Source organism: Mesorhizobium sp. B2-8-9 (assembly GCF_006439475.1).
In the GTDB taxonomy this organism is placed as follows: Bacteria; Pseudomonadota; Alphaproteobacteria; order Rhizobiales; family Rhizobiaceae; genus Mesorhizobium.
Genome location: NZ_VFTQ01000004.1, coordinates 110,224 through 320,565 on the forward strand (window position 1 = coordinate 110,224; position 210,342 = coordinate 320,565).

Here is a 210,342-nt window from a genome sequence, read left to right on the forward strand (position 1 = left end):
CCGACATCGACGCCCGCGGCGGCCGCGTCATGGTTTTCGTCCACGGCTACAACACCGGCTTCGACGACGCCGTCTACCGGCTGACCCAGATCGTCCACGATTCCGGCTATCCGGGCACGCCGGTGCTGTTTTCCTGGGCCTCCGGCGCCAAGACCACCGACTATGTCTATGACAAGGAAAGCGCCGCCGCCGCCCGCGACCAGCTAGAGGTGACGTTGCGGATGCTGGCGCAGACCGGCGCCCGGCGCATCGACATTGTCGCCCATTCGATGGGAACCTGGGTGACGATGGAGACGCTGCGCCAGCTTGCCATCACCGGCGACCGCGATCTCGGCGGCAAGCTCGGCGACGTTGTGCTCGCCTCGCCCGACATCGATGTCGATGTGTTCAAGAGCCAGATGCGCCGCTACGGCAAGCCGGACAAGCCCTTCATCCTGCTCCTGTCGGACGACGACCGGGCGCTGCGGCTCTCCGGCCTGATCGCCGGCGCGCGGCCGCGCGTCGGCGACTATCGGGATGCCGCAGATCTCGCCTCCTATGGCGTCACGGTGGTCGACCTCTCCAAGATCAAGGGCGTCGACAGTTTCAACCACACCAAATTCGCCGACAATCCGATGATGGTGCAGATGATCGGACAGCGGCTGCGCGAGGACGATGGCTTTGCCAGCGATCGTGATGTGACGGACCGCATCCGTCAGCTGGCTGCGCAGTAACCGTATCGGTGCGGGTTCCGCGCCGCAGGGACTTTGAACTGGACCCGGCCGCTCTCTGGCTTTATCGCAGTAGCAAGAGATGTTGCCGCCCTTGGGGGACCCCGGGTGATTGCGCATGTGAAGATCGTTGTCGGCCTTGCCTTCACGCTCGCCCTCGCCGGCTGCGCCGGTCCCACGCATGATCTTCTCAACCGCAAAACAGTTACAGCGCCTGCCTCCGACATCGCCGCCACGCATGAGATCTTCGTCGCCACCACCCGCCAGCAGGCGACCAAGGATCCGCGCCAGGTCTTCGACGGCGACCGTTCGCTGACCACCAGCTACGCCCGCGTCGACGTCACCGTGCCGAAGATCCACCAGGTCGGCGCGATCGAGCGCGCCAAGGGCTCGGCAGACTCCAATCCGGCCAAGCAGTTCACCGCCACCGACGTCGTCCACTATGGCGACGCGCGGCAATTCGCCAAGGCGGTCGGCGCCGACATTTCCATGCGCGGCGACCGCGCGCTGGTGTTCGTGCACGGCTTCAACAACGGTTTCGACGACGGCATCTACCGCATCACGCAGATAGCGCATGACACCAAATATCCCGGAACGCCGGTGCTGTTCTCATGGGCATCGAGCGCCAAGGCGACCGGCTACATCTATGACAAGGACAGTTCGACCGCCGCGCGCGACGATCTCGAGGCGACGCTGCGGATGCTTGCCAAGACACGCGTCAAGAGCATCGACATCATCGCCCATTCGATGGGCACCTGGCTGACGATGGAGGCGCTGCGCCAGCTCGCCATCACCGGCGACCGCGATCTCGGCGGCAAGCTCGGCTATGTCATCCTCGCCTCGCCCGACATCGACGTCGATGTCTTCAAGAAGCAAATGATCCGCTACGGCAAGCCGGACAAACCCTTCGCCATCCTGCTTTCGGGCGACGACCGGGCGCTGAAGCTGTCGAGCTTCATTTCCGGCGACAAGCCGCGCGTCGGCGACTACGGCAACGCCGCCGATCTTGCCGATTACGGCGTGACGGTCGTCGACCTGACCCACGCCAAGGGCGGCGACGGCCTGAACCACGCCAAATTCGCCGATAACCCGATCCTGGTGCAATTGCTGGGCAACCGGCTGCGCACACCGGCCGGGCTTGCGTCGGACGAGCCCGATCCGACGCAGCTCAACAATATCGGCCAGGGCCTCGGCAAGGCGGTCGGCTCGGTCGCCGAGGTCGTCATCACCACGCCGTTCAGGGTCTTGACCATCGCTACCGGCGGATAGCTGACGCTCAGATAAAAAGATCGACCTTCTGGAACGTCGTCACGTCGACCAGGCCGACGTCCGAGATCCTGAGCTCCGGAATGACCACGAGCGCCAGCAGCGAGTGCTGCATATAGGCGTTGTTGAGCGAGCAGCCTACCTTGCGCATCGCCTCGGTCAGTTGATCGGCCTTGGCCGCGACGATCTCGGCGCGTTCGTCGGACATCAGGCCGGCGATCGGCATCTCGACGAGCGCCAGTTCCTTGCCCTCGGAATAAAGCACGACGCCGCCGCCCACCTCGCTCAGCCGGTTGACGGCCAAGGCCATATCCCCCTTGTTGGTGCCGACGACGATTATGTGGTGCGCGTCATGCGCCACGCTGGACGCCATTGCGCAGTCTTTCACATAGCCGAAACCGGAGACGAAGGCGTTGGTGACGCCGCCCGTGCCGCGATGCCGCTCGACCAGGGCGATCTGGCAGATGTCGTTGCGGCGATCCATGGCGACCAACCCGTCCTCAACCGCCAGATCGGCTTCCAGAGCCCGCGTCGGCGCCTGGTTCTCGATCACGCCGATCACCCGCGCCCGCACCTCGTTGGCGCCCGCCGGCGCGGAAATGTCAAAATCCTTCGCCGCGAGTTTCTTGCCGAGCTTGACCGTGTTCTTCGCGGATTGCGGATAGTCATAGGCGGGGATGTGGATCTCGAGCTTGCCGGCCTTGGCCAGCCTGAGGCCGCGGCCATAGACCTCATCTATGGTCATCCGGGCAAGGTCCGAAACGATCAGCAGATCGGCCAGCCGTCCGGGCGCGATGGAGCCGATCTCGCGCTCCAACCTGAAATGCTGCGCCGTGTTGAGCGTCGCCATCTGGATCGCCGTCACCGGCTTCAGCCCTTGGCTGATGGCATGCCGCACCACCCGGTCCATATGACCTTCATGCACAAGCGTGCCGGAATGGCTGTCATCGGTGCACAGGATGAAGTTGCGCGGGTCGATGCCGCCTTCGGTCACCGCCTTGATCTGCGCTGCGACGTCGTACCAGGCCGATCCCAGCCTCAGCATTGCCTTCATGCCCTGGCGCACCCGCGCGATCGCGTCCTCCGCGCGCGTGCCTTCATGGTCGTCCTCCGCTCCGCCGGCGACATAGCCGTGGAAGGGCAGGCCGAGATCGGGCGATGCATAATGCCCGCCCACCGTCTTGCCGGCCCTGACCGTCTCGGCGATCTCGCCCGACATCACCGGATCGTTGGCAGCGACGCCGGGGAAATTCATCACCTCGCCAAGCCCGATGATATTTTCCCAGGTCATGGCCTCGGCGACGTCGGCGACCGTCAATTCGGCGCCGGCATGCTCCAGCCCCGGCGCCGACGGCACGCAGGACGGCATCTGCACATGCACGTTGATCGGCATCGCGACCGCCTCGTCATGCATCAGGCGCACGCCCGGCAGTCCAAGCACATTGGCGATCTCGTGCGGATCGATGAACATCGAGGTCGTGCCGTGCGGGATGACCGCGCGGCAGAACTCCGTCACCGTCACCATGCCGCTCTCGACATGCATATGCGCGTCGCAAAGGCCGGGCACCAGATAGCGCCCGCCGGCATCGACGACCTTCGTCCGCTGCCCGATGGCATGGCTGGCGTTCGGCCCGCAATAGGCGAACCGGCCGGCTGCGATCGCGATATCGGTGCCGGAGATGATCTCGCCCGAATGGACGTTCACCCAGCGACCGTTGCGGATGACCAGATCGGCCGGCTTTCGGCCCATCGCGACGTCGACCAAATGTGTCGCCACTTCCGTCCACGGCTTTGGCTTTGCGGCGCTGGTCGGCTTGGCGTTCGTCATGGGCTTGAGTCCTCTGCGTAGGTCACTTTGGCAAATGTCGGCGTCCGGAGCCAGAGCGTCAGGTCGTAAACCACTGTTGCAGAGATGCAATTCCGTTTCGTTGCGAATGGGGCTAGTCTGCTTCGAGGAGTCGTTCGAAACCGCCATTTCGGAGCGATCGATGCGTCGACTGACGCTTGCCAGTGCCGGCTTTCTTGTCCTGCTGTCCGGCTTTGCCTGGGCAGCGGACCTGGGCACTAATCTGCCGATGACCGCGCCTGGTTTCGACTGGACCGGCTACTATGCGGGCATGCAGGCCGGCTATGGCTGGGGCCGCTCCGACATCAGCGTCGAGGGCGGTTCGGTCAAGCCCGACATCGATGGCGGTTTCGTCGGCGGCCATGTCGCGGGGCTCTGGCAGTTCGACCAGGCTGTGATCGGCGCCGAGGCGGATCTTAACTACGCCTCGATCGACGGCACCGCCGAGGCCGGCCCGGCAAACACATTCGGCACCGACATCAAATGGTTCGGATCGATCGATGCCAAGGCTGGCTACGCCATGGATCGCGTGCTGATCTACGGCATCGGCGGCGTCGCTTTCGCCGGCATCGAGACCTCGCAGGCAGCAGGCACGGCCTTTGCCCAAACCCACACCAGCACCGGCTGGACGCTCGGCGCCGGCGTCGACTATGCCTTGACCAACAATGTCGTCGTCGGCGCGCAATACCGCTACTACGATTTCGGCAAGGAGCATTTCGATGCGCCGGACACCTTCGCCGACCGCGACCAGGACGTGAAGCTGCAGACGCTGGGCGTGAATTTCAGCTATAAATTCTAGGGTTTGCGGCACCGCGACGATGCGCACCCCCCTCTCGCATGTTTTGAAAATTCAGGTGGCCGGCGCCCGCAGGGGGCGGGGGAATGGGTAGGGGCCTGATGGACGCCGGCCTCGGCGGATCGATCCGCCGAGGCGCAAACATTAGCGCTCCCAGGGCAGGCCGTAATAGCGTGATCGCGCCACTTTCCCACCGCCCTGCCCGCCTAGCGGACATGCTTGGCTGAACGGTTAGGATCGGTCCGAAGCCATCTTTCCTTCAGGCATGGCCTCGAGGCACTCCTCCAGCCGCCGCAGCCGGGCCTTTTGCCAGCGCAACGTGTGGGCGACCTCGTGCAGGTTCCATTTGGCCTTCGAATTGGCGGCCTCGATCAGCCCTCGTTCGAGCCGACCGATCTCCCTGCGCAGCTGCTGCGCCTCCTCCTCCCGCAGTCCCCTGATCCAGCCTGGCCCACGCATGGTTCCACCATCAAAGCCGGCCATAGACTCGCACATAAAGGCTAATGGGATCAGTTCGGAGAAGTTGGCATTTTAAATATCACTAATATTAAATCTGCACTTGAGAACGGGCCGGACGGCGGCATAAAGCGCAGCCGATCCGAAACATGGCTTGACGGCTCATATCTGGCATCTGAAAAGGGCACGCCTGCGGACGTGGCGGAATTGGTAGACGCAAGGGACTTAAAATCCCTCGATCTCTGATCGTACGGGTTCGATTCCCGTCGTCCGCACCACCCTTCGCTCTTCGACGAGTCCTCCGAAGCCTTGGCGAAGGAGGAGCTTCGGATGGCAGGCCACCTCCAACGCGCGATCGGCTCAACCTTTCATCGGATTGAGCTTCAGATGCTGGATCAGGATGATCGTCTTGGCATCGACGATGCGGCCGTCGGCGATGCCGGCCAGCGCCTCGTCCAAGGGCATTTCCAGAACCTCGATGTCCTCGCCTTCTTCCGGCGCACCGCCCCCGTCGGAAATACGGTCGGCCGGCGAATAGCGCGCGGTGAAGAACCAGAGCCGCTCCGTCACGCTGCCCGGGCTCATGAACGGCGAAAACAGCCGCTCGACATCCTTCAGGTGATAACCCAGTTCCTCCTCCGCTTCCTTGCGGATGGCGGTTTCGGGATCGTTCTCGTCGAGCAAGCCGGCGCAAGCCTCGATCAGCGGCTCGTGGTGGCCTACGGCGTAAGCCGGGAAGCGGAATTGACGCACCAGGAGGACGGTCGAGCGCTGCGGATCGAAGGGCAGGATCACGGCGCCGTCGCCGCGATCGTAGGTCTGGCGGGTCTGCGTCTCCCATCGCCCGTCGCGGCGGCGATAGTCGAGCACCGTCTTCTTCAGCACCGCCCAGTCGTCCGAAAGGACCTCCTGCGAACGGATGCGAATGCGATCTTCCATGACGACCTCCGTATTGGTTGCAAAGGCGTAGCGGTGAAAGGTGTCGCAGGCAATCCAGGAAACCGACTGGCCTGGTATCCGACTGGCCTCGAAACCGATTGGTCCAGCGGGGGAGTCTCACCGGCTCGTGTCTGGCGCGTCGCGCCGCGACTGCCTAGATAGCGGTATCTCTCCAGGAGCCCGTTTCACATGACGTCATCGCTTTTCCAGCCGATCACCCTCGGCGGCCTCACCTTCCCCAACCGCATCGCGGTTGCCCCCATGTGCCAGTATTCGGCCGAGGACGGCTCGGCCAGCGATTGGCATCTCCATCACTGGATGAACTTGGCAATGTCGGGCGCCGGCATGGTGACCGTCGAGATGACCGATGTCGAGCGACGCGGGCGCATCTCGCATGGCTGCCTCGGCCTCTATTCGGACGACAACGAGGCGGCCGCGAAGCGTACGCTCGACGCCGCCAGGCGCGTCGCCGCGCCCGCCACGAAATTCGGTGTCCAGCTTGCCCATGCCGGCCGCAAGGCCTCCAACCGCAAACCCTGGGAAGGCGGCGGTCCGCTGCAGCCGGGCGAAGATCCCTGGCAGACGGTTTCTGCCTCGGCCATCGCCTACGACACGGGCTGGAACGTGCCGCATGCGTTGGAGGAGGACGAGATCCTGGAGCTCATTGCACGTTTTGCGCAATCGGCCGTGCGCGCCGAACGGGCCGGCTTCGACTTTGCCGAACTGCACGCCGCGCATGGCTATCTGATCTTCCAGTTCCTCTCGCCGCTCTCCAACCAGCGTCCCGACCGTTGGGGCGGGTCGCTGGAAAACCGCATGCGCTTCGCTCTCGAAATCGCCAGGGCGGTGAGAAAGGCCGTCCCGTCCATGATGCTGGGGGCGCGCCTTTCGGTTAAGGAATGGGTCGAAGGCGGTTTCGACATCGAGGACGCAATCGAGGTGGCCAAAGCGCTGAAGGCCGAGGGCATCGCCTATATCTGCTGCTCCAGCGGCGGCAATTCGCCCCTGCAGCAGGTGCCGCCCGGTCCCGGCTACCAGGTGCATCTGGCGGAGGCCGTGCGCAACGGCGCCGGCATTCCGACGCGCGCCGTGGGGCTGATCGACGATCCGAGCCAGGCCGAGGCGATCGTCGCCGACGGCCGTGCCGACATGGTGGCGCTGGCGCGCGCATTCCTCGCCGACCCGCGCTGGGGCTGGCGCGCGGCCGCCGCCTTCGGTGAGGAAATCCATCCCGCGCCGCAGCTGGCACGTTCGGTGACGACGATGCGGCATTGGATGAAGGCCGCCGGCTAAAGCAATTCCAGGGAAAGTGTGACACGGTCAGCCTCGGCGGCTTCGCCGTGGCTTTCCGTCCGAATTGCGTCAAAACAAAACCGGAAATCGGCCGGGTCCTGAGACGTTTGGGCGCAGGATCCTCGCCACAACTGCAACCAATTTGGCCGCTTTACGTTGGCGGCCATGATGGACAACAAACCCTTTGAAAAGCCGGTGGTGGTCGAGCTCGGCCATGTCGGCAAATACCGCCAGATAAGCAGCACCCGCGAGGCCGCCGAGTGCCTGATGACCGTTTGGCCGCTCAATCGCGGCGATCGCCATCGTTATGCTCTCGACACTTGCCTCAAAGCGCTGGAAGGTTATCGTTCGACAGCGGACGCGCGTCGCGCCCTTGTCGAGGCAGCCAGGGAATCGGAAGTTCTGGTTCCCGAAGACAGGCTGCCCGACGGAAAGCTGCACTGAGCACGCTTCTTAACCGGAGGATTCCATGGCGAAGCTGACTTACAAGATCGTCGAGCATGATGGCGGCTGGGCCTACAAGGTCGGCTCGACATTTTCCGAGACTTTCCGCACGCACCAGGAGGCGCTGCGCGCCGCCGAGATCGCCTCGTCCGAACAGCAGGTTGCCGGCACCACCGACGGCATCCAATATGAGGACGCCGAAGGCACGTGGCACGACGAACTCGCCGACGGCCGCGACCGCCCGCAAACCGAAGTCTCCGACTAAGCGAGTTGGAACCGCCCCGCGACCGGCGAAGCCGGAAGGCCTCGCACCGGCCGCTGGTGGCTATGCGGCACTACTTACCGCAGTAGTTATCGTTGACGTTCTGTTGCGAGTTGGCATCCGGACCGGGTGTGTTGTGGGCGCACGGCCCCATGCCACCGGTATGGCCATAGGTGGTCAGCCCGGAGCCGCCATTGATGCTGCCTGTGGTATAGGGATCTACCTGCTGCCTCGTGTCGGGGCGATGATCGCGGTGCCACCACCACCAGTCATCGGATGACTGCGCCATGGCTGCGCCACCCATGGCCAGCACCAGCGCCGAAGCTGCAATGAGTCTTGTAATCATTGGATTCTCCATTCTCTTGATCGCCAAAAAAACGGGCGCCAAGGCCCTGGCGACACCAACGAAACCCTGGGTTGGGTGCGAAGGTTCCCCTGGAAATTCCGGGTAGGACAGAATGTCCGACACATTTGCGTGACGCCGCGTGAAGAGCCGCGAGCCCCCCGCCAAGGTCAATTGCGGTCAATGCGCGAAAGCGCGCGCGGCGATACGCTGGACGAAGGCCACGACCCGTTCGGGGTCCGTAAATTGCGGCATGTGGCCCAGGCCTTCGATCCGCTCAAAGTCGAGGGCGTCGATCTTGTCCAGCATCGGTTGGCCATGGACCGCCTCGCCGATTACCTGGTCGCCGGTGCCGAACAGAATGCCTGCCGGCATCGCAATTTCGCGGTAAGACCGTTCGATTTCGCCAAGATCCCGTTCCACGGCCACGACATCGGTGGAGGTGGCGAAATAGTGGGATGGACGCAGCCCAAGCCATCCGCCGCCGCCGATCATGTAGTCTGCCGGAACCGCTTGCGGCGCGAAAATGAACCGCAGCGTCGGCTGCGCGTAACGGAGGCTGAGCGGTATCGCCACCGTATAGGCCAGGACACGGCGCAGCAGTCGTGACGGAACATAGAGCAGGTCAAATCCCTGACGCCCCCTCGCTTCCTGATGCGTCAGCGGCGAGAGCAGCGCGATGCCGGAAATCGCTGTCGGATGGCCGGTCGCCAGCGCAAGCGCGATGGCCCCGCCGAGCGAATGGCCGACGACCAAAGGCCGCTCCAGGCGCAATTCCTCGATGAAGCGCCGCACGATGTCAGCCTGCTCGGGCAGCCGGCCGGTGGCCCCGGTTGCCCGAACTGAATAGCCCGACCCCGGCCGGTCGAGGGCGATCAGCCGGTAGCCAGGACCGAAGCGGCCGAACAGCGTCTGGCGGAAGTGGTGGAGTTGAGCGCCCAGCCCGTGCACAAAGACGATCGGCCTGCCGTCGCCCTCTTCCACATAGTGGATGCGGTTGCCGTCGATCTCGACGAATTTGCCGCAAGCCGGCACCAGTCTTTCGGCCTTTGCCGCAATCCGCCAGATCGCAACTGTCACGGCCAGCACGGCAAGCGCCGCCGCGATGAGTAAGCCGACGAGCAACCACAGGACAAACGACATCAGCATGTTTTCACCCCAGCCGACCGACCGCACCATATCCGCAACGGCCGCCGCCACAAGCACTGATCCGGCTTTCGCATTGCGGCCGGCCGCGGGCCGCGTTATCTCAGGCGACCTTTGCTGCCGGAGCCCGCCATGCCTGAAATCGTCACCGCCGCCATGCTCGTCATCGGCGACGAAATCCTCTCCGGCCGCACCAAGGACAAGAACATCGGCCATCTCGCCGATATCATGACGGCGATCGGCATCGACCTGAAGGAAGTGCGCATCGTCCCCGACGAGGAAGACGAGATCGTTGCGGCGGTGAATGCCGTGCGCGCCCGCTACACCTACGTCTTTACCACCGGCGGCATCGGCCCGACGCATGACGACATCACCGCCGACTCCATCGCCAAGGCCTTCGGCGTGCCTTGCGAATACGACGCCAAGGCCTATGCGCTGCTCGAAGCAAGCTACGCCGGGCGCGGCATCGAGTTCACCGAAGCGCGCAAGCGCATGGCGCGCATGCCGCGCGGCGCCGACCATATCGACAATCCCGTCTCGGTCGCGCCGGGCTTCCGCATCGGCAACGTCCATGTCATGGCCGGCGTGCCGTCGATCTTCCAGGCCATGCTCGACAATGTGGTGCCGACGCTCAAGGCGGGCACCAAAATGTTGTCGGCCACGGTGCACTGTCCCTTCGGCGAGGGCCTGATCGGCGGGCCGCTGGCCGAGATCCAGAAGGCGCATCCAGGCACCATCATCGGCTCCTATCCCAAATATGGCGACGGCAAGTTCTGGACCGAGCTCGTTGTCCGCGCCCGCAGCGAGGAAGCGCTCGAGGCCGCGCGCAAGGACGTCGAGGCGATGGTGGCGGGCTTGGCCGAGGCAGGCTGATCCGCGGCTGGAACCAGTCAATGCGCTGAGGCGTTCCCTTGCCGCGCGGATGCGCGGGGTAAACAATTGAGGGACCAGCCATGCGCTTCAAGACGATCGTGGCCATTTTGCAGAACGAACAGGACGCCGAGCGCGTGCTCGATTGCGCCCTTCCGCTTGCCGAAAGATTCGAGAGCCATCTCGTCGGCATCCATGCCGAGGCGCTTCCCGTGCCCTACACATCGGCCACGGGCTTTCCCGACACCGAATTCCTGCAGGTCTCGGCCGAGATGAACAAGGAGCGCGCCGACAAATTGCAGGCCTATTTCCTCAAGCGGATCGAGGAATCCGGCCTCTCCTTCGAATGGCGAAGCCTGGAGAGCTTTTCCGGCGACAGCGCGCTGACCGGCATATCGAGCGTGCGCGCCGCCGATCTGATCATCGCCGCGCAGCGTGACACCGGCGGCGATCCGAGCGCCGATGTCGACACGCTGGTCTACGATGCCGGCCGGCCGGTGCTGGTCGTGCCGCATGACGGCCCGCTGGTGACAACCTTCAGGCGTGTGTTGCTGGCCTGGAACGGCAGCAAGGAAGCGGCCCGGGCCGCGTTCGATGCCCTGCCCTTCATCGCCGAGGCCGACAAGACGGACATTCTCGTCATCGACCCGCCGGAGACACTCGATGAATCTCCGGAAGCCGCCGGCGCCGAGATCGCAGCGGCGCTGTCGCGTCACGGTGCCAATGTCAGTGTCTCCGTGCAGAAATCGGATGGCTCCTCGGTGGACGATATCATCCAGTCGCGGATAACCGAGTCCGGCGCCGATCTTCTGGTGCTCGGCGCCTACAGCCACTCGTGGCTGCGCCAGCTTCTGTTCGGCGGCGTCACCCGCACGGTGCTGCGCACGACGAATGTGGCGGCCTTCCTGTCGCGGTGAAGGTAGGTCTCGAACCCGTAAGCGGTTTCGAGGCTGTCAAGCAAAGCGCATCGCTTCAATTCGTCTCAGCGCGACGCGCATTGAGTCCACAGCCCCTCCCCTTGCCAAGCCCGGCGCTTTCCAGCTAATTCCGCCTGCATTCCATTGTTTCTGCGCGCTGACGGCGCGCGCTTGCGGAGTGCGCGAACATGTCCCTTCCCGAAAAAGCCTTTCCCGTCTCCTGGGACCAGTTCCACCGCGACGCCCGCGCGCTTTCCTGGCGGCTGTCCGGCGCCAACAAGGGACAATGGAAAGCGATCGTCTGCATCACGCGTGGCGGCCTGGTCCCCGCCGCCATCATCGCGCGCGAGCTCGGCATCCGCGTCATCGAGACTGTGTGCGTCGCCTCCTATCATGACTACACCAGCCAGGGTCAGCTGCAGGTCCTGAAGGAGATTTCGCCTCCGCTGCTCGCCGATGACGGAGCCGGCGTGCTGATCATCGACGACCTGACCGACACCGGCAAGACGGCCGGCATAGTGCGCGCGATGATGCCGAAGGCGCATTTCGCGACGGTCTATGCCAAGCCGAAGGGCCGTCCGCTGGTCGACACGTTCGTCACTGAGGTCAGTCAGGACACCTGGATCTACTTCCCGTGGGACATGGGCTTCACTTACCAGAAGCCGATCGCGGACGATCACGCCGGCTGAACGGCCATTTTGTTTTCCAGAGAATCTGCCTTAAACTTGGGTCGTGTAGTCGTGCCAAGGAGCACGACTACTTTGCAGGATTGACTTTTCTGGTGAGATTTTCCGACGGAGTGAAGTTTTTTACTTTTAAAGCTCATAATTCGCCGTAAGATTCGTAAGGTGGCAAACGATTCTGGAGGCTGGGGCAGCTTCTTACCATGTTGACGAGGCCGAGGACGCACAACCAGATGGCCGAAAGAGTCCGGCGGCTCTTCGGCGTTGCGCCTTGTCGCCTGCAGGTTGCCGCCTTGCCTTGGCGCGAGAGTGAGAACGGCGTCGAGATCATGCTTATCACCAGCCGCGACACCGGTCGCTGGGTGCTGCCCAAGGGTTGGCCCGAGGCCAGGGAACCGCTTTGCGAAGCCGCCGCTCGCGAAGCAGGCGAGGAAGCCGGACTGCGCGGCTCCATATCGCATGTTGAAGCCGGCCGCTATTTCTACGCCAAAGTCCTCGCCTCCGGCGAGGAAGTGCCTTGCGAGGTACTGGTCTTTCCGCTGCATGTCGACCGCGTCGCGGATCGCTGGAAAGAGAAGCGCGCGCGAACGCGCAAATGGGTTGGCCCGAACGAAGCCATCCGGATGGTCAACGAACCCGACCTCTGCCAGATCATTGCCGGCTTCTGCGCCGCGCCGCGCAAGTTCGCCTGACCCGCTCAGGCAAGGCCAAAATCGTCGGAACTGAGCCGGGTCCAACGATCGCCCATCAACCCGCCGATGAAAATGTCGCCGGAGCGGACCGCTTCGATGACCTCGGCGATGCGCGAGCGGACCATCGTGCCCCCGGCATAGCGGAAGAAGACGTCCTTGTGGCCGAAGAGTTGCGGCATGAACCGGTTCTGCGTCTGCCCGGCAATGCCGACGCAGCCCATCTCCCGCGCAGCCGCGATGAGACCGTCCAGCGTCGCTCCCCAATGGGATCCGGATGCCTGGATTTGCAATAGGTTCGCGATGCCGCCGGCCTGGCCGTAGAAGGCGTAGCAGCCCAGCATCCTGCCCGTTTCGTCGTAAGTCCCGCCGAAATGAAGTGGCCCGTCGGCCCGCTTCTCGGCCGCCAGCGCGAGCAGCCGCGGCAACTCCTCGCCCCTCCAACTCGGCCGAAGGGAGTAATCGGTCATGAGGGCAGACAGTCGCTCCGCAAATTGGGCCGCATCGATCGGCTCCCGGTGGATCCGTTGGGATGACGAATGCTGGGCCGATGGCTCGAACCTTCTTCTTGCAAGAGCGTCGAACGCTCTCGCGCAAGGATCGAGCGCCAGGCGAGGCAGCCCGGGCCATTTACGGCGCAGCACGGCGGCGGCCATGGCGCCCGGCCGGAAAATACAGGTCCACTCCAGGCAATGCACCGGCAGCAGCTGATACTTCATCGGGCGCGCGAACGCCAAGGATGTCCGGTTGGCGGAATCGGTCAGGTACAGGTCGAATTCACCCTGATGCAGGGCACGCAGCAATTGCGGGCCGGCCCAACCGTGATCGATGCTGGAGTCGGTCATGAAGGGACCGATGATGGCCGCGCTCAATGCCCTTCCATTGAGTTCATAGCGGGCTTTCAGAACGCCCATGAAGCCACCCAAGCGGCCCTGCGGGTTGATCTGGACAAGCGCCTTGCTCTCATCCCCGTCCAGGTAAAGCCCCCTCATATAGTCCGCCGTCTGCGCGATCGCTCGATCGCGTTGGCGGCGACGATGGCGAAACTTCATCAGGAACAGCGCGGCGACCTGCTCGAGATCCTCGGCGGTTAAAGGCCGAACCGAGCCATGCTGGGATTCCAGTGGCGCAACCACCTGTCCCGGACTCGCGGAAACAAGATTCATCGTGATTGCCTATACGAAAGCGCTAAAGGCGGTCGTGCTTCTCAAAGGAAATCTCCGCCTGGTCGGCTTCCTGCAAAAAAAATCCTATAGGCCTTTCTTCTGCCATATCTGATTTTCTTTTCTATAAATACATTAAAATCATTGTTTTAATGTACATGAATAGCTAAAAACTAAAATAGAATTTCCTAAAATTTAAATATATATATAGTAATTTGAAAAACATATTGAACCCCTTTAACCGCATGACGGGAGAGCGGTTGCAACCGTATTGCGGCTGATGGCGCCCGGCGGAGGCCGGGCGCCGTCCTTTCCTCAGGCGACGAGGCCCTTGGTCAGCTCGAGCGCCTGACGCTCGAACAGCCGCCGGTAGATGCCGCCGTTCAGCCGGATCAGTTCGTCATGCGAACCTTCCTCGGCAATACGCCCGCGATCGAAGACCAGCAGCCGGTCGAGCGCGCGCACCGTCGAGAGCCGGTGCGCGATCACCAGGGTCGTGCGCCCGACCATCAATCGCTCCATCGCCTTCTGAATCAGCACTTCCGATTCCGAATCAAGGCTCGATGTCGCCTCGTCCAGGATCAGGATGCGCGCGTCGGCCAGGAAGGCGCGGGCGATCGCCACACGTTGACGCTCGCCGCCCGACAACTTCACGCCACGCTCGCCGACCAGGGTTCCATAGCCCTTGGGCAGGCTGGTGATGAAATCATGCGCGCTGGCGAGTTTGGCCGCATGCTCGATCTCGGCCTGGCTGGCGCCGGGCCTGGCATAGGCGATGTTTTCGGCGAGCGACCGGTGGAACAGGATCGGCTCCTGCTGAACGATGGCGATCTGGCTGCGCAACGAAGCCTGCTCGACCTGCGAGATGTCCTGCCCGTCGATCAGTATCCGCCCGGCACTCACATCATAAAGCCGCTGGATCAGCTTGACGAAGGTCGTCTTGCCCGAGCCCGAATGCCCGACAAGCCCGATGCGCTCGCCGGCCGCGATATCGACCGAGAAATCGCGGTAAAGCGGCAGAAGGTGGGTGCCGTAGTGGAACGTCACCTTGTCGAAGGCGATGTGCCCGTCGCTGATCCGGATCGGCCGAGCGCCGGGCCGGTCCTCGATGCCGAGCGGCTCGGACTGGAAGTCGACCAGTTCCTCCATGTCGTTGATCGAGCGCTGCAGGTTGCGGATATGTGTGCCGATGTCGCGCAGATATCCCTGCAGCACGAAAAACGAGGTCAGCACGAAAGCAACGTCGCCGGCGCTCGCCTGGCCCCAGGCCCACAACATCAGGGCAAGACCGATCACCGCCGCCCGCATCAGCAGCAGCAGCACCCCTTGTGTGGTGCCGTTGGCAGTGCCGCGCATCCAGGTGCGGCCGGTGCGCAGGCGCCATTTGGCGACAACGCGCGCCAGCCGCGCTTCCTCGCGTGCCTCCGCGCCGAAGCCCTTGACGACGGCGTTGCAGCTCACCGCGTCGGCCAGCGAACCGCCCAGCCGCGTGTCCCAGCTGTTGGCGAGCCGTGCGGCAGGCGCGACATAGCCGAGCGACAGCATAGCCGTGACGGCGATGAACAGCACCGAACCGGCGGCCACCACGGCCCCCATCAACGGCCAGAACCAGCCGAGTAGCAGCGTGGAGCCGACGAGCATGACGACCGACGGCAGCAGCGCGATCAGGATCGTGTCGTTGAGCAGGTCCAGCGCCCACATGCCGCGCGTTATCTTACGCACCGTCGATCCGGCAAAGCTGTTGGCGTGCCAGTCCGTCGAGAAGCGCTGCACCCGATGGAAGGCATCGGCCGCAATGTCCGACATCATCTTCAGCGTCAACTCGACGATGCACAGGAACGCGACATTGCGCAGCACGACACCGGCCAGCGCCAGCGCGATCAAGGTCGAGAACGCCGTCATCGCCGCATTCCAGGCGACTGCGTCGGTTCCGGCGCCGCTGGCGACGGCATCGACCAGGCGGCCGGAATAGAAGGGTGTCAGCACGTCGGCGAGCGTCGAGAGCAGGAAGGCGCACATGATGAGCGAAAGCCGCCACGGCTGGTGGCGCCAGTGGCTGAACGTAAAGCCAAGCACGCTGCGAAAGGCGCTTGCGCGCAGGTCGATCTTGAAACGAGCCATGATGTCATACGGGCGCAAACGAGCCCGGTCCCGGTAAAAATCGAATTGGAAAACCCGCGTCCGCGCCCTGCGGCGTCCCTGAAAGCGGGAGGTTCAGTATGGTAGGCCGCCTGCGCTGAGGCGGCGACCGGCAGCGGCAGATGCCTGGTCCGCGTCTGGCTCTCCGAGAAACCCTCGGAGCGCCGGCGCCGACCTAGGCCTCGCGGCCTCGCATAACGATGTCAAATCCTGCCATACGGTCCTCCCGGAAGGGAATCGCGGAAAGGTTGTTATAGGCAGGCATCAGCCGATCGCCAAGTCGGCCCATCGCGAAAACAACATCTGGTCCAAGCACTGCGACGAATTTGCAACAACGGCGGGTTGTGGCCAGGCCTCAGGCAGCGGGTGAGCGATCCAGTCGCATGTAGCGCCCTTCCGCCCGGAACCCGAACTTCTGGTAGAGGCTGTGAGCGTCGCTGGTCGTGAGGCTCCAATGAGAAACCGTCTTCATATCGGGATGATCGAGGAGTGCCTGCACAAGCCGTTTGCCGATGCCATGCCCACGACGCTCCGGCCAGACGATGACGTCGGCAAGATAGGCAAAGACCGTGTAGTCGGTGATCGCGCGGGCGAATCCGACCTGCCTGCCGTCGAGATAGGCGCCGACGCAGAGCGAGTTGTCGAAGGCGCGGCGGTTGGCTTCGTCGGTTCTGGATGCACCCCAATAGCTTTGCATGAGCAGATCGGAGGTTGCCCGGAAATCGATCCGCGACAGGTCGAAACTGATTTCAACATCCTGCATGCGCGGCGCAATCTGGCGGACTAGCCGCGGTCCCGGAACCGGTTGGTGATCGGATAACGGCGGTCGCGGCCGAAATTCTTCCGTGTGATCTTCACGCCGGGCGCCGCCTGCCTGCGCTTGTATTCGGCGATGTAAAGCAGGTGCTCGACGCGCGTCACCGTCGCCCGGTCGTGGCCACGCGCGACGATGTCGTCGACGCTCATCTCGTTCTCCACCAGGCATTCCAGGATGTCGTCCAGCACCGGATAGGGCGGCAGCGAATCCTGGTCGGTCTGGTTCTCGCGCAGCTCCGCCGACGGCGCCTTGTCGATGATGTTGTTCGGGATTACCTCGCCCGACGGTCCGAGCGCACCTGGCGGCACATGGTTGTTGCGCCAGCGCGACAGCGCGTAGACCTGCATCTTGTAGAGATCCTTGATCGGGTTGAAGCCGCCATTCATGTCGCCGTAGAGCGTGGCGTAGCCGACCGACATCTCGCTCTTGTTGCCCGTGGTGACCACCATCGAGCCGAACTTGTTGGAGATTGCCATCAGGATCGTGCCGCGGGCGCGGCTCTGCAGGTTCTCCTCGGTGATACCTTCCTGGGTACCCTCGAAGAGCTGGGTCAGCGCGTGCCTGAAGCCTTCGACCGGCTCGGAGATCGGCACGATGTCATAGCGGCAGCCAAGCGCGCGAGCGCAATCCTCGGCGTCCTTCAGCGAATCCTTCGACGTATAGCGATAGGGCATCATGACGGTGCGCAACCGCTCTTCGCCCAGCGCATCGACGGCCAAAGCGGCGCAGATCGCCGAGTCGATGCCGCCGGAGAGGCCGAGCACGACGTTCTTGAAACCGTTCTTGTTGACGTAGTCGCGCAGACCCAGCATGCAGGCACGGTAGTCGGCCTCTTCACGCTCGGGGATCTTCGACATCGGGCCTTCCGAGCAGACCCAATGATCGCCTTTCCGTTTCCAGGTGGTGACGGCGACCGCCTCCTCGAACTGGCTCATCTGGAAGGCCAGCGTCTTGTCGGCCCCGATGGCGAACGAAGCACCGTCGAAGATCAGCTCGTCCTGGCCGCCGAGTTGGTTGGCATAGATCATCGGCAGGCCGGTCTCGATGACCTGGCGGATGACGACCTGGTGGCGAACGTCGATCTTGGCGCGATAGTAGGGGGAGCCGTTCGGCACCAGCAGGATCTCGGCGCCGCTTTCGGCAAGCGTCTCGCACACGGCGATGTCGCCCCAGATGTCCTCGCAGATCGGAATACCGATGCGCACGCCGCGGAAGTTGACCGGACCCTGCAGTTCCGGCCCGGCCTGGAAGACGCGCTTCTCATCGAACTCGCCATAATTCGGCAGGTCGAGCTTGTAGCGCTCGGCGATGATCTTGCCGCCGTCGGCGAAGACGATCGAGTTATGCGTGCCGGTCCGGCGCTTCAGCGGCGTGCCGACGATGACGCCCGGCCCGCCATCGGCCGTGTCCTCGGCGAGATCCTGCGCCGCCTTCTCGCAAGCCTTCAGGAAGGAAGGCTTCAGCACCAGGTCTTCCGGCGGATAGCCGGCGAGGAAGAGCTCGGTGTAGAGCACCAGATCGGCGCCCTGGCGCGCTGCGTCCGCCCTCGCCTCGCGCGCTTTTGCCAGATTGCCGGCGACGTCGCCGACGGTCGGGTTGAGCTGGGCGACGGCAATGCGCAGGATATCGGGAGCGGTCTTGGTCATGGTACGGATTTAGCGTGGCTGAAATCGCCCCGCAATGGCGTTTGGTTGTGCCACTTGGGATCGATCGAAGATCGTATCCTGACTAATCGGCGGAGCCGATTATGTCCTTGATCGATTGAGGACCGTATCCTGACTAATAGGCGGCGCCGGCAGAGCCGACTATCTCCCTGATCGACGGACGTCGATCGATCCCAACCACCTAGTCGCCCATATATTCGCGCAGCGCCTCTGCCGAGCGGTTCTCGCCGATCGACATCGCCAGGATGCGCGAGATGTGGCGGCGCGGCAGGCCGGTCTCGGCCGACCATTGGTTGATCTGCGCCTGGATCTTGTCGAGGTCCCGCTTCGAGGTCGGGTTTTCGGCGATGTCGAGGCCCGCATCGCGCAATGCCGCCGCCATGTCGGTAGAGACCACAAACGTGTCCCATTCGAGCCAGCGCAGGAAATACTGGCCGGTGTTGCCGCCGAGCCGGCTGCCATGCTTGGCGAGATACACGGTCAGGCCGACCTGATCGTCCGCGGGCCAGGAGGCGATGAATTTGCCGAAGCTGCCATTCTCCTTCGAGACGCGATCAACGAAGGCGGCATTGTCGCGCACCGACTTGATCTTCTGCGGATTGCGCACGATGCGGCTGTCGGATGCAAGCTCGTGCCAGAAGTCGTCCGGCTGGAACAGAAGCCGCTTCGGCTCGAAGCCGAGGAACGCTTCCTCGAAACCTGGCCATTTCTGCTCGATCACCCGCCACACGAAGCCGGCGGCGAAAATGCGCTCGGCCATGGTGGAGAGGATGCGGTCGTCGGGGATCTTTGCCACCGCCATATTATCGGGCGCGGGGCCAAGCAACGGCGCCAGCACGGCCTCTCCGCCCTTGCGCTTTGCCGCCCGTGCATGGATTTTCTGGAAATCGAGCATCATTGTCCCCGCTTGTTCGCCGCAATCTATCACTTCACGTCCGGCCCGGCAGCCTCTACCTCTATCGACGCCCGGCCGAAGGAGAGGACAAATGAACAAGATCGTCGAAGACATGGCGAACCGCCTGCTCAAGCGAAAGCCGGACGGTTTCGGTCCGCTCGAGAGCCGCGTGCTCCAGTCGACGCTCGAGCGCACCACCATCACCCGCGACACCAACAAGGCCGTGGCCTTCCACGAGACCTATGGCGACCGTATTGCCGACACCATCGCCAGGATCGGCGGCTCCTGGTCCTTCATCCTGAGCTTCCTGGCCTTTCTTGTTGTCTGGACTGCCGGCAACGCCTGGCTGCTCACCCGCGACGCCTTCGACCCCTACCCTTTCATCTTCCTCAACCTTGTTCTGTCGATGCTGGCGGCTATCCAGGCGCCGGTGATCATGATGTCGCAGAACCGCCAGACCGAGCGCGACCGCATCGACGCCGCCCATGACTACGAGGTCAATCTGAAGGCCGAGATCGAGATCATGGCCCTGCATGAAAAACTCGACGAGCTTCGCCATAGCGAGATCATCGGCATGCGTGACGAAATCCTGCGCATGGCCGAGCAGATCAGGCGCATTGACGAAAAACTGTCCGCACGGCCCGCAACGGAATGAGCGAGACCATCCACCGCCTCATCGAGCAATACGGGCTGATCGCGGTCTTCCTGGGTTGCGTGGCCGAAGGCGAAAGCGCGGCGATCCTGGGCGGCTTCTTCGCTCATCAGCATGTTTTCGTGCTCTGGCAGACTTTCTTTGCCGCCTTCCTCGGCGCCTTCGCCGGCGACACGTTCTTCTTCACCCTGGGGCGCAGCTTCGCCGAACATCGCTATGTGAGACTGTTGCGCAGGCGTCCGGGCTTCAGCCGAGCCTATCGCCTGCTCAACACCCATCCCAACATTTTCGTGCTGACCAACCGCTATATCTACGGCATGCGCCTGGTCGGCGGCGTCGCCGCCGGCCTGTCGACCGTGTCCATGCCGCGTTTCGTCATCCTGAATGCCATCTCGTCCGCGGTCTGGTCGGCCCTGTTCAGCGGCATCGGCTATGTCTTCGGCCTGGGCGCGGAGGAAATCGTGGGCCAGGCGTTTGCTCGCCATCAGCGCCTGCTCATCGCCCTCGGCGTCGGCATAGTTATCGCCGTGGTCGCCTGGTTGGTAGGCCATCACTTCGCGAAGCGCGAACGCGCCAGGGAAGACCAGGCAGGATCTTGATCAATCCGCGAGGATCAGATCGGCGCGCCGACAAGGCGTTCGATGAGGGCGATGCCCCAGACGCCGCCGGCGATCACGATCGAAATCAGCACGGCCAGCGAACCGCAGTCCTTGGCAAGTTGGATGTCGATGTGGAATTCGCGCGAGATTGCGTCGCAAGCCGCCTCGATGCCGGTGTTGAGCACTTCGACCATGATCAGGAGCAGCACAGCACCGATCAGCAGGGCATAGCCGCGCCAGGAAACCGAGATGAACCAGCCGGCCGGCAAGGCGAGCGCCAGCAACAGCAATTCCTGCTGGAACGCCTTTTCGTGGGCGGCCAACTTGCGGAAGGCCCGCACTGAATTGATGAAAGCATCGATCAGCCGCTGCATTCCTCTGCCCCTTTGCGAGTCACCGGCAGGGGATATCGCAATGGTGGGATCAAGGGAATAAGGCAGCCGCTGCAAAATTCATCCGCCCGCGACCTTTATCGACGGCGCCGATTTCTCGAACTGCGGCAACCCGTCCTCGATCGAATAATAATCGCCCTTGTCGCCGACGAAGATGTGGCATTCGCCCTGAAGCCCGCTCGGTTCCTCGAATGAACCAGCCATAACCGAAACATATGCATCGCCTTTCGGCTTCCAAAACAGCACCGAGCCGCATGTCTTGCAAAAGCCACGCTTGGCGAAGTCGGATGCCTCATACCAGGTGAGATTTTCCATGCCTTCGATAACGATGTCGGCGTCCGCTACATTGGTTGCGGCGTAGAAATGGCCGCTCTGCTTGCGGCATTGTGAACAATGGCAATAAATCACGCCGCGTAGCGGGCCCTTCGTTCTGAAACGCACCGCCCCGCACAGGCACGATCCGCTATGATTGTCGTCCATTCCGGCCTCCTTCGACGTCGTCTGCACCGTTCATTGCCGGATAGAATTCCAGTTTTGAGATGACCGGGCACCGGCAAATGCGACACCGAAGCGACGCGTTTCAGAAGCTGCCCCTGCACCGCTTTGCACCCTGTGGTAGCAAGGACAATGAGGAAATGCAGGCTATTAAGGAAACTTTAGCAGGACTGCATTTATCGTTCCCACAAGCGATGGTCGTGTTGGGGACGCGCCGTCGCAATTCTGATTCAAATCCCCGCGTGAGCGAACGCCGGCGGTGGCAGGTCTCCGGTCGCACTGAAGGGGCAGTGAACAGACATGAAGCCGGCAGCCATTCCGACCGACAGGAATACCGACATCGCCAGCACCGTCGTGACGACGATGCGACAGCTCGGCGTGCTTGGCCTGCCGCGTAACTATGAAATCTTCTACGAGGCGCTCAGCAGCAGCAATCGCGAACTCAGCCTTGCCGTCGTCTCGTTGAGTAACCGCCCGACCCAGGAAGATCTCGACCGCATCGGACGGAGCTTCTTCCCGCAGCACCACGGCCCCGCCATTGTCGAGCACGCCCGTGAGGTGGTCGCCAAGGAGCTCGAGGACATCGCCGCCCTGTTGCGCAGCGAGCGCTCGCATATCGAGAAGTATGGCCGCATCCTCGACGAGACCTCGAGCGGCCTGAGCAATCGCAGCCTGCTTTCGCAAGAACTCCTGCAGAAGATCGCAGGCGCGATGTCGGCCGCCACCAGCTCGACGATCGACCATGGCCGTCAGATCGCCAGCACGCTCAGCGAAAAGACAGCCGAGCTTGAAAGCGTCAAGTCGAAGCTCGAGGAATACAAGCGACTTGCCGACACCGACCCGCTTACGCAGCTGTGGAACCGCCGCGCCTTCGACAAGGAGATCACCCGGATCTACAACAGCAACCGCGGCATCCTGTTCAACGCCTTGATCCTTGCCGATATCGATCATTTCAAGGACATAAACGATCGCTATGGCCACCCGGTCGGCGACAGGATCCTGCAGATCATCGCCGAGATCTTCCAGTCCAGCGTGCGTGCCGACATATTTGTTGCGCGAACCGGCGGCGAGGAGTTCGCGCTTATCGTCGAAGGCGCCAGCGAGGATGCCACATACGAGATCGCCGAACGCATCCGCGCGCTCGTCGAGCAGACCCCGTTCACCGGCAGCCAGACCGGCATGAACTACGGCACCGTTACCGTATCGATGGGCATCTGCATGGCATCGGAGGCGGAAAACCCCGAGGATCTCTACACCAAGGCCGACCAGGCGCTTTACCGCTCCAAGGTCGGCGGCCGTAACCGTGTGACAAAGCACTCGGCCACGGTCAGCCGGGCTGGCAAAAGCTGGCTGCTTTACAAGAAAGACTGACACACCCCTTTCCAGACGAATTTTTGTGGATTATATTTTCCACAGAAATGAAAGGGTGCGCTTATGCAACGTCCAGTCGCGGCCGCGACGGCGGCCGAAAATGCCGTCGTTACCAAGGCCACGCTGCGCGCGGCCGACCTGCTCGATATCACCGCCAGGACGCTTGCCTTGGTCATCGGCGTGTCGGAAGCAACGGTCTCGCGCATGCGCCGGCAGGAATTCCTGCTTGAACGCGGCACCAAGCCCTTCGAATTAGCGGTGCTGTTCGTGCGCCTGTTTCGCTCGCTCGACGCCATCGTCGGCGGCGACGAGACCGTCGCCCGGGCGTGGCTGAAGAATCCCAACACCACGCTCGACGGCACGCCGCTCGAAAAAATCCTGACGATTGCCGGACTTGTCGATGTCATTGCCTACCTGGACTCCCGGCGCGCTCTCGTCTGAGGCCGTCCGGCTCGAAGGCAAGTACTGGCGGATGGTCGAGGCGCAGCACCGCGTCTCGACCCTTAAGCTCATCGACACGCTCGATGAGCAGGCGCTGCTTGAGGATCTCATCGAGGACACCAAGCCGCGGATCCCGCTTGAGTGCCGCCATCTCCACTATCTGTTGGCGACGCCTTTTCGCTACGGCTCCGTCTATCCGTACGGCTCCCGCTTCCGCCGCGCCGGCAAGACGAAAGGCGTCTACTACGCTGCCGAGACGGTGCTGACGGCGGTGGCGGAGATGGCTTTCTACCGCTTGCTGTTCTTTGCGGAGTCGCCAGCGACGCAATGGCCGAACGACGCAGCGGAATACACTGCCTTCGCCGCTGCGATAAAATGCGACCGCGCGATCGACCTGACACGGCCGCCGCTCGACCGCGACGAAAAGGCCTGGACCCAGCCTACCGACTACACCGCCTGCCAGGCGATCGCCGATGTCGCGCGCGAAGCCGAGCTGCAGGCGGTCCGCTATCGCTCGGCGCGCGATCCCAAGGGCGTCAACATCGCGCTGTTGACGTGCAAGGGCTTTGCCAAGGCAAAACCGCTGGAGCCGCAGACCTGGCGCATCCGGATCGGCTCTTTCGGCCTTCAGGCGATCTGCGAATTCCCGGACAAGCGGCTGGAATTCTCACGCACCGTCTTTGCCGATCCCCGATTGGCCGGCATGCGCTGGGAGCGGGCCACCTGATATCGGCGATGAGCTGCGTTGAGATTCAGGTCAGGCCGGGCAGAAAACCGTCATTCGCAGGCCGCCCTCACCCGAATATCGATCCAGTTTTAGGCCAGGATGTTCACCGCACGCGCCGCCACCAGCGCGATCGTCAGGAGCGAGATCATTGCTTCGGCCATCATCAGGAGCTTCGCGCGCTGCGTGAGCGGCAAGGTGTCGGTCGGCGAGAACGCCGTGGCATTGGTGAAGGCCAGGAAGACATAGTCGACGAAGCCCGGCAGCCAGCCCTGTATCTCGCGATCGGGTAGCGTCATTTGCGGAAACAGGAAATCTGCCTGCGCGCGCTTGACCAGCCCGCAGGTCGGCGGGCCGCCCCGGTCGGTGCTCCAGAACCATAGCGCAAAGACAATCACATTGGTGACCCAGATGTTGAGCGCGTCGACGAGCAGCGTCGTGCCGGCCCCGGCATGCCCTTCCAGCAATGCCCGCACCAGGAAGACCAGCGACCCGCAATTCATGATGCTGATGACGCCGGTCATCACCAATGCTGCGCGGCGGATATAGAGGCGCAATCGGCCGATCGCGTACCAATGCTCATGGTCGACGGCGTTGCGCGTCGCCATTTGCGTCCAGGCCGTCGCGATCGACAGGGGCGCCAGCAGCGCCGCCTCCACTGTAGGGGCCAGCCAGCGCGGACCGAAGGACAGGTTGTTGATGACCAGAAGTTGCAGGCAGATGACGACGAGAACCGCGGCGCGCGCCGACCAGAAATCGAGCCCCCGGTGATGGATGACGGCATGCTGATGGCGCATGGAGGAACCTGTATTGCTAAAACCGCGGCGCTACGGACGGGCTCCGGCAATGATCGGCCGGCCGGTCCTGCCCGAAGCGCCGGCGACGGGTTCCATCGCAATCTTGGTTTTACAATGTTGCGGAAGAATACTTTTTCGTAAGCTTTTGCTATCGGACTGTTCAGCAATCCATCGGTATGATTTTAGGCCCGTATGTCGAGAACCAGTGAATCCGTGCATGTCTGGCCCGCCGCGGCTGCGGCGGAAGACGATCTGTCTTCCATCTGGAAAGGTCTGGTCCGGCATCCATGGCGGTTGCTGGCGCTTTTATGCCTGATCCAGATCGCTTGCTGGACCGTCATGCCCGCGCTCGTCAACGTTGGGCCGCCGCGCGACGTCGTCGAGGGTTTCATGTGGGGACGCGAATGGGTGCTGCTGACCTACAAGCACCCGCAACTCCCCTGCTGGCTGCTCGAGATCAGCCACCTGCTCACCGGCTCGTTCCGCTGGCCGCAATATATGCTGTCGCAGTTGATGATCTCGACGACTTTCGTCCTGGTCTACCTTCTCGCGCGCGACATCATGGGCCCGACCCGGGCGATCGCCGCCGTGCTCTTGATGCCGTCGATCTATTTCTTCGGCTGGCCGACCCCGCAATTCAACCATGACTATGCGCAGATGCCGTTCTGGGCCGCAATCTCATGGTTGCTGTGGCGCTCGGCGCGCGACGGCCGTCCAGGCTGGTGGCTCGCCCTCGGCCTCGTCTCCGGCATCGGGCTCTACGCCAAGTTCTCGACGGCTCTGCTACTGGTGTTCGGTGGTATCTGGATTTTGCACGACGCCCGCGCTCGAAGCCGGCTTGCCACCCCATGGCCATGGCTCGGTCTTGCGGTTTTTCTGAGTCTCGCGGCGCCGCTGGCAATTGCGCTTTTCCGCCTCGATTTCCTGCCGCTGACCTATGCCGAGCATCGTAACGCCTGGGTGCTCGCTAACCGCGCACGGCTCTACTATATCGGCGTTCAGCTTGCAGGGCTTGCCGCTCTTCCCGTCGTTCTTGCTCTTTCCGGCCTGTTGCGACGGCAGGCCGACCCGGCACGAGACCCCTTACCGGCGCACCCTGCCCCCGAGCGGCGCGCGATTGTCTACCTGGCATGGATGGGCCTGGGGCCGGCGCTCCTGATCATGGCCGCCTCGCTGTTTACCGGCACCGGCGAGTCCTGGGGCGCGACGATGTACAATTTGGTCGGCACCCTCGCGGTTGCACTCTTGGGCCAGCGCCTGGGGCTGGCCGAGTTGCGCCGGCTGACGCTGCTGGCACTGCTATGCGTGGTCGGCGTATCGAGCGCCTATGCGATTACACGCTGGACCAGTTGCAACGTCCTCGGTCGCCTGCAGCCGATGTGCTGGCCAGCACGATCGATCTCGCAGACGGCCGAAGCGATCTGGCATGAGACGGTACCAGGACCACTGGGCATCGTCGGCGGCGAGGACGGCGTGGCTCAGCTTGCCGGGTTGGAAGCGGAGGACCAGCCGTCGATTTTCACGACGCTCGATAGGCGCCTTGCCCCCTGGATCACGGACCAGCGCCTGCGGGATCAGGGCCTGCTGCTGGTGTGGCCGACCGGTTGGAGGCTCTCCCCGCAACAGCAGGCGTGGATCGCCGGCCTGCCGGTCAAGACCGTGCCGTTCGACTGGTCGCTCAAGGCACCGGCGCTGGAGATCAGCTTTGCCGTCATTCCGCCCGGCAGGACCAGTTTCCCGGGCGATCCGCCCGGACCGCCCGATCCGGAATGACCCGCGATCCGACTTGAAGTTTATCGGCCCGACGTCAAAAGGCGACGGCATCGCCGCCGGCGCGTCCGACGATAGGCGTCAAGCCTCTGTTCAGGCGTTGGCGGCCTGCTTGTGCTGGACCGGATGGCTCTTCTTGAGCAGGTCCGAGACCAGGAAGGCGAGCTCGATCGCCTGATCGGCGTTGAGGCGCGGGTCGCAATGGGTGTGATAGCGGTCCTGCAGGTCTTCCGCCGTGATGGCGCGGGCGCCGCCCGTGCATTCGGTGACGTTCTTGCCAGTCATCTCTATATGGATGCCGCCCGGATGCGTGCCTTCCGCGCGATGAACTTCGAAGAAGGTCTGCACTTCCTTGAGGATGCGGTCGAACGGCCGCGTCTTGTAGCCGGCCGCCTCGATCGTGTTGCCATGCATCGGATCCGACGACCAGACAACGTTGCGGCCTTCCTTCTTAACTGCCCGCACCAGCTTCGGCAGATGCTCGGCGACCTTGTCGGAGCCGAAGCGCGCGATCAGCGTCAGACGGCCCGGCTCGTTTTCGGGATTGAGCAGGTCGATCAATTCCATCAAGCCGTCCGGCGTCAGCGACGGCCCGCATTTCAGGCCGAGCGGATTCTTGATGCCGCGGCAATATTCGATATGCGCGTGATCGGGCTGGCGGGTGCGATCGCCAATCCAGATCATGTGGCCGGAGGTCGCGTACCAGTCGCCGGAGGTCGAATCGACGCGCGTCAGCGCTTCCTCATAGCCGAGCAGCAGCGCCTCGTGGCTCGTGTAGAAATCCGTCTCGCGCAGCGCGAAATTGGTTTCGGACGTGATGCCCACCGCGCGCATGAAATCCATCGTCTCGGTGATGCGGTTGGCGAGCGATTCGTATTTTTCTCCCTGCGGGCTGTCGGCAACGAAGCCCAGCATCCAGCGATGCACGTTCTCAAGGCTGGCATAGCCACCCTGCGCAAAGGCGCGCAGAAGGTTGAGCGTCGCGGCGGACTGGCGGTACGCCATCTCCTGGCGCGCCGGATCCGGAATGCGCGAGGAGGCGTCGAATTCGATGCCGTTGATGATGTCGCCGCGGTAGCTCGGCAGCGTCACGCCGGCCTTCGTCTCGTTGTCGGACGACCGTGGCTTGGCGAACTGGCCGGCGACGCGGCCGACCTTCACCACCGGCTGCGCGCCGGCGAAGGTAAGCACCACCGACATCTGCAGGAAGACGCGGAAGAAGTCGCGGATGTTGTCGGCGCCATGCTCGGCAAAGCTCTCGGCGCAGTCACCGCCCTGGAGCAGGAAGGCTTCGCCGGCTGCCACGGCCGCCAGCTGCTTCTTCAGCTTGCGCGCCTCGCCGGCAAAGACCAGCGGCGGGTAGGTCGCAAGCCGCGCTTCCGTGGCCTGCAAAGCCCCAAGGTCCGGATAGGCCGGCACCTGCTTGATCGGCTTTGCTCTCCACGAATTCGGCGACCATTTCGTCATCGCTGCACCCAACGCCCTTCCAGAGCAACTCCAGGAAAGTGTAACGGCTTTCCGTCCGGAATTGCGTCAAACAAACCGGCGAGCGTGCTTGCCCGCCATTCCAGCCTCGATACGAGGTCGCGGCTCCTTACACGAAGCCGACTGCCTATTCTAGCCGGGTTTTTCAGTGGTGGCGAATGCGTTGAGCTGCTCGGCTTCCAATGTAGACGCCGTTACGCGGCCTTGTCGACGAGCCGCGCCAGTTGCGTCATCACCACGGCCGAGCCGGCGAGCCGCTTCTCCGCGTTCGGCCAGTCGCGGATGAAAACGACGCTATGGTCGGCCCTGATCTTGGCCAGCGATCCCTGCTCGCCGATGAACTTGACCAGCCCGACCGGATTTGGGAACTCGCGCTTGCGGAAATGAATGACGACGCCTTTGGGCCCGGCATCGAGCTTCTCGACATTGGCCTTGCGGCAGAGCGCCTTGATGAAGACGATCTTCAACAGGTGCGTCACCTCTTCCGGCAAAGGCCCGAAGCGGTCGATCAGCTCGGCGCCGAAGCCGTCGATCTCCTCGGTGGTTTCGAGGTCGCCCAGGCGTCTGTAGAGCGCCATGCGGAGTTGCAGGTCGGGCACATAGCTTTCCGGAATCATCACCGCGGTGCCGACGGCGATCTGCGGCGACCAGCCGCCGTCCTGCGCCTCGCCGGTATCCTTCACCTCGGCCACCGCCTCTTCCAGCATCTGCTGGTAGAGCTCGAAGCCGACCTCCTTGATATGGCCGGACTGCTCTTCGCCCAGAAGATTGCCGGCGCCACGGATGTCGAGGTCGTGGCTGGCGAGCTGGAACCCTGCGCCGAGCGTGTCGAGCGACTGCAGCACCTTCAGCCGGCGCTCGGCCGTATCGGTGAGCTTGCGGTTGGCTGGCAGCGTGAACAGCGCATAGGCGCGCACCTTCGAGCGGCCGACGCGGCCGCGCAGCTGATAGAGCTGCGCGAGGCCGAACATGTCGGCGCGATGGATGATCAGCGTGTTTGCGGTCGGGATATCGAGCCCGGATTCGACGATGGTCGTCGACAGGAGCACGTCATACTGACCATCGTAGAAAGCGTTCATGATGTCGTCGAGCTCGCCCGGCGGCATCTGGCCATGCGCCACCGCCACTTTCAGCTCCGGCACGGATTCCCTCAGGAAATCATGGATTTCGGCCAGGTCGCTAATACGCGGCACGACATAGAAGGAATGGCCGCCGCGATAGCGTTCGCGCAGCAGTGTCTCGCGGATGACCAGCGGATCGAAGGGTGAGATGAAGGTGCGCACCGCCATGCGGTCGACCGGCGGCGTGGCGATCAGCGAGAGCTCGCGAACGCCGGTCAGCGCCAGTTGCAGCGTGCGCGGGATCGGCGTCGCCGACAGCGTCAGCACATGCACGTCGGACTTGAGATCCTTCAGCCGCTCCTTGTGCTTGACGCCGAAATGTTGCTCCTCGTCGATGATCAGCAGGCCGAGGCGCTTGAACGAGATCGAGCTGCCGAGCAGCGCGTGCGTGCCGACGACGATGTCGACCGTGCCTTCGGCGATGCCCTTCTTGGTCTCCGCCAATTCTTTTGAACCAACCAGGCGCGACGCCTGCGCAATGCGGATCGGCAGGCCCGAAAAGCGCTGCGAGAAGGTTTTGAAGTGCTGCCGCGACAACAACGTCGTCGGCACCACGACCGCGACCTGGAACCCCTCCATGGCCGCGATGAAGGCGGCGCGCAACGCAACTTCCGTCTTGCCGAAGCCGACGTCGCCGCAGATCAGCCGGTCCATCGGTTTGCCGGCGCCGAGATCATCCAGGACGGAATCGATCGCCGTCTGCTGGTCGTCGGTCTCCTCATAGGGGAAACGCGCGGCGAACTCGCCATAAAGCCCTTCCGCCGGAATCATGGAGGGCGCTGCACGCATCTGCCGCTCGGCGGCGATGCGGATCAATTGCCCGGCCATGTCGAGCAGGCGCCGCTTCAGCCGTGCCTTGCGCGCCTGCCAGGCGCCGCCGCCCAGCTTGTCGAGCGTCGCCTCAGCCGAATCCGAGCCATAGCGCGACAGAAGCTCGATGTTTTCCACCGGCAGGAACAGGCGATCGTCGCCGGCGTAGTGGATTTCGAGACAGTCATGCGGCGCGCCGAGCGCTTCGATGGTGCGCAAGCCGATGAAGCGGCCTATGCCATGGTCGGCATGGACGACGATGTCGCCTGCCGACAGCGACGAGGCTTCGGCTATGAAATCGGAGGCCTTCTTCTTGCGCTTGGAACGCCGAATGAGCCTGTCGCCGAGGATGTCCTGCTCGGCGACGACGACCAGATCGTCGGTCTCAAAGCCGGATTCGAGCGGCAGCACGGCAAGGCCCGCCTGCCCCGGCTCTAGCTTTTCGACCTCCGCCAGCGTCGCGACAGATTTCAGATTACTGAGATGGTGCTCCGCGAGAATTTGCCCGAGCCGGTCGAGCGAGCCTTCAGTCCAGCCGGCGACGACGACGCGGCGACGCGCCGCGCGCTCGTCGGCAATGTGCTTCACGACGACGTCGAAGACGTTGATGTTGGGATCGGCGCGCTCCTCGGCAAAGCTGCGGCCTTGCCGCGAGCCGCCATGGAAGACTTTTTTGCCGCCGACGTCGGGGGCGTCGAAGACGGTGAAGTCTATGTCCTCGCGCGGTCCGAGCGACGCCTTGAGGTTTTCGGGCGAGAGATACAGCAGATCCGGCGCCACCGGCTTGTAAGGTACGGCATCCTTGAGCGCGCTGTCGGCCTGCTTCCGCCGCGCCTCGTAATGGTCGAGGATCAGCGTGTGGCGCTCGGCCAAGGCCTCATGTGCCAGATGGTCGAACACGACGGGCGCGTCCGGCAGATAGTCGAACACGGTCTCCAGCCGCTCGTAGAAGAAGGGCAGCCAGTGCTCCATGCCGGCGAAGCGGCGGCCTTCGCTGACCGCCGCGTAGAGCGCGTCGTCGCGCGACGGCGCGCCGAAGGCCTCGATATAGGACCGGCGAAAGCGGCTGATCGTTTCCGGTGTCAGCGCCACCTCGCTCATCGCTTGCAGCGACATCGACTTGCGCTGCCCGGTGGTGCGCTGCGTCGCGACGTCGAAGACGCGGATCGATTCCAGCGTGTCGCCGAAGAAGTCGAGCCTGAGCGCCTCGCTCCAGCCGGGCGCGAAAAGGTCGAGGATGCCGCCGCGCACCGCGAATTCACCAAGCCCGCGAACGGTCGGCACGCGCTCGAAGCCGGAGGTCTCCAGCCGCGCGATCAACGCATTCATGTCGATCTGGTTGCCGGGCTTGGCGTGGAAAGTCTGAGCTTCGATCAGCTCGGCCGGCGGGATGCGCTGCAGCAACGCATTGGCGGTGGTGAGGATCACCGCGCGATGCGGTTTCTTGGCCAGCGCGATCATGGCCGAAAGCGCGTCGAGCCGACGCGCCGCGGCATCTGCGCCGGGCGAAACGCGGTCGTAAGGCAGGCAGTCCCAGGCCGGCAGCTCCAGCACCGGTAGGCCGGGCGCGGCAAAGGCGAGCGCCTCGATGATCGCCGGCAGCCGCTGGCCGTCGCGCGCGACGAACAGCAGCGGCTTGTCGGGCGCGATCTCCTGCGCCGTCCGCACCAGGGCGAAAGCTTCGTAGCCGTCGGCGACGCCGTCGACGATGAACTGGCCGGCGCGGCCCTTGGGCAGGCCAATGGAAGGAATGAGGGTCATGGATATGCGTTTTTCAAAATGTCATGGTCCGGCGCGACGCCAGGATCTTCCGCAGAACCGCGCAGTCGATATCGGGCGAAACTGGGCGCTCGCCGGTGACCATCGGGAAAAATTCGGTGTCGGGAATTTCGAGAAGTCTCTCATATTGGTCGATTTCATCGCCGGTCAAGGCGCCGATCTCGGCGTCGGCGAAGGAACCGAGGATCAGGTCCATCTCGCGCATGCCGCGATGCCAGGAGCGGAACAGGAGCTTGCGGCGGCGCGCGTCCAACCCCTCGCTTGATCGCTGTGTTCCGGTCATGGCGCCGCATCCCTGTCCAAAGCGGCGCATATAGCGTGGATAGAGAGCGGTGTCAGCCTTTGCGCTGCCCTCGTCGCGACATAAGCTGACACGATGCGTCCCACCGTCCTCGATCCCTTGTTCGTTCCGATCACTTCGCTTGCCGGCGTCGGCCCGAAGGTCGGATCGCTGATCGAGCGTGTGGTGCCGGCCGACCTCGGCGATCGCGCTGCGCGCGCGGCCGACCTTCTGTTCGTGCTGCCCAACACGGTCATCGACCGCCGCAACCGGCCCGGCATCGCGCTGTCGGCCGAGGGCCAGATCGTCACGCTCGAGGTGCGCGTCGACCGCCACCAGCCGCCGCCGCGCGGCAACAGGTCGGTGCCGTACAGGGTTTACGCCCATGACGACACCGGCGAGGTCGCGCTGACCTTCTTCCATGCCCATGCCGCCTATCTGCAGAAAATGCTTCCCGAGGGCGAGCGTGTGGTGATCTCAGGCCGCATGGAGTGGTTCAACGGCCGCCCGACGATGGTCCATCCCGACCACATCGCGCCGATCGACGAGGCCGAGGGCCTACCGTTGGTCGAGCCGGTCTATCCGCTCACCGCCGGCCTCTCGGCAAAGGTGTTGCGCCGCGCCATCGGACAGGCGCTTGGCCGCCTGCCAGAGCTGCCGGAGTGGCAGGACGACGCCTTCATGCGCCGCCATACATTCCCGTCCTTCGGCGATGCGCTTGCGCGCATCCATTATCCGAAGGATCCGATCGACGTTGCCGTCGAGGGGTCGGCCTGGCGACGCCTTGCCTATGACGAATTGCTGGCCGGCCAGGTTTCGCTGGCGCTGGTGCGAGCGAGAATTCGCCGGCTCTCGGGCCGGCCGCTTACCGGCGACGGCAGCATCGTCGAGAAGCTGCGAGCTGCCCTTCCCTACAAGCTCACCACCAGCCAGGAATTCGCGCTCGGCGAAATCAATGCAGACCTTGCCGATCCCGAACGCATGCTGCGCCTGCTGCAGGGCGATGTCGGCTCAGGCAAGACGGTGGTGGCGCTGCTCGCCATGGCGCGCGCGGTCGAGGCCGGCGGCCAGGCGGCCCTGATGGCGCCGACCGAGATCCTGGCGCGCCAGCATCTGGCGACGATCGCGCCGCTGGCGGAAAAAGCCGGCCTGCGCCTCGCTATCCTGACCGGGCGCGAGAAGGGCCGCGAGCGTGCCGAGACGCTTGCCGGTCTTGCCGGCGGCGAAATCGACATCATCGTCGGCACGCATGCGCTGTTCCAGGAAAGCGTGACGTTTCACGACTTGGTGCTTGCCGTCGTCGACGAGCAGCACCGCTTCGGCGTTCATCAGCGCCTCGCCATCACCGCCAAGGGCGATGCACCCGATATGCTGGTGATGACGGCGACCCCCATCCCGCGCACGCTGGTGCTGACCGCCTTCGGCGACATGGACGTCTCGAAACTGACCGAGAAGCCGGCCGGCCGGCAGCCGATCCGCACCGTCACCTTGCCGATGGAACGGCTGGATGAGCTGGTCGGCCGCATGCTTGACGCCGTCGCCGATGGCCAGAAGATCTACTGGATCTGCCCGCTGGTCGAGGAATCCGAAGAGATCAAGCTGATGTCGGCGGAGGACCGCTTTGCTTCGCTGAAACCGCTCTTCGGCGACCGGATCGGCCTGGTGCACGGTCGCATGAAGGGTGCGGAGAAAGACGAGGCGATGCGCTCCTTCAAGCAGGGCGAAACGCGCATCCTCATCGCCACCACCGTGATCGAGGTCGGCGTCGACGTGCCCGACGCCACGATCATGGTGATCGAGCATGCCGAACGCTTCGGCCTTGCCCAGTTGCACCAGTTGCGCGGCCGGGTCGGGCGCAGCGACAAGCCCTCCTCCTGCGTCCTGCTCTACAAGGAGCCGCTCGGCGAGACGGCCAAACGCCGGCTCTCGGTGATGCGCGAGACAGAGGACGGCTTCAAGATCGCCGAGGAGGACCTGAAACTGCGCGGCGAAGGCGAGTTGCTGGGCACCCGCCAGTCCGGCACACCAGGCTTCCAGGTGGCGCGCCTCGAGTTCCATGCCGATCTGCTCGAAGCCGCGCGCGACGACGCACGCCTGATCCTGTCGCGCGACCCAGAATTGCAGTCCGAACGCGGCGGGGCGCTGCGGCTGCTGCTTTATCTGTTCGGCCGCGATGAGGCGGTGCGGCTGCTGCGCGCCGGCTGAGCGGTGCCAATCGCCGGGTTGGCGAGGCCGCCTTCGACGGGCTCGCCGTTCAGCGTCACCAGCTTGGCCTTGACCTCCGGCGCCACCATGCCGGCCGAGACGATCAGCTTGGCGCCGTCCTCGATCGACATGTCGAGCGGCACGATCTCGGATTTGTGGACATACATCAGGAAACCGGTGGTTGGATTGGGCGTGCAGGGCATGAACACCGCAATCAGCGGATCACCTTCCTGATCGAGCTTCTGGTTGATCTCGGTTTCCTTGTCGCTGGCGACGAAGACCAGCGACCAGACGCCCTTTCTCGGATATTCGACCAACCCGACCTGGCGGAACATGTCGCCCTTGTTCGACAGCACCGTCTCGAAAATCTGCTTCAGCGAGCCATAGATGCCACGCACCAGCGGCATGCGGCCAAGCAGCCGCTCGCCGAAATTGACAATGGCGCGGCCGACGATGTTCGCCGTCAGGAAACCGATCAGCGTGATCAGCACCAGCGCCACGATCAGCCCGAAGCCCGGAACCGGGAACGGCAGATAGGTATCGGGATTGTAGCGGGCTGGAATATAGGGTTTTACCCAGGAATCGACCCAGCCGATAAGCGACCAGGCGATATAGACCGTGATCGCCAGCGGCGCGCAGACGATGAAGCCGGTCAGGAAATAATTCCTTAGCCGGGTCATGCCAGAGGTCTTCAGGGCGTCGGACATGGGTTCACCGCGGCGCAGGTTGCAACGCTGAGATTAGTGAACCGCGAGCCGGTTTGGAACTGCGAAGTTTTTAAGGGTGCCCTCCATCAACCGGCTTTCAGCATTCCAAATGGAAGCTGCTCCGTTCGCGATTGGCCGCAACACCCCTCCCTCGTCATCCACGGGCGGAGCGGGAGCGAAGCGGACGCGCAGACCCGAGGATCCATTCCGTGACGCCGGCCAAAAAATGCCACCCGTCAGAATAGTCCCTAACCATCAATTCGTTATCGTTCACGCATGACCGGCTATGTCTATATGACAGCAAGCAAGAAGCGCGGCACCATCTACACTGGTGTGACGAACGATCTTGGCCGGCGGATGCCGGAGCACAGGTCCGGCGAAGGCTCGCGCTTTACCGGGCGCTACGGCGTACAACGCCTGGTCTGGTACAAGGAGTATTTCGACATCCGCGATGCGATCCAGCGTGAAAAGTCGCTGAAACGCTGGCCTCGCCAGTGGAAGATCGAACTGATCGAAAAGGCCAATCCCGAGTGGTTCGAGCTGTTCCGCGGTATCGGGTGGTAGTGCCTAATTCTGCACCGCTTTGATCCGCCGCAAACGTCACGGAATGGATCCTCGGGTCTGCGCAGGAGCTTCGCTCCTGCTCCGCCCGTGGATGACGAAAGAAGGCTGTTGGCCGTCGCACTTCGAAGTACTGTCACTAACCGAGGAACCCATGACGCAATCCACAATCCGGCGGTAGTGACGGTGCTACTCCACGGTCACCGATTTCGCCAGATTGCGCGGCTGGTCGACGTCGGTGCCCATGAAGACGGCGGTGAAATAGGCCAGCATCTGGATCGGCAGCGCGTAGATGATTGGCGAGATGATCTCCGGCACTTCGGGCAGGATGATCGTCTCCATCGTCTTGATGCCGGCCTGCGCCGCGCCCTTCTTGTCGGTGATCAGGATGATCTTGCCGCCACGCGCCGCCACTTCCTGCATGTTCGAGACGGTCTTTTCGAAGATGCGGTCATGCGGCGCAATCACGATCACCGGCATGTTCTCGTCGATCAGCGCGATCGGACCATGCTTCAGCTCGCCGCCGGCATAGCCTTCGGCGTGGATGTAGGAGATTTCCTTGAGCTTCAGCGCGCCTTCCATGGCCAGCGGAAAATTGGTGTCGCGGCCGAGATAGAGCACGTCCTTGTAGCGCGACAGCTCGCGCGAGATGCGCTCGATCTGCTCGTCAAGCTTCAGCACCCGGGTGGCGTAGCGCGGCGCCTCGGAAAGCTCGCGCACCAGCTGCTTTTCCTCATCGCGCGAGATCGTGCCGCGCGCCACGCCCGCGCGGACCGCGAGCGCAGCCAAGACGGATAGCTGGCAGGTAAAAGCCTTGGTCGAGGCGACGCCGATCTCCGGCCCGGCCAGCGTCGGCAGCACGACGTCGGATTCGCGCGCCATGGTCGATTCCCGCACATTGACGACAGCGCCGATTTTCATGCCGGCCTTGCGGCAATAGCGCAGCGAAGCAAGCGTGTCGGCGGTCTCGCCCGACTGCGAGATGAAGAACGCCGCGTCATTGGCCGAAAGCGGCATCTCGCGGTAGCGGAACTCGGAGGCGACGTCGATGTCGATCGGCAGCCGTGCATAGCGCTCGAACCAGTATTTGCTGATCAGCCCGGCGAGGTAGGCGGTGCCGCAGGCCGAAAGTGCCAGGCGGCCGATCTTGGCGAAGTCGAAGGGCAGGTCGAGCGGCTTCGACACCCCCGATGCGAAATCCAAGTAATGCGCCAGCGTGTGCGAGATCACCTCCGGCTGCTCATGGATTTCCTTTTCCATGAAATGGCGGCGGTTTCCCTTGTCGACCATGAAGCTGGTCGACAGCGACTGCTGGCGCTTGCGGTCGACCTGTCTGCCGTCGATGTCGTAGATGGTCACGCTTTCGCGACGCACGACCGCCCAGTCGCCGTCTTCGAGATAGGTGACCGCATTGGTGAAAGGCGCCAGCGCAATGGCGTCGGAGCCCAAAAACATCTCGCCCTCGCCATGGCCGACGGCCAAAGGCGGTCCGTTGCGGGCGCCGACGATCAGGTCCTCGTCGCCCTTGAACATGATTGCCAGGGCAAAGGCGCCGGAAAGCCGCTTCAGCGCCGCATGCGCGGCTTCCACCGGCTTCAGCCCCTTGGCGAGCTCGCGCGCCACCAGATGCGCGACGACCTCGGTGTCGGTCTGCGAAGAGAAAGAGTAGCCGTCGCGGGTGAGTTCGTCGCGCAGCTCGGCGAAATTCTCGATAATGCCGTTGTGGACAATTGCGACGCCTTCGGAAAAATGCGGATGCGCATTGGTCTCGTTGGGCACGCCATGCGTCGCCCAGCGTGTGTGGCCGATGCCGATCGTGCCGTCCAGCGGCTCGTCCTTCAGCCGGCGTTCGAGATTGACCAGCTTGCCCTCGGCGCGGCGGCGGCCGAGCTCGCCCCTTTCGATGGTGGCGACGCCGGCCGAGTCGTAGCCGCGATATTCAAGCCGCTTCAGCGCATCGACGATGAGCGGCGCGACTTGGCTTCGGCCAACGATTCCAACGATACCGCACATGGCGATTGCCCCCGATTCCCAGCAGAAAACCCAGCGCTATCTATGGATTGCCGGCCTGCCGTAAAAGTCACTTTGCGTTTCGTTCCATGTCACCGGGAACGGTTTTGTACCATTGGACATTCTCAGAACGCCCTTGCAATCCGGTTACCGCAAACGCTTGTCTTGTCGCTTAGACGGTTTGGCGGTGTTCATCACCATGTAAACATTTGAGGCCGGAGCATGTCATCGTTCGAACGACGAACGCCACGCCACAGTTGGCAAAGGCCCGTATGGCGAACGCTCCTTGGGGCCTTGCCTCGGCTCGAATTGGGCAGTTTATTCGACCAATGAGCAAAGCGACGCACACCCTAACGCTGTGGCGGCCGGTTGGACCGCAGGAGTTGACGCTGATCAAGGCTTTGGGCATGCGCGAATTTCCGCCGCGCCTGCCCGATCAGCCGATTTTCTATCCGGTGCTCACTGAAGCCTATGCTGTCCAGATCGCCCGCGACTGGAACGTGCAGGCGAGCGGTTCCGGCTTCGTCACGCGGTTTGAGGTCCTGAAAAGCTTTCTCGACGGCTACCGCGTCGAGCACGCCGGCAGCAGGGCGCATCTCGAATATTGGATACCCGCCGAAGACCTGCCTCAATTCAACAAGGCAATCGTCGGCGAGATCGTGGTAACGGCTGCTTTCGGCAAAATCACCGAAAGCACCACCTGAAACCCTATTCCGCCGCAGCCTTCTTCTTCGCCGCGGCGGCGGAAGCAAAGCGCTCGCGCAACTCCTTGCCCTTGCCGGGAATCGTCTTCTGGCGGGCGCGGCCGAAGGCCAGCGCGTCGTCGGGCACGCTTTCGGTGATCACGCTGCCGGAGGCGATATAGCCGCCCTTGCCGATCGAGACCGGCGCCACCAGCGAGGAATTCGAACCGACAAAGGCCCCCTCGCCGATGTCGGTGAAGAATTTCGAGTAGCCGTCATAATTGCAGGTGATGGTGCCGGCGCCGATATTGGCTGCTGCACCCACGCGCGCATCGCCGATATAGGTCAGGTGGTTGACCTTGGCGCCCTCCTCGATCGTCGCCTGCTTGACCTCGCAGAAATTGCCGACCTTTGCCTTGTTTCGAAGATCCGCGCCGGGCCGCAGCCGGGCGAACGGCCCGACATCGCAATTTGAGGCGATCGTTGCGCCCTCGATATGGCTGAAAGCATGGATCTTGGCGCCCGATGCGATCTTGACGCCCGGCCCGAACCAGACATTCGGCTCGACGATCGTATCGGTGCCGATCTCGGTATCGTGCGAGAAATAGACGGTTTCGGGCGCTATCAGCGTGACCCCGGACAGCATCGCCTCGCGCCGCCGGCGAGTCTGCCAGATGGCTTCCGCCTCGGCGAGCTCGGCCCGGTTATTGATGCCGAGCGCGCTTTCGAAACTCGCTTCCGTCGCCACCACGTCGAGCCCTTCCGCGCCGGCGATCTCGACGATGTCGGTGAGGTAAAATTCGCCCTTGGCGTTCTTGTTACCGACCTTGTCGAGCAGCCGCAGCGCATGCTTGGCCGCCACCGCCATCATGCCGGCATTGCAGAAGCCGATCTTTTTCTCTTCCTCCGAGCAGTCCTTCTCCTCGCGGATGGCGATGAGATGACCGTCCTTTTCGATCAACCGGCCGTAGCCAGCCGGGCTTGGCGGACGGAAGCCGATCACCGCGACGGCCGCACCCTCCGCCAGCTTCTGCCGCGCTGCGGCCAACGCCTGCGCATCGATTAGCGGCGTGTCGCCGAACATCACGAGAATATCGTCATAGCCCTTTGATATCGCCTCGCGCGCGGCGAGAACCGCATGCCCGGTGCCGAGCCGCTGCTCCTGCACGAAGGTCTCCGCCTTCGGCGCGAATTTCTGCACCGCCTTGCGCATCTCGTCTGCGCCGTGGCCGATCACCAGCGCCACGCCGGTCGCACCGGCAGCCTCAGCAGCTTTCACGACGTGAGCCACCATCGGCAGGCCGGCAATGGCATGCAGCACCTTGGGCATCGCGCTTTTCATGCGGGTGCCTTCGCCGGCGGCAAGGATGACAGACAGGCAGGATCTCTGGCTCATGGATGGGCAACCGTATGAAAAAGGTTTGAATCAACGCATATTAACAGCGTAGGCCATGCTGCACCAATGCGGTTAAATTCCGGTGAGATGGCAAAGCCAAGTCTCCAAGTGCGAACGTCGGGTGTGATGCCCGATACAAAAGCACCGCCACGGTGGCGTCAGCCGGTTACACAGGTCAGGAAATATCCCCGGCCTGCTGGGGTGCTGCGTCGCAAGCGGGATAGCGAAATCTCGTGAAGGCAAGGTCGAGCTGCGTTTTCCGTTCCCCATCGACGACGGGCGGAGACTGGGAGAGATGGATACCATGCGCGTGGCGCGTCTGGAAGTTGGCGGGACATGGACGCGGAGCGGCACGCGTGCAGGCGCTTGGCCGAGCGGTGCGATGACCGTGCGGCGCCACCTCGCTGCGATCCTGGCTTGCGACGTGGTCGGTTATTCGCGCCTGATGGAGCGCGACGAGCGCTGCACGCTCGAGCGGCTGAAGATCTACCGCAAGGACCTCCTCGAACCGCTGGTCTCCGAGCATCAGGGTCGGATCGTCAAGCTCACCGGCGACGGCATGCTGTGCGAATTCGCGAGCGTCGTCAACGCGGTGACCTCGGCGATGGCGATCCAGCGGACCCTGGCAGAACGCGAGGCGGAGACCCCCGAGGAAGAGAGGATTCGCTTCCGCATCGGCGTCAATCTCGGCGACGTGGTTTGCGAGGAGGACGGCGACCTCTACGGCGACGGGGTCAACATCGCCGCCCGCCTCGAAAGCGTCGCCGATCCCGGCACCGTTGTCGTCTCGGGCACCGCCTACGACCACCTTCAGGGCAAGCTCGACTGCGGCTTCACGCCGCTCGGCGAGCTGCGCCTCAAGAACATCGAGCGGCCCGTGCGCGCCTACCGCGTCGAGTCCGACGCCAGCGCTGCCCCGCCTCCCCTGCCCGAGAAACCCTCGATCGCGGTTCTGCCTTTCACCAACATGAGCGGCGATCCCGATCAGGAATACTTCGCCGACGGGCTGGTGGAGGACATCATCACGGGATTGAGCCGAGTGAACTCCTTCTTCGTGATCGCCCGCAACTCGTCCTTCACCTACAAGGGCCGGGCGGTGGACCTGCGCCAGGTCGGGCGCGAGCTGGGCGTCCGCTACGTGCTCGAAGGCAGCATCCGCAGGGCAGGATCGCGGGTGCGTATCAGTGGGCAGTTGGTGGACGCGATCAGCGGACACCATGTCTGGGCCGACCGCTTCGAGGGCGATATGTGCGACATCTTCGACCTGCAGGACAAGGTGACCGAGAGCGTCGTCGGCGCTGTCGAGCCGAGCATCCGGCTGGAGGAAATCAAGCAGGCGCGCATGAAGCCGACCGACTACATGAGCGCCTACGACCTCTACCTTCGCGCGCTGCCGCGCTTCTACAGCATGACGCGCGAAGGCTTTGCCGACGTGCGTCGGCTCACCAACGAGGCGCTTAGCATCGACCCCGGCTTCAACTTGGCGAAGGCACTCGGCGCCTATATCCGCAGCATATCCGTGAGCCAGTGCTGGCACGAGCCCGAGGATACCCGGGTCGCCACGCGCATGGCGCGCGAGGTACTGGCGGAAGCGCGCGACGACCCCACGAGCCTGCGCTTCGCCGCGCAGGTGATCGCCTACAGCGCGAAGGACTACGAGATGGCGCTGGCCACGATCGAACGATCCCTGCTGCTCAATCCCAATTCGGCGCAGGGCCATACGAGCTGCGGTTGGGTCAACGCACATTCCGGCCGCCCGCTCGTCGCGATCGAGCACTTTCACAGGGCAATGCGGCTGAGCCCGGTCGACCCCGAGAAGGGCATCGCGCTCTCGGGCATCGGGATGAGCTACCTGATGCTCGAGCGCTACGAGGAAGCGCTGGCATGGGGAGAACGCGCGCTGCAGGAGATGCCGAACTACGGCTCCTCGCACCGGGTGGTGATTATGGCGCTGGTCAAACTCAACCGGCTGGAGGAGGCGCGGGCGGCGGCGCGGCGGCTGATGGAGGCGTTCCCGACCTACACGCTCACCCTGCAGAGACAGATCAACCCATGGCAGGACAAGGTGTTCGGCGAGCGTTACGTCGAGGCGCTGGGCATCTCCGGCGTGCCGGAGTGATCGTCGCGGCGGAAATTCCGGTGAGACGGCGGAGCAGGTGACTCGATGGGTTGTCTGAACATAGTGGTCGCCCCAGGTCTCCATAGCAAATTATGGAACACGAGATAGAGGGCACAGGACCCTTCGATGCTGATCTCTACAACGGGTTCACAGCTCGACTCTCTGCCAGCAACTAAACTACCCCAGCCTTCCCAGCACCGGGAAATTCTCCAGTAGCCAATAGGATGCGCTCTGCACGCCGCCGGTGAGGAACAACACGCCGGCGATGACCAGCAGCGCGCCGATCGCCTTCTCGACGCGGCCGAGATGGACGCGGAATTTGCCGAGGAAGCGCATGAAGGCGCCGGAAAACAGCGCCGCGATCAGGAACGGGATACCGAGGCCGAGCGAATAGGCGGCAAGCAAAAGCGCGCCCTCACCCACGGTCTCGCGCCCGCCGGCCAAAGTCAGGATCGGTCCCAGCACCGGGCCGATGCAGGGCGTCCAGCCGAAGGCGAAGGCCAGCCCCATGACATAGGCCGCGATCATGCTCGCCGGCTTGCCCTGCGATTGGAAGCGCGCCTCGCGCGACAAAAGCGGAATGCGCAGGATGTCAAGGAAGTTCAGGCCCATGATGATGATGAGCGCTCCCGCCGCCATCGCCAGTGGCTCCTGCCAGACGCGCAGCAACCGCCCGATGGTCGAGGCCCCGGCGCCGAGCGCCACGAAGACGGTGGAAAAGCCGAGCACGAAGGCCACGGAAGCATAAAGCAGCGCGCCGCGCGCGCCCTCCTTCGCCGTGACGCTCTGATTGCCGCGGAAATCGTCGACGGAAACGCCGGCCATGTAGCAGAGATAGGGCGGCACCAGCGGCAGCACGCATGGCGACAGGAAAGAGATCGCCCCTGCCCCGACCGCGCTGACATAGCCGATGTCCAATGCCATCCAATGAGTCCGATTGTGCTAGCGACGATATAGCGATGCGGGCACGCCCCTGCCAATCACCATTGTGTGGCAAGTCGCCGCTTCGCCGCAGGAAGAAACAGGCAAACGCGTTGACCGAACAAGCGCGCGATAGCCGCCCGCCCGGTTCGAGGCGCGCATACATCCATCCCCAAAAAATGTGATCTTTGCCATACACTCTAAGAGTGTATCGTCCGCGGCCGCTTCCCAAATTGGCCGCTTCCCCTTGACCGATGACAAAAGCACGGCCATGTGAGCGACGAAAAGAGTGGGATTTCGTCGTGCGTCGCGGAGTTCTTCCGCCACCTCACAGCTGATTAAGAGACCTCATGGACGTCGTCGTCGTCGAATCGCCGGCCAAGGCGAAGACAATCAACAAATATTTGGGCAAGAACTATAAGGTTCTGGCCTCGTTCGGCCATGTCCGCGATCTGCCGGCCAAGGACGGCTCGGTGCGGCCCGACGAGGACTTCGCCATGTCCTGGTCGGTCGACACCGCGTCCGGCAAGCGCCTCGCCGACATTGCCAAGGCGGTCAAGGATGCCGACGGGCTGATCCTCGCCACCGACCCGGATCGCGAGGGCGAGGCGATTTCCTGGCATGTGCTGGAAGTCCTGAAGCAGAAGCGCGCGCTGAAGGACAAGCCAGTCAGCCGCGTCGTCTTCAACGCCATCACCAAGGCCTCGGTGCTCGATGCGATGGCCCATCCGCGCCAGATCGACGCGCCGCTGGTCGACGCCTATCTCGCCCGCCGCGCGCTCGATTATCTCGTCGGCTTCACGCTGTCGCCGGTGCTGTGGCGCAAGCTGCCGGGCGCCCGCTCCGCCGGCCGCGTCCAGTCGGTGGCGTTGCGCCTGGTCTGCGACCGCGAATCCGAGATCGAGCGCTTCATCCGCGAGGAATACTGGCAGATCGCCGCTATCCTCGGCACCCCGCGCAACGACAGTTTCGAGGCGCGGCTGACCGCCTTCGCCGGCAAGAAGCTGCAAAAACTCGACATCGCCAACAAGGCGCAGGCCGACGACATCAAGGCGATGCTCGAAGGCGCGACCTTCAAGGCCTTGTCGGTCGAAGCCAAGCCGACAAAACGCAATCCCGGCCCGCCCTTCACCACCTCGACGCTGCAGCAGGCCGCCTCGTCGGGCCTCGGTTTCTCGGCCACGCGCACCATGCAGGTCGCGCAAAAGCTCTATGAGGGCATGGACATCGGCGGCGAGACCGCCGGCCTCATCACCTATATGCGAACCGACGGCGTGCAGATGGCGCCCGAGGCGATCGAGGCTGCCCGCAATGCCATCGTCAGCGAGTTCGGCGCCAAATACCTGCCGGAGAAGCCGCGTTTCTATACCACCAAGGCGAAGAACGCCCAGGAAGCCCACGAGGCGATCCGGCCGACCGATTTCAAGCGCACGCCGGCTTCCGTTCGGCAATATCTCGACGCCGACCAGGCCCGGCTCTACGAGCTGATCTGGAAGCGCGCCATTGCCAGCCAGATGCAGCCGGCCGAGATCGAACGCACCACGGTCGAGATCGAGGCGGTCAACGGCGCCCGCACCGCGGAGCTGCGCGCGATCGGCTCCGTCGTCCGCTTCGACGGCTTCATTGCCGCCTATACCGATCAGAAGGACGAGGACGCCGAGGACGAGGAGAGCCGCCGCCTGCCTGAGATCCGCTCCGGCGAGCAGCTTGCCCGTCAGGCGATTAACGCGACCCAGCACACCACCGAGCCGCCGCCGCGCTACTCCGAGGCGTCGCTGATCAAGAAGCTGGAAGAGCTGGGCATCGGCCGGCCATCGACCTACACCGCGATCCTGAAGACGCTCGAGGACCGCGATTACGTCACCATCGACCGTCGCAAGCTCGTGCCGCAGGCAAAGGGCCGGCTGCTCTCGGCCTTCCTCGAAAGCTTCTTCGAGCGTTATGTCGAATATGACTTCACCGCTTCGCTCGAGGAGAAGCTCGACGAGATTTCCGACGGCAAGCTCGCCTGGAAGGACGTGCTGCGCGACTTCTGGAAGGATTTCTCCGGCGCCGTCGACGACATCAAGGAACTGCGCGTCGCCGACGTGCTCGATGCGCTCAACGAAGAGCTCGCGCCGCTGGTCTTCCCGGAGCGCGAGGACGGCTCCAATCCGCGCATCTGCCCGAAATGCGGCACCGGCAACCTGTCGCTGAAGCTCGGCAAGTTCGGCGCCTTCGTCGGTTGCTCGAACTATCCCGAATGCTCCTACACCCGCCAGCTCGGCGACGCCGCCAATCCCAATGGCGAGAACGGCAATGGCGAGGACGGCGTCAAGCTGCTCGGCAAGGATCCTTACACCGCCGAGGAAATTACCCTGCGCAGCGGCCGTTTCGGCCCCTATATCCAGCGCGGCGAAGGCAAGGAGGCCAAGCGCTCCAGCCTGCCCAAGGGCTGGACGCCCGACTCGATCGACCACGAGAAGGCGCTGGCGCTGCTGGGTCTGCCGCGCGATGTGGGAAAACATCCCGAAACCGGCAAGATGATCTCGGCTGGCCTCGGACGCTACGGCCCGTTCGTGCTGCATGACGGCACCTATGCCAATCTGGAAAGCATCGAGGACGTGTTCTCGATCGGCCTGAACCGCGCCGTTTCGGTGATCGCCGAGAAGCAGCAGAAGGGCAAGGGTGGCCGCAACGGCGCCACGCCGGCGGCGCTCAAGGAATTGGGCGATCATCCCGACGGCGGCGGCAAGATCGTCGTTCGCGACGGCAAATATGGTCCGTACGTCAACTACGGCAAGGTCAATGCGACGCTGCCAAAAGGCAAGGATCCGCAATCGGTGACGATGGAAGAAGCGCTCGCCCTGATTGCAGAGAAGGAAGCCAAGGGCGGAGGCGGCAAAAAGCCCTTCCGCCGGGCGGCGAAGAAGGGGTAGCAGGACGTGGCGCGCAGGATCTCCGGAAGAAGCCACGGCGATCCGCGCAACGCCGACACCAGGGCCAAGGTCAAGGACAACTATCGTCCGTCGCGTGACGAGGTCCTGCGCTACATCGCCGAAAATCCCGATCGTTCCGGCAAGCGCGAGATCGCCAAGGCCTTCGCGCTGCGCGGCGATGACCGCATCTGGCTGAAAGACCTGTTGCGAGACCTGCAGGATGAAGGCCTCCTCAACAAGGAGCGCAAGCGCCTCACCCGCGCGGGCGCCGTGCCTCATGTCGCGGTGCTCGACATTTTCGGCCGCGACGATGACGGCGTGCTTCTGGCGAATCCGAGCGAATATACCGGCGCCGGCTCGCCCCCCGTTATTGCCATCCGAATCTCGCGCGCCGCCGGCGGCCCCGTCCCCGGCATTGGCGACCGCGTGCTTGCCAAGACTTCCCCGACCGACGATCCGTCAGGCCCTGCCTATACCGGGCGGGTGATGAAGATCTTCGAGAAGCGCAGCGAGGCCGTGCTCGGCGTCTTCCGCGTGCTGAAGGATGGAACGTTCCGCATCGAGCCGGTCGAACGGCGCCAACCGGAACTGATCGTCGACAAGGAATTCCACAACGGCGCCAGAAATGGCGATCTGGTGGAGGTGGAGCCGGCGCGGGCATCCCGTTACGGACTGCCCCGGGCAAAGGTGCTGGCGGTGCTGGGCTCGCTGAGCAGCGAGAAGGCGGTCTCGATGATCGCCATCCACGCCCACGACATTCCCCATGTCTTTCCTGCGGACGTGATTGCCGAGGCCGAAGCGGTGAAGCCGGCGACGCTCGATCACCGCGAGGACTGGCGCAGTCTGCCGCTGGTGACCATCGATCCGGCCGATGCCAAGGACCATGACGACGCGGTCTTCGCCACGCCCGACACGGACGAGAAGAATCCCGGCGGCGTTGTCATCACCGTGGCGATCGCCGATGTCGCAACCTATGTTCGCTACGGCACGTCGCTCGACCGCGAAGCCCTGAAGCGCGGCAATTCGGTCTATTTTCCGGACCGCGTCGTGCCGATGCTTCCTGAACGCATCTCCAACGATCTCTGCTCGCTGCGCGAGGGCGAAGACAGGCCGGCAATCGCCGTGCGCATGACCTTCTCCTCGGAAGGCCGCAAACTCAGGCATTCCTTCCACCGCGTCATGATGAAGTCGGCCGCCAAGCTCGCCTACCCGCAGGCGCAGGCCGCGATCGACGGCGCGCCCGACGACAAGACACGGCCGATCCTCGACAGCGCTTTGAAGCCGTTATGGGACGCCTACGCCGTGCTCAGGCGCGGCCGCCAGTCCCGCCAGCCGCTTGAGCTCGACCTGCCCGAGCGCAAGATCCTGCTGAAGCCCGACGGCACGGTCGACCGCGTCGTCGTGCCGGAGCGCCTCGACGCGCACAAGCTCATCGAGGAATTCATGATCCAGGCCAATGTCGCGGCCGCCGAGACATTGGAGGGCAAGAAAGAGCCGCTCGTCTACCGCATCCATGACGCGCCGTCACTCGCCAAGCAGGAATCGCTGCGCGAGTTCCTGGCAACGCTCAGCCTGTCCTTGGCGCGCGGCGCGCAGATGCGGCCGAGCCAGTTCAACGGCATTTTGGAGCGGGTGCGCGGCGCCGACAACGAGGCGCTGGTCAACGAAGTGGTGCTGCGCTCGCAGAGCCAGGCGGAGTACTCGCCGAAGAACATCGGCCATTTCGGCCTCAACCTCAGGCGCTACGCCCATTTCACCTCGCCGATCCGCCGCTACGCCGATCTGATCGTGCACCGCGGGCTGATCGCGGCGCTTGGCCTCGGGCCCGGCGGCCTGGCGCAGCAGGAGGCGGACCGACTGGAAGAGGTCGCCGCGCTGATCTCGGCGACCGAGCGTCGCGCCATGGCGGCCGAGCGCGATACGGTCGACCGGCTGATTGCCGCCTATCTCGCCGAGCGCGTCAACGACACGTTCGACGCGCGCATCTCCGGCGTCACCAAGGCGGGACTCTTTGTCCAATTGCCGCGGTATGGCGCCGACGGCTTTATCCCGGTGTCAACTCTGGGCGGCGACTACTATATCTACGACGAAACGGCCCGATCGCTGTTCGGGGAACGCACCGGCAAGGGCTATCAGCTTGCCGATCGTGTCGAAGTTCGGCTGGTCGAGGTCGCGCCAATGGCCGGTGCGATGCGTTTCGAGATGCTGACCGACCCGAAGCCCCTGCCCGGCTCGAGGCGGTCGTTCCACAAGGCCAAGGGCCGCGCCCGCGCGTCGCAATCGCGCGTCGGTCCGCGCGGCAGGAGACGATAATGCCAGGTAACTTTCAAGTGCAAGAACAGGTTTTCGGCGGCGAGCATCATTCGGGCCGCGTCGCGCGTCCGTTGTGGACGGCGATCAAGCGCGGGATACTCGGCCGCTGCCCGCATTGCGGCAAGGGAAAGCTGTTCCGCGCTTTCGTGAAGCCCGTGGACAAGTGCGAGGTCTGCGGCGAGGAACTGCACCACCATCGCGCGGACGACCTGCCTGCCTACCTGGTCATCGTCATCGTCGGTCACATCGTCGTTGGCGGCTTCATGGCCGTCGAGGCCGCGTCGACGCTGTCGACCTGGCAGCACGCGCTGATCTGGGTTCCGCTGACCATTATTCTGGCCGTTGCACTGCTGCAGCCGGTCAAGGGAGCTGTCATCGGCCTGCAATGGGCGCTTTATATGCACGGCTTCGGCGACGAGAAGGACGAATTCGAGAGCCATTAATTAAGCCAGGCCGCACCGCGGTCGGCCCTGGTGCAAAGGCCGCGACGCGCAAGCCACTTTCGCATCAAGGAAGTTTCCGCTAGGTCGAGCGCATGGAAGGAATGACCAAGGCGGATGTCGACAAGCTCGATAAGGGCCTGGCCGTACGCAGCGGCCGAGCGTTGCGTCCGCGTGATGCGGCGACCCTCATTCTGCTCGATCGCCGCGGCAAGGACGTTCTGGTGCTGATGGGCCGGCGCCATGCCGGGCACGCCTTCATGCCCGGAAAATTCGTCTTCCCCGGCGGCCGCACCGATCCCGCCGACAGCCGCGTTCCCGTCGCTGCCCCTCTGGGTGGTGAGGAAGAAGGCAAGCTGGCCGCAGGCCCCGGCCGTGCCAGCGCGGCGCGGGCCCGCGCAATCGCCCTGTCGGCGATTCGCGAGACCTATGAGGAAGCCGGCCTGCTGATCGGCCGCAAGGGCACCTTCTCGACCGCAAAGCGCGACTGGCAGGGTTTCGCCGAACACGGCGTGATCCCCTCGCTGGACGCGCTCCGCTTCGTCGCCCGCGCCATCACTCCGCCCAATCGCGTGCGCCGTTTCGACACGCGTTTTTTCAGCGCCTGGCGCCACGACGTTGCCGTGGAATTGCCCGGCGGCGGTCCGACGAACGAACTCGAAGAACTCGTCTGGCTGCCGCTTGCCGATGCCCGCAAGGCCGACATCCCCGACATCACCGGCATGGTCCTGGAAGAACTGGAAAGTCGGCTTGCCGAAGATCCACTGCTGCGGCCGGGGGGCGCCGTGCCGTTCTTCCGGCTCGTCCGCAACCGCTTCGTCCGCGAAGTCCTTTAGAAGCAGAGCATTTTGATCTCATGACGGTCGATACCCAACAACAGGGCGACGAACGCGTACACTGGCTGCCGATGGTCGCGGCGATCTCTTCGATCAGCGTCGTCGGCATCGCCATCGGCCTAGGCATGCCGCTGCTCAGCGTGATTCTGGAAAGCCGCGGCCATTCCGCTTCGATGATCGGCCTCAACACCGCCGTCGCCGGCCTCGCCTCGATCGCCGGCGCGCCTTTGGCCACGCCGCTCGCCATGCGGCTCGGCGTCGCCTGGACCATGCTGTTGATGATTGCCATCGGCGCGCTCGCCTTCGTCGGTTTCCATTTCGCGCCGGATTTCTGGATGTGGTTTCCGCTCCGCGTCGCCCTGCACGTCTCCCTGACGGTGCTGTTCATCCTTTCAGAATTCTGGATCAGCACCTCGGCCCCGCCGAACCGGCGCGGCCTTGTGCTTGGCATCTACGCCACCGTGCTGTCGCTCGGCTTCGCCGCCGGACCATGGCTGTTCGCCCATCTCGGCAGCACGGGCTTCCTGCCGTTCGGCGTCACCATAGCGCTGGTGACGCTTGCCGCCATTCCGGTGCTTGCGGCCCGCAACGAGAGCCCGAGCATCGTCGCCGACAGCGAAACCAGCCACTTCCTGCGCTACATCTGGCTGGTGCCGACCGCGACCTTCGCCGTGCTTGTTTTCGGCGCCGTCGAGACCGGCGGTTTCTCGCTCTTCCCCGTCTATGGCAGCCGTATCGGCTATTCGGAAGCCGACGCCGCGCTGCTTCTGACAATGATCGGGCTCGGCAATGTGCTTCTGCAGATCCCGATCGGCATGATCAGCGACCGCGTTTCCGACCGCCGCTACCTGCTGCTGGCCTGCGCCACGGTCGGGCTCATCGGCACGGTCTTCATGCCGTTCTTCGCACAGAACTGGCATCTGATGGCGGCCCTCCTGTTCGTCTGGGGCGGCGTCGTCGCCGCCATGTACACGATCGGCCTTGCCCATCTCGGCTCGCAGCTGTCCGGCCATGAACTGGCATCCGCCAATGCTGCCTTCGTGCTCTGCTATGGCGTCGGCATGGTGCTGGGTCCGCAGGCGATCGGCATCGGCATGGACGCCTTCGGCCCATCCGGCTTCGGCTGGTCGCTGGCCTTCTTCTTCGCCGCCTACATGGCTTTGATCCTGGTCAGGCTGGTGCGCAAGATTCTCTAGGCAATGCCGCTGAAGCGTCGGGCATCCTGACATCACCGTGTCAGCAGCACCCCTGCTATACCTGTCTCCAGCGCGAGGTAGGAGAATTGCGATGGTCGACAGCGGCTTTGAAACCAGATCCCTCAGGATGGAACTGCTTCTGCTCGTCACATTCCAAGCGCAGGCCGCCGATGTCGAGCGCATCATGGAGGCCGTGGTGGCGATCACGCCGCTGCGCATGGGCAAGTATGACGCCAACGCCTATCAGTCGGCGCAAGGCATCGAGCGCTACCGGCCGCTCGAAGGCGCCGCGGCCGGCGCTGAGACCGAACTGCGCCGGCGACCCGGCACCGTCGAAGTGTCGTTCGAGATCGCCGACGACCAGGCACTCGCCGCTCGTGTCGTCGAGGCGATATTCCAAGCCCATTCCTACCAGGAGCCCGTCATCCGCATCCAGCCGCTGCTCGCCAGCCGTTCCAAGGGTCTTGACGATCGTGCCAATCCCAACCGCTGGTGGAACACCACGGGCGACTGGAAAAAGGCGGGGCAATTGGTCGAGCATAACGCTTGAGACGTGGACACGGGCCATGCCGAAATGAGGCGAAGAAGGCGCTCGGGCTTGACTTTCCGGGCGCGTTCTTTATGTGTCGCGCCAAGTTTCCCGCGTCCGGGTGTTTCCCCGTGCTTCAGCGGCCAAAACTCCACGAACATTAACGGACGAAAATCATGGCCAAAGCCGCAAACATCAAGATCAAACTTCTGTCGACCGCCGACACCGGGTTCTTCTACGTCACCAGCAAGAACAGCCGTACCAAGACGGACAAGCTCTCGTTCCGCAAGTACGATCCGGTCGCCAAGAAGCACGTCGAGTTCAAGGAAACCAAGATCAAGTAATCTGGCTATCCCGAGAAATCGAAACGCCGCCCTCTGGGCGGCGTTTTTGTTTTAGGAAGGACCGGACGACAAAGGAGCCGTGCCACGATCAAGCACGGGGGTTCCGATGTCGGTTTTGAGAAAAGGGGGCCGGTCGGCGGTTGGCAGCGGTACGAGGAGGCCACTATGTGCCAGCGCCGGCCGGCCGACCCCACGGACCCAGGAGATGCGGCGGACCTGAGCATCATGGGGTATTTTTGGATCGAGCCGGCTACTCTACCCTCGCGCCGGCCTCGTCTTCTGTCTATGCGTCGCAGATTTGCGCAAGACCTCATAAAAATCAACCATTTCTTAACCACCGCTCACGAATCGCTTGGGTTAAGGTAAATTCGTAACCCTGTTGCAGCGCTGGAGAATCGTCGCCTTTATGCCGAGCATGTCTCCCGAAAGTGGAAACCGGTTTCAGGATAAAGACAGGCGCGTGCGGGGTCTGAAAGATCGCGACGCGTTTTAGGCAGCCTTGGCGACCACCCTGTTGCGGCCGCCGCTTTTGGCCTCATAGAGCGCCAGGTCGGCGCGCTTCATCAGCGCGGCGACGCTGTCGGTCCCTTTCAGGAGAGACGACACGCCGACGCTGACCGTGACCTCGATCGCCTTGCCGTCGGCACCGATGGCAAAAGCTGCCTGTGCGATCTCGGCGCGAATGCGTTCGGCCACCTTCTCGGCGACCGCGCCGTCGGTGTCCGGCATAACCACGACGAACTCCTCGCCGCCGAAGCGGCAGGCGAGATCGATGCCGCGCACATTCTTGCGCAGCCGCCGGGCGAACTCACGCAGAACGTCGTCACCGCCGTCATGGCCATGGGTATCGTTGATCGACTTGAAGCGATCGAGATCGGTGATCATCACCGACAAGGGCCGCCGCCGCGCCACGGCGCGATCGAACAGTGTCTGCAGATGGCTGTCGAGGTAGCGGCGGTTGTGCAGCCCGGTCAGCCCGTCGATGACCGCCATCTCGATCGTCTGGGCGACGCTGGCGCGCAACTGATCGTTGTAGCGCTTGCGCCGCACTTGCGTGCGCAGGCGCGCCGTCAGCTCGTGCTGGTCGATCGGCCGGATCAGGTAGTCATTGATACCAAGTTCCAGGCCACGCAGGATGCGGCCCTCCTCGCCCTCATCGGCGAGCAGCATGATCGGCAGGAAGCGGGTGCGGTCGAGCGAACGCAGCTGCGAGCAGAGTCTCAGCGCATCGAAGTCGGAGAAAGCAGTCGAGATCAGCACGCATTCATACGCCGTCTCGGCCGCCTGGAAGAACCCCGCATTCGGGTCGGTCGCGACATCGAGCTCGGCGGTGTTGCGCAGCATCTTCTGGATGCGTTCGACGGAAGGTTTGCGCTCGTCGATGAGCAGCACCCGCGGCTTGGCGTCTTCGGTCGCGAAATCGCGGCTCAGAAGTTCCTCGATGCCGATATTGCGCGTGGTCGAGGCGCGCAGCCTGAGCTCGTCGGTCAGCGATTTCAGCCTGACCAGGCTCTTGACGCGTGTCATCAGTTGCAGGTCGTTGACGGGCTTGGTCAGGAAATCGTCAGCGCCCGCCTCGAGGCCGCGCACCCGGTCCGATACCTGGTCGAGCGCGGTGATCATGACGACGGGGATATGCGAGGTCGCCGGATCGCTCTTCAGGCGCTTGCAGACCTCGAACCCGTCCATGTCCGGCATCATCACATCGAGCAGCACGACGTCGACCTTGCCGTTCTCGCAGGTCTCGATCGCATCCGGGCCGTTATTGGCCGTCAGCACCTCGAAATACTCGGCAAGCAGCCGAACCTCCAGCAGCCGCACATTGGCGGGGATATCGTCGACGACGAGGATCCGCGCGGTCATCTCAAAACTCCGGTTCTGCTGGTCTCGGGCATCAGGCGTCGCCCAGATAGGATTTGATCGTCTCGATGAAGCGCGGCACCGAGATCGGCTTGGAAATATAGGCCTCGCAGCCGCCCTGGCGGATGCGCTCCTCATCGCCCTTCATGGCGAAGGCGGTGACGGCGATAACGGGGATCGAATGCAATTCGTCGTCTTCCTTCAGCCATTTGGTCACTTCCAGGCCGGACACTTCCGGCAGTTGGATGTCCATCAGGATGAGGTCCGGCCGGTGCTGGCGCGCGAGGTCGAGCGCCTCCAGGCCATTGCGCGTGCGAACCGTTTCGTAACCGCTGGCTTCGATGAGGTCCCGAAAGAGCTTCATGTTAAGCTCATTGTCCTCGACGATCATCACCTTCTTAGCCATCAGTTTCCCGTCCCGACCGCCCTCGAAGCCGAAGGCCGTCGCAATGCGTCCCCTTCGGACCGCACCCAACCCATTTCCACTCTAGCCCAATATGATTGACGAAACGGAAACCGGAGGTTGGAAAGCTGCACCAATTCCACCTTCGGACGTTGCATGGGAAAGAGCGGAGGCTTGCCGCAAGCGACGCTTGCCGTTACTGCGGAAGGAGACTCGAAAAAATCCACCATTGCAAAGGTAACGATGGCGAACGCAGCGTCAATGCGCGAGGGAGCGGAAACCATTGCCGTCAAGGCCCTGGCCTTCGTCGCCGCCGACCCGGAGCTTCTGCCCCGCTTTCTGGCGATCACGGGCATCGAGGCGAACTCGATCCGCAGGGCCGCAGCTGAGCCGGGCTTCCTTGCCGGCGTTCTGCAATTCATCCTGGCACACGAGCCGACGCTTCTGCGCTTCGCCGAGGAAACCGGCACGCCGCCAGCCGCCGTCGGCAAGGCATTGCGCGCCCTTCCGCTCGGCGACGACGATCACGAGCGCTCGACATGAGCGACGATCCCGAGACGGCGCGGCAGATCGAAGAGCTTGCCGCGGATGACCGGCCGCTGCTGGTGCTCGACGTCGACGATGTCGTGCTCGAATTCGTCCGGCCCTTCCCGCATTTCCTGAAAACGCGCGGCTTCGGGCTGACGCTGGCTTCCTTCCGCCTCACCGGCAACATCGCCGAGACGGTGAGCGGGCGGCTGATCGAGCAGCCGGAAGTGACGGCGCTGCTCGGCGATTTCTTCGACGCCCAGGCGGACTGGCAAAGCATCGCAGAGGGTGCGGCGGACGCGCTGGCGATGCTCGGCCGAAGCGCCGAGATCGTCCTGCTGACCGCCATGCCGCACAAGCACCGCGCCGTGCGCCGTGCGCATCTCGATGCGCTGGGGCTCAATTACCCGCTGCTGACGACGGAAATGGCCAAGGGACCCGCCATCGCGAAACTGCGCGGCGTCGGGGGCCGGCCTGTCGCCTTCGTCGACGACCAGCCTTCCAACCTAGTTTCGGCGCGCAACTCCGTGGCGGATGCCCATCTCTTCCATTTGATGGCTGACAACTCGCTGCGCGCCTTCCTGCCACCGACGCCGGAAGACATTATCTCGGTCGACGACTGGTGCGATGCGACGCCAAAGATCGCGGCCGCGCTCGGGCTTTAACCCAAGCACTCAGGGCTTCAGCTTCGCTCCGGCCCCACCATTGTCGCCGCCGTCCGAATCGTCTCCGCCGGTGGAATCATCCGTTCCGTCCGCGCCGTCATCGCCTGAGTTGTCATCCTGACCGGCGCTGTCGTCCTGGGCGGCGTCCGGTCCCTTCAGCATCGCGCCGTTGACCGTGACTGATCCATCGGCCTTGGTGTTGATCGTCCACTCCAGCCGGCCATCCGGCAGCGTCTTGCCAAAGCCTTTGACGGCCAGGGCAAAGGGGAAGGCCTGCGCCATCTGCTCATCGCTTTTGGCGGCTTCCTTCAAGGCATCGACGATCTTGTCATAGCCGGCGACATCGACGGTCACGCTCGCATCGGGTTTCTCGCCGGGAAAGGTCATCTCGCCTTCCAGCGCGACTTCGATGGCGCCGTTCTTCACCGTGCTGTGCCCGATCACGACCTTCGGATTCTTGGCCTTGAAATCGGCGACCAAAGCTTTGCCGAATTCGTCCGACAGCGGCGGATTCTTATTGAGATCAAAGCCTTCGATCGCCTTTTTCGCCATCGTATCGAGATCGATATTGGCGCCGCCGAAATGCAGGTCGATGTCGGTGGGCAGCAATGGGGCGGTCCATTCCGGCAGGGTCTGATGCGGGATCGTCAGACCGGCGGCCTTGATCGCGTAATCGACCTTGCCGTTCTGGGAGATGCCGTCCATGCCGAATGCGGTGCTGAATTGCGTGGCACCGAACTTACCGACAGGGCTGTCGACCTCGAAATTCTTGAAGCCGTAATTGCCGTCGATCCTTTCCCAGATGGGCAGCGCGGCCAGCATCAACGATTTGAGCTCAGCCTGGTTGGCCTTGAGCTTGGCTTCATCCTCATTGGCCACGGCAAAGGCAAGCAGGTCGAGCAGCGGCTTCGTCCGCACGCCCTTGCCGTTTGCGTCCACCGAAAGTTCCGGTGTTTTCAGCGTGACCGGGAAGTTCAATCCTTTTTCGGGATCATCGACTTTGATCATCTCGACAAAGTCCGAGACTTTTTGCGTGGCGGTGAAGTCGACGCCGCCATTGGCGGATTTGGTCGCGGTAACGGTGGCGGTGCCGGCGCCGGTCGAGACGTCGGCCTGCTGCTTGGCTTCGTTGGATGTCATGGTCATCCCGGCCAATGAGCTGGTCGCGCTGGTGAAAGCCGCAAGGGCCGGATCGTAGATGCTGGTCAGCTTGCCGTCCTTGATCGTGAACTCCATGCTCTGACGGCCTTCCGGTCCTTCGAACTCGAAGGATGCGCCTTGCGAGAAATTCGACGAGACGTCCCAGGATCCGTCGCTGCGCGGCTTCACCATCAGCGCGTATGGCGCCATGTTGAATTTCAGGAGCTTCTGTTCCGGCAGCGCATTGACGAGCGCCTTGACGTCAAGCGCAATCTTGTAGGCGTCGCCCTCGACCGAAACCTTGAGCACGCCCTTGTCGAACGCCTGCTTGCCGAAATAGCGCGCCAGATTGTCGGAAAGATCTTTGGCGCCTTGATTGTCGACGGTCTGGGCAAAAGCCGGCGCGCTGAGCGCGAGGGCAAAGGCAAATGGCAAAATACGCTTCACGTCAGTTCTCCGTGATTTCGGAAGACGAAATATTCATGCTTCTGGTAGGCAAGAAGCGTAACAGCCGCAAGACGCCGACTGTAGGCCAAAAGCTCATTCGGCTAAAGCGCTAGGCGCATCAGCGCCCAAAGCACAAGGCGCATCAGTACCTAAAGCACAAGGCGCATCAGCGGCCGGCCGGGCTTGCGCTCCACCAGCCTCTCGAAGCCGGCCTTCTCGAACACCCGTGACGAGCCGACGAAAAGCCCGATCGAGCGCGAATCGCGCGACAGATCGATCGGGCAGGCTTCCAGCAGCCTCGCTTTATTCTCGCGGGCGAAAGCGATTCCGCCCTCGACAAGGCGATGCGTGATGCCCCGCCCCCTCGCCCTGGTGCGGATGAAGAAGCAGGAGATCGCCCAGACGGCCGGGTCGCCGGCATCGGCGGGATCGACCGGGGCCGAGCCCCTGCCCTGATTGTTCCACTCGGGGATGTCGGCGCGCGGGCCGACCTGCATCCAGCCGACGGCCTTGCCCTCCTCGAGCGCCAAGAGTCCCGGCGGCGGGCCTGTTTCGATTCGCGCCTTGATGAGATCCTTGTTGCGCTCTTTGTCGCTGGCGCGGCGCTCCGCCGGCGACAACCGGAAATGCGTGCACCAGCAGCCGTAGCAGGCACCCTGCTTGCCGAACAGGTCCTCGAAATCGGGCCAACGTTCAGGAGTCAGCGGTGCGATGGTCGTGCTCATGCGTTCTCCCCAGGCCAAGCTTGTTGCCAGCCTTGCGCTGTCGTACCATTGCATTTGTTCTCTTTATGTTCGCAGCGATGGCGGCTCCTGTCAACAATCCCGAACACGGTTTTTGCCGTGACTGCCTGGCGCTCCAGCGCGGCGAGACGCGTCGCTGCGATCGCTGCGGCAGCCCGCGCCTTGTCCGTCACGCCGAACTCTACCGGCTGCGGATCGCCCATATCGATTGCGACGCCTTCTACGCGGCGGTCGAGAAGCGTGACAATCCCGCGCTGAAGGACAGGCCTGTCATCATCGGCGGCGGCCGGCGCGGCGTCGTTTCCACCGCCTGCTATATCGCCCGCATCCAGGGCGTCCGCTCGGCCATGCCGATGTTCAAGGCGCTCGAACTGTGCCCCGAAGCGGTGGTGATCCCGCCCGACATGGAAAAATATGTCGGTGTCGGCCGCCAGGTGCGCGCGTTGATGCTGGCGCTGACGCCGCAGGTCGAGCCACTGTCGATCGACGAGGCCTTTCTCGACCTCGCCGGCACCGAGCGGCTGCACGGCATGCCGCCGGCGCTGGTGCTGGGCCGCTTCGCGCAGACGGTGGAAAAGGAGCTCGGCATCACCGTTTCGGCCGGCCTCTCCTACTGCAAGTTCCTGGCGAAAATTGCCTCGGACTTCCGCAAGCCGCGCGGCTTTTCCGTGATCGGCGAAGCCGAGGCGCCAAGCTTCCTCGCCGCGCAGCCGGTGACGATGATCTGGGGTGTCGGCAAGGCGCTGGCCGCGACGCTGGAGCGCGACGGCATCCGCATGATCGGGCAGCTGCAGCGCATGGAGCGCGGCGACCTGATGCGCCGCTATGGCGTGATGGGCGACCGGCTCTACCGCCTGTCGCGAGGCGAGGACGACCGCCCGGTCGATCCGGACGACGATGCCAAGAGCGTCTCGGCCGAAACCACCTTCGACAACGACATCGGAGCCCTGGCGGAGCTGGTGCCGGTGCTGCGCGGGCTGTCGGAAAAGGTCTCGGCCCGGCTGAAAAAATCCGGCATCGCCGGCCGCACCGTGGTGCTGAAGCTGAAGACGCAGGATTTCAAGACCCGCACGCGTAACCGCCAGCTCGGCGACCCGACGCGCCTGGCCGATCGCATTTTCCAGACCGGGCTCGACCTGCTGCGCCGCGAGGCCGACGGCACAAAATTCCGCCTGCTCGGCATCGGCGTCAGCGACCTCTCCGACGACCAAAAGGCCGATCCGCCGGATCTGGTCGACGTGCAGTCGCGCAAGCGCGCGCTTGCCGAAGGCGCAATGGACACGCTGCGCGACAAGTTCGGCAGGAAAGCCGTCGAGACCGGCTATACATTCGGCAAGGGCCGCGCCGCCAATCCGCCCGAGCCGCTGGAAGATTGAAGGGTCAGGTCCGCTTGAGGTCGATCCGGCTCGTCACCACCATCTTGCCGGTTGCCGGATCCATGTCGGTCACCGTCATGCGCATATTGTCCGGCCCGATCTTTTCTACGGTCAGCTCCGCATTGCGGTCGCCATTGACGACTTTCGCCCAGTGGATGTCGAGGTTGATTGCGTCGCCCTTGCGGCTTCCGCTGAGCCCGGCAGGTCCGCTGCGCGAACCTATGTAAGTGCCAGTGTAGCTCGCCCCGTCGACCTTCAGGTCGGCGCGGATTTCCCGCGACATGATCAACAACGCACGACAGGTGCCGTCAAGCGAGAGCGAGTCCGCCGTCGCGTCCGAAGTGAAGTTGCAGTTGATGTTCATCACCGGCGTGTTCGTTCTGATCCTGACCGTCCCCTTGCCGGCGAACTTCCCCTGCAGCGATCGCAGGAAAGCCGCCTCGTCGGCATGCGCGCCCGTCGCGCAGAAAAGACAGGCGGCGGCCAGCAAAGCGGCGGTCGATTTCATCAAGACGTTTCCCTCTCGCGATCATGCGCCCTCCGACGGAAGGCGTGGACTTAACGGGTGCTCAGCCGCCAGGTTCCGCCGCCGCGATGACGGTTTTTTGACGCCCGCTCCGCTGGCCCAGTGGAATGACGCCACTAACGGTTGCGGCCCGGGTCCGGGCTTGCGACATAGGGCTCAAATGGCGCCCGCTCCCTCGATCCCAAAAGCCGCGTTCTGGATGGCTCTGTCAATCGCCTCGATGCTGGCGATGTCGGTTGCCGGCCGCGAGACGACGGCCGAGCTCAACGTCTTCCAGGTGCTGGAGCTGCGCTCGGTGATCGGTTTCTTCATCCTTTTGCCGCTGGTGATGATGAGCGGCGGTTTTGCCGCGATGCGCAGTGAGCGCCCGTTCGCCCATGTTGCCCGCAACATGATCCACTATACCGGCCAGGCCGCCTGGCTCTACGCGCTGACGCTCATTCCGCTCGCCGCGCTGATCTCGATCGAGTTCACCACGCCGATCTGGACGGCGATCCTGGCGGTCAGCTTTCTGGGGGAAAGACTGTCCCGGTCGAAACTCACGGCGATCGTGCTTGGCCTGATCGGCGTGGTCGTCATCGTGCGCCCCAGCGCCGGGTCGATGGATCCGGGCCACCTCGTCGTCTTGGGCGCCGCGGTCTGCTTCGGCATCTCGATGGTGCTGGTCAAGTCGATGACCAAAACCGAAAGCGTGGTGCGCATCATCTTCTGGATGCTGATCATCCAGTCGGCGGTTGGCCTGATCCCGGCTCTCTACAGCTGGCACAACCCTTCGCCAGGGCTCTGGCCATGGATCTTCGTCATCGCCTTCACCGGCATGTCGTCGCATTTCTGCCTGGCCCGTGCGCTGGTCCATGCTGATGCCACGATCATCTCGCCGATGGACTTCCTGCGCGTGCCGCTGACGGCGCTGGTCGGCTGGCTGCTCTACCATGAGCAGATCGACGTCTTCACCGCTGGTGGCGCGGCTCTGATTCTCGCCGGCAATTTGCTCAACCTGCAGAAGAAGACGCCGCGGGTGGCAGAGGCGGAGGCGGCAACGCCCTGAGCTCGGGTGTGTTGAGATTCAGGTCAGGCCAAGCCGAAAATGGTGGCTTTCGAGAACCGGAGCGGAGCGGACATTCGGGTCCGTGAGCACCGGAAGCGCACAAAACCAGCATTTGCAGGCTGGCATCACCTGAATATCAACACAACCTAGACCAACTCCACGTCCACCACGCCCTGCACCGCGCGCATGGCGGAGGCGATCTGCGGCGAGACGCGATAATTACCCAGGCCGATCTCAATCTCGCCCTGCGCCTCTCCCTTGAGAACGATGATGCTGACTTGACTGTCGCCACGCTGTTTGAGCTGCGATTGAATGATCGACGATGGTCCATCGTCCCTGACAAAGATGCGCAGCGCTTTCTGGATGCGGCTGGCTTCGTCGTCCAGTGATTGCACCGAGTTGATGCGCAGGTTCACGCCCTCAGGCCTGTCTTCGGCCGCAACCATAATCACCACCGAACTGCCGGGCTCCAGCATGTCGCGATACTGCGCCAGGCCTTCGGAAAACAGTACGGCCTCATACTGTCCCGTCGTGTCGGAAAACTGCACCACGCCCATCTTGTTGCCGGTACGGGTCTTGCGCTCCTGCTTGGAGGTGACCGTGCCGGCGAGGCGCCCGGCGGCGGCGCCGCGTTTGACCGCAGCCGAGAATTCCGCCCAGTTCTGCACCCGCATCTTTTGCAGCGCGGACTTGTACTCATCGAGCGGATGCGCCGAAAGATAGAAGCCGACGATCTGGAATTCACGGTGCAGTTTGTCGGCGGCAAGCCACGGATCGGTCGCCGGCAGGTTGAGAGCCTGCGACTGGCTCCCAAGCGAAGCGCCGAAAATGTCGGCCTGGCCGGAGATGGCGTTCTGCTGCGCCAGCGAGGCAAGGCCCATCATCCGCTCGACGCCGGCCATCATCTGCGCGCGGTCATGGCCGAAGCAATCGAGCGCGCCCGCCATGATCAGGCTTTCGAAGACGCGCTTGCCGACGATCTTGGGATCGACCCGCTCGCAGAAATCGGCAAGGTTCTTGAACGGCTTCTCGCCGCGCTTCTCGACGATGTGCTCGACCGCCGCGTCGCCGACGCCTTTCAGCGCCGCCAGCGAATAGAAGATCTTGTTCTCGCCGACCTCGAAGGGACGGAAACTCGACATCACCGACGGCGGCACCACCTCGATGCCGAGGCGCATGGCGTCCTGGCGGAAATCGGCCAGCTTGTCAGTATTGCTCATGTCGAGCGTCATCGACGCCGCGAGGAACTCGACCGGGTAATGCGCCTTGAGATAGGCGGTCTGGTAGGAAACGACCGCATAGGCCGCGGCGTGCGACTTGTTGAAGCCGTAGTCGGCGAACTTGGCCAGGAGGTCGAAGATGAAATCGGCCTGCGGCTTTGAGACGCCGCGCTCGACCGCGCCCGTGACGAAGCGCTCTCGCTGCTTGTCCATCTCGGCGCGGATCTTCTTGCCCATGGCGCGGCGCAGAAGGTCGGCTTCGCCGAGCGAATAGCCGGAAAGCTCCTGCGCGATCTGCATCACCTGTTCCTGGTAGACGATGACGCCTTGGGTCTCCTTCACCAGATGGTCGATCTTGGGATGGATCGAGGCCATCTCCTCCTCGCCGTGCTTTCTGGCGTTGTAGGTCGGGATGTTCTCCATCGGGCCGGGGCGGTAGAGCGCCACCAGCGCGATGATGTCCTCGATGCAGTCCGGCCGCATGCCGATCAGCGCCTTGCGCATGCCGGCACTTTCAACCTGGAACACGCCGACCACCTCGCCGCGCGACAGCATCGCGTAGGTGTCGGGGTCGTCGAGCGGTATCTTGGCGAGATCGATGTCGACGCCGCGCCGCCGTATCAGCTTCACTGCCGTTTCCAGCACCGTCAGCGTCTTCAGGCCGAGGAAGTCGAACTTCACCAGCCCCGCCTGCTCGACATATTTCATGTTGAACTGGGTGACCGGCATGTCCGAGCGCGGATCGCGGTACATCGGCACCAGCTCGGACAGCGGACGGTCGCCGATGACAATGCCCGCGGCATGCGTCGAAGCATGCCGGTAGAGGCCTTCGAGCTTCTGCGCCGTGTCGAGCAGCGTCTGCACGATCGGCTCCTTCTCCGCCTCCTCGGCGAAACGCGGCTCGTTGGCGATGGCATCCGCCAGCTTGACCGGGTTGGCCGGGTTCTGCGGCACCATCTTGGAGAGCTTGTCGACCTGGCCGTAAGGCATCTGCAGCACGCGGCCGACATCGCGCAGCACCGCGCGCGCCTGCAGCGTTCCGAAGGTGATGATCTGCCCGACCTGGTCGCGGCCGTATTTCTGCTGGACGTAGCGGATGACCTCCTCGCGCCGGTCCTGGCAGAAGTCGATGTCGAAGTCCGGCATCGACACCCGGTCCGGATTGAGGAAGCGCTCGAACAGCAGCGAAAAACGCAGCGGGTCGATGTCGGTGATGGTGGTCGAATAGGCGACCAGCGAGCCGGCGCCCGAACCGCGCCCCGGCCCGACGGGAATGCCTTGCGCCTTCGCCCATTTGATGAAGTCGGCAACGATCAGAAAGTAGCCCGGGAACTTCATCTTCTCGATGATGCCGAGCTCGAATTCGAGCCGCTCGCGATATTGCTCCACCGTGTAGCCCGGCGTCGGCCCGTGCGCGGCCAGCCGCGCCTCCAGGCCTTCGCGCGCCTGCCGGGCAAGCTCGGCCGCCTCCGCCTTCTCGGCTGCGTCCTTGTCGGCAGCGTCGGCGCCGGTGAAGCGCGGCAGGATCGGGCTGCGGGTCTTCGGATAGTAGGAGCAGCGCATCGCGATCTCGACCGTGTTGTCGATCGCTTCGGGCAAGTCGGAAAAGAGGCGCGCCATCTCGGCCTGGCCGCGCAGGAAATTGTCAGGCGAAAGCCGCCGGCGGTTGTCGGCGGCAACCACCGAGCCTTCGGCAATCGCAATCAGCGCGTCATGCGCCTCGTAATCCTCGCGTTTGGAGAAGAAGGCCTCGTTGGTGGCGACCAGCGGCAGGTCATGCGTATAGGCAAGGTCGACGGTCGATTTCTCGACCATGCGATCGTAGCCGGCGACCCGCTCCAGCTCGACATAAAGCCTGTCGCCGAACAGGCCTTTGAGGAACGACAACCGCTGTTCGGCGAGATCGCGCCGGTCCGCTTTGAGCGCACTGCCGATCGGACCGCGCGGCCCACCGGTCAGACAGATCAGCCCGTCGCGCCGATCTTCCAGCATAGCGCTGTTCAGATGCACCGGCTCGCCTGGCGGCGTCTCCAGATAGACCTTGCTGATCAGCCGCACGAGATTGCTGTAGCCGTCCTCACTGGCGGCGATCAGCACGACCGGCGACATCTCCGGCCCATGGCGGCGGCGGTCGCGCTGGCCGTCGCTCGCTTCCCCGGAAAAGGCCAGATCGATCTGGCAGCCGATGATCGGCTGGATGCCGTCCTTGACCGCCTTCTGCGCGAATTCCAGCGCGCCGAACAGATTGTTGGTGTCGGTGACCGCGATCGCCGGCGCCTCGTCCTTGACCGCATGGCCGACGATCGCGCCAAGCTGCAAGGCGCCCTCGAGCAGCGAATAGGCCGAATGCACGCGCAGATGGATGAACCTACGCGCCGGCGTTTCCGGCCGCGCGGCCTTCACTGCGGCTTCGCGCTGCAAAGGATCGCGTGGAAGTCGTTCATCCGCCATGTTTTTTCACGCTGTGCCAAGACTCATCGGTGCAGATGTATTGTCCCGGACGGGGCCATGCCAGTCCAGCACAATCGACCGCGACACAGGCTTGCGTCCCGCACCGCCCTTTCTCAGGCAAACTCCATAATCACCGCATCGACCGCCAGGCTGTCGCCGGGCTTGGCGTTGAGCTTGGCTATCGTGAGGTCGCGTTCGGCGCGCAGCACGTTTTCCATCTTCATCGCCTCGACCACGGCCAGCGTCTCGCCGGCCTTGACCTCCTGGCCCTCGGCCACGGCGATCGAGACGACGAGACCAGGCATTGGGCAAAGCAGCATCTTCGAGGTGTCGGGCGGCAGCTTCTCCGGCATCAGCCTTTCGAGTTCCGCGATGCGCGGCAGCATGGCGCGCGCCGTCACCGACATGCCTTTCCAGGCGATGCGCAAACCGTTCAGCGTCGGACGGATCTGCGCCGCGACCTTGTCGGCGCCGATCGTGCCCTGCCAGATCGCGTCGCCCGGCCGCCAGTCCGAGGCGACGGTCAGCGGCTTGCCGCCATCGATCGACAGATCGACCTCCATCGGGATGGAAATCATGCCGTCGACGATCTCGACCGGCAGATAGTCAGCGCCGATCTTTACCACCCAATCGCGCTTGAGATGTCCGGAATGCGGCGCCAGCCGGCCGCTGAGGCGGTCGAGCCGGTCGCGGCGCAGCAGTTCGATCGCCGTTGCGACGGCGGCGAATACCGCCCTCTCCTCGCCATCCGGCGCGACCGGCGAAAAACCGTCCGGATATTCCTCCACGATGAAGCCTGTCGACAGCCGCCCCTCGCGCCAGCGCGGATGCTGCATCAGCGCCGAAAGGAACGGGATGTTATGCTCGATGCCGTCGACGATGAACCTGTCCAACGCCTCTGACATGACGTCGATGGCTTCCAGCCTTGTCGGCGCCCAGGTGCAGAGCTTGGCCACCATCGGGTCATAGAACATCGAGATTTCCGAGCCTTCGGTGACGCCGGTGTCGTTGCGGATGACGGTGCCGCCGAACGTACCCTCCTCCGGCGGTCGATAGCGCGTTAGCCGGCCGATCGACGGCAGGAAGTTGCGGAAGGGATCCTCCGCGTAAAGGCGGCTCTCCACCGCCCAGCCGTTGAGCTTCACGTCGCTCTGCTTGATGCCGAGCTTCTCGCCGGCGGCAACGCGGATCATCTGTTCTACCAGGTCGATGCCGGTGACCAGCTCGGTCACCGGGTGCTCGACCTGCAATCGCGTATTCATTTCAAGGAAATAGAAATTCTTGTCCTTGTCGACGATGAACTCGACGGTGCCGGCGCTCTGGTAGTCGACGGCCTTGGCCAGGGCCACCGCCTGCTCGCCCATCGCCTTTCTGGTCTTGGCATCGAGGAACGGCGACGGCGCTTCTTCCACCACTTTCTGGTTGCGGCGCTGGATCGAGCATTCGCGCTCGCCGAGATAGACTGCCGTGCCATGCGCGTCGGCCAGCACCTGGATTTCGATATGGCGGGGATCGACGACGAACTTCTCGATGAAGACGCGGTCGTCGCCGAAGGAGCTTTTCGCTTCCGAACGCGCACGCTCGAAGCCGTCGCGCACCTCCGATTTGCTCCAGGCGATGCGCATGCCCTTGCCGCCGCCGCCGGCCGAGGCCTTGATCATGACCGGATAGCCGATCTCGCCGGCGATCCTTTCGGCATGGTCGGCGTCTTCGATGACGCCCAGCCATCCGGGCACGGTCGAGACCTTGGCCTGGCTGGCGAACTTCTTCGATTCGATCTTGTCGCCCATGGCCTTGATGGCCTTGGGCTTCGGCCCAATGAAGACGATGCCTTGCTTCTCCAGCGCCTCGCAGAAAGAGGCGCGCTCCGAGAGGAAGCCATAGCCCGGATGCACGGCTTCGGCGCCGGTTTGCTTGCAGGCGGCGATGATCTTCTCAGGCAACAGATAGCTCTGTGCCGCCGGCGAAGGTCCGATATGCACCGCTTCGTCGGCCATCTCGACATGCACGGCATCGCGGTCGGCATCCGAATAGACCGCGACGGTGGCAATCCCCATCTTGCGCGCGGTCTTGATCACGCGGCAGGCGATCTCGCCGCGATTGGCGATCAGGATTTTCTTGAACATTCGGATGTCGTCCTCCGGCGAAGCGGTCCAGTTCTATGGACAATCCCGCCATGTCTCAAGTGGCCGGCCGGTGCGCATCCGACTTGCTCGAATTGCGACTGCCGCGCCGAAAAACGTCGCAAGGGAAGTTGGCCGCCAGCAAGGAAAGCGATAAGGTGGTCGATGGGCTCGGAGAAACAAACGGCGGGCAGAGATTTCGCCCCGCCAGGCGGGAACGACGGCCTGCCGTAACCTGAAACTTACTGATTGCCTTGGGAGGAAACGCCTGATGAAAACGCGTGCCGCAGTCGCCGTCGCCGCCGGAAAGCCGCTGGAGATCATGGAGGTCGACCTCGAGGGGCCGCGCGAAGGCGAAGTGCTGGTCGAAGTCAAGGCGACCGGCATCTGCCATACCGACGAGTTCACACTGTCGGGCGCCGATCCGGAAGGGCTGTTCCCGGCCATCCTCGGCCATGAGGGCGCCGGCGTGGTCGTCGATGTCGGCAAGGGCGTGACCTCGGTCAAGAAGGGCGACCATGTCATCCCGCTCTACACGCCCGAATGCCGGCAGTGCCCGTCGTGTCTGTCGCGGAAGACAAACCTCTGCACCGCCATCCGCGCCACGCAGGGACAGGGCCTGATGCCCGACGGCACCTCGCGCTTCTCGATGGGCAAGGACAAGCTGTTTCATTACATGGGCTGCTCGACCTTCTCCAACTTCACCGTGCTGCCCGAGATAGCGGTGGCCAAGGTCAATCCCGACGCCCCCTTCGACAAGATCTGCTACATCGGCTGCGGGGTCACCACCGGCATCGGCGCGGTCATCAACACCGCCAAGGTCGAGCAGGGCGCAACCGCCGTGGTCTTCGGCCTCGGCGGCATTGGCTTGAATGTCATCCAGGGTCTTCGCCTTGCCGGCGCCGACATGATCATCGGCGTCGATGTCAACAACGACAAGAAGGCCTGGGGCGAGAAGTTCGGCATGACGCATTTCATCAATCCGAAGGAGATCGACGGCGACATCGTGCCTTACCTGGTCAACCTGACCAAGCGCGGCGCCGACCAGATCGGCGGCGCCGACTACACTTTCGACTGCACCGGCAACACCAAGGTGATGCGCCAGGCCCTGGAAGCCTCGCATCGCGGCTGGGGCAAGTCGGTCATCATCGGCGTCGCCGGCGCCGGCCAGGAGATTGCGACCAGGCCCTTCCAGCTGGTCACCGGCCGCACCTGGATGGGCACCGCCTTCGGCGGCGCGCGCGGCCGCACCGATGTGCCGAGGATCGTCGACTGGTACATGGAGAAAAAGATCCAGATCGATCCGATGATCACCCACACGCTGAAGCTCGACGACATCAACAAGGGCTTCGACCTCATGCATGAGGGCAAGTCGATCCGCAGCGTCGTGGTTTACTGAGAAAACAAGCCGCCGACCTATGGCCAGCGACTGAAGTTGCACAGGTTCAACAAGGGAGGAACTCAATGCCTGAAAAACTGCATCCGAAGATCGACAACGGTTTGCCGAGGGAGAGCGCGAGCTTTGCCGGCGGCACGCTGGTCTGCGCCTGCACCAGCAATCCGGTGAAGGTGAAGGTCAAGGGCCAGATCGCCCACAACCATGCCTGCGGCTGCACCAAATGCTGGAAGCCGGACGGCGCTATCTTCTCGGTCGTGGCCGTCGCCGGCACTGGCGATGTCACCGTCACCGAGAATGGCGACAAGCTGAAGGTGGTCGATCCCGCGGCGCTGATCCAGCGCCATGCCTGCACCGGCTGCGGCGTCCACATGTACGGCCCGGTCGAGCGCGACCATCCCTTCAAGGGCCTGTCCTTCATCCATCCCGAGCGCTTCGAGGAGGATGGCTGGTCGCCGCCGGGCTTCGCCGCCTTCGTCTCCTCGATCATCGAATCCGGCGTCGACCCGAGCCGCATGGCCGGCATCCGCGGCCAGCTGAAGTCGATCGGGCTTGAGCCCTATGACTGCCTCAATCCCGGCCTGATGGACTATATGGCCACCTGGACCGCCAAGAAGTCCGGAGCCTTGGCGGCCTGACAATTGCGAAATTTCATGCGAAGGGGCCGGCCTATGTCGGCCCTTTCGTACATTTGGAGATAAGGTTGCCTGCCCCCATCATTTATGTCGACGCTGATGCCTGTCCGGTCAAGGCCGAGGTCGAGAAGGTCGCGGAGCGCCACGGCGTCGTCGTCACCTATGTCTCCAATGGCGGCCTGCGGCCGTCGCGCGATCCGATGATCCGCAACGTCGTCGTCTCCAAAGGCGCGGATGCGGCCGACGACTGGATCGCCGAGAACGCCAGGGCAAACGATGTCGTAGTGACAGCCGACATTCCGCTTGCTGCGCGCACGGTGGCGCTCGGTGCGCATGTGCTCGGCCCCACCGGCCGCCCCTTCACCCCGGAAACCATCGGCATGGCGGTGGCGATGCGCGATCTCAAGCAGCATCTTCGCGAGACCGGCGAAAGCCGGGGCTTCAATGCCTCCTTCACACCGAAGGACCGTTCCCAGTTTCTCGGCGAGCTCGACCGCATCTTGCGGCGCGCGCTCAAATCCGTCACACCGGACTGATCCAACGTCTTCAAGGGCCTCGGGCCATGGGTGACGATCTCAAGACGCCGATGCATCGGCACATGCAGTTCGCCCTCGCCGCGGCCATCGGCATCGCGGCACTGCTGCTTGCCTTGTTGCTGCGCTGGCCGCTCCCCTACTCGATCGGCGCCAATGTGTTCTTTGCAAGCTATATCGCCCTGGTGCTGACCCTGATGCCGAGCCTTACCGGCCGCTATCTCCGCAAGAATGCGCGCGCGACCGACCTGCCCGTGCTGCTGATCTTTGCCGTCACGCTCTTTGTCGTCGGCGCGGCCATCGTCTCGCTGTTCCTGCTGATCAACCGCAAGGATGCCGCGCATCCCCTGCAGCTCGCCTTCGCCATATTGTCGATCCCGCTCGGCTGGTTCACAATCCATGCCATGGCGTCGCTGCACTACGCGCACGTCTATTGGAAGGATGGCGACGGGATCGACGAGAAAACCCACAAGAAGATGCCGGTCGGCGGCCTCGATTTTCCGGGCGGCAAAAGGCCGGAAGGCTGGGATTTCCTCTATTTCGCGACGGTCATCGGCATGACGGCGCAGACGGCGGACACGGCCGTCACCACCTCGCAAATGCGGCAGGTCGTGCTTGTTCATTCGATCCTGACCTTTTTCTTCAACACGGTGATCGTCGCGGCGGCAGTCAATCTCGCGGTCAGCCTGGGCTCTCCGTAATAAATCCGTGATCGCATGAAACATTGCCTTGTGCGGCGACGTATTGAGGGGGAGACAATGACCTGAGAAGCCGCTTGCTTGAGGCGGCCGGAGGCAAGATGGACACCGTTGCCAACAACCATTCCGCCGCCGAGGCGGACGGCAAAGACACGACCCTCATCTACCGGCAATCGCGCTGGACGCGGTTGACCCACTGGATTTGGGCTTTCTCGCTGTTCTTCATGCTGCTTTCCGGCCTGCAGATCTTCAACGCGCGGCCGCAGCTCTATGTCGGCAAGCAGTCCGGCTTCGAGTTCAACAACACGATCCTCCAGATCGGCGCCGAAAACACCGCCAACGGTCCGCGCGGCTTCACTGAAATCTTCGGCCATCGCTTCGACACAACCGGCGTGCTCGGCTGGTCGGGTCCCCCGGGACAAGAGACGCCCCGCGCCTTCCCTTCCTGGGCCACGATCCCGTCCTATTACGACCTCGGCACCGCCCGCGTGGTGCATTTCTTCTTCGCCTGGATCCTGACCACGACCCTGCTCATCTGGCTGATCGCCAGCCTGGTCAACGGCCATATCCGTCGCGATCTTGCCCCTCGCGTGTCAGACCTGCGCAAGCTGCCGCGCGACATCGTCGATCATGCGAAGCTGAAGTTCCACCACACGCGCGAATACAACACGCTGCAGAAAATGGCCTATGGCGGCGTGCTCTTCGTGCTTTTGCCGCTGATGATCGTCACAGGCCTCGCAATGTCGCCGAGCATGAATTCGGTATTGCCCTGGCTCAACGAAATCCTCGGCGGCAGGCAGACGGCGCGCACCATCCACTTCACCGTCATGGTGCTGCTCGTGCTTTTCTTCATCGTCCACATCCTGATGATCCTCGCCGCCGGCCCGATCAACGAGCTGCGTTCGATCATCACCGGCTGGTACCGCACCGACCCGCCTGCGAAGCACGTTGAGCCGACCGAGAGGAGCGCCTGACATGGCAAAATTCCAGATCAGCCGCCGCAAGTTCCTCACCTCCGCCAGCCTCGGCCTGTCCGGCATCGCGCTGTCGGGTTGCGACGTATTCGACAGCGGTCTCGGCATCGGCGGCGGACTGCGCAGCTTCCTCGAAAACGCCAATGGCCTGACCTGGCGCGCGCAGCGCCTGCTTGCCGGGCGGGACGCGCTGGCGCCGGAATTCACCGAGGCCGATATCCGCCAACCGCAACGGCCGAACGGCGTCACGGCGCCCGATGACGACACCTACAAGGGCCTGCTCGCCAACAGTTTCGCCGACTGGCGCCTCGAGGTTTCAGGCCTTGTAGAGAAGCCGCTTTCGCTGACCCGCGAGCAGCTTCAGAACATGCCGAGCCGCACCCAGATCACCCGCCACGACTGTGTCGAAGGCTGGAGTTGCATCGCCAAATGGACCGGCACGCCGCTGTCGCTGGTGCTGGACCAGGCCGTGGTCAAGCCGCAGGCCCGCTATGTCATGTTCCACTGCCTCGACACGATCGAGCAAAGCCTGTCCGGCGACATAAAATATTACGGCACCATCGACCTGATCGACGCCCGCCACCCGCAGACGATTCTTGCCTACGGCCTGAACGGCAAGCCCCTGCCGGTCGAGAACGGCGCGCCGCTGCGCGTGCGGGTCGAGCGCCAGCTCGGCTACAAGATGCCGAAATACATCTACAAGATCGAGCTGGTCGACAGTTTCGCCAATGTCGGCGGCGGCCGCGGCGGCTACTGGGAGGACAATGGCTACGACTGGTATGGCGGGATTTGATGGCCCCTCGCCTGCAGGCCGAGCATGGTCTAGCGGCCGCCGAGCTTGGTGCCATCGAGGAGCGTCTCGACAACGACAACCGGCGGCTGACCGGTCGTGGCGACGACCGTGCTCTGGTCTTTGCGCTGCGGGATGAGCAAGGCCGCGCCGTCGGGGTCGCCGCCGGGTATTCCTGGGCGAGCATTGCCGAGCTCACGCTGATGTGGGTCGACGAAGCCTATCGAGGCCTTGGCCTCGGCAGGAAGCTGCTCGATGCCTTCGTCGCGGAAGCCGCCGCTCGCGGCTCGCTGCGGATATGGGTTTCGACCCATGACTTCCAGGCGCCGGGCCTTTACGAAAAGGCCGGCTTCGAGCGCATGGCCGAATTGACCGGCTGGCCCGAAGGCCATTCCAACATCATTCTTTGCAAGACGATTGCAGGAAACGCCTAAGCCACTTTCTCAAGCAGCGGCTTCAGCGTCGGATGGATTTCCGGCGCCGCGTGCTTGATCAGCGTCAGCAGCGCGCGCTCGTTGTCGCGCAGCGGCCGCCGGCCGCCGCCGACACGCTCGGCAAGCCATTCGGCCTCGCTGGCGTCGATCGTCTCGGCGCGGCGAGCAAGCGCTTCAGCAGCCCGGTTCCTGGCTTCCCATTCGGCCTCGATATCACCGGGCGAATGATAGGCTTCGAGGATCGCCGCGAAACCACCCGACACCATCCGGCTGAAGAAGCCGCCAAGCGTCGGCGCTGCCTCGTCGAGGAAGTTCTCGTGGCGCAGCGCCACTTCCCGCGTCGGCGGCTCGTAGCCGGTCGAGCACATGACGTAGTTGGCGATCGCCTTGACGAAGAGGTCGCTCCAGGACGGATCGTTGTCGGCTGCCGCGGTCCGGTCGTTGATCCTGAACAGGACCTCCGCCTCGGCCTTGCTGATGGCGATGTTGCCATCGCCGCCATAGGCATAGAGGATGCGCCGCAGCAGATCGACCTCGGCCTTGGCGATATGGCCCGGAACCAGGCTGCCGCCATGCATCAGCGGACCCTTGCCGTCGATTACCGCATGCGCGACCTGTTCCAGCACATAGGCCGAGAGCTCGCTGGGGGAGGACCTCGCTTCCTCCAGCACATGCACCAGCAGTTCAAGCTCGGTGCGGCCGTCGACCATGCCGTCGCGCGAGACGGTGCGGACAAGCCAGTCGGCATTCTGCTCGGAGATATAGCCCTCCGGCTTTTCCTGGTGGACGATGTAGTCGGTCACCGCCTCGACGAAGAACGGCGCCCATTCGCCGCATTTGTCGCGCGCCGTCTGGTCGAGCGCGAACAGCGCCTCCGCCTCGCCGCGACTGACCACGCCGTCGGCGAAGACCTCGCGCCGCAGCACCGTCACGTCTTCGGCCGTGATCTTGTTCTTCGAGATCAGCCCCGCCACCGGAGCGCTCATGATCAATTCGCCCATTTGCCGTCCCTGCCCGTCGCCCGTTGCCGGCGAACTGAGTGCGTTACCCCGCCAAGCTTTATCAGCATTGTCTTGAGAAACCGGCAAACGGCGTGGTTAGCGAAGCCTTGTCAGCCAATCCATGTCGCTGAAAAGCAGGGCGCGCTTAAAATGTCGCTGGGAGGTGACAAGGTGTCGCCGACGGGCTATGGATGACACGTCGAGGACTTAGGTGACTGAGTCCTACCTGTTTGCGGGAGAGAGCAGCGCAAGCTGTCGCCGAAGGGGAAATCGCCCGAAATCTCTCAGGCAAAAGAACCGTGGACGGGAAAGACAACTCTGGAAAGTCGGGAATCTTCCCGCGCCGAAGGTGTAAGCGCTGCCGACAGAGTTACGGGGCGCGAGTCTCTCAGGCTTCAGACAGAGGGGCACGACTAGGCCGCCAATGGCGGTCGATCGCCGTGCGACTCTGGAGAAGACATGACGGGCCAAGACACCAGACACCTCCCCCTTGAGGATTTGCATCAGGCCGCGGGCGCGCGTTTCGGCGCCTTCGCCGGCTGGTCGATGCCACTCACCTACCCACCCGGCGTGATGAAGGAGCATCTTCACACGCGCGAGCATGCCGGCCTGTTCGACATCTCGCATATGAAGCTGTTCGAGGTCTCCGGTCCGGGGGCCATCGCTTTGTTGAACCGCGCCTGTCCGCTCGATGCCGGCGCGCTGGAAATCTCGCAGTCCAAATACACCTTCTTCCTCAACGAGGCTGCCGGCATCATCGACGACCTCATCGTGACTCGCCTAGGCGATGACCGGTTCATGGTGGTGGCCAATGCCGGCAACGCGGTGGAGGACGAGAAGCATCTGCGCGCGCTTGCTGCCGGTTTCGATGCCAGGGTCGATCCGCTCGACCGCGTCTTCCTGGCGGTCCAGGGGCCGGACGCCTGGGCAGCTTTGGCGCGGGCCGGCATCGAGACCGGCTCGCTGCTCTTCATGCATGGGGTCGAGCCCCGGCAAAACTGGTTCATGAGCCGCTCCGGCTACACCGGCGAGGACGGATTCGAGATCGGCCTGCCGGAAGCGGACGCGCGGGATCTGGTCGCGAAGCTGCTGGGGGACGAGCGCGTGCAGTGGATCGGCCTTGCCGCCCGCGACAGCCTGCGGCTCGAGGCCGGGCTTTGCCTGCACGGCCAGGACCTGACGCCGGAAATCGACCCGGCAAGCGCCGGACTGATGTGGGCGATTCCCAAGGATATCCGCGCCTCGGGTCATTTCATCGGCGCCGACGCGCTGCGCTCGATCATCGAGCGCGGGCCGTCGCAGAAGCGCGTCGGCCTGAAGCCCGATGGACGCCAGCCGGTGCGCTCGGGCGCCGCATTGATCGACGCCGACGGCCATCCGGCCGGTCATGTCGCTTCGGGCGGCTTCGGCCCCTCGGCGGGCCACCCGGTCGCCATGGGCTATGTCAACACCGCGCTGGCCAAGGCCGGCACGAAGCTCTTTGCCGATGTCCGCGGGACGAAAATCCCGGTCGACGTCACGCCCCTGCCCTTCACCCCACATCGCTACCGCAAAGGATGATTTTCAGATGGCAAAGACCTATTTCACGGAAGACCATGAGTGGCTGCGCGTCGACGGCGGCGTCGCTACGGTCGGCATCACCGATTATGCGCAGGAACAGCTCGGCGATCTCGTTTTCGTCGAGCTGCCGGAAATCGGCCGCAAGCTCGCCAAGGGCGACACCGCCGTCGTGGTCGAATCCGTCAAGGCGGCCTCGGACGTCTACGCGCCGGTCGACGGCGAGATCACCGAAGCCAACGCCTCCCTGTCGGCCGACCCCTCGCTGGTCAATTCGGCCGCGACCGGCGACGGCTGGCTCTGGAAGATGAGGCTGGCCAACGAAAGCCAGCTCGACAGCCTCATGGATGAAGCCGCCTACAGAGCCCATATCGGCTGATATCAGGATCCTGGAAATGACCGCAGCACCTATTCCCTTCTCGGCCCGCCACATCGGCCCAGGCGTCAACGACGTCAGGACAATGCTCGCCGTCATCGGCGTTCCATCCGTCGAAACGTTGATCAGCCAGGCCGTGCCGAGATCGATCCGCCTCGACCTGCCGCTCAACCTGCCCGCTCCGGCGAGCGAAGCCGAAGCGCTGGCCGAATTGTCGGCGATCATGGCGAAGAACACGGTGCTGAAGAGCTTCATCGGCGCCGGCTATCACGGCGTCTTCGTGCCGCCGGTCATCCAGCGCAACCTGTTCGAGAACCCGGCCTGGTACACGGCCTACACCCCCTACCAGGCCGAGATCAGCCAGGGCCGGCTGGAGATGCTGTTCAACTTCCAGACCCTGGTCGCCGAGCTCACCGGCCTGCCGGTGGCGTCGGCCTCGCTGCTCGATGAAGCGACCGCGGTCGCCGAAGCCGTCGGCATTGCGCTGCGCCACCACCGCGACAAGCGCACCAAGGTGGCGCTTGCCGGCACGCCGCATCCGCAGACGCTGGACGTCGTGCGCACCCGCGCCGAGCCGCTCGACATCGAGGTCGACGGCGAGACGATCGACGACAACACCGCCGCCTTGCTCGTCTCCTGGCCGGACACGTTCGGCGTCTATGGCGACCACAAGGCGGCGATCGAGAAGGCCCGCGCCGCCGGCGCGCTGGTCGTCTTCATCGCCGATCCGCTGGCGCTGACGCTGACGGATGCGCCGGCGAAGCTCGGCGCCGACATCGCCGTCGGTCCGATGCAGCGCTTCGGCGTGCCGATGGGCTTCGGCGGCCCGCACGCCGCCTATTGCGCCGTCTCCGACAAGCTGACCCGCCTGATGCCTGGCCGCCTTGTCGGCCAGTCGACCGATACCAAGGGCCGCCCGGGCTACAGGCTGGCGCTGCAGACGCGCGAGCAGCATATCCGTCGCGACAAGGCCACCTCCAACATCTGCACCGCGCAGGCGCTGCTGGCCAACATGGCCACCGCCTATGCGATTTGGCACGGCCCCGCCGGCCTGCAGGCAATTGCCGGGCAGATCCACGCGTTGGCCGGCCGCCTCGCCTCGGGCCTCAAAGCAGCCGGCGTTTCGGTGCTCGGCGCGAGGCGCTTCGATACGGTCACGGCCGAGGTGAAGGGCAAGGCCGCTTCGATCGCAGAAGCCGCCGAGAAGACCGGCCGGCTGTTGCGCGTCATCGATGCCGACCATGTCAGCATCGCCTTCGACGAGACCTCGACGGAAGCCGATCTCGAGGCGATCGCTGCCCTGTTTGGCGCCAAGCCCGGCGCGGCTGAAGGCAGCTCCATGCCGGGCAAGCCGCGCGGCAAGGAATTCCTCACCCAGCCGGTCTTCCACGACAATCATTCCGAAACCGAGATGATGCGCTTCCTGCGCAGGCTGGCCGACAAGGACCTGGCGCTCGACCGCACGATGATCCCGCTCGGTTCCTGCACCATGAAGCTCAACGCCGCCGCCGAGATGATGCCGGTGAGCTGGCCGAGCGTCGCCAATCTGCATCCCTTCGCGCCGGCCGGCCATTCGGCGGGTTATCGCAAAATGGCCGCCGACCTGGAGGCATGGCTGTCGGAAATCACCGGCTTCGACGCCGTCAGCCTGCAGCCCAATGCCGGCAGCCAAGGCGAATATGCCGGCCTGCTCGCCATTCGCGCCTATCACCGCGCGCGCGGCGAAGGCCACCGCACGATCTGCCTGATCCCGTCCTCGGCGCATGGCACCAATCCGGCAAGCGCCGCGATGGCCGGCATGAGCGTCGTCGTCGTGCGTTGCCTGGACGACGGCAATATCGACATGGACGATCTGCGCGCCAAGGCCAATGAGCATTCCAAGAACCTCGCGGCGCTGATGTTCACCTACCCTTCGACGCATGGCGTCTACGAGGAAGGCGCGCGTCATCTGTGCGCGCTGATCCACGAGCATGGCGGCCAGGTCTATTTCGACGGCGCCAACCTCAACGCCCTGGTCGGCCTCGCCCGTCCCGGCGACATTGGCGCCGACGTCTGCCACATGAACCTGCACAAGACCTTCTGCATCCCGCATGGCGGCGGCGGCCCGGGCGTCGGTCCGATCGGCGTCAGGGCGCATCTGAAACCCTATTTGCCGGGCCATGTCACCGAAGGCTCGGCGCATGCCGTGGCGGCGGCGCCCTTCGGCAGCGCCTCCATCCTGCCGATCACCTGGATGTATATCCGCATGATGGGCGGCACCGGCCTGAAGCAAGCGACGGAGACGGCGATCGTCTCGGCCAACTATGTGGCGACGCGGCTCGCGCCGCACTACCCGCTGCTCTACAAAGGCAGAAGCGACCGCATCGCCCATGAGTGCATCCTCGACACACGCGTGCTCAAGGACAGCGCCGGCATCAGCGTCGATGACATCGCCAAGCGCCTGATCGACTATGGCTTCCATGCGCCGACGATGTCGTTCCCGGTTGCCGGCACGCTGATGGTCGAGCCGACCGAGTCCGAGCCCAAGCGTGAGCTCGACCGGTTTTGCGAGGCGATGATCGCCATCGCCGCCGAGGCGGCGAAAGTGGCGAAGGGCGAGTGGCCGTCCAGCGACAACCCGCTGGTCAACGCCCCGCACACCGCGGCGGAAGCGCTTGCCGGTGAATGGAAGCATCCCTATTCGCGACTGGAGGCGGCCTATCCGGCGGGCGACGCCGATCTGGCGGCGAAATACTGGCCGCCGGTCTCACGCATCGACAACGTCGCCGGCGACCGCAACCTGGTCTGCTCCTGTCCGCCGCTGTCGGAATATCTCGGCGCGGCCGAGTAGCGTCTGCTCAGGCAGACTTCAGGGCCGGCCCGGCATCGGGCTGGCCCGCTCCGTCCTGAACGACGACACGGTTGCGCCCGGCACGCTTGGCCGCATAAAGCGCGGCGTCGGCCTGCGCCAGCACCTCATGGAGCGGACGGCCCGCGATCGACCCGAAACCCATGCCGCCGCTGACGCTGCTGCGCAGTGGCCCGCGATGGGTCGCGACGATCTCGGTGCCGAAAGCGACGCCGATTCGGCTTGCAATGTCATGCGCCTTTTCCGGCGTCATGCGCGACATGACGAGCGCGAATTCCTCGCCGCCCAGCCGGAACGCGTCGATCCCTGTCCTGCCATATTTCCTGATCACCGCCGCGAAGCGGCAAAGCACCTGGTCGCCAACGGGATGACCGAAGAGGTCGTTGGTCATCTTGAAATGGTCAAGATCGAACATAGCGATCGCCATGAACGGACCGAAGCTGCGCTCGCCGTAAAGCTCGGTGAGCGCCCTCCGGTTCATCAGGCCGGTCAGCGGATCGGTCATGGTTTCGGCCTTGAGCTCGATTTGCGCCTGTAGATGGTGCAGTGAAAGCGTCAACGCGCCGAGGCCGGTCATGCAGGCGACCGCGACAACGGAGTTCAATCGCTCCGCCCAATTGTCGGGCGCGGCGCCGAGAGCCCATTGCTGTTGCGTCAGCAACGCCAGGCCGCACAGCGCGAAGGACAAGCCGCAGGCGCCGCTGAGGAACGAAACGACGAGCAATATCCGGCGGTCGTGATCCCCCTTCATCCAGAACATCGCCCCGATCGCCGCGAGCAACGCCGTCACGGCCGCATAGGTGATCTGAAAGCCGATGCCGTCGAAACCGAGAAAGGTGAAGATCGCGCAGGCAGCCATCGCGGCCAGCGTCGGCACGATGGCGCGGCGGTAGTCGCGAAAGCCGAGATACTGCATCGCCGACAGGCAGAGGACCAGGAAACCCAGAGTCAGCAGCGCGAGCACGACCTGGCACAGCCAGGGATCGGCATTCTTGGTATAGCGCCAGAACGCGACGACATGGGCGACGAGCACGAGGATGCCGCAGGCGACCGTGAGCACGAAGCGCGCCCTCGGTGTGGCGAGCCAGATCGCAAACATAGTGATGCTGAGGCATGTACCCGACAGCGCCGCCGCGAGCAGGAGCGAACTGAAATCCAACATCCTGAAGAACTGCCTCTAGCGGGTGCCCGTCGCTCCTCAATGTAGACTGGCGGCGCCCGGCGCAAACCGTTTTCGGCGGACACCCAACGCGACCTCGACACAGGGTTTACAAAGCGTCGACATGTGAGGCGAAATCTCATGACGGCACACGGAATACGCGAACCGGGAGCAGCATCAGCCCTTGTCGAGCAGCGCCAGATTGGCATCGACCACTGTCTGATCGGCCATGCCGGCCTTGGCCTCGAGCAGCAGCGCGCGCGCTTTTTTCTTGTTGCCGCGCAGAAGCTGCGAATAACCCATATTGTTGACGATCTGCGGCTTGCGCCCGGCGACCTTCAACAGCTGCATATAGGCGCGATCGGCGAAGTCGAAGCGGCCAAGCTCGTCATAGGATGCGGCAAGCCCCATCCAGGCCTCGGCATTGTCGGACTTGAGCTCGACCGCCTTGCGGAAATGCTGTTCGGCAAGGCCGAAATTCGCCTCGCGGAACTGCGCCTTGCCTTCAACGAGGTCGTTGGCGCTGACGTCCTTGGCCACCGGCTGGATCGCCGTGGTCTTGGTCGTGTCGACATTGTTGTTCGTCGTGCAGCCGGTAATCATCAAGACGGCCGCCAATGCCGCCGCTGCCCTGGGAAGTCTCTGACGCATGCCCCTGCCCCATCGCCCGATTTGCCGGGTCGTTCTTCAGGAAAAACGATACAGGACAGCGATTAAGCTTCGGTGCCGAAATGCAGATAAAATTCGGTTGCGCGCCAAGGATGCGTTAACCACGGCTATGTCCTGGATTCAGTCAGGCCGAGTCGAAAATGGCGGATCCGAGAACCGGGGCGGAGCGCAGGAAGCTGCCGTTTGCAAACCGGCCTCAGCTGAATACTCAATGCGCGGTCAGCTTCACGATGATCGGAATGATGGCGATCATCAGCACCACCGGCAGGATACAGACCGTCACCGGGACCGACATCTTGGCCGGCAGGGCATGCGCCTTCTCCTCGGCCAGCGACATGCGCTTGTGCCGCATTTCGTCGGAAAAGACACGCAGCGAGCCCGACAGGCTGGTGCCGAGTTCCTTGGATTGCTGCAGCAGCGTCGCGAAGGAGCGGACCTCGTCGAGGCTGAGGCGGTCGGCAAGCGCCTTCAGCGCGTCGTCGAGGCTGCGCCCGGCCCGCAACTCCAGCGACACCAGGATCAGGTTCTGGCTGAGCGACGGATAGGTCCTGGCAAGCTCCCTGGAGACCCGCTCGATGCCGGCCTCCATGCTCATGCCGGCATCGGAGCAGACGATCATCAAATCCATGAAATCGGGAAAGCCGTTGCGGTATTCGCGCATCTTTTCCCGAATTTTTTGCATCAGCACCAGGCCAGGCAGGAAATAGCCGCCGGCAGCCGACAGGATGATGAAGGTCCAGCGGCTGGTCATGGTCGACTCGGCGCTTGCAGCCCATTGATTGACCAGGAAAGCGCCGAGCGCCGCGCCGACCAGCGCGGCGAAACGGATGAGGAAGAACATGCCGACGGCGCGCGGTTCCATGTAGCCGGCCTGGATGAGCTTCAGGCGCAGCCGCGCGACATTTTCCGGATCGCTCTTGGCGTAGAACTCCTGTGCCCGTTTCACCGCCTTCTCGCGCACGGCATTGGTGCTCTTCTTGGGCGCGGGCTCCGCCTGCTCGGCCGGTTGCAATGTCTCCACCTTCAGCCGGCGCTTGACCTCGCCGCGATCGCCCTTAGCGAGCACCAGCGGCCAGGCGACGGCGCCGCCGCCCAGCACAAGGAGCAGCACGGCGAACGGCACCAGCGAGGTCGGCGCGAGCGAGGCGAGGAAGCGGATCACGTCTTCCATCTCAGAACCTGAAATTCGACATCTTGAACATGATGGCGTTGCCGAGCAGCAGCCAGATGATGGAGCCGCCCATCATGTACCAGGTCTTCGGCACGTCCCAGACATCCTGATAGAACTGCGGCATCAGCACCATGATGGCGGTGAACAGAAGCACTGGCACCGCGGTCAGGATGTAAGCCGACATGCGCCCTTCCGTCGAAATGGCGCGCACCTTGCGGCGCAGCTTGCCGCGGTCGCGGATCGTCGCCGACAGGCCGTCGAGGATCTCGCGCAGATTGCCGCCCGAACTGCTCTGGATCGAGACCGCCGTGACGAACAGCGGCAGGTCCTCATGGCCCACCCGGTCGAAAAGATTGTTCAACGCCGAGACCAGGTCGGAGCCGTAGGTCACCTCGTCGGCCACGACGCCGAACTCGGTGCCGATCGGATCGGCCATCTCGCGCGACACCATGGCAATCGCCACCGGCACCGGATGGCCTGCCTTCAGCCCGCGCGTGATCAATTCAAGCGCCTCAGGCAGTTGCATCCCGAAACGCTTGTGCCGGCGCTTGCGCATCCAGCGCAATGCTATGACCGGCAACACCGGCAACAGCAAGAGAAGCAGGATAAGGCCGAACAGGAGCGGCAAGCCCTTCCAGATCGCCATGAGCGCCAGGGCGAGAGCGATCCCCGATGTGATCGTCAGGAATTTCGGCAGCGGCGTGCTTATGCCGGACTGCGTGCGCAGGGCGCGGAAGCGGTCGAGGGAAAAGATGGAGGTGCCGCCGTCGATCCCGCGTTCCTTGCGCAATTGAATCAGCACCTGCTCCTGGCTGATCTTGTTCTCCGCGAGCTTCATGCGGCGGTTGATGGCCGTGCGCTTGTCGCTGCGCCCGGCATAGAGCAGATAAAGGCCCTCGGCGATCATGATGCCGGTGAGCGCCGCCGCGGCGTAGACGACGTAGACCGGGCTGAATCCCTCGAACACCGGCCTAGTCCTGCGGCCGGCCGGGTTCGAAATACTTGCCCGGGAATTCGATGCCCATGTTGCGCAGGTCCTCGAGGAAGCGCGGGCGGATGCCGGTCGCCTCGAAGTGGCCGAGGATCTTTCCGTCCGCCTCCATGCCGGTGCGCACGAAGCGGAAGATCTCCTGCATCTGGATGACGTCGCCTTCCATGCCGGTCACTTCGGCGACGCTGGTCACCTTGCGCTTGCCGTCGGAAAGGCGCGTCAGTTGGACGATGATGTCGATGGCGCTGGAAATCTGGCTGCGGATCGACTGCACGGTCATCGGCATGCCGGTCATCCCGAGCATCTGTTCCAGACGCGAGATGGCATCGCGCGGCGTGTTGGCATGGATGGTGGCCATCGAGCCTTCATGACCGGTGTTCATCGCCTGCAGCATGTCGAAGGCTTCCTCGCCGCGACACTCGCCGAGGATGACGCGGTCGGGGCGCATGCGCAGCGCGTTCTTGACCAGGTCGCGCTGCTTCAATTCGCCCTGGCCCTCGATGTTGGCCGGACGCGTCTCCATGCGCGCGACATGCGGCTGCTGCAATTGCAGCTCGGCCGCGTCCTCGATGGTGATCAGGCGCTCGTCTTCCGGAATGAAGGCCGACAAAGCGTTGAGCATCGTCGTCTTGCCCGTGCCGGTGCCGCCGGAGATGATCGTGGTCTTGCGGGCATGCACCGCCGCCGCCAGCACCTCGGCCATGTTCTGGGTAATGGCGCCGAATTCGACGAGCTTGTGCAGGCCGAGCTTGTTCTTGGAGAACTTGCGGATCGACACCAGCGGGCCGTCGACGCCGACGGGGCGGATCGCCGCGTTGAAGCGCGAGCCGTCGAGCATCCGGGCGTCGACCATGGGCTGCGATTCATCGACGCGGCGGCCGACCGCCGCGACGATTTTATTAATGATTCTAAGCAGATGCGCCTCGTCCTTGAACGGGATGTGGACCTGCTGCAGCTTGCCGCGCTTTTCGACGAAGCAGTTCTGGTGGCCATTGATCAGGATATCGTTGATCTCGGGATCCTTGAGCAGCGGCTCCAGCGGGCCGAGGCCAACCATCTCGTCGACGATGTCGTCGACCAAGGCGTCGAGCTCGGCATTGTTGATTGCCATCCGCTCCTGGCGCGTCTTTTCCGAGACGAAATCATGCACCTGCCGGCGCATTTCATCCCGGGGCAGCCGCTCCAGCGCCACGAGGTTGATCTCCTCGAGCAGCATGCGATGGATGCGCACGCGTGCGTCCAGCACCTTGTTGGCGCTCTTTGCGGGGGCTGCCTCAGGCCTGGGCGGCGCCGGTTTGCGGGTCGTCGGGATGATCACTGCATTGTGCGTGACCGGCGCGGGTTCGGGCGCCCGCTGCGGGCGGACGTCGCGGCTCTGCAGGTTGGAGAAGCGGCTGGTCATCCTGCCTTCCTCTTCAGCAAGCCTTTGCCCAGGCCGAACAGCGACCTCGACTTGGCGATCGTCTGGACGGCCTCCTCGGGCAGGATGATCTTCTTCAGGTCGTTGACGACGTTGGCGTTGGGGTCGATGGCGTGCAGCGGTACGCCGCGGTCGACCGCCTCGCGCACCAGCCGGTAATTGTTGGAGATGCCGCCGACGAAATGCTCGCCGAGTATCTCCTGAACGTCGGCCTGCTTGATGCCGTTGTCGAACATCTTCTGCTCGAAGCGGTTGACGATGACGTTAGGCTTCACTTCCTTGCCGGCGGTCTCGTAGACGGCCTGGATGAGACGCTGCGTATGGCGCAGGCAGGGCACCGTCATCTCGGCGACGATATAGAGCTTGTTGGAACCCAGCAGCACCGTCTCGGTCCAGGGGAACCAGGTGCGCGGCATGTCGATGACGACATTGTCGAAATAGGCCGCCACGAGGTCGAGCATGCGCACCACGACATCGGTCTTGAACGAGCGCATGTCCGAGGGTCGCGTCGGCGCGGCAAGCACGCACAGCCCGCTCGCATGTTTGGACAGCATCACGTCGAGCAGTTGCCGGTCGAGGCGCTCCGGCTGGTTCTCGATTTCGGTGATGTCGAAGCGCGGTTCGAGGTCGAGATATTCGGCGCAGGCGCCTTGCTGGAAATTGAGGTCGACGACGCAGGTCGAGGCGCCCCGCATCACCGAATGGTGCAGCTGGAAGGCCGTCTGCAAGGCGAGCGTGGTGGTGCCGACGCCGCCGGCTGCCGGCATGAACGTGTAGATGTGCGATTCGGTGTTCTCTTCCCGCCCCGGTCCTTGCAGCGCACGGATGACGGAACGCACGAGGTCGGCCGTGGTGATCGGCTTGACCAGGAAATCGGCGACCTTGAGCTGCACCAGGATGCGCACCGCCGCCGCGTTGAATTCCTGGGTGACGACAACCACCGGAACGCTGCCTTCCAGCCGCCGCATGACCCGTTGCAGCGACTCGATTTCCTCGAGCTTGGCTGCATCCATGTCGACGATGACCGTGCCGAAGTCCGCCTCGAGGATCTCGCCGCGCAGTTCGTTGACGCTCTTTTCCAGCGTCAAGAGCTCAATGACTTCGGAGGCCGCGAAAGCCGTCCGCGTGTCCTGCAAGAACGTCCTGTCCGTCGAAACGAGCAGGATCTTCTTGGTCTTGCTACCAGATGCCATCCTCGCCAGCCCATCAATTCGATGTTGTTGATGATGTCGTCGGTGACGACACGGAGCCGGCCTTCGCACCGACGGCAGCGCTCTCGGAACCCGGACGCTGGGCCGGCACCAGAAGCCTTGTGTTCTGCACGCCGTACTTCCAGGGATCGACCATCTGCATGGCGGTGTTGGACGCCTGCGCGTTGCCGGCCGCCAAGGTCACCCCTTCGGCGCGTACATAGTCGTCGCTGGTGCAACCGCCGGCGAAACCGGCGAGCAGCAGAGCGAGGCAAACGGGGATGCGCATGGCCTTAATCCTTTGGCAGATCGAGGAAGTGGCCGGACGTGGCGGCCGCCACCGGGCGGGCGGCGCTGCCGTCAGCCAGCGCCACCGGACGCTTTGACGCCGAGGCGTTCACTTCCTCGGTGTTGTTCAGGAAATAGTCGGCGGGACTTGCCGGCTGGGTGCCGTCGGTCGGCTCGACCATCTTCTTCGAGGGATCGACCGGCTTGACCAGGTAGGGCGTGACGATGATCACCAGATCGGTCTCGCGCCGCTGATAGGACTTCGAGGAAAACAGCGGGCCGAGCACCGGCAGCTTGCCGATCCCCGGCACCCGCGATGTCGTGATGTCGTTCTGCGACTGCAGGAGGCCGGCGATCATGAAGCTCTGGCCGTTCTTGAGGTCGACCGATGTCCTGGCGCGGCGCACGATGAAGGCCGGAATGGAAATGCCGCTGCTGACCTGGATGGAAGCGGACGGGTCGATCGAGGACACTTCCGGCGCGATGTCGAGGCTTACCAGCCCGTCCTTCAGCACCGTCGGCGTGAAATCGAGGCCGACGCCGTACTTCTTGTAGGTGACGCTGATCTTGCCATTGTCTTCGGAAACCGGGATCGGGAATTCGCCGCCGGCAAGGAAGCTCGCCGTCTGGCCCGAACGCGCGATCAGGTTCGGCTCCGCCAGCCGCCGCGCCAGACCGCGTTCCTCCAGCGCCTTGATGGCGATGTCGATGGAAACGCCGTTCGACAGCAGGCTGCCGATGATCTCGCCTGTTCCGGCCCCCGTCAGGTTTCCCCCATCCGGGTTCAGCACGACTTTGCGGTTGCCGATGCCGTAGGCGAAATTGGCGGCGTATTTGGCGCCGAGGTCCTGGCCGGCCTGGCGGTTGATCTCGACGAATCGGACATTGAGCTGAACCTGCTGCGAGGACGAGATGTTGACCGAGTTGATGACTTCCTCATTGCCGGAAAAGCGTGACGCGATCTTGCTGGCTTTGTCGGCGGCGACAGCATCATCGGCTTCGCCCGACAGCACGACGCGCCCGTTTGCCGAGCCAACCTTGATCTTGGCGTCGGGCACGCTGGCGCGGATGGTGCTGGCCAACTGGTCGGTATCCAGCGTCACCTCGATGTCGATGGTGCCGACAAGCTGCTTGTTCTGGTCGAACAGGGCAATGCCGGTGGTACCCAGGTTGTTGCCCAGCACATAGAAGGATTTGTCGGTCAGCGGGTTGACGTTGGCGATCTCCGGGTCGCCGATGACGATCTGGTAGAAGGCGGCGCTCGTCATGATCGTCTTCGGCTTGCCCTTGGCGACCTTGATCGAGGCGTTCTTGTTCGCCGAGACATAGACGACGTCATTGCCAGCCCTTGCCGGCGCGGCGACGCCAAGCACTGTCGCCGCCAGCGCAATCACGCCGAGAAGACGCCATCCCCCGGTCGTCCGAAATGCATCAAACCCGAACATCTTGCCCCGTCCCCGCCGGTCCCCACCGGCTATTGCTGCAGTTCCTGCGGCGGTTGCCGCGAAGGAACCTTGTATTCCTCGACCTTGTCGCCGCGCGTCACGATCACCGTCTTGAATTTCGGCTCGTCCTGGTCCTTCGTCACCGCATTGACGAGCGAGGCGGCGCTCGCCTGCGCATTTGCGGCAACCGAGCCGCCGAAGGACGAGATGGTCGTAAGCCCGCCATTGCTGGCAGTTGCGTCGGCGGCCGACCGCAGCGACAACGACAGCGTGCCGACGGTGCGGGCAAGCGCCACTTTCTGCGCCCCTTCGTTGGTCACCTCGATGGTCACCGAATTGGCGACTTGCGGCTCGGTCTTGCGTTCGTCGGCGCCCTGCCCGACCGAAAGCACCTTGACGTCGGCAACGACGACCTCGGACGTGACGGTCGAGCCGGCGGCCCCTTGAGCATTCTTGGACACTTCCTGGATATCCCCAGCATCGCGCGTCAGCACGACATCGACGCGGTCTCCCGGCGTGATGAAGCCGCCGACACCGGCGATCTCGTCGGTGCGGATGGTGACGGCCCGCATTCCCGCCGACAGCATGTTGGAAAGCGTGGCGCGGCCGTTCGGTCCCGACAGCTTTGTGAGCAGCACCGGTTCGTTGACCTCGATCGGCGACAGCACGACCCGGCTGCCGTCCGCAAGCAGCTTGTCGATCGTCGGGAAAGCGCCCTGCGGCAGCGAATCCTGCGGCCACGGAATCTCGGCGAGTTGCGGCCGTCCAAGCTCCATGCCGTAGCGCAGCGGCGCTTGCGCCACCACGATGGTCTTGAACTCGACCTTGGGCTGCTGCGGCGCCACGACGACCTTGACCTCGGCCTGAGCCTTCGCCTGGCTCTTGACCCAGAAATCCGCCGCAAAGATCGAGATCGCGCCGAAAACGGCGGCGATGCCGATCATGGTTATGGCCTTGCCCCTCACAGTGGAACCCCTGACGCCCGTGGTCTTTTGTTGGTTGGGTCTCACGCTAGGCGTTAATGTTAAAGAATCAGGAATCCCACGACCCGCCGATCGCCCTATTTCGGCCAGCTTGGTTATCGAATGGTTTTGGAATAAGAGACAGTTTGAATCCCTGAACGGAACAGGAACTCGTTCGCCCGCCAAAAGCGTGGCAGTATCGACGAGTGATTCGCATTACCGGACGCTAGGCCCAGCATGGACGACAGCAACGACCTCTTCGGCAAGATGGAAAAGCCGGCACAGCAAGTGCGCGCGCCCTCGCGGCCCGCCGATCCGCTGGTGCAGGCCGCGAAGCGTACGACCGCCACCCGCGACGGCAGCGAGGGCTACAGCGCCGCCGATATCGAGGTGCTGGAAGGGCTCGAGCCGGTGCGGCGCCGTCCTGGCATGTATATCGGCGGTACCGACGACAAGGCGATGCATCACCTGTTCGCCGAGGTCATCGACAATTCGATGGACGAAGCGGTGGCCGGCCACGCCACCTTCATCGACGTCGAGCTTTCCGCCGACGGGTTCCTGACCGTCACCGACAACGGCCGCGGCATCCCGGTCGATCCGCATCCGAAATTCAAGAAGCCGGCGCTCGAAGTCATCATGACCACGCTGCATTCGGGCGGCAAGTTCGACTCCAAGGTTTACGAGACCTCCGGCGGCTTGCACGGCGTCGGCGTCTCGGTCGTCAATGCGCTGTCCGACCACCTCGAGGTCGAGGTCGCGCGGGGTCGTCAGCTCTACCGGCAGCGTTTTTCGCGCGGCGTCCCGGTCAGTGGATTGGAGCATCTCGGCGAGGTCCACAACCGCCGCGGCACGAAGACCCGTTTCCATCCCGACGAGCAGATTTTCGGCAAGGGCGCTGCCTTCGAACCGGCGCGCCTTTACCGCATGACGCGCTCGAAGGCCTATCTGTTCGGCGGCGTCGAGATCCGCTGGACCTGCGATCCGTCGCTGATCAAGGACAAGGATCAGACGCCGGCAAAGGCCGAGTTCCATTTCCCCGGCGGCCTCAAGGACTATCTCAAGGCGACGCTGGGCGACGAATTCCAGGTCACGCGCGAGGTTTTCGCCGGGAAGAGCGACAAGCAGGGCGGCCACGGTTCGCTCGAATGGGCTGTGACCTGGTTCGGCGGCGACGGTTTCCTCAACTCCTATTGCAACACCATTCCGACCCCCGAAGGCGGCACGCATGAGGCCGGCTTCCGCAACGTGCTGACGCGCGGGTTGCGCGCTTACGCCGACCTCATCGGCAACAAGCGCGCTTCGATCATCACCACCGATGACGTGATGATCTCGGCCGCCGGCATGCTGTCGGTGTTCATCCGCGAGCCGGAATTCGTCGGCCAGACCAAGGACAGGCTGGCGACGATCGAGGCAATGCGCATCGTCGAAAACGCCCTTCGCGACCCGTTCGACCACTGGCTGGCAGACAATCCGCAGGAAGCCTCCAAGCTTCTGGACTGGGTCATCGCGCGCGCCGACGAACGCGTGCGGCGCCGCCAGGAAAAGGAAGTCTCCCGCAAAAGCGCGGTGCGCAAGCTGCGCCTTCCGGGCAAGCTTGCCGACTGCACGCAGAACGCCGCCGCCGGCGCCGAGATCTTCATCGTCGAGGGCGACTCGGCCGGCGGCTCGGCCAAGCAGGCGCGCGACCGCGCCAGCCAGGCAGTGCTGCCGCTGCGCGGCAAGATCCTCAACGTCGCCTCCGCCGGCAACGACAAGCTTGCCGCCAACCAGCAGATTTCCGATCTCATCCAGGCGCTCGGCTGCGGCACGCGTTCGAAATATCGCGACGAGGATCTGCGCTACGACCGCGTGATCATCATGACCGACGCCGACGTCGACGGCGCGCACATCGCTTCGTTGCTGATCACCTTCTTCTATCAGGAGATGCCGAACCTGATCCGCGGCGGCCACCTCTACATGGCCGTGCCGCCGCTCTATTCGATCCGGCAAGGCGGCAAGGTCGGCTACGCCCGCGACGACGCGCACAAGGACGAACTGCTGCGCACCGAGTTCACCGGGCGCGGCAAGGTCGAGATCGGCCGCTTCAAGGGCCTGGGCGAGATGATGGCCTCACAGCTCAAGGAGACCACGATGGATCCGAGGAAGCGCACGCTTTTGAGGGTCGACGTGATCGACGCCGAGCAGGCCACCAAGGATGCCGTCGACGCGCTGATGGGCACCAAGCCCGAGGCGCGTTTCCGCTTCATCCAGGAGCGCGCCGAATTCGCCGAGACGGACGTGCTGGATATCTGAACGCCGTCCGGTCCATAACAGGCTCCGGCACGGAGAACCGGTGTGACCTGGACGCGGTTTAAAGAGCTTGTCGAGAGGCCCTTAAGCGGTCTGACGCAGCCGACCCGTTCGGACTGGATTTTTGCCCTACGCACGGTTTCGGCCGGACTGGTCGCGCTGCTTGCCGCCTATGCGCTGAAGCTCGATCATCCGCAATGGGCGATGATGACGGTGTTCATCGTCGCGCAGCCGGTCGCCGGCATGGTGCTGGCAAAGGGCTTCTACCGGCTGCTCGGCACGCTGGCCGGCGGTCTCGCCGCAGTCGGCATCACTTCACTGTTCGGCGCCGACCCGTGGCTGCTTGTCACCGTGCTAGCGCTCTGGATCGGCGTCTGCACGCTGGTCTCGTCGCTGTTGCGCAATCCGGAAGCCTATGGCGCCGCGCTTGCCGGCTACACGGCGATGATCATCAGCCTGCCGGCCCTCGGACAACCGCATATTGTCGTCGACCTCGCCGTCGCGCGTTGCGCGGAGATCGTGCTCGGCATCGTCTGCGCCGGCGTCACCAGCCGGTTGATCCTGCCAAAGCTCGCGGCCGACGCTATCATTTCCAGGTTGAAGCGCAGCATCCTCGACCTTGCCGAATATGCCGGTGGCGCCTTTTCCGGCGGCGACCCGGCGAGCCTCGCCGCGCTCCAGCGCAAGCTGATCGCCGATGCCCAGACGCTCGCCGAGATGCGCACCTATGCGCGGCTGGAAGCGCCGAGCTTCGCCACCCGCGCCCATCCGGTGCGGCGCACGATCGGTCAGCTTCTGTGGGCGCTTTCGGCGGCGCGCGCATTGCACAGCCACCGTAGGCCGAAGAACGCAGCGCTCATTCCCATGCGCAGCGAATTGAAAGCCTTCGTCGGTGAACTGGCGGCGACGCCCGGCGCGCTCGATGAGACAGGGCCATGGGTGGCAAGGCTCGACGCGATCGCGAGCAAGGCCAGGGAGATGCCCGAACTGCCCAACGATACCGGCTCCAACGATAACGGCGAAGACAAGGTCGGCACCATCACCCGACTGACCATCGCCGGCGATTTCGCCGAGGCGCTGAAGCAGGTGATGCGCGGGCTGGAGGCGCTTCGCTCGCCTGTCTCCAGCAAATCGAGCGAGCGGGGCCAGCCGGCGCTGGTTGTCCACCGCGACTACCGGGCCGCATGGCGCAATGCCGTGCGCGCAGCGCTGGCGACGTTGCTCGTGGCGATTTTTTGGCTAACGACCAAATGGTCGGAAGCGGCCGGCACCGTCATCCTCGTCGCCGTCGTCTCCAGCCTGTTCGCATCGCGCCCCGATCCCGTGCAGTCCGCCTGGGGCTTCTTCACCGGCACGCTGATCGCACTACCTTTTGCATTTCTGGTCGGCCAGGTCGCGCTGCCGGCACTGCCGGGCTTCGGCTGGTTCACGCTCTTCGTCGTGCCGATCCTGGTGCCCGCAGCGCTCGGCATGGCCAATCCGCGCCATGTTGGCGTCGCCACCGCCTTCGCCATCAACTTCCTCGCCTTCCTCAGTCCGCATCAGCAGATGATCTATGATCCCGGGCCGTTCTTCGCCGGCTCGGCCTCGATCCTGGTCGGCATCCTGATTGCCATCGGCGTCTTCATTGTCGTGCTGCCCGCCGATCCCTGGGTCACCGTGGAGCGCATCTCGCAGGCGATGCGCGAGGACCTGGCCCGGCTTTGCCTGCATGAGCGCATTCCCCGCCGTTCGGCCTTCGAAAGCCTCGCCTATGACCGGATCAATCAGTTGATGCCGCAGGTCCAGCGGACGGGCCGCAAGGGCGATCCCATTCTCGGCGGAAGCATCGCGGCCGTCACCGTCGGACTGGAAGTGCTGCGGCTGCGCCACGCGCAACTGAACTCCGCCGTTCCGCATGAAACAGTCGAGTCCATCGGCAATTTCCTGCGCGGCCTGGCGCGCGAATTGCTGTTTCGACAACCGGGCGAGCCGCAGACCGCGACCATCGCGGTGGCGAGGCAATACGCGGCCAGCATCGCCCAACGCAGCGATCGGCTCGAAATGCTGCAGATCGCCGCCTCGCTGCGCATCATTGCCGCGGCGATGGAAGATTATCCGGATTTCTTCGCGAAGGGTCGCGCTTAGTCAGCTCGGGATGTGCCTGGTTTCCGGCCCCTCCGAGAATAGCTCCTTGTTAGATTGGTAGACAACTTTTAGGGTCGACACATGGCGCTCAAGCGGATGGACAACATCGGAATCGTCGTTGAAGACCTCGACGCGACGGTTGATTTCTTTCGTGAGCTTGGCCTTGAACTCGAAGGGCGTGCCACGATCGAAGGAGAATGGGCCGGGCGTGTCACCGGGCTCGGCGATCAGCACGTCGAGATCGCCATGATGCGCACGCCCGACGGCCACAGCCGACTCGAGCTGTCCCGCTTCATCAAGCCGCCCGTCATCGCGGATCACCGCAATGCCCCGGTGAACGCATTGGGCTATCTCCGGATCATGTTCGCCGTGGACGACATCGACGACACGCTGGAGAGGCTCCGCAAGCGCGGCGCTGAGCTCGTCGGCGAAGTCGTCGGGTATAAGGACGCGTATCGGCTTTGCTACATCCGCGGGCCTGAAGGGCTTCTCATCGGCCTCGCCCAGGAACTCAGCTGAGACCTGATTGTGATCCGCTCAGGCGGCGGCGATGGCCAGCGCGTGTCCACGCGCGTTTTCGCGCAGCGCGTCGAGATGGATCGACTTCACCAGCCCGGCAAGATCGCCCTCGGCCGATTGGCCGCCGAGTTCCTTCAGCATCAGCCAGCTCACTTCCTGCACGCCGGCGACACGCCGGCCATTGGCGACCTCGCGCCAGACTTTCAGCGCCCTCAGGATGATGCCATGCGTGGCCGGCGCAAGCCCGGCGCTGCGGAACAGCGCCTGCAGCGCAACGTCGTGCCCGCCGGCGAGAAGTGCCGTCACCCGTTGCTCGGATTGTCGGGCTAAGGCCACCAGCGTCGAGCCGAAGAAGTCCACCTTGCCATGCGCGATGGTGCGGATGATGAAACCGGCGGTGAGGTCGCCGCGCAGCCGCAAATGCTCGATCAGCGCCGCATGCTCCTCCATGCGCGTTCCCTCGATCAGCGTCACCGAGGCTTTCACGCAGGCATCACGCATGACGCGATCGGCGCGCGCCGCCCCCATCATCGCCAGCACCAGCGGCGAACCTTTCAAGGTCTCGCCGAGCTTGACCAGCAACATGTGCCGGCAGTCGGCCGGCAGGCGCCGATCGGCAATCAGCGCCTCGCGCACCAGTGGCAGGTGGCCGTGCCGCTCGGCCATGCGGCGGAAGCTCAGCGAAGCGATCTCGGCGCCGCTGTTGCCGATCAGCGCGGCGCAGGCTTCCGGTTCGCCGATCTCGGCGATCGCCGCCGCCAGCGACATCGAGACGACCGGACGGTTGGCGATCAGCTTCTGCGTCACCTTCTGGCCGCAGGCGACGCGCTCGACCAGATCGGCATCGGTAAGCAGCGGCGAACGCGCGAGCACCAGCGCCGCCACTTCCGGCTGGTCGGCGGCCAAGGCGCTGATCACCTGCGGCGGCGCGTGATGGCTCATCGACAGCGCCTCGGCAAGCGCCAGGCGCACCTTGGACGAAGCGTCGTCCAGAAGCAGCGTCAGCGCCGCCTCGGCGGCACAGCGATCCTCGAACGGCAGATCGGAGTTGATATAGGCGCGCGCCAGCGCGCTCGCGGCGGCGGCACGCTCGGAAACCCTTGCCGTATCAATCCATTTTAGAAAATGCGAAACAACCATACCGACCAGCTGCGCCCTTGCCGGAAAGGTCCCGGCCCCGTTGTGAACGGTAGGCTGCAAATGGTTTACGAACGGTTCACCATGTTTCTTAACCGGCTTGATGGGGGCGCAGCCAACGCCTATCAAGCAAGGACATTGGAGGAAATCGAACCATGGCCGGGCTTTATCTGGAAGAGTTTGTCGTCGGCCATGTCTTCCGCCACACGCTGCGCAAGACTGTGACCGAGAGCGACAACATGCTGTTTTCGGCGATGACGCTCAACCCGCAGCCCTTGCACATCGATTTCGACTTTGCCGCGAAAACCGAATGGGGCAAGCCGCTGGTGAATTCGCTGTTCACGCTCGGTCTGATGATCGGCATCTCGGTGACCGACATCACCGTCGGCACCACGGTCGCCAATCTCGGCATGAAGGAAACGGTGTTCCCGCACCCCGTCTTCCACGGCGACACCATCCGGGTCGAGACGACGGTTGTCTCCGTGCGCGACTCCAAGTCGAAACCCGATCGCGGCATCGTCGAGTTCGAGCACCGCGCCTACAATCAGAACGACATTCTTGTCGCCAAATGCACCAGGCAGGCGATGATGCTGAGGAAGGCGGCCTGATGCGCTCGCTGCTGTTCGTGCCCGGCGATTCCGAGCGCAAGCTGGAAAAGGGATTCGAGGCCGGCGCCGACGTGGTTATCGTCGATCTCGAGGATTCCGTTGCCGCCGCCAGCAAGACGGCGGCGCGCGCGACCTCGGCCGGTTTCATCTCGAGCCAAAGAGACCGGACGGGTTCGGCCATCTATGTGCGGGTCAACGATCTTTCCACCGGCCTGACCGACGACGATCTTGCGGCGCTCGTCGTGGCGAAGCCCGACGGCATCATGCTGCCGAAGTCGAACAGCGGGCAAGACGTCCAGCAGCTGGCGGCAAAGCTGCGAGTGCACGAGGCCGAGAACGGGCTTCCGGACGGCGCCATAAGAATCCTGCCGATCATCACCGAGACCGCGACGGGCGTGCTGGCGGCGGCGAGCTATGCCGGCGCAAGCGCGCGGCTTGCCGGCCTGACCTGGGGCGCGGAGGATTTGTCCGCGGCGATCGGCGCGCGCGCGACCCGCGACGAGAGCGGCCGCTACACCGACGTGTTTCGTCTGGCGCGGACCATGACCATTCTGGCGGCCGGCGCGGCCGAAGTCGCCGCCATCGACACCGTCTTTCCCGATTTCCGCGATATGGCCGCCCTTGGGAAGGAATGCCGCGAGGCCGAGCGCGACGGCTTCACCGGCAAGATGGCGATCCATCCGGCGCAGGTGCCGGTCATCAATGCCGCCTTCACGCCGTCCGCCGAAGCGGTCGCGCGATCGCGGGCGATCGTCGATGCCTTCGCGGCGGCGGGAAATCCGGGCGTCGTCGGCATCGACGGCAAGATGTACGACAGGCCACATTTGCGTCTGGCCGAGCATTTATTGGCTCGCGCCCGAGCGGCGGGCAGCCTTGCCTGAGGTTACCAGACCATCGGGATCAGCTTGTAGCGCACGCGCGCGGCATAAACGTCATAGCCCTGCAGGCCGGTTCGCAACGTCTTTTCCTCGATAAAGGTGCGGATGCCGAGCAGGACGATGAAGACAAGCACCGACGCCAGTCCCCACCAGGAACCAAGCAGCAGCGCCGTGCCGGCGAAATAAAGTATGGCGCCGGCATACATCGGATGGCGGACATAACTGTATGGGCCGGTCGTGATCACCTTCTGCCCGCGCTCGTCCTGGATCTTCACGACAGGCGCAGCGAAGCTGTTTTCCAGCATAGTGAGATAGCAGATCCAGATACCTACGAGCAGGACCAGCACGCCGACCACCCGCACCCAGACGGGAGCTGCCGACCAGCCGAAACGGAAGTCGAGCCCCATCAGGGCCAGCCAGGCGAAGATGCCGAGCAGCAATATGCTCAGCAATATCTTGTCGGCAGCCGTCTGGGTCTTCTGGATCGGCGGGCGGAGACGCTCATTCATCAGACCTGGATCGCGCCATGCGAGCGCAATGCCCATCGTAAGGCTCAGCCCGACCATCACGACTATGTACACCCAAGCTCCGGTCCAGTGCAGCGTGCCGGCCGACAGAAACAGCAGCACGCCCATGATGCCGAACCATACGAATGTCTGGAAAACCAATCTCGAGATCATGACCAACCTTCCGTGACGTCCCCACCACTATTGGCCACCCCGCTGCCGCCGTTCCTCCGAAAACCCGCAAAAGGTCCTAACCGGCCCAGGGACCGGCGTAATCGGCATAGAGCTTTGCCGGATCGGGCCGCGGCCGCTCCGGCGCCGGCCCCTGATAGGAGCCGATATGGACGAAGCCGATGACACGCTCCTGCGGCGACAGTCCGAGGATTGCCCTGCCCTCCGGAACGTCGGAATACCAGTTGCTGATCATGTTGGTGCCATAGCCCAGCGCGTTCGCCGCGATCATCAGGTTCATCGCCGCCATGCCGCCCGACAGGAACATCTCCCATTGCGGGATCTTCGGGTTCTCCTTTGGTACCGACACGACGCCGATCACCAGCGGCGCGCGTGAGAAGCGCGCCAGCTCCTGGTTGCGCCGGCCTTCCGGCAGCGGCCCCTCGCGCTGTTCGGCAAGTGCCGCCAGCTTCTTGCCGATCTCGATGCGCGCCTCGCCGCGATAAAGGATGAACCGCCATGGCTCGAGCCGGCCGTGGTCGGGAACGCGCGAGGCGGCCGCGATCATCGTCGCGATCTCGGCATCGCTCGGCGCCGGCTCCTTGAGGTCGGGGATCGGCGCAGAATTGCGGGTGAGCAGAAAGTCGATGATCGGCGACGCCATGGGCGCAAGTCTCCTGAAGGCATTCGATTTTGAGCTGAAGCACGCCATCGGGAGGTCGGGCGGCTCGGGCGGTGGCGTTTTGCGCCTGATAAGAAGCCGCCGCGCCGGGCGGCGCGCTTCTAGGCCTTGAAATTGCCACCGCCTTGGGCTTCAACGCAAGGCATGTTTGAGGGGATCTTGCGCCTTTTCGTGATCGCACTCGTCGCTGCGTTGTTCGCGGTGCCGGTTTCCTTCGCGCTGGCCCAGAACGCCAACGACATCGGCGACATCAAGCTTCCAGGCATTTCGAGCTACGCAACCCCGAAGGCCGGGACGCCGCTGGCGCTCGGCAATGGCGGCGCCATCACGCTGTCGGCGCAGTTGACCGACAAGGGCGCCGACATCACCCGCGGCATCGTCTGGCGGGTTTTCAGGCCGCAGCCCGCCAGTGATGGCAAACTGCCGATGGTAGCATCCGCCCATGGCGGCACGGCCGTGTTCCAGCTCGACCCCGGCAGCTATCTTGTCCATGCCTCCTACGGACGCGCCGGCGCCACCAAACGCATCACGGTCGGCAAGGAGGCAAAGCGCGAAAGCCTTGTGCTCGACGCCGGCGGCCTGAAGCTCGACGCGGTGACGTCGGGCGGCGCGCCCATCCCGCCGAAGAAATTGCGCTTCTCGATCTATGAAGGCCAGGCCGCGGCCAATGGCGACCGGGCGCTGATCGCCCCCGACGTCGCGCCGAACACCGTTGTGCGGCTGAACGCCGGCACCTACCATGTCGTCTCCACCTATGGCGCGGTCAACGCCGTGATCCGCTCCGACATCCGCGTCGAGGCCGGCAAGCTGACGGAGGCGACCGTCGAGCACCGCGCTGCCGAGATGACGATGAAGCTGGTGCGCGAGCCCGGCGGCGAGGCCATCGCCGACACGTCCTGGTCGCTGCTCAACGAGAGCGGCGATCCGATCAAGGAAGCGGTCGGCGCCTTCGCCTCGATGGTGCTGGCCGAAGGCCAATACACCATCATCGCCAAGAACCGCGACCGTATCTACCAGAAGGATTTCACGGTCGTTGCCGGCCAGAACCAGGAAATCGAGGTCGTGGCCAACGAATCCTCAGCCATCGACCCCGAGGAAGGCGCGGACTGATCGGGCTGATCAGGCTGCCTTGCGCATCCGCTTCGGCAGGAACGGCACGCGGCCACGCTGCGCGGAAGGCGTCGCCAGATCGAAGACCGCGCGATAGAGGCGATCGAGCAGCGCCTTGCGGTCGCGCAGCGGCTCGAGGTCGCTCCATCTCAGCACGTCGCCGATGCGCACCTCGATCGCCTTGCCCGACAGTCGGGCGAATTCGCGGATAAGCAAGGAGGTGCGCAGCGTCAGCGACGCCTTGCCGATGAACTTCGCCACGCGGTTGTCGCGCTCGGCCATGTTCATCGGGCCGCTGACGAGATGGAACAGGCGGCCGTTCTGGCCGGAGAAATGCATCGGAATGACCGAGGCCTTGGCGTCCTGGACGAGCTTGGCCGGGAACATCTTCCACGGCAGGTCGATGGCGCGGCCGAAACCCTTCGGCGCCGTGGCTACGCCGCCGGCCGGGAACACGACGATGGTGACGCCTTCCTTCAACAGCCGCACCGCTTCATGGCGCACCGCCATGTTGTTCTTCAACGCTTCCTTGGTCTCGGAAAAATCGATCGGCAGCGAATAGGGCTCCATCTCGCGGATCCTGAGCAGATCCTTGTGGATCATGACCCGGAACGGCCGGCCGAGCTGCTCGGCCAGCGACAGCACCGCAATGCCGTCGCCGATGCCGAAGGGATGGTTTGCGACGATGACCAGCGGCGTGTCCGGCAGCGCTGGCGGCGGCCATTGCACAGCGTTGCGGACCTTGACGTCGATCAATTCCAGCATGCGGCTGAATACGCGGTCGCCTGTCGGCACAACCTTGCGACGCCAGAAATCGTAGAGCACGGCGAAGCGGTCGCGCCCCGACAGGCCCTCGACCGAATGGATGAACCAGCGCGTCAGCACCGGTTGATGCGGGTTGGCGTAGGAAAGCTCGGGAAACCGTCTTTCCCGCAGTTTCAACTTGAGCATGGCGGCTCGTTACAAGGCTGGCGTGACAGGCATATGAAAATGGCGGTGGACACGCCACCGCCATTCAAGGAAGCGCTGGTAAGTCAGGCTGCGCGACGCTTGCGGTCGGGCGAGACCGCCTCGTCGGAAAGCTGCTTCACCGCGTCGTCGAGCTTCAGCGATTCCTGGTCGCGGGAGCCAAGCCGGCGGACATTGACGGTTTCCTCTTCCGCCTCGCGCCTGCCGCAGACGAGGATGACCGGCACCTTGGCGAGCGAATGCTCGCGCACCTTGTAGTTGATCTTCTCGTTGCGCAGGTCGGCTTCGGCGAGCAGCCCCGCGGCCTTCAGCCGCTCGACCACATTCAAGGCGTACTCGTCCGCATCCGAGGTGATCGTCGCCACCACCACCTGCAGCGGTGCGAACCACAGCGGGAAATGGCCGGAATAGTTCTCGATCAGGATGCCGAGGAAGCGCTCCATCGAGCCGCAGACGGCGCGATGCACCATCACTGGCTGCTTCTTCTCCGAATCCGAGCCGATATAGAAGGCACCGAAGCGCTCCGGCAGGTTGAAGTCGACCTGCGTGGTGCCGCATTGCCATTCGCGGCCGATGGCGTCCTTCAGCACATATTCGAATTTCGGCCCGTAGAAGGCGCCCTCGCCCGGATTGATCGAGGTCTTGATGCGGTTGCCGGAGCGCGTGCGGATCGTCTCCAGCACATTGCTCATGATCGCCTCGGCATGGTCCCAGGCCTCGTCGGTGCCGACGCGCTTGTCCGGCCGCGTCGACAGCTTCACGCTGACCTCCTCGAAGCCGAAATCGGCATAGGTGGACAGGATCAGGTCGTTGATGCGCAGGCACTCGGCCGCCAGTTGCTCCTCGGTGCAGAAGATATGGGCGTCATCTTGCGTGAAGCCGCGCACGCGCATCAGCCCGTGCAGCGCGCCCGACGGCTCGTAGCGATGCACATTGCCGAACTCCGCAAGCTTTACGGGCAGTTCGCGGTATGACTTCAACCCATGCTTGAAGATCTGCACATGGCCCGGACAATTCATCGGCTTCAGCGCGAAGACGCGGTCATCGTCGGTGTCGTCGCCGGCGACCGTGACCTTGAACATCGCATCACGGTACCAGCCCCAGTGTCCCGACGTCTCCCACAGGCTCTTGTCCAGCACCTGCGGCGCGTTGACTTCCTGATAGCCGTGCTCGTCGAGGCGGCGGCGCATGTAGTTGATCAGGTTCTGCACCATCTTCCAGCCCTTAGCGTGCCAGAAGACGACGCCTGGTCCCTCTTCCTGGAAATGGAACAGGTCCATCTCGCGGCCGAGCTTGCGGTGGTCGCGCTTCTCGGCCTCTTCCAGCAGGGTCTGGTAGGCATCGAGCTGCGCCTGGTCGGCAAAGGCTGTGCCGTAGATGCGCGTCAGCATCGGATTGTTCGAGTCGCCGCGCCAATAGGCGCCCGCCACCTTCATGAGCTTGAAGGCATTGCCGATCTGCCCGGTCGAAGCCATGTGCGGACCCCGGCACAGGTCGAACCAGTCGCCCTGTGCGTAGATTTTGAGGTCCTGGTCCTCCGGAATCGCGTCGATCAGCTCAAGCTTGTAGCGCTCGCCCTTCTCGGCGAAGACCTTCTTCGCCTTCTCGCGCGACCATACTTCCTTGGTGAACGGCTTGTTGCGCTGGATGATCTCGCGCATCTTCTTTTCGATCACCGGAAAATCGTCCGGCGTGAACGGCTCGTTCCTGGCAAAGTCGTAATAGAACCCGTTCTCGATAACCGGCCCGATCGTCACCTGCGTTCCCGGCCACAGCTCCTGCACGGCCTCTGCCAGCACATGCGCGGCATCGTGGCGGATGAGCTCCAGCGCGCGCGGATCCTCGCGAGTGATGATCTCGACCTTGCCGGACGTGCCGAGCGGATCGGAAAGATCGCGAACGGTGCCGTCGAGGCTATAGGCGACAGCCTTCTTGGCCAGCGACTTGGAGATCGATTCGGCAAGACCGGCGCCGGTCAGCGCCGCGTCGTACTCGCGGACCGAACCATCGGGAAATGTCAGGGAAACGGAATTCGGCATCAGGGTTCTCCTATCCAGTCCCGCAAACGAGCGCGGGTGGTGAAATGCATGTCGCTGGATGCGTTGCGGCTTGCAGAGGGTTAGCCGGAGGCGTCCGGCGCGGCAGTCTTTTATGAGGAGTTTCCGCCGCCGTAAAGCCGCCAGCCATCTATTTGATAGGCTGTTCTATTTGATGAGGTCGGGCAAATCCTTCAGGAACGCCGCCCGCGTCGCGAGACCCTTCGGCTCTCCGGTACGCTTGGCATCGACGACCAGCCTTGCAAAGACGATGCGCCGGCTCCCCTTCTCGGCCCAGCCGACGAACCAGCCGAGCGAGCGCTTGCCGTCCTGGCCGAGCCTGGTGCTGCCCGTCTTGCCTTGCACCGTCCAGTCCCCTGCCGCGAAGGTCGGCAGGATCGCCCTGGTCATCTCATGCGCCTTCGCCGACACCGGCATCTTGCCGGCGAGCAGCTGGCGCAGGAAAGCCGTCTGCTCGACCGGCGATATTTCGAGCGAGGAATTGATCCAGGATTGCGTCAGCCCGTTGTCCTTGCCGGCATCGCCCGAGACATCCTTGTTGCCATAGCCGAATTTCGACATGTAGCCGGCGAACTTCTCGGCACCGAGCCGCCGCGTGATCTCGCGCGAATACCAGACGATGGAATCGCGCTCCCAGATCGTCGGATCGACGGTCTTCTGGTCGCGCTTCGCCGCCTTGAACTCCGGCTTGTACTCCCAGCTCGGCGTATGCTCGTCGCTCAGGATGCCGGCATCGTAGCCGATCAGCGCCAGGGGCACCTTGAAGGTAGAAGCCGGGCTGACGCGCTGCTCGCAGACGCCGTCCTGGTAAAGTGTTGCGCCGCTTTGCTGGTCCTGGATCAGCGTGCAGTGGATGTCGCCGAGCGGCGCCGATTGCGCCCGCACCGGCAAGCCCAGCATCCAGGCCAGCAGGAAAAGGACGATGGCGAAAATGAAAGGATAGCGGTCCATCTGGCGCATGGCGAAGTCACTCCGGAATGGGATTGCAGGAGCGGCTTAGCGAGGCGACTTGTCTCGATTTTGTCTCAAATTCGCAGTGTTCGTGCAGCTTCGCGTTAACCCTACCGGATCGTTAAAATCCGCGTCGCGCGGGACGGCGAAGCGATCAGATTTCGGGCTCGCTGTGCCTTTTGCCGATCCGCCAATAGCGCCAGGGCATGAACCAGACATAGCGCTGGGCAAGCACCTCCGGCACGCGGTCGATGCCATGCGTCCCAAACGGCCCGCAGCGCAGCACCCGGAACAGTCCCATCCAGCCGCCCGCCCACAGGCCATGGCGGGCAATCGCCTCATGCGCATATTCGGAGCAGGTCGGCAGATGCCGGCAGCTGTTGCCGACAAAGCCGGACAGCGTCAGCTGGTAGAGGCGCACGAGCGAGGTCCCCAGGATGCGCCCGGGCGTCTTGCGCCAAGGCCCCGGCCAGTTGCGCCCGCGCTGGATTGGCCGGCCATCATGCGTATGTCCGGGATGGTCGCCCACCCGCATCTCCGCGGTTGTTTTGCTACGCGATAGATGTGTCCTTCCGACCTCGAACGCAACGCCCTTTCCCCTCATGGCCTGCGGCGACGGACAGGATGCCGGTCGGCCACTGGCGCATGGAACTGCCGGGCCTTTCCTCGCACCAGCCGGGGTGCCGGCTCTTGTCGCGCCACTGAAACGTCGCGATCAGCATGACGTCGCTCAGAATGGCCAGGAACTGGTTCATGGCAGTGCTCCTTTGAGCACCGATTAGACTGCCGCTGGCCTTCCTTCTCAAACGAGTATAATTTCGGCTTCGGATAACCTGAGGTTATGCGATATGAAGCGTGGCCGGCTGCCGCTGACGGCGCTCAGGAGCTTCGAATCTGCCGGCCGGCACCTTAGTTTCAGCCTGGCGGCCGAGGAGCTTTATGTCTCGCAGGCCGCGATCAGCCGGCAGATACGCGAGCTCGAGACCTTTTTGGGCAGACCGCTGTTTCTGCGCCTCCATCGCCGCGTCGAGCTGACGGATGCGGGACATCTGCTACTCGACCGATTGGTCAGAAGCTTCGACGACATCGATCGCGTGCTTTCGGAGCTTACGGCCTCGCCCGCGCAGGCGATTGTCCGCGTCAGCGTCGAACCGTCGCTTGCCGCCATATGGCTGCTGCCGCGGCTCAATCGCTTTCGCCAGTTGCGGCCCGATATCGATGTGTCCCTCGAAGTCGATCCACGGCCGATCGAGTTCCGCAGCGATCAGCCCGAACTCGCCTTGCGTTTTAGCGCCCACGCCACGTCATGGCCGCGTAGCGAGGCCGAGCGCCTGGCCTCGACTGTCGATTCACCGGTCCTGTCGCCGGCGCTGCTCGCCTCCGGCCCTCCGCTGGAAAGGCCGATCGACCTTCGCCATTACACGCTGCTGCATGAGGAAAACCGCCAGGGTTGGGCGCGCTGGTTCCAGGCCGCCGGCGTGCCCGCCGACGCAGTGCCCGCGCGTGGCCCGATGCTGGCCGATGTCTCGCTTTCGAAACAGGCTGCCCTGCTTGGCCATGGCGTGGCGCTCGGCGATCTTTTGCAGATCGGCGAGGACCTTGCGTCAGGCACTTTGATCAAGCCGTTCGATATCGATGTGGCTTCCGGCGCCTACTGGCTGGTGGCCAGGAGCCTGCGGAATCTGCCGGAACCCGCCAAGGCATTTGCCGACTGGATACGAAGCGAATTCGCCGTGACCAGGGAAGCGGCCTGACCGCTGCGCTCAAGCCGCCTGTTCGGCGCGCTTCTTCTCGATCTGGCCGATCGCGTCGACCACCGCGTCGAAGGTCAGCATGGTCGAGGCATGGCGCGCCTTGTAGTCGCGCACCGGCTCCAGATATTTGAGGTCGGCGAAACGGCCTTCCGGCGGCGCGCCGTTCTCCTTCAGCATCTTCAGCATGGTTTCGCGCACGGCGCGCAATTCGTCGGCGCTGGCGCCGACCACATGCTGGGCCATGATCGAGGACGAGGCCTGGCCGAGCGCGCAGGCCTTCACGTCATGGGCGAAATCGGTCACCACGTCGCCGTCCATCTTGAGGTCGACCGTGACGGTCGAGCCGCACAATTTGGAATGCGCCCTGGCCGTCGCGTCGGCATCGTCGAGCCGGCCGATCCGCCCTATATTCCCGGCGAAACCGAGAATTTTCGCATTGTAGACGTCGTCGATCATATTTTTCCAATCCGTCGCCGCCAAGCGAACAGGCTTTGCCGCTCTCGCGTCTTCCTTTCGCGCCGCTCGAACCATATATAATGGTCGCAGTCGGGCATCGACAAGGCGACGAAAAAGCCGTTGTCCCTGCTCATCTGTTCACGCCGCTTGCGGGATGGAAATGGGCGATTTTCACCCAAAAGGTCGTGGTCCGTTCAACTCGTCCCACCTTTGAGTGGGACTACGGGAGACGCCTTTATGGATGCCGTCATCAAGAAAATCATGCCCCCGTCCGAATATTTGGAAAAGCCCGTCACCGACCGGCCGAGCGAAGCCGAGGTCGAAGCCGCCGTCCGCACACTTTTGCGCTGGACCGGCGACAATCCGGACCGCGAAGGCCTGATCGACACGCCCAAGCGCGTCACCAAAGCCTTCCGCGAAATGTTCAACGGCTATGACATGTGCCCGGCCGACGAGCTTGGCCGCACCTTCGAGGAAGTCGCCGGCTATGACGATCTCGTCATCGTCAGGAACATAAAATTCCATTCGCATTGCGAGCATCACATGGTGCCGATCATCGGCAAGGCGCATGTCGGCTATCTGCCTGACGGCAAGGTCGTCGGCCTGTCGAAGATCGCGCGCGTCGTCGACATCTTCGCGCACCGGCTGCAGACGCAGGAGGCCATGACCGCGCAGATCGCAGGCGTCATCCAGGACGTGCTCAACCCGCGCGGCGTCGCCGTCATGCTCGAGGCCGAGCATATGTGCATGGCCATGCGCGGCATCCGCAAGCAGGATTCGACCACGTTGACCTCCACCTTCACCGGCGTCTTCAAGGACACGCCGGAGGAGCAGGTCCGCTTCGTCACCATGGTGCGCGCCGGCGGCTGATCGCCGGCCATCGCCGGCCATTAGAAAGAAAGATCTACCGGCGATGTCGGCACTGCAATTCCCCAAAGCCCCATCCGATAAGAAATCGCTGGAGGAAGGCTCCGTCCTTTCTCCGCGCTTCGATGCGGCCGGCCTCGTCACCGTCGTCGTCACCGATGCCGGCGACGGCATGCTCTTGATGGTCGCGCATATGAATGCCGAGGCGCTGGCGCTGACGCTGGAGACCGGCATTGCCCATTACTGGTCGCGATCACGCAACGCGCTGTGGAAGAAGGGCGAAACCTCGGGCAATTTCCAGCAGGTTGTCGAGATGCGCACGGATTGTGACCAAGACGCGATATGGTTGCGCGTCAAAGTGTTGGGCCACGACGCAACCTGCCACACCGGACGGCGTTCTTGTTTTTATCGGACGGTGGGGCTCAGCGACGGCAAGGCGGTGCTTGTCGGCGATGGCAGCAAGCCGCTGTTCGATGCGAACCAGACGTATCGGAAGCCGGTGTGAACCATTCGATATTCACAAACCATTCAGATTCACTATTCTCAAATATCCTTTTGGTAGAAGGGATATGGGACAAGGGAGATCATGATGCTCGAATGGGCGTCATTGCGCAGCAGACCTGACGTTCGGGAGGCCAATGGCCCGGCATCGTCCGGCGGCGCGTCTGACCCGACCTCTCAGAAGAAAATCGGCATTTCGCTGGCGCTCGGCGGCGGTTGCGCCAGGGGCTGGGCCCATATCGGTGTGCTGCGCGCGCTCGACGAGGCCGGCATCGAAGTATCGATGATTGCCGGCACCTCGATCGGCGCGCTGGTCGGCGGCTGCTACCTTGCCGGCAAGCTGGACGAGCTGGAGGAGTTTGCCCGAAGCCTGACCAAGCGGCGCATCTTCGGCCTTCTTGATCTCAATCTGCGCGGCAGCGGCCTGTTCGGCGGCATGAAGCTCGACGCGCGGCTGCGCGAGCATCTGGCCGGCGTCCGCTTCGAGAACTTGTCGAAGCCCTTTGTCGCCGTCACTTCGGAAATTCGCACCGGCCATGAGATCTGGCTGTCGAATGGCTCGCTGATCACCGCCATGCGCGCCTCCTACGCGCTGCCCGGCGTTTTCGAGCCGGTGAACTGCAACGGCCGCATCCTGGTCGACGGCGCGCTGGTCAATCCGGTGCCTGTGTCGGTCTGCCGCGCCTATGAGCAGCCGCTCGTGGTCGCCGTCAACCTGCACTACGACCTGTTCGGCCGCGCCGCCGTGATAAAGCACAGCGCCGGCGAACTGGTCGTGGAGAATGACGCGCCGAGACTCGGCCAGCCCGAGCATCAGGCCCATCATACCCGCCTTGGCATCACCGGCGTGATGGTCGAGGCGTTCAACATCATCCAGGACCGGATTTCGCGCGCCCGGCTGGCCGGCGACCCGCCGGACATGTCGCTGCAGCCCAAACTCAGCCATATCGGCCTGACCGAATTCCACCGCGCCGACGAGGCGATCAGCCTCGGCTATCAGGCGACGAAGTCCCAGATCAACGAACTGACCCGGCTGCAGTCCGTCCTGGTCTGATCGCAATCCTTGAGTTGTGTTGAGATTCAGGCGAGTGCCGCATCGCTGATGCGGAACTGCACCATGCGGTTTCCGTTCCAGTAATTGCCCGACAACGAACCGGCGATATGCACGGTCCTGCCCCTGTTTTTAAACAGGAATTCGCCGAGCGCGGTGTCGACCGCACGGAACGCTATGGCTTGGATGTTGCCGCCGCTTTGCGACTGCAGGTCCACCCGAATGTGGTTGGTGCCGATCGCGCGCGCGTCGGCCAGCCGATGGCGCGGCAGCACGAACACCGGCGCGATGTGCCCGGCCCCGAACGGCCCGGCTTTCTCCAGCGCGTCGAGCAGCGCGATCGTGGCGCCCTCGGCGGCCAAGGCGCCGTCGATCGCCAGGCTCTCCTCGTTCTGCAGGCGAAACACGTCGGCTGCGGCGCGCTCCTCAAAAAAGGCGCGCAGTTCGCCGAGCTTGGAGCGCTCGACGGTGATGCCCGCGGCCATCGCGTGGCCACCGCCCTTGACGATCAGCCCGGCCTCGGCAGCCTCGCGCACCAGCCGGCCGAGATCGAAGCCGGTCACCGAGCGGCCGGAGCCCGTGCCGATGCCGGTCGAGTTGAAGGCGATGGCGAAGGCCGGCCGGCGCGCATGATCCTTGAGCCGCGAGGCGATCAGCCCGACGATGCCCGGATGCCAGCTGTTGCTGGCGGTGACGATGACTGCCGGACCGTTGCCGCCCGCAAGCTCCGCATCGGCCTCGGCGCGCGCCTGCGCCAGCATCTCCTGTTCCATCTGCTGCCGTTCCTGGTTCAGCCGGTCCAGCGTCTCGGCAATGCCCGCCGCCTCGACGGGATCGTCGGTGGCCAGAAGCCGGCTGCCGAGCGCGGCATCGCCGATGCGGCCGCCGGCATTGATGCGCGGGCCGATCAGGAATGACAGATGGAAGGTGTTGATCGGCTCGCCGATGCGCGAGACCCGCGCCAGCGCCGCCAGCCCCTCATTCTTCTGCTGGCGCAACACCTGCAGCCCCTTGACGACGAAGGCGCGGTTGACGCCGGTGAGCGGGACCACGTCACAGACCGTCGCCAGCGCCACCAGATCGAGCATCGAAAGCAGGTCGACCGGTGCGGCATTCGGCAGCCTCTCGCGCAGCACTTTGGCCGTCTGTACCAGGCACAGGAAGACGACGCCGGCGGCGCACAGATGTCCCTGCCCCGACAGGTCGTCCTCGCGATTGGGATTGACCACGGCGTCCGCCGCCGGCAACGGACCGCCGACCTGGTGATGATCGAGCACCACGACATCGGCGCCGGCTTGCCTGGCCGCGTCGATCGACGTCGCGCTGTTGGTGCCGCAGTCGACGGTGACGATCAGCTTCGCGCCGCGCGAGATCAAGTCCCGCATCGCTTCCGGATTGGGCCCGTAGCCTTCGAAGATGCGGTCCGGGATGTAGATTTCGGACGGCACCGAAAAATGCGTGAGAAAGCGTTTTAACAGCGCCGACGAGGCCGCGCCGTCGACATCGTAATCGCCGAAGATCGCCACTTTTTCGTGGGCGACGATCGCATCGGCCAGCCTCGCCGCCGCTTTCTCCATATCGGTCAGCGATGCTGGATTCGGCAGAAGCTCGCGAATGGTCGGATCGAGGAAGCGCGCGGTCTGCTCCACGCTGACGCCGCGCCCGGCAAGCACTCGCGCCACGATGTCGGGCACGCCATGGCCCTGCGCCATGGCCAAGGCGGCCATGTCCTGGCGCTCGGTCAGCCGGTGTTCCCACGAAACACCGGTCGCCGACTGCCTGACATCGAGGAAGAACCGTTTCTCGCCCGTCATGCGACGCGCCGTCTGCACATCATTATTGCGCAGATATCAATATGCGACGGCCGGAGCAATTGCGGGGAAGCGGGCAAACCGGGAAAGGTGTGGAACGTTTTCCTCGAATTGCGGCAAAGCGCCCGGACGAAGGCAAATCAGAACTTATCCAGATCCTGGTGACGCGCCTTGATCTCGCGCACCGTGCGCGAGGACGACCGCAGCACGATGGTATGCGTGGTGATGAAGGTGCGGCCGAACTTCACCCCGTCGAGCAAATTGCCGTCGCTGACGCCGGTCGCCGCGAACAGCACGTCGCCGCGCGCCATGTCCTGGGCGCGATAGATCCGCTTCGGGTCGGAAATGCCCATTTGGTGCGCGCGCGCCACCTTCTCCGGCGTGTCGAGGATCAGCCGGCCCTGCATTTGTCCGCCGGTGCAGCGAAGTGCGGCCGCCGCCAGCACGCCCTCCGGCGCGCCGCCGGTGCCGAGATAGATGTCGATGCCGGTCTCGTCCGGATCGGTGGTGTGGATAACGCCGGCGACATCGCCGTCGCCGATCAGCCGGATCGCCGCACCCGTGGCGCGCACGGCGTCGATCAGCTTGGCGTGACGCGGCCGGTCGAGGATGCAGGCGGTGATATCGGAAACGGCCACGCCCTTGGCTTTGGCCAGATTGGCGAGGTTTTCGGCCGGCGAGGCGTCGATGTCGATCAGACCTTCGGGATAGCCGGGGCCGATAGCGATCTTGTCCATATAGACATCGGGCGCGAACAGCAGGCTGCCCTTTTCCGCGATGGCGATGACGGCCAGCGCGTTGGGCAGGTTCTTGGCGCAGATCGTCGTGCCCTCGAGCGGATCGAGCGCGATGTCGACGGCCGGACCTTTGCCGGTGCCGACCTCCTCGCCGATATAGAGCATCGGCGCCTCGTCGCGCTCCCCCTCGCCGATTACCACCGTGCCCTTGATGGCCAGCCGGTTGAGCTCCTGGCGCATCGCGTCCACCGCCACCTGATCGGCGGCCTTCTCATCGCCGCGCCCGCGCAGCCTGGCGGCCGCGACAGCAGCCCGTTCGGTCACACGCACGACTTCCATCGTAAGGATCCGGTCGAGACCGGCGGCGATGTTCTGGGCGATGTTCATGGATGGCATTCCTCGTGTCGTTTGCTTCGAGCAATTCCACAACCTTTGAGCGCCGGAATCGCTCCTCCCGCCAGAGGCGCGCTTTTTCTGGCAAAGCTCCATGACAACGGCAAGACTTCCCGGTTCATTTTCCGAAATGACAGCAAAATCAATCGATTGAAGACGAAACCGGACTTGGTTTATTCCGCCCGCTCGATGCGGATCACCTGCGGCTTGTCGGTCAGATGACCGTCCTTGGTGATGCCTTCGACGGCCTTGCGCACCGCCGCTTCCGTCGTCTCGTGGGTAACGAGGATGACCGTCTTCTGCGCCTGCGTTTCCGCGCCGGCCGCCTGCTGGACGATCGATTCCAGCGAGATGTCGTTGTCGGCCATGCGTTTGGCGATGGCCGCGAAGACGCCCGTGCGGTCATGCACGGTCAACCGGATGAAATAGCCGCCGGCATGGCTGCGCATCTGCGCTTTCTTGTAAGGCTTCAATTCCTTCGCCGGCCAGCCGAAGACCGGGCCATGCTGGAAGCCCGGTCGGCTCTTGGCGATGTCGGCGATGTCGCCGACGACCGCCGAGGCGGTGGCATTGCCGCCCGCGCCCGGACCCGAGAGCAGGAGCTCGCCCAGGATATCGGTCTCGATCGCCACCGCGTTGGTGACGCCATGCACCTGCGCGATGACCGACGCCGTCGGCACCATGGTCGGATGGACACGCTGCTCTATGCCGCTGTCGGTGCGCTGGGCGACGCCGAGCAGCTTGATGCGGTAGCCGAGATCGCCGGCCGCGCGGATGTCGGCCTGGGTGATGTTGGAGATGCCTTCCATATAGATGTCGCCGGCGGCGATCCTGGTGCCGAAGGCAAGGCTGGTCAGGATCGACAATTTGTGCGCCGTATCGTGGCCCTCGATGTCGAAGGTCGGATCGGCCTCGGCGTAGCCGAGCCGCTGCGCATCCTTCAGGCAGGCGTCGAAGGAGATGCCTTCGGCTTCCATGCGGGTCAGGATGTAGTTGCAGGTGCCGTTGAGGATGCCGAAGACACGGGTCACCGCATTGCCGGCCATCGCCTCGCGCATCGTCTTGATGACCGGGATGCCGCCGGCCACCGCCGCCTCGTAGTTGAGCAGCACACCCTTCTTCTCAGCGATCTCGGCAAGCGCCACGCCATGCTTGGCAAGCAGCGCCTTGTTGGCGGTCACGACATGGCGCCCGGCCTCGAGCGCCGCCTTCACCGACAGACGCGCCGGCCCTTCGTCGCCGCCGATCAGCTCGACAAAGACGTCGATATCGGCCTTTTCGGCCAGCTTGACCGGATCGTCGAACCATTTGGCGACGCTAAGATCGATACCTCGGTCGCGTTTCGGATCGCGGGCCGAAACGGCGGTCACAACGATGTCGCGACCGCACTGCCGGGTAAGCTCGGCCGCCTTGTCGCGCAGCACGCGCGCCACCGAGGCGCCCACCGTGCCAAGGCCGGCAATTCCAACACGCAATGCTTCAGCCATGACCGGCGACGCCCCTCAACTTGCAAAAAATGTCAGGTGCAAAAAATGTCAGGCAACTCAACGACGAGCGGCTAAAGGCACCACATTGTTGGGCTGCTTCGCGGTGGTCGCGAGGAACTTCTTGATGTTGCGCGCGGCCTGGCGGATCCGGTGCTCGTTCTCGACCAGCGCCAGGCGCACATAGTCGTCGCCATGCTCGCCGAAGCCGACGCCCGGCGCCACCGCGACATCCGCATGCTCGATGAGCAGCTTGGAGAATTCCAGCGAGCCGAGATGGCGAAACGGCTCCGGGATCGGCGCCCAGGCGAACATCGAGGCCGCCGGCGCGGGAATGGTCCAGCCGGCGCGCCCGAAGGAATCGACCATCACGTCGCGCCGCTTGTGGTAGACCTCGCGCACCTCCTCGATGTCCGCGCCGTCGCCGTTCAGCGCATGCGCCGCCGCAACCTGGATCGGTGTGAACGCGCCATAGTCGAGGTAGGACTTCACCCGCGTTAGCGCCGAAATCAGCCGCTCGTTGCCGACCGCGAAGCCCATGCGCCACCCGGGCATGGAAAAGGTCTTCGACATCGAGGTGAACTCGACGCAGACATCCATCGCGCCTGGCACCTGCAGCACCGACGGCGGCGGATTGCCGTCGAAATAGATTTCCGAATAGGCGAGATCCGACAGGATGATGATGTCGTTCTTCTTCGCGAAGGCCACCACATCCTTGTAGAAATCGAGCGAGGCGACAAGCGCCGTCGGGTTCGACGGATAATTGAGGATCAGCGCCAGCGGCTTCGGGATCGAATGACGGATGCCGCGCTCGACCGCCGGGATGAAGCCGTCATCGGGCTCCACCTGCAGCGAGCGGATCACCCCGCCCGACATGATGAAGCCGAAGGCGTGGATAGGATAGGTCGGGTTGGGGCACAGGATAACGTCGCCGGGCGCGGTGATCGCCTGCGCCATGTTGGCGAAGCCCTCCTTCGAGCCCAGCGTCGCCACCACTTGCGTGTCGGGATTGAGCTTCACGCCGAAGCGGCGCTGATAATAATTTGCCTGGGCGCGCCGCAGGCCCGGAATGCCGCGCGAAGCAGAGTAGCGATGCGTACGCGGATCGCGCACCACTTCGCACAATTTGTCGACGATGGCTTTCGGCGTCGGCAGGTCCGGATTGCCCATGCCAAGGTCGATGATGTCGGCGCCGCGCGAACGGGCGCTGGCCTTCAGCCGGTTGACCTGCTCGAACACGTAAGGCGGAAGCCGGCGGACCTTGTGAAATTCTTCCATTTCAGTTCCAGACCATCAGAGTTTCGGCGCGCGATATAGACCTAATTGCAGCTAGGGTCGAGGGCGGGGTCGCATTTGCCCTCGATCTGCTTCAGCGTGTCGGCGCCATGCGTCTTGGCCAAAGTGTTGAGCGCTGCCGAATTCGCCGGCGCCTTGACGCCGCTGCCCTTGGCAATCTGCATCTGCTCCTCGGCCTTGAGCTGGGCGAGGTTCGCCGCGGTCTCTTCCTTGGTGAGCTGCTTGGCGGCCACCTGCGGCGGGATGTTGAGGTTCGGATAGGAACCGGTGTCCCTCGGACCTTCGGTCAGCGCCGTCGGCGCATTGTTCGTGCTGTTGCTCGTGCAGCCGGCAGCGGGCAGCAGCATGCCGACCAGCCCCGCCATCAGCGCCATGCGGCAAATCGAACCCGGCTTGAGAAAAAAAGTCCCGCCAACATTAATCGTCATATTGTTTTCCTGGCAGCCGGGTTAGAGCGAATTGGACCCGGTCAGATGTCCCATGGTAATATGTCAAGAAAACGCTCCGGGAGGAACCCCGCGAACCATGTCCAAACCTGACGATTCGGACAAAGCGGAAAATGACGGACCTTCGGCCATCGAGCAATATCTGGTGAAGGATCCCGAGCGCTTCGCCCTGAACATGGCGCGCATGGTCGAGCAGGCTGGCAAGGCGGCTTCCGCCTGGGCGGAACCGCGCGAGAAAGGCGAAGTGCGCGACCATGTCGCCGAACCCGTCGTCGACATGGTCAAGACCTTCTCAAAGCTTTCGGAATACTGGCTGGGCGACCCGCAACGCGCGCTCGAAGCGCAGACGCGGCTGCTTGCCGGCTACATGACCGTCTGGGCGAACGCCATCCAGAAGGTCAATCCCAACGCCGAAGCGCCACAGGACGCGGTTCAGCCCGAGCGCGGCGACAAGCGCTTCCAGGACCCCGAATGGGGCCGCAACGCCTTCTTCGACTTCCTCAAGCAGGCCTATCTGGTCACGTCGCGCTGGGCGAACGAGCTTGTCGAGCATGCCGAGGGCCTGGATGAGCACACCCGCCACAAGGCGAGCTTCTACGTCAAGCAGGTGTCGAACGCGATCGCCCCGTCGAACTTCATCCTGACCAATCCCGAGCTGTTCCGCGAGACCATGGCCTCGAACGGCGAGAACCTGGTGCGCGGCATGAAGATGCTGGCCGAGGACATCGCCGCGGGCCGCGGCGACCTGAAGCTGCGCCAGGCCGACTATACGCCCTTCGAGATCGGCAAGAACATCGCCACCACGCCCGGCAAGGTCATCGGCCGCAGCGATGTCGCAGAGATTATCCAATACGACCCGGTAACCGAGACGGTGCTGAGACGGCCGCTGCTGATCTGCCCGCCATGGATCAACAAATTCTATATTCTCGACCTCAACCCGCAAAAGTCCTTCATCCGCTGGGCGATCGAGCAGGGCCACACCGTCTTCGTCATCTCCTGGATCAATCCCGACGAGCGTCACGGCGCCAAGGGCTGGGAGGCCTATATCCGCGAAGGCCTGCAATTCGGCCTCGACATGGTGGAGAAGGCGACCGGCGAAAAGGAAGTCAACGCCATCGGTTACTGCGTCGGCGGCACGCTCCTGGCTGCCGCGCTGGCGCTGTTGGCGCAGGAAGGCGACCACCGCATCAGATCCGCCACCTTCTTCGCCACCCAGGTGGACTTCACCTATGCCGGCGACCTCAAGGTGTTCGTCGACGAGGACCAGGTCGCCGCGGTCGAGCGCTCGATGAACGAAAAGGGCTATCTCGACGGCACCAAGATGGCCACCGCCTTCAACATGCTGCGCTCGGGCGACCTGATCTGGCCCTATGTCGTCAACAACTACATGCGCGGCAAGGAGCCCCTGCCCTTCGACCTGCTCTACTGGAATTCCGATTCCACGCGCATGGCGGCGGCCAACCACTCGTTCTATCTGCGCAATTGCTATCTCGAGAACAATCTCTCGCGCGGCACAATGGAGCTTGCCGGGCGCACGGTCTCGCTGGCCGACATCACCATCCCCGTCTACAACCTAGCCACGAAGGAAGATCACATCGCGCCGGCGCTTTCGGTGTTCCTGGGGTCGCAGTTTTTCGGCGGCGACGTCGAGTATGTAATGGCGGGTTCCGGTCACATCGCGGGCGTCGTCAACCCGCCTGCCGCTAGGAAATATCAGTACTGGACCGGCGGCAAGCCGGTGGGCGATTTCAGCGCGTGGCTTGCCGCGGCGCATGAGCATCCTGGTTCATGGTGGACGCACTGGCAGCACTGGATCGAGGCCCAGGACGACATCCGCGTACCCGCCCGCAAACCCGGCAAGCGTATGAAAACCTTGGGAGATGCGCCGGGCACCTATGTCAAGGTGCGTGTGTAACGGGCTGTAATGTGTGGTGAGTTGACGGGCCGCCAAAACAGGGCGAAATGGTGGCGTCAATCGTTCGGCGGCCTCAAATCACCTTCCGACGCAGAATAATTCCGAGGCTTGCAGATTCGACACACGTCCCGTTTCCGGTTGGGAACAGGAGGGTTATCGCGGCGCGGTACTGGAGTGCGCGGCGATGACGAACCGACCGGATCTCGAGGGGGAATTTGTTTTGAAATCAGCAGGTTGGCGTCTTGCACGAGGGGGAAGCTGCAGCATTGCGGCAGCGCTTTTCTCCGTGCTCCTGGCCTCCTGCACATCGACCGGCGACCCGACGATGTCGGTCGTTTCGCCCGCCTACAATTCAACCGCCGGCGAAATGAGCGCGACATCCAGCGCCAAGACTGCGACCTCGGCCGATTCGTCCTTGCAGGCATCGGCGCCGGCCGACGCGACGTCGACCGTGATGAGCGAGGGCGATGCGCCTTTGCCCGAGAAGGTCGCCTATGTGCCCGAGACGCGGCCGGACGGCACGTTCCCCATCGCCATTCCTGCCGGCGCCCAGGCCATTGCCGGGAGCACGCCGCAACCGCTGGTTCAGCAGGCGCAAACGGCGGAACAGACGCTAGCCGTCGCCAAGCAGGTCGCCGCCGGCGATGCCGCCACCGTCGCGTCGAAGGCGCAGGCGACCACGCAGGCCATGAGCAACGGCGTCTATGTGACCGCGGCCGAGCCGGCGCAGCCGCAGATCGCCGCGCCGAAGAAAAGCCTGTTCGCCTCGCTGTTCAGCACCACGCCGGCTTCGGCCGCGCCCGCCCCCCTGATCAACAATGCGCGCTCCGGCGACCAGCCCGCCGCGCAGGCCAAGACCACGCCGCCGCCGGCCAAGCCGATCGTGACGCTGGCCTCGGCGACCCCGGCCGAAAAGCCGGTGCAACTGGCCTCGCTCGACAACCCGAGCAATCACATCACGGGCGCCGACGCTCTTCCCGGCGTGCGCCAGACGGCGCTGTTCGAGATCAAGCGCAAATCCGGCATCGACGACGAGAGCGACGTCGACCTCAACGAGGACGAAGGCGGCGGCGGTTCCTACCAGGTGGCGTCGGCCGCCGGCTTGGCCAGGCTCGCGCCCAATGGTCTTTTGAAGCAGAACGAAAGCGTCGACGTCGCCTGCCTCAAGCCGTCGCTGGTACGGGTGCTGAAGACGATCGAGGGCCATTTCGGCCGCAAGATGATCGTCACCTCCGGCTATCGCGATCCCTCGCGCAACCGCCGCGCCAACGGTGCCAAGAACTCGCTGCACATGTATTGCGCCGCCGCCGACATTCAGTTGCCCGGCGTGTCGAAATGGGAACTGGCGAGCTACGTCCGCTCCATGCCTGGCCGCGGCGGCGTCGGCACCTACTGCCACACCGAATCCGTCCATATCGACGTCGGCCCCGAGCGCGACTGGAACTGGCGCTGCCGCAGGCGCAGTGGCGGCGGCGAGGACGGCTGATACGTTCGGCTTGGCCTCGTGAGCATGGCCGTTTGACCGGTTGCGAGCCGATCGCCGCCAATGCCGATATTAGTCTCAACACGCCCGTCAAAGACGTCGGCGATTAGCCGAGGCATCCGTCGCCTCGTCATCCACGGGCGGAGCGGGAGCGAAGCGGACGCGCAGACCCGAGGATCCATTCCGTGACCTTGACCGCGGAGTGCAGCGGCGCAAGTTCTGCACCGTTGCGGCACGTCAGCCTCGCGAAGTCTATGGTCTGCGCGCGTCGCTTCGCTCCTTGCTCCGCCATAGAATGAGGATCGCGAGGATGTTCCGGCTAATCTCCAGGGATGCGCGGCCAAGCGAAACCGCCACCCGAGGGGCTTTGTGCCGCCTTTGAAAAAAGTTGTCGCATGTGGCGGCAGATGGGTTGCCGGTTGGCAACAACGCAATTATAAGCCGCTTCGTCTGAGCGCGCCCATCGTCTAGCGGTTAGGACACCGCCCTTTCACGGCGGTAACAGGGGTTCGATTCCCCTTGGGCGTACCAGACTTTTCAAGAACTTAGCGACGCTTATGCCGACTCTGTCCAATCTTTGGCCAATATCGGGCTCGAATCCGGCTGGTCCGGCGTCGCGTTGACGCAAGGTTAACGTTGCGTTACCCTCATTAGCTGTTGCTAAAGAAGGGGGAATGCTATGAAAACGGCAATCGTTTGTGCGGCTCTCGTTCTTGCGGCGTCAAGTGCCGCTGTGGCCCACGATAAGAAGCCAACGCCCACTGTCCAAAAGACATGTGCAGGGCTGTCGATTAAGCCGACTGCAGCGGCCAAACTTGACTGTACTGCGACCGGAACGGCCAATTCACCACAGACCGAGGTGGGCAGTTCCAAGCCCCGCCTTGGCTACGAGACGAGCCGTCCCGAGGTGTTCTCTTTCGGACTATAGTCACTGGCGTGCCCGCCCCAATGAGGCAGCGGGCCGCTCAAAGATCGGTGGTGCAGATCGTGTTTTAGTTGATTGCCGAATGCGTCTCGCCGGTCAGGCGCCGCGCCTCCTGACGGCCGAAGGTCTCTGCCGCCAGGGCTTTCATCTCCGCAGTCACAATGAATTTCGCCGCGCAAACGCGTTCCTGGCTCCCATCACAGGCGCGCTGGTTAACGAAGCAAGACACCCGGAACAGATTGGCTGCCATCGACACCCTCGCTGCCACCACCACCGCCGCCTGGTCAGTAACGCTCTCCGCACTTGTGAGCTTAGTTCAAGACAGCCCCGTCATGTGGACGAGCCGAAAAACCCCATGGCCGATCGCGAGCACGAATTCACCATGGTTGGCGGCCAAATCCCAGCCGAAGAACGCAGCCCAACAAAAGAGCACCAAAGTAAAGCGCATTAGCGAACTCTAATGTGCGATAGTTGACCAAACCTTTACGCAATGGTCGCATTCCGGCGCCTGGAAATCGGTGGAAAAGGTATAGAAACCTATATCAATGCATAGATGCTAATTTAGCCTCGCTTTAGCCGACTCTACCCACCCCTACCGAGTCGGCTAGGGCCCGGCGGTTCACCCAACGCAAACCCCAACGCGGAACTGTCGGGCCGCTCTATGGCTAAGGCGTCCACCCCTTACGCTGTGCTGGAATTCCGCGCGTTGCTGTATAATGACCCGGTCGCGGAAGGCGCGCTGCGTGTGTTGGATGTGGGCGGAGTCACCTTCAGCAAGCCAGCACGCCCGGCCACCTAAGCAGCCGCGTCAATTGCGACACATGTCGGGTTCTCACTAGACTAGGCATCACAGCTCAAGCCTTCGCTGTTTTGCATATCGACAAGAACTTTGCGATCCGCGGCTCGATGGGCACTCGATAAAAGGCCCTCATATTTGATATCGGCCGCCGGAATCTGTTAGAGTTCGGCTCGACATAAAAAGCGAAATCCGACATGTGATCGTGATTAAATATCGTGCAGTAAATTACCTGCCCGACTACAGCAAAACCTCTTTTTCAGCAAATCCGCCGCTCACGAACTCACGCAATAGCTGATCATTCTTTGCGTTCAGCGTGACTGTAAGTTCGTCGCCAGCACCAATGGCCGTCCAGAGCTTCCAGGGTTGTGGCAGCGTTGACAATCAGGTTGCGCAGCGCGCGGCGGCGCAGGCCGAGCGCGCCGGAGGGCCGTCATCTCGGTCTCGATGTCGCGGATCAGCCGGTCCAGTTCCACCGCGTCCTGGTTCACCTCCTCGCGCACTAGGCGGATGGCGCTGTCGGCGATGCGGTCGAGCTCGTGAAGATCGCTCAGCCATTTTTCGCACTCCCTCAAGAAACTCGTCTCTGAGCCGCCAAGGACGCGCAGTTAGCTATCGCGCAGTTAGTTATCTAGCCGCGCCCAGAGGTGGGCCTGTGAAGGTCAGACCGAAACGCGCCCCGATTGCCGCGATCTGATCCATGTCATCCGGGATTCGGCACTTGTGTTTCGCCATCTCCGCGAAGAAGCCTTCGAAGCCGCCGGGAGTCAGGATGGTGAGCATTCTGGCGGGTCGATCGCCGATCACCCGGAATGCATGCTCGATTCCGCGCGCAACGTGCACGACACCGCCCGGGCCGACCATGCGCGTTTGACCGTTCATCCAGAACTCTACTTCGCCGGACTGGATCTGGAAGGTCTCGTCCTCGTTATTGTGGATGTGGCGCGGAGGACCGTAGCCGGGCTGATCGAGGCTTTCGAACATTCCCAGCCGCGAGGCCGTTTGCTCCGCCGTGAGGCAAATCCGGTAGGACGTTCCAAGCCACTGGACGCTGTAGGGTACTGAAGCAACGGCCACCGAAACTTCCCGCGATCCGACGTCATTTTCGACGCAGGGAAGTTGCCAGAACCGATTTCATAATTGAAATCGATAGCTGATATAAAATATATTCGGCGAATGAATTTATCGAGCTTCGACCTCAATCTCCTGCGGGTACTCGACGCGCTGCTGCGCGAGCAATCGACCGTAAAGGCCGGAGAACGCATCGGTCTGTCGCAACCGGCGATATCGGCCAGCCTGGGACGACTTCGGAATTTTCTCGGCGATCCGCTGTTCGTGCGCCAGGGACAGCATATCGTGCCGACACAATACGCCCGGAACCTCGAGCTTCCGCTTCGCCGCATCCTCGATGAACTGTCGGCGCTGCTTGCCGGGCCTGGCAGCTTCAATCCGGCCGAAGCCGAGCAAAGCTTCAAGATCGCAGGTTCGGATTTCTTTGCCGAGATGCTGATGCCTGCCCTGGCCAATGCAATCTCCGGGCTTGCTCCCAAAATACTGATCCAACTGGTGGATCTTGTGCCCGACGACTATGTCGGCACGCTCGAAAAGCACGGTATTGACCTTGCCCTCGTTCCCAAGGTCGATTTCCCCAGTTGGATCGACTATCTTCCTGCCTTCCGGTCGACATTCGTGACGATCGCCCGCGCTGGGCACCCAAGACTCGAGCGGGCGAAGGTGAGCCCCGGAGACGTCATTCCGATCGACCTTTTCTGCGACCTCGGCCACGTCGTCTTCTCGCCCGAGGGCAAGCTCAAGGCCATGGGCGACGCGGCGCTGGCCCGGATGGGGCGCGAACGGCGGGTGGCCATGACGATGCCGGTGTTCGGCGGCGTCTGTAGCGCAGTGGCGGGAAGCGATCTGGTCGCTCTCGTTCCGGAACAGCTCGCGCGCAAGGTAGCATCTCGCTTGGGGCTGGCGATCTACAGTCCGCCCATGCCGATCGATCCTGCCCTCATCTGCATCGTCTGGCACAAACGCAACACAACCGATCCTACGCACCGATGGCTGCGGGAAATCGTGTTGAAGCTGCTCTCGCAACTGAGCGCCGGCGAAGCCGGCAGCAGCGCCCATAAACCACGCCCGGTCTGAATGGCGGGCCAGCGTCGTGCCTTGTCGGTAACAAGACAGGACGCAAGCGGAAACGCGCTGTTAACGCCGTTCGCGGACGACAGGAGCCGTCCTCGACTCGAAAGTGTAAAATTCCCTCCGCTCTCGGCCGTGGAGGCGGGAATGAAGATGCTTCGGACAGCGCTCTTATGCGCGGCAATGACCGGCCTGGCAGGCGTGCCGCTCGTTCACGCAGATCAGCCTGCCCAGCCGAATAGCCAAGCAATGCCGCGGCCGCCGGCAGTCCATTGCCAAGGGCAAAATTGTCTTCCTCCGGCTGACGATCCCGTGCTGGATTGCAAGGGCCCGGATTGCACGCCGGCCCCGGCAACTGATCAGACGCCGAGCCCGGAGATTCAACCGGAGATTCAAAAGGTCAAGTAAGCCGCATCGGCCAGTGTCTGAGGCTCCCGTGAAAAGCCGGGAGAGCTCAGCGAGCGAGACCGACATCGTTTCGATTTTGGCATGGCGGCCTGCGATGTCATCTCCGTGTTGACGGCCCGAGCAAATCTCCGTGAGCGATGGCCGCAAGCAATATCGCACTATATAACAACATCGTTGAGGTAATGAGATGTCAGGCGCCTACGATCTCGGAACCAATCTGGTCCGCCGCATCTATGAAAAGCGCATAGATGCACCGGCCATTCTTGACGCCGGCACACATTTTCCCAATGCCGCGAAGTTCACCGCCGCCTGGCGCGATATCCGCGACGAGGCCCTGGCGGCGAAGCTGAACAAGGCGCCGCGCTTCCACGACATCATGCCGGAGCAGATCGATATCTCGGCCAATGACGGTCTCGACTGGCGCATGTTCGTGCTCAAGGCCTATGACATGACGATCCCGGCGAACCTCACGCGCATGCCGGTCCTGAGCCGGCTGCTTTCGGAGTGCCCCGAGGTCAAATCGGCCGCCGTCTCGTTCCTCGCCCCGCGCAAGCACATCCCGCCGCATCGCGGACCCTTTCGCGGCATCATGCGGTTCCATCTCGGCCTGGTCATCCCCCAACAGCCTGACGGCCGTCCGGCAACGATCATGATGATCAATCATGAGGAAAGGCGCATCGCCGACGGCGAGTGCTTGCTGTGGGACGATACTTTCGAGCACGAAGTGATGAACAACTCGGATCAGCCCCGCGTCGCTCTCCTGCTCGACGTGTGGCGTCCGCAAATGCCGCTGGATATGGAAATTCTGTCGCGCGTGATCGTGCGCGGCGTGCAGGTGGGAATGCGCTATCGGGGCGTGTCGTTCGGCGGCTGAACCGATCGAAATCTACGCTCTCGCCTCGCGATACGTCCCTGCCCCGCTGCGACGCTTGCCGGGAAACATCGCGTCCCTCGCCAGCAATCCGCTGACGCGGCAGAAGGCTGCGAACGCGCGGCAGGCCTCCTCGGCGCTGGTCACGTCGACCGTCGCCCCGAAGCAGGCATTGAACGCGGCTTCGTAGACCTTGCCTTGGCGGCGCTTCGGCCAATCCTGCAGGAAATCGAGCGCCTGCTCGACGCTGTAGATTTCCTCGATCGGCAGGCCGGGCGCGGGCGTGATGCGCACCGGCACCTCGAATTGCAGTCTGTCCATCCCCTGTCTCCCGAACTGGCGTAGCCGGAGCAACGCCGTTCGTTCTGAAAAGTTGCTTTTGCGGCCTTCTGACTCGCAAATGTGACCTCAGTGCGATGAAGAATCGGTTCGCCGGTGCGGCGGATCCGGGTCAGTCCGCATCGATACCGGCTGCATTGCCAATGCCGGATTTCCACCGTACTGCCGGCCATCGCAGCCCCTTGTCCCTCTTCCACGCCCTTGCCGTTATTGGTTAGCCGGGTCGGTCTCCGCATCATAGGCCATGCGGGTAACTACCATCAGCACATAAGCGGACGGCAGCGCGAAGATGGCGCCGAGCACGATCGCCGCCGTTCCTTCCATGCGAAGGGTGGCGGCAATGGCCCAGTAGACGGTGCCGATGCAGATTGCCGCCTGGACCGCCAGAAAGCAGGCCGCCGCGACCGCGCAGGTGAGTGTCTTGAATGTCTTGATGCGTTGCATTGAACGGAATCCGAACTGACGCGCACGCGACCGGCGGACGACCGGCGGCCGTCACCGGATCGCGGCGCTAAGGAATTTTTGGTTTGAATGCCGCGCCTAGCGGCTAAGGCTTCACGCGGCCGGCGGCGCGCGCGGTTGGTTGGTGCGCGAAGCGGTAGCGCTTGCCGATACGGGCGTGGCGCTAATCTCGGACGGCAACGCCCGGCCGATAACCAGGAAATCGGATGCATGGGCGAGCGCGCCGGAATTGCCGCCGACGAGCTTTGTCGCGAGCGGCCGGCTGGCCCGGACCTCAAGCGCCTGCGCCTTGCCGGTCGTTCTGAGCAGCGCGATCGTATCGCCCTGACGAACGGCGCTGATGCTGGAACCGCCCGAGAACGGGGTCGCGAACGCGGAGATTTCGGCCTGAGCGAAGCCCAGCAGCGCGAGCATCAGCAGCGCCATCAGGCCCGCAAAAGCGGTCCTGGCCGGCAGCAGCATCGATCTTTCGCGTTCAGGCGCCGTCAAGTCAGTCTCCGGATACCAAGGCCCGACCTAGCCCATGGGATGGCCGAAGGAAAGCCGCAATGGGCACGGCAACTGCACTTCGTCCTTGAACCTTGCAGCTTGCGGTGCCAAATCTGGAGCAGATTTTTCGCGTTCGGCTCCTTTGAAGCCTACGCCGGCAAACGGACAAGAATGGTCACCTATCTCGACGCCTCCACGGCCCCCCTTCGAAACACCGGCCAGATCCGCCTCTATGGCGAGGACGGCTTCGCCGGCATGCGCAAGGCCTGCGACCTCACCGCGCGCTGCCTCGACGAGCTTGTGCCGTTGGTGAAGCCCGGCGTGACCACGGAAACGATCGATCGCTTCGTCTTCGAATTCGGCATGGACCATGGTGCGCTGCCGGCAACGCTCAATTATCGCGGCTACACCAAATCGTCCTGCACCTCGATCAACCATGTCGTCTGCCACGGCATCCCCGACAACAAGCCGCTGAAGGAAGGCGACATCGTCAACATCGACGTCACCTATATCCTCGACGGCTGGCATGGCGATTCCTCGCGCATGTATCCGGTGGGCACGATCAAGCGTGCCGCCGAGCGCTTGCTCGAAGTGACCTATGAGTGCCTGATGCGCGGCATAGCCGCGATCAAGCCCGGCGCCCGCACCGGCGCCATCGGCGCCGCGATCCAGACCTATGCCGAGGCCGAGCGCTGCTCGGTGGTGCGCGACTTCTGCGGCCACGGGGTCGGCCAGCTTTTCCACGACGCGCCCAACATCCTGCATTACGGCACCGTCAATGAAGGCGTCGAGATGCGGCCGGGCATGATCTTTACCGTCGAGCCGATGATCAATCTCGGCCGGCCGCATGTGAAGGTGCTGTCGGACGGCTGGACGGCAGTCACGCGCGACCGCTCGCTGTCGGCGCAGTATGAGCATACGATCGGCGTCACCGACACCGGCTGCGAGATCTTCACGCTGTCGCCGAAAAAGCTCGACCGCCCCGGCCTGCCGGCGTAGCACTTCGACCTAAGCCTGAGGGGAGCGGGGGACCATGGGCAAAGTCGAGGACGAGCGGGCATTCTTTTCCGAAGGCTGGATTGAACCGCCTAAGGCAGTGCAAAAGAAGGCGGCACCTACCGAGAAACCGCATTATCACGGCCATCGCGACCGCCTGCGCGAGCGCTTTGTCGCCGGCGGACCGGACGCCCTGCCCGACTATGAACTGCTCGAGCTGCTGCTCTTCCGGCTGATCCCGCGCGTCGACACCAAGCCTATCGCCAAGGCGCTCATCGCCCGCTTCGGCTCGCTGGCCGAGGTGCTCGGCGCGCCGGCATCCCTGCTTGAAGAAGTCAAAGGCATCGGACCGGTCGTTGCGGCCGATCTCAAGGTCATCGCCGCGACGGCCCAGCGCATGGCGCGCGGCGAGGTGCGCGGCCGCGAAGTCCTGTCCAACTGGACGCAATTGCTCGACTATTGCCGCTCCGCCATGGCCTTCGAGAACCGCGAGCAGTTCCGTATCCTGTTCCTCGACAAGAAGAACGGGTTGATCGCCGACGAGGTACAGCAGACCGGCACCGTCGACCACACGCCGGTCTATCCGCGCGAGGTGGTCAAGCGCGCGCTCGAGCTCTCAGCCAGCGCCGTCATCCTGGTGCACAACCATCCTTCTGGCGACCCCACACCTTCCCGCGCGGACATCGAGATGACCAAGCAGATCATCGATACGGCCAAACCGCTCGGCATCGCCGTGCACGACCACATCATCATCGGCCGCAAGGGCAACGCCTCGATGAAGGGTCTGCTGCTGATCTGAGGCGTTTGCCCGGCATTTCGGGATTGCCGGGACATCATCTCCTCATCAGATAGTCGGCTCTGGAATTTCAGCAGGAAATCAAGCATGATGGCACTTGGTATCTTCCCGGGATGCTTCGCGCTCCCGTGAAATACCGGGAGGACGGGACATGGCCATTGTGCTTGTACTCGTTTTGATCGTTGTGGGCTCGGTGCTGTTCCACCTCCTGAGCCCATGGTGGTGGACGCCCATCGCCTCGAACTGGGACTACATCGACAACACCATCACCATCAGCTTTTGGATCACCGGCATCGTCTTTGCCGCTGTCGTGCTCTTTATGGCTTATTGCGTCTTCCGCTTCCGGCATCGGGAAGGCAATCGCGCGGCATATCAACCGGAGAACAGGCGGCTCGAATCGTGGCTGATGATCGCAACGGCGGCCGGTGTCACCGCCTTGCTGGTTCCCGGCCTCTTCGTCTGGAGCCGCTTCGTCAACGTTCCCGGCGAGGCCGCCGATATCGAGGTTGTCGCCCAGCAATGGCAATGGAGCTTCCGTCTGCCCGGCAAGGACGGCAAGCTCGGCACCTCCGACACCCGCGTCGTCTCGGCTGAAAACCCGCTCGGCATCGTAACCGGCGACCCGAACGGCCAGGACGACGTCGTGGTCGAGGCGGCGGACCTGCACCTGCCGGTCGGCAAGCCGGTTAAGGTGCTGTTGCGCTCGATCGACGTGCTGCACGATTTCTACATCCCGGAATTCCGCGCCAAGATGGATATGATCCCGGGATCGGTCACGTATTTCTGGTTCACGCCGACGCGGACCGGAACCTTCCAGGTCTTGTGCGCCGAGCTGTGCGGCCAGGGACATCCGCTGATGCATGGCGTTGTCATGGTCGATACCGAGCAGGATTATCTGGCCTGGCTCGGCCAGCAACAGACCTTTGCGCAATTGTCCGCGCCCCAGCAAACGGGCTCGGCGAACCAACCGTCGGAAAAGACGATGGCGTCCAGTTTGGACGTTGCGGCAAAACTCGAAACGCTCGAGGCCCGCTGAACAGGGCGCGGAGGTGCTCCCATGGTCGACGTCACACCCGCAGATGCCGTTCCACCCGCCGAAGTCGCGGAGATGGAACTTTACCATCCGCACAGCTGGTGGACGAAATACGTCTTTTCACAGGACGCCAAGGTCATAGCAGTCCAGTATTCGGCGACGGCCATGGCTATAGGCCTCGTCGCGCTGATGCTGTCCTGGCTGATGCGCCTGCAGCTCGGCTTCCCCGGCACGTTCGATTTCATCACTCCGGAGGCCTACTATCAGTTCATCACCATGCACGGCATGATCATGGTGATCTATTTGCTCACCGCGCTCTTCCTTGGCGGCTTCGGCAATTACCTCATTCCGCTGATGGTCGGCGCCCGCGACATGGTCTTTCCCTATGTCAACATGCTGAGCTATTGGGTCTATCTGCTCGCCGTGCTGGTCCTGGTGTCGAGCTTCTTCGCGCCGGGCGGGCCGACAGGCGCCGGCTGGACGCTCTACCCGCCGCAGGCGATCATGACCGGCACGCCGGGCGGCCAGGACTGGGGCATCATCTTGATGCTCTCTTCGCTCATCCTGTTCATCATCGGCTTTACCATGGGTGGACTGAACTATGTGGTGACGGTGCTGCAAGGCCGCACCCGCGGCATGACCTTGATGCGCCTGCCGCTCACCGTCTGGGGCATCTTCACCGCCACGGTCATGGCGCTTCTGGCCTTCCCGGCACTGTTCGTTGCTTGTGTGATGATGCTGCTCGACCGTCTGCTCGGCACTTCCTTCTTCATGCCGGCAATCGTCGAGATGGGCGAGCAACTTCAGCACAATGGCGGCAGCCCGATCCTGTTCCAGCATCTGTTCTGGTTCTTCGGCCACCCGGAAGTCTACATCGTGGCGCTGCCGGCCTTCGGCATCGTGTCCGACCTGATCAGCACACATGCGCGCAAGAACATCTTCGGTTATCGCATGATGGTCTGGGCCATCATCGCCATCGGCGCGCTGAGCTTCGTGGTCTGGGCGCACCACATGTATGTCAGCGGCATGAATCCTTATTTCGGCTTCTTCTTTGCCACCACGACGTTGATCATTGCGGTGCCGACCGCGATCAAGGTCTATAACTGGGTGCTGACGTTGTGGCGCGGCGACATCCATCTCACCATACCGATGCTGTTCGCGCTCGCCTTCATCGTCACCTTCGTCAATGGCGGCCTGACGGGCTTGTTCCTCGGCAACGTCGTCGTCGACGTGCCGCTGTCGGACACGATGTTCGTCGTCGCACATTTCCACATGGTCATGGGCGTCGCGCCGATCCTGGTGATCTTCGGCGCGATCTATCACTGGTATCCGAAGGTCACCGGACGGATGCTGGACGAGACACTCGGCCGCTTCCATTTCTGGATCACCTTCCTCGGCGCCTACCTGATCTTCTTCCCCATGCACTATCTCGGCCTGATGGGCGTTCCGCGGCGCTACGCCGAACTCACCGACATGAATATCATGACGGAATCGGCCCACCATCTGAACTCGTTCATCAGTATCATGGCCTTCATCGTCGGCTTCGCCCAGATGGTGTTCCTGTTCAACCTGATCTGGAGCATTCGCCATGGCCGCGAGGCCGGCGGCAATCCGTGGCGAGCAACGACGCTCGAATGGCAAACGCCTGAGACGCCGCCCGCGCACGGCAATTTCGGCAAGGAACTGCCGATCGTCTATCGTTGGGCCTACGACTACAGCGTGCCGGGTGCCAAGGAGGACTTCATCCCGCAGAACGTGCCGGGCTCCTTCGGCCCCTCCAGGGAGCCGGCATGAGCGTCATCCTGGTCTTCATGTTGGTGATCGCCGGCTTTGCCGGTTGGTGGCTTTCGCACCAGCGGTTGACGGCGAAGCCATGGCTGGAGCAAGGCGTGGTCGGAGACGTCGTCGGCTTCGACCGGTCGTCCCTGCCCACCGCCAAGATCGGCCTCGGCGTCTTCCTCGCCGTCGTCGGCTGCCTGTTCTCGCTGTTCACCAGCGCCTATTTCATGCGCATGGGCCTGTCGGACTGGCGGCCGCTGCCGCTGCCGCGCCTGCTTTGGCTCAACACCGGCGTGCTGGCGCTGAGCAGCGTCGCGCTGCAATGTGCCGTGGTCGCCGCGCGCAGAGGCCAGGTGGACATGGTAAGGCTCGGTCTTGCAACGGCGGGGTTGACCGCCCTCGCCTTCCTCGCCGGCCAGTTGATTGCATGGCGGCAGCTGACCGAGGACGGCTACCTGTTGGCCTCCAACCCGGCCAACAGCTTCTTCTATCTGATCACGGCGATGCATGGCCTGCACATACTGGGCGGGCTGGTCGGCCTTGGCAGGACGAGCGCCGGCGCCTGGAACGGAACGCGGCGGGAGCGGCTGCGCCTCAGCGTCGAGCTGTGCGCCATGTATTGGCATTTCCTGCTTTTCGTCTGGCTATGCATCTTCGCCGTCCTGGCCGGTTGGGCGGCGACGTTTGTGAGCATTTGCCAACGGCTGCTGACCTAGGAGACTGGCGATGGCCGAGACGACACTGACGCATACCAGCCAGATGGATCGCCCCCAGGGCTTGCGCGGGATCGCCGCCGACTGGGCCTCGGATCAGCGCGCGTTCAAGAACGTGTCCTGGGGCAAGGCCATGATGTGGATCTTCCTGCTCAGCGACACCTTCATTTTCGGTTGCTTCCTGCTTTCCTATATGACGGCGCGGATCTCCACGCGCGTGCCGTGGCCGAATCCAAGCGAGGTCTTCGCCTTGCGCATCGGCGGCTCGGAGATCCCGCTGATCCTGATCGCCATCATGACGTTCGTTCTCATCTCGAGCAGCGGAACCATGGCCATGGCGGTCAATTTCGGCTATCGCCGCGATCGTCGCAAAACCGCGATCCTGATGCTTTTGACCGCCGCGCTCGGCGCAACCTTCGTCGGCATGCAGGCCTTCGAATGGACCAAGCTGATCACCGAAGGGGTTCGGCCGTGGGGCAATCCCTGGGGAGCCGCGCAATTCGGCTCGTGCTTTTTCATGATCACCGGCTTCCACGGCACGCACGTCACGATCGGGGTGATCTTCCTGATCATCGTGGCGAGAAAAGTCTGGCGTGGTGACTTCGACACCGGCCGGCCCGGCTTTTTCACCAGCCGCAGGGGCCGCTACGAGAACGTCGAGATCATGGGGCTCTATTGGCACTTCGTCGACCTGGTCTGGGTGTTCATTTTCGCCTTCTTCTATCTGTGGTGAGAGGCAGGTTCTGTTGAGAGGAAGACATGGCTGAAGCAACCGCAAACGGTCTCGGACAACACGCACTGCATCCCGCCCATGATGCGGCGATCGTCGCCAAGGCGGAGACGCATCAGGAGCACCCGATCAAGCTCTATCTGGTCGTCTGGGCGTGGTTGTTCATTCTCAGCACCTGCTCCTATCTGGTCGACTATTTCGGCCTCCACGGCTATCTCAGGTGGTCGCTGATCCTGATCTTCATGATGCTCAAGGCAGGACTGATCGTCGCCGTCTTCATGCACATGGCCTGGGAGCGGCTGGCGATGATGTATGCAATCATCCTGCCCCCGATACTGGTGCTGGTTTTCGTGGCGATGATGGTCTTCGAGGCCGACTATACGCTGCTGACTCGTATCGCGTTTTTCGGGCCTGGCCCCTGACACCCGATGCGGGGTCCAGCCGCAGCATGACGGGCCGGGGACGGCCGGTTCCGATGCCTTGAAACAACAGGCCGCCGGCCCATTTTGGTTTGGCGTATGCGCCGTGAACTCAAGCAAAGGACGCGGACAATGACGATAGCAAACAGACTGAGAAACTTTATCGACCGCAAGGGCATCTCCTACGATACCGTGGGGCATCATCGAACTGCCACCAGCAGGCAGGCCGCCATTGCCGCGCACGTGCCCGGCAGCATCATGGCGAAGTCCGTGGTCGTTCACCACGAACTCGGTTATGCGCTGGCCGTGGTGCCAAGCACCCACAGAATCGAACTCGGCAAGCTACAGGACGTCATGGACAAACGCCTCGGCCTCGCTTCCGAAGACGAAGTGGTATCGCTCTTTGACGATTGCGACGTCGGCGCCATACCGCCGATCGGTGCGGCTTATGATGTGCCGGTCATTCTGGACGAGAGCCTGCGTGATGCCGCCGCGTATCTATTTCGAGGGCGGCGACCACAAGACGCTTGTGCATGTCAGCGGCAAGGATTTCCGCAACCTGACGACGGACGCGCGCCAGGCGCGGTTCAGCTATCCGGCCTTCTGACGCATAGAGGCTCCCGTCGCTGCGTCACGGCAGGGCCTGATTGCTTCGACGGTCTGGGAGCAGCCGGCGGCTCTACGACCTTGCGGTAAAAACATGCCGGGGCCGAGGATCGGCAGCACGACCGCCAGTCGTCCAGGGCTGCTTTTTCGGTATTCTCAAGATGCGAAGGTGAACGTCATGGACACGCGGACGCTTCTCATACTCGGCCTTGGCATAGTCATTCTGCTGCTATTGGGTTTTTTTGCACTCCCGGCGTGACGGTGCTGGGGGCGATATTCATCTGCGCAACTGCCGGCGTCTTCCTTCCGGATAAGCAGGCGACCATCAAAAGAGTCTGGACGGCGGTGTTTATTTGGAAAACTGCTTCAGGTAGGCGATGACGTTGGCTATGTCCTGATCGTTCTTGAGGCCGGGAAACGCCATCTTCGTCCCTTTGACCATCGCCTTGGGGTCTTGAAGATATTTTGTCAGCGTAGGCTCGTCCCATTTGATGCCGGATTTTCCGGCCTCGATCATGGCCGTGGAATAGGTGAAACCGGGATGCGTGCCCGCGGTGCGCCCGATGACGCCGTGCAGAGACGGGCCGACCTTATTCTGGTCCTGGTCGGCAATGTGGCAGACCTTGCACTTGGTGAACACCTTCTCGCCTGCGGCGGCGTCTTGCGCCTGCGATGGGCTTGCAAGGAAGCTCGTAGCGGACAAGACGATGAAAAGCGCGGTTGCGCGCATGGCACTTCCTCCCTGATCGTCATTTCCGTCGGACGGCCCGCGCCACGCTGGCGTATCCTGCATGGCGGGCGACCGCGTCTCTTCAGTGGAATTGCGGCACCTACATACCACAGAATCGAACCAATGGGCAAAAATTGCCGGCCTGCGAAGGCTTAGGCCATGCGCCGAGGACTAACTGCCCAAAAAGCGGTCCAAGCCTTCTGAACGGCGACGGTCAGGGCGGGTCGGTCTTGCAGCTTGCCGCGATCTGCCCGATCACGTCCGAAAGGCCCGCAAGCTCGAAATCGGCCTCGCCGCGTCCCGACAAAAGGCCGAAGCGCCACGACAGCGTCAGCCGGTTCGCCGAAGCCAGACGCTTGATGCCGTCGTCTCCATCCCTGACCAGTGTTCTGCCGCGCGGGCCGACCGACCAGCTTTCATCGGTTTTGCCGCCGCCGTCGACCGCGACGGAGATGGTGATCTTGCGGCTGGCCGAGACAGCATCGTTGAGCTGGAGCCACTCGCTCCAGCGTGGTTGGCCGTCGGGCCGGCAAGCCAATGTCAGCACAGGGCTGTAGCCCAACGCTCCGCCGCCGGTGATCAGTTTGTTGCTGGCGTGGAGCGACGCCGTGATCTGACCATCATTGCCGGCGCCAACGCTCCAGTTGCCGAGAGCCGGCTCGGCCCGGGCGACACCGGCGGCTGCGGCAAACAAGAGCGCCGCGGCGACGACCACGTCTCTCATCGTGAATCCCAGCCTCACCAATGCCTCCAAACACCCGCGAATGCGATGAAGCGCAGATAATGTTCAACCGTTGGTATCGCCAGCGGCAGGCCTTCAAGACAAGTTGTCTGTGTTGCCGCGCCGCCACAATAAAGTAGCTCCTAATCAAAAAGGCCGCCCGGAGGCGGCCTTTCGAAGTCTCGGCATTGAAACCTGTTACTCGGCTTCCTTGGCGGCTTTTTTCTTCGGCGCGGCCTTCTTCTTCGGCTCTTCCGCCTCGTCGGTGGCTTCGCCAGCCTTTGCGTCGCTTGCCTTGGCTTCGCCAGCCTTTGCGTCGCTTGCCTTGGCTTCGGCCTTCTTCGAGGAAGCCTTCTTGGCCGGCTTCGCCTTAGTCGCGGTTTCGGCCTCTTCGTCGTCGGCCATCAGCTCGTCCTTGCCGACCTTGACGTCGTTGACCGAGATCTGGCCAAGCAGATAGTCGACCACCTTCTCCTCGAACATCGGCGCGCGCAGCGCGTTGATGGCTTCCGGGTTGCTGCGATAATACTCGAAGGCTTCCTGCTGCTGGTTGGCCGGGAAGCGGCGCACCTGCTCGAACAGGCCGCGCTGCAGTTCCTCGTCCGACACGGTGACGCCGGCCTTCTCGCCGATCTCGGCCAGGACCAGACCGAGGCGCACGCGGCGCTCGGCAAGGCGCATATATTCGGCACGCGCTTCTTCTTCCGTCGTCTCTTCGTCGGCGAAAGTGCGGCCGGCGGCTTCCAGGTCGCGGTTGACCTGGCCCCAGATGTTGTTGAACTCGGCCTCAACGAGCTTCGACGGCGCCTCGAAGGAATAGGATGCGTCGAGCTGGTCCAGCAACTGGCGCTTCACCTTCTGGCGGGTCATGGAGCCGAATTGGTTCTCGATCTGGCCGCGCACGATCTCGCGCAGGCGCTCGAGCGATTCCAGACCGAGATTCTTGGCCGTCTCGTCATTGATCTCGAGCGCGCCGGGCGCCGACACTTCCTTGACCGTGACGTCGAAGGTGGCTTCCTTGCCGGCCAGATGCGCCGCCTGGTAGTTTTCGGGGAAAGTGACGGTGACCTGCTTCTCGTCGCCGGCCTTCGTTCCGATCAGCTGCTCCTCGAAGCCCGGGATGAACTCTTTGGAGCCGAGGACCAGCGGCTGGTCGGTGCCGGCGCCGCCGGCGAAGGCCTCGCCGCCGATCTTGCCGACATAGTCGATGGTCACACGGTCGCCCTCGGCGGCCTCGCCGGTCTTCGGCTCGTAGCTGCGCGCCGATTCCGCGACGCGCTTGACCTGATCCTCGACTTCCGCGTCCGGCACGTCATAGACCTGGCGCGTCACCTTGATGTCGGAGAAATCCTTGATCTCGATCGGCGGGATGACTTCGTAGTTGAGGCTGAATTCGAAATCGGCGCCGCCGGCCAGGATCTTCTCGGCCTCCTTCTCGTCCTCGGTCATGATCACTTCGGGCTGCATGGCGGCTTTTTCGCCGCGCCCCGAGATGATCGAACGGGTCGAGTCGTTGAGTATCTCGTTGACGACCTCGGCCATGAACGACTTGCCGTACACCTTGCGCAGGTGCTGCACCGGCACTTTGCCCGGGCGGAAGCCGTTGATGCGCACCTTGCCGCGGGCATCGGTCAGCCGCGCCATCAGCTTGGCTTCCATGTCACCGGCCGGCACGGTGATCTTGATCTCGCGCTTGAGACCGGAGTTGAGCGTTTCGGTGACCTGCATCCTAGAACCTTTGTTTTCAACAATGAGACTGCCGAACGGTTTTAGCCGTTTACAGCCTGCCGGTATGATCTTGCCGGAAATGGCTTTTGGGACGGAACCTGGCGATTTGACCGCGAATGCGGCTCAAATTCTCCTGAACTGCGCCTTGCCGGATGCGAATAAGTCTTTGTTTTTCCTACGACTTTTCACATCTTGCAGAAGCGGAAACTCACTTTCCGTCACATTCGACACGCCTTTTGTCACAGGCTAGGCTAATTTTCAACTATCTTCGCTCCAATGCATGCCGCCCAAAAGTGCGCAGCGGTTTTGGGAGAACGGCATGCATCAAGACTAGGCCTGAAGCGCGTCACCCGAGCCGTTTCGACATGACGCGCTTTAGCCGGATAAGCATGACTTGAGCCTCGACATTGACAGAATGATGGCTACATGGGATTGCCGGGGAAAGCGGATGTGGCGGAATTGGTAGACGCCCTGGATTTAGGTTCCAGTGCCGAAAGGCGTGGGGGTTCGAGTCCCTTCATCCGCACCATCTTCGCTCTTTGAGCTTCGGACGGCAGGACCACCACCTGAGGCTCGAAGAGCCGAAGGTGTCTCCGAAGTCTTGGCGAAGGAGGACCGCAGCTATCTCCTGGCGGCGCAAGCAAGGCCCTCACGCTCTCGGAGACCATCCCGCTTTGCGCATCCGATGCACTTGAAATAGCCCTTTAACAGGTTCTTACTTGCAACAGGCGGGTCGGGGCTCTGTCAGATTGTGCGTGTAACTTCTCTAGTTCTGGGGCTTGGGTCAGCTCTCGCGGCGGCGTCTCAGGTTGAGGCTTTGGAGTACACTCCGGCTTCTCTTCCGGGTCAGCTGCCAATGCTCATTGTCTCCGGTGAGTTTAGCGCCAATGAGTCTTTGAACGGCTTCAGCCGCGCGGTTGCGAGCAGCGGGGCCAAGGTGATTGTATTCAACTCCCCCGGTGGCAACGTCGGCGGTGCTATTCGTTTGGGGCGTATGATCCGCGCAGCAGGGTTGGATACGCTTCAGGTTGGCCAATTGCAGTGCGCTTCAGCCTGCTCACTGGCCTTCCTGGGTGGCATCCACCGTGTTGCCGAACCAAGTTCCATCGGTATCCACCGGGCGTTTCTCAAACCGGCTGACGGGATGTCCACCGAAGAAGCGAAGTCGCGTCCAGCTCGGAACGGCTGCAATCACGTCTTATGTGGTCGAGATGGGAGTGGACCCCAAGCTGATAGAATTGGCTTCGAGCTACGGCAAGCATGACATAAGATATCTATCGGCCAGCGAAATGGCTGACTTGCATGTGACCAATGCCGCAGCGAACCAGTCGCCGGCAGATATTTCACAGGTGTTAACGAGGCCAAATCCTGCGCCCGTGTCCGCTCCTGCACCCGACGCCAGGCTACTGCCGGAAAGCATTGCGGTCGCCTTCGTCAGGGATCTCATCGAGCATCATGGCGACAACGACGATTTCGCTCTTGCCCAAGTTCAGGCATCCTACGCTCCCAAGGTCGATTATTATGGCAAGCTGACGAAGTTGAGGTCGATCATTCAGGACAAGAGGAACTATTACCGGCGATGGCCTGAACGCGGATATAGCGTCCGCAAGGACAGCATCGTGGTCAACTGCACTAACGATCGCTGCATGGTCTCGGGCGTCTACGACTGGGTTGTGCGCAGTCCCTCGATACACAAGCAGGAAAAAGGCGTGGCAAACTTTAGCTACACGATTTCGATCGGTCCCTATCCCAAGATTATCGCAGAGACAGGGAGTGTCCAACGATAAGCGGGACCACCGTTAGCGCGGACACAGACGTCAAGCCCCTATACACTTAATAAAGCGGCTCCTCGAACAGCGTCTTGTCGCCGTCCATCAGCGCCTTGATCTGCGCCGTGCCGTCTGCTGACAGCGCGAGCTTGATGCCGAACGGCCGCACGCGCATGTCGTCCTGGATCGCCATTCCTTCGCCTTCCGGCAGATAGAAGCGGTCGATCCCGTAGTCGGGCGCGATCGTCGCTTCCGGATCGCTGAGGCCCCAGCCTTCCCCGACATGGCCGGCAATGTCTGCTTCGTCCGCGCCTGCTGGGGCCGGCGCTTTGCCGAACCACGCCGCCGTCGGCTGCCAATAGCCGTCGGAGCCCTTCTTCAGCCGCACCACGATCGCTGTGTCGTCGCTGGAGAACTTGCCTTGCGGAAGGTTGACGATCAGCTTCACCGGGATGCGCGAAATGTTGTTGTTGAGGGAGATATAGTCACCTCGCAGGAGGTCGCGCGGATCGACGGGTTGGACTTTCAAGAGGACTTCCTTGCCGTTGCGCAGGATCGCGGCCCGGCCGGCTATGATCCAGCTGAGAAAGCCGATCTGGACGAGCGCCAGCACCAACGCCGAGATGATGAGCTTCTTGCCGGTCATGCCGCTGCTCCTGTCTCGACGGGCGCTCTCATGCGCTTCTCGATACGGATGATGATCAGCGCCAGTACGCCGAGCAGCACGGCAGCCGCCAGGAAGAAGCCGGCCGTATCCAGCATCGACCGCAAGGTGACGCTATAGATAATGGCGAGTTCGAAGGCGAAGCCGGCATAGGCCAGCCAGCGCAGGCCCCTGCTCTCGCGGCCGGCCAACATGACCGCCGCCACGATGCCGGCAAGCACTACGATCGAGGCGAGGGCGAAACCGCTATTGTAGGTGCTTTCATCCGCCAACTCGAACTGGATCATCGCCATGCCAGTGAGGAAGCCGAGCAAAGCGTGCAAGGACAGCCGGCCGCCCAGCTGCAGGATCCTGTCGATCGGATCGCCGGCAAGGACCGCAGCGGCAAAGAGCAGCGTCGATACAATGACCAGCGACATCGCCACCGGCAGCGTGTCGTGATCCGTCGCCAGCAAGACCAGATACAGAATGACAGACAAAATGACGAGGTGGCGCGCTGCCCGGCTTCGCGTCCAGAACGAAATGGCGAACAGCACGATCGCCATGATGATGAAGAGATGCGGAATTTCCGCGCGCCAGTAGAAGCCGAACCCCTTGAGGACCAGCCAGGCATCGGCAATGCCGACTGCAGCCACCGTCAGCGGGTTCGAACGCAGCGCTACTGCCGCCAGCGCCGTGCCGGCGCACCATGTCACCAGCGCCGAGGCCTCGTCGCCCGAAAGATGGTACATCTGGCCGATCAGCGCGATCGATCCGCCGAAGGCGGCGGCTGCAACGATCCACAGCGCCTCGCCGATCGCGGCATGGTCGCGCGTCTTCAGCACCGCGCCGCCGACATAGCCGGCCAGGATGACGGCGAAAAGCGCCGCCACACGAACGACACGCGGAATGGCCTCCCAGTTGGCGGCGACGAAAATCAGGATCGCTGCGCCGAGCAGAAGCGCCGCCATCATCGCCAGGATCGAGCCGAAACTCAGCGACGCGCGCTCGTTGGCAGCGACGTCGCGCGTCAATGCCTCCGCCGTGGCGGGATCGATCAGCCCTCTCTCCCGCCAGCGGGCGATATCCGCCCTTAGCCGTGTCGTATAGCTCGCCATGCTTTCCCCCAAAGCCTGGTCATTTCCTCAACCGGGGCAGCCAAACCGTTGACGCGGCGGCACTTTCCGATTCGGCCTTCTTTGCGACGCAGGCGTGAACGGCCGTTAATGTTGCATTGCACAATTTGCATTGCTGCCATGCGCCAACGGCACTTTTAAACCGATATGATCCCACCTATTTTCTGTTCGTACACAAACGGAATGATCCGAAGTTAAAGACGAAACGAGAACTACCATGAACCTGATCCGCAACTACCGCAACTGGCGCCGCTACCGGGACACCGTCTCCGAGCTGAACCGCCTGTCGAACCGTGAACTGACCGACCTCGGCATCAGCCGCAGCGACATCCACTACGTCGCCCGCAAGGCGGTCTAATCCGCTTCGGACCGCAAATGGTCCGAACCAGTTTTGAAGAGAGTTAAGACAATGAACCTGATCCGCAGCTATCGTAACTGGCGCGTCTATCGCGACACCGTTGCTGAGCTGGGTCGGCTTTCGAACCGCCAGCTCCACGATCTCGGCATCGTTCGCGACGAGATCAAGATGGTCGCCCGCAAGGCGATCTAAGCAAGGCATTTCGCCAGGGTCGACCTCCTCCCCGACCCTGACGGATACGGCCAACCCTCACCTCCTCCCGAGGGTTGACCACCAAAACGGCGCCCGCCGGACCTCCTCCCCCGGCGGGCGTTGTTCCCGAAGCGAACGCAGTTCGTCTTCGAAGGCTTCGCCCCTTCTCAAAGGCGAAAAGAATTTTCGTCCTCAAGGGCGAAAGAGATTTCGTCAAAGCCGACCTCCTCCCCGGCGATGACGAATATGGTCGATCTTCACCTCCTCCCGAGGATCGACCCCCAAAACGACACCCGCCGGACCTCCTCCCCCGGCGGGTGTTGTTGTTTCTGGCGCAGGCACCGGCCACCTGCGTTCTCGGCCGGCAATTGCAATCGCGTCCCCAAGCGATTATTCCGGCGCTCATGAGCAAAAATCCCATACACGTCATCGGCGGCGGCCTCGCCGGCTCCGAAGCCGCATGGCAGATCGCGCAAGCCGGCGTCCCGGTCGTGCTGCATGAAATGCGCCCGGTGCGCGGCACCGACGCGCACAAGACCGACGGCTTGGCCGAGCTGGTCTGCTCCAACTCCTTCCGCTCCGACGACGCCGAAAACAACGCTGTCGGCCTGTTGCACGCCGAAATGCGGCTTGCCGGCTCGCTGGTCATGAGTGCCGGCGATGCGAACCAGGTGCCGGCCGGCGGCGCGCTGGCAGTAGACCGTGACGGCTTTTCCGACGCGGTCACCGCGAGGATCGAGGCGCATCCGCTGATCACCATCCAGCGCGAGGAAGTGCCGGGGCTGCCGCCCGAGGATTGGGACCAGGCGATCATCGCCACCGGCCCGCTGACGGCGCCTTCGCTGGCGCAGTCGATCGCCGAAGCTACCGGCGCCGATGCGCTCGCCTTCTTCGACGCCATCGCGCCGATCGTGCATTTCGACACGATCGACATGAACACAGCCTGGTTCCAGTCGCGCTACGACAAGGTCGGTCCAGGCGGCACCGGCAAGGACTACATCAACTGCCCGATGGACAAGGAGCAGTATCTCGCCTTCGTCCAGGCGCTGCTCGACGGCCAAAAGACCGAGTTCAAGGAGTGGGAAGGCACGCCCTATTTCGACGGCTGCCTGCCGATCGAGGTGATGGCCGACCGCGGTGTCGAGACCCTGCGCTACGGGCCGATGAAGCCGATGGGGCTGACCAACGTCCACAATCCGTCGGTCAAGGCCTATGCGGTGGTGCAGCTCCGGCAGGACAATGCGCTGGGCACGCTCTACAACATGGTCGGCTTCCAGACCAAGCTGAAGCATGCCGAGCAGGTGCACATCTTCCGCACCATCCCTGGGCTTGAGAACGCGGACTTTGCGCGTCTCGGCGGCCTGCACCGCAACACCTACATCAACTCGCCGACGCTGCTCGATCCTTCGCTGCAGCTGAAATCGCGCCCCGGCCTGCGCTTTGCCGGCCAGATCACCGGCTGCGAAGGCTATGTCGAAAGCGCCGCCATCGGCCTGCTCGCCGGCCGCTTCGCCGCCGCCGAACGCCTCGGCCAGGCGCTATCGCTGCCGCCCTCGACCACCGCCTTCGGTGCGCTGCTCAACCACATCACCGGCGGTCATATCGTCTCGGATGACGAGCCCGGCAAGCGCTCCTTCCAGCCGATGAACGTGAATTTCGGCTTGTTTCCGCCGGTCGAGGCGCCGAAGACCGAAGGCAAGCGCCTGCGCGGCAAGGACAAGACCGTCGCCAAGCGCCATGCCATCACCTCGCGCGCTCTGGCCGATTGCAGGGCATGGTTGGGGCTGCCCGCACGGGCCGAGGCGGCCGAGTAACTTATGGCTGCCGTCTCCAGGTTGCCTCAGCTCCTGCCGCCGGGTTTGCCGGCAAGTGAAGAACCCTTCGCGGGGGGCTACGAGATTGTCTGGAGCGTCTATATTCGCTGCAAGAGCCTCCAAAAATTGCGCGAGGTTCATATCCCAGCGCTCGAAGCGCTGATCGGCCAGCCACATGGCGGCAACGGCTGGCTGTACGACAACGAACGCTACATCAAGAACCGGGACCGGAGGCTGAAGAGGATTATTGCCTTAAAGCGCGTCCCAGGCCCCTACACCGATCAGATCCTCGTCGATTTCATGAAGACGCTTTATTCGCTCTCTTCGTATTGGACAATTCAAGCCCGGCTGGACCCGTCGCACCCCCGCGGTGTGTACGTGTGCGCCAGCTTCAGATCCGAACCTCCGCCCTCAGAGACACCGGCGGTCGTCGACGCGCAGGTTGAATTGGAGGCCAATTTCACCGATGCGATGGGCGGTGAATCAGGACGCTATCTCGGCTCCGGTCAGCGCATCAGCTAGTGATTTCCAACTATTCCGCCGGCTCCGCGCCTGTCCTCGGCAACCCCGGCTTGCCCGCCTCTCCCGGATTCCTTCGCACATAAGCCGACTTCAGCGTCTCGGACGTATCGCGCGAACCGTCATGGCTCCAGCCTGGCGGCTGGATGAGATAGTTGACACGCTGACCAGGCGTCAGCCCCGGCGCCAGCGCATCCTTGAACATGCCGATCCATTCGTGGAACGCAACCTTCAGCGGATTGAAGGTGCCGATGTTCTTTACGATGCCGTAGCGCGGCCGGTCCTCCTCCAATTCCTCGACGAAGGTGCCGAACATGCGGTCCCAGACGATCAGCGTGCCGGCATAATTGGCGTCGAGATAGCGCGGATTGGTGGCGTGGTGGACACGGTGGTGCGAAGGCGTGTTGAAGATGAATTCGAACCAGCTCCACATCCTGCCGATCGTCTCGGTGTGGATCCAGAACTGCCAGACCAGGTTGAAGCCGAAGACGAAGGCGATCACCGCAGGATGGAAGCCGAGCAGCACCAGCGGCGCCTGCAGGGTGAAGGTGAAGGTGAACAGCCCTGTCCAGCTTTGTCTCAGCGCCGTCGAGAGATTGTAGTGCTGGCTGGAATGATGGTTGACGTGCTCGGCCCACACCCATCGCACCCGGTGCGCGATGCGGTGATAGACATAGTAGCGCAGGTCGTCGAGCAGGAAGGCGGCGACGAACACCCAGATCGACAGGCCGAGATTGAAGAAGCGGAATTGCCACAGCCACAGCAGCGCCCAGTAGGACACGACGCCGAGCAGCAGGCCTGCAACGACATTGCCGGTCCCCATCATCAGGCTGGTCAGCGTGTCGCGCGTTTCGAACGATCCCCTGGCGCGGGCGGTGCGCGCACCAGCCAGAGCTCGATCAGGATCGCCGCGACGAAGAACGGGATCGCAAGCTGGGTGACCTGCGGGAAATTATACTCGTCCATCACGCCGCCTCCCGGATCCGATCATGGCTTTGCAATGCCGCCGCCACGGCCAGCGCGCCGGTTTCGTCGGCAAAAGCAAACCGCCCGCCTTTCCAGGTGAAATCATTGAGCCGCAGCGAGACCACATTGCCTTCCCTGGTCAGCGCCAGAATGTCCTGGGGCGTGACGATGCGCGTCAGAAAACAATCGCCTATGCTCCGGACGATGCCGCAGCGCTGCGGGCCAAGATCGAGAAACGCGGCATGGCTGTCGGCTGTCAGCCGTATTGAACCCGGTCTTTCGTCGGGAAAATCCTCGGCAAAGCGTGCGAGCGCATGATCGGCGCCGGCAAGCGTCGCGGTCGTCGTGCCGCCGGTGAAATGCACGGCCGCGACCGACAGCGCGATGCCGAACACGACAAGGACGACCAGGACTGGCAGGCTCATGGAAAGACGGCTCCTCCGGCGGCCCGCATTTCTTCGACGCGAGTCCACATGGACGGAATCCCTAGCACGGTTGACGTTTACGTCAAAGGGGCGTCCAGCCCCGCATCGCATGACGCAAGAGCAGCCAGTGCCCGCGCAAGGTTGAGAGCGTTGCCGTCACACTGAGCGGCGACGTGCCCGTCTTCTCCATCCTGTCGAGATAGGCATGGGTCAGCGCTAGCGGCAGGAAGGCGGGCCGCAGCGCAACGGGAAGCGCTGGCGCACCTTTCTCGAAGGCGTTGAGATGCTCGCGCGCCAGCGCAATCATCGCCGCAACCGCGCGCTCGGCGGCTGCCCCGCCTTCGCCTTTGACGAACTCTTCCGGCGTCGTGCCGGCCGCCGACAGGATGTCGGCGGGCACAAAACACTGTCCGCGCCGACGATGGAGCGGCAGAAGCAACAACAGGCCGGTGATCGCCTGCGCGCAGCCGGCCCTGCCCGCCAGTTCGGCAAAGCCGGGCGCCGCGGCGGGATCGAGCACCATGGCCGCAAGCTGGATCAGCGCCGCGGCCGTCTCGCCGCAATAGCCTTCGAGATCGGTCCGCGACGGCATCGGGTCGTCATAGAGATCGAAGATGCGCGCCTCGAGCATGTTCTCGAAAGCAGCCTTCGGCAACCGGCAGGCGGCGATCGTCGCGCGCAGCGCATCGGCGGTCGGGTGGCCTGTCTCGGCATCCTCTTCGGCCGAAATGACGTCTCGCCACCATTGCAGCCTGACCTCGCCCGGCAGCGGCTCATGGATGCGATCGCGCACGCCGGCGATCTCGGCATTGAAGGCGTAGAGCGCGAGCAGCGCGTCGCGCTTGTCGGCCGGCGCGTAAAGCGCCGACAGATACCGGCCATGGTCGACGGCGCGCACCACACCCATGACGATGTCGCCATTCTTGATGATCTTGGACGTGCCGGCCATTCAATCGACGGCGATCAGCGCCGCGGCCACGGCGCGGTCTTCGGCGAGCAGCACATTGTAGGTCCGCACCGCCGCTCCCGTCGACATCGGGTCCGCCGAGATCCCGGCCTCCTTTAGCGCGGCGCGCAGCGCCGCCGGCAGCGGCCGCAGTTCCTTGCCCATCCCGACCAGCAGGATCTCGACTTTGCCGGCCTCGGCGAACAGCTTGTCGAAATCCGTGGCCTTCAGCGCCAGCGGATCGGCGGGCTCCCAGCCATGGATGCCCGACGGCAGGACGAGCAGCGATCCGCGATGCGACATATCGGCAAAGCGAAAGCCGCCATTGCCATAGGCCTCGATCGCCGCCTTGCCCGGGAAATGCGCCTCGCGGATGATGATGCCTTTGGCCATGGCTCTAGAACATGATGCCGAAACGGCGTCAGGTCGCCACCGCCTTGCCGTTCACCGGCTCCTCAGCCGAGGCCTGCGGCCTCAGCTTGAAGAGGATCAGCAGCGGCGCGGCGATGAAGATCGACGAATAGGTGCCGAACACCACGCCGAACAGCATCGCCAGCGTGAAGGAGCGGATCACCTCCCCGCCGAACAGCACCAGTGCCAACAGCGCCAGCGACGTGGTGACGGAGGTCAGCGTGGTTCTGGACAGCGTCTCGTTGATGGCATTGTTCAAGAGCTGCGGCAGCGGCATTTTCTTGTATTTTCGCAGATCCTCACGAACGCGGTCATAGACCACGATGGTGTCGTTCAGCGAATAGCCGATGATGGTCAGGATGGCCGCCAGCGACGACTGGTTGAACTCCAGCCCTGTCAAGACGAAGAAGCCGATCGTCATCACCACATCGTGCACCGTGGCCACGATGGCGCCGACGGCGAACTGCCATTCGAAGCGGAACCAGACATAGAGCAGGATGCCCGCCAGCGCGATCAGCATGGCGATCGTGCCCTGCTTGGCCAACTCGCCTGAGACCGTCGGCCCCACCACCTCGACCCGGCGGAAATCATATTGGTCCTGCAACTCGCCCCGCACCTTGTCGATGACGGTCTGCTCGGCATTCTCGCCGGCGTCCTGCGTGCCGACACGGATCAGCACGTCGTTCGGCGCGCCGAACTGCTGCACCTGGATCTCGCCGATATTGAGCTCGGAGAGCCTGTTGCGGATGTCGCCGAGATCGGCATCGCCCTTCTTGGACTGCACCTCGATTATCGAGCCGCCTTTGAAGTCGATGCCGTAGTTGATGCCAAGTGTCAGGAACCCGACGACAGACAGGATCGACAACGTGCTGGAGAAAGCGAAGGTCCAGCGGCGAATGCCCATGAACGGGATCTTCGTGCCTGGCGGAATGAAGGTGACCGGCGCGCGCGGCAGTTCCTTCGGCCGGGCGCGGCGCAGCCAGATCGACACCAGCATGCGGGTGAAGGTGAAGGCGGTGAAGACCGTGGTCAGAATGCCGATCGCGTAGGTGATCGCAAAGCCCTTGACCGGCCCTGTGCCCAGCCAGAACAGCACCACGGTGGCGATCAGCGAGGTGACGTTGGAATCGATGATCGTCGCCAGCGCCTTCGAGAAGCCGGTGTCGATCGCCTGGATCACCGAACGGCCGTTGCGCCGCTCTTCGCGGATGCGCTCATAGATTAGCACGTTGGAGTCCACCGCCATGCCGATGGTGAGCACGATACCGGCGATGCCGGGCAAGGTCAGCGTGGCGCCGAGCAGCGACAGCGCGCCGACGATCATTGCCACGTGCACGGCCAGAGCGATGTTGGCCAGGAAACCGAGGAACCCATAGGCGACGAACATGAAGGCGACGACGAGAATTGAGCCGATCACGCCAGCCACCTTGCCGGCGTGGATGGAGTCCTGACCAAGGCCCGGGCCGACCGTACGCTCTTCGATGATCGTCAATTTGGCCGGCAGGGCGCCGGCGCGCAGCAAGACGGCGAGGTCGTTGGCGCTCTCGGTCGTGAAATTGCCGGAGATCTGGCCACTGCCGCCAAGGATCGGCTCGCGGATCACCGGTGCCGAAATCACCTGGTTGTCGAGCACGATGGCGAACGGCTTGCCGACATTCTGTTGGGTCGCCTGACCGAACCTGGTCGCCCCGCGGGAATTGAAGGTGAACGAAACCACCGGCTCATTGGTCTGTGAATTATACGTCGGGGTCGCATTCGACAGGTCTTCGCCCGAGACGATAACGCGGTTCTCGACGAGGTAAGGAACCGGAGGATCGTCCTGCGAATAAAGGACCGAGTCGCCAGCCGGCGGGCGATTCTTCATCGCGTCCTGGACCGGCACCGATGTGTCAACCATCTGGAACGTCAGCTTGGCGGTCTGGCCGATAATGTCCTTGAGCCTTTGCGGGTTCTGGAGCCCGGGCACCTGGACAAGGATGCGATCGTCGCCCTGCCGTTGCACGATCGGCTCGGTCGTGCCAAGCGCGTTGACGCGTCGCTCCACCACCTCGATCGCCTGCGAGAGAGCGGTCGTGGTGCGATATTTGATGCCCGCATCCGTGACGGTGAACTTCAACAGCCCAGGCTCGGAATCGTCCAGCGCCATCGACTGCACGGAACCGCCGGCAAAGAGGCCGGCAGTGACCGGATTAGTTATCGGCTTCAGCGCTGTCTTGGCGGCTTCTACCTGGCTCGCATCGTTGATGCGCACCTGCACGGTTCGGCCTGTTCCGCCAAGGCCGGTATATTGGATCTTGGCGTCGCGCAGCAGCGTCCTGATCTCGTCACGCGTCGTCTGCAGCTGATCCTTGATCAGGTCGTTCTGATCCATCTGCAGCAGGATGTGCGAGCCGCCCTGAAGATCGAGGCCCAGCGTCATCTGCCGCTTCGGCACCCAGCTCGGCAATTGCGCCAGCATGCTTGCCGGGAAGAGATTGGGCGCGGCGAGGATCACTGTGACGGCCACCGCGAGCCAGATCAGGATCATCTTCAGGCGCGAGAAATAGAGCATTCGTTTTATCCGTTCAGGCGTACAAGCGGCAGCGTTCCGCCATCGAGGTTAGGATTACTTCTTGGCGTTCTGGTTCGCCACCGGCTCGCCCTTGACGCGCACGTCTGAAATCGTCGAGCGCAGCGCCGTCACCTTGGTTCCGCCGCCAAGGTCGATCTCCAGCTCGTTGTCGTCGATCACCTTGGTCACCTTGCCGACGAAGCCGCCGCCGGTCACCACCGTGTCGCCGCGGCGCACCGCCGACAGCATTTCCTGACGCTTCTTCAACTGCGCGCGCTGCGGCCGGATGATCAGAAAATACATGATCACGAAAATCAGGACAAACGGCAAAATCGAGATCAACATGTCTGGCGAGGCGCCGACGCCCTGGGCGTATGCCGGTGTAACGAACATCAAGAAACTCCTGGATGGTGAAATACCGCTGCGGCGGCCCCGCGAAAATTTGGCCGGAATATAGTCGGTAAACTTGCCAATGCAACTGCGCTGCGAGCCCGATCCGTTGCTTTTCCAGCCGTTTGCGGCGTGCTAGAGCGTCGCAGCGGAAGCGGCTTCGAGGCCACCGAAAAGATCATGCTCCAACAAAAGCTTGGACCTGGTTCTTGCAGCGATGTCATGGAAGCTGCTCCCACACGCTGAAATGCCTAAACAAAAAGACCTGATATGACCGACAGCCTGGACGCATTGAACAAGAAACTCGATCGCCTGATCGAGGCAGTCGCTCGCCTCGCTCCGCCGCCGGTTCCTCAGACCGATCTCGGTGTTGCCGACTGCTTCGTGTGGCAGGCAGACCCTGGCTTCCTGGAACCGGTGCGCAAGGTCAACCGCGTCGACATCGGCCTGATCCGCGGCGTCGACCGCGTGCGCGACATCCTGCTCGACAACACCGAGCGTTTCGCGTCCGGCTATGCGGCCAACAACGTGCTTTTGTGGGGCGCGCGCGGCATGGGCAAATCGTCCCTGGTCAAGGCCGTGCATGCCACGGTGAACGCATCCGACAAGCTCGAGCGGCCGCTGAAGTTGATCGAAATCCACCGCGAGGACATCGACACGCTGCCCAAGCTGATGGGTCTCCTGAAGGCGGCACCCTGGCGCTTCATCCTGTTTTGCGACGACCTTTCCTTCGATCATGACGACACGTCGTACAAGTCGCTGAAGGCGGCGCTCGAAGGCGGCGTCGAGGGCCGGCCCGGCAACGTCATCTTCTACGCCACGTCCAACCGGCGGCATCTGCTGCCGCGCGACATGATCGACAATGAGCGCTCCACCGCCATCAACCCTTCGGAAGCGGTCGAGGAAAAGGTCTCGCTTTCCGACCGTTTCGGCCTGTGGCTCGGTTTCCACAAATGCTCGCAGGACGAATATCTCGACATGATCGACGGCTATGTCCGCTACCACGATCTGGCGATCGACCCCGAGCAGCTGCGCGCGGAGGCGCTGGAATGGGCAACCACGCGCGGCAGCCGTTCCGGCCGTGTCGCCTGGCAATTCACGCAGGACCTCGCCGGGAGGCTCGGCAAGCCGCTCAAGGATTGAAACGTTAATGTCACTTGGGCGAGATCGTCCGTCGCAAGTCGCGCGGCGTCTGGCCGATTTCGCGGCGCATCCAATGCGCCAGATGTGACTGATGCGCGAAGCCCGTCAATGCTGCCACCTCGCTCGTGCTCAGATCGCCTTGCTTGAGCAGAACGCGCGCCCTTTCCACACGGCGTCGCAGCACGTAGCGATGCAGGGTGACGCCCGTCGCCACCTTGAACCATGTCCGCAAGTGCGAGCTGCTCGCGCCGGCAACCCGGCTCAGCCGGTCAATCGAAAGCGGCTCGTGGAGAGCGGCCTCGATGTGTTCCAGAACCCGCTTGAGCTGCGCATCCGACAACCGGTTCACTCGAACCGTGTCCGGCCCATCGAGACCGAGCAGCCTCACCGCAAGGGCGGCGCCGATGCTGTCGGCAAACAAAGGGCCGCTCGGCGCGCCGGCATTGAGGTCGCTCTGCAGCGCTCGGGCGAGATGTTCGATGCGCTGGTCACGAAGCAAATGGCGCGTGTCGAGCCGCGACGCTCGCGCCCTGCCGCCAAGTGCCGCGGCGACCCTTTCCATCAACGCCGGCTGCAAGACGATCTCGATCGTGTCGAACGGGGTTTCGGCGTCGAAGCCCCCCTCCTCGCCAGCCGGCACCAGGTCGATATCGCCGGCGCGCCTGACGAAATATCGCCCAACCTGGTTGCAGTAGGAGCGCGTTGCCGCGCTTGCATGCACCATGATGCGATGGTGTGGCGCCCGGGACAGGCGATGGACGCCTGCTTCAACATGCCGGGAGACCATTGCTATGTCGGACGAGGATCGGGCCGGCTCGAATTGCGAAGGCATGCTCTCTCGATTCATGGCGGAACCTGTCCAAGATTTGGCAATTCCCGCGCGATTTTCAACGCCGTGAACTCGTACTCACGCCTCTCCATCAAGCTTGGAAGAGAGGTTGTCATGAGTTTCTATGTTGTTGTCGGCGCGGGCCCCGTTGGGCGCGAGACGGCTCGTCGTCTTGGCGAAGAAGGACACGATGTCGTGCTCACAAGCCGAAGCGTCGGTTCGAACGCGTTGCCGAATGTGCGGACGATACGGGCTGACGCCACGGACGCCGCGGAGCTGTCACGCGTTTGCCGAGGCGCCGATGCCATTTTCATGTGCGCCATGGCCACATATCATCGGTGGCCCACCGACTTTTTCCCCATAATCGACGGCACCGTGCGCGCGGCGGAAGCCGTCGGCGCGAAGCTCATCGTGCTTGGCAACCTCTATGGTTATGGGGAGAATGCCGATCGCCCGCTTCGCTCCGACATGTCTTTAGACCCGACTTCGAAGAAGGGAACCGCCAGGACCATCATGTGGCAGCGGGCGGTCCGCGCCAGTGTGCCGGCGATCGAAGTGCGGTCCAGCGACTATCTCGGACATGGCGCGATCAGCTACTTCTCGCTGGTCGCGCTGCCTTCCATTATCGAAGGCAAGCCCACCGCCTTCATTGGGGACCTCGACGCAACTCATGCCTGGGCCTTCACCAAGGACGTCGCGAGCACGCTTGTCGCGGCCTGCCGCTACACGGGTGAATGGGGACGAGCGTTTCATGTTCCTTCGCAATACGCCTCGCCCCGCGAGCTCATCCGGAAAACCGCGGCAATGCTCGGACACGAGATCCCAGAGACACGTTCCTATTCCATCCCCGAGATGGAAGCCCTCGGCATGCATGAGCTCGTCGAGATGCGGTACCTCTTCGAGAGCCCCTTGCTGGTTGATAGCTCCGACGCGGAGACACTTCTTGGCGTGAAGGCCAGCAGCCTTGAAGAGATGATCGCCGATACGCTCCGTGATCATCTCTGAACCTTGCGGGCAGGCATGTTGCACGAATCTGAAAAAGCCCGCTCCTTGCGGAGCGGGCTGAAGACGGCGGGCCGGACTGGAGGTCAGGCGGCCCGCGAACGGTTCTTGTTCTATTCGAGGTAGCCGCTCGGGTCGACCGGGGCCGAGTTCTTGCGCACTTCGAAGTGCAGCTTCGGCGAGTCGGTGGTGCCGCTCATGCCGGACAGCGCGATCTCCTGACCGCGCTTGACCTTCTGGCCGCGCTGCACCTCGATCGAGCTTGCATGGCCATAAACGGTGACCAGGCCGTTCTCGTGCCGCACCAGCACGGTGTTGCCGAACTCCTTGAGGCCGTCGCCGGCATAGATGACGACGCCGTTCTCGGCTGCCTTGATCGGCGTTCCTTCCGGCACCGCTATGTCGACGCCGTCCTTGCCGGAGCCGAAGCCCGAGATGACCCGGCCGCGCACCGGCCAGCGCATCTTGCCGATCCCGGTCGCGTCGGGCGCCACCGCATCGTCGTCCTCGGCCTGCTGGATGACCTTGGCGTCCTTCTTCGGCGGTGTATAGGAGGCGAGCGTCTCGGTGGTCTTGGCCGCCGGCGGCGTCGTTGCCGTCGTCACCGGATCGACCGCCGGCTTGGCGGCCGCGGGCTTTGCCGCGGCAACGGCGACCGTGCCGCCGGCCGGAACCTTGAGCGTCTGGCCGATCTTGAGCAGGCCGTCCTGCATGCCGTTGGCCTGCTTCAGCGCCACGACGCCGACGCCGGTCTTCCTGGCGATCGACGACAGCGAGTCGCCCTGCTGTACCGTGTAGGAGCCGCCGGCGCCGGCCGGCTTGGCCTCGGCCATCTGCGCCGCTGGCTTGGGGTCCTTCGAGCCGCTGGCCGCGGCCGACGTATCGACCTGAGCGGCCGACTTGCCGTCCTTGATTTTCGGCTGCTGCGGCAGCACCGCGACCTTCTCGGGCGTGCCGGCAGGCTGCTTCGGCGTGTTCACCGGTTTGCCTTCGGCGACCTTCGGCTCCGCCTTGCTGGAATAGGCATAGGCGGGAATGACGATCTTCTGGCCGCTGCGGATGCCCTTCTTCGGATCGATCCCGTTGACCTTGGCGATGGCATCGGCAGGCACGTGATAGTGCTGCGCCAGGCCCGAAAGCGTCTCGCCGTCCCTGACCACGATTTCGGTCGCATGCGGGGCAGTACTGGCGTTGCGCACGGCGTCGGGCGCGGCCGTCTTGAACGGCTTGGCCGGCGCGACGGTGTTGGTGGTCGTCCTGTCGACATGCGGTGCGGGGGCAAGCGCGGGAGCCGGAGCAAGGGCGGGGGCTGACGCTGTGCGCATCGGCCTGGCCGGCGCAGCGGCAGGCTGCGAGGGCGGCGGCAGCTGCTGCGCCGTGACCGGCTCGAGGCTCGAGCGGCTCACCGACTGGGTGTGGGTGCCGTCGACCGGCGCCGGCGCGACGGTGTCGCCCGGATAGGGCTGGTCGACATTCTGCTTGTTGATGATGGCGCGCTGATTGTTGGTGGACGACGTGAACACGTCGTCGACACCGTTGAAGCGCATCGACTGGGAACTGCACCCGGCCGCCGCGCCGGCAATCATCAGGACAGCGCAACCGCGCGCCAGATTACGTCTGTTTGCCTTCAAGTGATTGAATTGCATCGCACTAACCCGCACAGACCCGGTACAAACTGGTCACGATTAAAGCGCGTTAATGTTACTGGGCGGTTAACCCATTAGAATCCGACAAAAATTTTCTTAAAACATTGGCGGAAATTTTGGCGAGGGCTGTGAAGCCCTTAAATCACCATCGCGACGCTGCGCAGGATCGGCTGCAACCTGACCATGCCGATGTCCTCGCGCTCGAAGCGGCTGCCGACCTTGGTGAGCTTGGCCAACACCTGCTCGCCCTCCTCCGGGCCGATCGGCGCGATGACCACGCCGCCGCTCGACAGCTGGTCGAGCAGGAAGCGCGGCAGGCTGTCGAAGGCGGCCCAGGCGACGATGCGGTCGAACGGCCCTTCATTGGGCAGGCCATTCGAGCCATCGGCCTGGCGGACGATGACATTGCTGATGGCCAGCGCCTCGAAGCGCTGCTTTGCCTGCTCGGTCAGGGTCTTGTAGCGGTCGACGGTGATGACGCGCGCCGCAAGCCTCGACATGACTGCGGCCGTGTAGCCCGAACCGGTGCCGATCTCGAGCACGCGGTTGCCCGGCTCGATGTGAAGCGCGGCGATCACCGCCGCCTGCAGATCGGCGCCCTCGATCGCCTCGCCGCATTCGATCGGCAGCATGCCGTCCGACCAAGCGACCGCATGGAACTGCGCCGGCAGGAAACCACGCCGCGGCGTCGCCTCGAAGGCGGCGACCAGCGCCTTGGGCGCCGCGCCCCTGCCCCGCAGTCTGAGCAGGAAAGCGGCAAAACCTTCGCGGTCGTCGATGCCCGTATTCATGCCAAAACCGTGTTCATGCCAAAACCCTATTTTATGACAGCGCCTTGGTCAGTTGGTCGCGGAGCTCATGGGCGGTGAGGTCGAGCTGCAACGGCGTCACCGACACCAGCCGGTTGCGCAGCGCATGGAGATCCGTGCCCTTCTTGCCTTCGACCGGCTCGCGGCCGAAGCGCAGCCAGTAGTAAGGCAGGCCGCGCCCGTCGCGCCGCTCGTCGACCCAAAGGCTGTGCACCAGCTTGCCCTGCGCGGTGACGACGGTGCCCTCCACCTCGTCCGGCGCGCAGTTCGGGAAATTGACGTTGAGCAGCACGCCTTCCGGCAGCGGCGTCTCCACCAGCTGCTTGAGCAACGCCGGCGCCAGCGCCTCGGTCGTCTCGTAAGGCACGACGCGATCCTCGCCGACATAGGAATAGGCCTGGCTCACCGCGATCGAGCGGACGCCGAGCAGCGCGCCTTCCATGGCGCCCGCAACGGTGCCCGAATAGGTGACGTCGTCGGCGATGTTGGCGCCGGAATTGACGCCGGACAGGATCAGATCCGGCGGTCCAGGCAGGATTTTTTTCGTGCCCATGATGACGCAGTCCGTCGGCGTGCCGCGCACGGCATAGTGCTTCTCGCCGATCTTGCGCAGCCTGAGCGGTTCCGAGATCGACAGCGAATGCGCGTACCCGGACTGGTCCTGCTCCGGCGCAACCACCCAGACGTCGTCCGACAGCGTGCGGGCGATGCGTTCGAGCGACGCCAGCCCCTCGGCATGGATGCCGTCGTCATTGGTCAGCAGGATGCGCATCAAGTCACTTCGCTTCGATCTTGGCGAGACCGCCCATGTAAGGCCGCAGCACTTCAGGAATGGTTACGCTGCCATCCTCATTCTGGTAGTTTTCGATGACGGCGATAAGAGCCCGGCCGACTGCGGTGCCCGAACCGTTGAGCGTGTGAACGAAGCGATTGCCCTTGCCGTCCTTGTCCTTGTAGCGGGCATCCATGCGCCTGGCCTGGAAATCGCCGCAGACCGAGCAGGACGAGATTTCGCGATAGGCGTTCTGCCCCGGCAGCCAGACCTCGATGTCGTAGGTCTTGCGCGCGCCGAAACCCATGTCGCCGGTGCAAAGCGTGACGGTGCGGAACGGCAGGCCGAGCCGCTTCAGCACTTCCTCGGCGCATTCAGTCATGCGCTCATGCTCGGCGAGCGAGCTTTCCTGGTCGGTGATCGAGACCAGCTCTACCTTGTAGAACTGGTGCTGGCGCAGCATGCCGCGCGTGTCGCGGCCGGCCGAGCCCGCCTCCGAGCGGAAGCATGGCGTCAGCGCCGTATAGCGCAGCGGCAGCTTTTCATGCGCGGTGATCTCTTCGCGCACGAGATTGGTGAGCGGCACTTCGGCCGTCGGAATGAGCCCAAGCCGACTGTCGCCATGCGGCGTGAAGAACAGGTCGAGCTCGAATTTCGGCAGCTGATTGGTACCGAACAATACCTCGTCGCGCACCATCAGCGGCGGGATGACCTCTTCATAACCGTGTTCGGTGGTGTGCAGGTCGATCATGAATTGGCCGAGCGCCCGCTCCATGCGCGCCAGCTGGTTCTTCAGCACCGTGAAGCGCGAGCCGGACAGCTTCGCCGCCCGCTCGAAATCCATCATGCCGAGCGCTTCGCCTATCTCGAAATGCTCCTTGACCCAATTCGGACGCGTCGGCACCTCGCCGACGATGCGCTTGACGACGTTATCGTGCTCGTCCTTACCGACCGGCACGTCGTCAAGCGGCACGTTGGGCAGAACCGCCAGCGCGTCGTCCAGCGCCTTGTCGAGTTCGCGCTCGCGCGCCTCGCCATTCTGGATGAACGCCTTGATCTCGCTGACCTCGCCCTTGAGCTTCTCGGCGAGCGCTGAATCGCCTGAACGCATGGCGTTGCCTATCTCCTTCGAGGCGGCATTGCGGCGTTCCTGCTTGACCTGCAGCTCACTGAGATGCGAACGCCGCGCTTCGTCCTTGGCGACCAGGTCGTCGACCGTGGACTGCGCTTCATCCGCCGGCCACGAGCGCTTCACCAGCGCTTCGACAAGGGCCTTGGGGTTGTCGCGAATCCATTTGATATCAAGCATGGTCGATCCTCAAAAGTAAGGATCGAGGGCGTAAACCGCATCCGCCATCGATGCAAGACGGCGGATAAGCGCGCCGCCGCGATTCCCGACTGGGAAGCCCCGTTTAGGCCGACGGCGCATCCGGCGTGTTGCTGGCGGCAGAGCTTCCCGCCTCCGCCTGCTCGCGCGCCAGGCGGTCGCGCGCCTGGCTGCGTTCAATCATACGCGAGGACCAGATGGCGACCTCGTAGAGAATGATGGTCGGGATGGCGAGGCCGCACTGGCTCATCGGATCGGGCGGCGTCAGCACGGCCGCAACGACGAAGGAAAGGACGATCGCCCATTTGCGCTTCTCGGCCAGCGCCTGCGACGACAATATGCCGACGCGGGTCAAAAGGCTGGTCACCACCGGCAGCTGGAACACCAGTCCGAAGGAGAAGATCAGCGTCATGATCAGGCTGAGATATTCCGACACCTTCGGCAGCAGCGAGATCTGCACCTGGTCGTTGGTGCCGGTCTGCTGCATGGCCAGGAAGAACCACATGACCATCGGGGTGAAGAAGAAATAGACCAGCGAGGCGCCCATCAGGAACAGGATGGGCGATGCGATCAGGAACGGCAGGAAGGCGCTGCGCTCGTTCTTGTAGAGGCCGGGCGCGATGAACTTGTAGATCTGCGTTGCGATCAGCGGGAAGGCGATCACCATGCCGCCGAACATGGCGAGCTTCACCTGCGTGAAGAAGAACTCCTGCGGCGCGGTATAGATCAGCTCGACCTTATGCGGGTCGAGCCCTGCCCACTGTGTCGCCCATTTGAAGGGGACGACCAGAAGGTTGAACAGGCGTTTGGCGAAGAAGAAGCAGACGAGAAAGGCGACGAAGAAGCCGCCCAGCGACCAGATCAGGCGGCGGCGCAGCTCGATGAGATGCTCGATCAGCGGCGCGGACGATTTTTCGATTTCTTCCTTTTCCTTGTCCGAAACGCTCACTTGGTGCCGCCCGTCATCTTCTTGCCGTCGGTTGCCCTCTTCGCGGCCGGCTTCTTCGCCGCGGCAGGCGTTGTCTCAGTCTTGGGCGCGACCTTCCTGGCGGGCGCGGCGGCTTTAGCCGCAGCCGGCGAGGATTTGGCCGGCGCTTTCGCTGCCGGCGCCTTTGATGCCGCTGCCGTTTTCGCCGCTGCGCCGGCGGTCCTTGCCTTGGCTGTCACCGCCTTTTTCGCCGGCTTGGCCGGCACGGCGGTGTCAGAAACCGGTGCGGTGACGGAGGCGTCGGTCATGGCCGGGAAGGCTGGAGCGGCAGAGCTAGCCTCGGGCCCACCGACGCCAGGCAGGTCCGTCGCACCGTTCTTGAGCGGCTCGGCGGCCTGCGGCGCTTCCGCTGCCGGCGCCGCCGGATCGGCGGCCGGCTTGGGCTTCATCATCGTATCGACGCCGGCGCGCACATCGGCCGCGGCCTGCTCGAACGGATTGAGCTGCTTGCGCACCTCGTTCATCGGATTGAGGCCGCGAAGACTATCGATCGAGCTCTTCACATCGTCGAGCTCGGCTTCCTTCAGCGCTTCGTTGAACTGCTTCTGGAAGTCGCCGGCCATGGCGCGCAATTTCGCCGCGGTGCGGCCGAAGGTGCGCAGCATGTTGGGCAAATCTTTCGGCCCGACGACCACGATCATGACGACCGCGATCACCAGCAGCTCGCTCCAACCGACTTCGAACATGACAATCTATTCCGACGGGTGCCTGCCGCCCAAAAATGCGAAGCGGTTTTGGGACAACGGCATGCTCAAAGCAACAACCAAGATCAGCTCTTGCTGACCTTTTCCTTGGCCGGCGAAACAGTCTCGTCAGCGCGATGCTCGACGGTACGCTTGTCGTCGGCGTCGTCGTCGGCCATGCCCTTCTTGAAGCTCTTGATGCCCTTGGCCATGTCGCCCATCAGTTCCGGGATCTTGCCGCGGCCGAACACCAGAAGCACGATGACCAGCACGATCATCCAGTGCCAAATCGAAAATGAACCCATAACAATCTCTCTCGAATGGTTTCCCTCGGCGATGATCTATGCGTTTTCGCTCAGGGATTCAAACACAACCGCTACGAAGTTGATAAAATGGCTAGCGGATGTCACGCACTTTCGGCGTGAGCGGCTTGCTACGAATCCGCGCAGCCTCTGCTAATAGACCATTCGCGGCGATTTGATGATCACTCGTCGGTGACGCGCGGCGTCAGCAGCCCGAGCTCCTCGAGGTCGATATCCGTCAGCGCATCCTCGTCTTCGGCGAGCGCGTCCGGGTCGGCCGGCGGAACCGGCATCGAGAAATTCGCCGGCATGCGCGTCGAGAGCAGGCCAGCGCCCTTCAGCTCTTCCATGCCGGGCAGATCGCGGATCTCCTCCAGCGCGAAATGATCGAGGAAAGCGTCGGTGGTGCCGTAGGTCACCGGCCGTCCGGGCGTGCGGCGGCGGCCGCGCATCCTGACCCACTCCGTTTCCAGCAGCGTGTCGAGCGTGCCCTTCGACGTTTCGACCCCCCTGATGTCCTCGATCTCGGCGCGCGTCACCGGTTGGTGATAGGCGATGATCGCCAGCACTTCGAGCGCCGCGCGAGAGAGCTTCCTTTGCTGCACGGAGTCCCGGCTCATCAGGAAAGCCAGGTCGCCCGCGGTGCGGAAAGCCCAGGCATCGCCGACCCGTACCAGGTTGACGCCGCGCTTGGCATAGATTTCCTGCAGATCCGCCATTGCGGCGGCAATGTTGACGCCTTCCGGCAGGCGCGCGGCAAGCTGCTTTTCGCTGACCGGCTCGGCACTGGCGAATATGATCGCCTCGGCCATGCGCACGGCTTCCGACAATTGCAGCCGCTCGGCCGGGTTTTCGATGGAACCCTGCTCGGCCATCTCGTCTTCCGGTTCGTCCTCGACCTTGAACGGGATGACCGACGCGTTGGCGCGTTCGCTCATGATACCACCTCGACTGCCCTTACCCCTTGCGCGCGGCCGCGCAGATAGATCGGCGCGAACACCTGATCCTGCCGAACTTCCAATTTGCCCTCGCGCACCATTTCGAGCGTCGCCGCGAAGGAACTGGCCATCGCCGTGCGCTTCTCTTCCGGCGCCGCCAGATATTCGATCAGGAAGCTGTCGAGCGTCGTCCAGTCGCCGACCGAGCCGATCAGCCGCGCCAGCACCTCGCGCGCATCCTTGAGCGACCACACGGCGCGCCGGGCGATCGTCACATTGTTGATCGCCTGCCGCTGGCGCTGCTGCGCATAGGCGGTGAGCAGATCGTAGAGCGAAGCCGAAAAGCTGTTGCGCTTCTCGACAATGACCATTTCCGGCATGCCGCGCGCAAAGACGTCGCGGCCAAGGCGGTTGCGGTTCACCAGCCGCGCCGAGGCGTCGCGCATGGCTTCAAGACGCTTCAGCCGGAATTGCAGCACCGCCGCCAGTTCCTCGCCGCTTTCGCCCTCTTCGCCCGGCTGTTTCGGGATCAAGAGCTTCGACTTCAGGAAAGCCAGCCACGCCGCCATCACCAGATAGTCGGCGGCAAGCTCGAGCCTCAGCGCCCGCACCTTTTCGACGAAGGCCAGATATTGCTCCGCGAGCGCCAGGATAGAAATGCGCGCCAGATCGACCTTCTGGTTGCGGGCAAGATGCAAAAGAAGATCGAGCGGGCCTTCGAACCCCGCCACGTCGACGACCAGCGACGGGTCGCCGGTCAGGCGTGAATCGTCGTTCTCGGCCCACAGGCGGTCCATCGGTGCGGCCTTCGCGGCCTTGCCTTCCAATGTCTCCGCCACTTGCCCTTCGTCCCTTCGGTTCAGGCCACCGCTTCGAAATAGGTGGCGAATTCTGCGCGTATGGCCGTTTCATCGGCGACGTCGCGATCCTTTATATAGGTCAGCGCCCGCTCGGCGCGCTGCAAAGACTTGCCTGACAGCGCCGTCGTGCGCGACGCGATCCCTGACATCTCCTCGAAAACGCCGTTGCAGTGAAGGACGAGATCGCAGCCGGCCGCAAGGATCGAGGCCGCCTTTGTCGGGAAATCCCCAGAAAGTGCCTTCATCGACGTGTCGTCGCTCATCAGCAGCCCGTCGAAGCCGATCTCGCCGCGGATCACCTGATCGACGACCTTGGCGGACGTCGTCGCCGGATTGTCGGGGTCGACCGCGCTGTAGACGACATGCGCCGTCATCGCCATCGGCAGCTCGTTCAACGCCTTGAACGGGGCAAAATCATGCCGTCTGAGTTCATCGAGCGGCGTATCGACGGTCGGCAGCGCGAAATGCGTGTCGGCAAAGGCGCGGCCGTGGCCGGGAATATGCTTCATCACCGGCAGCACGCCGCCCGACATCAGCCCCTTGGCCGAGGCCCGGCCAAGCTCGATCGCGGCGTTGGGCTCCTTGCCATAGGCACGCGCGCCGATGACGTCGCTGGCGCCTTCGACGGGCACATCGAGCACCGGCAGGCAGTCGGCGGTGATGCCGAAGCGCGAGAGATCGAAGGCATGCAGCCGTGCCATCAGCCAGGCGGCGCGGCGGCCGGCCTCGCGGTCGTCGCGCCATAACGCGCCAAGCGCGCCGCCGGCCGGGTAGTTCGGCGCCAACGGCGGACGCAGGCGCTGCACCCTGCCGCCTTCCTGATCGATGAAGACCGGAGCCTCCGGGCGACCGACGCAGTCGCGCATCGAGGCGACGAGGTCGCGGATCTGCCCGGCTTCGCCGATGTTGCGCGCAAACAGGATGAAGCCCCAGGGACGTTCGTCCCGATAGAAATGGATTTCGTCCTCTGTGAGGGATTTCCCGGCGCAGCCGAGGATCATGGATTTTGATTCGCTCATGCCCGGAAGCTTAAGGCTTTGAGCGAGCAAAGGGAATCACCCCTGCCCTCGGACCAGCCAAAGCCCGCAACCGTCCACAACGAAAAGCCGGCGCGGCCTTTCGGCGGCGCCGGCTTTGATAGGCTTGATTTAATCAGCGCGATACGAAGCAGTTGCCGCCGGCCGCCTTGTAGCTGGTGCAAAGGCTGATCGCATCGTTGCGCGACTGGGCCGCAACGCGGACGCGGTAGAAGGTACCCTTGCCCGCGACCTCGGCCTTGACGATGTTGGCCGTGCGGCCGGACAGCACGCCGCCATAGCGGCGCTGCAGGTCCTGATAGGTCGACTGCGCGCTTTCGACCGTCGGCTGCGATGCGATCTGCATCGACCACGAGCCGCCGCCGGCGGCCGCCGCCGGATCGATCGAAGCGACCTGGTCCGGCTTGACCTCGCCGACGATATCGACCGGCTGGTCGGACGGACGCGCCGGCGCCACCGGCGCCACTGCCGGCGTGTTGGCCGACTGCGCCTTGGCTTCAGTCTTCTTCGCGGGTTTCACCGGCTTGACGGCCGGCGCATCGGCCTGGTCCGTAACGGCCTGGCCCGCGTCGGAAGCCACGGTTCCCGTCTGCTGGCCGTCGGAGGCCGGCGCGACATGTTGCGGCGCCGGATCGCTCGGTTCGGCCGCGGCGACCTTCGGCGCAGCGGCTGGAGCCGGGTCCTCGCGCGGCACCAGCGAGCCGTCGGGTTTCACCATCATCGTCTTCACCTTGCGCGGCGCGACGGCGACGACATCGTTGTTGGCGGTGTTCTCGGCATCCTGCTGCAGCACCTGGGCGATGCGGTCTTCCGACTTCGGCGCCGGTGCCGCCGGCTGCGCGCTTGCCGGCGCGGTAGGCTGCGCGCTTGCGGGCGCGGCAGGTTGCGTGCTTGCGGGCACAGCCGCTTGCTCGACGCCGGGCAATGCTGTGCCTGGATCGCCGGCGGCGTCAGTGCCGGCCGCGGCGCCATTGTCGTTGGGCGAAAGGTCGACCACACGGCTCTGCGGCGGTTCCTTCGATGCCAGATCCACGGGCTGCTCGGTGGTGTTCACCAGCTTCTGCTGCACCGGCTCGGCCGGCTTGGCCGCGCCGCCGCCCTTGGCGACCGCGTCGTAAACCTTGTTGTCCTGGTTCGGCACCACCGTGCCGCCCGGATTTTCCGGCTTCACCTTGATCGGCGAATTGTCGGCCTTGACGATCACCGGGGCCGCGCTGCCGCCTTTGCCGCCGAAGGAGAAGGCCAGCGCGCCAAGGCCGCCGAAAACCACCACTGCGCCGACGAGCGCCGCGATCATCACGCCGCGCCTGCGCGGCTGCGCCGCTTCGCGCTCGGCAAGCCCGGGGATCGCCATCGCTTCTTCGAGCTCGGGATCATAGTCGAGCTCATCGGCAGCGAATTCGTCCGCCTGCGAAACCGGCCGGCTGCCGGGCAAATCATCGGCATCGTAATCATTCGCGGCGGCAAGCGCAGCCGGGGTCACCGGAGCCGCCGGAGCCTCGGCACGCAAGTCGCGACGATCATAGCCATTGAAGCCGGCATTATAGGATTCGTCGTCATAGCTGCGGCTCTGTGTCGGCGCCGACGCGATCTCCGTCGCGTTCATGTCGGTGAGCAAGCTGGCGAATTCCGCATCGAGATCGTCATATGCGGGTGCCGCCGGCTGGTCCTCTTCGAAGCTGAGCTCCGGAATGTCGAGGTCGTCCGCGAGCGCGACCACGCGCTCCGGCACGTCGACCGTCTCGACGTCGGGCATGTCACCATGCTCGTGGGGGTGTTGTGGAGGCACAGGCGCCTGCGCCGGCTTGGCGTAGGCGGAATAATCCGTAGCCGGTTCGCTGCGGTAGGCCGGCGCCGCCACCTGCATTGGCGCTGAATGCGCGGTCATCTGCACCGCCGTCGAGGCTGCCGGCTGCGCAGCAAACGAAACCTGCACCGGCGGAGCGGCGGTCGGGGTCGAGCGACTCCACGACCTTGCCGGCTCGGCGTTCGTCGAATGCAGCCAATCGGACGAATTTGCCCTCGCCCGGGCGGCCTCCTGCTCGGCTTCGATACTCCGGGCGAAAGCGGCGCCGAATTCGTCGTCATCAAAATCGACCGCGGGCTCTGCCTTGGCCGAGGTTGCGAAATCCTGGTGATCGAGCTCGCTGGCGAGCAGGTCGTCCAGGTCGCTTTCGACCGGCTGACCGCCCTGGCCGCTCTGCGACGGCTGCTGCTCGTCGAGATTCCAGTCGAGATCGTCGGTCTCGGCCTTCTCGCTTTCGTGGCTCGCAGGTTGCGCAACCAGCCGTGGCGTGGGAGCAGGCTCCCTGACAGCCGGCATCGGCCGCGCGGTCATGGCGCCAAGCAGCGCATTGAGCTCGTCTTCCAGGCTGCGCTCGCTGGCGGCCGGCTTCACGGGCTCAACGGCGGCGCTCGGCGGAACCGGAGCGGCGACGGCGGGAGCCGCCTCGGCGACGGTCGGCTGCAACGCGGCAACAGGCTCGACGGCCGGAGCTTGCGGCTCCTCGTTCAACGCATCGCGAAAGCTCAACTCGAAATCGTCATCGAGGGTCAGCGCGGCGGCAGGTTCGGGCGCGGCGAGCTCCGGCTCGGCGGTGGCCGTCTCGGCCGGCGCCTCGACAGTCGGCGCAGACTCGTCGTCAAGCGACAGCTCAGGCTCTTGAAGATCCTGACCCTGGCCGAGATCCATATCCTGGCCGAGATTGATATCGACATCGGTCATCGCCTGATCGAAATGACCGGCAAAATCGTCCTCGGAAATCAGCGGGGCGGCTGCGTGAGCTTCGACCGGCTCGGCGGCCTGCGCATGCTGCTCCGGCTCCTGGCTCTCAAACGACAGCTCGTCTTCGAGCGACATCTGGACCGCGTTGTCGAAATCGGCGTCGAACGCCGCCTCGCTTGCGGCCTGCATGGCCTCGACGGCGTCCTGACGCGCGTCAGCCGGCTCTTGATCGTCGAGGTTGGCGAGCTCTTGATCGTCGAGGTTGGCAGGCTCGTGATGGTCGAGGTTGGCAGGCTCGTGATGGTCGAGCTGGAAATCCTGGTCCAGCGAAGCCGCCATTTCCCGGTCGATCGCAAGATCATCTTCGACCGGCGAGACATCGAGCGAACTGGCGACCGCCTTGTCGAAATTGTCGTCGAACGCGACTTCCGGCTCGGAAGCTTCTTCTGGCACCGGCGCGAAATGCGCCTCAGATCCAAAATGCGCCTCTGGCGCGACTTCCGGTTCGGGCGCCGCCTGCGGCTGCGGCGCAAAATCCGGATCCGGCGCACGGGCCACAGCGAAGTCGGCATAATCCGCCGCGTCGTCGAATACGAAATCCTGCTCGAAGGAAGCGGTAAGCTCGTCGTCATTCGCGGCGGCGCTGGCAGCCTCGAAGGCCGGCTCTTTGCTGATCTGATGCAGTGCAGCCTGCTGAGCGACCGGCGCGCTTTCCTCGACGGTGTCGAACTCGCCCATCAACTCCTTCTCGAGGTCGATGTCGAAATCGTCAGCCTCCACGGCCTGATTGGCCTTTTCGGCCGCGGGGGCCGGCTGCCGCACCGGCTGGCGCGGATCGAAACCCATGATCCGGGTCAGTTCAGCGAACGGATCATCGTCGGCGATGTCGTTGTGGTCGGCTACTTTCAGCGGGGTTCTGTCTGCCATTATTGTTCCCGAACTCGCACACAGTCGGACGCCATGGACGTCGCGCAGGGTTGGCCCTTACCAGCGCAATGTGGGCAAAAGGTGACAGGTTTTTTAGTTAAACCTAACGCATTTCGATGGGCGCGTCTGCCCCGATAAGCGTCAAGCCGGAAGTCAAAACATCCGAAACAGCCTGCACCAGCCCTAGTCTGGCATAAGTTGATTCTCGGTCGTTAACCTTAACAAAACGTAAGTCCTGGTTGTCGTTGCCGCGATTCCACTGTGCATGGAAGCCGGAAGCCAGATCGTAGAGGTAGAATGCTAGCCGGTGCGGCTCCAGCGAAAGCGCCGCGGATTCGATCAGCCGGGGAAATTCGGCCAGCTTCCGGATCAGCGCGATCTCGCCCTCGTCGCCCAGCGCAGCCACCGAGGCCGCGAGCCGGTTGCGATCGAAGTTCGCCTCGCCGAGCTGCTCGCTCGCCTGCCTGAAAACGGAATGACAGCGCGCCGACGCGTACTGCACGTAGAACACCGGATTGTCCTTCGACTGCTCGGTGACCTTGGCGAAGTCGAAATCGAGCGGCGCGTCGTTCTTGCGGTAAAGCATCATGAAGCGGATCGGGTCGCGGCCGACCTCTTCCACGACCTCGCGCAGCGTGATGAAATCGCCGGACCGTTTCGACATGCGGACAGGCTCGCCGTCGCGGAACAGTTTTACAAGTTGGCAAAGCAGCACGGTGAGCTTGACGGCATCGCCGGCAACCGCGCGCGCCAGCGCCTCGAGCCGCTTCACATAGCCGCCATGGTCGGCGCCGAGCACATAGATCAGGTCGACGAAGCCGCGATCGACCTTGTCCTTGAGATAGGCGACGTCGGCGGCGAAATAGGTGAAGGAGCCGTCCGACTTGGCCAAGGCCCGGTCCATGTCGTCGCCGACCGCGGTCGAGCGGAACAGCGTCTGCTCGCGGTCTTCCCAGTCGTCCGGCTTCTCGCCCTTGGGCGGCGGCAGCTTGCCTTTGTAGATGTGGCCCTTCAGCGTCAGGTCGGCGATCGCCGCCCGGATCTTCTTGGCGTTCTCTGCATGCAGCGTGCGCTCGGAGAAGAACACGTCGTGATGCACGTTGAGCAGCGCCAGGTCCTCGCGGATCATCGCCATCATCGCATCGACGGTGCGGTCCTTGACGATCGCCAGCGCCTCCTCTTCCGGCATCTGCAGCAGGCCGCGGCCGAATTCCTCGGCCAGCGCCTGGCCGACGGGGACCAGATAGTCGCCCGGATAAAGACCGGGCGGGATCTCGCCGATATCGTCGCCGAGCGCCTCGCGATAGCGCAGCAACGCCGAGCGGCCGAGCACGTCGATCTGCGAACCGGCGTCATTGATGACGTATTCCTTAGTCACGTCGTAGCCGGCGAAGGCCATCAGATTGGCCAAAGCATCGCCGACCACGGCGCCGCGGCAGTGGCCAACATGCATGGGGCCGGTCGGGTTGGCCGAGACATATTCGACATTGGCCTTGCGGCCGCCGCCGACGGTCGAGCGGCCATAATTGCGCCCCTCGCCGAGCAACGCCGCCAGGTGCGTGTGCCAGAATGCGTCCTTCAGCCTGAGATTGACGAAGCCCGGCCCGGCGATCTCGGCCGAGGCAATATCAGCGTCGCCCCGCAGCGCTTCGGCCAGTTTCTCGGCAAGCGCGCGCGGGTTCTGTCCGGTGGGTTTGGCCAGCACCATCGCCGCATTGGTCGCGAGGTCGCCATGGCTGGCGTCACGCGGCGGCTCGACCGCGACACGCGACAGGTCGGGCGCGGCTCCATCCTTGTCTTTCAGGTCAAGGGCTTCGACGGCTTTTATGATCCGCGCGTTGAAATCGGCGAAGATATTCATCGGAAGTGCTCTGGGCTTTAAGAGGCGACCGGCTCGATGGCCGGCAAAATCGAGGCTCGCCCTAGCTCAAATCGGGCGTATGGTCAAACAGACGCCGATGTTCCTTGAGCGCATAGGTGTCGGTCATGCCGGCCAGGAAGTCGGCGACGCTGCGCGCCTTGATGCGGTCCTCGGCCCGGTCGAGCCCTTCGCGCCAGCCGTCGGGCATAGCGCGCGGATCGGCGAAATAGACGTCGAACAGCTCGCGCACGATCTGTTCGGCATCGGCCCGCACCCGCATAACCTCCGCATGCCGGTAGAGATGCTTGTAGAGAAAGGCCTTCAATTCCTTTTCGGCCGCCGCCATGCTGGCCGAGAAGGTCACCAGGGTCTCGCCGGCCGCTCGTACCGCATCGGCGCTGTCCGGCTTGAGCCGCTCGATATTGGCGATGGTCGATGCGATGACATCCTCGACCATCAGCGTGATCTGCCGGCGCATCAGCTCGTGGCCGGTGCGAACATCGTCGAGCTGAGGATATTTGGCACGCACGCTGTCCAGGATCGAGCCGGGCAGACCGACCTCTCCAAGCATATCCAGCGTCAGCAGCCCGGCGCGCAAGCCGTCGTCGATGTCATGGGCGTTGTAGGCAATGTCGTCGGCGATCGCCGCACACTGCGCCTCGATGCCGGCGAAACGGTCGAGCTCGAGGTCGTGCAGCTCCGAATAGTCGCGGATCGCCTGCGGCACCGGGCCCTTGAGCCCCTTCCCGCTCGCGTCGGTCAGCGGGCCATTGTGCTTGACCAGCCCCTCCAACGTTTCCCAGGTGAGGTTCAGCCCGTCGAATTCGGCATAGCGCCGCTCGAGCCGCGTCACGATACGCAGCGACTGGGCGTTGTGATCGAAGCCGCCCCAGGTCGCCATCTTCTCGTTGAGCGCGTCCTCGCCCGTATGGCCGAAGGGCGTATGGCCGAAATCATGCACCAGCGCCACGGCTTCGGCGAGATCCTCGTCGCCGCGCAAGGCCCGTGCCAGCGCGCGGGCGATCTGCGCCACCTCGATCGAATGCGTCAGCCGCGTGCGGTAGTGGTCGCCCTCATGCGCGACGAACACCTGCGTCTTGTGCTTCAGCCGGCGAAAGGCGGTGGAATGGATGATGCGGTCGCGGTCGCGCTGGAACGGTGTGCGGGTCGAGCTTTCCGGCTCGTCGAACAGGCGGCCGCGCGAGCGCGCCGGATCGCTCGCATAGACGGCGCGCGGCCGGTCGCCGAACCCGATGTCGCCGAGAGCATCCTTGCCCTGCCGCTCGTCCATTGATCCACCAGTTGACTTGGCCCCGCCCGCTTCATACCTATCATGTGAAACCGAAAGCAAGGTGACGCCGATGGGCGCGGATGCCAAGACTGCCATGAAGGTCGAGATGACCGATGCCGCGGCGAAGCGGATCGCCAGGATTGTTTCCGGCGAACCGGGCAAGACGGCGCTGCGCGTTTCCGTCGAAGGCGGCGGCTGCTCCGGCTTTTCCTACAAGTTCGATTTGGTAGGCGACCGCAACGATGACGATGTCGCCATCGAGAAGGACGGCGCAACCATCCTGATCGACGACCTATCGCTGGTCTATATGGGCGGCTCAGTGATCGACTTCGTCGACGATCTGATGGGCCAGTCCTTCCAGATCAGGAACCCGAACGCGGTCGCCTCCTGCGGCTGCGGCACGAGCTTTTCCATATAGTCCGATGCCTGCCATCGGCGCGGTCCGTCAGGTCGCGCTCTCGGCTGGCCGCGATCTCGATGCGACGCTTGCTTTCTGGCGTGACGTGCTTGGTCTGAATGTGCACGCTCGCTACGATCCGCCCGGCATCGCGTTCATACTGGCCGGTGATGTGCGCCTCCTCTTCACCGACGGCGTTCCGGCCGGCACCGTCTATTTCGACATCACCGGCCTCGAAGCCTTCCACGCCGAGGCGAAAGCCGCGGGCATTCCCTTCACCGCGCCGCCGACGCTCGTCCACCGCGACACCGAGGGGCGGTTCGGCCCGGCGGGGGAAAGCGAATGGATGGCCTTTCTAAAGGACCCCGCAGGCAATACGATCGGCCTCGTCGAACGCCTGCCGCCCGAAGAGCATTGAGGTCCTCATGAAGATCGTCACCTGGAACATCAACGGCGTTCGCGCCCGCATCGGCAACCTCACCCATTGGCTGACCGAAAGCGCGCCGGACATCGTGTGCCTGCAGGAGATCAAGACTGTCGACGACCAGTTCCCGCGCGCCGAGATCGAGGCGCTGGGCTACAATGTCGAGACCAACGGCCAGAAGAGTTTTAATGGCGTCGCTCTTCTGTCGAAGCTTCCCTTCGACGAGGTCAATCGCGGCCTGCCGGGCGACGACGCGGATGATCATGCCCGCTTCATCGAAGGCGTTTTTTCCACCAACCAGGGCGCCTTGCGCGTCGCTTCGCTCTATCTGCCCAACGGCAATCCGGTCGACGATGAACGGAAGTTTTCCTACAAGCTCGCCTGGATGGCGCGGCTGGAGCGTTGGGCGCAGGAGCGGCTGCGGATCGAGGAAGCGCTGGTGCTGGCCGGTGACTACAACGTCATTCCCGAACCCGCCGATGCCCGGTTTCCCGAGAACTGGCTGGGCGACGCGCTGTTCCAGCCACAGACGAGGCAGGCCTTTCGCCGGCTGAAGAATCTCGGCTTCACCGAAGCGGTGCGCGCCGTGACCGACTCGGCCGGCGTCTACACCTTCTGGGATTATCAGGCCGGCGCCTGGCAGAAAAACAACGGCATCCGCATCGACCACCTGCTGCTCTCGCCCGAAGCCGCCAACCGCTTCTCGTCGGCCTCTGTGGAAAAGCACGTCCGCGCCTGGGAAAAGCCGTCCGACCACGTGCCGGTCGCCATCGACCTCAGCCTGCAGCCCGCCTGAGACGTTGCCAGGCACCCTGACCCAGTATCGCCACAAATCCCGTCTTTGATGCGGCTTGCTGTGGGGGTTGAATGGCGATCCGATTTCTTTTCTGGCCAGCCGGCCTTGCCTTGGCGCTTGCCGCGCCGGCGCCGTTGCTGGCGGCGCCAACCTGTCTTGCCAACGGCAAATCCTTCAACGTCGGCGAGACAGCGTGCCTGACGCTGGCCGGCGAGAGTTACCTCGCCCGCTGCGACATGGTTCTCAACAACACGTCCTGGACCAGGATCAAGGACGAATGTCCGGGCGAAGCGCCAAAGCCGCACCCGACATCGCTTTCGACCCCGACGCCCGGCCAGACGCCGACGGAGCCGACCGAGAATTGAGGCTTCGTTGATCTCCCCACCATCCAGGTTACGCTATGCACACATCTTCTGTGACTGGCGTGACTGATCGACCTGAGGCTTGATTGCCACGTGGTTCCCCCAATCCGTCGCTGCTTCGCAGCGCCACCTTTCCCCCCTCCGGAGGGAAAGGAAGGGAGCCTTGCTGGACGAGCATTGACGGCCAAAGGCTTGGCGTCTTTCCTCTGCCCCGTCGATCGGGGGAGAGGTGGCTCGGCGAAGCCGAGACGGAGTGGGGGTCGACCAGCGCTACATTAGACAATGCATGCGCCAAGCTGCCATGCACGCTATCGCCAACCTGCGCTTACTGGTCGCCGTTGTTGCCCTTGGTCAGGATATCGTCGGCGAGCGAGATCGCGGTCCTGCGATCGGCCTCGCCGGCCGCGGCGAAAGCCTCTTCCTGCATGTTGCGGATCCAGGGCTGGTCGGCCGCCGGAGCCCGCGCCAGCGCCGCCGTCATCATCGCCAGGCCGCGCACGACCTTGCCGCTCTGGAACAGTAGATTGCCGAGCGTCGCCTGCGCGCCGGCATGGCCCTTCTCGGCCGCGAGTTGCAGCCAGCGGCCTGCCTGCTTGACGCTGGCTTTCACACCGCCCTCGCCCTTGAGGAACATCTGGCCGATCTCGAACTGGGCGTTCGGGTTGCGGTAGTTGGCGGCGGCGCGCATGTAATATTCCTGCGCCGCGACGTCGTTTTCCTCGACCGGGGTGCCGGGAATGCCCTTGCGAAGATAGTCGCCGAGCGCCACCAGCGCGTCCGACACATAGCTTTCTTCCGGCGAGCCGGGCTCGACATCCTGATCGACGATTTCCGAGAAGAACTTGAAAGCGGCGTAATCGTCGCGCGTCACGCCGTCGCCTTCGGCATACATGCGCGCAAGCTTCCAGGTGGCGCCGATCTGGCCGTTCTCGGCGGCGTATTTATAGGCTTCGACCGCCTGATCCTTATGGCCGCTCTTGTAGGCGGAGAACCCGAACTGGAACACCGCCCAGGGGCTCGACTGTGGCTTCACGCCGGTCTTGTCGTCGAACACCTTGTCGTCGAAGGCCATGGCCTGCCCGACGGCGCCCAAGGTCGCCAGAGCGACCAGTGCCGAAAAGACAGACGACCTCAACACCTCAGATGTCCGCATAGCAGTGCGTTTCTTTGGCGGCGCCCGGATGGGTCACCGCGCCGTCGCGGGCCGACCCTACGGCCTGCGCATATTTCCAGATCGCGCCGGACTGATAGTCGGTCTCGCGCGCCTTCCAATTCTTTGCCCGGGTCGCCAGTTCGGCGTCCGACAAGGCCACCTCGATCGTGCCTTGCACGGCGTCGATCGAGATCACGTCGCCGTCCTGGATCAGCCCGATCGGCCCGCCGACCGCCGCTTCCGGCCCGACATGGCCGATGCAGAAGCCGCGCGTGGCGCCGGAGAAGCGCCCGTCGGTGATCAGCGCCACCTTGCCGCCCATGCCCTGGCCGTAGAGCGCAGCCGTCGTCGACAGCATCTCGCGCATGCCCGGACCGCCGCGCGGCCCCTCGTAGCGGATGACGAGAACCTCGCCTTCCCGGTAGTTGCGTTGCGTGACCGCCTCGAAGCACTCTTCTTCCGAATCGAAGCAGCGCGCCGGACCGGAGAATTTCAGTTCCGACATGCCCGCGACCTTCACGATCGCGCCTTCGGGGGCAAGGTTGCCCTTCAAGCCCACAACGCCGCCTGTCTTGGTGATTGGCCGATTGGCGGGACGCACAACATCCTGGCTTTCATTCCAGGAAACGTGCTCCATATTTTCGGCCAAAGTGCGGCCAGTGACCGTCAAGCAGTCGCCATGCAGATAGCCGTGGTCGAGCAGCGTCTTCATCAGAAGCGGAATGCCGCCGGCCTCGAACATATCCTTGGCGACATATTTGCCGCCCGGCTTGAGGTCGGCGATATAGGGCGTCTTCTCGAAGATCGCCGCCACGTCGAACAGGTCGAACTTGATGCCGGCCTCATGCGCGATCGCCGGCAGGTGCAGCGCCGCGTTGGTCGAGCCGCCGGTGGCCGACACCACGGTCGCCGCGTTCTCCAGCGCCTTGCGCGTGACGATGTCGCGCGGCCGGATGTTCCTGGCGATCAGCTCCATGACCTTTTCGCCCGAGGCGAAATTGAAGCGGTCGCGCATCTCGTATGGGGCCGGCGCGCCGCAGGAATAGGGCAGCGCAAGGCCGATGGCTTCAGCAACGGTCGCCATGGTGTTGGCGGTGAACTGGGCGCCGCAGGAACCGGCCGAAGGACAGGCCGCCTGCTCGATCTCGAGCAATTCGGCGTCGCTGATCGATCCGACCGAATGCTGGCCGACCGCCTCGAACACGTCCTGCACGGTGATCTGCCGGCCGCGATAGCTGCCGGGCAGGATCGAGCCGCCATAGATGAAGATCGACGGCACGTTGAGGCGCACCATCGCCATCATCATGCCGGGCAGCGACTTGTCGCAGCCGGCGAGCCCGACCAGCGCATCGTAGCAATGGCCACGCATGGTGAGCTCGACCGAATCGGCGATGACCTCGCGCGACACCAGCGACGACTTCATGCCCTGGTGGCCCATGGCGATGCCGTCGGTGACAGTGATGGTGCAGAACTCGCGCGGCGTGCCGTTGGCGGCCGCAACACCCTTCTTCACCACTTGCGCCTGGCGCATCAGCGAGATGTTGCAGGGGGCAGCCTCGTTCCAGCAACTGGCGACGCCGACCAAAGGCTGCGCGATCTCGGCCGCCGACAGGCCCATGGCATAAAGATACGAACGATGCGGCGCCCGCGCCGGACCTTCGGTCACGTAGCGGCTGGGCAGCTTGGCCTTGGAGATTGCCTTGGCGTCCATCATCGTCCTTGCCGCACACCCCGCGGCCGGTCCCATCGCCGAGCCAACCTGGCACGCATCCCGGGACATATCTCGGGTGCTCCGGGTTTATGGCGGGAAATGGGCAGTTCCCCTCTCTCTGACTTCTACAGCAGGGGTTGTTCATAAACTGTTGCTGAAACGTCACAATCGTATCGGGGGCTGGTGGTGCAGTGGATCTGCAACAGCGTGCCGGAGGGCGAAGCCATCGTGGCATTCACGCAACGAAAAAGGCCGGACATTGCCCGGCCTTTTTTATTGCATTTTCAGCAACTTAGAACTTGATCTTGATTCCGCCCGAAATCGCCGTGACCAGATCGTTACCGACGTCATATGTAGCGTCTTCGCCTGCGGTATAGCCATTCTCGTCGGTGAGTGTTCCAGAGTGGCCGCTGGTCATGACGCCGATGGCACCGGCCAAGCGAAGCTCGACGTTTGGCTGAGGCGTATAGGCGACGCCGCCGCCGAGCGTCCAGGTATCGGTTTGGACACCATAGCCATGTGAGGTGCCGCGATCCCAAGTGAGCTGACCAGCGGCACTCCATTCATCATTGAACTTGTGGCCGATACCGCCGGAAACGGTCCACCCGTCACGATACATCAGGTCAAGCGAAGTCGGCCTGACAGCCGGGTTCGTCACGCCGCTGTTACATGCCGCACCGAGCGCCTTCGATTGATCGGTACAAATCGGGACGATCTGGAGAACGCTCCAATTCACCCATTTGACCGAACCGAAAGCGAGCCAACCGGGCGCGATACCCGACTGCAGTTTGAACTCGAGCGTGTCCGGCATGGACTGGGTTGGAGCGTAGATCGGGGTGGAGACGACGCCACCGATGTCCAAGGTGCCAGAAATGTTGTCGAGCTTCACCTGCGAATTGTAAACGAGGCTGGCGCGCAACGCGATATCCGGGATTTCATACGCGATACCCGCGCGCCACCCCCAACCGCTGCTGTCAAGGTCAACACGCCCGACCATTGGGCCGAAGCCGATGTTCGTTAAGCCTTCCTTGAAGCCGTAGACCTTCTGGTAGAACACACCACCGAGGAAGCGAAGCTGGCCTTTTCCCGCGTCAAACTTGTACGAGCAGGTCGCGGCGTAATTGTCGCTCTTGATGTCGGTTTCAATGTTCGAAACCGCGCCGTTCCAGTTACTACCCGGCGCGGTATGGGCGCCCCAAGGCTGCGAGTAGTCAAACATGCAGTCGACACCCTGAACAACCTGGGCTTTGACCCCGATGCGCGGCACCCAATAAGGCTCCGCCCCGTCCGCCGTCGAGCTAAAGCCCGGGCCTAGCGGAGCACCGCCTGGACCAAGTGCATTTTTGTACTTGCGATCCGGCATCACATATGTGGCTTCCGCTTCCGTCGCGACCGGCGCCGGATCGAACAGCAGATCGATGTCGTAGCCGCCGCGTTCGAGGCCGCCGGCATGCGCGGGATGCATCGCGGCGCCAATCAAAGCGATCGAAAAGCACCCTGCCCCCAGCAGCGCTTTGACCCGCAAAATGTTCATGGAAATCCCTCCCCAAATACAAGTGGCTCAAGCTAGAACCAATTCGGGTTAACGACGCAACAACGATTTCAGGAGCTGTACATGTACATCTTGACAGCACCTATTTTTGCCATGGTCATCGACGCCGCAATCGGCGCCTAAGTCGCGCGAACCGGCGTCAAAGGATCGAAAAAATCCGGGGAAACTGCCAAAAACGGGGCAAAAACAGCCGGTTTTGGGGCTGACAGCCCTCATTGTTACATTATGGCAACAATGGGGCGCAAACTTTCCGTTTACGTCAAAATTAACGTAGCGGCAGCCGCATCTTCGAGGCAGCTAACGTATCGGAAAGCGCCTTCGGAGCGGCGGCGAATCTTGCCGTTCAGCCGGCGTCGCGCACCCTGGTCAAAGCCACCGAAAGCTTCTCCTGCGCCTCGCGATATTCGGCGAGTTTCTCGCGCTCTGCCTCGACCACTTCTTCCGGCGCGTTGGCGACGAACTTTTCATTCGAAAGCTTCTTGTGCAGGCGGGCGATCTCCTCGGTGACCTTCGCCAGTTCCTTCTGCAGCCGCGCGGCCTCGGCCTGGAGATCGATCAGGCTGCCGAGCGGCAGGCTTACCGTCGCCTCGTTGATCACGATCTGCGCCGAACCTTGCGGCGGCGCATCGGCGAGCGCGATATCGCCGACACGCGCCAGCCGCTTGATCGCCTGCGCGTGGCGCTCCAGCCGCTCCTGCGTCAGCGTGTTGGCGCCGATCACCGTCAGCGGCGCGATTGCCGCCGGCGGCACATTCATCTCCGAGCGCACTGAGCGGACGCCCGAGACGAGATCGACCAGCCAGTTGATGTCGGCGGCGGCCTGCTCGTCCTCGAAGTCGGGCGACGGCCATGCGGCGTGGCAAAGCAGCGACGAGCGCTCCTTGCCCTCGCCGGCGGTCTGCGCCCAAAGCTCCTCGGTCATGAACGGCATCATCGGATGCAGGAGCTTGTAGATTTCGTCCAGCACGAAGGCGACGCAGGCCCGGCTCTCGGCCTTGGCCGCCTCGTCCGTGCCCATGAACACCGGCTTCAACAGTTCCAGGTACCAGTCGCAGAACAGATTCCAGACAAAGCGGTAGGCAGCGCCCGCCGCCTCATTGAAACGATAGCTGGTGATGCCTTCAGTGACGGCGCGCGCCGCCCGCGTCAGCTCGGTCAGGATCCAGCGGTTGACCGGCAGCTTGGCGTCGTTCAGCCAGAACTCGTCGTTACGCGCGACGTCGTTCATCTCGGCGAAGCGCGTCGCGTTCCACAGCTTGGTGCCGAAATTGCGGTAGCCGGCGATGCGCGCCGGATCGAGCTTCACGTCGCGGCCTTGCGCCGCCATGACGGTCAGCGTGAAGCGCAGCGCATCGGCGCCATATTCGTCGATCAGGTCGAGCGGATCGATGACGTTGCCTTTCGACTTCGACATCTTCTGCCCGTTCTTGTCGCGCACCAGCGCGTGTACATAGACGGTGTGGAACGGCTCCTCGTCCATGAAGTGCAGGCCCATCATCATCATGCGGGCGACCCAGAAGAAGATGATGTCGAAGCCGGTCACCAGCACGTCGGTCTGGTAATAGGTCTTGAGCTCCGGCGTCTGGTCGGGCCAGCCGAGCGTCGAGAACGGCCACAGCGCCGACGAGAACCAGGTGTCGAGCACGTCCTCGTCGCGGGTCAGGATCTCGCCGGGCTGGAAGTTCTCGAGCTTATCCTCGACCCAGGCCTTCCACGGCCCTTCCAGCGCCAGGTAATATTCGATTGCCGCAGCGAGCGCCTCTTCCTCGGTCTTCTCGACGAAGACGTGCCCGTCCGGTCCGTACCAGGCCGGGATCTGGTGACCCCACCAGAGCTGGCGCGAGATGCACCAGGGCTGGATGTTCTCCATCCAGTCGAAATAGGTCTTTTCCCAATTCTTCGGCACGAAGTTGGTTCGGCCCTCGCGCACCGAAGCGATCGCCGGCTTGGCGAGCTCGGCGGCGTTCACGTACCACTGGTCGGTCAGGAACGGCTCGATCGGTACGCCGCCGCGGTCGCCATGCGGCACGGTGTGCCGGTGCGGCTCGATCTTGTCGAGGAAGCCGCCGGCCTCCATCAGCTCGACGATCTTCTTGCGGGCAGTGAAGCGGTCGAGCCCATCCAGCTCGTCCCATACCGCCTGGCGCTCCGGCGTGACCTCTAGGCCGGCCAGGAAGTCCTCATTGTCCTTCAGCTTGATGGCCGCTTCGACCGTCAGGATGTTGATCGCCGGCAGCTTGTGGCGCTTGCCGACCTCGAAGTCGTTGAAGTCATGCGCCGGCGTGATCTTGACCGCGCCGGAGCCTTTTTCCGGATCGGAATATTCGTCGGCGACGATCGGTATCTTGCGGCCGACGATCGGCAGCACGACGTTGCGGCCGACCAGACCGGAGAAGCGCTTGTCATCGGGATGCACGGCCACGGCCGTGTCGCCGAGCATCGTCTCGGGACGCGTCGTGGCGACCGTGATGAAGGTCTTCGGGTTCTCAGGGTCGAACGCCTCGCCGTCGATCGGATAGCGGAAGTGCCAGAGATTGCCGTTCACCTCGTGCTGCTCGACCTCGAGGTCGGAAATGGCGGTGAGCAGCTTCGGGTCCCAGTTCACAAGGCGCTTGTCCTTGTAGATAAGGCCTTCCTTGTAGAGGGTGACGAAGACTTCGAGCACGGCCTTGGACAGGCCTTCGTCCATGGTGAAGCGTTCGCGCGACCAGTCGGCCGAGGCGCCGAGCCGCTTCAGCTGGTTGAAGATCGCGCCGCCGGATTCGGCCTTCCACTCCCAAACCTTCTCGATGAACTCTTCGCGCGTCAGATCGCGGCGGTGGATCTGCTTTTCCATGAGCTGACGCTCGACCACCATCTGCGTGGCGATGCCGGCGTGATCCATGCCGGGCTGCCAGAGCACGTTCTTGCCGCGCATGCGCTCGAAGCGCACCAGAATGTCCTGCAGCGTGTTGTTGAGCGCATGGCCCATATGCAGCGAGCCGGTGACGTTCGGCGGCGGGATGACGATGGTGAAGGCTTCGGCCCCTTCCTCCGCGCCGGCGCCGGCCCGGAAGGCGTCTGCCTCTTCCCAGATTTTGGCGATCTTCGGCTCGACGGCTTTGGCGTCGTAGGTCTTATCAAGCATGGAGGAGGTCCGAACTGTCGGGAACAAGCGTCCGGTGTAAATCGGAAGGTCTTGGCCGAGTCAACCGCGAGCGCAGCGATCGCTCCCACACATAGGTCTGCCGCGGCCAGCGGCAATGCCGGCTAAAGCCAGGACAGACGCGTTCATCCAGGCACCTTAAACAAAAGCGCCGTCCAGGACGGCGCTTGTCAGCCTGCATGTTGCTGCGGTTACTGCGCCCCGCGCGCCACGCGCTCGATCTCCTCGCGTACCAGCCTTTCGACCAGCGTCGGCAGGTTGTTGTCGAGCCAATCCTGCAGCATCGGCCGCAACATCTCCTCGGCCATCTCATCGAAGCTTTTCTTGCCGCGGCTGGCAAAAGCATCGGAAAGCTCGCCAAAGGCCGCTGCGACCTGCCGGCCCGTATGCTCGGAAAGGATAGCGGGCCGGGCCGGCTGCGCCTCCGGTTCGGAGGCCCTGGACGCGCCTACAGGCGCGGAATCTTCGAACGCCGGCTCTTCCTTCTCGACCTCGGCCTTCGGCGCGGCTTCCGGGGCCCGGATGGCCGGTCTCGCGGTGACCGTGCTGCCGCCGACCGCCGCTATTTCGCGCCGCCAGTCGGCGACAATGGTCTCGGCCGTCTGCGGCGCATTTGCCGCGGCTGGCTTGCCTGCGGCCGCCTGCGCGCCCGGCGCAGCGCTCTCAAGCTCAACTGTCGGCGCAGCCGTAGGCGCAGTCTTCACCGGCTCGGCGCGGGCGGCGCGCGGCAGCACCGGATCGGTCGCCGCAAGCTGCGCCTGGACCTCCGCCAGCGTCGGCGGCTTGCGGACGTCGGCATGCAATTCGGAACGAAAGGCATCAACCTCGACAGCGGGCGCGCCAGCCGCGGCCGGCTCCAGATCCTGGCGCAGCTCGCCGGCCTCGGCCGGTTGCTTGCGCCCGGTGTCGCTGTCTTCGATGATCCTTCGGATGGAAGCCAGTATCTCTTCCATGGAAGGTTCGCGCTGCGCGCTGCTTGCCGTCGCCATCGTCACATCCGCCGCCCTAGTGACCTGTCCAAGAACTTGACCTGTTCCAGAACCGACCGTTCAAGAACTTGACCCGCCCAAGAATTCCGTCCTGCCCGGGCCGGAATTCGAATCAATGGAAACAGCGTAACCGACCGATCGTCATCCGAGAATCCCCAATCTGGGGACACGTTGGATTTCAACAGATTAGGCGGCGCGCAGCCCGATGAGCCTCCCGGAAAGACAAACGCCGCGCATCCATCGGACACGCGGCGTTTGCAGGAAGCATGCTGTCGGCAATCAGCGCCCGTCGGGCGTGCGCAGTCCGAACCACTTGTCCTTGACGGCGTTGTAATGCTCTTCCGGCCTGTATTTGGTGACCGCCAGGCCCAGCCGATCCACCGACAACCGGCCCATAGCCTGGAGAATGGCATAGCTCGCCACCACCACGTCGCGCTCGGAACTGGCCTGGTTGATCTTGGCGGTGATGACTGCGTTCTGCGCGTTCAACACGTCCAGCGTCGTGCGCTGGCCGACATTGCGCTCTTCGATGACGCCGTTGAGCGCCAGCTGCGCGGCATCGATCACCTGCCTGTTGGCAGCTACCGTTTCGCGCGCCGCGGTGTATTGCGTCCATGCCGTGACCAGAGCCTGGCGCACCTGATCGCGGGTGACGTCGATCTGGATGCGTGCTTCCGAAAGCGACTCCTTGTTCTGCCGCACAACCGCCGAGGTCCGGCCGCCCGAATAGATCGGAATGGTCAGCGTCGCGCCGATATTGGCCGAGGTCGAGCTGCCGTTAGGGCGAGTGATCGAAGCGGGAGAGGAGTGGCTGTAATTGTCCGAAATGCCGGCCGAGGCCGTCACCTGCGGCAGCAGCGCGCCTTCCGACGACTTCACCGCAAAAGCCGCGGCATCGACGAGATGCTGTGTGGCAAGAATGGCGGGATGTTCGGCGGAAGCGATGGCCAAGGCCGAATCGACACTACCCGGCAGCAGCTTGCCCAGCGGCGAGGCTGGCTTGAGCTTGCCCGGCTCGTCGCCGACGATCTGGTGATAGGTGGCGGCGCTCGCCAGCGCCGTCGCGCGGGCGGCGCTCAGCTGCGCCACGGCCGTCGCGCGCGAGGCATCGGCCTGGGCCACGTCGGTGCGGGTGCCCTCGCCGACCTCGAAGCGCGAGCGGGCGGCGCGCGCCTGCTCGCTCAGGAACTGCAGGTTCTGCTCGGTCAACGCCGCGACCTGGCGGTCGCGAATCACGTCCATATAGGCGCTGGCCGCGTTGAACAGGATGTTCTCTTCGGTGTTGCGCAGGCTTTCGACCGAGGCCTTCACCTGCGATTCGGCGGCAGCGACATTGTTCCTGGTCTGAAACCCGTCGAACAGCGTCTGGTTGATCTGTATGCCGAAGTTGCCCGTGGTGATGTTCTGGGTGGAGCCCTGTGCGTGGGTGCTGGTGTAGTCGATGTTAGCCGAACCGGTGACGGTCGGGCGCCAGCCCGACTTGGCGATGGCCACGCCCTCATCGGTGACGCGAACGCCGGCGCGGGCCGCGTTGAGCTGCGAATTGTACTGATAGGCTTTGGCGAGCGCGCCCGTGATGGTTTCGGCGGAGGCGGCCAGCGGCGAAAGCGCGGTGGCCGAAACAAGGATAGCTACTAAAATACTCTTGCGTAGAGGCGGCACGTTATATCCCTCATTCGTTTTGCATGGGAACCACGCCACGCCAACCTACCCTTACGGATCGGCCAGCGCCGCGTTGTTTATCGTTCCCCCGCTGACGGCCTCCCAAAAACACCCGGTTAACCAAATCAGCAACGATTGTCAGGCGCAAGCGATCATGACAGCGCCTTCGCTGCAAGGCAAAAACGCTCAGAATTCAAATGCGTGAGCACGTTCGAAGCCCGGTAGTGGCTTAATTGCCGCATTAAAGGCACGCCTTCCGGTTACAACCCCCCCTGCCTTGACAAACAGCCGGGCCACGCCAGAGTTGCCACGCCCTTCGACCGCAACCAGGCGTCCATCTTCCGCGAGCTGGTCAAGCAATGCCTGCGGCACTTCCTCGACGCTGCCGCCGATGAAGATGACGTTGTAGGGGCCTTTGGCGGCCTGCCCTTGCGGCAGCGGCCCGGTAACGACCGTGACGTTTTGGCAGCCAAGGCGGGAAAGTGTTGATTTCGCGGCCTCCGCCAGCGCTGCATCGCTCTCCAGCGCGACGACGGAACGCGCGAGCCTGGACAGCAACGCGGCGGAATAGCCGGTGCCGCAACCGACATCGAGCACCGAATCGCTCGCGTCGATCTCGGCCAGCTGCAAAAGCTTGGCGAGCGGCGACGGCTCCATCAGGTAGCGTGCGCCGCTGCCATCGGCGCCGTCGGAAATGCGGATGTCTTCATCGATATAGGCCAGATCCTGCTGTCCGGCGCCGACAAAGGCCTCGCGCGGAACGCTCAGCATCGCTTCGATGAGCGGCGCGCTGGTCACGTCCGTGGTGCGGATCTGGCCGTCGACCATCTTCACGCGGCGTTCGGAGAAATCAGCGTTCATGTCCCAACAATCCGCTCCCCGCGCCAGGCGCGCGGCCAAAACTTCAACCGGAACCCCGCTCCGGCGCGATTGCGCTGGAGCCCGCAAGCATCTGGAGGCCTCGCCCGGAATCGAACCGGGGTGCAAGGATTTGCAGTCCTCTGCGTAACCACTCCGCCACGAGGCCTCGCAATGCTCCCGGCGTTCCGAGCGAACTCATTATGTTGGCGCTCAAAGGTCGTCAAGCGCTCGCGCGTCATTCCCGGCGCTTTCGCATCGAGCGCCAAAGTGGTGATTACCAATCGGTTTCATGGGTCCGGAATCACTGCGGCGGAGGCCGCCCCGTGCTCTCAGTCGGGCCGCCGCCGGCGTTCCCACCAGACGACGAAACGCCGCCGGTGGCGTCGGATCATCGCGAATTCATAGGATAGAACCAGGAGACCGAGCGGAATCATCCAGAAACCGAGTATCGGCAGAAAGCCCAGAAGCCCGCCGAGCGTAAGCAGCATGCCGATCGCGATTCGCCAGCCGCGCGAGCGCGGCATGGTGAACTCGCGGCCGAAGATCGAAATCTTCCGCGCCGGGGCGTTGTCATCATCCGCTGCGGTCATTCAAGCCAAATCCCATCTGCTGCCTAAGCCATATCAAGACGACAACCAGCCGCCTTGTTCCGCGCCGGTGTGAAGCCCTTCATATGTGGGCGCGCCGGACGATGGCACAAATAGCCGCATCAAAAACTGGAGAAAAATTGCGAAATGCTTCTTTGCAAAGCCGAAAGGTGTTTGCTATAGGCTGCGCCACTCACGTCAGAGCCTCCGTTCCCCGGTAGCTCAGTGGTAGAGCAACCGGCTGTTAACCGGTTGGTCGCTGGTTCGAATCCGGCCCGGGGAGCCAAGTTCCACACGGAACGGCTTATTTCTCAACGTTTTCAAGGCCAAGCCTTTCCCAGCGGTCCACATTCCGGTACACCGGAGGTCCACAATGGGGCTTGTATTGAAGTACGTCATCCAGACTAAAGCCGGCACTTGGCACTACCGCAGAAGGCTCCCCCGCGACTTAGCGCCGCTCCTCCGACAGAACGAGTTCAAGCGGCACCTCGGAGACACCAAGCGAGAGGCTCTCCGCAACTACCCCAAGGTGAATGGCGATTTTGACCGACTGGTGGCCGAAGCTCGGCGGCGGAACAGCGCGGGCCTGCCTGCCGAAACGCCCTTGGAGGTCCATCGGATGGCAGAGCGCCGGGCGCAAGAGCTTGCAGGCATGACCGTCATGGTCGGTGGCCGTATGCTTCCCGGCAGTGACCCCGAGGCCGCCGATGTGATCCGCGAGAGCCACTTAGGGGCACATGGCGAGACCGACGATGTAGAGGGCCGAGCCGTGGCTATCCTGTCCAGCGGCGGCAAGCTGTCCCGCCCTGCCCCCACAATCGAAGACGCAAGAAAACTCTACCTGAAGGAGAAGGTGGGGGACGACACTAAGAAGACGCTGGAGCTAGATCGCGTCTTCAAGTTGGTGAGCGAGGCGCTCCAGAGTGATCGAACGTTGGCAAGCATCAAGCGGGAAGATGCCAAAGAAGTCCGCGACCATATGCGCGACGGGCGCAAGGCGTCGTCCGTGGACCGATATTTGAACGTCGTCCGCGCCGTCATCAATCATGCCATTCGAGAATTTGATCTGGCCGGTGTAGCTAACCCGTTCATGTACCTGGAAGCCGACACAAAGGACAAAGCCGAGCCCGACAGGGACAAGCGCCGCCCTTTCACGGCCGACGAGCTCAAGGACACGACCGCCCGCATCCTGTTCCTCGCCAATCCTGCTCTCCAGCGGATTTGGCAAATGCTGGAGGGAACCGGGTGCCGGCTGGCCGAGGTTGCCGGATTGCGTGTCTCGGACGTTCACCTGGACCATGCAATCCCTCACATAACGGTCGAATGGCACGACGACAGGCGCATTAAGAACGCCGTTTCCCGGCGCAATGTCCCGTTAATCGGCAATGCACTCGACGCGGCCAAGGCGGCTGTTACGGCGGCCGGCAATGCGGCGATGCTGTTCCCTGCCTACGGTCGGCCTAATGGGGCATCCTCGGCTTCTGCTGCCCTTGGTAAGCACGTCCGGGCAGTCGTCACTGATCCCAAGGTGACCACTCACTCCCTTCGCCACCTTATGAAAGACAGGCTTCGGCTGGCTGGCGTCTCCAAGGCGGACCAAGACATTGTGCTTGGTCACTCGTCGGGGAGTGAGGGAGAGAAGTATGGACGCGGGCAGGAAGCGATGCTTGAGGTGGCCCAGCGGGCACTCAAGGCGGCCCTGGGTATCGAGGACAAGCGCAAATAGGCCCTTTCCCATGTCCCGTTGGGCTGTTTCAGTCGCTTCACGGGTCCCGGTGGCAGAATGTACCGGCCCACCCTGAACGGCGCTTTATGGACCGCACCGGACAACGCGCCACCCACAGTGCAAGAGCGAGAATAAATGGGTGACCTCTGATTTATTCTCGCTGAAACACTTTCGGCCGTGATTTAGCCTCGCCAAAAAGTTGGGATGGCAATTTCATCTCGCTGGCACAGACACGCAAATCACCTATCCTTGGGTCATGTCATCTTACCGAAAGGAAACAGCGATGACCGAGAAACGTGGCCGTGGCCGTCCCGAGGGCACCGGCAAGAAGGATGGGCCATTCTTGGCCGACATGGCAGACCTCATGATCCGGACGCCGAAGATGAGGAAGACTACCGCAATTAGGCGGGTTATGGCCGCTCGCAGCGATTGGGAGGCCGCGAGCCCGGAGGCTATGGTTCACCGATTGCAGGAAAAGTGGAAGGCAGAGGGTGAGGCGCATCTCGCAGCCGCACATAAGAGGGCAACAGCGTGGACCGCCACACCGAGGTCAAGCCATCTGAACTATGTGGGGATACCTGACGGGCTACAACGGCATCTTGGTGTGATGAGCCCGTTGACCTCGTCGGTCTTGGACCAAGCCGCTGCGGACGCTCGAAGGGCCTTAGATGCCGTCCGGGGAGACTTTGGAAAATACGGCGCGTTGTGGCAGGCCATACAGGGTGACCTTGCAAAATACGGAGCCCGTTTTGACGGTGTTCGAGATCACGCGGCAACCACGTTTCGTGAGTTCGAGGAGGCCAGACGCCGAGCCTTCGCACCCGGCCAAGGAATTCTGGACGAGATGGCCTCACTTCGGAAGCAAGCCGAAGCGCAGCTCGCGGCGGTCCGTGGCCCCTTCGCCGAACTCGAGAAGTCCTTTGCCCAGTTCGCATCTGGCGCTTCGGTCAATTCGCCGGCGGTCCGCACCGCACTGGGCCTAGCCTAGAATAACGGCCCCCCCCCGGCCGATGTAGCCGGGGGCTTCGTATTCCTTCGTGTTCCTACCGCTGCACCTTCTCCGGTAAGCTCTCAATCATGTGACTGAACAGCGCCGAGAACGGCAGGAAGTTGCCAAGCGGCATGAAGGCGCTCCAGCCGGCCCGCGCCTGTGCCTGGCTCATGTCCTCCCCCGTCAGGGCCGCATTGGCCGCACCTTTCGCGAACGTTTGCGCCTTGCTCACTTGGTCGAGGACCGGAGCCCCGAACAAAGCATCCTGCGGCGCGCCGCTGGCCCGAGCGGACCCGAACTGCGGCCACTATCGGGGTCATGAGCAAGGCGCTGTCCATCGGGAGCACCGAAGCCGTGGCCGAACGAGCGAACCCGTTCTTGGCGAGGTTTACCGGGGTTCAAGGGTCTCCTCGAAGCTCCCCCGCTACAACGTCGGGGCCGCCAGCAAACGCCGATAGGCTCTGCTTTATGTCCTGTGGAGCCGTTTGAGAGGCTTCGAGGGTCGAGGCGGTACAAACTACTGTCCGAACCTCAGCGCCACGAGGGCGGACCTCATACGAACCATCGTCGGCGACTGGCTTGTGGCAAATTCCTTTCTGCCGGTTCCGCCGCGTTGGACGAGGACAGGACGGTGGAAGGCAACGCATGATCAGCGCACCACGCTATAAGCGCGATTACCTAGACCGCGAGGTTGACTGTCAGGAGGCGATGGAGCCCGGTTTCCAGGCCATCGTGGATTGCATGCGAGAGGCTGGGTGGCAGCGAGGCGAGGTGATGCGGTCGCTTCGCCGCCTGATCGCTGCGGACAACATGACCCAGAAGGAAAACGCCAGGGTCGAGGCCGAGCTGGCTATTGCACGGGCGATGATCCGGGCTGGAAAATGACTGGATCGTCAGATAAGTGCCCTCATCCATACTTGAGGGAGGCGCTGCGTTAGCCCACGGCCCGGATGAAAATTGGGGCTATCCACGCGCTTGCTGCCACGGCGATCCGGTCACTGGCGACTGCGGGAAAATTCCCAGCACCACCGTGACGCCCCGGCCAGATGGCTATGTGATTATTCTGCGCCCAGGCGACCATCACAAAGTCACGCATCAGAACCGCTACTTCGTGCCGTACGATGTCGTAATCCCCTCGGGGGATGACAGCTTCCACATCTGCCTGCATCCGACGGAAGAAGACGAAAACTGCTTCTTCGCGCCGGCCGATGCGATGTGAATGTTCGACTATCTTGGCCCGATTGAACCTGTGCCGGGTGGGGCGAAAAAGCACGTCCATCGAAACCTGTGATAAGTCTCGTAACTCATGTGCGGGGTCAGTGTCCGATAGAACGTCATCAGGCGCTCGCAAATATGATATTGGTCATCCGGCGAGGTCTGGACACGGTCTCTGGGAATGAACCACTCCGTCTCCTGTGGTTCGTTCAGGTAGCTGGGACGCGGCATCCTCACGAAATAACCGTCCCTTGTCATCCTGACATAGCTTGGATCAATAGGATGGCAGTCTTTGCCTCCACAGCAGTCGTAGTGAAGAACTGGGTCTGTCTTACCGCTATACCATTCGTGGGCCTCGGCATTGCCGAGTAGCGCAAGCCAAGCCAACGCGAAATAGCGCTTCGACTGCGTCATCAAAATCCCCTCGCAGCCTGCATATCACATTAGACATCACTAATCATCAGGCTGGAGGTCGCATCGGCCGCCGCATAGGTCGGGCGATGCATTCTCTAGTTCATCTGCCGAAAGGCCTTCAGCGACGCATGGCGCAGCTTTTCCTCGCCCTTCAGGAACTTGACCCGCCCCACCAGACCCGGCTTGAGCCACTCGGCCTTCTCTTTGGCGAGCCCTTTCGGCGGGGGTGCGCCAGCCCTCCCTTGTACGCGGTCCCATAGGGCCTGCCGCTTGTCGGCTTTGAAGGTCACGAAGGCACCACCCATGTAGTGGCCTTTATCAGCCATGAGCACCATGGCCGGCTTTCCGGTCTCGCGCTTCACGCCGATGATTTCCATCTCCTTCTCGACGTAGCATTTGATCTTGCGCCAGTTCATGGTCGAGCCGCTGCGGTAAAGGCTGTCGAGGCGCTTCGACACGATGCCCTCAAGACCGGCCTCACAGGCGAGATGGTAGACAGCCCCGCCAGTGCCAGGCAGTGCCTCGCTGAACTGGATATGGCCGCCAGCCGGGATCACTGCTTGCAAGATTTCGCGCCTGTCCTTCAGCGGCATGTCGCGTAGATCGTGGCCGTTGAGGTGCAGAAGGTCGAAGGCCACGAGGTAGAGGTCTTGCGCACGCTTGGTGATGGCGGAGCGCAAGGCATGGAAGTCCGAAAGTCCGGCCTCGTTGGTGACGATTGTCTCACCCTCGATGATGAAGCTCTCGGCCTCAATCGCCTTCGCCTCGTCGGCAAGCGGCCGGTACTTGGCCGTCCAGTCGAAGCCGTTCTTGGTGTGGAAGCGGATGCCGTCAGCGTCCTTGATGACTTGGGTCCGGTAGCCGTCGAACTTGACCTCATGGCTCCATTCGCCACCCTTGGGCGGCTGTTCGACCAACTCGGGCTCCATAGGGCGGATGAATGACAGCCGAACGTGGCCGGCAGGCTTACGCATAGGCACTCCACGCGACACTCGAATTTTATTCAATATCGCACAGCCGTAAGCGTTCCGTTAGCTGGCGCTTATGGAACAATCCAGCTTGGCCGCTGTTCTCTTTGGCCAAGGAGGAACGAGCATGGCAGACGACAAGAGCAAGCGTGGGGGCCGCGACCGAGACCGAGTGTCAGCAGAAGAAGACTACGAAGTCCGACACTTCGCCAACAAGGTGGGCCTGACGGTCCAACAGGTGCGCGAGTTGATCAAGCAGCACGGCAACGACCGCAAGACGCTGGAACGCGAGGCCGACAAGCTTAGAGGATGACCAAGCTATTGGATCTTGGGCCGCCCATCACAGGCAGGCGACACGGTGGCGAGGTGTCGAATGAAGATGATCACTTCTACGCCTGTCCCGTCTGCGGGCAAGTGGTTGACAAGCGCGACCTTCGACAGATGAACAGCCGGGGCACCAGCCGGCTTGAAATGGATGCGTGAAGATGGCCTCGCCTCCATGGGTGTCTTATCGGTCCCACAATGGAAGATAGGTGGGGTGGAGTGAAAGGTTGTTGGGGTGAGAAGGAAGATGCTCCTCCCTCTCTCCCCACATATAGGTCAACCTTAGCAACTTGGCTTCAGTGCCACCTTGATGCGGGCTCCCGCTACGCGTTCCGCCTCCTCGGCCATGATCTCTGCGATAGTCCGCGTCTTCATGATCGGGGACAAAACAGCATCGTGGATGGGGAGAACGGCGCAGTCCTCCAGCAATGTCCTTTCCAACACGCGGCAAAGGATTTCGCTCTCGCTGTACATCAGCTCATAGCCGATCCCACAGTTCAGCACCGGTGCCAGTCGCGGGTGCTTCCTCAACATTGCTCGCTTGAAGCGGCCCACTGTCCACCCTGCAGGCAGCCCTTGCTCGATGTCCGGATGCCACTTGCGCATTGTCGTGGCCTTGAAGAGGAAAGCGTTGAACCCGCTCTTCACAGCACGCCTTTGCTCGTCGGTGAACTCTTCAGTTCCGGGAAGGTCGTAGGGGCTACCCTCGGGCGGAGTAGCACCAACCTTGGCATAGGCTAGGCGAGGAAACATCTGTCCATAGTCAAGTTCCCCGATCCACTGACCTCCAATCCGAATGTGCCTCCGTTCGGTCCTCCTCATCTGCTGCCAGAAGCCTCCGAAGAGACGGCCGCTGTATGCGAGCTTCGGCGATCTAGCACCTGGGGGCAGCGTGAACCGCCTTACCAACGTTCGGTCATGAGTGTCGGTGCGTTGGTTCCCCACGTACGCCACCTCGGCAACCGCAAGCCGCTCGTTGAACCTCCGCACCTGTGCCGCCTTCGATGCAGCGTCGTCGGTCTGGGGGATTGGGACATGCTCTCGTCGGCCCCATTGGTCCTTCCGCGTTAGGACCAGTGCCGGTAGGTCCGTCTTTCTGTCGAAGTCCGGGCTGCTGATACCCCTTGATCTCACCTCTCCTGCAAACCCAGCCGTAGGAGCGATTGTACTGGCGTACCCGGCCTCCACCGGCTTTATCACCGTCGCCACGCCAACGGCCTCCAGCGCCCCTAGAAGAGCCGGTAAAGGCTTGCCGAAGCCGTCAACGGTCCTCCCCACAGTGGCCAGCTTGCGGTGGCCGAGCGGCAGCGTAATGCGGCCCTGCTCGGGCGGGAACAGGGCGTAATGAGCAAGATTGGCGACGATGGTGTCTACAGCACCCTTGAACGCCTTTGCGTCTGCCGGCCTTCTCTGGCGTTGGCGCGACCCGCTGCGCTTTTCAAACGCCAAGACCAGCGCCGAGACGTCATCTGCAAGTTCCTGAAGTGGGCCTTGAGTGCCCAGCTCAAAGCGGAACATTTGGTCTCGTCTGGCTTCAGGGCTTGTCGTCACACGAGCTCCCGGAGGGCTTGGTTGATCTCATCGGCCATGGCTTGCTTCCTTTCTTGATCACGTTTTTCGAGTTCGGCGAGTTGCAGACCGGCACCTCCGAAGGCGGCGGTCAGGTCACGGGCAACGATCATGCCCGCCTTTGGACTAAGCTCCCGGTAGACGCGCTCCTGCCTGCCCGTACGGTGGTCGTAGCGGAGCCCCGAGTGCCTACTGGAGAGCGACCGGACCCGCTTCACGAGCTGAAGGCGGAAGGCAGCGTCGGACAGGAACCGCTCTGGTCTCTCACTCCAGAACAGGAACATCGCCATCGTGGTAACGGCTATGTCCCGCGCAGAGCATTCGGCATCGAGGTTCAGCACCTCATGCGCCGCTTGTCGCTGGTATCGGCTCTGGACGCGATTGCCGGCGGTGTCCTTCGCCGAGGTAGCCAGAGCGGCCCACCGGGCATCCAAGTGGGCCCATAGGGGACTGTGGGCGTTCTTGGCGATACGCTCCCGAACGAGGGAGACGTAGGGCTCAAGCTCACTTCGCGTTATGGCAGTCTGCTCGACATCGCCCTGGCGCCGCAGTCGGCTCTTGTGTCGCCGACAGTGTGGGCTGAAGCGGGAAGACGTGGGTGCGCCGCAATGCGCAGCGCGACATGTTCGCATTCACTTCTCCTAATATTTGTATCCGCCCCTAAGCACAGAGGGACGGAAGATTTGAAAGAGGCCGGGACTTCCCGACCATTGATTTGTTGGTTTGTGTTAAGTGCCGCCGGGGGTCGTCCTGACCTTCCCGGTTCGCGGTCCCCCTTGGTTCAACGCAAGGCTCCGCTACCCTCTCCGGAGGCTAGTCCGGATTGGCGGCTGATGCGGAACTTGCACGTCCGGCGCTGTGCCGGTCTCGGGTGCAAGCCCGCTGCCATTCTATGGTTCGGCCGGGGATCATCGTCTTGCCCCGTACGGTCCCGCTGCCGGCCCCTAGAGGCACGTCAGGCATGGCTGCAATCGACCGAGCTGTCTCGCAGGACAGCCAACTTGGTTTTGGAAGGGTGGCTCTTGGGCCGAATGGCGTGCGAGCGGGTTGGTCTTCAGGGTTCAGCGGCGGGCCAAGCCCACCACTCGGTATGCGAAAGGCGCATATTGGTGACGGCGACCTCGGTGTCAACAGCCAGACTTCGTATTATTTTCAACGAGATAGGGGCACTGGATATCTAATCCAGGGCGGAGCCTTGAGGCGCAAGGCGTCCCAAGCCAACTGTGCCCGAACTGTGCCTGAAAAAAGTGCGGGCCGATCCGCAAACTCGGGAGCGAGCCTGCTTCTACAGGCCAATAACCATGTTGAGCGTATTGAACACCTTCATGCCCTTTGGCGTCGGCTTGACGCGCTTGATGCGTCGGTCCTGCGTGTCTTCGTACGTGGCGACCAGATCGTGCCCCGGCTGGCCCTTACGGTGGACCTTCGACAACGCGGATACGTTTCGGCTCACAGACGAGGAACTCAAGCCGGTGAGTTGCTCCAGCTCCCGCATGGAGAGATCGGGCTTCTCTACGATGCGAAGGAAGACAGAAATTTGCTGGATTTGCATCTCGGGATCGAGCTTTGCGAACTCGTCGAGTAGCCCGAGCATCCGAAGGGCAGGCCGTTGTGCAGTCATGGGGATTTTGATGTGACCTATGGTTTGAGCTATGACGCCATGCGGCTTTGGCACGGGGGACGCAGATGCGGCAAGCCACCTATCGTCCGATGAACATCCTTACCAACGCCACGGCCCCACACAGGCCGTAGAGGGCCATGAAGATCATTGCCAGCGTGTAAGCCATCTCCGTGCCTCCTCACATGCCCCAAGCCGCAAGCGCCTTCTCGGCCGCCGCAGGGTCTTCCTTGATCCGCAATACAGTCTGGCGCGTGAGCCCTGACGCTTTGGCGACGGCGGACGTTCCTTGCCCCTGCGCAATCATGTCAGCGACGACCCGGAGCGCGGCCCTGTCGTAGCTTGGCTTGCGTCCCCTGTAGCGATCCTCCTGCGCCCTAGCGGCCTCTATTCCTGCCCGCTGCGCCTCCTTCGTGGCCTCGGCTTGCGCCTGCGCGGTTGCCGCCATGAAGGCTATCAGCGCGTCCCGGACGGCCTGCTGCATGGGGTCTGTTGTTGCCCCGTCGAAGGTCATGGAATTGATGACCGTCTTGACTACCACGCCCTTCCGCATGAACTCGCGTATGGTGTCGCATACGTCTTGGTAGTTGCGGCCCAGCCGATCCACCCAGCGGACCACCAGCGTATCCCCTCTCCGCAGCATGTCACGGAGCCTTCGGCCCTCCGGCCGCTCCGCAAGCGTGGTGCTCACCCCGGAGACCCCGTGGTCAGCCACTACCTCGTCAATGGTGAACCCAGCGGCCTCCGCCTGGGTGCGCTGGTGGCCGAGCGTCTGGTCAACGGTCGAGACGCGGGCATAGAGAATGGTTTTGGACATGATGCTCCCCCGGTGTCCGTTAGCGTGGTGTACGCTGATAGGCTGTCCGTTGACGGAAGTCAACCCTAACGGACAATCTTTCGGACAGCGCCTCGGCTGTACGCTGGGCTATACCCTTCCGGACACCTGTCATTGCAGTCACGGCTCTGATACGAGCCGAAGGCGGCACATTGGGGGCTCCACATGGACGAGAAAAATTATCGTCAGCTTGCGGTTCGGATCGCTGAAGAGGCGACGCCGGGCCAGAGTGACGCGCTCAAGGCTTGGGCGCTGAAGCTCCTCGACATTCGGAACTCGGACCTGCCTGTCCGTCAGAAGGCGAAGAAGGCAATCGCCGCCACGGTCTCAAGCAAGGTCATCTGGCCGCTGGTGAAGATCGTAGCATCACAGACCAGAAGCGTTGGCTGGGACAATCGCACCGTCGCCCAGCGATTGGGCCTTGGCGCTGCGGCCATTGGCCTTACGGTGTTCAGCGGCCAAAGCGCCGGTATTGCTGCCCTTGGTGGTGCTATTGGTGTGCCGTTGTGGGTGGTGCTGGGCGCAGGTTCGATGTTCGCACGCTACCTCTATGAAGAACTCGCCCTCCGCTCGAAGGATAACGGCGGAGTGTCTTACTCCGTAATAGACGCCGAGAAGATTGACGACGGCAAAGCGTAGCCCTGTCCAACGGCAACGTTCGTTGTGCCTGACAAATAGACCGTGGCTGGAGAGGCGTTCGGGTCTGCCCGGCGTCCTACACCTCCGAACCTCTCGAAGCCGCTGCCGCCGCTACCGATTGGTGGCCGAGCGTGGGCCGAGAGTGCGGCTGTGGGCGACGACCCGGGCGGGGGGTATCGCGCTGCTGCAACTGTCGAGTTCGACCCCTCGGATTTTTCCGCCAAATTGAGTACGGCGCTTCTCATTGCAGCTTGCCTCTGCCGCCACAACCAGTCGAGTAGGACCGTGCTGTATGCTATTCTGGGGGAACTTGAGGGAGGAAAACTACCATGATCGCTGTCATCTCGGAGGTTTGGCCGTATCCAGATCGCTATGGCGACTACAACGAACTGGCCGCAGTACTGCTCCCGCATCTGGAAGCAATCGACGGATTCATCTCATCGGAACGCTTTGAGAGTTGCACGGAGCCTGGAAAGTATCTGTCTCTCTCGTTGTGGCGCGATGAGGCCGCACTTTCACGGTGGCGCAATCTTGAGGAACATCGCCGTGTGATGGCACAGGGCCGTAGCGGTATCCTTCGCGACGTTCATATCCGCGCAACCAACGTACTGTGGGACTACACCCTCACGGACCGCACGGAAGCGCCCGCTGATAGTAGGGCCTTGTTCGGGTAGCTGCGGCGTTGACAGAACCCTTGACCCTACTTCGACCCCGCCCCGAACCACCGGATGAACGCCGCGTCCCTCCCGGTCACCTCTCGCACAGCCTTCAGCAGCGCCTCATGCAAATCCTGAAGGGACCTGTAGTGGTCGCACTGGGGCGAAATGAGAGGCCGCGTGATGCTGTGGTGCAGCGCCTCGGCCGCCTTCATGAATTGCTCCAGCTCTCCGTTTGATAGCTGCTTGGGTTTGTTGCGTCGGACCATTGCGACCTCCTGCTGGGTGTCGCCCCATCTAGGAATATGTTCCTACAGCTACGGGGAAAAGACAACAAGGGGGCGAGGTGATGCAGGGGGAAAAAGACGAGCTGCCGGAGACGTACTTCGATGGTCTCTTGAAGCATCGCGAGGCTATGGTCGCGCTGCGGTCGGATCAGCTAACGATCTTAGACAAGTCGCTCTTGAGCGTGTCGAGCGGTGCCCTCGGGATATCCATCGTCTTCATGGACAAGATTGGCGGGGGCAGCGGAGCCGTGAGCGTCTACCTACTCACTTCATGGATTTGTTTCGGTGCTGCCATATCGGCAAACATAACGTCCTACTTTACAGGCGCAGAGGACGCGCAGAGAGAAATCGACAAGCTAGACAAATGCGTCATCAACTTCACAGCCTACGAAAGCGGTGGAAACCCGTTCAAGGGGGCGACGAAACTCCTCAATGTCGCGGCGCTTGTGCTATTCATTCTTGGGGTAATTTCGTTGGCACTTCATGCCTACACAAGCACGAGGACCGTTCCAAATGGCGCGACCACCAACTCCCAACCACGAACAACGGGGAACCCCCAGCCACCGGCCGCCACCAGCAGTCCCTAGCGGAGGCGGGAACGTCGGGGCTGGAAAGCCGTCATCTAACCCACCGCCACAGCGGCCGACAAAGAAGTAGCTACCGCGTTAGCTCCTCGTGATGAAGCGGGCGCGTTCAAACAACTCGTCGTAGGTGATGATGTCCAGATTTCGCGTGTCGCGCCGAAATAGCTCGAATGTGTCACGCTTCACCGCCGCGTCCCTCAAGTTGCCCGAGGCATCAAACTCATTGCGGTTGCCAATGACCAAGATGGTCTTCGCGTCACGCGTTCTCGCTTCTAGCCGCCGCGTCCCGGATTTGTCGAAGTGGTCGCTGGACTGAGCCGCAACCATCCATTCGGCCTTTTGCTCAAGAACCTGCGAAACTGCGTCCATGAATTCGACGCTGAACCGCCACGTTCCCGAGCGGCCTGATTTCCGGAACTGGAAGATTGGGGTATCGGGCCGTTTGATTTCGACCAGTACCGTGTAGTCCGTGAAGCTCATCAAGAAATCGACCGTGGGCTTGTTCTGGTTGTCGGTGCCCGCCGTCCCAACCACCAGCTCGCGACCAAACAGCCGCATGATGCGGTAGTCGAGGCCATAGCCAAAAACCCAGCTCTGGGCTTCGAAAAAGTCTTGCCAATCGACTTCCGTCCAAGTCCCGTCCTCAAGTCTGGCTTGGAACAGTTCTAGCGCCTGTCTCCTGCCCAACAGAAGATTGACTTCTTCAGGCGAGAGACTGGCGTGCAAGGACCGGAAGAATTGCTCACGCTGGCTCTCATCCATGCGCCTAATGCGGTCGATCAGGGAGCGATCGGCGGCATCGGTAATGATTTTCGGACCGGCCGTGACGGAGATGTCTTCGACCTGAAATCGGTCCTCGTTGGACAGGTCTATGAACTTGATCCGCTTCAAGAATGCGAGGAGCTTTTCGAACTCATCCGAACGAAACGTGAAGGCATCCTTTGCGTAGCCCTGATACCAGTCACCCACACGGCTCTGAAATGTTTGCAGTGTCACCCGCCTTACCGACGCGTCATCCTGACTGACCAACGCCACGACCTGGGTCTTCCGTTGCTCCCCGGTCAGCCGCAGGCAAAGCGCACCTTCAGCTTCGCCGAGGACAGCACGCTCGGTGCCTTCAAAGACAGCGTAGGCAAGGCGTCTCTTTTCCGGGTTGATTGTGCCGTGGGTGAAGACCTTGCTGAGGTACGTCTTCCCTTCCTTACGAAGCTGAAAGAATTTCGCGTCGTCCTCATCCATGGTAACCCCTCACCTTCCGCGCCGCCACGGTACAGCCCACTAGATCAGTTTTGCAAACTCTCGGTAAGGCAGGAGCAGCCGCCGCACCTTGGCAACCGGAAGCCGTTGAGGTACACATTTGCACCGCAAGAGGTCCACAACAGCGGAATGGGTTCAGCAGAGGGACATCGCAAAAGTCATTGGTATCGTTGAGATAATTAGGGCTGTCCCACGCGGTTCGATTTGGCTCCTATAGCCCGGCCCGGGGAGCCAACATTTCCAAAACATCTAGAGTTTTCAGGAACAAACGAAAAACGGCTGGTCTATAGCATACCTAGCCAACTCGATTTCGCTAGGCGTCGACCCTAAACCGGAATCGCCGAAGGAGAGAAATCGCCATCGGCCACCTTTTTGATGAGCTGATCAGCCTGCAGGCCAAATCAGGAAGAATTCCCCCTTTTCAGCTCCTCGTGGCCTTTATGTCGGCGACCAGGCTCTTGAGGAACTCGACGTCAAGGGCTGGATCGTCGCAATAGTCGACCTCTCTCGCCCTCACCTTGACGAGCAGGCCCTTGAAGCTCTTAGCCCGGGTGTTCATGAGACGATCGTGGGCACGGACGAATGCTTCGGCCCGCTTCTCTTCCTTCTCCTCTGCCTTCTCCCGACGGGTCCTGGCGCGATTCTGCTCCACCTCGGCACGATCTTCCTCTTCTTCTGCCGCCGCCGTGCGAGCCGTGGCCTTGTTCCAGCGCCGGCTCGCAGCGTTCAGCTTCACCTCCAGTCGCAGGAGCTTTTTGTCGGTCATGACATGTCCTCTCTCCCAGAAAGACCTGCGCCGACTTGAGGACGTTCTTTGCGCTGCCGGAGCAAAGCAAGCCCTCGTCGCTCGTGCTTTATATACCGCGAACGCTTGTCGCTGACGGCCAACCATCGCAGAACCCTCAGGAGCTAGCCCGTAGGTCGCCTATACGAAGCCCACCTCGCTGTGGCCACTCCTTTGGCTACGACAGCCGCCACAGCGGCTTTGAACAGGCGGCCGCATCCATGCGGAATCGACCGCCTCAACCCGTCACCCGAGCGCATTGGGATCATTCCCTAGCGGGAGAACGGTGTGATGTGCTCATAGAGGGGAGGCTTCAGCCTCCCATCTTCTTGGCCATCGCGCAGAAGTCCGCGTGCGCCTTGTTGATGGTTGCGTCGCCGCAGTCTTTCAAAATCGCTGTACGCTCATCCGGCTTCATGGCCATCCAGGCAGTCTTGAAATCCGCCTCGGTTCTCAATGTTTTCATGCCAGCGTCGGTGAAGAACGGCGACATCTTGGCCGGGTCGTCGAGCGCAGACGTGCCGGTGCTACTACCGGCCATCGCGGCACTACCCATCATTGCGAGCGCAACTGCGCTCATGCAGAGCATCTTGATTTTCATTTGAATATCCTCCGGTGAGGTCCCAATGAAATGTGACCGTGACGAAAGAACGCGCAGTCATTCGAGACGTTCCCACGCGTTGCAAACAACCAAGGCGGTTGCGCCCGAATTACAGTGACGGTGCAGCCTCACATTGCTCCAGGAGCGCTGGCTCTGATCATTAGCCACCGTAATTCCGCCAAATCTGAAGCCTGGCATCTCGATTGCTCACCAATTGAACTAACGCAGACAACGACGTTAGGCCCAACGGAATGGGCATTCAGTCCAAATTGCTGGTCTTCACGAGGCCAAATAACCTTGCGAAGGAAAGGCAGGGGCAAATGGCCTGGAAACGAGCGATTGCTGTCAAAGACTGGTCTTGCGCCATGAGTGACGAGATTGGCCGCGTGGTCTTGGCCATAAACTCGACCGAAGGTGAAACGACCTACGTTCTGATGACAACCTTCCAGGCGGCGAAAATGGCTCAGGAGCTGCGGTCGCCGAAGACGGTCCCCCGATACGACATGTAGCCAGTCCAGCGGGGTTCCTAACGCATGATTGTTGAATTCGCAGGTCCGGCTGGGTCAGGCAAAACGACATTTGCGCATGCGCTTTATGAACAGTTGCGGGCTCACGGACACCCTGCACGGATTGTTCTCACTGACCGGCGGGTTGTTCACCGATCCATGCTGGACCCCGGCGGCATCGTCACTGCGATGTGTCGAGTCGCTCGCGCGGCTGCACGCTCGATTGGCATGGCCTGTCGCCCATCCGCTAATGCCGTCGACTTCAGAATTCGCGCAAACCTGGTGCACACACTGCCTCCCAGAAACGTGATTTGGCGCATCAGGCTAAGTCAATACGTTCTCCGCCTTGCCCGCGCATGGCGCCAATCTGCCGCGAGCGAGGAAATTCTTATTTTCGACGAAGCCTTCGTTCAGGCGGTTTCGATGCTCGCCTGCTTCAGTGGAACAGCAGATGAGACGTGCCTTGCTCACGCGCTGGATTTCATCCCGGAGTCGGACGTGGTGGTTAGAATCGACGCCTGCGAGCAACTTCTCATCGAGCGGCTTGACCGAAGACAGAAGAGCCACACCTTTGCCGAGCGTTTGTTCGAAACCGGATTGGACAAAAGGCTTCAGTCGGCCACCGTCGTGGCGCGCGTATGCGGCCTGCTGACGGCGCGCGGCCGCTCGATCATTGACGTCGACGCCAACAATCAACGTGCACTAACGCTGGCGATCGATGAAATCGAAGAGGAGATCTTGGCGAGGTACAAACGCAGCTTGCACTCGGCAGCCTATCCGCCAATTCCGTTGGATTGAACGGCGGCCTACAACGGACTTCCATTCACCGTCGGCGAAGACGGCGCAGCCGCCAAACGTCTACACTCGCACGGGCAGTTCGGTCACCGTAGTTCCAGGAACAACCGTCGATTTATTGGCAAGGCGGGTCTTGGTTCCCACTGGCCGGCTAGGCATCCTCCATTCGTATGGCAAGAATCTTGGGTCGGACTGATAGGCTCGATCTCAGCCGGAGCGTTGCGAGCCTTGCTGGTCAGGCCCGGCCTGACTGGTTCTACCCCGCCAGCCTTGCCGGGCCGCTTCGCCGAGGTGACGACCCACTGTCGTCGCCGGCTAGGCCTCGTCCTCTTCGATGCCAATGCTGTCCCCATCGCCATGGACCTTGTTCCGGTCCCATTCGTTGGTTTTGTCGGGCGGCAGCATTTCGGATTTCGCGTTGCTTGTCCTTGCGCGGCTTGGGACCTGTCAGATCGCGCGATGATTTAGGGTCGATTGAGCTTATCCCCGCGGTCGAACAGAATGCCAACGGCAGGCGGGCTCGAATGTCCTGCTGTGGGATGCAGCCGCCTGACTTGTAAGCGTTCGCCGCTGCTTGCCAGGGCCGGCGGCCCGGTGCGAGGCTAGCAAGCCAGGTGGCTTGGGAGCGCGGCGGTTCGTCGTCGATGTCCGTCGTCGCCTTCATTCAACAGTTCCAGCAGCGCGGTACAATCGATCAGATCGTGAAACTGGGCGCTTGGGTCAAGCCGAAGGCAGGAGCCGTAAGATCGCAGGCTTCGCAGCCCCTGCATTTTTTGCAGCCTCGCCCGACGTTCCGCTTCTCCCGGCAATGGCCGAGTTGAGCTTTTGTCCTTTTCCATCGGAGACTGCATGAGCAGCCCCTCCCTGAGGTTTCGGTCGCAGCGACGATCCTATAACTCGCGCAACAACGCTGCCATCATCCATTTGCAGGCCAACGCCTCCGGCGGGACTGAGGTGAACCCGGCATCCGGCGACAGGAACCTTTGCGGAAAACACCCGTTGACCCTGCTGCGAGAGGGGTCGACGATATCTGGGATCCGTTGCCTTGGACGCAAAAACTGACAGAAAAGAGCGCGAAACCGCTCCCGCCGAAGAATCGCGTGCTCAGCCGCGGTCCGATCGGCAGCAACGCCCGCCGGGCGACGACAAGCGCGTCGAAGACAGACCCGTAGAAGACAAGCGCGACGACGAGCAGACGCAAGACAGGCAGGCGAATGACGGTTCGTCCGACGGCAACAAGCCCGGTCTCGTCAAGCGCCACCCCTACATAGCGACGCTCATCGCGATCCTCGTCTTGTTGGTCGTCGCGGCGGTGGTGATCTGGTGGATCAACGCACGTCAGTATGAATGGACCGACGACGCCTTCATCGACGCGCGAACGGTAACGGTCGGCGCGGAAATTGCCGGGCGCATCACCGACGTTGCCGTGACCGACAACCAGCCGGTCGAGGCCGGCGCCGTGCTTCTGCGCATCGACGACAGCGACTACCAGGCCTCGCTCAAGCAGGCACAAGCCGGCGTGGCGGCGGCGCAGGCCGAGATCGCCAACGTCCAGGCCCAGACCCAGGCGCAGAACGCCAAGATCGATGTCGCCGGAAAGCAGGTGGCCCAGGCGCAGGCCGCGTTCGAATTCGCCAAATCCGAGGACCAGCGCAACCGTGAGCTGCTCGCCAAGGGCACGGCAACGCAACAGCAGGCACAACAGGCCGCTTCGACCTTGCGCCAGGATCAGGCAGCGCTCGATGCCGCCGACGCCAATGCCGAGGCGGCGAAAAGCCAGGTTGCGGTTCTGCAGGCACAAGGCAAGAGCGCCGAGGCCAAGCTTCGGCAGGCTGAAGCCACCGAGGATCAGGCCAGGACCACTCTCGCCCGCACGATGATCACGGCGCCCGTGGCGGGCCATGCCACCAACATCACGGTGGCGAAAGGCACCTATGCGCAGCCCGGCCAGGTGTTGATGATGTTCGTGCCCAAGGACGTCTGGGTGAAAGCGAATTTCAAGGAGACGCAGCTCGACCTGGTGCGGCCGGGCCAGCCCGTCGACATCGCCATCGACGCCTATCCGGAAAAGACCTTCCATGGCCATGTCGACAGCGTCCAGGCCGGCAGCGGCACGGCGTTCAGCCTGCTCCCGGCCGAAAACGCCACCGGCAATTTCGTCAAGGTGGTGCAGCGCGTGCCGGTCAAGATCGTCTTCGACCAACCGCCGGGCGTCTATCTAGGTCCCGGCATGTCTGTGGTGCCGACGGTCAAGGTCAGATGAGCGATGCTGCAACAGTCCAGGGCGACCAAAGCCGGTCGGCGGCCGGCGGGCGTAATCCCTGGCTCATCGCGATCGTCGTCTCGATCGCCACCTTCATGCTGGTGCTCGACACCTCGATCGCCAATGTCGCGCTGCGCAACATTGCCGGCAGCCTGGCCGCCGGCATGGATGAAAGCACATGGGTGATCACCACCTATCTCGTCGCCAACTCCGTCATCATCCCGGTCAGCGGCTGGCTCGCCAGCGTCATCGGCCGCAAGCGCTATTACATGATCTGCGTGGCCACGTTCACGCTCGCATCGCTGCTGTGCGGACTGGCCCCCAATCTGCCGACGCTGATCGCCTTCCGCATCCTGCAGGGGCTCGGCGGCGGCGGCATGGCGCCGAGCGAGCAGTCGATCCTCGCCGACACTTTTCCGCCGGAGAAGCGCTCCCAGGCTTTTGCCCTCTACGGCATTGCGGTCATCGTTGCGCCAACGGTCGGCCCGACCATCGGCGGCTGGCTGACGGACAATTTCTCGTGGCACTGGATCTTCTTCATCAATGTGCCGTTCGGCATCATGTCGCTGGCGCTCGTGCAATGGCTGGTGATCGAGCCCGACATTCTCGATCGCGAGCGCCGCGAGCGGCTGAGCAAGGGGCTGAAGGTCGACTGGATCGGCTTCGTCCTGGTGGCGATGGCGCTCGGTTGCCTCGAAGTCTTTCTCGACGAGGGCCAGCGCAACGACTGGTTCGCCTCGATCTTCATCACCACCTTCGCCGTGATCTCGGCTGTGTCGTTCCTGCTGCTTGTTCCTTGGGAGTGGACGAGGCGCGATCCGATCGTCGACATCCGCCTGCTTTTCAGCCGTCAGTTCGGCATGTCGTTCCTGGTCATGATGGCGGTTGGCGCGGTGCTCTTCAGCACCACGCAGCTTTTGCCGCAGCTGCAGCAGACGACCTTCGACTACACCGCCACCCTTTCCGGCCTGTCGATGATGCCGGGCGGCATCGCCATGCTGATGCTGATGCCGATTTCGGGCTTTGCCGCCGGTATCGTTCAGCCGCGCTATCTCATCATGCTGGGCATGTCGATGGTCGCGGTCGCGCTCTGGCACACGACTTCGCTGACGCCCGATGCCAGCTTCGGTTTCTTCGCCTATGCGCGCGTCTATATGATGATCGGCCTGCCGTTCCTGTTCATCCCGATCTCGACCGCCGCCTATGTCGGCCTGCCGCCGCAGAAGACCGATCAGGCGTCCTCGCTGATCAATGTCGCGCGCAACCTCGGCGGCAGCATCGGCGTGTCGCTGTCCAACACGGTGATTGCCCAGAACGCCCAGTTCCATCAGTCGGTGCTGGTCAGCCACACTGCACAGTCGAGCGACACCTATCAGCAGACGCTTCGCCAGGTAACCGACCATTTCGTCGCCGAAGGCTCGCCGCTGGCCGAGGCCAGGCAACAGGCCGTGGGTTGGATCGGCCAGGAGATCGGCCGCCAGGCTTCGCTGCTCGCCTATGTCGATGTCTTCTTCTATTGCGCAGTAGCGACGGCGCTGCTCGTGCCGCTCGCCCTGCTGCTGCGGCCGCCGAGGCCCGGGGCAGCCAAACGGCAGGACAGTCCCGCCGTGTGACAGAGCCGCTTGCAAAAGGATGCTTGTGCGTCAATGTCGGGCGATGGTGCGGCAAATTTGGAGGGGACTATGCGCAACATCACAATATCGGCACTGCTGGCGATAGCCGCCGTCTACGCGACCGCGGCCAACGCTTTGGACAGCGGCAACACGCCGGTCGTGGTGACGCCGCTGGCGGCGAAGACGACGACCGCATCGGGCCAGCCGATCACGCTGCCGCAAAAGAATGTCGAGGTTCAAGTCTCGTCATACCAGATAGCCCCCGGCGCTACCCTGCCGGTGCACAAGCACCCCTTCCCGCGCTATGCCTATGTCGAGCAAGGCACGCTCAGGGTCGCCAATGTCGAGACCGGTGCCGCCAACACCTACAAGACCGGCGACTTCATCGTCGAGATGATCGGCCAGTGGCACCAGGCCACCAATATCGGCACCGATCCGGTAAAGCTGCTGGTGATCGATCAGGTCGAGCAAGGCGCCAAGAACACGATCCTGAAACAGTAGCCGGCGAGAGGCCCGCTTCAGAGCGGGCGCCCTCCTCCCACCTTATCCCCAGGCGCCCACGGGTTGCCGCGTGGTGGCGTTCAGGCGGTTGAACGCATTGATCAGCGCGATCTGGATCACCAGGGCGGCGAGCGCCTTGTCGTCATAGTGGCGCGCCGCTTCGTCCCAGACGTCGTCCGGCACCGCATCGGAACGGTCGGCCATGCGCGTCGCGGCTTCAGCAAGCGCAAGCGCCGCGCGTTCGGCTGCGGTGAAATAAGGCGTCTCCCGCCATGCCGACACGGCGAAGATCCGCTCGTCCTTCTCGCCGGCCTTCTTCAATTCACGCGCATGCATGTCGACGCAGACGGCACAGGCATTGATCTGGCTGGCACGCAGATGAACGAGCTTGCGCGTCACATAAGGCAAGCCGCCGGCTTCGGTCGACTTGTCGAGCGCCAGCAGCGCCTGCAGCGCGCCGGGAATGAGCATCACCGGATTCTTCAATCTTGCTTCCATCGTCGGTCTCCTCGGGTTCTTGCGGCCGGCAGGGCACGCAGAAATCAATAACCTTACAGTTATGAGTTATCCATAACTTTGCAGTTATGCATTGTCAAGCGGCTTCCATGGCTGGACCGATGGTTGCGGCTTTCGCGGCGGCGCGCCCGGTGCTAGGGCTGCCCATCTCATCGAAAGCACGGATGGAAGCCGGTGGCGGACACGCAAAGACCCCTGATTGAAATCTGCGTCGAAGGCATTGACGGGCTGCTCGCCGCGCAGGCCGCCGGTGCCGACCGGGTCGAGCTCTGCGCCAGCCTGATCGAAGGCGGCATCACACCGAGCATGGGTACGGTGCGCGCCGCGCTCGAAAGCGCGACCATTCCCTTCCATGTCATCGTGCGCCCGCGCGGCGGCGATTTCCTTTACAGCGAGGCCGAATACCGCTCGATGCTTGCCGATGTCGAAACGCTGCGCGAGCTGGGCGTCGCCGGCGTCGTCGTCGGCTGCCTGACCGCCGACGGCGCCATCGACGAGGCGCGCATGAGCGCACTGGTTGAGGCTGCCGGCCCGCTCAACGTCACCTGTCACCGCGCCTTCGACATGACGCGCGATCCGGCCGAGGCGCTCGAAGCCCTGATCCGCTGCAAGGTCGGCCGCGTGCTGACCAGCGGCCAACGCGACACGGCGGTCGAAGGCGTCGGGCTTCTGGCGGAACTCGTTCGCCAGGCCGGCTCGCGCATCATCATACTCGGCTGTGGCGCACTCGCCCCCGACACGATTGGCGAGGTCCGCAGGCGTACGGGACTGACCGAGATGCATTTTGCAGCACTTGCGGACGTGCCGAGCGCCATGCGCTACCGCAACCCGAATGTCGGCATGGGCGGCACCGACCTCGACCGCGAATACCGCAACACGGTGACCGATCAAGCCAAGGTGGCTGCGACGATCGCGGCCGCGAGAGCTTGATGGCGCAAGTGATGAGCAAGGAATTGTTGCCGATCGAACGCGTCTCACCCGCCGACGAGCCCGCGATCCTCGCGCTCAACAACCAGCATGCGGCGGAGCTGTCCTGGCTCGAGCCGGAACGGCTTTCCTTCCTGCTCGGCGAGGCTTTCTACACCCGCCGGATCGGCGCGCTCGAAGCCTTCATCCTATGCTTCGACCAAGACGCAAGCTACGACAGTCCGAACTTCCTCTGGTTCCGCGAGCGCTATACGCGCTTTGTCTATGTCGACCGTGTGGTGGTTGCGGCCGGGGCGCGCGGCCGTGGCCACGCCCGACGACTTTACGAGGATCTGTTCGAGCATGCCCGGCGCGCCGGCCAAGCAATCGTCACCTGCGAGGTCAACGCTGATCCGCCCAATCCGGCTTCCGACGCCTTCCACGCAGCGCTCGGCTTCGCCGAAGTCGGCGATGCGGTGATCCACGGCGGCAAGAAGTCGGTGCGCTATTGGGCGAAGCCCGTCGCCTGAAGGAGAGCCTGCGTAGTGTCTCACGCGGGCAATGGCGGCTGGCGTTTCGCAGACGCTTTGGTCGATGGACGATCTGTGCGAGAAGATGGAAGCCATTGCGCCTAAGCCAGGAAAGCGTGGTCCCTATCAGAAGCAGGAACAGCGAGTTTCATGAAAGCGGAGTATAAGGGTCATAGGATTGTGGACGCCGATAAACTCGCGTTCGATCTCTCTACATGGCGTCCGTCCGATCCAACTGATTTTTCGGTCACCATTGATTTCTACGCGGGAGAAGAGGGCAAAGAAGGGTCGGATGCTTTCACGGCCACGGTGTGTTCGCCGACATGGTTTCTTCGGTCCCACACAGAAGCGGTATTTTCTGGTGAAAGCGTGATTTTCATGCGGACGTTCGATCACCTTCAACTGGAAAAATTTCTCGTCGCTCGATGTGCTTCGGCTAAGGGCAATAGCTGGAATGAGATAGCCTTTGAGCTTTCGCGGGTCGGGCTATGGGAATTCGAATACAAGCTCTGAATTTCAAACTGAGACACTACCAGAGCCTGAGCCCGCTGGTCAGCAAAACAAGCAACAGCTAATATAGCCGCTCCGCTGTTTGGGGACGACATCATGGCGAGCAATGTCTTCCGCTTCGACGAGAGCTGGGACATCCCGGAAGGCACCCCGCAGGAAGTGTGGGACGTGCTGTCGGACGCGCAGCTTCTGCCGCTCTGGTGGGGCGATGCCTATAAGGAGGTCGAGCCGCTCGACAGGAAGGGCAAGGGCGTCGTCGGTGCGCGCGCCAAAGCGAGAGCGCGGGGCGCCCTGCCCTATGAGCTGAACTTCATCATCGAGGCGGCCGAGCTCGACTCCGGCCGGCTGGTGGTGGTGAAGACCTTCGGCGATTTCGACGGCTTGTGGCGGGCGGAGCTGTCGCCGTCCGGAGGAGGCACCCATGTCGATCTTACCTGGCAGGTCACGGTCGAGCGGCCGCTCCTCAAGCTGCTGGCGCCGATTCTGAGACCAGCCTTCGCCTGGAATCATCGCTGGACCACGCCGCGCGGCGAAGCCGGGCTTCGCCGCTATCTCGCCGCGCAGAAGGCGGCCACGCCAGGCTGAGAGCGCTCACCAATTGCGGTTGAGCCACCCGCGCGCGGGCTTTTCAACGATGTAGTAGCTCGCGAGCGCGCAGGCGAACGCGGCCGCCAGCATCGGGATTGTCGCGCTGCCACGCTCATCGACGAATTTGTAGAAAGGCTGCTGCCACAGATAAAGCGAATAGGACCAGAGCCCCAGCATCACCATCGGCCGCGACGACAACGGCCCCGTCAGGTAGCCCCCCGCCAAGTCGAGCGTGTTGACGGCGAGCGCCAGCAGCGGCACGCCGACAAGATAGTGGATCGTGGTCGGCACCGGATCGAGGAACAGCAACACGCCGCCAACCGCCGCCGCAAGCGCCACATGCTGGTTTTGCAGGAAAGCCGGCAGCCGCCCGTCGGCCTTGAGCAGGCAGATCGCGGCCGATAGCAGGATCGAGGCGATATGCACGTCCGTGCGCCAGTAGGTAGTCTCGTAGCCCATGCCGAGAACCCCGTACGAAATGGCGCCGTTGGCCATCGCCAGCAGCGCCAGCACCACCAGCAGCCGCACGACATTCGCCCGACCGGTAACCACCACGCTGATCAGCGCCAAAAGGATATAGGAATGCTCCTCGACGCAGAGCGACCAGATGTGGTCGAGCGCGCCGGCGCGGGTGATCAGGACGCCGGCGTAATTGTAGGTGAAGGTCAGCGCCGTCAGCGCCGCTTTCCACTTGAAGGCGATGAAGGTTCCGGTCAGGCCGATCATGGCGGCAATCACGAAGATTAGCAGCGCTGGATAGATGCGCGAGAAGCGGCGCTTGAAGAATTTCTTCAGCGGAAAGCGCTCGATGAACAGGATTTCACCCATCAGCCGGCCGCTCAGCACGAAGAAGAACTCGACGCCGAGCACGCCGAGATTGAGCCCTGGGACCGGAAAGAAATGGCCGACCAGCACCATGGCGATCGACAGGCCTCGCCAACCGTCGAGATAGGCCAGTCTTGCCCTGGCTTCCCTATCGGTCGCGGCCCGCGGCAGGACAACGGACGCTGCGGAGATGTCGGTCATACCGTGCCTTCGCGACTCGAGGTCCGCATGCGAGACATTGCCCGCAGCCTGGACCATCTGGTATTCCCGCCGGATTCATTTTGCAGTGCGGGATAACTTTGTGCAAGTGCGAAGCCGCAATTCGACAGGCGTTTGCGCCTAAACCATTGCCGCGGCGAAAGAAAAAGGGGCCGCGAGGCCCCTTCTTTCATGCATGGCGTCGCCGTTCAGGCGTTGGCTGCGGCCACGGCGCGCTTGGCCATCACCGCGATCAAATTGGCGCGGTAATCGGCGGAAGCATGGATATCGCTCATCAGCCCCTTTGCCGACACTTTGAGGTCGCCGAGCGCCGCGACATCGAAATTCTTCGCCAGCGCTGCCTCGATTTCCTTGGAGCGGAAGACGCCGTCCTCGCCGGCGCCTGTCACTGCCGCCCTCACCCCGTCCTTGCCCTTGGTCACGAACACGCCGACGATGGCGTAGCGCGAAGCCGGGTTGCGGAATTTCTGGTAGGCCGCCTTGGCGGGAGCGGTAAAGCTCACCGCCGTGACGATCTCGCCGTCCTTCAGCGCTGTCTCGAACAGGCCCTTGAAGAATTTGTCCGCCACGATCTCGCGCTTGTTGGTGACGATCGTCGCGCCCAGCGCCAGCAATGCCGCCGGATAGTCGGCCGCCGGATCGTTGTTGGCGATCGAGCCGCCGATCGTGCCCTTGTAACGCACCGCCGGGTCGCCGATCAGCGATGCCATATGTGCAAGCGCCGGGCAGGCCTTCCTCAGCTTCTCGTCGGTGGAGACGTCGTAATGCGTCGTCGCGGCACCTATGGTCACGGTCTTGCCGGACACCTTGACGCCCTGCAGGTCCTTCAGCCGCGAGACGTCGACGAGGTCCGACGGTGCCGCGAGCCGCGTCTTCATCGCCGGGATCAGCGTCATGCCGCCGGAGAGCAGCTTGGCGTCGCCGTTCTTCAGCAGCCTTGCGGCGTCGGCGACGGAGGAAGCGCGATGGTAGTTGACGGAATACATGTCTCTTTTCTCCCTTCGGGGAAAAAGCGAATAGGGAGTAGCGAATAGCGAGTAGGATTACTTATTCGCCGCATCGCTCTCCTCTTCCCTGTTCGCTACTCCCTATTCGCTATTCGCTTTTCAATGCTTCGCCCGAATGGCCGACCACACCGTGGCGGGCGACGCCGGCATGGCGATGTCGACGACGCCGAGCGCATCGGTGATGGCGTTGATGACCGCCGGCGGCGAACCGATGGCGCCGGCCTCGCCGCAGCCTTTGACGCCGAGCGGATTGCCCGGGCACGGTGTGTTCGAGGTCGAGACCTTGAAGGACGGCAGGTCGGCCGCACGCGGCATGGTGTAGTCCATGTAGCTTGCCGTCAGGAGTTGGCCGCTGGCGTCGTAATGCGCGCCTTCCAGCAACGCCTGGCCGACGCCCTGGGCGATGCCGCCATGCACCTGCCCTTCGACGATCATCGGATTGATGATGTTGCCGAAATCGTCGGCCGCGACGAACTGGATGATCTCCGTCATACCGGTTTCCGGATCGATCTCGACCTCGCAGATGTAGCAGCCAGCCGGGAAGGTGAAGTTGGACGGATCGTAGAAGGCCGTCTCCTTTAGCCCTGGCTCCATGCCCGCCGGCAAATTGTGGGCGGTGTAGGAGGCAAGCGCCACCTGGAACCAGGGCAGGCTCTTGTCGGTGCCCGCGACCTTGACCTCGCCATTCTCGATGACGATGTCGCCCTCGTCAGCCTCCAGCAGATGCGCGGCGATCTTCTTGGCCTTGGCCTCGACCTTGTCGAGCGCCTTGACGATGGCCGACATGCCGACGGCGCCGGAACGCGAGCCGTAAGTGCCCATGCCCATCTGCACCTTGTCGGTGTCGCCATGCACGATCGAGACGGAGTCGATCGGCACGCCGAAGCGCTGGGTGACCAGTTGCGCGAATGTCGTCTCATGGCCCTGGCCATGGCTGTGCGAGCCGGTGAGCACCTCGATCGTGCCGGCGGCATTGACGCGCACCTCCGCCGATTCCCAGAGGCCGACGCCGGCGCCGAGCGAGCCGACCGCCGATGACGGCGCCAGGCCGCAGGCCTCGATATAGCAGCTCATGCCGATGCCGCGCAGCTTGCCCTGGTTGGCGGCGTCGGCGCGACGCTTGGTGAAGCCGGCATAGTCGGCGGCTTTCATCGCCGCATCGAGCGAAGCGTTATAATCGCCGGCGTCATAGTTCATGATCACCGGCGTCTGGTGCGGGAAGGACGTGATGAAGTTGCGGCGTCGGAGTTCCGCCGGCGACACGCCAAGCTCGCGCGCCGCGGTCTCCATCGTGCGCTCGAGCACATAGGTGGCCTCCGGCCGCCCAGCTCCGCGATAGGCATCGACAGGCGCCGTGTTGGTGTAGACGGCGCGCACATTGGCGTGGATCGCCGGGATGTCGTACTGGCCCGACAGCAGCGTCGCGTAGAGATAGGTCGGCACGCAGGACGAGAACAGCGACATGTAGGCGCCGAGATTGGCTATCGTATCGACCTTGAGAGCGGTGATGCGGTTGTCCTTGTCGAAGGCCATCTCGACGGTCGAGACATGGTCGCGGCCATGCGCGTCCGACAGGAAGCTCTCGGTGCGGTCGGCCACCCATTTGACCGGAACGCCGGTCTTCTTCGATGCCCACAGGCAGACGATCTCTTCCGGATAGATGTAGATCTTGGAGCCGAAGCCGCCGCCGACATCCGGCGCGATCACGCGCAGCTTGTTTTCCGGAGCGACGTTGTAGAAGGCGCTCATCACCAGCCGCGCGACATGCGGGTTTTGCGACGTCGTCCAGCAGGTATAGTGGTCTTCCGCCTTGTCGTAATGCCCGAGCGCCGCGCGCGGCTCCATCGCATTCGGCACCAGCCGGTTGTTGACGATCTTCATGCGCGTGACATGGGCCGCCGACTTGATCGCCGCGTTGGTCGCCTTGGCGTCGCCGAGCTCCCAGTCGAAGATCAGATTGTTCTCGGCCTCGGCATGGATCTGCGGCGCGCCGGGTTGGATCGCCTTCGTGGCATCGACCACGGCCTTCAGTTCCTTATAGGTGATCTCGACCGCTTCGGCCGCGTCGCGCGCCTGGCCCTTGGTCTCGGCGACGACGACCACCACGGCGTCGCCGACATAGCGCACCTTGTCGACCGCGAGCGGCGACCACGCGCCCATCCTCATCGGCGTTCCGTCCTTGGAATGGATCATCCAGCCGCAGATCAGATTGCCGATGCCGTCGGCCTTGAGCTCCTTGCCCGTCAGGACGCCGACGACGCCCGGCATGGCCTGCGCCTTCTTAACGTCGATTTTCTTGATCTGCGCATGCGCGTGCGGGCTGCGCACGAATACCGCATGCTTCATGCCGGGGACCACCATGTCGTCGACATAGCGGCCGCCGCCGGTGATGAACCTCTTGTCTTCCTTGCGCGCCACGCGGGCGCCGACGCCTTCGATACCCATTGCGGAAATTCCTCCGGAATTTAGGGGAGTAGTGAGTAGCGAATAGTGAGTAGGAAAAGATTGGAGTAGGGGTCGGTCACAAAGACGCCGACCATTCGCTACTCACTATTCGCTACTCACTACTCACTCATCTCACGCTGCCTGCTTCGCCTTGCCCTTGGCGCCCTTTGACATCGCCTCCGATGCGGCGAGGATCGCCTTCACGATGTTGTGGTAGCCCGTGCAGCGGCAGATATTGCCGTCGAGCTCGGCGCGCACAATCGCTTCGTCGAGGCCTTGCGGGTGACGCGCGATCATGTCGGTCGCGGCCATGATCATGCCCGGCGTGCAGAAGCCGCATTGCAGCCCGTGATGCTCCTTGAACGCGGCCTGCACCGGATGCAGCTCGGCGCCGTCGGCCAACCCTTCGATGGTGACGATGCTCGAGCCCGAAGCCTGAACGGCGAGCATGGTGCAGGACTTCACCGCCCGGCCGTCGACATGCACGACGCAGGCGCCGCATTGCGAGGTATCGCAGCCGACATGCGTTCCGGTGAGGCCGAGATGTTCTCGCAGGAAATGCACCAGCAACGTTCGGTCTTCGGTACTACCGCTGACCCGTTTCCCATTCACAGTCAACGACACGTCCGACATGCAGCCTCCCTGGGTATTAACCTTGGTCCTCACCTTGCCGATGCCGTGCCTGTGCTTCGGCAGCGCGCTATTTGCGTACCGTACAACGGGCAAAACAGTGCTGCCAGCGCTCCGCCCCTTGTACTTTCGGTCATGGCCGACAAGCTGTTGAGCGTGCCGCCCGGCCCATTGCCAAATCAGGGATTGAGGGCAAAGATGCCCTCGACGCGAAGCGTGCCTGACACGCATAAGAAAAGACACGCATAATAAGCGTTGGAGGAAATTGCGGAGAAGGCGGCTGGCCAGTTCTAGCACACGCTATGCATCGGGCCTTTCGGCGCTCACCACGGATGAGCCCGACCCGAACGTTTTTGCTCGGGCCATCGCGGCCGAAGCGGCGATCGTCGACGCCGGCTTCGCGCTTTTGTTCTTCTCCCAGAGCCTGGTCGACGCCGCGGCGCTCGCGCAGGCGTTGAAGGTACACGCGCCGTCGCTTGCCTATGCCGGCTGCTCGACCGCCGGCGAGATCACGCCGCAGGGGCTGGAGGAAGGACATGTCCTTGCCCTGCTTCTGCCGTCGGCATCGTTTTCGACCGTCGCCACCATGGTCGAGAACCTCTCCTCGTCGGGCATGGACCGGATCACCGGCGAGGTCGCCTCGCTGCGGCGCCTGCTGCGCGGGCGCGTCGGCCAGGATCGGGCCAAGAACATATTCGCGCTCTGCTTCATCGACGGGCTGTCCTATGCCGAGGAAGCGGTTACCTCGGCCATCCACTGGGGGCTGGACGACATTCCGCTGATTGGCGGCTCGGCCGGCGACGACCTGAAATTCGAGACGACGAGGCTGATCGCCAACGGCACGGTCGCGTCCGACAGCGCCATCGTCGTGCTGGTCGCGACCGAGATCCCCTTCCACGTCTTCAAGACCGACAATTTCATTCCGACCGACGAGAAGCTGGTGGTGACGGCGTCCGACCCGGACCATCGTGTCGTGCGCGAGTTCAACGCCACCAACGCGGCGGAAGAATATGCCGCCTCCGTCGGCATCGTGCCGCAGACGCTGACGCCGCTGAGCTTTGCCTCGCACCCCGTGGTGGTGAAGGTCGGCGGCGAATATTATTGCCGCTCGATCCAGCGCATGCACCCTGATGGCTCGCTGTCCTTCTTCTGCGCCATCGACGACGGCGTGGTGCTTTCCATAGCTCAGCCCAAGAACATGGTGGAAGCGACGCGCACCGCTCTCCAGGACGTCGAGCATCGTCTCGGCGGTATCGACATGATTCTCGGTTTCGACTGCGTGCTGCGCCGGCTCGACGCGCGCAACCGCCAGGTTTTTCGCGATATCTCCGAGCTCTATCGGACCAATAAGGTGATCGGCTTCGGCACCTATGGCGAGCAGTATCGCTCGATGCACCTCAACCAGACCTTTACCGGCATCGCCTTCGGCGAGCGCCAGGCGGCCGAGTGAGCGCCGATGCCGCTTCGCGACATCGACGACCTCGAAAAGCTGAAGAAGATCAACGCCGCGCTGGTCAGCCGCGTCGAGCGCTCGATGGACCAGCAGGGCAACGCCTTCTCGCTGTTCCAGACCGCGATCTCGCTGGAAAACCGGGTGCGCAACCGCACCGAGGAACTGCACGCGACGCTGCGCCGGCTCGAGCAGTCGAACATAGACCTCAGCGCGGCGAAGGAGAGCGCCGAGCTGGCGAACCTCTCCAAGACAAGGTTCCTGGCCGCAGCCAGCCACGATGTGCTGCAGCCGCTGAATGCCGCGCATCTGTCGGTCTCGGCGCTGGCAGAGGTCCAGGCCAGCGATGAAGGCAGGAAGCTGGTGCGCCAGGTCGAGCGCTCGCTGGAGACGATGGAAGACCTGCTGCGCACGCTGCTCGACATCTCCAAGCTCGACGCCGGCGTGGTGCAGCCCGAGATCGGCGACGTCAGCCTGGAAGCGCTGTTCTCCTCGCTGCGCTCGGACTTTCTTCCCGGGGCGGAAAAGAAAGGCCTGTCGCTTAAATTCCGGCCCGTCAATGTCGCGGTGCGTTCCGACCGCACGCTGCTCAGGCGTATCCTGCAGAACATCCTCTCCAACGCGCTGCGCTACACCCCCTCCGGCGGTGTGCTGGTCGGCACAAGACATCGCGGCGACACCATCCGCATCGACGTCGCCGACACTGGCTGCGGCATCCCCGAGGACCAGCGCGAGGCGGTGTTCGAGGAATTCCACCGCGGCACCTCCACACTTGCCGACGCCGGGCTCGCCGGCGGGCTCGGGCTCGGCCTCGCGATAGTGCGCCGCATGGCGGCCGCCCTCGGCCACCCGGTGACCTTTTCCTCCAAGGTCGGGCGCGGCACCATCTTCCATATCGACGTGCCGGTCGGCATGGCCGCGGCCGAACCGGCGATGGCCGCCGCCGACATGGAGCGGCCGCGCGGCTACGGCCTGTTCGGCACCAAGGTGCTCCTGGTCGAGAACGACGCCGACGTGCTCTCGGCAATGACCTCGCTGCTCGAGCGCTGGCAATGCCTGGTGCGCGCCGCGACCTCGACCGACGATGCGCTCGACCTGCTCGGCGACACCGCCTGGGTGCCCGACATCATCATCGCCGACCAGCATCTCGACGGCGGCGACCTCGGCACGTCAACGATCGCCGAAGTGCGCGACTATCTCGGCCGGACCGTGCCAGCGCTGATCGTCACCGCCGACGGCTCCGAGCCCGTCGCCAAAGCCGCCCGCGCCGCCGGCATAGAGCTGATGCGCAAGCCGCTGAAGCCGGCGCAACTACGCGCGCTGCTGGCGCATTTGCTGGCTTAGGGCCACTGCCCTCTTCTGTCGCTGGAAAACAAAAGAACCATCGGCGTTCGAAGATAGTACGTAGCCAGGCCGCTATATAAGTCTCGGACGCACGACAATTTGGCCGAAGCCGCATCGCACCTGCCTATGCATTTTGACGCCAAAAATTAAAGTTGTGGATAAGGCGTCAAAGACAAGTTTCCGTTGTATTCGGTTGATGGCGCCAAGCTAAATGTAAGAAACACGGATCGGGGGATTTCATGAAGCGGTTCCTTTTTGGTGCGGCTCTGCTTGCCGCTGGCGTTTTTGGTGCGGATGTTTCTTTCGTCTCTTATATTAGCGGAAGTGCAGATTCGGTAGCTTTCGCGCAAGGGACGCAAAGTCCCGCTGCCGGCTTCGACAATGGCGGCGCGGCGCTCGGCTCGGGCGGCCAGGCGGGCGGACCGGCAACATCTGCCGACTCGCCTTCAGGCGGCGGCTCCGGGACCACGCAAGCCACCGGCAGCCCGGATGCGGCATCCAAGGTCGGCGCCAAACCGGACAATGCCAACTATGCTGATGGCAATGCTACGGATGGCAGCAAGGCCGCTGATAGCAAGACGACAGGCGCGGATAAAACTGGCAAGGCGGCCAAGACCGGCGAAACCGAGGCTGCATCCGAAGAGCTGGCGGCGCAAACGGTGGCAACCGCAGCCGCCACGACGACAACAACCACCAGCGGCGATCCTGAAGCGGTCGGCACGCCGAAGGTGGATCTGCCCAAGGCCGCAGGCAACGGCAATCTCGGCTATTCGGTCGCGATCGATGTTCCTGCCTTCCACGGCATCGAGCCGCAGATTGCGCTCAACTACAATTCTTCGCGCAAGACCAAGCTCGGCGGTCTCTATCAGGGCTGGCTAGGCTATGCCTGGGGGCTTGACGGTTTTGACGTCATCGAGCGGGCGACACCGGGCTATGGCATGCCGGCCTATGACGCCAACGACATCTATCTGCTCGATGGCCAGGCCATGGTCGCCTGCGTCGCCGGCATGGTCTCGCCGTCCTGCTCGACCGGCGGCACGTATACGACGGAGAATGAGAGCTATCGCCGCATTGCGCTCAACAGCACCACCAATGAATGGAAGGTGACCGACAGGGACGGCACCGTCTCGACCTTCCGCTCGGTCGGAGCGGTCGCCAACCTCAATCCGGCAGCCGGAACGCCGGCCTATGATCTGGCCCAAAACTATCGCTGGCTGCTGACCTCGGTGACCGACACCAACGGCAACACGGTCTCTTACAGCTACACATGTCCGGCAGGCCCGACCTGCTATCCGTCAAGCATCACCTATAACGGCGCCAGCATCAGCTTCTACTACGAGACCCGCCCCGACCTGATCCTGATGGGCAATGGCCGCGACATCTCCGAGACCAGCCAGCGCATCAAGACGGTTCGCATCACGGTCTCGGGCGCCGTGCGCGGCGCCTACACGCTGACCTATGACCAGGCGCCGTTCTCGAATGCCTCGCGGCTGACCCAGGTCACCCGATACGGCACCGATGCAGCGATCGCAGCCGACGGCACCATCACCGGCGGGACGTCAAAGGTCATCGCCCGGATGGCGTATCAGAATACCGATGGGGTCTATGGGACGGTGGCGGTTTCATTCGTGGGCGGATTCGGATGGGAGCCGCGAACGGTTGGCGATTTGGACGCCGACGGCCGAGATGAGATCTTTGGCGACAATGTCCAGAACGTAGACACCTGTCACCACAATAACGGTCCTTGTCCTGCATTGCAGCGGACCAAATACATATACAAATTCAACTCGAGTGGAACGCAGGCTGGTACAGTGTCCCTGCTTTTGGATACGCTCAGCAACCCAAACAGCGATCCGAACGAACCGGAGTATTTCTCGCAGCCTGGTCGCTTTCTGGCTACCAAGAATGCCGAGGATTTCGCGGATTCGGCGATCCAGAATTACGTGGACGGCGCCACTGGCCGGATCACCTATGGGGCGACCAAATCGATCATCAAGACAGACCCCGCGCTAGGGCTGACCAAAACCGCTTGCCCGCCGACAGGCTATCAGGCGGTTTGTGATGCCCTACCGACCGCACCCGGTTTCGGGGCTCCGGTATCTGAAGCCGCCATTGTGGCCGATGCCGATGGCGATGGGGTTGATACCCTGAACGTCAGCAACTCTTCTTACCGCGTCAACGGCGTTGGCGACTTCCTCGGCAATGGCAAACAGCAGCCGCTCTATTGGGGCCCCAGCGGAACGTCAAGAAAGGGTGTTCTCTCAAACGGCAAATGGCAGCCAGGCGGCACCTCGTTCTCCATCGCATGCTCCACAGGGGCCTATTCGGGAGGGCCAGGCAGTTGCGTGCTGGCCGATGTCAACGGCGACGGCGCGACAGACGCGGTTCTCTATAACGGCACCATCGGCAACACGGCCGTTTGGCTTTCGACAGGAGTCGGCTTCAAGAGCTACACAGTCTCGTCGATATCAGGAACGTCTGCTGTCCTTCGCGACTTAGACAATGATGGCAAGGCGGACGTCATCACCATCGGTGGCACGATTACGTCGCAGCCGGGCAGAACCGGCACGGTGAGAGTGTTCTCGCTGCGTCCGTCGTCGACTGCAATGACACCGGTGCAATTCAGCCTTCCCACCTCAATAAGCGCGGGCACTGTTGTCGGTGACTTCAACGGAGACGGGCTGCCGGACTTCACGAACTACAGCTCGATGTTCATCTCGAACGCCGGGACGGGCAATCCGAACCTCGTCAAGCAGATCACCACCGAACTCGGCGGCACGGTTGCGGTGGAGTACACGCCGTCGTCGACCTGGGCGAACAATTATCTGCCGCAGGTGGTGCATGCGGTGACGAAGCTTTCGGTGAGCGATGGCCGCGGCCAGACGTCGGTGAGCACGTATCAATATGCCGGCGGCAAATACGATCCGGCGGCACGGAAGTTTTTGGGGTTCGCCTCGATCGTGGAGACCAGACCGCAGGCCAATGGCGAGACGGCAGCACCGACAGTGACCACCACCTACCGCCAGGACCTGGCAAGCTACGGCCTGCCGTCGCTGACGGTGTGGAAGGACGGCGCAGGTGTCGTGCGCAAGCAGGTGGCTGAGACCTATGCCGTCAACACGGCGTCAAAACCCTACACGGCGCAGA

At 63.2% G+C, this 210,342-nt stretch carries 196 protein-coding genes, 5 tRNA genes, 3 pseudogenes and 1 riboswitch (1 of these 205 only partly in view); of the genes and pseudogenes, 98 read left to right on the plus strand and 106 right to left on the minus strand.

Going from position 1 to position 210,342, the window contains the following annotated elements; all coding sequences use genetic code 11:
- Positions 1-713, plus strand: partial view of an alpha/beta hydrolase gene (locus FJ423_RS06720; RefSeq protein WP_140840540.1) — the 3' portion only. Its footprint begins 364 nt before the window's first position; 713 of the gene's 1,077 nt are visible here — the last part of the coding sequence; its start codon lies beyond the left edge, outside the window; it ends in the stop codon at positions 711-713.
- A gap of 105 nt (positions 714-818) precedes the next feature.
- Positions 819-1,979 (plus strand): alpha/beta hydrolase, encoded by a 1,161-nt coding sequence (locus tag FJ423_RS06725; protein WP_140840264.1) that lies wholly within the window; start codon positions 819-821, stop codon positions 1,977-1,979.
- Positions 1,980-1,986: 7 nt separating this feature from the next.
- Here the strand turns inward: FJ423_RS06725 and ade are convergent, their stop codons facing one another.
- Complete coding sequence (gene ade / locus FJ423_RS06730) at positions 1,987-3,804, minus strand: adenine deaminase (protein ID WP_140840266.1); 1,818 nt, start codon at positions 3,802-3,804, stop codon at positions 1,987-1,989.
- A 160-nt stretch (positions 3,805-3,964) separates the two neighbouring features.
- Between ade and FJ423_RS06735 the strand changes: the two genes are divergently transcribed.
- Positions 3,965-4,621, plus strand: a complete 657-nt coding sequence (locus FJ423_RS06735) for an outer membrane protein (protein ID WP_140840268.1) — start codon at positions 3,965-3,967, stop codon at positions 4,619-4,621.
- Positions 4,622-4,849: 228 nt separating this feature from the next.
- Here the strand turns inward: FJ423_RS06735 and FJ423_RS06740 are convergent, their stop codons facing one another.
- Positions 4,850-5,077, minus strand: a complete 228-nt coding sequence (locus tag FJ423_RS06740) for a hypothetical protein (protein WP_140840270.1) — start codon at positions 5,075-5,077, stop codon at positions 4,850-4,852.
- A gap of 189 nt (positions 5,078-5,266) precedes the next feature.
- On the opposite strand from FJ423_RS06740, the gene FJ423_RS06745 reads away from it, so the two are divergent.
- Positions 5,267-5,352, plus strand: a tRNA-Leu gene (locus FJ423_RS06745).
- Between the two features lie 82 nt (positions 5,353-5,434).
- Here FJ423_RS06745 and FJ423_RS06750 read toward each other — a convergent pair.
- Positions 5,435-6,013, minus strand: coding sequence for an NUDIX domain-containing protein (locus tag FJ423_RS06750; protein ID WP_095765140.1), 579 nt, complete (start codon positions 6,011-6,013; stop codon positions 5,435-5,437).
- Between the two features lie 189 nt (positions 6,014-6,202).
- Here FJ423_RS06750 and FJ423_RS06755 point away from each other — a divergent pair, with 189 nt between their 5' ends.
- The 3 genes from FJ423_RS06755 to FJ423_RS06765 all read left to right on the plus strand — a co-directional run bounded on the left by FJ423_RS06755 (position 6,203) and on the right by FJ423_RS06765 (position 8,015).
- Positions 6,203-7,306, plus strand: a complete 1,104-nt coding sequence (locus FJ423_RS06755) for an NADH:flavin oxidoreductase/NADH oxidase (protein ID WP_140840272.1) — start codon at positions 6,203-6,205, stop codon at positions 7,304-7,306.
- 165 nt (positions 7,307-7,471) lie between these two features.
- Positions 7,472-7,750, plus strand: coding sequence for a DUF982 domain-containing protein (locus FJ423_RS06760; RefSeq protein WP_095765138.1), 279 nt, complete (start codon positions 7,472-7,474; stop codon positions 7,748-7,750).
- A 25-nt stretch (positions 7,751-7,775) separates the two neighbouring features.
- Positions 7,776-8,015, plus strand: coding sequence for a DUF2188 domain-containing protein (locus FJ423_RS06765; RefSeq protein ID WP_095765137.1), 240 nt, complete (start codon positions 7,776-7,778; stop codon positions 8,013-8,015).
- A 70-nt stretch (positions 8,016-8,085) separates the two neighbouring features.
- Here the strand turns inward: FJ423_RS06765 and FJ423_RS06770 are convergent, their stop codons facing one another.
- The gene (locus tag FJ423_RS06770) at positions 8,086-8,358 is read right to left on the minus strand and encodes a hypothetical protein (RefSeq protein ID WP_140840273.1); all 273 of its coding nucleotides are present in this window, start codon (positions 8,356-8,358) and stop codon (positions 8,086-8,088) included.
- Positions 8,359-8,535: 177 nt separating this feature from the next.
- Complete coding sequence (locus FJ423_RS06775) at positions 8,536-9,555, minus strand: alpha/beta hydrolase (protein ID WP_246680100.1); 1,020 nt, start codon at positions 9,553-9,555, stop codon at positions 8,536-8,538.
- 78 nt (positions 9,556-9,633) lie between these two features.
- Between FJ423_RS06775 and FJ423_RS06780 the strand changes: the two genes are divergently transcribed.
- The 4 genes from FJ423_RS06780 (at position 9,634) to FJ423_RS06795 (ending at position 12,663) form a co-directional block, all read left to right on the plus strand.
- A complete protein-coding gene (locus FJ423_RS06780) occupies positions 9,634-10,374 on the plus strand; it encodes a competence/damage-inducible protein A (RefSeq protein ID WP_140840278.1) in 741 nt (246 codons plus the stop codon).
- Between the two features lie 80 nt (positions 10,375-10,454).
- Positions 10,455-11,288 (plus strand): universal stress protein, encoded by an 834-nt coding sequence (locus FJ423_RS06785; RefSeq protein WP_140840281.1) that lies wholly within the window; start codon positions 10,455-10,457, stop codon positions 11,286-11,288.
- A gap of 188 nt (positions 11,289-11,476) precedes the next feature.
- Complete coding sequence (gene gpt, locus FJ423_RS06790; protein ID WP_095765134.1) at positions 11,477-11,977, plus strand: xanthine phosphoribosyltransferase; 501 nt, start codon at positions 11,477-11,479, stop codon at positions 11,975-11,977.
- Positions 11,978-12,174: 197 nt separating this feature from the next.
- Positions 12,175-12,663: an NUDIX hydrolase gene (locus tag FJ423_RS06795; protein WP_095765133.1), complete on the plus strand. Its 489-nt coding sequence runs from the start codon at positions 12,175-12,177 to the stop codon at positions 12,661-12,663.
- A gap of 5 nt (positions 12,664-12,668) precedes the next feature.
- Here the strand turns inward: FJ423_RS06795 and FJ423_RS06800 are convergent, their stop codons facing one another.
- From FJ423_RS06800 to FJ423_RS06820, 5 genes are all read right to left on the minus strand, one after another.
- Entirely contained in the window at positions 12,669-13,826 is a 1,158-nt protein-coding gene (locus FJ423_RS06800) for a hypothetical protein (RefSeq protein ID WP_140840283.1), read from the minus strand.
- Between the two features lie 312 nt (positions 13,827-14,138).
- On the minus strand, positions 14,139-15,944 hold the full coding sequence (locus tag FJ423_RS06805; protein ID WP_140840285.1) for an ABC transporter ATP-binding protein: 1,806 nt from the start codon (positions 15,942-15,944) through the stop codon (positions 14,139-14,141).
- A 373-nt stretch (positions 15,945-16,317) separates the two neighbouring features.
- Positions 16,318-16,725 carry a GNAT family N-acetyltransferase gene (locus FJ423_RS06810; RefSeq protein ID WP_095765130.1) on the minus strand — a complete coding sequence of 136 codons (408 nt, stop codon included), beginning with the start codon at positions 16,723-16,725 and terminating at the stop codon, positions 16,318-16,320.
- A gap of 20 nt (positions 16,726-16,745) precedes the next feature.
- Positions 16,746-18,425, minus strand: a complete 1,680-nt coding sequence (locus FJ423_RS06815; protein ID WP_140840287.1) for an NAD+ synthase — start codon at positions 18,423-18,425, stop codon at positions 16,746-16,748.
- A 199-nt stretch (positions 18,426-18,624) separates the two neighbouring features.
- Positions 18,625-19,338, minus strand: coding sequence for a DNA-3-methyladenine glycosylase I (locus FJ423_RS06820; protein WP_140840544.1), 714 nt, complete (start codon positions 19,336-19,338; stop codon positions 18,625-18,627).
- Positions 19,339-19,429: 91 nt separating this feature from the next.
- On the opposite strand from FJ423_RS06820, the gene FJ423_RS06825 reads away from it, so the two are divergent.
- Both FJ423_RS06825 and FJ423_RS06830 read left to right on the plus strand, forming a co-directional pair.
- A complete protein-coding gene (locus tag FJ423_RS06825) occupies positions 19,430-19,993 on the plus strand; it encodes a DUF1003 domain-containing protein (RefSeq protein WP_140840289.1) in 564 nt (187 codons plus the stop codon).
- Positions 19,990-20,589, plus strand: coding sequence for a DedA family protein (locus FJ423_RS06830; RefSeq protein ID WP_140840291.1), 600 nt, complete (start codon positions 19,990-19,992; stop codon positions 20,587-20,589). The genes FJ423_RS06825 and FJ423_RS06830 overlap by 4 nt, the downstream gene beginning before the upstream one ends.
- A 14-nt stretch (positions 20,590-20,603) precedes the next feature.
- On the opposite strand, the gene FJ423_RS06835 is transcribed toward FJ423_RS06830, so the two are convergent.
- Complete coding sequence (locus tag FJ423_RS06835) at positions 20,604-20,963, minus strand: diacylglycerol kinase (protein WP_095765126.1); 360 nt, start codon at positions 20,961-20,963, stop codon at positions 20,604-20,606.
- A gap of 78 nt (positions 20,964-21,041) precedes the next feature.
- Complete coding sequence (locus FJ423_RS06840; protein ID WP_140691016.1) at positions 21,042-21,461, minus strand: GFA family protein; 420 nt, start codon at positions 21,459-21,461, stop codon at positions 21,042-21,044.
- A 315-nt stretch (positions 21,462-21,776) separates the two neighbouring features.
- Between FJ423_RS06840 and FJ423_RS06845 the strand changes: the two genes are divergently transcribed.
- From FJ423_RS06845 to FJ423_RS06855, 3 genes are all read left to right on the plus strand, one after another.
- Positions 21,777-22,847, plus strand: coding sequence for a diguanylate cyclase (locus tag FJ423_RS06845; protein WP_140840293.1), 1,071 nt, complete (start codon positions 21,777-21,779; stop codon positions 22,845-22,847).
- Positions 22,848-22,910: 63 nt separating this feature from the next.
- Entirely contained in the window at positions 22,911-23,288 is a 378-nt protein-coding gene (locus tag FJ423_RS06850) for an antitoxin Xre/MbcA/ParS toxin-binding domain-containing protein (protein WP_140840295.1), read from the plus strand.
- Positions 23,248-24,015 (plus strand): RES family NAD+ phosphorylase, encoded by a 768-nt coding sequence (locus FJ423_RS06855; protein ID WP_140840297.1) that lies wholly within the window; start codon positions 23,248-23,250, stop codon positions 24,013-24,015. The genes FJ423_RS06850 and FJ423_RS06855 overlap by 41 nt, the downstream gene beginning before the upstream one ends.
- Positions 24,016-24,104: 89 nt before the next feature.
- Here the strand turns inward: FJ423_RS06855 and FJ423_RS06860 are convergent, their stop codons facing one another.
- Positions 24,105-24,809, minus strand: coding sequence for a hypothetical protein (locus FJ423_RS06860; protein WP_140840299.1), 705 nt, complete (start codon positions 24,807-24,809; stop codon positions 24,105-24,107).
- Positions 24,810-25,001: 192 nt separating this feature from the next.
- Here FJ423_RS06860 and FJ423_RS06865 point away from each other — a divergent pair, with 192 nt between their 5' ends.
- Entirely contained in the window at positions 25,002-26,582 is a 1,581-nt protein-coding gene (locus FJ423_RS06865) for a glycosyltransferase family 39 protein (protein ID WP_140840301.1), read from the plus strand.
- A 90-nt stretch (positions 26,583-26,672) separates the two neighbouring features.
- Here FJ423_RS06865 and FJ423_RS06870 read toward each other — a convergent pair whose 3' ends face one another.
- The 3 genes from FJ423_RS06870 to FJ423_RS06880 all read right to left on the minus strand — a co-directional run bounded on the left by FJ423_RS06870 (position 26,673) and on the right by FJ423_RS06880 (position 32,057).
- Positions 26,673-28,046 carry a 3-deoxy-7-phosphoheptulonate synthase class II gene (locus tag FJ423_RS06870; protein ID WP_095765121.1) on the minus strand — a complete coding sequence of 458 codons (1,374 nt, stop codon included), beginning with the start codon at positions 28,044-28,046 and terminating at the stop codon, positions 26,673-26,675.
- 212 nt (positions 28,047-28,258) lie between these two features.
- Positions 28,259-31,756, minus strand: a complete 3,498-nt coding sequence (gene mfd / locus FJ423_RS06875; protein WP_140840303.1) for a transcription-repair coupling factor — start codon at positions 31,754-31,756, stop codon at positions 28,259-28,261.
- 13 nt (positions 31,757-31,769) lie between these two features.
- Positions 31,770-32,057 carry a succinate dehydrogenase assembly factor 2 gene (locus tag FJ423_RS06880; protein ID WP_140840305.1) on the minus strand — a complete coding sequence of 96 codons (288 nt, stop codon included), beginning with the start codon at positions 32,055-32,057 and terminating at the stop codon, positions 31,770-31,772.
- A gap of 93 nt (positions 32,058-32,150) precedes the next feature.
- Between FJ423_RS06880 and recG the strand changes: the two genes are divergently transcribed.
- Positions 32,151-34,259, plus strand: coding sequence for an ATP-dependent DNA helicase RecG (gene recG / locus FJ423_RS06885; protein WP_140840307.1), 2,109 nt, complete (start codon positions 32,151-32,153; stop codon positions 34,257-34,259).
- On the opposite strand, the gene FJ423_RS06890 is transcribed toward recG, so the two are convergent.
- On the minus strand, positions 34,211-34,966 hold the full coding sequence (locus FJ423_RS06890; protein ID WP_140840309.1) for a DUF502 domain-containing protein: 756 nt from the start codon (positions 34,964-34,966) through the stop codon (positions 34,211-34,213). The two genes, recG and FJ423_RS06890, sit on opposite strands and share 49 nt — an antisense overlap.
- Positions 34,967-35,242: 276 nt before the next feature.
- Between FJ423_RS06890 and FJ423_RS06895 the strand changes: the two genes are divergently transcribed.
- Entirely contained in the window at positions 35,243-35,530 is a 288-nt protein-coding gene (locus FJ423_RS06895) for a GIY-YIG nuclease family protein (protein ID WP_140840311.1), read from the plus strand.
- Positions 35,531-35,716: 186 nt separating this feature from the next.
- Here the strand turns inward: FJ423_RS06895 and glmS are convergent, their stop codons facing one another.
- Positions 35,717-37,540 carry a glutamine--fructose-6-phosphate transaminase (isomerizing) gene (gene glmS, locus FJ423_RS06900; protein ID WP_095765116.1) on the minus strand — a complete coding sequence of 608 codons (1,824 nt, stop codon included), beginning with the start codon at positions 37,538-37,540 and terminating at the stop codon, positions 35,717-35,719.
- A 326-nt stretch (positions 37,541-37,866) separates the two neighbouring features.
- Here glmS and FJ423_RS06905 point away from each other — a divergent pair, with 326 nt between their 5' ends.
- Positions 37,867-38,241 (plus strand): ADP-ribosylation/crystallin J1, encoded by a 375-nt coding sequence (locus FJ423_RS06905; protein ID WP_140840313.1) that lies wholly within the window; start codon positions 37,867-37,869, stop codon positions 38,239-38,241.
- A gap of 4 nt (positions 38,242-38,245) precedes the next feature.
- Here FJ423_RS06905 and glmU read toward each other — a convergent pair whose 3' ends face one another.
- Positions 38,246-39,616 (minus strand): bifunctional UDP-N-acetylglucosamine diphosphorylase/glucosamine-1-phosphate N-acetyltransferase GlmU, encoded by a 1,371-nt coding sequence (glmU, locus tag FJ423_RS06910; protein WP_140840315.1) that lies wholly within the window; start codon positions 39,614-39,616, stop codon positions 38,246-38,248.
- A gap of 295 nt (positions 39,617-39,911) precedes the next feature.
- On the opposite strand from glmU, the gene FJ423_RS06915 reads away from it, so the two are divergent.
- Positions 39,912-41,735 (plus strand): adenylate/guanylate cyclase domain-containing protein, encoded by a 1,824-nt coding sequence (locus tag FJ423_RS06915; protein WP_224636303.1) that lies wholly within the window; start codon positions 39,912-39,914, stop codon positions 41,733-41,735.
- Between the two features lie 177 nt (positions 41,736-41,912).
- Here FJ423_RS06915 and FJ423_RS06920 read toward each other — a convergent pair whose 3' ends face one another.
- Entirely contained in the window at positions 41,913-42,659 is a 747-nt protein-coding gene (locus FJ423_RS06920; RefSeq protein WP_140840317.1) for a cytochrome c biogenesis CcdA family protein, read from the minus strand.
- Between the two features lie 347 nt (positions 42,660-43,006).
- On the opposite strand from FJ423_RS06920, the gene topA reads away from it, so the two are divergent.
- From topA to rpmG, 7 genes are all read left to right on the plus strand, one after another.
- A complete protein-coding gene (topA, locus tag FJ423_RS06925; RefSeq protein ID WP_140840319.1) occupies positions 43,007-45,574 on the plus strand; it encodes a type I DNA topoisomerase in 2,568 nt (855 codons plus the stop codon).
- Between the two features lie 6 nt (positions 45,575-45,580).
- The gene (rnr, locus tag FJ423_RS06930; RefSeq protein WP_140840321.1) at positions 45,581-47,887 is read left to right on the plus strand and encodes a ribonuclease R; all 2,307 of its coding nucleotides are present in this window, start codon (positions 45,581-45,583) and stop codon (positions 47,885-47,887) included.
- On the plus strand, positions 47,887-48,330 hold the full coding sequence (locus tag FJ423_RS06935; protein WP_140840323.1) for a DUF983 domain-containing protein: 444 nt from the start codon (positions 47,887-47,889) through the stop codon (positions 48,328-48,330). The genes rnr and FJ423_RS06935 overlap by 1 nt, the downstream gene beginning before the upstream one ends.
- A gap of 92 nt (positions 48,331-48,422) precedes the next feature.
- Positions 48,423-49,163, plus strand: coding sequence for an NUDIX hydrolase (locus FJ423_RS06940; RefSeq protein WP_140840325.1), 741 nt, complete (start codon positions 48,423-48,425; stop codon positions 49,161-49,163).
- A 20-nt stretch (positions 49,164-49,183) separates the two neighbouring features.
- Positions 49,184-50,359, plus strand: coding sequence for an MFS transporter (locus FJ423_RS06945; RefSeq protein WP_140840327.1), 1,176 nt, complete (start codon positions 49,184-49,186; stop codon positions 50,357-50,359).
- Between the two features lie 91 nt (positions 50,360-50,450).
- Positions 50,451-50,909, plus strand: coding sequence for a hypothetical protein (locus FJ423_RS06950; protein WP_140840329.1), 459 nt, complete (start codon positions 50,451-50,453; stop codon positions 50,907-50,909).
- A 155-nt stretch (positions 50,910-51,064) separates the two neighbouring features.
- Positions 51,065-51,232, plus strand: coding sequence for a 50S ribosomal protein L33 (rpmG, locus tag FJ423_RS06955; RefSeq protein ID WP_006201775.1), 168 nt, complete (start codon positions 51,065-51,067; stop codon positions 51,230-51,232).
- 489 nt (positions 51,233-51,721) lie between these two features.
- On the opposite strand, the gene FJ423_RS06965 is transcribed toward rpmG, so the two are convergent.
- Entirely contained in the window at positions 51,722-53,095 is a 1,374-nt protein-coding gene (locus FJ423_RS06965) for a PleD family two-component system response regulator (protein WP_140840331.1), read from the minus strand.
- Positions 53,096-53,126: 31 nt separating this feature from the next.
- Positions 53,127-53,498 (minus strand): response regulator, encoded by a 372-nt coding sequence (locus tag FJ423_RS06970; RefSeq protein ID WP_027166515.1) that lies wholly within the window; start codon positions 53,496-53,498, stop codon positions 53,127-53,129.
- Between the two features lie 240 nt (positions 53,499-53,738).
- On the opposite strand from FJ423_RS06970, the gene FJ423_RS06975 reads away from it, so the two are divergent.
- Both FJ423_RS06975 and FJ423_RS06980 read left to right on the plus strand, forming a co-directional pair.
- Positions 53,739-54,038, plus strand: a complete 300-nt coding sequence (locus tag FJ423_RS06975; protein WP_140840333.1) for a DUF3572 domain-containing protein — start codon at positions 53,739-53,741, stop codon at positions 54,036-54,038.
- Positions 54,035-54,688 carry a hypothetical protein gene (locus FJ423_RS06980; RefSeq protein ID WP_095765102.1) on the plus strand — a complete coding sequence of 218 codons (654 nt, stop codon included), beginning with the start codon at positions 54,035-54,037 and terminating at the stop codon, positions 54,686-54,688. Before FJ423_RS06975 ends, FJ423_RS06980 begins: the two co-directional genes overlap by 4 nt.
- Positions 54,689-54,697: 9 nt before the next feature.
- Here FJ423_RS06980 and FJ423_RS06985 read toward each other — a convergent pair whose 3' ends face one another.
- Positions 54,698-56,275 (minus strand): hypothetical protein, encoded by a 1,578-nt coding sequence (locus tag FJ423_RS06985; RefSeq protein ID WP_140840335.1) that lies wholly within the window; start codon positions 56,273-56,275, stop codon positions 54,698-54,700.
- A 149-nt stretch (positions 56,276-56,424) separates the two neighbouring features.
- Positions 56,425-57,000, minus strand: coding sequence for a GNAT family N-acetyltransferase (locus FJ423_RS06990; protein WP_140840337.1), 576 nt, complete (start codon positions 56,998-57,000; stop codon positions 56,425-56,427).
- 65 nt (positions 57,001-57,065) lie between these two features.
- Here FJ423_RS06990 and FJ423_RS06995 point away from each other — a divergent pair, with 65 nt between their 5' ends.
- Positions 57,066-58,394: a DNA polymerase IV gene (locus FJ423_RS06995; RefSeq protein WP_140840339.1), complete on the plus strand. Its 1,329-nt coding sequence runs from the start codon at positions 57,066-57,068 to the stop codon at positions 58,392-58,394.
- 4 nt (positions 58,395-58,398) lie between these two features.
- Here FJ423_RS06995 and FJ423_RS07000 read toward each other — a convergent pair whose 3' ends face one another.
- On the minus strand, positions 58,399-58,902 hold the full coding sequence (locus FJ423_RS07000; RefSeq protein WP_095765098.1) for a hypothetical protein: 504 nt from the start codon (positions 58,900-58,902) through the stop codon (positions 58,399-58,401).
- A gap of 178 nt (positions 58,903-59,080) precedes the next feature.
- Here FJ423_RS07000 and FJ423_RS07005 point away from each other — a divergent pair, with 178 nt between their 5' ends.
- The gene (locus FJ423_RS07005; protein ID WP_140840341.1) at positions 59,081-59,968 is read left to right on the plus strand and encodes a DMT family transporter; all 888 of its coding nucleotides are present in this window, start codon (positions 59,081-59,083) and stop codon (positions 59,966-59,968) included.
- A 146-nt stretch (positions 59,969-60,114) separates the two neighbouring features.
- Here FJ423_RS07005 and dnaE read toward each other — a convergent pair whose 3' ends face one another.
- Positions 60,115-63,639 carry a DNA polymerase III subunit alpha gene (gene dnaE / locus FJ423_RS07010; protein WP_140840343.1) on the minus strand — a complete coding sequence of 1,175 codons (3,525 nt, stop codon included), beginning with the start codon at positions 63,637-63,639 and terminating at the stop codon, positions 60,115-60,117.
- Between the two features lie 113 nt (positions 63,640-63,752).
- The gene (locus tag FJ423_RS07015; protein WP_140840345.1) at positions 63,753-65,765 is read right to left on the minus strand and encodes an acetyl/propionyl/methylcrotonyl-CoA carboxylase subunit alpha; all 2,013 of its coding nucleotides are present in this window, start codon (positions 65,763-65,765) and stop codon (positions 63,753-63,755) included.
- 268 nt (positions 65,766-66,033) lie between these two features.
- On the opposite strand from FJ423_RS07015, the gene FJ423_RS07020 reads away from it, so the two are divergent.
- From FJ423_RS07020 to FJ423_RS07050, 7 genes are all read left to right on the plus strand, one after another.
- Positions 66,034-67,161 carry an S-(hydroxymethyl)glutathione dehydrogenase/class III alcohol dehydrogenase gene (locus FJ423_RS07020; RefSeq protein ID WP_140840347.1) on the plus strand — a complete coding sequence of 376 codons (1,128 nt, stop codon included), beginning with the start codon at positions 66,034-66,036 and terminating at the stop codon, positions 67,159-67,161.
- A 65-nt stretch (positions 67,162-67,226) separates the two neighbouring features.
- On the plus strand, positions 67,227-67,796 hold the full coding sequence (gene gfa / locus FJ423_RS07025) for an S-(hydroxymethyl)glutathione synthase (RefSeq protein WP_140840349.1): 570 nt from the start codon (positions 67,227-67,229) through the stop codon (positions 67,794-67,796).
- A gap of 65 nt (positions 67,797-67,861) precedes the next feature.
- Positions 67,862-68,329 carry a YaiI/YqxD family protein gene (locus tag FJ423_RS07030; protein WP_140690756.1) on the plus strand — a complete coding sequence of 156 codons (468 nt, stop codon included), beginning with the start codon at positions 67,862-67,864 and terminating at the stop codon, positions 68,327-68,329.
- Between the two features lie 26 nt (positions 68,330-68,355).
- On the plus strand, positions 68,356-69,027 hold the full coding sequence (locus tag FJ423_RS07035) for a DUF1345 domain-containing protein (protein ID WP_140840351.1): 672 nt from the start codon (positions 68,356-68,358) through the stop codon (positions 69,025-69,027).
- 98 nt (positions 69,028-69,125) lie between these two features.
- Positions 69,126-69,998 (plus strand): cytochrome b/b6 domain-containing protein, encoded by an 873-nt coding sequence (locus FJ423_RS07040; protein ID WP_140840353.1) that lies wholly within the window; start codon positions 69,126-69,128, stop codon positions 69,996-69,998.
- A gap of 1 nt (position 69,999) precedes the next feature.
- Positions 70,000-70,791, plus strand: coding sequence for a molybdopterin-binding protein (locus tag FJ423_RS07045; protein WP_140840355.1), 792 nt, complete (start codon positions 70,000-70,002; stop codon positions 70,789-70,791).
- The gene (locus FJ423_RS07050) at positions 70,791-71,222 is read left to right on the plus strand and encodes a GNAT family N-acetyltransferase (RefSeq protein WP_140840357.1); all 432 of its coding nucleotides are present in this window, start codon (positions 70,791-70,793) and stop codon (positions 71,220-71,222) included. Before FJ423_RS07045 ends, FJ423_RS07050 begins: the two co-directional genes overlap by 1 nt.
- Here FJ423_RS07050 and FJ423_RS07055 read toward each other — a convergent pair.
- Positions 71,219-72,223 carry a hypothetical protein gene (locus FJ423_RS07055; RefSeq protein ID WP_140840359.1) on the minus strand — a complete coding sequence of 335 codons (1,005 nt, stop codon included), beginning with the start codon at positions 72,221-72,223 and terminating at the stop codon, positions 71,219-71,221. The two genes, FJ423_RS07050 and FJ423_RS07055, sit on opposite strands and share 4 nt — an antisense overlap.
- A gap of 223 nt (positions 72,224-72,446) precedes the next feature.
- Positions 72,447-72,533, plus strand: a riboswitch (glycine riboswitch).
- A 149-nt stretch (positions 72,534-72,682) separates the two neighbouring features.
- Between FJ423_RS07055 and gcvT the strand changes: the two genes are divergently transcribed.
- From gcvT to gcvP, 3 genes are read left to right on the plus strand one after another with little or no spacing between them, the layout of a single operon-like run.
- A complete protein-coding gene (gene gcvT, locus FJ423_RS07060; protein WP_140840361.1) occupies positions 72,683-73,783 on the plus strand; it encodes a glycine cleavage system aminomethyltransferase GcvT in 1,101 nt (366 codons plus the stop codon).
- A gap of 7 nt (positions 73,784-73,790) precedes the next feature.
- Positions 73,791-74,159 carry a glycine cleavage system protein GcvH gene (gene gcvH, locus FJ423_RS07065; RefSeq protein ID WP_140840363.1) on the plus strand — a complete coding sequence of 123 codons (369 nt, stop codon included), beginning with the start codon at positions 73,791-73,793 and terminating at the stop codon, positions 74,157-74,159.
- A gap of 16 nt (positions 74,160-74,175) precedes the next feature.
- Positions 74,176-76,986: an aminomethyl-transferring glycine dehydrogenase gene (gene gcvP, locus FJ423_RS07070; protein WP_140840365.1), complete on the plus strand. Its 2,811-nt coding sequence runs from the start codon at positions 74,176-74,178 to the stop codon at positions 76,984-76,986.
- A gap of 7 nt (positions 76,987-76,993) precedes the next feature.
- On the opposite strand, the gene FJ423_RS07075 is transcribed toward gcvP, so the two are convergent.
- The 9 genes from FJ423_RS07075 to cpaB form a co-directional block, all read right to left on the minus strand.
- Positions 76,994-78,166: a GGDEF domain-containing protein gene (locus FJ423_RS07075; protein WP_140840367.1), complete on the minus strand. Its 1,173-nt coding sequence runs from the start codon at positions 78,164-78,166 to the stop codon at positions 76,994-76,996.
- A 174-nt stretch (positions 78,167-78,340) separates the two neighbouring features.
- A complete protein-coding gene (locus FJ423_RS07080) occupies positions 78,341-78,814 on the minus strand; it encodes a hypothetical protein (protein WP_140840370.1) in 474 nt (157 codons plus the stop codon).
- A gap of 226 nt (positions 78,815-79,040) precedes the next feature.
- Complete coding sequence (locus tag FJ423_RS07085) at positions 79,041-80,003, minus strand: type II secretion system F family protein (RefSeq protein ID WP_140840372.1); 963 nt, start codon at positions 80,001-80,003, stop codon at positions 79,041-79,043.
- A gap of 1 nt (position 80,004) precedes the next feature.
- Positions 80,005-80,970 (minus strand): type II secretion system F family protein, encoded by a 966-nt coding sequence (locus FJ423_RS07090; protein WP_140840374.1) that lies wholly within the window; start codon positions 80,968-80,970, stop codon positions 80,005-80,007.
- A 4-nt stretch (positions 80,971-80,974) separates the two neighbouring features.
- The gene (locus tag FJ423_RS07095; RefSeq protein ID WP_140840376.1) at positions 80,975-82,396 is read right to left on the minus strand and encodes a CpaF family protein; all 1,422 of its coding nucleotides are present in this window, start codon (positions 82,394-82,396) and stop codon (positions 80,975-80,977) included.
- Positions 82,393-83,607 (minus strand): response regulator/pilus assembly protein, encoded by a 1,215-nt coding sequence (locus FJ423_RS07100; protein ID WP_095765078.1) that lies wholly within the window; start codon positions 83,605-83,607, stop codon positions 82,393-82,395. Before FJ423_RS07100 ends, FJ423_RS07095 begins: the two co-directional genes overlap by 4 nt.
- A 13-nt stretch (positions 83,608-83,620) precedes the next feature.
- Positions 83,621-83,893 carry a hypothetical protein gene (locus tag FJ423_RS07105; protein WP_140840378.1) on the minus strand — a complete coding sequence of 91 codons (273 nt, stop codon included), beginning with the start codon at positions 83,891-83,893 and terminating at the stop codon, positions 83,621-83,623.
- 4 nt (positions 83,894-83,897) lie between these two features.
- Positions 83,898-85,337, minus strand: coding sequence for a type II and III secretion system protein family protein (locus FJ423_RS07110; RefSeq protein ID WP_140840380.1), 1,440 nt, complete (start codon positions 85,335-85,337; stop codon positions 83,898-83,900).
- Positions 85,338-85,366: 29 nt separating this feature from the next.
- A complete protein-coding gene (cpaB, locus tag FJ423_RS07115; protein ID WP_245340369.1) occupies positions 85,367-86,302 on the minus strand; it encodes a Flp pilus assembly protein CpaB in 936 nt (311 codons plus the stop codon).
- Between the two features lie 234 nt (positions 86,303-86,536).
- Here cpaB and parE point away from each other — a divergent pair, with 234 nt between their 5' ends.
- The 3 genes from parE (at position 86,537) to FJ423_RS07130 (ending at position 91,234) form a co-directional block, all read left to right on the plus strand.
- On the plus strand, positions 86,537-88,591 hold the full coding sequence (parE, locus tag FJ423_RS07120; protein ID WP_140840382.1) for a DNA topoisomerase IV subunit B: 2,055 nt from the start codon (positions 86,537-86,539) through the stop codon (positions 88,589-88,591).
- 42 nt (positions 88,592-88,633) lie between these two features.
- Positions 88,634-90,715: an FUSC family protein gene (locus FJ423_RS07125; RefSeq protein ID WP_140840384.1), complete on the plus strand. Its 2,082-nt coding sequence runs from the start codon at positions 88,634-88,636 to the stop codon at positions 90,713-90,715.
- Positions 90,716-90,796: 81 nt separating this feature from the next.
- Entirely contained in the window at positions 90,797-91,234 is a 438-nt protein-coding gene (locus FJ423_RS07130; protein WP_140840386.1) for a VOC family protein, read from the plus strand.
- A gap of 18 nt (positions 91,235-91,252) precedes the next feature.
- On the opposite strand, the gene FJ423_RS07135 is transcribed toward FJ423_RS07130, so the two are convergent.
- Positions 91,253-92,374, minus strand: coding sequence for a DUF2336 domain-containing protein (locus FJ423_RS07135; protein WP_095765071.1), 1,122 nt, complete (start codon positions 92,372-92,374; stop codon positions 91,253-91,255).
- Positions 92,375-92,526: 152 nt separating this feature from the next.
- Between FJ423_RS07135 and FJ423_RS07140 the strand changes: the two genes are divergently transcribed.
- Positions 92,527-92,979, plus strand: coding sequence for a MaoC family dehydratase (locus FJ423_RS07140; RefSeq protein WP_140840388.1), 453 nt, complete (start codon positions 92,527-92,529; stop codon positions 92,977-92,979).
- The gene (locus FJ423_RS07145; protein ID WP_140840390.1) at positions 92,979-93,860 is read left to right on the plus strand and encodes a CoA ester lyase; all 882 of its coding nucleotides are present in this window, start codon (positions 92,979-92,981) and stop codon (positions 93,858-93,860) included. Before FJ423_RS07140 ends, FJ423_RS07145 begins: the two co-directional genes overlap by 1 nt.
- A 2-nt stretch (positions 93,861-93,862) precedes the next feature.
- On the opposite strand, the gene FJ423_RS07150 is transcribed toward FJ423_RS07145, so the two are convergent.
- Entirely contained in the window at positions 93,863-94,537 is a 675-nt protein-coding gene (locus tag FJ423_RS07150) for an isoprenylcysteine carboxylmethyltransferase family protein (protein WP_140840392.1), read from the minus strand.
- Between the two features lie 76 nt (positions 94,538-94,613).
- A complete protein-coding gene (locus FJ423_RS07155) occupies positions 94,614-95,198 on the minus strand; it encodes a nitroreductase (protein WP_140840394.1) in 585 nt (194 codons plus the stop codon).
- Positions 95,199-95,360: 162 nt separating this feature from the next.
- Between FJ423_RS07155 and FJ423_RS07160 the strand changes: the two genes are divergently transcribed.
- Positions 95,361-96,326, plus strand: coding sequence for a hypothetical protein (locus tag FJ423_RS07160; RefSeq protein WP_095765067.1), 966 nt, complete (start codon positions 95,361-95,363; stop codon positions 96,324-96,326).
- A gap of 9 nt (positions 96,327-96,335) precedes the next feature.
- Here the strand turns inward: FJ423_RS07160 and FJ423_RS07165 are convergent, their stop codons facing one another.
- From FJ423_RS07165 to FJ423_RS07185, 5 genes are all read right to left on the minus strand, one after another.
- On the minus strand, positions 96,336-97,277 hold the full coding sequence (locus tag FJ423_RS07165) for a GNAT family N-acetyltransferase (RefSeq protein WP_140840396.1): 942 nt from the start codon (positions 97,275-97,277) through the stop codon (positions 96,336-96,338).
- Positions 97,278-97,360: 83 nt separating this feature from the next.
- Positions 97,361-99,334, minus strand: a complete 1,974-nt coding sequence (gene thrS, locus FJ423_RS07170) for a threonine--tRNA ligase (RefSeq protein ID WP_140840398.1) — start codon at positions 99,332-99,334, stop codon at positions 97,361-97,363.
- A gap of 165 nt (positions 99,335-99,499) precedes the next feature.
- Positions 99,500-100,312 carry a class D beta-lactamase gene (gene blaOXA, locus FJ423_RS07175; protein WP_140840400.1) on the minus strand — a complete coding sequence of 271 codons (813 nt, stop codon included), beginning with the start codon at positions 100,310-100,312 and terminating at the stop codon, positions 99,500-99,502.
- 145 nt (positions 100,313-100,457) lie between these two features.
- Positions 100,458-100,838, minus strand: a complete 381-nt coding sequence (gene yidD, locus FJ423_RS07180; protein ID WP_140840402.1) for a membrane protein insertion efficiency factor YidD — start codon at positions 100,836-100,838, stop codon at positions 100,458-100,460.
- Between the two features lie 16 nt (positions 100,839-100,854).
- On the minus strand, positions 100,855-101,058 hold the full coding sequence (locus FJ423_RS07185; RefSeq protein ID WP_140840404.1) for a hypothetical protein: 204 nt from the start codon (positions 101,056-101,058) through the stop codon (positions 100,855-100,857).
- Between the two features lie 93 nt (positions 101,059-101,151).
- Between FJ423_RS07185 and FJ423_RS07190 the strand changes: the two genes are divergently transcribed.
- Positions 101,152-102,057 (plus strand): LysR substrate-binding domain-containing protein, encoded by a 906-nt coding sequence (locus FJ423_RS07190; protein WP_140840406.1) that lies wholly within the window; start codon positions 101,152-101,154, stop codon positions 102,055-102,057.
- Positions 102,058-102,066: 9 nt separating this feature from the next.
- On the opposite strand, the gene FJ423_RS07195 is transcribed toward FJ423_RS07190, so the two are convergent.
- Positions 102,067-102,513: an iron-sulfur cluster assembly scaffold protein gene (locus FJ423_RS07195; RefSeq protein ID WP_140627330.1), complete on the minus strand. Its 447-nt coding sequence runs from the start codon at positions 102,511-102,513 to the stop codon at positions 102,067-102,069.
- A 237-nt stretch (positions 102,514-102,750) separates the two neighbouring features.
- Here FJ423_RS07195 and folE point away from each other — a divergent pair, with 237 nt between their 5' ends.
- The 3 genes from folE to FJ423_RS07210 all read left to right on the plus strand — a co-directional run bounded on the left by folE (position 102,751) and on the right by FJ423_RS07210 (position 104,935).
- On the plus strand, positions 102,751-103,383 hold the full coding sequence (folE, locus tag FJ423_RS07200) for a GTP cyclohydrolase I FolE (RefSeq protein ID WP_095765060.1): 633 nt from the start codon (positions 102,751-102,753) through the stop codon (positions 103,381-103,383).
- A 43-nt stretch (positions 103,384-103,426) separates the two neighbouring features.
- Entirely contained in the window at positions 103,427-103,885 is a 459-nt protein-coding gene (hisI, locus tag FJ423_RS07205) for a phosphoribosyl-AMP cyclohydrolase (protein WP_140840408.1), read from the plus strand.
- 84 nt (positions 103,886-103,969) lie between these two features.
- Positions 103,970-104,935, plus strand: coding sequence for a patatin family protein (locus tag FJ423_RS07210; protein WP_140840548.1), 966 nt, complete (start codon positions 103,970-103,972; stop codon positions 104,933-104,935).
- 26 nt (positions 104,936-104,961) lie between these two features.
- Here FJ423_RS07210 and recJ read toward each other — a convergent pair whose 3' ends face one another.
- From recJ to FJ423_RS07235, 5 genes are all read right to left on the minus strand, one after another.
- Positions 104,962-106,746: a single-stranded-DNA-specific exonuclease RecJ gene (recJ, locus tag FJ423_RS07215; protein WP_140840410.1), complete on the minus strand. Its 1,785-nt coding sequence runs from the start codon at positions 106,744-106,746 to the stop codon at positions 104,962-104,964.
- A 137-nt stretch (positions 106,747-106,883) separates the two neighbouring features.
- On the minus strand, positions 106,884-107,867 hold the full coding sequence (gene glpX / locus FJ423_RS07220) for a class II fructose-bisphosphatase (RefSeq protein WP_140840412.1): 984 nt from the start codon (positions 107,865-107,867) through the stop codon (positions 106,884-106,886).
- A gap of 179 nt (positions 107,868-108,046) precedes the next feature.
- Entirely contained in the window at positions 108,047-109,360 is a 1,314-nt protein-coding gene (locus tag FJ423_RS07225; RefSeq protein WP_140543749.1) for a homoserine dehydrogenase, read from the minus strand.
- A gap of 57 nt (positions 109,361-109,417) precedes the next feature.
- A complete protein-coding gene (locus FJ423_RS07230; RefSeq protein ID WP_140840414.1) occupies positions 109,418-110,635 on the minus strand; it encodes an LL-diaminopimelate aminotransferase in 1,218 nt (405 codons plus the stop codon).
- A 41-nt stretch (positions 110,636-110,676) separates the two neighbouring features.
- The gene (locus FJ423_RS07235) at positions 110,677-111,081 is read right to left on the minus strand and encodes a hypothetical protein (RefSeq protein WP_181174736.1); all 405 of its coding nucleotides are present in this window, start codon (positions 111,079-111,081) and stop codon (positions 110,677-110,679) included.
- A gap of 97 nt (positions 111,082-111,178) precedes the next feature.
- Between FJ423_RS07235 and phaC the strand changes: the two genes are divergently transcribed.
- From phaC to FJ423_RS07250, 3 genes are all read left to right on the plus strand, one after another.
- Positions 111,179-113,014 carry a class I poly(R)-hydroxyalkanoic acid synthase gene (gene phaC, locus FJ423_RS07240; RefSeq protein ID WP_140840416.1) on the plus strand — a complete coding sequence of 612 codons (1,836 nt, stop codon included), beginning with the start codon at positions 111,179-111,181 and terminating at the stop codon, positions 113,012-113,014.
- 325 nt (positions 113,015-113,339) lie between these two features.
- Positions 113,340-114,500 (plus strand): YcbK family protein, encoded by a 1,161-nt coding sequence (locus FJ423_RS07245; RefSeq protein ID WP_246680101.1) that lies wholly within the window; start codon positions 113,340-113,342, stop codon positions 114,498-114,500.
- Between the two features lie 453 nt (positions 114,501-114,953).
- Positions 114,954-115,028: transfer RNA gene (locus tag FJ423_RS07250), tRNA-Glu, on the plus strand.
- A gap of 461 nt (positions 115,029-115,489) precedes the next feature.
- Here FJ423_RS07250 and FJ423_RS07255 read toward each other — a convergent pair.
- The 3 genes and pseudogenes from FJ423_RS07255 to FJ423_RS07265 all read right to left on the minus strand — a co-directional run bounded on the left by FJ423_RS07255 (position 115,490) and on the right by FJ423_RS07265 (position 117,295).
- A complete protein-coding gene (locus FJ423_RS07255) occupies positions 115,490-115,672 on the minus strand; it encodes a hypothetical protein (RefSeq protein WP_140840420.1) in 183 nt (60 codons plus the stop codon).
- 913 nt (positions 115,673-116,585) lie between these two features.
- A pseudogene (locus FJ423_RS07260) lies at positions 116,586-116,808 on the minus strand (two-component sensor histidine kinase); the annotation flags it as partial.
- Between the two features lie 37 nt (positions 116,809-116,845).
- Positions 116,846-117,295 carry a cupin domain-containing protein gene (locus tag FJ423_RS07265; RefSeq protein ID WP_246680102.1) on the minus strand — a complete coding sequence of 150 codons (450 nt, stop codon included), beginning with the start codon at positions 117,293-117,295 and terminating at the stop codon, positions 116,846-116,848.
- Between the two features lie 99 nt (positions 117,296-117,394).
- Here FJ423_RS07265 and FJ423_RS07270 point away from each other — a divergent pair, with 99 nt between their 5' ends.
- Together FJ423_RS07270 and FJ423_RS07275 are read left to right on the plus strand one after the other, a co-directional pair.
- Positions 117,395-118,366: a LysR family transcriptional regulator gene (locus tag FJ423_RS07270; protein WP_140840422.1), complete on the plus strand. Its 972-nt coding sequence runs from the start codon at positions 117,395-117,397 to the stop codon at positions 118,364-118,366.
- A gap of 589 nt (positions 118,367-118,955) precedes the next feature.
- Entirely contained in the window at positions 118,956-119,642 is a 687-nt protein-coding gene (locus FJ423_RS07275; protein WP_140840424.1) for an aspartyl/asparaginyl beta-hydroxylase domain-containing protein, read from the plus strand.
- A gap of 12 nt (positions 119,643-119,654) precedes the next feature.
- On the opposite strand, the gene FJ423_RS07280 is transcribed toward FJ423_RS07275, so the two are convergent.
- From FJ423_RS07280 to FJ423_RS07290, 3 genes are all read right to left on the minus strand, one after another.
- Positions 119,655-119,960, minus strand: coding sequence for a DUF982 domain-containing protein (locus tag FJ423_RS07280; protein ID WP_140840426.1), 306 nt, complete (start codon positions 119,958-119,960; stop codon positions 119,655-119,657).
- A 225-nt stretch (positions 119,961-120,185) separates the two neighbouring features.
- Complete coding sequence (locus FJ423_RS07285) at positions 120,186-120,422, minus strand: hypothetical protein (protein ID WP_095765046.1); 237 nt, start codon at positions 120,420-120,422, stop codon at positions 120,186-120,188.
- Positions 120,423-120,533: 111 nt separating this feature from the next.
- The gene (locus tag FJ423_RS07290) at positions 120,534-120,902 is read right to left on the minus strand and encodes a hypothetical protein (RefSeq protein ID WP_140840428.1); all 369 of its coding nucleotides are present in this window, start codon (positions 120,900-120,902) and stop codon (positions 120,534-120,536) included.
- A gap of 198 nt (positions 120,903-121,100) precedes the next feature.
- On the opposite strand from FJ423_RS07290, the gene map reads away from it, so the two are divergent.
- The 8 genes and pseudogenes from map to FJ423_RS07330 all read left to right on the plus strand — a co-directional run bounded on the left by map (position 121,101) and on the right by FJ423_RS07330 (position 128,002).
- On the plus strand, positions 121,101-121,928 hold the full coding sequence (map, locus tag FJ423_RS07295) for a type I methionyl aminopeptidase (RefSeq protein WP_140840430.1): 828 nt from the start codon (positions 121,101-121,103) through the stop codon (positions 121,926-121,928).
- A 34-nt stretch (positions 121,929-121,962) separates the two neighbouring features.
- The gene (gene radC / locus FJ423_RS07300) at positions 121,963-122,724 is read left to right on the plus strand and encodes a DNA repair protein RadC (RefSeq protein WP_095765043.1); all 762 of its coding nucleotides are present in this window, start codon (positions 121,963-121,965) and stop codon (positions 122,722-122,724) included.
- A 148-nt stretch (positions 122,725-122,872) separates the two neighbouring features.
- Positions 122,873-123,757, plus strand: coding sequence for a cytochrome c oxidase subunit II (locus FJ423_RS07305; protein WP_140840432.1), 885 nt, complete (start codon positions 122,873-122,875; stop codon positions 123,755-123,757).
- A gap of 21 nt (positions 123,758-123,778) precedes the next feature.
- Positions 123,779-125,548, plus strand: a complete 1,770-nt coding sequence (ctaD, locus tag FJ423_RS07310; protein ID WP_095765041.1) for a cytochrome c oxidase subunit I — start codon at positions 123,779-123,781, stop codon at positions 125,546-125,548.
- Entirely contained in the window at positions 125,545-126,249 is a 705-nt protein-coding gene (locus FJ423_RS07315; protein WP_140840434.1) for a cytochrome c oxidase subunit 3, read from the plus strand. The genes ctaD and FJ423_RS07315 overlap by 4 nt, the downstream gene beginning before the upstream one ends.
- Before the next feature lie 10 nt (positions 126,250-126,259).
- The gene (locus tag FJ423_RS07320; RefSeq protein WP_095765039.1) at positions 126,260-126,979 is read left to right on the plus strand and encodes a heme-copper oxidase subunit III family protein; all 720 of its coding nucleotides are present in this window, start codon (positions 126,260-126,262) and stop codon (positions 126,977-126,979) included.
- Positions 126,980-127,005: 26 nt separating this feature from the next.
- Positions 127,006-127,398 (plus strand): cytochrome C oxidase subunit IV family protein, encoded by a 393-nt coding sequence (locus FJ423_RS07325; RefSeq protein ID WP_095765038.1) that lies wholly within the window; start codon positions 127,006-127,008, stop codon positions 127,396-127,398.
- Between the two features lie 129 nt (positions 127,399-127,527).
- A pseudogene (locus FJ423_RS07330) lies at positions 127,528-128,002 on the plus strand (aminoacyl-tRNA deacylase).
- A 348-nt stretch (positions 128,003-128,350) separates the two neighbouring features.
- Here the strand turns inward: FJ423_RS07330 and FJ423_RS07335 are convergent.
- The 3 genes from FJ423_RS07335 to tig form a co-directional block, all read right to left on the minus strand.
- Positions 128,351-128,731 (minus strand): cytochrome c family protein, encoded by a 381-nt coding sequence (locus FJ423_RS07335; RefSeq protein WP_140840436.1) that lies wholly within the window; start codon positions 128,729-128,731, stop codon positions 128,351-128,353.
- A 214-nt stretch (positions 128,732-128,945) separates the two neighbouring features.
- A complete protein-coding gene (locus FJ423_RS07340; protein ID WP_348642879.1) occupies positions 128,946-129,473 on the minus strand; it encodes a hypothetical protein in 528 nt (175 codons plus the stop codon).
- 177 nt (positions 129,474-129,650) lie between these two features.
- Positions 129,651-131,180, minus strand: coding sequence for a trigger factor (gene tig / locus FJ423_RS07345; RefSeq protein WP_140840438.1), 1,530 nt, complete (start codon positions 131,178-131,180; stop codon positions 129,651-129,653).
- A gap of 444 nt (positions 131,181-131,624) precedes the next feature.
- Between tig and FJ423_RS07350 the strand changes: the two genes are divergently transcribed.
- A tRNA-Leu gene (locus FJ423_RS07350) sits at positions 131,625-131,709 on the plus strand.
- 688 nt (positions 131,710-132,397) lie between these two features.
- Positions 132,398-132,967 (plus strand): hypothetical protein, encoded by a 570-nt coding sequence (locus FJ423_RS07355; RefSeq protein WP_140840440.1) that lies wholly within the window; start codon positions 132,398-132,400, stop codon positions 132,965-132,967.
- Positions 132,968-133,013: 46 nt separating this feature from the next.
- Here the strand turns inward: FJ423_RS07355 and FJ423_RS07360 are convergent, their stop codons facing one another.
- Positions 133,014-133,595, minus strand: coding sequence for a GDYXXLXY domain-containing protein (locus tag FJ423_RS07360; protein WP_140840442.1), 582 nt, complete (start codon positions 133,593-133,595; stop codon positions 133,014-133,016).
- Positions 133,592-134,710 carry a DUF2157 domain-containing protein gene (locus FJ423_RS07365; RefSeq protein WP_140840444.1) on the minus strand — a complete coding sequence of 373 codons (1,119 nt, stop codon included), beginning with the start codon at positions 134,708-134,710 and terminating at the stop codon, positions 133,592-133,594. Before FJ423_RS07365 ends, FJ423_RS07360 begins: the two co-directional genes overlap by 4 nt.
- Before the next feature lie 235 nt (positions 134,711-134,945).
- On the opposite strand from FJ423_RS07365, the gene FJ423_RS07370 reads away from it, so the two are divergent.
- The 4 genes from FJ423_RS07370 (at position 134,946) to FJ423_RS07385 (ending at position 137,614) form a co-directional block, all read left to right on the plus strand.
- Positions 134,946-135,086, plus strand: coding sequence for a DUF1127 domain-containing protein (locus tag FJ423_RS07370; RefSeq protein WP_095765031.1), 141 nt, complete (start codon positions 134,946-134,948; stop codon positions 135,084-135,086).
- 51 nt (positions 135,087-135,137) lie between these two features.
- Entirely contained in the window at positions 135,138-135,278 is a 141-nt protein-coding gene (locus FJ423_RS07375) for a DUF1127 domain-containing protein (protein WP_071031998.1), read from the plus strand.
- Positions 135,279-135,682: 404 nt separating this feature from the next.
- On the plus strand, positions 135,683-137,092 hold the full coding sequence (trmFO, locus tag FJ423_RS07380) for a methylenetetrahydrofolate--tRNA-(uracil(54)-C(5))-methyltransferase (FADH(2)-oxidizing) TrmFO (RefSeq protein WP_140840446.1): 1,410 nt from the start codon (positions 135,683-135,685) through the stop codon (positions 137,090-137,092).
- Positions 137,093-137,095: 3 nt separating this feature from the next.
- The gene (locus FJ423_RS07385; RefSeq protein WP_140840448.1) at positions 137,096-137,614 is read left to right on the plus strand and encodes a hypothetical protein; all 519 of its coding nucleotides are present in this window, start codon (positions 137,096-137,098) and stop codon (positions 137,612-137,614) included.
- 10 nt (positions 137,615-137,624) lie between these two features.
- Here the strand turns inward: FJ423_RS07385 and FJ423_RS07390 are convergent.
- From FJ423_RS07390 to yajC, 6 genes and pseudogenes are all read right to left on the minus strand, one after another.
- Positions 137,625-138,577: pseudogene (locus FJ423_RS07390) on the minus strand (sterol desaturase family protein).
- A complete protein-coding gene (locus tag FJ423_RS07395; protein WP_140840450.1) occupies positions 138,577-139,002 on the minus strand; it encodes a hypothetical protein in 426 nt (141 codons plus the stop codon). The pseudogene FJ423_RS07390 and the gene FJ423_RS07395 overlap by 1 nt, the downstream one beginning before the upstream one ends.
- An 82-nt stretch (positions 139,003-139,084) precedes the next feature.
- Positions 139,085-139,909 carry a phytoene/squalene synthase family protein gene (locus FJ423_RS07400; protein WP_140840554.1) on the minus strand — a complete coding sequence of 275 codons (825 nt, stop codon included), beginning with the start codon at positions 139,907-139,909 and terminating at the stop codon, positions 139,085-139,087.
- Between the two features lie 42 nt (positions 139,910-139,951).
- A complete protein-coding gene (locus FJ423_RS07405) occupies positions 139,952-140,341 on the minus strand; it encodes an Mth938-like domain-containing protein (RefSeq protein ID WP_140840452.1) in 390 nt (129 codons plus the stop codon).
- A 28-nt stretch (positions 140,342-140,369) separates the two neighbouring features.
- Positions 140,370-142,910: a protein translocase subunit SecDF gene (gene secDF, locus FJ423_RS07410; RefSeq protein ID WP_140840454.1), complete on the minus strand. Its 2,541-nt coding sequence runs from the start codon at positions 142,908-142,910 to the stop codon at positions 140,370-140,372.
- 54 nt (positions 142,911-142,964) lie between these two features.
- Complete coding sequence (yajC, locus tag FJ423_RS07415; protein ID WP_095765024.1) at positions 142,965-143,303, minus strand: preprotein translocase subunit YajC; 339 nt, start codon at positions 143,301-143,303, stop codon at positions 142,965-142,967.
- 267 nt (positions 143,304-143,570) lie between these two features.
- Between yajC and FJ423_RS07420 the strand changes: the two genes are divergently transcribed.
- On the plus strand, positions 143,571-144,443 hold the full coding sequence (locus FJ423_RS07420) for an ATP-binding protein (RefSeq protein ID WP_140840456.1): 873 nt from the start codon (positions 143,571-143,573) through the stop codon (positions 144,441-144,443).
- 10 nt (positions 144,444-144,453) lie between these two features.
- On the opposite strand, the gene FJ423_RS07425 is transcribed toward FJ423_RS07420, so the two are convergent.
- Entirely contained in the window at positions 144,454-145,275 is an 822-nt protein-coding gene (locus tag FJ423_RS07425; protein ID WP_140840458.1) for an AraC family transcriptional regulator, read from the minus strand.
- Between the two features lie 111 nt (positions 145,276-145,386).
- Between FJ423_RS07425 and FJ423_RS07430 the strand changes: the two genes are divergently transcribed.
- The gene (locus FJ423_RS07430; RefSeq protein WP_140840460.1) at positions 145,387-146,277 is read left to right on the plus strand and encodes an NAD-dependent epimerase/dehydratase family protein; all 891 of its coding nucleotides are present in this window, start codon (positions 145,387-145,389) and stop codon (positions 146,275-146,277) included.
- 110 nt (positions 146,278-146,387) lie between these two features.
- Here the strand turns inward: FJ423_RS07430 and FJ423_RS07435 are convergent, their stop codons facing one another.
- The 13 genes from FJ423_RS07435 to FJ423_RS07495 form a co-directional block, all read right to left on the minus strand.
- Positions 146,388-147,920 carry a peptidoglycan DD-metalloendopeptidase family protein gene (locus tag FJ423_RS07435; protein ID WP_140840462.1) on the minus strand — a complete coding sequence of 511 codons (1,533 nt, stop codon included), beginning with the start codon at positions 147,918-147,920 and terminating at the stop codon, positions 146,388-146,390.
- Between the two features lie 137 nt (positions 147,921-148,057).
- Positions 148,058-148,711 (minus strand): protein-L-isoaspartate(D-aspartate) O-methyltransferase, encoded by a 654-nt coding sequence (locus FJ423_RS07440; protein ID WP_140840464.1) that lies wholly within the window; start codon positions 148,709-148,711, stop codon positions 148,058-148,060.
- Between the two features lie 31 nt (positions 148,712-148,742).
- Positions 148,743-149,501 carry a 5'/3'-nucleotidase SurE gene (gene surE, locus FJ423_RS07445; RefSeq protein ID WP_140840466.1) on the minus strand — a complete coding sequence of 253 codons (759 nt, stop codon included), beginning with the start codon at positions 149,499-149,501 and terminating at the stop codon, positions 148,743-148,745.
- 4 nt (positions 149,502-149,505) lie between these two features.
- Positions 149,506-150,810 carry a serine--tRNA ligase gene (gene serS, locus FJ423_RS07450; protein ID WP_140840468.1) on the minus strand — a complete coding sequence of 435 codons (1,305 nt, stop codon included), beginning with the start codon at positions 150,808-150,810 and terminating at the stop codon, positions 149,506-149,508.
- 103 nt (positions 150,811-150,913) lie between these two features.
- On the minus strand, positions 150,914-151,777 hold the full coding sequence (gene tatC / locus FJ423_RS07455; RefSeq protein WP_140546602.1) for a twin-arginine translocase subunit TatC: 864 nt from the start codon (positions 151,775-151,777) through the stop codon (positions 150,914-150,916).
- Positions 151,774-152,502 (minus strand): Sec-independent protein translocase protein TatB, encoded by a 729-nt coding sequence (tatB, locus tag FJ423_RS07460; RefSeq protein WP_140840470.1) that lies wholly within the window; start codon positions 152,500-152,502, stop codon positions 151,774-151,776. Before tatB ends, tatC begins: the two co-directional genes overlap by 4 nt.
- An 83-nt stretch (positions 152,503-152,585) precedes the next feature.
- Entirely contained in the window at positions 152,586-152,804 is a 219-nt protein-coding gene (locus FJ423_RS07465) for a twin-arginine translocase TatA/TatE family subunit (RefSeq protein WP_027167260.1), read from the minus strand.
- Between the two features lie 179 nt (positions 152,805-152,983).
- Positions 152,984-153,739 carry an SMC-Scp complex subunit ScpB gene (gene scpB / locus FJ423_RS07470; RefSeq protein ID WP_095765016.1) on the minus strand — a complete coding sequence of 252 codons (756 nt, stop codon included), beginning with the start codon at positions 153,737-153,739 and terminating at the stop codon, positions 152,984-152,986.
- Positions 153,736-154,536 carry a ScpA family protein gene (locus FJ423_RS07475; RefSeq protein ID WP_095765568.1) on the minus strand — a complete coding sequence of 267 codons (801 nt, stop codon included), beginning with the start codon at positions 154,534-154,536 and terminating at the stop codon, positions 153,736-153,738. Before FJ423_RS07475 ends, scpB begins: the two co-directional genes overlap by 4 nt.
- Positions 154,537-154,598: 62 nt before the next feature.
- Complete coding sequence (gene nagZ / locus FJ423_RS07480; protein ID WP_140840472.1) at positions 154,599-155,618, minus strand: beta-N-acetylhexosaminidase; 1,020 nt, start codon at positions 155,616-155,618, stop codon at positions 154,599-154,601.
- Between the two features lie 133 nt (positions 155,619-155,751).
- The gene (locus FJ423_RS07485) at positions 155,752-159,288 is read right to left on the minus strand and encodes an SPOR domain-containing protein (protein ID WP_140840474.1); all 3,537 of its coding nucleotides are present in this window, start codon (positions 159,286-159,288) and stop codon (positions 155,752-155,754) included.
- Between the two features lie 103 nt (positions 159,289-159,391).
- A complete protein-coding gene (gene argS, locus FJ423_RS07490; RefSeq protein WP_140840476.1) occupies positions 159,392-161,149 on the minus strand; it encodes an arginine--tRNA ligase in 1,758 nt (585 codons plus the stop codon).
- A 61-nt stretch (positions 161,150-161,210) separates the two neighbouring features.
- Complete coding sequence (locus FJ423_RS07495) at positions 161,211-162,440, minus strand: deoxyguanosinetriphosphate triphosphohydrolase (RefSeq protein ID WP_140840478.1); 1,230 nt, start codon at positions 162,438-162,440, stop codon at positions 161,211-161,213.
- A gap of 70 nt (positions 162,441-162,510) precedes the next feature.
- Here FJ423_RS07495 and erpA point away from each other — a divergent pair, with 70 nt between their 5' ends.
- The 4 genes from erpA (at position 162,511) to FJ423_RS07515 (ending at position 164,422) form a co-directional block, all read left to right on the plus strand.
- Positions 162,511-162,858 (plus strand): iron-sulfur cluster insertion protein ErpA, encoded by a 348-nt coding sequence (gene erpA / locus FJ423_RS07500; RefSeq protein ID WP_042644753.1) that lies wholly within the window; start codon positions 162,511-162,513, stop codon positions 162,856-162,858.
- A 4-nt stretch (positions 162,859-162,862) separates the two neighbouring features.
- Positions 162,863-163,255 carry a VOC family protein gene (locus FJ423_RS07505; RefSeq protein ID WP_140840480.1) on the plus strand — a complete coding sequence of 131 codons (393 nt, stop codon included), beginning with the start codon at positions 162,863-162,865 and terminating at the stop codon, positions 163,253-163,255.
- 7 nt (positions 163,256-163,262) lie between these two features.
- Positions 163,263-164,057: an exodeoxyribonuclease III gene (xth, locus tag FJ423_RS07510; protein ID WP_140840482.1), complete on the plus strand. Its 795-nt coding sequence runs from the start codon at positions 163,263-163,265 to the stop codon at positions 164,055-164,057.
- Between the two features lie 71 nt (positions 164,058-164,128).
- Positions 164,129-164,422 (plus strand): hypothetical protein, encoded by a 294-nt coding sequence (locus tag FJ423_RS07515; RefSeq protein WP_095765009.1) that lies wholly within the window; start codon positions 164,129-164,131, stop codon positions 164,420-164,422.
- A gap of 322 nt (positions 164,423-164,744) precedes the next feature.
- Here the strand turns inward: FJ423_RS07515 and FJ423_RS07520 are convergent, their stop codons facing one another.
- The 9 genes from FJ423_RS07520 to FJ423_RS07560 form a co-directional block, all read right to left on the minus strand.
- On the minus strand, positions 164,745-165,572 hold the full coding sequence (locus tag FJ423_RS07520) for a tetratricopeptide repeat protein (protein WP_095765008.1): 828 nt from the start codon (positions 165,570-165,572) through the stop codon (positions 164,745-164,747).
- Positions 165,559-167,283 (minus strand): dihydroxy-acid dehydratase, encoded by a 1,725-nt coding sequence (gene ilvD, locus FJ423_RS07525; RefSeq protein WP_140840483.1) that lies wholly within the window; start codon positions 167,281-167,283, stop codon positions 165,559-165,561. The genes FJ423_RS07520 and ilvD overlap by 14 nt, the downstream gene beginning before the upstream one ends.
- A 292-nt stretch (positions 167,284-167,575) precedes the next feature.
- A complete protein-coding gene (locus FJ423_RS07530) occupies positions 167,576-168,817 on the minus strand; it encodes an OmpP1/FadL family transporter (RefSeq protein WP_140840484.1) in 1,242 nt (413 codons plus the stop codon).
- Positions 168,818-169,178: 361 nt separating this feature from the next.
- The gene (locus FJ423_RS07535) at positions 169,179-171,962 is read right to left on the minus strand and encodes a valine--tRNA ligase (protein ID WP_140840485.1); all 2,784 of its coding nucleotides are present in this window, start codon (positions 171,960-171,962) and stop codon (positions 169,179-169,181) included.
- A gap of 209 nt (positions 171,963-172,171) precedes the next feature.
- Entirely contained in the window at positions 172,172-172,969 is a 798-nt protein-coding gene (locus FJ423_RS07540) for a PopZ family protein (protein ID WP_140840486.1), read from the minus strand.
- Positions 172,970-173,248: 279 nt separating this feature from the next.
- Positions 173,249-174,631, minus strand: a complete 1,383-nt coding sequence (locus FJ423_RS07545; protein ID WP_140840487.1) for a TolC family outer membrane protein — start codon at positions 174,629-174,631, stop codon at positions 173,249-173,251.
- Between the two features lie 186 nt (positions 174,632-174,817).
- Positions 174,818-175,492: a protein-L-isoaspartate O-methyltransferase gene (locus FJ423_RS07550; protein WP_140840488.1), complete on the minus strand. Its 675-nt coding sequence runs from the start codon at positions 175,490-175,492 to the stop codon at positions 174,818-174,820.
- Between the two features lie 92 nt (positions 175,493-175,584).
- Positions 175,585-175,658: transfer RNA gene (locus tag FJ423_RS07555), tRNA-Cys, on the minus strand.
- Positions 175,659-175,821: 163 nt separating this feature from the next.
- Entirely contained in the window at positions 175,822-176,082 is a 261-nt protein-coding gene (locus FJ423_RS07560; RefSeq protein WP_095765002.1) for a hypothetical protein, read from the minus strand.
- Between the two features lie 208 nt (positions 176,083-176,290).
- On the opposite strand from FJ423_RS07560, the gene FJ423_RS07565 reads away from it, so the two are divergent.
- From FJ423_RS07565 to FJ423_RS07575, 3 genes are all read left to right on the plus strand, one after another.
- Positions 176,291-176,365, plus strand: a tRNA-Asn gene (locus FJ423_RS07565).
- Positions 176,366-176,452: 87 nt separating this feature from the next.
- Positions 176,453-177,805: a tyrosine-type recombinase/integrase gene (locus FJ423_RS07570; protein WP_140840489.1), complete on the plus strand. Its 1,353-nt coding sequence runs from the start codon at positions 176,453-176,455 to the stop codon at positions 177,803-177,805.
- A gap of 283 nt (positions 177,806-178,088) precedes the next feature.
- The gene (locus tag FJ423_RS07575; protein WP_140840490.1) at positions 178,089-178,793 is read left to right on the plus strand and encodes a hypothetical protein; all 705 of its coding nucleotides are present in this window, start codon (positions 178,089-178,091) and stop codon (positions 178,791-178,793) included.
- Positions 178,794-178,848: 55 nt separating this feature from the next.
- Here the strand turns inward: FJ423_RS07575 and FJ423_RS07580 are convergent, their stop codons facing one another.
- Complete coding sequence (locus tag FJ423_RS07580) at positions 178,849-179,028, minus strand: hypothetical protein (protein WP_140840491.1); 180 nt, start codon at positions 179,026-179,028, stop codon at positions 178,849-178,851.
- Between the two features lie 413 nt (positions 179,029-179,441).
- Between FJ423_RS07580 and FJ423_RS07585 the strand changes: the two genes are divergently transcribed.
- Together FJ423_RS07585 and FJ423_RS07590 are read left to right on the plus strand one after the other, a co-directional pair.
- A complete protein-coding gene (locus tag FJ423_RS07585; protein WP_140840492.1) occupies positions 179,442-179,681 on the plus strand; it encodes a hypothetical protein in 240 nt (79 codons plus the stop codon).
- Between the two features lie 16 nt (positions 179,682-179,697).
- Complete coding sequence (locus tag FJ423_RS07590; protein WP_140840493.1) at positions 179,698-180,015, plus strand: hypothetical protein; 318 nt, start codon at positions 179,698-179,700, stop codon at positions 180,013-180,015.
- A gap of 505 nt (positions 180,016-180,520) precedes the next feature.
- On the opposite strand, the gene FJ423_RS07595 is transcribed toward FJ423_RS07590, so the two are convergent.
- Positions 180,521-181,399 (minus strand): RNA ligase family protein, encoded by an 879-nt coding sequence (locus FJ423_RS07595; RefSeq protein ID WP_140840494.1) that lies wholly within the window; start codon positions 181,397-181,399, stop codon positions 180,521-180,523.
- 121 nt (positions 181,400-181,520) lie between these two features.
- On the opposite strand from FJ423_RS07595, the gene FJ423_RS07600 reads away from it, so the two are divergent.
- Complete coding sequence (locus FJ423_RS07600) at positions 181,521-181,706, plus strand: DUF3606 domain-containing protein (protein WP_127245653.1); 186 nt, start codon at positions 181,521-181,523, stop codon at positions 181,704-181,706.
- A 293-nt stretch (positions 181,707-181,999) separates the two neighbouring features.
- Here FJ423_RS07600 and FJ423_RS07605 read toward each other — a convergent pair whose 3' ends face one another.
- The 4 genes from FJ423_RS07605 to FJ423_RS07620 all read right to left on the minus strand — a co-directional run bounded on the left by FJ423_RS07605 (position 182,000) and on the right by FJ423_RS07620 (position 185,721).
- Positions 182,000-183,235, minus strand: a complete 1,236-nt coding sequence (locus tag FJ423_RS07605; protein ID WP_140840495.1) for a hypothetical protein — start codon at positions 183,233-183,235, stop codon at positions 182,000-182,002.
- 29 nt (positions 183,236-183,264) lie between these two features.
- Positions 183,265-183,627 carry a hypothetical protein gene (locus FJ423_RS07610; RefSeq protein ID WP_140840496.1) on the minus strand — a complete coding sequence of 121 codons (363 nt, stop codon included), beginning with the start codon at positions 183,625-183,627 and terminating at the stop codon, positions 183,265-183,267.
- Positions 183,628-184,571: 944 nt separating this feature from the next.
- Positions 184,572-184,907: a winged helix DNA-binding protein gene (locus FJ423_RS07615; RefSeq protein ID WP_140840497.1), complete on the minus strand. Its 336-nt coding sequence runs from the start codon at positions 184,905-184,907 to the stop codon at positions 184,572-184,574.
- Positions 184,908-185,085: 178 nt separating this feature from the next.
- Positions 185,086-185,721 carry a recombinase family protein gene (locus FJ423_RS07620; protein ID WP_140840498.1) on the minus strand — a complete coding sequence of 212 codons (636 nt, stop codon included), beginning with the start codon at positions 185,719-185,721 and terminating at the stop codon, positions 185,086-185,088.
- Between the two features lie 183 nt (positions 185,722-185,904).
- Between FJ423_RS07620 and FJ423_RS07625 the strand changes: the two genes are divergently transcribed.
- Complete coding sequence (locus FJ423_RS07625; protein ID WP_140840499.1) at positions 185,905-186,378, plus strand: hypothetical protein; 474 nt, start codon at positions 185,905-185,907, stop codon at positions 186,376-186,378.
- Between the two features lie 329 nt (positions 186,379-186,707).
- Positions 186,708-187,052 (plus strand): antibiotic biosynthesis monooxygenase, encoded by a 345-nt coding sequence (locus FJ423_RS07630; RefSeq protein WP_140840500.1) that lies wholly within the window; start codon positions 186,708-186,710, stop codon positions 187,050-187,052.
- 26 nt (positions 187,053-187,078) lie between these two features.
- On the opposite strand, the gene FJ423_RS07635 is transcribed toward FJ423_RS07630, so the two are convergent.
- A complete protein-coding gene (locus FJ423_RS07635; protein ID WP_140840501.1) occupies positions 187,079-187,303 on the minus strand; it encodes a hypothetical protein in 225 nt (74 codons plus the stop codon).
- Positions 187,304-187,383: 80 nt separating this feature from the next.
- Here FJ423_RS07635 and FJ423_RS07640 point away from each other — a divergent pair, with 80 nt between their 5' ends.
- Complete coding sequence (locus tag FJ423_RS07640) at positions 187,384-187,908, plus strand: hypothetical protein (protein WP_140840502.1); 525 nt, start codon at positions 187,384-187,386, stop codon at positions 187,906-187,908.
- 78 nt (positions 187,909-187,986) lie between these two features.
- Here FJ423_RS07640 and FJ423_RS07645 read toward each other — a convergent pair whose 3' ends face one another.
- The 3 genes from FJ423_RS07645 to FJ423_RS07655 form a co-directional block, all read right to left on the minus strand.
- On the minus strand, positions 187,987-189,144 hold the full coding sequence (locus FJ423_RS07645) for a Shedu immune nuclease family protein (RefSeq protein WP_140840503.1): 1,158 nt from the start codon (positions 189,142-189,144) through the stop codon (positions 187,987-187,989).
- 439 nt (positions 189,145-189,583) lie between these two features.
- Positions 189,584-189,928 carry a hypothetical protein gene (locus FJ423_RS07650; RefSeq protein WP_140840504.1) on the minus strand — a complete coding sequence of 115 codons (345 nt, stop codon included), beginning with the start codon at positions 189,926-189,928 and terminating at the stop codon, positions 189,584-189,586.
- A 331-nt stretch (positions 189,929-190,259) separates the two neighbouring features.
- On the minus strand, positions 190,260-190,547 hold the full coding sequence (locus tag FJ423_RS07655) for a hypothetical protein (RefSeq protein WP_095765001.1): 288 nt from the start codon (positions 190,545-190,547) through the stop codon (positions 190,260-190,262).
- Between the two features lie 251 nt (positions 190,548-190,798).
- Between FJ423_RS07655 and FJ423_RS07660 the strand changes: the two genes are divergently transcribed.
- The 5 genes from FJ423_RS07660 (at position 190,799) to FJ423_RS07685 (ending at position 196,225) form a co-directional block, all read left to right on the plus strand.
- Positions 190,799-191,056, plus strand: coding sequence for a hypothetical protein (locus FJ423_RS07660; protein WP_181174738.1), 258 nt, complete (start codon positions 190,799-190,801; stop codon positions 191,054-191,056).
- Between the two features lie 24 nt (positions 191,057-191,080).
- Positions 191,081-191,851 (plus strand): hypothetical protein, encoded by a 771-nt coding sequence (locus FJ423_RS07665; RefSeq protein ID WP_140840505.1) that lies wholly within the window; start codon positions 191,081-191,083, stop codon positions 191,849-191,851.
- Positions 191,852-192,893: 1,042 nt separating this feature from the next.
- Positions 192,894-194,111 carry an HlyD family secretion protein gene (locus FJ423_RS07675; protein WP_246680103.1) on the plus strand — a complete coding sequence of 406 codons (1,218 nt, stop codon included), beginning with the start codon at positions 192,894-192,896 and terminating at the stop codon, positions 194,109-194,111.
- Positions 194,108-195,724, plus strand: a complete 1,617-nt coding sequence (locus FJ423_RS07680; protein ID WP_140840506.1) for a DHA2 family efflux MFS transporter permease subunit — start codon at positions 194,108-194,110, stop codon at positions 195,722-195,724. Before FJ423_RS07675 ends, FJ423_RS07680 begins: the two co-directional genes overlap by 4 nt.
- 69 nt (positions 195,725-195,793) lie before the next feature.
- On the plus strand, positions 195,794-196,225 hold the full coding sequence (locus FJ423_RS07685) for a cupin domain-containing protein (protein WP_140840507.1): 432 nt from the start codon (positions 195,794-195,796) through the stop codon (positions 196,223-196,225).
- A 42-nt stretch (positions 196,226-196,267) separates the two neighbouring features.
- Here the strand turns inward: FJ423_RS07685 and FJ423_RS07690 are convergent, their stop codons facing one another.
- Positions 196,268-196,723, minus strand: coding sequence for a carboxymuconolactone decarboxylase family protein (locus FJ423_RS07690; protein WP_095764997.1), 456 nt, complete (start codon positions 196,721-196,723; stop codon positions 196,268-196,270).
- A gap of 192 nt (positions 196,724-196,915) precedes the next feature.
- Between FJ423_RS07690 and FJ423_RS07695 the strand changes: the two genes are divergently transcribed.
- From FJ423_RS07695 to FJ423_RS07710, 4 genes are all read left to right on the plus strand, one after another.
- Entirely contained in the window at positions 196,916-197,671 is a 756-nt protein-coding gene (locus FJ423_RS07695) for a copper homeostasis protein CutC (protein ID WP_140840508.1), read from the plus strand.
- Between the two features lie 11 nt (positions 197,672-197,682).
- Positions 197,683-198,177: a GNAT family N-acetyltransferase gene (locus FJ423_RS07700; protein WP_140840509.1), complete on the plus strand. Its 495-nt coding sequence runs from the start codon at positions 197,683-197,685 to the stop codon at positions 198,175-198,177.
- Positions 198,178-198,327: 150 nt separating this feature from the next.
- Positions 198,328-198,690: an Imm8 family immunity protein gene (locus FJ423_RS07705; protein WP_140840510.1), complete on the plus strand. Its 363-nt coding sequence runs from the start codon at positions 198,328-198,330 to the stop codon at positions 198,688-198,690.
- Positions 198,691-198,783: 93 nt separating this feature from the next.
- A complete protein-coding gene (locus FJ423_RS07710) occupies positions 198,784-199,272 on the plus strand; it encodes an SRPBCC family protein (RefSeq protein ID WP_140840512.1) in 489 nt (162 codons plus the stop codon).
- Between the two features lie 6 nt (positions 199,273-199,278).
- Here FJ423_RS07710 and FJ423_RS07715 read toward each other — a convergent pair whose 3' ends face one another.
- From FJ423_RS07715 to FJ423_RS07730, 4 genes are all read right to left on the minus strand, one after another.
- On the minus strand, positions 199,279-200,301 hold the full coding sequence (locus tag FJ423_RS07715; protein ID WP_140840514.1) for an acyltransferase: 1,023 nt from the start codon (positions 200,299-200,301) through the stop codon (positions 199,279-199,281).
- Between the two features lie 206 nt (positions 200,302-200,507).
- Positions 200,508-201,305 carry a xanthine dehydrogenase family protein subunit M gene (locus tag FJ423_RS07720; RefSeq protein ID WP_140840516.1) on the minus strand — a complete coding sequence of 266 codons (798 nt, stop codon included), beginning with the start codon at positions 201,303-201,305 and terminating at the stop codon, positions 200,508-200,510.
- 120 nt (positions 201,306-201,425) lie between these two features.
- A complete protein-coding gene (locus FJ423_RS07725; RefSeq protein WP_140840518.1) occupies positions 201,426-203,771 on the minus strand; it encodes a xanthine dehydrogenase family protein molybdopterin-binding subunit in 2,346 nt (781 codons plus the stop codon).
- A 132-nt stretch (positions 203,772-203,903) separates the two neighbouring features.
- Positions 203,904-204,404: a (2Fe-2S)-binding protein gene (locus FJ423_RS07730; RefSeq protein ID WP_140840520.1), complete on the minus strand. Its 501-nt coding sequence runs from the start codon at positions 204,402-204,404 to the stop codon at positions 203,904-203,906.
- A 262-nt stretch (positions 204,405-204,666) separates the two neighbouring features.
- On the opposite strand from FJ423_RS07730, the gene FJ423_RS07735 reads away from it, so the two are divergent.
- The 3 genes from FJ423_RS07735 to FJ423_RS07745 form a co-directional block, all read left to right on the plus strand.
- The gene (locus FJ423_RS07735) at positions 204,667-205,851 is read left to right on the plus strand and encodes an FIST signal transduction protein (protein WP_224636216.1); all 1,185 of its coding nucleotides are present in this window, start codon (positions 204,667-204,669) and stop codon (positions 205,849-205,851) included.
- A gap of 6 nt (positions 205,852-205,857) precedes the next feature.
- Complete coding sequence (locus FJ423_RS07740; protein WP_140840524.1) at positions 205,858-207,195, plus strand: hybrid sensor histidine kinase/response regulator; 1,338 nt, start codon at positions 205,858-205,860, stop codon at positions 207,193-207,195.
- A gap of 239 nt (positions 207,196-207,434) precedes the next feature.
- A partial coding sequence (locus FJ423_RS07745; protein WP_140840526.1) for a toxin TcdB middle/N-terminal domain-containing protein occupies positions 207,435-210,342 on the plus strand: 2,908 nt, incomplete at its 3' end.

Bases quoted from the DNA above. Each gene is read 5' to 3' on its own strand.
- FJ423_RS07395 (WP_140840450.1), bottom strand. From the start codon at position 139,002: ATGAGCCTGCCAGTCCTGGTCGTCCTTGTCGTGTTCGGCATCGCGCTG.
- FJ423_RS06865 (WP_140840301.1), top strand. From the start codon at position 25,002: ATGTCGAGAACCAGTGAATCCGTGCATGTCTGGCCCGCCGCGGCTGCG.
- FJ423_RS07485 (WP_140840474.1), bottom strand. From the start codon at position 159,288: ATGGCAGACAGAACCCCGCTGAAAGTAGCCGACCACAACGACATCGCC.
- recG (WP_140840307.1), top strand. From the start codon at position 32,151: ATGCGTCCCACCGTCCTCGATCCCTTGTTCGTTCCGATCACTTCGCTT.
- FJ423_RS06765 (WP_095765137.1), top strand. From the start codon at position 7,776: ATGGCGAAGCTGACTTACAAGATCGTCGAGCATGATGGCGGCTGGGCC.
- xth (WP_140840482.1), top strand. From the start codon at position 163,263: ATGAAGATCGTCACCTGGAACATCAACGGCGTTCGCGCCCGCATCGGC.
- recJ (WP_140840410.1), bottom strand. From the start codon at position 106,746: ATGACGGGCGAGAAACGGTTCTTCCTCGATGTCAGGCAGTCGGCGACC.
- FJ423_RS07055 (WP_140840359.1), bottom strand. From the start codon at position 72,223: ATGGGCGAATTGATCATGAGCGCTCCGGTGGCGGGGCTGATCTCGAAG.
- FJ423_RS07145 (WP_140840390.1), top strand. From the start codon at position 92,979: ATGCGCTCGCTGCTGTTCGTGCCCGGCGATTCCGAGCGCAAGCTGGAA.
- FJ423_RS07385 (WP_140840448.1), top strand. From the start codon at position 137,096: ATGGCTGCCGTCTCCAGGTTGCCTCAGCTCCTGCCGCCGGGTTTGCCG.
- FJ423_RS06770 (WP_140840273.1), bottom strand. From the start codon at position 8,358: ATGATTACAAGACTCATTGCAGCTTCGGCGCTGGTGCTGGCCATGGGT.
- surE (WP_140840466.1), bottom strand. From the start codon at position 149,501: ATGCGCATCCTGCTGACCAATGACGACGGCATCCATGCCGAGGGGCTG.
- FJ423_RS06780 (WP_140840278.1), top strand. From the start codon at position 9,634: ATGCCTGAAATCGTCACCGCCGCCATGCTCGTCATCGGCGACGAAATC.
- glpX (WP_140840412.1), bottom strand. From the start codon at position 107,867: ATGAACATCGCCCAGAACATCGCCGCCGGTCTCGACCGGATCCTTACG.
- FJ423_RS07535 (WP_140840485.1), bottom strand. From the start codon at position 171,962: ATGCTTGATAAGACCTACGACGCCAAAGCCGTCGAGCCGAAGATCGCC.
- gfa (WP_140840349.1), top strand. From the start codon at position 67,227: ATGCCTGAAAAACTGCATCCGAAGATCGACAACGGTTTGCCGAGGGAG.
- FJ423_RS07620 (WP_140840498.1), bottom strand. From the start codon at position 185,721: ATGTCCAAAACCATTCTCTATGCCCGCGTCTCGACCGTTGACCAGACG.
- FJ423_RS07595 (WP_140840494.1), bottom strand. From the start codon at position 181,399: ATGCGTAAGCCTGCCGGCCACGTTCGGCTGTCATTCATCCGCCCTATG.
- FJ423_RS06755 (WP_140840272.1), top strand. From the start codon at position 6,203: ATGACGTCATCGCTTTTCCAGCCGATCACCCTCGGCGGCCTCACCTTC.
- FJ423_RS07360 (WP_140840442.1), bottom strand. From the start codon at position 133,595: ATGACCGGCAAGAAGCTCATCATCTCGGCGTTGGTGCTGGCGCTCGTC.
- FJ423_RS07320 (WP_095765039.1), top strand. From the start codon at position 126,260: ATGGCCGAGACGACACTGACGCATACCAGCCAGATGGATCGCCCCCAG.
- FJ423_RS07075 (WP_140840367.1), bottom strand. From the start codon at position 78,166: ATGTTGGATTTCAGTTCGCTCCTGCTCGCGGCGGCGCTGTCGGGTACA.
- FJ423_RS06750 (WP_095765140.1), bottom strand. From the start codon at position 6,013: ATGGAAGATCGCATTCGCATCCGTTCGCAGGAGGTCCTTTCGGACGAC.
- FJ423_RS07700 (WP_140840509.1), top strand. From the start codon at position 197,683: ATGAGCAAGGAATTGTTGCCGATCGAACGCGTCTCACCCGCCGACGAG.
- FJ423_RS07425 (WP_140840458.1), bottom strand. From the start codon at position 145,275: ATGCCTTCGCAATTCGAGCCGGCCCGATCCTCGTCCGACATAGCAATG.
- scpB (WP_095765016.1), bottom strand. From the start codon at position 153,739: ATGAGCGAACGCGCCAACGCGTCGGTCATCCCGTTCAAGGTCGAGGAC.
- FJ423_RS07540 (WP_140840486.1), bottom strand. From the start codon at position 172,969: ATGGCGACGGCAAGCAGCGCGCAGCGCGAACCTTCCATGGAAGAGATA.
- FJ423_RS06965 (WP_140840331.1), bottom strand. From the start codon at position 53,095: ATGACCGCGCGGATCCTCGTCGTCGACGATATCCCCGCCAATGTGCGG.
- glmS (WP_095765116.1), bottom strand. From the start codon at position 37,540: ATGTGCGGTATCGTTGGAATCGTTGGCCGAAGCCAAGTCGCGCCGCTC.
- FJ423_RS07325 (WP_095765038.1), top strand. From the start codon at position 127,006: ATGGCTGAAGCAACCGCAAACGGTCTCGGACAACACGCACTGCATCCC.
- FJ423_RS06785 (WP_140840281.1), top strand. From the start codon at position 10,455: ATGCGCTTCAAGACGATCGTGGCCATTTTGCAGAACGAACAGGACGCC.
- FJ423_RS07495 (WP_140840478.1), bottom strand. From the start codon at position 162,440: ATGGACGAGCGGCAGGGCAAGGATGCTCTCGGCGACATCGGGTTCGGC.
- FJ423_RS07400 (WP_140840554.1), bottom strand. From the start codon at position 139,909: ATGGGTGTGGTGCGCGCCGTCGACCATGGCCGGTATCTGTCGGCGCTT.
- FJ423_RS06980 (WP_095765102.1), top strand. From the start codon at position 54,035: ATGAGCGACGATCCCGAGACGGCGCGGCAGATCGAAGAGCTTGCCGCG.
- FJ423_RS07235 (WP_181174736.1), bottom strand. From the start codon at position 111,081: ATGACGATTAATGTTGGCGGGACTTTTTTTCTCAAGCCGGGTTCGATT.
- FJ423_RS06880 (WP_140840305.1), bottom strand. From the start codon at position 32,057: ATGACCGGAACACAGCGATCAAGCGAGGGGTTGGACGCGCGCCGCCGC.
- gcvH (WP_140840363.1), top strand. From the start codon at position 73,791: ATGGCAAAGACCTATTTCACGGAAGACCATGAGTGGCTGCGCGTCGAC.
- ade (WP_140840266.1), bottom strand. From the start codon at position 3,804: ATGACGAACGCCAAGCCGACCAGCGCCGCAAAGCCAAAGCCGTGGACG.
- FJ423_RS07130 (WP_140840386.1), top strand. From the start codon at position 90,797: ATGGCGCTCAAGCGGATGGACAACATCGGAATCGTCGTTGAAGACCTC.
- FJ423_RS07085 (WP_140840372.1), bottom strand. From the start codon at position 80,003: ATGGAAGACGTGATCCGCTTCCTCGCCTCGCTCGCGCCGACCTCGCTG.
- FJ423_RS07185 (WP_140840404.1), bottom strand. From the start codon at position 101,058: ATGAACCAGTTCCTGGCCATTCTGAGCGACGTCATGCTGATCGCGACG.
- secDF (WP_140840454.1), bottom strand. From the start codon at position 142,910: ATGCTCTATTTCTCGCGCCTGAAGATGATCCTGATCTGGCTCGCGGTG.
- FJ423_RS07035 (WP_140840351.1), top strand. From the start codon at position 68,356: ATGGGTGACGATCTCAAGACGCCGATGCATCGGCACATGCAGTTCGCC.
- FJ423_RS07110 (WP_140840380.1), bottom strand. From the start codon at position 85,337: ATGTTCGGGTTTGATGCATTTCGGACGACCGGGGGATGGCGTCTTCTC.
- FJ423_RS07720 (WP_140840516.1), bottom strand. From the start codon at position 201,305: ATGTATTCCGTCAACTACCATCGCGCTTCCTCCGTCGCCGACGCCGCA.
- FJ423_RS07420 (WP_140840456.1), top strand. From the start codon at position 143,571: ATGACCGACAGCCTGGACGCATTGAACAAGAAACTCGATCGCCTGATC.
- FJ423_RS06835 (WP_095765126.1), bottom strand. From the start codon at position 20,963: ATGCAGCGGCTGATCGATGCTTTCATCAATTCAGTGCGGGCCTTCCGC.
- FJ423_RS07690 (WP_095764997.1), bottom strand. From the start codon at position 196,723: ATGGAAGCAAGATTGAAGAATCCGGTGATGCTCATTCCCGGCGCGCTG.
- FJ423_RS06820 (WP_140840544.1), bottom strand. From the start codon at position 19,338: ATGCTCGATTTCCAGAAAATCCATGCACGGGCGGCAAAGCGCAAGGGC.
- radC (WP_095765043.1), top strand. From the start codon at position 121,963: ATGGGCAAAGTCGAGGACGAGCGGGCATTCTTTTCCGAAGGCTGGATT.
- FJ423_RS07230 (WP_140840414.1), bottom strand. From the start codon at position 110,635: ATGGAAGAATTTCACAAGGTCCGCCGGCTTCCGCCTTACGTGTTCGAG.
- FJ423_RS07685 (WP_140840507.1), top strand. From the start codon at position 195,794: ATGCGCAACATCACAATATCGGCACTGCTGGCGATAGCCGCCGTCTAC.
- FJ423_RS07370 (WP_095765031.1), top strand. From the start codon at position 134,946: ATGAACCTGATCCGCAACTACCGCAACTGGCGCCGCTACCGGGACACC.
- FJ423_RS07015 (WP_140840345.1), bottom strand. From the start codon at position 65,765: ATGTTCAAGAAAATCCTGATCGCCAATCGCGGCGAGATCGCCTGCCGC.
- FJ423_RS07730 (WP_140840520.1), bottom strand. From the start codon at position 204,404: ATGTCGGACGTGTCGTTGACTGTGAATGGGAAACGGGTCAGCGGTAGT.
- FJ423_RS07005 (WP_140840341.1), top strand. From the start codon at position 59,081: ATGGCGCCCGCTCCCTCGATCCCAAAAGCCGCGTTCTGGATGGCTCTG.
- FJ423_RS07660 (WP_181174738.1), top strand. From the start codon at position 190,799: ATGGGCATTCAGTCCAAATTGCTGGTCTTCACGAGGCCAAATAACCTT.
- FJ423_RS06735 (WP_140840268.1), top strand. From the start codon at position 3,965: ATGCGTCGACTGACGCTTGCCAGTGCCGGCTTTCTTGTCCTGCTGTCC.
- FJ423_RS07665 (WP_140840505.1), top strand. From the start codon at position 191,081: ATGATTGTTGAATTCGCAGGTCCGGCTGGGTCAGGCAAAACGACATTT.
- FJ423_RS06950 (WP_140840329.1), top strand. From the start codon at position 50,451: ATGGTCGACAGCGGCTTTGAAACCAGATCCCTCAGGATGGAACTGCTT.
- FJ423_RS07680 (WP_140840506.1), top strand. From the start codon at position 194,108: ATGAGCGATGCTGCAACAGTCCAGGGCGACCAAAGCCGGTCGGCGGCC.
- FJ423_RS06860 (WP_140840299.1), bottom strand. From the start codon at position 24,809: ATGCGCCATCAGCATGCCGTCATCCATCACCGGGGGCTCGATTTCTGG.
- FJ423_RS07290 (WP_140840428.1), bottom strand. From the start codon at position 120,902: ATGCTGCTGCCGGCCAGGACCGCTTTTGCGGGCCTGATGGCGCTGCTG.
- serS (WP_140840468.1), bottom strand. From the start codon at position 150,810: ATGCTTGATATCAAATGGATTCGCGACAACCCCAAGGCCCTTGTCGAA.
- FJ423_RS06760 (WP_095765138.1), top strand. From the start codon at position 7,472: ATGATGGACAACAAACCCTTTGAAAAGCCGGTGGTGGTCGAGCTCGGC.
- argS (WP_140840476.1), bottom strand. From the start codon at position 161,149: ATGAATATCTTCGCCGATTTCAACGCGCGGATCATAAAAGCCGTCGAA.
- FJ423_RS07655 (WP_095765001.1), bottom strand. From the start codon at position 190,547: ATGAAAATCAAGATGCTCTGCATGAGCGCAGTTGCGCTCGCAATGATG.
- FJ423_RS07050 (WP_140840357.1), top strand. From the start codon at position 70,791: ATGGCCCCTCGCCTGCAGGCCGAGCATGGTCTAGCGGCCGCCGAGCTT.
- FJ423_RS06905 (WP_140840313.1), top strand. From the start codon at position 37,867: ATGAGCAAAGCGACGCACACCCTAACGCTGTGGCGGCCGGTTGGACCG.
- FJ423_RS07315 (WP_140840434.1), top strand. From the start codon at position 125,545: ATGAGCGTCATCCTGGTCTTCATGTTGGTGATCGCCGGCTTTGCCGGT.
- FJ423_RS07550 (WP_140840488.1), bottom strand. From the start codon at position 175,492: ATGAACGCTGATTTCTCCGAACGCCGCGTGAAGATGGTCGACGGCCAG.
- FJ423_RS07155 (WP_140840394.1), bottom strand. From the start codon at position 95,198: ATGGCGTCGCCGATCATCGACTTTCTGCTCACCCGCAATTCTGCGCCG.
- gcvP (WP_140840365.1), top strand. From the start codon at position 74,176: ATGACCGCAGCACCTATTCCCTTCTCGGCCCGCCACATCGGCCCAGGC.
- FJ423_RS07605 (WP_140840495.1), bottom strand. From the start codon at position 183,235: ATGTTCCGCTTTGAGCTGGGCACTCAAGGCCCACTTCAGGAACTTGCA.
- FJ423_RS07430 (WP_140840460.1), top strand. From the start codon at position 145,387: ATGAGTTTCTATGTTGTTGTCGGCGCGGGCCCCGTTGGGCGCGAGACG.
- FJ423_RS07725 (WP_140840518.1), bottom strand. From the start codon at position 203,771: ATGGGTATCGAAGGCGTCGGCGCCCGCGTGGCGCGCAAGGAAGACAAG.
- FJ423_RS06970 (WP_027166515.1), bottom strand. From the start codon at position 53,498: ATGGCTAAGAAGGTGATGATCGTCGAGGACAATGAGCTTAACATGAAG.
- hisI (WP_140840408.1), top strand. From the start codon at position 103,427: ATGTCGGCACTGCAATTCCCCAAAGCCCCATCCGATAAGAAATCGCTG.
- FJ423_RS07585 (WP_140840492.1), top strand. From the start codon at position 179,442: ATGATCAGCGCACCACGCTATAAGCGCGATTACCTAGACCGCGAGGTT.
- folE (WP_095765060.1), top strand. From the start codon at position 102,751: ATGGATGCCGTCATCAAGAAAATCATGCCCCCGTCCGAATATTTGGAA.
- FJ423_RS07140 (WP_140840388.1), top strand. From the start codon at position 92,527: ATGGCCGGGCTTTATCTGGAAGAGTTTGTCGTCGGCCATGTCTTCCGC.
- erpA (WP_042644753.1), top strand. From the start codon at position 162,511: ATGGGCGCGGATGCCAAGACTGCCATGAAGGTCGAGATGACCGATGCC.
- FJ423_RS07650 (WP_140840504.1), bottom strand. From the start codon at position 189,928: ATGACCGACAAAAAGCTCCTGCGACTGGAGGTGAAGCTGAACGCTGCG.
- FJ423_RS07190 (WP_140840406.1), top strand. From the start codon at position 101,152: ATGAAGCGTGGCCGGCTGCCGCTGACGGCGCTCAGGAGCTTCGAATCT.
- FJ423_RS07645 (WP_140840503.1), bottom strand. From the start codon at position 189,144: ATGGATGAGGACGACGCGAAATTCTTTCAGCTTCGTAAGGAAGGGAAG.
- FJ423_RS07600 (WP_127245653.1), top strand. From the start codon at position 181,521: ATGGCAGACGACAAGAGCAAGCGTGGGGGCCGCGACCGAGACCGAGTG.
- rpmG (WP_006201775.1), top strand. From the start codon at position 51,065: ATGGCCAAAGCCGCAAACATCAAGATCAAACTTCTGTCGACCGCCGAC.
- FJ423_RS07225 (WP_140543749.1), bottom strand. From the start codon at position 109,360: ATGGCTGAAGCATTGCGTGTTGGAATTGCCGGCCTTGGCACGGTGGGC.
- nagZ (WP_140840472.1), bottom strand. From the start codon at position 155,618: ATGAGCGAATCAAAATCCATGATCCTCGGCTGCGCCGGGAAATCCCTC.
- FJ423_RS06915 (WP_224636303.1), top strand. From the start codon at position 39,912: ATGGATACCATGCGCGTGGCGCGTCTGGAAGTTGGCGGGACATGGACG.
- FJ423_RS06935 (WP_140840323.1), top strand. From the start codon at position 47,887: ATGCCAGGTAACTTTCAAGTGCAAGAACAGGTTTTCGGCGGCGAGCAT.
- FJ423_RS07710 (WP_140840512.1), top strand. From the start codon at position 198,784: ATGGCGAGCAATGTCTTCCGCTTCGACGAGAGCTGGGACATCCCGGAA.
- FJ423_RS07270 (WP_140840422.1), top strand. From the start codon at position 117,395: ATGAATTTATCGAGCTTCGACCTCAATCTCCTGCGGGTACTCGACGCG.
- topA (WP_140840319.1), top strand. From the start codon at position 43,007: ATGGACGTCGTCGTCGTCGAATCGCCGGCCAAGGCGAAGACAATCAAC.
- phaC (WP_140840416.1), top strand. From the start codon at position 111,179: ATGTCCAAACCTGACGATTCGGACAAAGCGGAAAATGACGGACCTTCG.
- FJ423_RS07150 (WP_140840392.1), bottom strand. From the start codon at position 94,537: ATGATCTCGAGATTGGTTTTCCAGACATTCGTATGGTTCGGCATCATG.
- mfd (WP_140840303.1), bottom strand. From the start codon at position 31,756: ATGACCCTCATTCCTTCCATTGGCCTGCCCAAGGGCCGCGCCGGCCAG.
- gpt (WP_095765134.1), top strand. From the start codon at position 11,477: ATGTCCCTTCCCGAAAAAGCCTTTCCCGTCTCCTGGGACCAGTTCCAC.
- FJ423_RS06795 (WP_095765133.1), top strand. From the start codon at position 12,175: ATGTTGACGAGGCCGAGGACGCACAACCAGATGGCCGAAAGAGTCCGG.
- FJ423_RS06975 (WP_140840333.1), top strand. From the start codon at position 53,739: ATGGCGAACGCAGCGTCAATGCGCGAGGGAGCGGAAACCATTGCCGTC.
- yajC (WP_095765024.1), bottom strand. From the start codon at position 143,303: ATGTTCGTTACACCGGCATACGCCCAGGGCGTCGGCGCCTCGCCAGAC.
- FJ423_RS07640 (WP_140840502.1), top strand. From the start codon at position 187,384: ATGCAGGGGGAAAAAGACGAGCTGCCGGAGACGTACTTCGATGGTCTC.
- FJ423_RS07520 (WP_095765008.1), bottom strand. From the start codon at position 165,572: ATGCGGACATCTGAGGTGTTGAGGTCGTCTGTCTTTTCGGCACTGGTC.
- FJ423_RS07570 (WP_140840489.1), top strand. From the start codon at position 176,453: ATGGGGCTTGTATTGAAGTACGTCATCCAGACTAAAGCCGGCACTTGG.
- FJ423_RS07195 (WP_140627330.1), bottom strand. From the start codon at position 102,513: ATGATCGACGACGTCTACAATGCGAAAATTCTCGGTTTCGCCGGGAAT.
- FJ423_RS06825 (WP_140840289.1), top strand. From the start codon at position 19,430: ATGAACAAGATCGTCGAAGACATGGCGAACCGCCTGCTCAAGCGAAAG.
- FJ423_RS07335 (WP_140840436.1), bottom strand. From the start codon at position 128,731: ATGCGCGCAACCGCGCTTTTCATCGTCTTGTCCGCTACGAGCTTCCTT.
- FJ423_RS07435 (WP_140840462.1), bottom strand. From the start codon at position 147,920: ATGCAATTCAATCACTTGAAGGCAAACAGACGTAATCTGGCGCGCGGT.
- FJ423_RS06920 (WP_140840317.1), bottom strand. From the start codon at position 42,659: ATGGCATTGGACATCGGCTATGTCAGCGCGGTCGGGGCAGGGGCGATC.
- FJ423_RS07615 (WP_140840497.1), bottom strand. From the start codon at position 184,907: ATGACTGCACAACGGCCTGCCCTTCGGATGCTCGGGCTACTCGACGAG.
- FJ423_RS07705 (WP_140840510.1), top strand. From the start codon at position 198,328: ATGAAAGCGGAGTATAAGGGTCATAGGATTGTGGACGCCGATAAACTC.
- FJ423_RS06890 (WP_140840309.1), bottom strand. From the start codon at position 34,966: ATGTCCGACGCCCTGAAGACCTCTGGCATGACCCGGCTAAGGAATTAT.
- FJ423_RS07305 (WP_140840432.1), top strand. From the start codon at position 122,873: ATGGCCATTGTGCTTGTACTCGTTTTGATCGTTGTGGGCTCGGTGCTG.
- FJ423_RS07285 (WP_095765046.1), bottom strand. From the start codon at position 120,422: ATGCAACGCATCAAGACATTCAAGACACTCACCTGCGCGGTCGCGGCG.
- FJ423_RS06895 (WP_140840311.1), top strand. From the start codon at position 35,243: ATGACCGGCTATGTCTATATGACAGCAAGCAAGAAGCGCGGCACCATC.
- FJ423_RS06995 (WP_140840339.1), top strand. From the start codon at position 57,066: ATGTTCGCAGCGATGGCGGCTCCTGTCAACAATCCCGAACACGGTTTT.
- tig (WP_140840438.1), bottom strand. From the start codon at position 131,180: ATGCAGGTCACCGAAACGCTCAACTCCGGTCTCAAGCGCGAGATCAAG.
- FJ423_RS07715 (WP_140840514.1), bottom strand. From the start codon at position 200,301: ATGACCGACATCTCCGCAGCGTCCGTTGTCCTGCCGCGGGCCGCGACC.
- FJ423_RS07080 (WP_140840370.1), bottom strand. From the start codon at position 78,814: ATGCGTCAGAGACTTCCCAGGGCAGCGGCGGCATTGGCGGCCGTCTTG.
- map (WP_140840430.1), top strand. From the start codon at position 121,101: ATGGTCACCTATCTCGACGCCTCCACGGCCCCCCTTCGAAACACCGGC.
- FJ423_RS06855 (WP_140840297.1), top strand. From the start codon at position 23,248: ATGTCATTGCCTACCTGGACTCCCGGCGCGCTCTCGTCTGAGGCCGTC.
- FJ423_RS07275 (WP_140840424.1), top strand. From the start codon at position 118,956: ATGTCAGGCGCCTACGATCTCGGAACCAATCTGGTCCGCCGCATCTAT.
- FJ423_RS07475 (WP_095765568.1), bottom strand. From the start codon at position 154,536: ATGGACCGCCTGTGGGCCGAGAACGACGATTCACGCCTGACCGGCGAC.
- FJ423_RS07465 (WP_027167260.1), bottom strand. From the start codon at position 152,804: ATGGGTTCATTTTCGATTTGGCACTGGATGATCGTGCTGGTCATCGTG.
- FJ423_RS07505 (WP_140840480.1), top strand. From the start codon at position 162,863: ATGCCTGCCATCGGCGCGGTCCGTCAGGTCGCGCTCTCGGCTGGCCGC.
- blaOXA (WP_140840400.1), bottom strand. From the start codon at position 100,312: ATGCGCCAGATGGACCGCTATCCTTTCATTTTCGCCATCGTCCTTTTC.
- FJ423_RS06805 (WP_140840285.1), bottom strand. From the start codon at position 15,944: ATGGCTCGTTTCAAGATCGACCTGCGCGCAAGCGCCTTTCGCAGCGTG.
- trmFO (WP_140840446.1), top strand. From the start codon at position 135,683: ATGAGCAAAAATCCCATACACGTCATCGGCGGCGGCCTCGCCGGCTCC.
- FJ423_RS07105 (WP_140840378.1), bottom strand. From the start codon at position 83,893: ATGCGCATCCCCGTTTGCCTCGCTCTGCTGCTCGCCGGTTTCGCCGGC.
- FJ423_RS07160 (WP_095765067.1), top strand. From the start codon at position 95,361: ATGTTTGAGGGGATCTTGCGCCTTTTCGTGATCGCACTCGTCGCTGCG.
- FJ423_RS07635 (WP_140840501.1), bottom strand. From the start codon at position 187,303: ATGGTCCGACGCAACAAACCCAAGCAGCTATCAAACGGAGAGCTGGAG.
- FJ423_RS06830 (WP_140840291.1), top strand. From the start codon at position 19,990: ATGAGCGAGACCATCCACCGCCTCATCGAGCAATACGGGCTGATCGCG.
- FJ423_RS07630 (WP_140840500.1), top strand. From the start codon at position 186,708: ATGATCGCTGTCATCTCGGAGGTTTGGCCGTATCCAGATCGCTATGGC.
- FJ423_RS07530 (WP_140840484.1), bottom strand. From the start codon at position 168,817: ATGAACATTTTGCGGGTCAAAGCGCTGCTGGGGGCAGGGTGCTTTTCG.
- parE (WP_140840382.1), top strand. From the start codon at position 86,537: ATGGACGACAGCAACGACCTCTTCGGCAAGATGGAAAAGCCGGCACAG.
- dnaE (WP_140840343.1), bottom strand. From the start codon at position 63,639: ATGGCGGATGAACGACTTCCACGCGATCCTTTGCAGCGCGAAGCCGCA.
- tatB (WP_140840470.1), bottom strand. From the start codon at position 152,502: ATGTTCGAAGTCGGTTGGAGCGAGCTGCTGGTGATCGCGGTCGTCATG.
- FJ423_RS06840 (WP_140691016.1), bottom strand. From the start codon at position 21,461: ATGGACGACAATCATAGCGGATCGTGCCTGTGCGGGGCGGTGCGTTTC.
- FJ423_RS06740 (WP_140840270.1), bottom strand. From the start codon at position 5,077: ATGCGTGGGCCAGGCTGGATCAGGGGACTGCGGGAGGAGGAGGCGCAG.
- FJ423_RS07365 (WP_140840444.1), bottom strand. From the start codon at position 134,710: ATGGCGAGCTATACGACACGGCTAAGGGCGGATATCGCCCGCTGGCGG.
- FJ423_RS06990 (WP_140840337.1), bottom strand. From the start codon at position 57,000: ATGAGCACGACCATCGCACCGCTGACTCCTGAACGTTGGCCCGATTTC.
- FJ423_RS07515 (WP_095765009.1), top strand. From the start codon at position 164,129: ATGGCGATCCGATTTCTTTTCTGGCCAGCCGGCCTTGCCTTGGCGCTT.
- FJ423_RS06945 (WP_140840327.1), top strand. From the start codon at position 49,184: ATGACGGTCGATACCCAACAACAGGGCGACGAACGCGTACACTGGCTG.
- FJ423_RS07165 (WP_140840396.1), bottom strand. From the start codon at position 97,277: ATGCTCAAGTTGAAACTGCGGGAAAGACGGTTTCCCGAGCTTTCCTAC.
- FJ423_RS06850 (WP_140840295.1), top strand. From the start codon at position 22,911: ATGCAACGTCCAGTCGCGGCCGCGACGGCGGCCGAAAATGCCGTCGTT.
- FJ423_RS07625 (WP_140840499.1), top strand. From the start codon at position 185,905: ATGGACGAGAAAAATTATCGTCAGCTTGCGGTTCGGATCGCTGAAGAG.
- ilvD (WP_140840483.1), bottom strand. From the start codon at position 167,283: ATGGACGCCAAGGCAATCTCCAAGGCCAAGCTGCCCAGCCGCTACGTG.
- FJ423_RS07020 (WP_140840347.1), top strand. From the start codon at position 66,034: ATGAAAACGCGTGCCGCAGTCGCCGTCGCCGCCGGAAAGCCGCTGGAG.
- FJ423_RS07740 (WP_140840524.1), top strand. From the start codon at position 205,858: ATGCCGCTTCGCGACATCGACGACCTCGAAAAGCTGAAGAAGATCAAC.
- FJ423_RS07560 (WP_095765002.1), bottom strand. From the start codon at position 176,082: ATGACCGCAGCGGATGATGACAACGCCCCGGCGCGGAAGATTTCGATC.
- FJ423_RS07040 (WP_140840353.1), top strand. From the start codon at position 69,126: ATGGACACCGTTGCCAACAACCATTCCGCCGCCGAGGCGGACGGCAAA.
- FJ423_RS07245 (WP_246680101.1), top strand. From the start codon at position 113,340: ATGTCGGTCGTTTCGCCCGCCTACAATTCAACCGCCGGCGAAATGAGC.
- FJ423_RS07575 (WP_140840490.1), top strand. From the start codon at position 178,089: ATGACCGAGAAACGTGGCCGTGGCCGTCCCGAGGGCACCGGCAAGAAG.
- FJ423_RS06815 (WP_140840287.1), bottom strand. From the start codon at position 18,425: ATGACCAAGACCGCTCCCGATATCCTGCGCATTGCCGTCGCCCAGCTC.
- ctaD (WP_095765041.1), top strand. From the start codon at position 123,779: ATGGTCGACGTCACACCCGCAGATGCCGTTCCACCCGCCGAAGTCGCG.
- FJ423_RS06940 (WP_140840325.1), top strand. From the start codon at position 48,423: ATGGAAGGAATGACCAAGGCGGATGTCGACAAGCTCGATAAGGGCCTG.
- FJ423_RS06845 (WP_140840293.1), top strand. From the start codon at position 21,777: ATGAAGCCGGCAGCCATTCCGACCGACAGGAATACCGACATCGCCAGC.
- FJ423_RS07405 (WP_140840452.1), bottom strand. From the start codon at position 140,341: ATGGCCAAAGGCATCATCATCCGCGAGGCGCATTTCCCGGGCAAGGCG.
- FJ423_RS07045 (WP_140840355.1), top strand. From the start codon at position 70,000: ATGGCAAAATTCCAGATCAGCCGCCGCAAGTTCCTCACCTCCGCCAGC.
- FJ423_RS06810 (WP_095765130.1), bottom strand. From the start codon at position 16,725: ATGCAGGATGTTGAAATCAGTTTCGACCTGTCGCGGATCGATTTCCGG.
- FJ423_RS06800 (WP_140840283.1), bottom strand. From the start codon at position 13,826: ATGAATCTTGTTTCCGCGAGTCCGGGACAGGTGGTTGCGCCACTGGAA.
- FJ423_RS07100 (WP_095765078.1), bottom strand. From the start codon at position 83,607: ATGGCATCTGGTAGCAAGACCAAGAAGATCCTGCTCGTTTCGACGGAC.
- FJ423_RS07375 (WP_071031998.1), top strand. From the start codon at position 135,138: ATGAACCTGATCCGCAGCTATCGTAACTGGCGCGTCTATCGCGACACC.
- thrS (WP_140840398.1), bottom strand. From the start codon at position 99,334: ATGCCGAATTCCGTTTCCCTGACATTTCCCGATGGTTCGGTCCGCGAG.
- FJ423_RS07095 (WP_140840376.1), bottom strand. From the start codon at position 82,396: ATGACCAGCCGCTTCTCCAACCTGCAGAGCCGCGACGTCCGCCCGCAG.
- FJ423_RS07440 (WP_140840464.1), bottom strand. From the start codon at position 148,711: ATGAATACGGGCATCGACGACCGCGAAGGTTTTGCCGCTTTCCTGCTC.
- FJ423_RS07000 (WP_095765098.1), bottom strand. From the start codon at position 58,902: ATGAAATCGACCGCCGCTTTGCTGGCCGCCGCCTGTCTTTTCTGCGCG.
- FJ423_RS06870 (WP_095765121.1), bottom strand. From the start codon at position 28,046: ATGACGAAATGGTCGCCGAATTCGTGGAGAGCAAAGCCGATCAAGCAG.
- FJ423_RS07280 (WP_140840426.1), bottom strand. From the start codon at position 119,960: ATGGACAGACTGCAATTCGAGGTGCCGGTGCGCATCACGCCCGCGCCC.
- glmU (WP_140840315.1), bottom strand. From the start codon at position 39,616: ATGAGCCAGAGATCCTGCCTGTCTGTCATCCTTGCCGCCGGCGAAGGC.
- FJ423_RS07210 (WP_140840548.1), top strand. From the start codon at position 103,970: ATGCTCGAATGGGCGTCATTGCGCAGCAGACCTGACGTTCGGGAGGCC.
- FJ423_RS07255 (WP_140840420.1), bottom strand. From the start codon at position 115,672: ATGGCAGCCAATCTGTTCCGGGTGTCTTGCTTCGTTAACCAGCGCGCC.
- yidD (WP_140840402.1), bottom strand. From the start codon at position 100,838: ATGCGGGTGGGCGACCATCCCGGACATACGCATGATGGCCGGCCAATC.
- FJ423_RS07135 (WP_095765071.1), bottom strand. From the start codon at position 92,374: ATGGTTGTTTCGCATTTTCTAAAATGGATTGATACGGCAAGGGTTTCC.
- gcvT (WP_140840361.1), top strand. From the start codon at position 72,683: ATGACGGGCCAAGACACCAGACACCTCCCCCTTGAGGATTTGCATCAG.